At 67.1% G+C, this 230,686-nt stretch carries 191 protein-coding genes, 1 tRNA gene and 1 riboswitch (1 of these 193 cut by a window edge); of the genes, 118 read left to right on the top strand and 74 right to left on the bottom strand.

Annotated elements, in window-relative coordinates; genetic code table 11:
- Positions 1-701 carry the 5' portion of a hypothetical protein gene (locus V2S85_RS03935; protein WP_330701565.1) on the bottom strand. 565 nt of this gene lie to the left of the window's left edge, so only the first 701 of its 1,266 coding nucleotides appear in the window; it begins with the start codon at positions 699-701; its stop codon lies off the left edge, out of view.
- Between the two features lie 548 nt (positions 702-1,249).
- Between V2S85_RS03935 and V2S85_RS03930 the strand changes: the two genes are divergently transcribed.
- The 22 genes from V2S85_RS03930 (at position 1,250) to V2S85_RS03825 (ending at position 25,127) form a co-directional block, all read left to right on the top strand.
- On the top strand, positions 1,250-1,750 hold the full coding sequence (locus tag V2S85_RS03930) for a hypothetical protein (RefSeq protein WP_330701564.1): 501 nt from the start codon (positions 1,250-1,252) through the stop codon (positions 1,748-1,750).
- Positions 1,751-1,792: 42 nt separating this feature from the next.
- Complete coding sequence (locus V2S85_RS03925) at positions 1,793-2,683, top strand: peptidyl-prolyl cis-trans isomerase (RefSeq protein WP_330701563.1); 891 nt, start codon at positions 1,793-1,795, stop codon at positions 2,681-2,683.
- Positions 2,680-3,474, top strand: coding sequence for a polysaccharide biosynthesis/export family protein (locus V2S85_RS03920; protein ID WP_330701562.1), 795 nt, complete (start codon positions 2,680-2,682; stop codon positions 3,472-3,474). The genes V2S85_RS03925 and V2S85_RS03920 overlap by 4 nt, the downstream gene beginning before the upstream one ends.
- Before the next feature lie 13 nt (positions 3,475-3,487).
- Complete coding sequence (locus V2S85_RS03915; RefSeq protein WP_330701561.1) at positions 3,488-4,876, top strand: Wzz/FepE/Etk N-terminal domain-containing protein; 1,389 nt, start codon at positions 3,488-3,490, stop codon at positions 4,874-4,876.
- Between the two features lie 41 nt (positions 4,877-4,917).
- A complete protein-coding gene (locus tag V2S85_RS03910) occupies positions 4,918-5,559 on the top strand; it encodes a P-loop NTPase (RefSeq protein ID WP_330701560.1) in 642 nt (213 codons plus the stop codon).
- 57 nt (positions 5,560-5,616) lie between these two features.
- On the top strand, positions 5,617-6,456 hold the full coding sequence (locus tag V2S85_RS03905; protein ID WP_330701559.1) for an exosortase/archaeosortase family protein: 840 nt from the start codon (positions 5,617-5,619) through the stop codon (positions 6,454-6,456).
- Positions 6,453-7,133, top strand: coding sequence for an exosortase C-terminal domain/associated protein EpsI (locus V2S85_RS03900; protein ID WP_330701558.1), 681 nt, complete (start codon positions 6,453-6,455; stop codon positions 7,131-7,133). The genes V2S85_RS03905 and V2S85_RS03900 overlap by 4 nt, the downstream gene beginning before the upstream one ends.
- Positions 7,134-7,215: 82 nt before the next feature.
- Positions 7,216-8,601, top strand: coding sequence for a glycosyltransferase (locus tag V2S85_RS03895; protein ID WP_330701557.1), 1,386 nt, complete (start codon positions 7,216-7,218; stop codon positions 8,599-8,601).
- Positions 8,602-8,641: 40 nt separating this feature from the next.
- Positions 8,642-9,478: a hypothetical protein gene (locus tag V2S85_RS03890; RefSeq protein WP_330701556.1), complete on the top strand. Its 837-nt coding sequence runs from the start codon at positions 8,642-8,644 to the stop codon at positions 9,476-9,478.
- Positions 9,479-9,664: 186 nt separating this feature from the next.
- On the top strand, positions 9,665-11,164 hold the full coding sequence (locus tag V2S85_RS03885) for an oligosaccharide flippase family protein (protein ID WP_330701555.1): 1,500 nt from the start codon (positions 9,665-9,667) through the stop codon (positions 11,162-11,164).
- Positions 11,154-12,482, top strand: a complete 1,329-nt coding sequence (locus V2S85_RS03880; RefSeq protein ID WP_330701554.1) for a polysaccharide pyruvyl transferase family protein — start codon at positions 11,154-11,156, stop codon at positions 12,480-12,482. Before V2S85_RS03885 ends, V2S85_RS03880 begins: the two co-directional genes overlap by 11 nt.
- A gap of 106 nt (positions 12,483-12,588) precedes the next feature.
- Positions 12,589-13,566 carry a polysaccharide pyruvyl transferase family protein gene (locus V2S85_RS03875; RefSeq protein ID WP_330701553.1) on the top strand — a complete coding sequence of 326 codons (978 nt, stop codon included), beginning with the start codon at positions 12,589-12,591 and terminating at the stop codon, positions 13,564-13,566.
- On the top strand, positions 13,563-14,780 hold the full coding sequence (locus V2S85_RS03870) for a glycosyltransferase family 4 protein (protein ID WP_330701552.1): 1,218 nt from the start codon (positions 13,563-13,565) through the stop codon (positions 14,778-14,780). Before V2S85_RS03875 ends, V2S85_RS03870 begins: the two co-directional genes overlap by 4 nt.
- A 15-nt stretch (positions 14,781-14,795) precedes the next feature.
- Positions 14,796-15,563, top strand: a complete 768-nt coding sequence (locus V2S85_RS03865) for a hypothetical protein (RefSeq protein WP_330701551.1) — start codon at positions 14,796-14,798, stop codon at positions 15,561-15,563.
- Positions 15,560-16,561, top strand: coding sequence for a glycosyltransferase family 2 protein (locus tag V2S85_RS03860; protein WP_330701550.1), 1,002 nt, complete (start codon positions 15,560-15,562; stop codon positions 16,559-16,561). The genes V2S85_RS03865 and V2S85_RS03860 overlap by 4 nt, the downstream gene beginning before the upstream one ends.
- A complete protein-coding gene (locus V2S85_RS03855; protein ID WP_330701549.1) occupies positions 16,561-17,811 on the top strand; it encodes a glycosyltransferase family 4 protein in 1,251 nt (416 codons plus the stop codon). Before V2S85_RS03860 ends, V2S85_RS03855 begins: the two co-directional genes overlap by 1 nt.
- 31 nt (positions 17,812-17,842) lie before the next feature.
- Complete coding sequence (locus V2S85_RS03850; protein ID WP_330701548.1) at positions 17,843-19,033, top strand: outer membrane beta-barrel protein; 1,191 nt, start codon at positions 17,843-17,845, stop codon at positions 19,031-19,033.
- A 37-nt stretch (positions 19,034-19,070) separates the two neighbouring features.
- Positions 19,071-20,081: an NAD-dependent epimerase/dehydratase family protein gene (locus tag V2S85_RS03845; protein ID WP_330701547.1), complete on the top strand. Its 1,011-nt coding sequence runs from the start codon at positions 19,071-19,073 to the stop codon at positions 20,079-20,081.
- Between the two features lie 543 nt (positions 20,082-20,624).
- The gene (locus V2S85_RS03840; protein WP_330701546.1) at positions 20,625-22,889 is read left to right on the top strand and encodes a family 16 glycosylhydrolase; all 2,265 of its coding nucleotides are present in this window, start codon (positions 20,625-20,627) and stop codon (positions 22,887-22,889) included.
- 291 nt (positions 22,890-23,180) lie between these two features.
- Complete coding sequence (locus tag V2S85_RS03835) at positions 23,181-24,539, top strand: UDP-glucose/GDP-mannose dehydrogenase family protein (RefSeq protein WP_330701545.1); 1,359 nt, start codon at positions 23,181-23,183, stop codon at positions 24,537-24,539.
- A gap of 17 nt (positions 24,540-24,556) precedes the next feature.
- Complete coding sequence (locus tag V2S85_RS03830) at positions 24,557-24,802, top strand: DUF6894 family protein (RefSeq protein WP_330701544.1); 246 nt, start codon at positions 24,557-24,559, stop codon at positions 24,800-24,802.
- 251 nt (positions 24,803-25,053) lie between these two features.
- A tRNA-Gly gene (locus tag V2S85_RS03825) sits at positions 25,054-25,127 on the top strand.
- Between the two features lie 384 nt (positions 25,128-25,511).
- Here V2S85_RS03825 and V2S85_RS03820 read toward each other — a convergent pair.
- Complete coding sequence (locus tag V2S85_RS03820; RefSeq protein WP_330701543.1) at positions 25,512-27,869, bottom strand: TonB-dependent receptor; 2,358 nt, start codon at positions 27,867-27,869, stop codon at positions 25,512-25,514.
- A 181-nt stretch (positions 27,870-28,050) separates the two neighbouring features.
- Complete coding sequence (locus V2S85_RS03815) at positions 28,051-29,373, bottom strand: dicarboxylate/amino acid:cation symporter (protein WP_330701542.1); 1,323 nt, start codon at positions 29,371-29,373, stop codon at positions 28,051-28,053.
- 435 nt (positions 29,374-29,808) lie between these two features.
- On the opposite strand from V2S85_RS03815, the gene V2S85_RS03810 reads away from it, so the two are divergent.
- The 7 genes from V2S85_RS03810 to V2S85_RS03780 all read left to right on the top strand — a co-directional run bounded on the left by V2S85_RS03810 (position 29,809) and on the right by V2S85_RS03780 (position 41,718).
- Positions 29,809-30,441, top strand: coding sequence for a peroxiredoxin (locus tag V2S85_RS03810; protein WP_330701541.1), 633 nt, complete (start codon positions 29,809-29,811; stop codon positions 30,439-30,441).
- A 27-nt stretch (positions 30,442-30,468) separates the two neighbouring features.
- Positions 30,469-31,179 (top strand): glutathione binding-like protein, encoded by a 711-nt coding sequence (locus tag V2S85_RS03805; RefSeq protein ID WP_330701540.1) that lies wholly within the window; start codon positions 30,469-30,471, stop codon positions 31,177-31,179.
- A 173-nt stretch (positions 31,180-31,352) separates the two neighbouring features.
- On the top strand, positions 31,353-35,051 hold the full coding sequence (locus V2S85_RS03800; RefSeq protein ID WP_330701539.1) for a DUF4132 domain-containing protein: 3,699 nt from the start codon (positions 31,353-31,355) through the stop codon (positions 35,049-35,051).
- Positions 35,048-36,145: an AAA family ATPase gene (locus V2S85_RS03795; RefSeq protein ID WP_330701538.1), complete on the top strand. Its 1,098-nt coding sequence runs from the start codon at positions 35,048-35,050 to the stop codon at positions 36,143-36,145. Before V2S85_RS03800 ends, V2S85_RS03795 begins: the two co-directional genes overlap by 4 nt.
- Positions 36,146-36,203: 58 nt before the next feature.
- A complete protein-coding gene (locus V2S85_RS03790) occupies positions 36,204-38,558 on the top strand; it encodes a DUF5682 family protein (protein WP_330701537.1) in 2,355 nt (784 codons plus the stop codon).
- Positions 38,555-39,691 carry a VWA domain-containing protein gene (locus V2S85_RS03785; RefSeq protein WP_330701536.1) on the top strand — a complete coding sequence of 379 codons (1,137 nt, stop codon included), beginning with the start codon at positions 38,555-38,557 and terminating at the stop codon, positions 39,689-39,691. Before V2S85_RS03790 ends, V2S85_RS03785 begins: the two co-directional genes overlap by 4 nt.
- Positions 39,688-41,718 (top strand): hypothetical protein, encoded by a 2,031-nt coding sequence (locus V2S85_RS03780; protein ID WP_330701535.1) that lies wholly within the window; start codon positions 39,688-39,690, stop codon positions 41,716-41,718. The genes V2S85_RS03785 and V2S85_RS03780 overlap by 4 nt, the downstream gene beginning before the upstream one ends.
- Before the next feature lie 22 nt (positions 41,719-41,740).
- On the opposite strand, the gene V2S85_RS03775 is transcribed toward V2S85_RS03780, so the two are convergent.
- Positions 41,741-42,922 carry an MFS transporter gene (locus V2S85_RS03775; RefSeq protein WP_330701534.1) on the bottom strand — a complete coding sequence of 394 codons (1,182 nt, stop codon included), beginning with the start codon at positions 42,920-42,922 and terminating at the stop codon, positions 41,741-41,743.
- A 122-nt stretch (positions 42,923-43,044) separates the two neighbouring features.
- Here V2S85_RS03775 and V2S85_RS03770 point away from each other — a divergent pair, with 122 nt between their 5' ends.
- Positions 43,045-43,953, top strand: a complete 909-nt coding sequence (locus tag V2S85_RS03770; RefSeq protein WP_330701533.1) for a LysR family transcriptional regulator — start codon at positions 43,045-43,047, stop codon at positions 43,951-43,953.
- Between the two features lie 9 nt (positions 43,954-43,962).
- On the opposite strand, the gene V2S85_RS03765 is transcribed toward V2S85_RS03770, so the two are convergent.
- The 5 genes from V2S85_RS03765 to V2S85_RS03745 all read right to left on the bottom strand — a co-directional run bounded on the left by V2S85_RS03765 (position 43,963) and on the right by V2S85_RS03745 (position 50,374).
- A complete protein-coding gene (locus tag V2S85_RS03765) occupies positions 43,963-44,886 on the bottom strand; it encodes an N-acetylglucosamine kinase (RefSeq protein WP_330701532.1) in 924 nt (307 codons plus the stop codon).
- Positions 44,883-46,025, bottom strand: a complete 1,143-nt coding sequence (locus tag V2S85_RS03760; protein WP_330701531.1) for an SIS domain-containing protein — start codon at positions 46,023-46,025, stop codon at positions 44,883-44,885. The genes V2S85_RS03765 and V2S85_RS03760 overlap by 4 nt, the downstream gene beginning before the upstream one ends.
- Positions 46,018-47,301, bottom strand: a complete 1,284-nt coding sequence (locus V2S85_RS03755; protein ID WP_330701530.1) for a D-tagatose-bisphosphate aldolase, class II, non-catalytic subunit — start codon at positions 47,299-47,301, stop codon at positions 46,018-46,020. Before V2S85_RS03755 ends, V2S85_RS03760 begins: the two co-directional genes overlap by 8 nt.
- Before the next feature lie 71 nt (positions 47,302-47,372).
- The gene (locus V2S85_RS03750) at positions 47,373-48,290 is read right to left on the bottom strand and encodes a DMT family transporter (protein ID WP_330701529.1); all 918 of its coding nucleotides are present in this window, start codon (positions 48,288-48,290) and stop codon (positions 47,373-47,375) included.
- Complete coding sequence (locus tag V2S85_RS03745) at positions 48,287-50,374, bottom strand: glycoside hydrolase family 36 protein (protein WP_330701528.1); 2,088 nt, start codon at positions 50,372-50,374, stop codon at positions 48,287-48,289. The genes V2S85_RS03750 and V2S85_RS03745 overlap by 4 nt, the downstream gene beginning before the upstream one ends.
- A 151-nt stretch (positions 50,375-50,525) precedes the next feature.
- Between V2S85_RS03745 and V2S85_RS03740 the strand changes: the two genes are divergently transcribed.
- The gene (locus V2S85_RS03740; protein ID WP_330701527.1) at positions 50,526-51,641 is read left to right on the top strand and encodes an amidohydrolase family protein; all 1,116 of its coding nucleotides are present in this window, start codon (positions 50,526-50,528) and stop codon (positions 51,639-51,641) included.
- A gap of 185 nt (positions 51,642-51,826) precedes the next feature.
- On the opposite strand, the gene agaR is transcribed toward V2S85_RS03740, so the two are convergent.
- Positions 51,827-52,606 carry a transcriptional repressor AgaR gene (gene agaR / locus V2S85_RS03735; RefSeq protein WP_330701526.1) on the bottom strand — a complete coding sequence of 260 codons (780 nt, stop codon included), beginning with the start codon at positions 52,604-52,606 and terminating at the stop codon, positions 51,827-51,829.
- Positions 52,607-52,793: 187 nt separating this feature from the next.
- Here agaR and V2S85_RS03730 point away from each other — a divergent pair, with 187 nt between their 5' ends.
- Positions 52,794-55,649 (top strand): TonB-dependent receptor, encoded by a 2,856-nt coding sequence (locus V2S85_RS03730; RefSeq protein WP_330701525.1) that lies wholly within the window; start codon positions 52,794-52,796, stop codon positions 55,647-55,649.
- Between the two features lie 16 nt (positions 55,650-55,665).
- On the opposite strand, the gene V2S85_RS03725 is transcribed toward V2S85_RS03730, so the two are convergent.
- Together V2S85_RS03725 and V2S85_RS03720 are read right to left on the bottom strand one after the other, a co-directional pair.
- Positions 55,666-56,598, bottom strand: a complete 933-nt coding sequence (locus V2S85_RS03725; protein WP_330701635.1) for a formylglycine-generating enzyme family protein — start codon at positions 56,596-56,598, stop codon at positions 55,666-55,668.
- Between the two features lie 78 nt (positions 56,599-56,676).
- A complete protein-coding gene (locus tag V2S85_RS03720) occupies positions 56,677-57,579 on the bottom strand; it encodes a LysR substrate-binding domain-containing protein (protein ID WP_330701524.1) in 903 nt (300 codons plus the stop codon).
- Positions 57,580-57,686: 107 nt separating this feature from the next.
- On the opposite strand from V2S85_RS03720, the gene V2S85_RS03715 reads away from it, so the two are divergent.
- From V2S85_RS03715 to V2S85_RS03700, 4 genes are read left to right on the top strand one after another with little or no spacing between them, the layout of a single operon-like run.
- Positions 57,687-58,709 carry a 2-oxoadipate dioxygenase/decarboxylase family protein gene (locus V2S85_RS03715; RefSeq protein WP_330701523.1) on the top strand — a complete coding sequence of 341 codons (1,023 nt, stop codon included), beginning with the start codon at positions 57,687-57,689 and terminating at the stop codon, positions 58,707-58,709.
- Positions 58,706-60,121 (top strand): FAD-binding oxidoreductase, encoded by a 1,416-nt coding sequence (locus V2S85_RS03710; RefSeq protein WP_330701522.1) that lies wholly within the window; start codon positions 58,706-58,708, stop codon positions 60,119-60,121. The genes V2S85_RS03715 and V2S85_RS03710 overlap by 4 nt, the downstream gene beginning before the upstream one ends.
- 8 nt (positions 60,122-60,129) lie before the next feature.
- Positions 60,130-61,326, top strand: coding sequence for an aspartate aminotransferase family protein (locus V2S85_RS03705; protein ID WP_330701521.1), 1,197 nt, complete (start codon positions 60,130-60,132; stop codon positions 61,324-61,326).
- The gene (locus V2S85_RS03700; protein WP_330701520.1) at positions 61,326-62,333 is read left to right on the top strand and encodes an arginine N-succinyltransferase; all 1,008 of its coding nucleotides are present in this window, start codon (positions 61,326-61,328) and stop codon (positions 62,331-62,333) included. Before V2S85_RS03705 ends, V2S85_RS03700 begins: the two co-directional genes overlap by 1 nt.
- A 13-nt stretch (positions 62,334-62,346) precedes the next feature.
- Here the strand turns inward: V2S85_RS03700 and V2S85_RS03695 are convergent, their stop codons facing one another.
- Positions 62,347-62,757 carry a nuclear transport factor 2 family protein gene (locus V2S85_RS03695; RefSeq protein WP_330701519.1) on the bottom strand — a complete coding sequence of 137 codons (411 nt, stop codon included), beginning with the start codon at positions 62,755-62,757 and terminating at the stop codon, positions 62,347-62,349.
- A 117-nt stretch (positions 62,758-62,874) separates the two neighbouring features.
- On the opposite strand from V2S85_RS03695, the gene V2S85_RS03690 reads away from it, so the two are divergent.
- The 3 genes from V2S85_RS03690 (at position 62,875) to V2S85_RS03680 (ending at position 64,771) form a co-directional block, all read left to right on the top strand.
- Positions 62,875-63,882 carry an NADP-dependent oxidoreductase gene (locus V2S85_RS03690; protein WP_330701518.1) on the top strand — a complete coding sequence of 336 codons (1,008 nt, stop codon included), beginning with the start codon at positions 62,875-62,877 and terminating at the stop codon, positions 63,880-63,882.
- Positions 63,883-63,902: 20 nt separating this feature from the next.
- Positions 63,903-64,253: a Rieske (2Fe-2S) protein gene (locus V2S85_RS03685; RefSeq protein WP_330701517.1), complete on the top strand. Its 351-nt coding sequence runs from the start codon at positions 63,903-63,905 to the stop codon at positions 64,251-64,253.
- An 89-nt stretch (positions 64,254-64,342) separates the two neighbouring features.
- Positions 64,343-64,771, top strand: a complete 429-nt coding sequence (locus V2S85_RS03680; RefSeq protein ID WP_330701516.1) for a nuclear transport factor 2 family protein — start codon at positions 64,343-64,345, stop codon at positions 64,769-64,771.
- A 138-nt stretch (positions 64,772-64,909) separates the two neighbouring features.
- Here V2S85_RS03680 and V2S85_RS03675 read toward each other — a convergent pair whose 3' ends face one another.
- The gene (locus tag V2S85_RS03675; RefSeq protein WP_330701515.1) at positions 64,910-66,955 is read right to left on the bottom strand and encodes a M13 family metallopeptidase; all 2,046 of its coding nucleotides are present in this window, start codon (positions 66,953-66,955) and stop codon (positions 64,910-64,912) included.
- A 264-nt stretch (positions 66,956-67,219) separates the two neighbouring features.
- The gene (locus V2S85_RS03670) at positions 67,220-69,661 is read right to left on the bottom strand and encodes a TonB-dependent receptor (protein ID WP_330701514.1); all 2,442 of its coding nucleotides are present in this window, start codon (positions 69,659-69,661) and stop codon (positions 67,220-67,222) included.
- A gap of 151 nt (positions 69,662-69,812) precedes the next feature.
- Here V2S85_RS03670 and V2S85_RS03665 point away from each other — a divergent pair, with 151 nt between their 5' ends.
- Positions 69,813-70,820, top strand: a complete 1,008-nt coding sequence (locus V2S85_RS03665; RefSeq protein WP_330701513.1) for an NADP-dependent oxidoreductase — start codon at positions 69,813-69,815, stop codon at positions 70,818-70,820.
- A 3-nt stretch (positions 70,821-70,823) separates the two neighbouring features.
- Here V2S85_RS03665 and V2S85_RS03660 read toward each other — a convergent pair whose 3' ends face one another.
- The 3 genes from V2S85_RS03660 to V2S85_RS03650 all read right to left on the bottom strand — a co-directional run bounded on the left by V2S85_RS03660 (position 70,824) and on the right by V2S85_RS03650 (position 74,513).
- Positions 70,824-71,159, bottom strand: a complete 336-nt coding sequence (locus V2S85_RS03660; protein WP_330701634.1) for a hypothetical protein — start codon at positions 71,157-71,159, stop codon at positions 70,824-70,826.
- Between the two features lie 173 nt (positions 71,160-71,332).
- The gene (locus V2S85_RS03655; protein WP_330701512.1) at positions 71,333-72,097 is read right to left on the bottom strand and encodes a glucose 1-dehydrogenase; all 765 of its coding nucleotides are present in this window, start codon (positions 72,095-72,097) and stop codon (positions 71,333-71,335) included.
- Between the two features lie 94 nt (positions 72,098-72,191).
- Entirely contained in the window at positions 72,192-74,513 is a 2,322-nt protein-coding gene (locus V2S85_RS03650; RefSeq protein ID WP_330701511.1) for a TonB-dependent receptor, read from the bottom strand.
- Between the two features lie 156 nt (positions 74,514-74,669).
- On the opposite strand from V2S85_RS03650, the gene V2S85_RS03645 reads away from it, so the two are divergent.
- A complete protein-coding gene (locus V2S85_RS03645; protein WP_330701510.1) occupies positions 74,670-75,683 on the top strand; it encodes an NADP-dependent oxidoreductase in 1,014 nt (337 codons plus the stop codon).
- The gene (locus tag V2S85_RS03640) at positions 75,680-76,396 is read left to right on the top strand and encodes an SDR family NAD(P)-dependent oxidoreductase (protein WP_330701509.1); all 717 of its coding nucleotides are present in this window, start codon (positions 75,680-75,682) and stop codon (positions 76,394-76,396) included. The genes V2S85_RS03645 and V2S85_RS03640 overlap by 4 nt, the downstream gene beginning before the upstream one ends.
- A 382-nt stretch (positions 76,397-76,778) precedes the next feature.
- Here V2S85_RS03640 and V2S85_RS03635 read toward each other — a convergent pair whose 3' ends face one another.
- Complete coding sequence (locus V2S85_RS03635) at positions 76,779-77,540, bottom strand: SDR family NAD(P)-dependent oxidoreductase (RefSeq protein ID WP_330701508.1); 762 nt, start codon at positions 77,538-77,540, stop codon at positions 76,779-76,781.
- A gap of 168 nt (positions 77,541-77,708) precedes the next feature.
- Here V2S85_RS03635 and V2S85_RS03630 point away from each other — a divergent pair, with 168 nt between their 5' ends.
- A complete protein-coding gene (locus V2S85_RS03630) occupies positions 77,709-78,527 on the top strand; it encodes an SDR family oxidoreductase (RefSeq protein WP_330701507.1) in 819 nt (272 codons plus the stop codon).
- 250 nt (positions 78,528-78,777) lie between these two features.
- On the opposite strand, the gene ftsH is transcribed toward V2S85_RS03630, so the two are convergent.
- On the bottom strand, positions 78,778-80,709 hold the full coding sequence (gene ftsH, locus V2S85_RS03625; RefSeq protein ID WP_330701506.1) for an ATP-dependent zinc metalloprotease FtsH: 1,932 nt from the start codon (positions 80,707-80,709) through the stop codon (positions 78,778-78,780).
- 121 nt (positions 80,710-80,830) lie between these two features.
- Positions 80,831-81,901 carry a sensor histidine kinase gene (locus V2S85_RS03620; RefSeq protein WP_330701505.1) on the bottom strand — a complete coding sequence of 357 codons (1,071 nt, stop codon included), beginning with the start codon at positions 81,899-81,901 and terminating at the stop codon, positions 80,831-80,833.
- A 209-nt stretch (positions 81,902-82,110) separates the two neighbouring features.
- Here V2S85_RS03620 and V2S85_RS03615 point away from each other — a divergent pair, with 209 nt between their 5' ends.
- Complete coding sequence (locus V2S85_RS03615; protein WP_330701504.1) at positions 82,111-83,280, top strand: aminotransferase; 1,170 nt, start codon at positions 82,111-82,113, stop codon at positions 83,278-83,280.
- Between the two features lie 89 nt (positions 83,281-83,369).
- Here V2S85_RS03615 and V2S85_RS03610 read toward each other — a convergent pair whose 3' ends face one another.
- Positions 83,370-84,887, bottom strand: coding sequence for a replicative DNA helicase (locus V2S85_RS03610; protein WP_330701503.1), 1,518 nt, complete (start codon positions 84,885-84,887; stop codon positions 83,370-83,372).
- Between the two features lie 236 nt (positions 84,888-85,123).
- Here V2S85_RS03610 and V2S85_RS03605 point away from each other — a divergent pair, with 236 nt between their 5' ends.
- The 4 genes from V2S85_RS03605 to V2S85_RS03590 all read left to right on the top strand — a co-directional run bounded on the left by V2S85_RS03605 (position 85,124) and on the right by V2S85_RS03590 (position 87,513).
- Entirely contained in the window at positions 85,124-85,606 is a 483-nt protein-coding gene (locus V2S85_RS03605) for a UPF0262 family protein (protein WP_330701502.1), read from the top strand.
- A 7-nt stretch (positions 85,607-85,613) separates the two neighbouring features.
- Entirely contained in the window at positions 85,614-86,330 is a 717-nt protein-coding gene (locus tag V2S85_RS03600) for a glycoside hydrolase family 25 protein (RefSeq protein WP_330701633.1), read from the top strand.
- On the top strand, positions 86,327-86,767 hold the full coding sequence (locus V2S85_RS03595; RefSeq protein WP_330701501.1) for a cytidine deaminase: 441 nt from the start codon (positions 86,327-86,329) through the stop codon (positions 86,765-86,767). The genes V2S85_RS03600 and V2S85_RS03595 overlap by 4 nt, the downstream gene beginning before the upstream one ends.
- A gap of 134 nt (positions 86,768-86,901) precedes the next feature.
- Positions 86,902-87,513 carry an RBBP9/YdeN family alpha/beta hydrolase gene (locus tag V2S85_RS03590; protein WP_330701500.1) on the top strand — a complete coding sequence of 204 codons (612 nt, stop codon included), beginning with the start codon at positions 86,902-86,904 and terminating at the stop codon, positions 87,511-87,513.
- Positions 87,514-87,690: 177 nt separating this feature from the next.
- Here the strand turns inward: V2S85_RS03590 and V2S85_RS03585 are convergent, their stop codons facing one another.
- The 3 genes from V2S85_RS03585 to V2S85_RS03575 all read right to left on the bottom strand — a co-directional run bounded on the left by V2S85_RS03585 (position 87,691) and on the right by V2S85_RS03575 (position 90,385).
- Positions 87,691-88,833: a M14 family metallopeptidase gene (locus V2S85_RS03585; protein ID WP_330701499.1), complete on the bottom strand. Its 1,143-nt coding sequence runs from the start codon at positions 88,831-88,833 to the stop codon at positions 87,691-87,693.
- Positions 88,830-89,435, bottom strand: a complete 606-nt coding sequence (locus tag V2S85_RS03580; RefSeq protein WP_330701498.1) for a DUF4136 domain-containing protein — start codon at positions 89,433-89,435, stop codon at positions 88,830-88,832. Before V2S85_RS03580 ends, V2S85_RS03585 begins: the two co-directional genes overlap by 4 nt.
- A gap of 185 nt (positions 89,436-89,620) precedes the next feature.
- Positions 89,621-90,385 carry a DUF4136 domain-containing protein gene (locus V2S85_RS03575; RefSeq protein WP_330701497.1) on the bottom strand — a complete coding sequence of 255 codons (765 nt, stop codon included), beginning with the start codon at positions 90,383-90,385 and terminating at the stop codon, positions 89,621-89,623.
- Between the two features lie 203 nt (positions 90,386-90,588).
- Here V2S85_RS03575 and ykgO point away from each other — a divergent pair, with 203 nt between their 5' ends.
- The 20 genes from ykgO (at position 90,589) to V2S85_RS03475 (ending at position 111,275) form a co-directional block, all read left to right on the top strand.
- Positions 90,589-90,714, top strand: coding sequence for a type B 50S ribosomal protein L36 (ykgO, locus tag V2S85_RS03570; protein WP_003046794.1), 126 nt, complete (start codon positions 90,589-90,591; stop codon positions 90,712-90,714).
- Between the two features lie 85 nt (positions 90,715-90,799).
- Entirely contained in the window at positions 90,800-91,444 is a 645-nt protein-coding gene (locus tag V2S85_RS03565) for an HAD family phosphatase (RefSeq protein WP_330701496.1), read from the top strand.
- Between the two features lie 224 nt (positions 91,445-91,668).
- On the top strand, positions 91,669-93,105 hold the full coding sequence (locus tag V2S85_RS03560) for a circularly permuted type 2 ATP-grasp protein (protein ID WP_330701495.1): 1,437 nt from the start codon (positions 91,669-91,671) through the stop codon (positions 93,103-93,105).
- Between the two features lie 31 nt (positions 93,106-93,136).
- Positions 93,137-94,084 carry an alpha-E domain-containing protein gene (locus V2S85_RS03555; RefSeq protein ID WP_330701494.1) on the top strand — a complete coding sequence of 316 codons (948 nt, stop codon included), beginning with the start codon at positions 93,137-93,139 and terminating at the stop codon, positions 94,082-94,084.
- A 12-nt stretch (positions 94,085-94,096) separates the two neighbouring features.
- On the top strand, positions 94,097-94,960 hold the full coding sequence (locus V2S85_RS03550) for a transglutaminase family protein (protein WP_330701493.1): 864 nt from the start codon (positions 94,097-94,099) through the stop codon (positions 94,958-94,960).
- A 60-nt stretch (positions 94,961-95,020) separates the two neighbouring features.
- The gene (locus V2S85_RS03545) at positions 95,021-95,785 is read left to right on the top strand and encodes a proteasome-type protease (RefSeq protein ID WP_330701492.1); all 765 of its coding nucleotides are present in this window, start codon (positions 95,021-95,023) and stop codon (positions 95,783-95,785) included.
- A 406-nt stretch (positions 95,786-96,191) separates the two neighbouring features.
- Complete coding sequence (locus V2S85_RS03540) at positions 96,192-97,457, top strand: amidohydrolase family protein (RefSeq protein WP_330701491.1); 1,266 nt, start codon at positions 96,192-96,194, stop codon at positions 97,455-97,457.
- A 103-nt stretch (positions 97,458-97,560) separates the two neighbouring features.
- Positions 97,561-98,040: a 50S ribosomal protein L15 gene (gene rplO / locus V2S85_RS03535; protein WP_330701490.1), complete on the top strand. Its 480-nt coding sequence runs from the start codon at positions 97,561-97,563 to the stop codon at positions 98,038-98,040.
- A 245-nt stretch (positions 98,041-98,285) separates the two neighbouring features.
- Positions 98,286-99,653 (top strand): preprotein translocase subunit SecY, encoded by a 1,368-nt coding sequence (gene secY / locus V2S85_RS03530; RefSeq protein ID WP_330701489.1) that lies wholly within the window; start codon positions 98,286-98,288, stop codon positions 99,651-99,653.
- A 38-nt stretch (positions 99,654-99,691) separates the two neighbouring features.
- Positions 99,692-100,339 (top strand): adenylate kinase, encoded by a 648-nt coding sequence (locus tag V2S85_RS03525; RefSeq protein WP_330701488.1) that lies wholly within the window; start codon positions 99,692-99,694, stop codon positions 100,337-100,339.
- A gap of 146 nt (positions 100,340-100,485) precedes the next feature.
- The gene (locus tag V2S85_RS03520; protein WP_330701487.1) at positions 100,486-101,214 is read left to right on the top strand and encodes an SRPBCC family protein; all 729 of its coding nucleotides are present in this window, start codon (positions 100,486-100,488) and stop codon (positions 101,212-101,214) included.
- 342 nt (positions 101,215-101,556) lie between these two features.
- Positions 101,557-101,925, top strand: a complete 369-nt coding sequence (gene rpsM / locus V2S85_RS03515; RefSeq protein WP_008831162.1) for a 30S ribosomal protein S13 — start codon at positions 101,557-101,559, stop codon at positions 101,923-101,925.
- Positions 101,926-101,991: 66 nt separating this feature from the next.
- Entirely contained in the window at positions 101,992-102,381 is a 390-nt protein-coding gene (gene rpsK, locus V2S85_RS03510) for a 30S ribosomal protein S11 (RefSeq protein WP_007011846.1), read from the top strand.
- A 105-nt stretch (positions 102,382-102,486) separates the two neighbouring features.
- On the top strand, positions 102,487-103,554 hold the full coding sequence (locus tag V2S85_RS03505; protein WP_330701486.1) for a DNA-directed RNA polymerase subunit alpha: 1,068 nt from the start codon (positions 102,487-102,489) through the stop codon (positions 103,552-103,554).
- A 361-nt stretch (positions 103,555-103,915) separates the two neighbouring features.
- Positions 103,916-104,338 carry a 50S ribosomal protein L17 gene (gene rplQ, locus V2S85_RS03500; protein ID WP_036527248.1) on the top strand — a complete coding sequence of 141 codons (423 nt, stop codon included), beginning with the start codon at positions 103,916-103,918 and terminating at the stop codon, positions 104,336-104,338.
- A gap of 229 nt (positions 104,339-104,567) precedes the next feature.
- A complete protein-coding gene (locus V2S85_RS03495; protein ID WP_330701632.1) occupies positions 104,568-106,754 on the top strand; it encodes a prolyl oligopeptidase family serine peptidase in 2,187 nt (728 codons plus the stop codon).
- 89 nt (positions 106,755-106,843) lie between these two features.
- A complete protein-coding gene (locus V2S85_RS03490) occupies positions 106,844-107,401 on the top strand; it encodes a hypothetical protein (protein WP_330701485.1) in 558 nt (185 codons plus the stop codon).
- Positions 107,402-107,537: 136 nt separating this feature from the next.
- Positions 107,538-109,121 carry a class I adenylate-forming enzyme family protein gene (locus V2S85_RS03485; protein ID WP_330701484.1) on the top strand — a complete coding sequence of 528 codons (1,584 nt, stop codon included), beginning with the start codon at positions 107,538-107,540 and terminating at the stop codon, positions 109,119-109,121.
- A gap of 71 nt (positions 109,122-109,192) precedes the next feature.
- The gene (locus tag V2S85_RS03480) at positions 109,193-110,029 is read left to right on the top strand and encodes an IclR family transcriptional regulator (RefSeq protein WP_330701483.1); all 837 of its coding nucleotides are present in this window, start codon (positions 109,193-109,195) and stop codon (positions 110,027-110,029) included.
- 196 nt (positions 110,030-110,225) lie between these two features.
- On the top strand, positions 110,226-111,275 hold the full coding sequence (locus V2S85_RS03475; protein WP_330701482.1) for a phosphotransferase family protein: 1,050 nt from the start codon (positions 110,226-110,228) through the stop codon (positions 111,273-111,275).
- Positions 111,276-111,309: 34 nt separating this feature from the next.
- Here the strand turns inward: V2S85_RS03475 and V2S85_RS03470 are convergent, their stop codons facing one another.
- From V2S85_RS03470 to V2S85_RS03415, 12 genes are all read right to left on the bottom strand, one after another.
- Positions 111,310-111,930 carry a trimeric intracellular cation channel family protein gene (locus tag V2S85_RS03470; protein WP_330701481.1) on the bottom strand — a complete coding sequence of 207 codons (621 nt, stop codon included), beginning with the start codon at positions 111,928-111,930 and terminating at the stop codon, positions 111,310-111,312.
- A 206-nt stretch (positions 111,931-112,136) separates the two neighbouring features.
- The gene (locus tag V2S85_RS03465; protein WP_330701480.1) at positions 112,137-113,099 is read right to left on the bottom strand and encodes a zinc-binding alcohol dehydrogenase family protein; all 963 of its coding nucleotides are present in this window, start codon (positions 113,097-113,099) and stop codon (positions 112,137-112,139) included.
- An 89-nt stretch (positions 113,100-113,188) separates the two neighbouring features.
- Entirely contained in the window at positions 113,189-113,935 is a 747-nt protein-coding gene (locus V2S85_RS03460; protein ID WP_330701479.1) for a TorF family putative porin, read from the bottom strand.
- A gap of 18 nt (positions 113,936-113,953) precedes the next feature.
- Positions 113,954-114,394, bottom strand: coding sequence for a hypothetical protein (locus tag V2S85_RS03455; protein ID WP_330701478.1), 441 nt, complete (start codon positions 114,392-114,394; stop codon positions 113,954-113,956).
- A 110-nt stretch (positions 114,395-114,504) separates the two neighbouring features.
- Positions 114,505-115,971 carry a DUF4403 family protein gene (locus tag V2S85_RS03450; RefSeq protein ID WP_330701477.1) on the bottom strand — a complete coding sequence of 489 codons (1,467 nt, stop codon included), beginning with the start codon at positions 115,969-115,971 and terminating at the stop codon, positions 114,505-114,507.
- Positions 115,972-116,088: 117 nt separating this feature from the next.
- On the bottom strand, positions 116,089-117,486 hold the full coding sequence (gene lpdA, locus V2S85_RS03445; RefSeq protein ID WP_330701476.1) for a dihydrolipoyl dehydrogenase: 1,398 nt from the start codon (positions 117,484-117,486) through the stop codon (positions 116,089-116,091).
- Positions 117,487-117,601: 115 nt separating this feature from the next.
- Positions 117,602-118,834, bottom strand: a complete 1,233-nt coding sequence (gene odhB, locus V2S85_RS03440; protein WP_330701475.1) for a 2-oxoglutarate dehydrogenase complex dihydrolipoyllysine-residue succinyltransferase — start codon at positions 118,832-118,834, stop codon at positions 117,602-117,604.
- A gap of 8 nt (positions 118,835-118,842) precedes the next feature.
- The gene (locus tag V2S85_RS03435) at positions 118,843-121,692 is read right to left on the bottom strand and encodes a 2-oxoglutarate dehydrogenase E1 component (protein ID WP_008832365.1); all 2,850 of its coding nucleotides are present in this window, start codon (positions 121,690-121,692) and stop codon (positions 118,843-118,845) included.
- A 328-nt stretch (positions 121,693-122,020) separates the two neighbouring features.
- Positions 122,021-122,911: a succinate--CoA ligase subunit alpha gene (gene sucD / locus V2S85_RS03430; RefSeq protein ID WP_008832364.1), complete on the bottom strand. Its 891-nt coding sequence runs from the start codon at positions 122,909-122,911 to the stop codon at positions 122,021-122,023.
- A 135-nt stretch (positions 122,912-123,046) separates the two neighbouring features.
- A complete protein-coding gene (gene mdh / locus V2S85_RS03425; RefSeq protein ID WP_330701474.1) occupies positions 123,047-124,009 on the bottom strand; it encodes a malate dehydrogenase in 963 nt (320 codons plus the stop codon).
- A 367-nt stretch (positions 124,010-124,376) separates the two neighbouring features.
- Positions 124,377-124,718 carry a hypothetical protein gene (locus tag V2S85_RS03420; RefSeq protein WP_330701473.1) on the bottom strand — a complete coding sequence of 114 codons (342 nt, stop codon included), beginning with the start codon at positions 124,716-124,718 and terminating at the stop codon, positions 124,377-124,379.
- A 156-nt stretch (positions 124,719-124,874) separates the two neighbouring features.
- The gene (locus V2S85_RS03415) at positions 124,875-126,044 is read right to left on the bottom strand and encodes a cell wall hydrolase (RefSeq protein WP_330701472.1); all 1,170 of its coding nucleotides are present in this window, start codon (positions 126,042-126,044) and stop codon (positions 124,875-124,877) included.
- A gap of 171 nt (positions 126,045-126,215) precedes the next feature.
- Positions 126,216-126,406: riboswitch (cobalamin riboswitch) on the top strand.
- Positions 126,407-126,506: 100 nt separating this feature from the next.
- Between V2S85_RS03415 and V2S85_RS03410 the strand changes: the two genes are divergently transcribed.
- The 4 genes from V2S85_RS03410 (at position 126,507) to V2S85_RS03395 (ending at position 130,988) form a co-directional block, all read left to right on the top strand.
- Positions 126,507-128,381, top strand: coding sequence for a TonB-dependent receptor plug domain-containing protein (locus tag V2S85_RS03410; protein ID WP_330701471.1), 1,875 nt, complete (start codon positions 126,507-126,509; stop codon positions 128,379-128,381).
- A 131-nt stretch (positions 128,382-128,512) separates the two neighbouring features.
- Positions 128,513-129,283, top strand: coding sequence for a helical backbone metal receptor (locus V2S85_RS03405; RefSeq protein WP_330701470.1), 771 nt, complete (start codon positions 128,513-128,515; stop codon positions 129,281-129,283).
- Positions 129,280-130,245: an iron ABC transporter permease gene (locus V2S85_RS03400; RefSeq protein ID WP_330701469.1), complete on the top strand. Its 966-nt coding sequence runs from the start codon at positions 129,280-129,282 to the stop codon at positions 130,243-130,245. The genes V2S85_RS03405 and V2S85_RS03400 overlap by 4 nt, the downstream gene beginning before the upstream one ends.
- The gene (locus tag V2S85_RS03395) at positions 130,242-130,988 is read left to right on the top strand and encodes an ABC transporter ATP-binding protein (protein WP_330701468.1); all 747 of its coding nucleotides are present in this window, start codon (positions 130,242-130,244) and stop codon (positions 130,986-130,988) included. The genes V2S85_RS03400 and V2S85_RS03395 overlap by 4 nt, the downstream gene beginning before the upstream one ends.
- 104 nt (positions 130,989-131,092) lie before the next feature.
- Here V2S85_RS03395 and V2S85_RS03390 read toward each other — a convergent pair whose 3' ends face one another.
- On the bottom strand, positions 131,093-131,251 hold the full coding sequence (locus V2S85_RS03390; protein WP_330701467.1) for a hypothetical protein: 159 nt from the start codon (positions 131,249-131,251) through the stop codon (positions 131,093-131,095).
- A 55-nt stretch (positions 131,252-131,306) separates the two neighbouring features.
- On the bottom strand, positions 131,307-131,879 hold the full coding sequence (locus tag V2S85_RS03385; protein WP_330701466.1) for a septal ring lytic transglycosylase RlpA family protein: 573 nt from the start codon (positions 131,877-131,879) through the stop codon (positions 131,307-131,309).
- 101 nt (positions 131,880-131,980) lie between these two features.
- Here V2S85_RS03385 and V2S85_RS03380 point away from each other — a divergent pair, with 101 nt between their 5' ends.
- Complete coding sequence (locus V2S85_RS03380) at positions 131,981-133,513, top strand: ABC1 kinase family protein (RefSeq protein WP_330701465.1); 1,533 nt, start codon at positions 131,981-131,983, stop codon at positions 133,511-133,513.
- Positions 133,514-133,520: 7 nt separating this feature from the next.
- On the opposite strand, the gene V2S85_RS03375 is transcribed toward V2S85_RS03380, so the two are convergent.
- The 3 genes from V2S85_RS03375 to dinB form a co-directional block, all read right to left on the bottom strand.
- Positions 133,521-133,916, bottom strand: coding sequence for a hypothetical protein (locus V2S85_RS03375; protein ID WP_330701464.1), 396 nt, complete (start codon positions 133,914-133,916; stop codon positions 133,521-133,523).
- Between the two features lie 173 nt (positions 133,917-134,089).
- A complete protein-coding gene (locus V2S85_RS03370; protein WP_330701463.1) occupies positions 134,090-134,509 on the bottom strand; it encodes a hypothetical protein in 420 nt (139 codons plus the stop codon).
- Between the two features lie 102 nt (positions 134,510-134,611).
- The gene (gene dinB / locus V2S85_RS03365) at positions 134,612-135,736 is read right to left on the bottom strand and encodes a DNA polymerase IV (protein WP_330701462.1); all 1,125 of its coding nucleotides are present in this window, start codon (positions 135,734-135,736) and stop codon (positions 134,612-134,614) included.
- Positions 135,737-135,827: 91 nt separating this feature from the next.
- Between dinB and V2S85_RS03360 the strand changes: the two genes are divergently transcribed.
- Entirely contained in the window at positions 135,828-137,093 is a 1,266-nt protein-coding gene (locus V2S85_RS03360; protein ID WP_330701461.1) for a multidrug effflux MFS transporter, read from the top strand.
- Positions 137,094-137,118: 25 nt separating this feature from the next.
- Here V2S85_RS03360 and V2S85_RS03355 read toward each other — a convergent pair whose 3' ends face one another.
- The 6 genes from V2S85_RS03355 to crtY all read right to left on the bottom strand — a co-directional run bounded on the left by V2S85_RS03355 (position 137,119) and on the right by crtY (position 142,357).
- Positions 137,119-137,265, bottom strand: coding sequence for a lmo0937 family membrane protein (locus tag V2S85_RS03355; protein ID WP_330701460.1), 147 nt, complete (start codon positions 137,263-137,265; stop codon positions 137,119-137,121).
- A 269-nt stretch (positions 137,266-137,534) separates the two neighbouring features.
- Complete coding sequence (locus tag V2S85_RS03350) at positions 137,535-138,497, bottom strand: phytoene/squalene synthase family protein (protein WP_330701459.1); 963 nt, start codon at positions 138,495-138,497, stop codon at positions 137,535-137,537.
- A 156-nt stretch (positions 138,498-138,653) separates the two neighbouring features.
- Positions 138,654-139,247, bottom strand: coding sequence for a TIGR00730 family Rossman fold protein (locus tag V2S85_RS03345; RefSeq protein WP_008829805.1), 594 nt, complete (start codon positions 139,245-139,247; stop codon positions 138,654-138,656).
- 1 nt (position 139,248) lies between these two features.
- Positions 139,249-139,686, bottom strand: a complete 438-nt coding sequence (locus V2S85_RS03340) for a hypothetical protein (protein WP_330701458.1) — start codon at positions 139,684-139,686, stop codon at positions 139,249-139,251.
- A complete protein-coding gene (locus V2S85_RS03335) occupies positions 139,683-141,161 on the bottom strand; it encodes a phytoene desaturase (protein WP_330701457.1) in 1,479 nt (492 codons plus the stop codon). Before V2S85_RS03335 ends, V2S85_RS03340 begins: the two co-directional genes overlap by 4 nt.
- Entirely contained in the window at positions 141,158-142,357 is a 1,200-nt protein-coding gene (crtY, locus tag V2S85_RS03330; protein WP_330701456.1) for a lycopene beta-cyclase CrtY, read from the bottom strand. Before crtY ends, V2S85_RS03335 begins: the two co-directional genes overlap by 4 nt.
- Before the next feature lie 68 nt (positions 142,358-142,425).
- Between crtY and V2S85_RS03325 the strand changes: the two genes are divergently transcribed.
- Positions 142,426-142,971: an N-acetyltransferase family protein gene (locus V2S85_RS03325; protein ID WP_330701455.1), complete on the top strand. Its 546-nt coding sequence runs from the start codon at positions 142,426-142,428 to the stop codon at positions 142,969-142,971.
- A gap of 70 nt (positions 142,972-143,041) precedes the next feature.
- Complete coding sequence (locus tag V2S85_RS03320) at positions 143,042-143,908, top strand: MipA/OmpV family protein (protein WP_330701454.1); 867 nt, start codon at positions 143,042-143,044, stop codon at positions 143,906-143,908.
- 3 nt (positions 143,909-143,911) lie between these two features.
- Here V2S85_RS03320 and V2S85_RS03315 read toward each other — a convergent pair whose 3' ends face one another.
- Both V2S85_RS03315 and V2S85_RS03310 read right to left on the bottom strand, forming a co-directional pair.
- Positions 143,912-144,496, bottom strand: coding sequence for a uracil-DNA glycosylase family protein (locus V2S85_RS03315; RefSeq protein WP_330701453.1), 585 nt, complete (start codon positions 144,494-144,496; stop codon positions 143,912-143,914).
- Positions 144,497-144,545: 49 nt separating this feature from the next.
- Positions 144,546-145,805 (bottom strand): MFS transporter, encoded by a 1,260-nt coding sequence (locus V2S85_RS03310; RefSeq protein ID WP_330701452.1) that lies wholly within the window; start codon positions 145,803-145,805, stop codon positions 144,546-144,548.
- A 206-nt stretch (positions 145,806-146,011) separates the two neighbouring features.
- Between V2S85_RS03310 and V2S85_RS03305 the strand changes: the two genes are divergently transcribed.
- The 5 genes from V2S85_RS03305 to V2S85_RS03285 all read left to right on the top strand — a co-directional run bounded on the left by V2S85_RS03305 (position 146,012) and on the right by V2S85_RS03285 (position 150,817).
- A complete protein-coding gene (locus tag V2S85_RS03305; RefSeq protein WP_330701451.1) occupies positions 146,012-146,851 on the top strand; it encodes a class III extradiol ring-cleavage dioxygenase in 840 nt (279 codons plus the stop codon).
- A 91-nt stretch (positions 146,852-146,942) separates the two neighbouring features.
- A complete protein-coding gene (locus tag V2S85_RS03300) occupies positions 146,943-147,143 on the top strand; it encodes a hypothetical protein (RefSeq protein WP_330701450.1) in 201 nt (66 codons plus the stop codon).
- Entirely contained in the window at positions 147,140-148,483 is a 1,344-nt protein-coding gene (locus V2S85_RS03295) for an AtzE family amidohydrolase (protein ID WP_330701449.1), read from the top strand. The genes V2S85_RS03300 and V2S85_RS03295 overlap by 4 nt, the downstream gene beginning before the upstream one ends.
- Positions 148,484-148,595: 112 nt before the next feature.
- Positions 148,596-149,963 carry an amidohydrolase family protein gene (locus tag V2S85_RS03290; protein WP_330701448.1) on the top strand — a complete coding sequence of 456 codons (1,368 nt, stop codon included), beginning with the start codon at positions 148,596-148,598 and terminating at the stop codon, positions 149,961-149,963.
- Between the two features lie 14 nt (positions 149,964-149,977).
- Positions 149,978-150,817 carry a TauD/TfdA dioxygenase family protein gene (locus tag V2S85_RS03285; protein ID WP_330701447.1) on the top strand — a complete coding sequence of 280 codons (840 nt, stop codon included), beginning with the start codon at positions 149,978-149,980 and terminating at the stop codon, positions 150,815-150,817.
- A 135-nt stretch (positions 150,818-150,952) separates the two neighbouring features.
- Here the strand turns inward: V2S85_RS03285 and V2S85_RS03280 are convergent, their stop codons facing one another.
- From V2S85_RS03280 to V2S85_RS03270, 3 genes are all read right to left on the bottom strand, one after another.
- Entirely contained in the window at positions 150,953-152,377 is a 1,425-nt protein-coding gene (locus V2S85_RS03280) for an L-serine ammonia-lyase (RefSeq protein ID WP_330701446.1), read from the bottom strand.
- 893 nt (positions 152,378-153,270) lie between these two features.
- Positions 153,271-153,567 (bottom strand): putative quinol monooxygenase, encoded by a 297-nt coding sequence (locus tag V2S85_RS03275; protein ID WP_330701445.1) that lies wholly within the window; start codon positions 153,565-153,567, stop codon positions 153,271-153,273.
- Positions 153,567-153,881 carry a putative quinol monooxygenase gene (locus tag V2S85_RS03270; protein ID WP_330701444.1) on the bottom strand — a complete coding sequence of 105 codons (315 nt, stop codon included), beginning with the start codon at positions 153,879-153,881 and terminating at the stop codon, positions 153,567-153,569. The genes V2S85_RS03275 and V2S85_RS03270 overlap by 1 nt, the downstream gene beginning before the upstream one ends.
- Before the next feature lie 427 nt (positions 153,882-154,308).
- On the opposite strand from V2S85_RS03270, the gene V2S85_RS03265 reads away from it, so the two are divergent.
- Together V2S85_RS03265 and V2S85_RS03260 are read left to right on the top strand one after the other, a co-directional pair.
- Complete coding sequence (locus tag V2S85_RS03265) at positions 154,309-156,777, top strand: TonB-dependent receptor (protein ID WP_330701443.1); 2,469 nt, start codon at positions 154,309-154,311, stop codon at positions 156,775-156,777.
- 167 nt (positions 156,778-156,944) lie between these two features.
- Positions 156,945-159,083, top strand: coding sequence for a PQQ-dependent dehydrogenase, methanol/ethanol family (locus V2S85_RS03260; protein ID WP_330701442.1), 2,139 nt, complete (start codon positions 156,945-156,947; stop codon positions 159,081-159,083).
- Between the two features lie 7 nt (positions 159,084-159,090).
- Here the strand turns inward: V2S85_RS03260 and V2S85_RS03255 are convergent, their stop codons facing one another.
- Positions 159,091-160,461 (bottom strand): PLP-dependent aminotransferase family protein, encoded by a 1,371-nt coding sequence (locus V2S85_RS03255; protein ID WP_330701441.1) that lies wholly within the window; start codon positions 160,459-160,461, stop codon positions 159,091-159,093.
- A 115-nt stretch (positions 160,462-160,576) separates the two neighbouring features.
- Here V2S85_RS03255 and V2S85_RS03250 point away from each other — a divergent pair, with 115 nt between their 5' ends.
- The 6 genes from V2S85_RS03250 (at position 160,577) to V2S85_RS03225 (ending at position 169,059) form a co-directional block, all read left to right on the top strand.
- On the top strand, positions 160,577-161,851 hold the full coding sequence (locus V2S85_RS03250; RefSeq protein WP_330701440.1) for a hydroxymethylglutaryl-CoA reductase, degradative: 1,275 nt from the start codon (positions 160,577-160,579) through the stop codon (positions 161,849-161,851).
- A 286-nt stretch (positions 161,852-162,137) separates the two neighbouring features.
- On the top strand, positions 162,138-163,376 hold the full coding sequence (locus tag V2S85_RS03245; protein WP_330701631.1) for a CaiB/BaiF CoA-transferase family protein: 1,239 nt from the start codon (positions 162,138-162,140) through the stop codon (positions 163,374-163,376).
- Position 163,377: 1 nt separating this feature from the next.
- Positions 163,378-164,130, top strand: coding sequence for an enoyl-CoA hydratase/isomerase family protein (locus tag V2S85_RS03240; protein WP_330701439.1), 753 nt, complete (start codon positions 163,378-163,380; stop codon positions 164,128-164,130).
- Between the two features lie 300 nt (positions 164,131-164,430).
- Positions 164,431-166,752, top strand: a complete 2,322-nt coding sequence (locus tag V2S85_RS03235) for a TonB-dependent receptor (RefSeq protein WP_330701438.1) — start codon at positions 164,431-164,433, stop codon at positions 166,750-166,752.
- A 22-nt stretch (positions 166,753-166,774) separates the two neighbouring features.
- The gene (locus V2S85_RS03230) at positions 166,775-168,118 is read left to right on the top strand and encodes an amidohydrolase family protein (RefSeq protein ID WP_330701437.1); all 1,344 of its coding nucleotides are present in this window, start codon (positions 166,775-166,777) and stop codon (positions 168,116-168,118) included.
- Entirely contained in the window at positions 168,118-169,059 is a 942-nt protein-coding gene (locus V2S85_RS03225) for an alpha/beta hydrolase (RefSeq protein ID WP_330701436.1), read from the top strand. Before V2S85_RS03230 ends, V2S85_RS03225 begins: the two co-directional genes overlap by 1 nt.
- A gap of 144 nt (positions 169,060-169,203) precedes the next feature.
- Here the strand turns inward: V2S85_RS03225 and bktB are convergent, their stop codons facing one another.
- Together bktB and V2S85_RS03215 are read right to left on the bottom strand one after the other, a co-directional pair.
- On the bottom strand, positions 169,204-170,385 hold the full coding sequence (gene bktB, locus V2S85_RS03220) for a beta-ketothiolase BktB (RefSeq protein WP_330701435.1): 1,182 nt from the start codon (positions 170,383-170,385) through the stop codon (positions 169,204-169,206).
- A gap of 13 nt (positions 170,386-170,398) precedes the next feature.
- Positions 170,399-172,036 (bottom strand): long-chain fatty acid--CoA ligase, encoded by a 1,638-nt coding sequence (locus V2S85_RS03215; RefSeq protein ID WP_330701434.1) that lies wholly within the window; start codon positions 172,034-172,036, stop codon positions 170,399-170,401.
- A gap of 276 nt (positions 172,037-172,312) precedes the next feature.
- On the opposite strand from V2S85_RS03215, the gene V2S85_RS03210 reads away from it, so the two are divergent.
- The 7 genes from V2S85_RS03210 to V2S85_RS03180 all read left to right on the top strand — a co-directional run bounded on the left by V2S85_RS03210 (position 172,313) and on the right by V2S85_RS03180 (position 180,358).
- A complete protein-coding gene (locus V2S85_RS03210) occupies positions 172,313-173,092 on the top strand; it encodes an IclR family transcriptional regulator (RefSeq protein ID WP_271183838.1) in 780 nt (259 codons plus the stop codon).
- A gap of 203 nt (positions 173,093-173,295) precedes the next feature.
- Positions 173,296-173,997 carry a carboxymuconolactone decarboxylase family protein gene (locus V2S85_RS03205; protein ID WP_330701433.1) on the top strand — a complete coding sequence of 234 codons (702 nt, stop codon included), beginning with the start codon at positions 173,296-173,298 and terminating at the stop codon, positions 173,995-173,997.
- A 141-nt stretch (positions 173,998-174,138) separates the two neighbouring features.
- Entirely contained in the window at positions 174,139-175,014 is an 876-nt protein-coding gene (locus tag V2S85_RS03200) for an SMP-30/gluconolactonase/LRE family protein (protein ID WP_330701432.1), read from the top strand.
- A 66-nt stretch (positions 175,015-175,080) separates the two neighbouring features.
- Entirely contained in the window at positions 175,081-176,256 is a 1,176-nt protein-coding gene (locus V2S85_RS03195) for an acyl-CoA dehydrogenase family protein (RefSeq protein WP_330701431.1), read from the top strand.
- Between the two features lie 7 nt (positions 176,257-176,263).
- Positions 176,264-177,376, top strand: coding sequence for an acyl-CoA dehydrogenase family protein (locus tag V2S85_RS03190; protein ID WP_330701430.1), 1,113 nt, complete (start codon positions 176,264-176,266; stop codon positions 177,374-177,376).
- A 111-nt stretch (positions 177,377-177,487) separates the two neighbouring features.
- On the top strand, positions 177,488-179,131 hold the full coding sequence (locus tag V2S85_RS03185; protein WP_330701429.1) for an NAD(P)/FAD-dependent oxidoreductase: 1,644 nt from the start codon (positions 177,488-177,490) through the stop codon (positions 179,129-179,131).
- Between the two features lie 747 nt (positions 179,132-179,878).
- The gene (locus V2S85_RS03180; protein ID WP_330701428.1) at positions 179,879-180,358 is read left to right on the top strand and encodes a hypothetical protein; all 480 of its coding nucleotides are present in this window, start codon (positions 179,879-179,881) and stop codon (positions 180,356-180,358) included.
- 14 nt (positions 180,359-180,372) lie between these two features.
- Here V2S85_RS03180 and V2S85_RS03175 read toward each other — a convergent pair whose 3' ends face one another.
- Positions 180,373-181,605 (bottom strand): LysR family transcriptional regulator, encoded by a 1,233-nt coding sequence (locus V2S85_RS03175; protein ID WP_330701427.1) that lies wholly within the window; start codon positions 181,603-181,605, stop codon positions 180,373-180,375.
- A 406-nt stretch (positions 181,606-182,011) separates the two neighbouring features.
- Between V2S85_RS03175 and V2S85_RS03170 the strand changes: the two genes are divergently transcribed.
- The 8 genes from V2S85_RS03170 to V2S85_RS03135 all read left to right on the top strand — a co-directional run bounded on the left by V2S85_RS03170 (position 182,012) and on the right by V2S85_RS03135 (position 190,886).
- Positions 182,012-183,001, top strand: a complete 990-nt coding sequence (locus V2S85_RS03170) for an ABC transporter substrate-binding protein (RefSeq protein ID WP_330701426.1) — start codon at positions 182,012-182,014, stop codon at positions 182,999-183,001.
- Between the two features lie 31 nt (positions 183,002-183,032).
- Positions 183,033-184,058, top strand: a complete 1,026-nt coding sequence (locus V2S85_RS03165) for an amidohydrolase family protein (protein ID WP_419198159.1) — start codon at positions 183,033-183,035, stop codon at positions 184,056-184,058.
- Between the two features lie 138 nt (positions 184,059-184,196).
- The gene (locus tag V2S85_RS03160; RefSeq protein WP_330701425.1) at positions 184,197-185,051 is read left to right on the top strand and encodes an amidohydrolase family protein; all 855 of its coding nucleotides are present in this window, start codon (positions 184,197-184,199) and stop codon (positions 185,049-185,051) included.
- Positions 185,052-185,103: 52 nt separating this feature from the next.
- Positions 185,104-186,414, top strand: a complete 1,311-nt coding sequence (locus V2S85_RS03155) for an MFS transporter (RefSeq protein WP_330701424.1) — start codon at positions 185,104-185,106, stop codon at positions 186,412-186,414.
- Positions 186,415-186,448: 34 nt separating this feature from the next.
- Positions 186,449-187,450 (top strand): protocatechuate 3,4-dioxygenase, encoded by a 1,002-nt coding sequence (locus tag V2S85_RS03150; protein ID WP_330701423.1) that lies wholly within the window; start codon positions 186,449-186,451, stop codon positions 187,448-187,450.
- Positions 187,451-187,554: 104 nt separating this feature from the next.
- Positions 187,555-188,412 carry an HpcH/HpaI aldolase family protein gene (locus tag V2S85_RS03145; RefSeq protein WP_330701422.1) on the top strand — a complete coding sequence of 286 codons (858 nt, stop codon included), beginning with the start codon at positions 187,555-187,557 and terminating at the stop codon, positions 188,410-188,412.
- 2 nt (positions 188,413-188,414) lie between these two features.
- Positions 188,415-189,977 (top strand): acetolactate synthase large subunit, encoded by a 1,563-nt coding sequence (locus tag V2S85_RS03140; RefSeq protein ID WP_330701421.1) that lies wholly within the window; start codon positions 188,415-188,417, stop codon positions 189,975-189,977.
- Between the two features lie 18 nt (positions 189,978-189,995).
- The gene (locus V2S85_RS03135) at positions 189,996-190,886 is read left to right on the top strand and encodes a phosphate ABC transporter substrate-binding protein (protein ID WP_330701420.1); all 891 of its coding nucleotides are present in this window, start codon (positions 189,996-189,998) and stop codon (positions 190,884-190,886) included.
- On the opposite strand, the gene V2S85_RS03130 is transcribed toward V2S85_RS03135, so the two are convergent.
- From V2S85_RS03130 to V2S85_RS03100, 7 genes are all read right to left on the bottom strand, one after another.
- Entirely contained in the window at positions 190,851-191,879 is a 1,029-nt protein-coding gene (locus tag V2S85_RS03130) for an acyltransferase (protein ID WP_330701419.1), read from the bottom strand. The two genes, V2S85_RS03135 and V2S85_RS03130, sit on opposite strands and share 36 nt — an antisense overlap.
- A 2-nt stretch (positions 191,880-191,881) precedes the next feature.
- A complete protein-coding gene (locus tag V2S85_RS03125; RefSeq protein WP_330701418.1) occupies positions 191,882-193,102 on the bottom strand; it encodes a threonine ammonia-lyase in 1,221 nt (406 codons plus the stop codon).
- Between the two features lie 29 nt (positions 193,103-193,131).
- Entirely contained in the window at positions 193,132-194,742 is a 1,611-nt protein-coding gene (locus V2S85_RS03120; RefSeq protein WP_330701417.1) for an amidohydrolase, read from the bottom strand.
- Between the two features lie 96 nt (positions 194,743-194,838).
- Positions 194,839-197,442, bottom strand: coding sequence for a M14 metallopeptidase family protein (locus tag V2S85_RS03115; protein ID WP_330701416.1), 2,604 nt, complete (start codon positions 197,440-197,442; stop codon positions 194,839-194,841).
- A gap of 67 nt (positions 197,443-197,509) precedes the next feature.
- Positions 197,510-200,554, bottom strand: coding sequence for a TonB-dependent receptor plug domain-containing protein (locus V2S85_RS03110; protein ID WP_330701415.1), 3,045 nt, complete (start codon positions 200,552-200,554; stop codon positions 197,510-197,512).
- Between the two features lie 463 nt (positions 200,555-201,017).
- Positions 201,018-202,712 carry a putative 2OG-Fe(II) oxygenase gene (locus V2S85_RS03105; protein WP_330701414.1) on the bottom strand — a complete coding sequence of 565 codons (1,695 nt, stop codon included), beginning with the start codon at positions 202,710-202,712 and terminating at the stop codon, positions 201,018-201,020.
- A gap of 156 nt (positions 202,713-202,868) precedes the next feature.
- Complete coding sequence (locus V2S85_RS03100; protein WP_330701413.1) at positions 202,869-203,435, bottom strand: XRE family transcriptional regulator; 567 nt, start codon at positions 203,433-203,435, stop codon at positions 202,869-202,871.
- Between the two features lie 341 nt (positions 203,436-203,776).
- Between V2S85_RS03100 and V2S85_RS03095 the strand changes: the two genes are divergently transcribed.
- The 7 genes from V2S85_RS03095 to V2S85_RS03065 all read left to right on the top strand — a co-directional run bounded on the left by V2S85_RS03095 (position 203,777) and on the right by V2S85_RS03065 (position 212,140).
- Positions 203,777-204,670, top strand: a complete 894-nt coding sequence (locus V2S85_RS03095) for a LysR family transcriptional regulator (protein ID WP_330701412.1) — start codon at positions 203,777-203,779, stop codon at positions 204,668-204,670.
- A 127-nt stretch (positions 204,671-204,797) separates the two neighbouring features.
- Positions 204,798-205,844: a sugar ABC transporter substrate-binding protein gene (locus V2S85_RS03090; protein ID WP_330701411.1), complete on the top strand. Its 1,047-nt coding sequence runs from the start codon at positions 204,798-204,800 to the stop codon at positions 205,842-205,844.
- A 22-nt stretch (positions 205,845-205,866) separates the two neighbouring features.
- Positions 205,867-206,631: an ATP-binding cassette domain-containing protein gene (locus V2S85_RS03085; protein WP_330701410.1), complete on the top strand. Its 765-nt coding sequence runs from the start codon at positions 205,867-205,869 to the stop codon at positions 206,629-206,631.
- Complete coding sequence (locus tag V2S85_RS03080) at positions 206,628-207,623, top strand: ABC transporter permease (protein WP_330701409.1); 996 nt, start codon at positions 206,628-206,630, stop codon at positions 207,621-207,623. The genes V2S85_RS03085 and V2S85_RS03080 overlap by 4 nt, the downstream gene beginning before the upstream one ends.
- On the top strand, positions 207,620-208,657 hold the full coding sequence (locus V2S85_RS03075; protein ID WP_330701408.1) for an isopenicillin N synthase family dioxygenase: 1,038 nt from the start codon (positions 207,620-207,622) through the stop codon (positions 208,655-208,657). The genes V2S85_RS03080 and V2S85_RS03075 overlap by 4 nt, the downstream gene beginning before the upstream one ends.
- 68 nt (positions 208,658-208,725) lie before the next feature.
- A complete protein-coding gene (locus V2S85_RS03070) occupies positions 208,726-211,113 on the top strand; it encodes a TonB-dependent siderophore receptor (protein WP_330701407.1) in 2,388 nt (795 codons plus the stop codon).
- 64 nt (positions 211,114-211,177) lie between these two features.
- Positions 211,178-212,140 carry an isopenicillin N synthase family dioxygenase gene (locus V2S85_RS03065; RefSeq protein ID WP_330701406.1) on the top strand — a complete coding sequence of 321 codons (963 nt, stop codon included), beginning with the start codon at positions 211,178-211,180 and terminating at the stop codon, positions 212,138-212,140.
- A gap of 74 nt (positions 212,141-212,214) precedes the next feature.
- On the opposite strand, the gene V2S85_RS03060 is transcribed toward V2S85_RS03065, so the two are convergent.
- From V2S85_RS03060 to ubiG, 4 genes are all read right to left on the bottom strand, one after another.
- A complete protein-coding gene (locus V2S85_RS03060; protein WP_330701405.1) occupies positions 212,215-213,681 on the bottom strand; it encodes an efflux transporter outer membrane subunit in 1,467 nt (488 codons plus the stop codon).
- A complete protein-coding gene (locus V2S85_RS03055) occupies positions 213,681-215,252 on the bottom strand; it encodes an MDR family MFS transporter (RefSeq protein WP_330701404.1) in 1,572 nt (523 codons plus the stop codon). Before V2S85_RS03055 ends, V2S85_RS03060 begins: the two co-directional genes overlap by 1 nt.
- A 1-nt stretch (position 215,253) precedes the next feature.
- On the bottom strand, positions 215,254-216,426 hold the full coding sequence (locus tag V2S85_RS03050) for an HlyD family secretion protein (RefSeq protein ID WP_330701403.1): 1,173 nt from the start codon (positions 216,424-216,426) through the stop codon (positions 215,254-215,256).
- 319 nt (positions 216,427-216,745) lie between these two features.
- A complete protein-coding gene (gene ubiG / locus V2S85_RS03045; protein ID WP_330701402.1) occupies positions 216,746-217,495 on the bottom strand; it encodes a bifunctional 2-polyprenyl-6-hydroxyphenol methylase/3-demethylubiquinol 3-O-methyltransferase UbiG in 750 nt (249 codons plus the stop codon).
- An 83-nt stretch (positions 217,496-217,578) separates the two neighbouring features.
- Here ubiG and V2S85_RS03040 point away from each other — a divergent pair, with 83 nt between their 5' ends.
- On the top strand, positions 217,579-218,838 hold the full coding sequence (locus V2S85_RS03040) for an aspartate kinase (RefSeq protein ID WP_008832616.1): 1,260 nt from the start codon (positions 217,579-217,581) through the stop codon (positions 218,836-218,838).
- Positions 218,839-218,997: 159 nt separating this feature from the next.
- Here V2S85_RS03040 and V2S85_RS03035 read toward each other — a convergent pair whose 3' ends face one another.
- Both V2S85_RS03035 and V2S85_RS03030 read right to left on the bottom strand, forming a co-directional pair.
- Positions 218,998-220,521, bottom strand: coding sequence for a catalase (locus V2S85_RS03035; protein ID WP_330701401.1), 1,524 nt, complete (start codon positions 220,519-220,521; stop codon positions 218,998-219,000).
- Between the two features lie 143 nt (positions 220,522-220,664).
- Complete coding sequence (locus tag V2S85_RS03030; protein ID WP_330701400.1) at positions 220,665-221,090, bottom strand: hypothetical protein; 426 nt, start codon at positions 221,088-221,090, stop codon at positions 220,665-220,667.
- Between the two features lie 95 nt (positions 221,091-221,185).
- Here V2S85_RS03030 and V2S85_RS03025 point away from each other — a divergent pair, with 95 nt between their 5' ends.
- Both V2S85_RS03025 and purU read left to right on the top strand, forming a co-directional pair.
- Positions 221,186-222,211 carry a nitronate monooxygenase gene (locus V2S85_RS03025; protein ID WP_330701399.1) on the top strand — a complete coding sequence of 342 codons (1,026 nt, stop codon included), beginning with the start codon at positions 221,186-221,188 and terminating at the stop codon, positions 222,209-222,211.
- A gap of 11 nt (positions 222,212-222,222) precedes the next feature.
- Positions 222,223-223,077, top strand: a complete 855-nt coding sequence (gene purU / locus V2S85_RS03020) for a formyltetrahydrofolate deformylase (RefSeq protein ID WP_330701398.1) — start codon at positions 222,223-222,225, stop codon at positions 223,075-223,077.
- Between the two features lie 23 nt (positions 223,078-223,100).
- On the opposite strand, the gene V2S85_RS03015 is transcribed toward purU, so the two are convergent.
- Positions 223,101-223,858 (bottom strand): IS5 family transposase gene (locus tag V2S85_RS03015; protein ID WP_330701397.1). Its coding sequence is split into 2 segments (ribosomal slippage): positions 223,101-223,531 and positions 223,531-223,858, totalling 759 coding nucleotides; the frame shifts between segments, so codons are not numbered across the junction.
- 131 nt (positions 223,859-223,989) lie between these two features.
- Here V2S85_RS03015 and V2S85_RS03010 point away from each other — a divergent pair.
- A complete protein-coding gene (locus V2S85_RS03010) occupies positions 223,990-224,253 on the top strand; it encodes a DksA/TraR family C4-type zinc finger protein (protein ID WP_330701629.1) in 264 nt (87 codons plus the stop codon).
- A 479-nt stretch (positions 224,254-224,732) separates the two neighbouring features.
- On the opposite strand, the gene V2S85_RS03005 is transcribed toward V2S85_RS03010, so the two are convergent.
- Both V2S85_RS03005 and V2S85_RS03000 read right to left on the bottom strand, forming a co-directional pair.
- On the bottom strand, positions 224,733-225,896 hold the full coding sequence (locus V2S85_RS03005) for a PHB depolymerase family esterase (protein WP_330701396.1): 1,164 nt from the start codon (positions 225,894-225,896) through the stop codon (positions 224,733-224,735).
- Positions 225,897-226,038: 142 nt separating this feature from the next.
- Positions 226,039-226,743, bottom strand: a complete 705-nt coding sequence (locus V2S85_RS03000) for a YafY family protein (protein ID WP_330701395.1) — start codon at positions 226,741-226,743, stop codon at positions 226,039-226,041.
- Positions 226,744-226,865: 122 nt separating this feature from the next.
- Here V2S85_RS03000 and V2S85_RS02995 point away from each other — a divergent pair, with 122 nt between their 5' ends.
- Both V2S85_RS02995 and V2S85_RS02990 read left to right on the top strand, forming a co-directional pair.
- Complete coding sequence (locus V2S85_RS02995) at positions 226,866-227,477, top strand: glutathione S-transferase family protein (protein ID WP_330701394.1); 612 nt, start codon at positions 226,866-226,868, stop codon at positions 227,475-227,477.
- Positions 227,478-227,905: 428 nt separating this feature from the next.
- Positions 227,906-228,757 (top strand): hypothetical protein, encoded by an 852-nt coding sequence (locus tag V2S85_RS02990; protein ID WP_330701393.1) that lies wholly within the window; start codon positions 227,906-227,908, stop codon positions 228,755-228,757.
- 25 nt (positions 228,758-228,782) lie between these two features.
- Here V2S85_RS02990 and V2S85_RS02985 read toward each other — a convergent pair whose 3' ends face one another.
- Positions 228,783-229,601 carry a hypothetical protein gene (locus V2S85_RS02985; RefSeq protein WP_330701392.1) on the bottom strand — a complete coding sequence of 273 codons (819 nt, stop codon included), beginning with the start codon at positions 229,599-229,601 and terminating at the stop codon, positions 228,783-228,785.
- A gap of 231 nt (positions 229,602-229,832) precedes the next feature.
- On the opposite strand from V2S85_RS02985, the gene V2S85_RS02980 reads away from it, so the two are divergent.
- Positions 229,833-230,519, top strand: a complete 687-nt coding sequence (locus tag V2S85_RS02980) for a hypothetical protein (protein ID WP_330701391.1) — start codon at positions 229,833-229,835, stop codon at positions 230,517-230,519.
- The last annotated feature ends 167 nt before the right edge of the window (positions 230,520-230,686 follow it).

Raw genomic sequence — 230,686 nt, 5'->3', positions numbered from 1 at the left:
GCAGCGACACCGAGGGTCATGACCTTGGATGCGAGCGACGCCCTGGACATCAGGAAGATCAGCAAGAGCAGGACGTAGGCTTTTCGCTCGCCGCTCATCAGGACGAGGAGAGCCAGCAGCGAGAGGGCCGTGAACCATGCGGCGATGCCCCGGTTCCTGATCCGGTCCTCGAAAAGGAACACGACGACCACCATCGAGGAAAATACAAACTTGGTGTCGTACAGATACTTCCATGTAACGACGTGGCCGGTGAGCAGGTGGAATGCCACGACATGCATCAGGATCGCCAGGTTCAGTACCGCAAACCGGATCCGAAAGCGGTCGAAAGCGGATGGGCCGAGTGCATGGAGGTAGCCTGCGGTGGTGATCGCGGCGAGCGTCGTCAATGCGAACTGCACCGTACGCTCGATGCCGCCGGGCCACGACACCATGAAGGCAGACACCGTGGCGAGCGCCGTGTATGCGATCGCCAGGCTCGCAGCCGGGGTTGTGACGATCGATGCCGCCATTCGCCGGCCGCCGGCGGAGACCACACACATTGCGGAGCACAAGACCAGCATGGCCACGCCGGCGGCGACCTGCTTGTACAGCAGGCAGCAGTAGAGCGCCATGATCGGATATTGCAGCCAGCCGTGGACCGCGCCAGGGACCGTGTCGCCGGAAGCGGTGGCATCGGAAGACGGCCGGGTTCCGGCTCTCATGCTGCTCCCGAACCTTGCTGCCCTCGTCCCGATTTCTGGCTGCGTGAATGATGGCTTGCGGCGCCGGGCCCACCGCGCGTGCCTGCCAGCAACCGCGTGCGGCTTCACGGCCACGATCGGCGCCAACGCTTTTGCCGGGCGCGCGGCATGGCCGTCACCTTCGGACGAAGGGCTCTGTGCCGTCGATGGAATGGTTCGGAACGGATGATCATTCGTGCTGCATCGCCGAAATGGAATTTGCGTTTCTGCGCCATTCCGTAAATATAAATGCACGAACACTTCAATATGTATTTATACTTATTATTTAAAATGTCCGTCAATTTATGAATTGTAAGTCGATGTATGAAAAAGGAAAATTATAACATCCGTTTCCAACCATAATGCGTGTTGAGTTTCCGGCGTTAATTTGTGATTGTTAACGGCATAGATGCACTGCGATGCGGCAATTCTTGTCGATCGCATGTCGTTTGGATCCACCGCTCGTCGGAAAAGGGGGTAACATGATACGATATGGCTTCAAGGTCGCCGTCGCAGCATGGCTGGCGGCGATGTCGTTGCTGTCGCTTCCGGCGCATGCCGTGACGTACGATCTGGGGGTGCTGCAGGAAACGACGCCGATCGGTCTGGGGGGAACCCTGAACAGCGTCAACACATCCGATACGTTGATTTTCGCGCTCGCGGACACGGACAATCTCGGCGGCGGACTGTCGATGGTGCCTCCGATCGTCTTCGCTCCGGGGTTGGTGTTCGGCTTGTCCAGCGTGCAGGCGAGCTTCTATTCCGGTGCGGTCGGCAGCGGTACCCTTCTCGGATCCATCACCGCAGACCAGACGACCACCTTCACGGACCTTGTCGCTGGTGATTATTATGTGGTGGTCACGGGCACGGCATTCAATCCCACTCTGGGCGGGACTTATGCGATCGGGCTGATGGCAACGAATGCCGCTGCCGCGCCGGGACCGGCGGGACTGGTGGTGGCGCTTGCCGGCGGGGCCTGCCTGCTATGGCGCCGACGGCGCAGCCAGGGCGAACGGATGGTCCCGGCCTGACTTTCGCATTTTCCCGGTTTCCTCAAGGCGATGCGAGGTTGCGTGACTTTCGACCGATGGCAAGCACGGAAGCAAGGCGTCGTGCTCAGACTTGGTGTGGCCCTGTTGGCCGCCACCGGTTTGAGCGCATGTGGCGATGTGGAGACCACCCCGGATCAGGTATTGGTCCGGGGAGATGACTTCGAGATCACCGTTCAGGAGTATGACCAGGTGCTGCGTCGGTCGCCGCTCGTGACCAAGGAGGCCATCGGGCCAATGCGACAAGCGGTGATGGAAGGCTTGATAGGCGAGAAACTGCTGGCCGAGGAAGCCCTCAAGGCAGGTCTGGACAAACAGGCCGCGACCGCCCAGGCGATTGCCGCGGCAAAACGGTCGGTGCTCGCGCAGGCTTATGTCCAGAAGCTCGCGGGCAACTCCTTCCGGCCTGACGAACGTGAAGTCCGGCAGTACTATGCCGCGCATCAGGCGCAATTCGGCGAACGCCGCCGGCTCGTCCTGAGCGAATATGTGGTGCGCAGCGACTTGCCCGACGTACGCCAATACGTCGAAACGCTGGACAAGCGCGGCATGGGGGAACTGGCGACGGCGCTGGCGCAGGCGATGCCGTCGATAACTCCGGTCACTCTGGTCCGGTTCAGCGATGAAATTCCCGACACGCCAGGCCGGACGCTGCAGCGCCTGCAGGCAGGCGATGCCATCGTCTATCAGACACCGGGACACGTCCATCTCGGCCAGGTGCAGTCGGTCGAGATCGATCCGATCGCCTTGGTGGCGGCCCGGCCGCGTATCGAGGCGGGTCTTGTCGCACAGCGCCAGTCGGAACTCGTCAGAACCACGGTGCAGGCACTGCGCAAGACGCGAAACGTCAAGGTCACGCAGCCAAGCCTGGCTAGCGGCGCCGATCTGGCGGCGCGAAAGGATGCGATGCAATGAGGCTGCCCGGTTGGCTTCTGGGACTGGCGGCGGTGCTTTTCCTCTTGCCCTCGCCATCTGGCGCGCAGGAAGTGATCGATCAGCGCCGGTCTTATGTCGTGGGTACGGGCGATGTGCTGTCCGTCACGGTCTACCGCGCTCCCGATTACAGCAGCGTCGTCGAAGTGGGAGAGGATGGCACGATCGTCCTCAGCCTCATCGGAAAGGTCAAGGTGGACGGCCTCACCCCGCCCGGGATCGGTGATGCGGTGGCGGCCCGGCTGCGCGAGGCGGGGATTTTCCGCGATCCCGTGGTCAACGTGCTGGTGCAGAGCTATCGCAGTCGCACCGTGTCGGTGCTTGGAGCGGTCGGTAAGCCCGGCGAATATCCGCTGGAGCGTGGGCAGATCCGCATCAGCGAGATGCTGGCGCGCTCCGGAGCGATACTGGGACTGGGCGGGGGGAGCATCCACCTGATGCGTTCGGACGGATCGCAACGCACGATCCCCGCCGCCGATGTCCTGTCGGGCGGCGTGGACCTGGTCCTCGCCCCGCAGGATACGCTGATCGTCAATCCGGCACCCAGTTTCTACATCTCCGGCGAAGTGCAGAAGGCCGGATCCTATACGGTGGAGCCGGGGCTCACGATCGGGCGGGCCATCGCGCTCGCCGGTGGGCTGACACCGCGCGGTTCCCGCAGCCGGGTCAGGATCACCCGGCAGGACGGCGAGGAAGAGCGCACCTTCAAGGCGAAGGAAGGTGAGGACGTGGCACCGAAGGATCTCATCGTCGTCGGCTCGCGGCTGTTCTGACGGGAGCATGCACATGAACGCCACCTGGCTATCGAAGGCATTGCTGGTCCGCTGGAGGATCATTGCGGGTTTCACGCTGCTGGGCGTGGTGCTCGCGGCCTCCTTCATCCTGCTCAAACGCCCGGTGTACAAATCCACCGCGACGATCGTGGCGGTCGTTCGCGCCCCGGAAACCATCGGGCCGCAGTCGGTGGCAGAGCAGCTTTCGTCAGACTACCTGCTTACGCAGGAGGATATCCTGAAAAGCGATCGCGTGGCCCAGCAGGTCGTGCAGGACGTCGGTGTCGCCCGGCAGGCGGATGCCGGGCGAAGGTTCCAGTGGTCGCCTCGCCAAGGGCCTCTGGCGGACGTCATCGCCAAGAAACTGAGCAGCGGCCTTGCCGTGGAATCAAGCGCGACGAATTCGCGCGTGATGGAGATCAGCTATCTCAGCGGCGACCCCGATTTCTCCGCCGTCATGGCCAATGCGTTCGCCGCCGCGTTCATCGAAGTCAACATCCAGCTTCAGGGCGATCCGGCCCGCCGCACGATCGCTTCGTATACGAAGCAACTCGACGATCTGGGCCGCAAGATGCAGGCCACGCAAGCGGCTCTCGCGGCAAAGGAGCGTCAGCTGGGGATCGTCGCCTCCAAGGGCGAGAGTGATCCCGATGCGGCAAGGCTGGCGGCATTGTCCACGGGACTGGCATCGGTTCAGGCGCAGACCGCCGACGCGATGTCCAGGACCGCTGCATCCGCCTTGCCCGATGCGATGTCGAGCCCCGTCATCCAGGGGCTGCAGGGGGAAATAGCGCGTCTTGAGGCACAGCGCCGGCAACTCGCCGTGGATGCGGGGCCCAATCATCCTCAGTATCGCGAAGTTGTTTCCCAGATCGCTGCGCTGCGGGAGCAGATGGCGTCCCAGGAAGGCTTGATCCGCAGGGCTGCCGAAGCGAAGGCAGCCCAGGCGAAGCTGGCGCAGCAGGCGATTTCCGGCGCGGTCGATGTCCAGCGTGGGCAAGTGATCCAAAGCCGTGCCGCCCAGAACGAAGTTGCGGTGCTTCAGCAGGATCTGGCGAATCTGCGGGCATCCTATGACCAGATCGGTCTGCGGCGTGCCCAGCTCCAGGTGCTCGACAATACGGCGCAGACCAACATTTCGCTGCTCGCCCCCGCCCTCCCCAATCCCAAGGCGGTCTCTCCCAGGCGCCTTGCCAGTGCGCTGGGTGGCACGGCGGCGGGTTTGGCGCTGGGCGTGCTGATCGCATTCATGCTGGAGTTCGTCGATCGCCGTATTCGTTCGAGCCAGCAGATCGAAACCTGGCTCGGCATTCCCGACCTGGGGAGTATCCGCCTCAACGTCGACGAACGCTTGCGGCTGGTCCGTTTCGTCTCCGGGCTGCTGCCGCGTGGCAGCGGGTAGCTTCGTCCGGTCCGGAACACATTCAAGCCAGGGAACCCGTCATGTCCGTAAGCCTCCAGTTGAAGTCGGAAATGTGCCGAGCCAGCGAAAGTCTGGTCGCGCTGCATGATCCGCATTCGTCGCGTGCGGCAGATCTGCGGCGGGTCGCACAGACACTGGCGCTGCGCTGGTTCAATGGCAGCACCGGCAGCACGGCGCTTTCGATCATCAGTGCCGATCGAGGGGAGGGGCGATCGACCGTAGCCGCCAACCTTGCGTGCATCTTCGCGCGTTCCGGCATGTCGGTTCTGCTGATCGATGCCGACACGCACGATCCGTCGTTGCACCACGTGTTCGACCTTGCAGCGCCGGAGACGGTACGTGGCAGCGGCCAGCGTATCGCCGGGTTCGCCAATCTGTGCGTGGTTCCCGCGTCGGAAATCGAAAGCCGTGACGCGGTGCAGTTCATGAACCGGCCGATCCAGGCATTGATCGAACGCCGCCGCGGAGAGTTCGCCGCGATTTTCGTCGATACGCCTGCTGCTTGTGTGTCGAACGATTATCTGGTGGCCGGGCTGGCGAGTGGCGGTGCATTGGCCGTGACGCGGGAGGGGGTGACGCGCGCGCGCCTTGCCACACGGATGCTCGACGAGTGCGACGACGCGGGTATTCCCGTCGTCGGCGGCGTGATGTTGAACGCGTAAGCGGGCCTGGCGCAAGTGACTTCGATCTCCGCTCTCCCTGTCTCGAAGGCGCGCGGCATGTCGGCCGATGTAGCGGCGGCGGCGCTGGTGGCCATGGGCCTTGCGGCGCTTTATGTGCCGGTTCTCGCGACGTTCGGTGCCCAGTACTTCTGGGATGAGGACGACAATCACAGCAGTGTCCTGCTTCTCATGACGGGTTATGCATTCTGGGCCGACCGCGCGGCGTTCGGATGGAGGTCCACGCGCGCCGAGGCCGCTGCCGGGGCGGCGCTGGTCATGGCGGGCCTTGCGATATTCTTCCTCGGCCGCTTGACCGACGTGATCCAATTGCTCGGAGTTTCGCTGCCGATCTGCGTGGCGGGGCTATGCCTTGGCTTTGGTGGATGGTCGTTGTTGAAACGATGGTGGCTGCTGTGTGGTCTGCTCGTTTTCATCGTGCCCTGGCTGGGGGCGTCGGTGGACGGTCTGCTCGTGCCGCTGCGATTGTTGCTGACCAGGCTGGCGACATCCAGCATCGCGCTGTTCGGTTATCCCGTCAGCTCCACCGGAGTGATCGTCACCGTCGGCTTCGTCCAACTCAGTATCGCGGGCGCGTGCATCGGCTTGCGCTCGATGGTGTCGATGGTGGCGATCGGCGTGCTCTTCCTGCATTTCCTGCCGCCACGGTCGTGGCTGGGCGGCGTGGCTTTCCTGCTGCTGGTGCCGGTGATCGCATTGGGGGCGAACTTCCTGCGGATCATTTTCCTCGTACTCGTAGCCGGTCAGTTCGGCGCCAGCGGGGAGGCGGCGGTCCACGATTTCGCGGCCTATGGTGAAATCCTTATAGCGATGGGAGGCTTCCTCACAGCGGCGAGAGCGCTGGGCGTGGGTGAAGCTTCTGCAGGCTCCGGGACGTGATCCGTCGCCGTGATCTCTTCGCCGGGGCCGCGTTCGCGGTTGCAGGTTGCGGTAGTTCGGCAGCGGCCTTTGCGTTGCGGCAAGGACTGCATAAGGCACCGGCAGCCAGGGCGCGTGCTCTTGACTCGCTGCCCCGGCGCCTCGGCCGGTGGAATTTGAGCCCTGTTGAGACCGACATGGTCGCGCCGGTCGAATTCGACGGGGCCTTTGCGGAAGCGCTGGCGTTGTACGATCGGGTCGTTGCGGTCACTTACGTGGCGCCGGATGCGCCGCAAGTGATGCTCAATTTGGCGTACATGCGCGAACTCCACCAGGAGCGTCGCTTTCACTGGCCTGAGTTCTGTTATGCGACGCAGGGCTATGATGTTTCACGCCTCCCAGCTCGATCCGCAGGTAGCGGAGAGGAACTGGCGGTCTCCCGGTTCGTGGCGCGGTCGATGGAGCGCACTGAACTTGTCGCTTACACGGTCAAGGTCGGCGATCGCAATGTGCTCAGTTCCAGCCAGATGCGCCGGGCCCTGTTCCTTGATGGCCTGGCTCTCGAGGTACCGGATGGCTTCCTGTTCCGTGGATCGCTGGTGCCTGCCGATCAATCGGAAGCGGGTTGGCATGAAGGCTGGAGAGCGTTGATGGAATTCTTTCGGAATTTGCTGCGCTGGGCAAATGACGTAAGTTGAAATTCTTTAATTTCTGATATGAGATAAGTAATAATCCGTATTATTCTGGATGTAACTAGAAGTATTTTATGTTGACTGTACAATGTTGCTGCGCAACATTTTCAGCGAGACGAATCTTCGTCGGTGTCCGCGTGTAGGCGCGACGATAAAATCATGCACTTGGGCCGGGGATTCATGTTGCGGCGAGTACGCTCGCCGCCCCGACTCTATGAGGGGCGTCATGGTGGAAGTGGCTCATAAGGAATTTCTCCGGTCCCTGGTGATCGTTCATGTGCAGACGCGCATGCTTACTGGCGGGGCGGAAGAGAATACCTGGGCATCGTGCGTTCACCAGGCCGGCAGGGGGCATATCGTCCACCTCGTCTGCGGACGGGATTCCAACGTCGATTATTACCAGTCCCGGAACACTTCAGTGCGGATACATTACGTTCCCGAACTCATCCGCGAGGTTTCCTGGCGCCATGATCTTGCCGCCTATCGGCGACTGACGGCGCTTTTCGGGGATTTGCAGGCCGACATCGTGCACACGCATACCAGCAAGGCGGGCGCGGTAGGGCGCTTTGCCGCGCGCAATGCCGGCGTGCCGGCCGTGGTGCACGGCGTCCATATGCTCCCCTTCAGCAATGTCGGTCTTGCCGAGAAGTGCGTATACCTTCTTGCCGAGCATGCGGTTGCGCCACTTACCGACCATTTCGTGCATGTCAGTCATGGTACCCGGCGCGCTTATGGCCACGCGCGCATAGGCAGCGGTCGGCCGCATTCGGTCGTACGTTCGGGCATGGACATAGAGCGCTTTCGCGGCTCGGAATGGCCACAGGATTGGCGGCAGGTGATGGGCGTCGGCCCTGTGGCGCCAAAACCCCGGGCCATCCTGATGCTGGCGGCTTTGGAGAAGCGCAAGCGCCATGCCGAATTCATCGAAGGCTTCATGCAGGAATTGCGCGAGGGTGAGGACACCCGGCTGCTGCTGGCAGGCGACGGGCCGGAGGCGGCAAGCATTCGCGAATTGGTCGCAAGCCTCGGCATTGCCGATCGCGTGCGCCTGCTGGGGCATCGGACCGACCCGGAAAGGCTGGTCGCGCTGGCGGATGTCTGCGTCCTCTCGTCCTTGCGCGAAGGATTGCCGCGCGTCATTGTCCAGAGTCTTGCGGGGGGGCGCCCCGCCGTCGTCAGTCCCGTCCGCGGGATCGAGGAAGTGGTCGATTGCGGCGTCAACGGCATGATCGTCAGGCGCAGCGATGCCGCGTCCATTGCCCGAGAGGCGTTGAAGCTGGTGCGGGACGATGACCGACTTGCCGCAATGACCCGCGCGGCGCAGCACGCTCCGGTCGATGAGTGGACTTTCGCTGCCATGTTCGAGCAACTCGACCGTGCCTACGCCGCCGTGCTGTCCGCCCCCAGGGTGCGCGCGCGACTGCAGCGACTTCAGGCCGAGGGCTTGCGGGCATCCCATGCCGAATATGTCTGAGGCGGGCGGCCGGTATGTTGGCGCAAGGTTCCTGTCTCTGATGGTGATGCTCGCAGCGCTAACCCTGGCGCCATCGCAGGTTGCGATGGCCAAGCCGAAGAACGGATGGGATGAGCGCCATCGCGGGCGGCCGCTTTCCCTTGGCGGTGCACGGTTGACGTACCGGGAGGAATTCGATTCACCGGTATCACTGCGCGGGCCCGTGCTGTGGGCCGGGCAGCACGCGGATTTCGGTCATGCGCGGTTCGATGCCGCCGGCGGGTATGGCTATGATTGGCGCGATGGCTTGCTTGTACTGCGCGCCTATCGGGGATCTGCCGGAATTCGCGGAGCGAATGTCCAGTCGCTGAACGCCGCGCAAGCCTATCGAGGCGGCGCGATCGTTCCCGGCAAGCGCGGCTTCACATGCGCGGGTTGCTATTGGGAAGCGCGCATCCGGTTTCCGAGGGCGCGGGGAACGTGGGGTGGGTTCTGGTTGCTGACGCCCGATGATCCGAAGCGGCGCGGGCATCTGGAAGTCGATGTCATCGAATATTACGGCTCGGGGGATGCACGCGGCCACCATCATTCGCTGCATCTATGGGGACCCGGCGAGCCGGGCGGCCATCGTGGTCTTGGCGACTACACGGGAATGGATGAGATCGCCGACTTCGGCTGGCACGACTACGGCGTGGACTTGCGGGGCCGTGAACGCCTCGATGGCCGACCGGCCGCAGTGATCTATGTCGATGGCCGAGAAGTGGGGCGAATTGCTGCGGATCCGAAATTCTTCGAGCTTTCCTTCTACTTTCTGCTTACCGCGAATATCACGGGCGCTCCGGACAAATTATCTCTTCCGCAAGAGATACTGGTCGATCAGGTCAGGGTCTGGAAATAAGACTGTGCTTTGTGAATTTGATCGATTTAGTATTTATAGATAATCAAGTTCATAATGATCTGATTTGGATCATTCGATATCTTTCAAATGACCTCAATCTATTGCTGCGTTGCAGCGTGCAGTGATACTGCGGTTTGTGAGCCGGCAGTGCGTCCGCTTCATCCTTTCTCGCATCGGATAGGTATCATGAGTGTTGCAGCCAACATTGCGAAAGGGATGATCTGGCTGGTCAGCGGCCGGCTGGGAAATGCCTTGTTGAGCCTTGCATCAACGGCGGTACTGGCACGGCTCCTGGCGCCCGGGGATTTCGGCGTCATGGCGGCCGCGTGGATCGTGATCGCGCTCGCCAACGTCTTGTTCGACGGCGCGTTCGGGCAGAATCTCCTGCGCAAGCGATCGGCTCGGCCAGAGGACGTGCGGACCACGCTCACGATGGGGCTGCTGGTGGCCGGACTGCTGGTGCTCATGGTGGCAGGCCTGGCACCCGGGATCGAGACTTTCTTCGCTTTTCCGCATCTCGCCGGGGTGCTCACGGTGTCGGCGCTGGTCATTCCGTGCAAGGCGGTATTTGCGGTGGCGACATCGCAGCTGCAACTCCAGGGACGGTTCGGGGTGATGGCCGCCGGCACGCTCGTCGCGGCGTTCATCGGCAATTTCCTGGTCGGTATCCCGCTGGGATTGCTCGGATACGGTGTCTGGGCGCTGGTCGCGGCTGCGGTGGTGACCGGCGCGGCGGAAGCTGCCCTGCTGGCGGTGAACGCGCGCATGCCGGTCCTGCCGCTGCTTGAGCGCAAGGCGATGCGCGAGGTGTTCGGCGCCGGTTTCTTCAGTCTGGCGAACATCATGAACTGGGCCGCCAATACCGGTTCGAACGCGGTCGTGGGCCGGGTGATGGGTGATGTCAGCCTCGGGCTGTATTCGCGCGGCTGGAAATTGCTCGACCTTTTCGTGGCAGCGACGGCGACTCCGCTGTCGAGGGTTCTGTTGCCCAGCTTCGCAAAGCTGCGTGAAGATCGCGATCGTCTTTCCGCGGCTTTGATCGACGTCCTTGGCCTGGTTCTGCCCGCCTATGCCGTCGCCTCGGTGCTGCTCACGCTGCATGCACCATGGATCGTGGCGATCGTGCTGGGATCGAAGTGGGTCGGCACGATCCCGGTGGCGCAGGTCATGTTTGCGACCGTCCTACCGCGCTGCGCGGTGAAGGTCTCGGAGAATTTCGCGGTCGCCAACGGCCGGGCGCGTTCAACCGCGACGCGGCAGGGTCTGTACGCCGTGCTGATGATCGGCGGGACATTGCTGGGTACGCATTGGGGGGTTCTGGGTGTCGCGATCGCGGCGTCGGTGGCGATATGTATCTTCTACCTGGTCTCGATGCGCTACGCGACGGGGCTGGGGCAAGTGAGCCTGGCGACGAGCGTGCAGTTGCATTGCAGGGCGCTGGCCTTTGCGGCGTTGATCGGGGCGGCCGATGGGGCGATGCTTTGGTTGCTGTCCGGTCAGGGCATGGCGATCCGCCACCCGGTCGCGGGCTTGGCGGGAATGCTGGCCGGCATCCGCATCGCGACATGGTCGCCGGACTTCTGGTTCGGAAAAAGGAACGCGGCAAAGCTGCTCGCCGCTTTAACCGCCACCAGGGCGCGAATGCCTGGTTTCTTACGGTACAGGGAACAGAATTATGGAAGCTGACGGCGTCCTGGTCATTACCCGCCTGTCGACCCAGAATGCGGGCAACGAAGCGCTTTCCAAGGAACTGATCCATTTCCTGCTGAGCAATGTGGGGGAACAGGAAGTGCGGGCACTGGACCGCTATCCCCGCATGTTCGAGCAGTTCACGCTGGATGGGTTGGGCGGAGATCCCGTGGCCGGGTTCGAGGCACTGGCCGATCGTCTTATGGCCCGCTACGGTGATGTCGAAGCGCCCGATGCCCCCCTGGCGCGCGAGGCGCTGGTGAAGCTGGACACCCGTGGCCATGAACTTGCCGGCCCCCTGCGGGCCCTCAAGCGCAGGATCGCATGGCGCCGGCGGCTCGCCGCGCTGGGCCTGATCGAGAAGGCCCAGCCTGCCACGGCCGTACGTGCCTGCATGCGGGCCAGGCTGGTGATCTGGAATCCGGCGGGGGAGATACGCCCCACGCCGACGAGCGTCGACCATGTCGTGCGCCTGCTGCTGCTCTTGCGGATCGCGCAGCGGCAGGGCAGGCGTACGGCGGTCATCAACCATAGTCTCGAAGTCGGCGACGCGCGGCTGCGCAAGTTGGTCGCTCACGTCTATTCGCGGGCCGACTACGTCGGCCTGCGCGACGCCAAGTCGATCGCAACCGCCCGTGAACTGGGTGTTCCGGCCGGAAAGCTGGTCGAATCGCCGGATCTGGTGTTCCTCGCGGCGAAGCGCCCGGGTGCCGGCGATGCTGCCGATGTCAGGCCCGGGACGATCGCGCTGGCCATCAACGGACTGGAAGCGATGGTTGGCAGCAACGAATGGGAGCGGCTCATCAAAGGCTTGGCTGCCTTCGGCCAGCCCCTTCTGCTGGTCTCGAACGCCATGAATCACGATCTCGATTTCGCGCGCTTCCTCGCGACGATGGCCCCGGGCGTGCAAGTGGTGGAGCGGCAACCCGGCTATCAGGAACTGCGCGGGCTCTACCGCCCTTGCAGCGTCCTGGTCAGCAGCCGGCTGCACGCGTCGGTTCTCGCGCTGAGCGAGGGCGTGCCTGTCGTCAGCATCGAGCCGTCGGTATTCAAGCTCACCGCGATCTTCCAGCAGATGGAATACCCCATACCGACCGAGCGCCTGCAGGTCTCGGGATGGGCGAGCCGTGTACTCGCGCATGTGGAGACTTGTCTTTCGGATCAGCGGGAAGACCTGCGTGCACGGGGGGCAGTGATCATGGAACGCCAGTTGGGGCGGGTCGAGGCCGCCTATGCGCCGCTCTTCGCGTTGGCGACCTCCGAATTCGGAAGCGATGCCGGCGGCATCGGTCCGATGCGCACCGTGAATGCATGAAAGGAGGCAGCGCATGAGGGAAGGATGGTACAAAAGCCGTCCGGGCATGGCGTCACTTGGTGACATGCATGACCAGATAGCGGCCACTCTGCCTCGGGATGGAAAGGTGGTCTATCTCGACTATGCCTTTACCACCAATGTCGGCGATCAGCTGATCGTCCTGGGAACGCTCAAGTTCTTCGAGCGACATGGCATAACGATCAAGCTGGCACGCAATATTCACAATGTGGAAGATGCGGGGCCTGCCGTTGCTCCCGGCGACGTGCTGGTCTTCCATGGCGGGGGCAATTTCGGCGACATCTATCCGCATTTCCAGCAGTTGCGCGAAAGGATCATCGCGGCCTTTCCGGAAAACCGTGTCGTCATCATGCCGCAGACCGTGCATTTCGATGACAAGGCCGAACTCGACCGGTCGTGCCGCGCCATTGCAAGCCATCCCGCCATCACCCTGTTCGTGCGTGACAGGCACAGTCTGGCGATCGTGAAGCCCTATTTCGGTGAGCGCGCAAGGTTGGTGCCGGATATAGCGCATCAACTCTGGCCATCGCTATGGGAAGATGTCGCGCAGGAGGCCGGAAATGCTTCGAGCGAGCCCTTGCTGCTGCTGCGCCGTGATGCGGAACAGGCGGCGATCCCGGCCGCCATCGCCGGGCGGGAGGATCGCTTCACCGACTGGGACGTGCTGATAAGCCGCCGCTATCGGATCGAGCGTGCCATCATCCGTGGACAATATGGGGCTGCACGGCGCGGCGTAAGGCTCTATGACCTCGACCAGGCTTACTTTGCCGCCATGCGCCGCGAAGTGATACGGGTCGCGCGGGGGCTCTACCGACATCCCTTGTGGATCACTTCGCGCATGCATGGCGCGATCCTTGGCCTGTTGCTGGGCAAGCCGGTGTTTGCGCTCGATAACAGCTACGGCAAGCTTTCGTCCTACTTCGATGCATGGGGCCAGTGGACCGCGCCGGTAAAACTGGTGACCTCGCCGCAGGAGGCGGCAGAGATGATGGAGTTCGTTCACAAGGCATCCGTCGGCGACGAGAGCATGCTGTGGACCGCCTATCGCGATCGGTTCGGGCGATGATCGAACGCCTGTTCCTGGTCACCGCAGGTTATTACCCCGACAGCGTCGGAGGCGCGGCGCGGCAGGCCTATATCCTCGCCGAAGCGCTTGGGCGCATGGGTATCGACGTGACGCTCGTGGCGCCCAGCACCGCAAGCGACGCACCGGCCAGGGAGGAGACCGCGTTTGGGCGTATCGAGCGGTTTCACGACCGTTTCTATCCCAGCGCGGGGGGGCGGCGCATCGCCTCGTTCATCCGCTGGACGCGCTGGTTCCAGCGCACGTATCGCGCTCGGATCACGCCGGAAACGCCGGTCTATGTCTTTCACGCCAGGCTCCATGCACTCGGGCCCGTGCTCGCGGCGCGTGCCGCCGGGGCGCCTGTGGCGATCAAGCTTGGGGGCGGGGGAGAAGCTTCGGATTTCGAGGCGCTTCGTGCCAAGCGGTATTTTTACGGGGGCTGGATAAAGTCCCTGCTGCTTGCGAACGTGGATGCCTTCGTCGCCAATGGCGCGCAGATCGAGGCCGATCTGGATAAGCTTGGCGTCGAGCCGGGACGCGTCGCCGCGTTTCCGAACGGTGTCGCGCTGCCGCCCCGAGAACGGCTGGTCGAAGCGCTTGCATCGCGTGGGGGCAACAGGTTCATCTTCGCGGGCCGTCTGGTCGAGGACAAACGGCTGGAAGTGGTGTTCGAGGCGGCGCTGGCTTGTGCCGAAGATACGCCGGGGAGCCGCGCGCAGCTGGTTTTGCTGGGAGACGGTCCGGAAGGGCGGCGCCTGCAAAACGTGGCAAGGGTGCGGGATCCGGGGGGGATCGTCCGCTTCCCCGGCTATACGGCGGATGTCTATCCTGAGTTGTGGAAGGCCGATTTCTTCATTTCTGCCTCCATGCGCGAGGGGCAATCCAACGCGCTGCTCGAGGCGATGTCGGCGGGCTTGATCCCGATCATCTACGGGGCGAGCGGCGCGGCGGACGTGGTGACCCATGGTGAGACCGGCTTCATCATGGCCAAATCCGACCCTGCGCATTTTGCCGCCGGCATGCGCACGGCGCTGTTGCTGTCACCGGAGCGTCGTCTCGCGATGTCGCTTGCAGCCAGGCAGTTCGCAGCCGAGCATATCGGGATCGATGCCGTCGCACAGCGGACCATGGCGATGTTCCAGGCCCTGGGGAAGACCAGGCCTTCAGGCCACAGAGGCGCGCATGCACGCGAACTCCTGGCGGTCGGAAGCTAGCGGCAGGGGAGATCGATGAAAAGACTTCCGAGCATTCGGCATCTTTGGGCCATTACCGCGTTGACGATGGCTTTTTCGCATCTTGTAGCATCCGCCCAGCCCATAGCGGGCAGCAACAAGTCCTTGTTCGATATTACGGCGGTATTCTGTAATTTCGGTGTCGACGTGTTCTTCGTCATCAGCATATTCATCATGTACTATACGTCGTCGGAACAGTTCGGACAGGGCGGTGCAGCAGCGCAGTTCCTGCGGCAGTGGCTGATAGGTATCGTGCCGATCTACTGGATATTGACGCTGTTCCAGACGGGCATTCTGTACATTTCGCGGATGGATGATGTCGATCGGCACGTGTCGATGGGGGATCTGCTCAAGTCGCTCGCCTTCATTCCCTACCTCTCGGATTCGGGAAGATACCGCCCGCTGCAGGGAGCGGGGTGGACGCTCAACTATGAGATGCTGTTCTATGCGGTTTTTGCAGCCGCGCTGTTCTTCCGCAAGCGGCAGGGGTTGGCGCTTCTCTTCCTGACGTTCGGGCTGGCAATCGACTGTGGCACCATGGCGCACCCGTCCGGTGCACTCGGCGCCTGGATGATGCCGGTATCTATCGGGTTTCTGGCCAGTGTACTTCTTGCTGCGGCCTACTGCAATGCGCCGGCCTGGGCGGGGAGGATCGGCCGGGTGTTCCCCTTCCTGATCGAGGTGCCGCTGACGCAGGCCTTGTTACCGCGAGGCCGCGGGCGGCCGGGCACTTGTCGAACCCCTGTGTCGGAGGCCGTCGCGTGAGCCGGGCTGCGGGATCCTCTGCTCGGGTGTCGGTCATCATGACCTGCTACAACGAAGGCTGCTACATCGGGGAGGCGGTTCGCAGCGTCCTCGACCAGACGCGGGCCGATTGCATCGAGCGCGTCATCATCGCCGATGACGGTTCGAGGCCGGATACCCTGGCTGTCCTGCGCGACATCGAGCGCTGGGATCCGCGTATTCTGGTGCTCTACGGGCCAGGCGGCGTGGGCCTGCCTGGGCAGCGGTGCGCGGCGATCGCGCAGGCCCGGTCCGAGCTTCTGGCCATCCTCGACGGGGACGACGTGTGGGCGCCTGACAAGCTGGAGCGGCAACTCCCGGTTCTGGCCGAACGCTCGGAAGTTGGGCTGGTCTATGCCGATTACTTCACCTTTGCCGATGGTGATCGTTCGGCGGCGCGGCGTGCGGGGGTGCTCGATATCTCGGGCGCCGTCTCGCGCCATCGCGCGCGGGGCGGCGAACCCCTGGTGCGGCGCTATTTTCTGAACGATCCGCCGATCATCCCATCGACCACGCTGCTACGCCGCTGTGCCTACGAAGCCAGCGGCGGCTTCGATCCGGCGGTCCGGGTGTTCGAGGATACCGATTTCTATGTCAGGCTCGCGCGGGTGACGCAGTTCGCGCTGGTGAGCGAACCGCTGCTCTACAAACGCAACCGCGATAGTTCGATCACGGGCGGACGCAAGGATCTGATGGCCCATCATGCTTTCGTGGCCCTCAAGGCGGCAGCGGCCGAGCCGGAACTGCTGCCGCTGGTACCTCGCCGTCTCGCCGAGCGTGCGCGCAAGCTGGGCAACCAGCGCTTCCTGTTCAACGACGTTGCCGGCGCCGTGGGGCTGCTCAAGTTCGCGGTGCGGCTCGATCCCGGAAACTACCGGGCCTGGTGTTCGCTGCTGGCAGCGGGGGTGTTTCCCGGGCTGGCGTTGCGCTTGCTGGGCCGACGCGGCCGTGCGCGTCAGGCGGCATTGGGGGTTGCCTGATGTCGTCGTCCAGTCCCGCCGATCCTGCTTCTCCCCCGCCTGCAGCGGTGATCCTAACTTGCGAGTATCCGCCGTTTCCCGGCGGGATCGGTACTTACTCGGGTGAACTCGTAGCGGCGCTTGCGGGGGCGGGCATCGCGGTGGAGGTGATCGCGCCCTCCTATCCCGACCTGCCCGATGAGGTTCGCGACAAAGCCGGGCACCACCTGCTCCTGGGGCATCACCACATCTCGCCCATGGCGGCGTTGCGCGTGCTGGCGGTGCTACGCCGGGCGCCGCGTAGCGCGCTGATATTGGCCGCCGATATCCGCACGGTACTGCTGCTCTGGCTGCTTCGCCCTTTCCACCGCCGGGCCTACCGCGTCATGGTCCATGGCAGCGAGGCGAGCAAGTTCGATCGCGGCGGGGTGTTGTTCGCAATCGCCAGGCGGGCGTACCACCGGGCGCAACTGGTGGCGTACAATTCGGTCGCCACGCGCGATATCTTTCGGGCGCGGCTCGGCATTCCGTGTCTGGAGGCGGTGACTTACCTGGGCGTCGATCGCCAATGGTTCGAAGCCGCGCCAACGGCCAGTTTCGAGCATCCCGAACTCGCCGCGTTGCCGCCGGATGCAGCGGTATTCTGCACGGTCGGCCGTATCGAGGCGCGCAAGGGGCAGGTCCAGGCGATCCGGGCACTGGCCCAGGCGCGAACGACCATGCCGCGTCTGGGCGAAGCGGTTTACGTCATCGCCGGGCGAACCGAGGACGAGGACTATGCGAAGCAGATCGTCGAGGAAGCGCGGCGATTGTCGGTCCGGGTGATCGTTACCGGCCGGCTGTCGACGGACGACATCAAGCGCTTGTTCCGGCGATCGCTGGCGCATCTGCTGTTCGCGGTGGCGCTTCCCGGCAAGATCGAAGGGTTCGGGCTGGTGCTGCTGGAAGCGGCGGCGCAGGAATGTCCATCGATCGTGACCGGCGTGGGCGGCATACCCGAGGTTCTCGGCAGCACCGGCGCGCTGGTGGAGGAAGGCGACTTGGAGGGGTTCGCCCGGCACATCGTGGCCTGCGCCGAGGCCGTGGATCGGCGCGGCGCGGCGGGGCGGGCCGCGCGCCTGTGCGCGCGCCGGTTCACCTGGACGGCGTGCGCGAAGGCGACCTTTCCCGAGTTCGCCGGCTTGCTGCACGAGGAAGACGGCAAGGACCGGGAGACGGCCCCGCTCGTCCATCACGCGACGCACGCGGACGAGATGGCGGCCGATGCCTGAATGGTCTCGGCACAGGTTGGGTGGAAGGTTCGTGCACACGTTCCTCGGCGCCGCGTTGATCCTGCCGGCGGCCGGTGCGGCGGCACAGGACAAGCAGATCCTGCTGAGCACGTCGACGCGATACGATGACAATATTCGCAGATCATCCTCGACCGCCAATGGCGGGCTCGGGCATGATGGTGCGGATATCGTCACTTATGTCGGGGCATCCGGGCGCATCGACACGCGGATCGGAATGTTCGACCTCGCGCTCGGTGGCAACGCCGGGCAGAGCCTGTTCTGGTGGAACAACCAGTTCAACGCGCTGGACTATGGTGCGGAAGGCAAAGTGCAGTACGATGGCGCGCGCGGCACCGTCGTCGTCGAGGGGGGGCATCGCCGCCGTCCCATCGCGCTCGATGAGGTGACCTCGACGCTCAACTTGCGCCAGTACCTTACCCAGGCCAATGCCGAAGCTTCGCGCGAGGTGCTGGGCGCGCTGCGTGTGGTCGGTCATCTCGACTACCAGCGCAGCCACACCTCGTCCGAAACGGGCCGCCGCAACGATACGCGGACAGCCGGCTTCGGTGGCGGGATCGGGTATTTCTCGCCCACCGGCAATCATGTGACCCTGGAGTACCGCGAAAGGCGGGCGGTCGGCCTGCTGGACAGCTTCGTCGTGATCGACCGGCAGCGCGTGGCCTATCGGTCGCGCTTCCGGGAGACTTCGCTCGTCTCGCGGTTGCTCTATGCCCCCAGCGTGGTGACCCGTATCGAGGGCAGTCTCGGCTATACGCGGCATGACGATCGTTCCGTGCTCGAGACCGATTTCACCGGTCTGCTGGCCGACGTTTCGGTGACCTGGTCTCCGACGGCTTCGCTGACGGTCACCCCGCGCCTGCGCAAGGCCTTCGGAACGGAAAACGCGCTGTTCTCGAACGGGGTCGAGGTGACGAGCTACGGTTTCGGCGCCAAGGGCGTGCTTGGCGCAAACATTGGCTGGAGCGCTTACTTCAATCGTGAGAAGCGCCGTTTCCGCTACGATCTGCGCGCGGATGACCCTTTGCTGCTGGCGCGTAGCGAGCGCACGGATCGCATGGGACTCGGTCTTTCCTATAGTACCGGCATGAAGATACAGGTCGCCCTGAACTATGAGCGGACCCGGCGGGTTTCCGGGCTCACCGCGTTCGCCTTCACCGACAATGCGATCACTTTGTCCCTTTCGCGTGGCCTCGAATTGTGAGGCTCTCGCACTGTCCCTTCATCAAGGAGCATCGATCATGGCATCTCCCGTTCTCGTCACCGGGGCCGCAGGCTTCATCGGCCACGCGACCGCCCATCGCCTTCTCGATCGCGGGGAGAGCGTGATCGGTGTCGATATCGTCAACGACTACTACGATCCCGCGCTCAAGGAGGCGCGGCTGGCGACTTTCGCCGACAGGCCGGGATTCGCCTTCCATCGTCTCGACATCGCCGATGCCGGGGCGATGGCCGCTCTGGTGCGCGACGGCGGCGTGCGGCGCATCGTCCATCTCGCCGCGCAGGCCGGAGTGCGCTACAGCATCGACAATCCTTTCGCCTACGAGCGCTCGAACCTTGCCGGTCACCTCGCGCTGCTGGAGGCGAGCCGGCATGCGCGGGATTTCGAGCATCTGGTCTACGCCTCGTCCAGTTCGGTCTATGGCGACCGGGCCATGGGCGAGGAAGGGTTCAGCGAGGACGAGCCTTCGGTCGATCCGGTCTCGCTCTACGCGGCGACCAAGCGAGCCTGTGAACTGATGAGCCAGTCCTACGCCGGGCTTTACGGATTTCCGCAGACGGGGCTGCGGTTCTTCACGGTCTACGGCCCCTGGGGCAGGCCGGACATGGCCTATTTCAGCTTCACGCAGAAGATCATGCGTGGTGATCCGATCGAAGTCTATGGTGAGGGCAAGATGGCGCGCGACTTCACGTATATCGACGATATCGTCGATGGCATTCTGGGTGCGCTCGACAATGTGCCGGGCAAGGGCGGGCACCGCATCCTCAATATCGGGGACAGCCATCCCGTTGGCCTTATGGACATGATCGAGACGCTCGAACGAGCCATCGGCCGCAGCGCGACCAAGATCATGCGGCCGATGCAACCCGGTGACGTCACCGCGACTTTCGCGGACGTGTCGAAACTCCACGCGCTGACCGGCTATCGTCCGAAGGTCATGCTGGAAGAAGGGCTGAACCGCTTCGCCGCATGGTATCGCGGCCATTACGCGGCATCGATGGAAGCCGTGCAAGCACCGCAACTGGCATGAAAAGCGCGTTCCTGGATTTCAGTCCCGATCGTCCCGTTCGCGTGCCGGAATCAGGTGGGCGAGCATCGATAATACGACGATAACGGCGGGGAACAGGAGCGAGCGTATTCCTGGCCGCGAACGTGGGCCGCGCACATCATGGTCATGGCCATGGAACCGGTCTGATGCATGCGGATCGATGTGCCACGGAACCGATTCGGGCGATGCCTGTCGTTTCGGTACGCTTCCGGCTCCACGGAGTATCGGTTGACGGCGCATGGTCGCTACTTCTCTCCCTCGGGATCGGGACGGTAAACAATACGCGCGAGCCGCTCGATCGATCCCGCGGCCGCCTGATCGCCCCGTTTAGGGGCGGGACGGCCGAGAATAGGCGAGTCCGGTTCACAATTCACCTTCGTAATCCGTTAACAATCTTTCATTTGACGTTAAGTATATGCGCTAATTTGATAAAAATCGGAAACCACGTCCATTCACCGCGATACGCAATCGGGTGGAGGAACTCTTCTGAGATCATGACGGCACGCAATTTCAGGAACGTGTCGCATGAATCCCCCAAGCACCCAATGGACTGAAGAACTCGCCGGAACCAAGCTGGATCTGAGCGGCTATAAACTCACCTTCAACGACGAGTTCGACACGCTGTCGATCACGAACGGCAAGACCCCGGGCAAATGGTATTCCGGGGTCCATACCGATTTCGGACTGGCCAAGTTCGCCCGCGGTACGTCGTCGCTGTCGCCGTTCTCGGTCGCCGACGGCGTGCTGAACATCCGCATGCAGCAGAAGGACGGCGTCTGGCAGTCCGGCCTGCTGCAGTCGGTCGATGCCGATACGCAAGGGTTCAAGCAGAGCTACGGCTACTTCGAGATGCGGGCCAAGTTCCCCACCGGAGCCGGCACCTGGGCGGGCTTCTGGCTGATCTCCGAGGAGAACCGCTACAATCCGGACCTGCCGCGCGTTGAAATCGATACCGTCGAGGCCTATTCGGGCGACCCGACCGGGTTGCATACGACCGTCCATTACACGCCGGGCAAGAACACGCCGGACATCACCAAGAAGATCGACGGCGGTTCGTACGACCGGGTTTCTTCCTCGATGTTCGACGGCAATTTTCACACGTATGGCACGATGATCACGCCGCAATGGATCATTACGTACTTCGACGGTGTCGAAGTGGCACGCCTGCCCGCCAGCGAATACACCAAGTCGCCGTTCTACATGATCTTCAACCTCGCGATGAACGGCGACGGGGTGAAGGATCCCAAGGCCGTCTACGATATGTCCGTCGATTACGTGCGCGTCTATGCCAACCCGACCGCCGTGGCGCTGGGCGAAAGGGCGACCGATGGCGACGACGTTCTTGCCGGCACCAAGGGCAACGATACGCTTGACGGCATGGCCGGGGCCGACCGGATGAGCGGCGGCGCCGGCAATGACAGCTATTTCGTCGATAATGTCGGCGATGTCGTCATCGAGACCAGCAACAATGGCGGCAAAGACATCATCTACAGCGCCGTGGACTACGTCATCTCGGCGTTCGTGGAGAACATGCAGTTGCTCGGCACGGCGAACCTGAAAGGGACCGGCAACGCGCTGGCCAACATCATCACCGGCAATGCAGGCGACAACGTCCTGCTGGGCCTCGGCGGCAACGACGAACTCATCGGGGGTGCCGGCAACGACGTGCTAGACGGCGGCACCGGGGCCGACAAGATGGTCGGTGGCCTGGGCGACGACGTCTACTACGTCGACAACGTGAAGGACGTGGTGGTCGAACTGGCGAGCGAGGGGCGCGATACGGTGCGTTCGACGGTCAATTTCTCGCTGGTCGGCAAGTCGATCGAGACGCTGATCCTGGAAGGCACGGCGAATCTGACCGCGACGGGCAACGAGCAGGCCAACACCCTGGTCGGCAACGCCGGCAACAACGTGCTCGATGGCGGTGCCGGGGTCGACATCATGAGCGGTGGGCAGGGCGACGACGTCTATTACGTCGACCGCGCCGACGACCGCGTGATCGAGAACCCGGGCGAAGGCAACGATACCGTCTACTCTGCGGTGTCCTTCTCGCTGGCGGGCAGCAACGTCGAGAACCTCTACCTGACCGGGACCGCGAACACCAACGCGACCGGTTCGGCGGGTGACGACAAGCTCTATGGCAACGATGGCAACAACAGCATAAACGGCGCCGCCGGGGCCGACCTCGTGGCCGGTGGCAAGGGCGACGACACCTACTATGTCGATGATGCGGGCGACCGCGTCATCGAGAAGGCGGGGCAGGGCAACGATACCGTCTATGCCACGGTGAGCTTCTCGGCGGCCGGGCAGTCGATCGAGACGATCAAGCTGAAGGGGGCCGACGCGATCGGGGCGACCGGGTCGGCCGACAACAATTTCCTCTACGGCAACGATGCGGCCAACGTGCTGAACGGTGGCGACGGCGATGACACGCTCTACGGCAAGCTCGGGGCGGACACCCTCATCGGCGGGCGCGGCAAGGACGTCTTCGTGTTCGATACGGCGCCGAGCTACGGCAACATCGACGACATCAAGGACTTCACGCCGGGCGACGACCGCATTGCCTTGCTGCAGCGCACCTTTGCCGCAGCGGGCAATCTCGGGGTTCTTGACGCGAAATACTTCCAGGTTGGATCCAAAGCGCTCACGGTTGATGCACATGTGCTCTACGACCAGGTCAAGGGAGATATCTATTACGATCCGGATGGCGCTGGCGGTGTAAGTGCCACGCCCTTCGCGCACGTCGCTGCCGGCACTGTCCTTAGCGCGAGTGACTTCTTCCTGATTTGACGGAAATTTCCCGCGCGATCAGCCAACCTCAAACTGCGGGCAACTCCGATGCCGGCCGTTCTCCTCCCTATGTGCGGGAGAGCGGCCGGCAGACCCGGACTTCGCTATGTTACGTATGTATCCTAAGTTCATATCCTTATGATTCAGGTTTAATCTATGGCAATTCGCCTGTGTTCAGTAATTAGCAAATAAATGATACACCATTATGGTTCTGCATTTGCGAAATGGTGCTTGATAAGCTTCGTGTATTGAGGAGTATTGCTGTCAATTCTCTCAGGCAGGAGCGTGGAAATGCGTATCGCGATGGTCGGCACGGGATATGTCGGGCTCGTTTCCGGAGCCTGCTTTTCGGACTTCGGGCACGATGTCGTCTGCATCGACAAGGACGATCGCAAGATCGCGCAACTGCATCACGGGATCATGCCGATCTACGAACCCGGGCTGGAGAATCTCGTCGCGGCCAACATGCGCGCCGGGCGCCTGACTTTCACCACTGACCTTGCGGAAGCCGTGCGAGGCGCGGATGCGGTGTTCATCGCGGTCGGCACGCCGTCCCGGCGCGGCGACGGGCATGCCGACCTCACGTATGTCTTCGCTGCAGCGCAGGAGATCGCTCGCGCAGTGACCGGACCTTGCGTGGTCGTCACCAAGTCGACTGTCCCGGTCGGCACCGGCGACGAGGTCGAGCGGATCGTGCGCGCCGCCAATCCGGATGCTGCGATCAAGGTGGTCTCGAACCCCGAATTCCTGCGCGAAGGCGCCGCGATAGAGGACTTCAAGCGGCCAGACAGGGTCGTCGTCGGCACCGAGGACGATGACGCGCGCGAGGTCATGCGCGCGATCTACCGGCCGCTTTCGCTCAACCAGTCGGCACCGGTGTTCTTCACCGGGCGCCGCACGTCCGAACTCATCAAGTACGCGGCCAACGCGTTCCTGGCGGTCAAGATCACCTTCATCAACGAGATCGCCGACTTGTGCGAGCAGGTCGGCGCGGATGTGCAGCAGGTGGCACGCGGCATAGGCATGGACAAGCGCATCGGACCCAAGTTCCTGAACGCCGGCCCGGGCTATGGCGGTTCGTGCTTTCCCAAGGATACGCTGGCCCTGCTCAAGACCGGAGCGGATTGCGAGACCCCGCTGCGCATCGTCGAGGCGACGGTGCAGGTCAACGAAGGGCGCAAGCGCGCGATGGGGCGCAAGGTCGTCAAGGCGCTGGGGGGCGACGTGCGGGGGCGGACGATCGCCGTGCTGGGCCTGACGTTCAAGCCCAACACCGACGACATGCGCGACGCGCCGAGCCTCGCGTTGATCCGTTCCCTGCAGGATGCGGGAGCCCGTGTCAGGGCCTACGATCCCGAGGGTGTCGAACAGGCGCGCGGCATGGTGGAGGGTGTCGATTTCGCCGAAGGCCCCTATGCCGCGGTGGAGGGGGCCGACGCGATGGTGATCGTCACCGAATGGGACGAATTTCGGGCGCTGGACCTGCCCCGCATCGCGACGATGCTCAAAGTGCCGTTGATGGTCGATCTGCGTAACATCTACACGGAGGACGAAGCGGCGCAGGCAGGGATCAGGCTGGTCGGTATCGGCAGGAAGGCCAGTGCGATGCATGCCTTTCCCGCAGAGCTGGCGACCGCCGCCGCGCGATAGCGGCCTGGAGGTCGGGCGTGCCGAAGTACTTCTACCACGTTGGCGACGGCCGAGCGCGCGACCGGGAAGGTTTGTGGCTCGACGATTTGCCGTCGGCGCGGTTGGAGGCTGTGCGGTTCACCGGCCACATGCTCGATCAGGCCGCCCATGCCGGTTGGACCGGCAATGCCTGGTCGATGCAGGTCTGTGACGAGATCGGGGCGGTGTTGTGGGAGATATCGCTTGCCATCACGGACGGGGCGGGAATGCGCAGCCCGGCCTGAGATTGCGGAGTTCCTCAAGATCCTTGCAGTCGTCGTGAGCGTTGAGAACCGCGTGAAGGCATGGCGCCAGCGTCCGGGGCGGCATTCGGGCGCGCAAGGCCTCACCGAACTGATAAAAGGTCCGGTCCGATCGACGAGTTTATATTGACGGCGCCTGCGTAGTCGTGGCAATCGGCCAGCGCATCGCGGCAAAGCAGACAGTAACACAACCGCGGTGAGTGTGCGAGGAAATGGCGGAAACGCTACGGTTCGCGGGTGTAGCTCAATGGTAGAGCAGCAGCTTCCCAAGCTGAATACGGGGGTTCGATTCCCCTCACCCGCTCCAACGCCGAAAACTCCAGTTTACACAATCCTGTCGGAACCCCGACCATCTTACAAGCGCGGTAACCCTGCGGTAAACGCGCCTGGAACACGCAATTCGATCTGGTCTATCAGCTTCTTGGTCGCCGTGAAGGCGAGGCTGAGGTTGGCTGGGTCGGCGATGGCATAGAGGTTCGAGATGATTGCCGAGCGCCGACTTTGCCGTGTCCCGCCATGCGGCGGGCCGAACGGCGAAGCGGGTGACGCCGATAACCGCATCGGTGCCAGGCGAAGCGCGCCGGCCCATGGCCGCAGCCGATGCGGACGCCCGTCCGATCGGCTGCTTTATTATCGACATTGACGTGCCGGACCTTACGGCCTCACCCGGCGCATCTGGACCATTGAAACGTTACCAGTTCAGGCCGGCACGCACGTAGAGATAGCGGCCGTTGAACCCGAACGGCGAGTAGTACGGGAAGCCCGTCACGCCCGTGGTGTTGAGCGCAGCGGGAACGCGCTTGGGATAGACGTCGAACAGATTGTTCGCGCCGAGCGCCAGGTTGAAGGCTCCTTCTGCGGGCTGGTAGCGCAGTTCGAGGTCGGTGATCGCCCGCTTGCCGGTGTGCAGGTCGCTCGTCGCCACGGTGCCGGGCTGGAGCACGTCGCCGTAGTAGGTGACGCGGGCCGTCGCGCCCAGCGTGGCGCCCGTCCATGCCAGAGTGCCCGAGACCTTTTCGCCGGGCGTGCCCTCCTCGATGGTGAGGATGCGGCTGCGGGCGAACAGGGTGGAGAGCGTGCTGGTCGGTACCTTGGTGACCTTGATGTCGTTGACGTTGCCCGCGACCGTGAAGTCGAAGGTGCCCGCGCTTTCGGTCACCAGCTTGTAATTGGCGACCGCATCGACGCCCTTGGTGGTCGTCGCCAGGCCGTTGAGGAAGAAGCGCGCGGCGGAGACACCCGGGATCGTCGTCACCGGGATGTTCTCCGAGAGACCGATCTGGTTGCGTACGTGGATGCGATAGCCGTCCACCGTCAGCGAGAAGCCGCCGCTGCGCACGACGAAACCGGCCGACAGGTTGGTGGACTTCTCCGGCTCAAGCGCCTTGCCGCCCAGCGCGGCGGCGGTTGCCGAAGTGGCCGGATAGGTGCCGGTCACGATCTGGTTGCCGTTCTGGATGACCGAGGTGATCGAGGTGTAGTACTGCTGGATCAGGCTGGGCGCGCGGAAGCCGGTCGACGCGGTGCCGCGGATCGCGAAGGCGGGGCTGAAGTCGTACCGCAGGGAAACCTTGCCGGTGCCGGTGGTGCCGAAGTCCGAATACTTCTCGCCGCGTCCGGCCAGGCCGATCAGCAGCTTGTCGGTCACTTGCGCTTCGAGGTCGAGATAGATCGAACCGTTCTGGCGGTGCTCGCTCACTTCGTTGAGCGTGGAGAAGCCCGGGAAGCCCTGTGCCCCCGGCGTCGCGCCGGGGTAGGCGGTGCCGTAGCCGTACGAGGCGTACTCGCCGGCCTTGATCTCGTAGCTTTCGCGGCGGCCTTCGATGCCCCATGCCACGTTCAGCGACTGGAACACGTCGAACTGCTTCGAGAAGTCCACGCCCGCGACCCACTGGTCGTAGATCGACGCGCCATCGTAGAAGTCGGTCTGGCTAGCTGCACCATACGTGTAGTTGGCCGAATCGCGGGTCCAGTAGTCGATGCGGTTGCGACCGTAGCTGACGTTGACGTCGGTCTTCCACCCGGCGATCTCGCCGCGCAGGCCGCCGGTGACGGTCAGATCCTTGGAGTGCGTGTTGATCTTGGGCAGAAACGCGTCGAGGCCATAGGCATTCGCTCCGGTCGTTCCGGATGCCAGGCGGGGGAACGCGGCCGAGGTGGAATCGCGGTACTGGTAGCCGCCGAAGCCGTAGATTTCCCAGGTGTCCCCCAGTGGCTTGGCGGTATTCACGTAGACGGAATAGCTTTCCACCGCAGGGTCGCCGAAGCGGCTGTCGACGACGGGCGTGGCAAGTCGCGGATCGACGTCGCCGCGGCTGGTCGGATTGCGATGCGTATACTCGCCCGAGACGGTCAGGAAGCCGTCGCCGCCCAGCTTGAAGCCCTGCCAGCCGGACGCGGTGACGGTGCTTTCCCCGGTAACGTGGCGGCTGTCGCGCGCGGTGTCGATCTGGGTATCGTAGATGCCATAAGTCACGCTGGCGCCGCCGCCGTGATCGGCCTCGCGCAGGCGCAGGTTGACGACGCCGGCGATGGCGTCCGACCCGTACTGCGCGGAGGCGCCGTCACGCAGCACCTCGATCGAGGCAAGCGCGGTCGAGGGAATGGTGTTGAGATCGACGGCGGCGGAGCCGCGCCCCACGGTGCCGTTGACGTTGAGCGAGGCGGAGGTGTGCGCGCGCACGCCGTTGATGAGCACGAGGGTCTGGTCCGGCCCCATGCCGCGCAGCGTGGCGGGACGGATCGCGTCGGTGCCGTCGGTGGCGGATGGGCGCGGGAAGCTGATGGAGGGCACCGTATTGGCCAGTGCGGTCGCCAGTTCGGTCGTGCCCTGCTGCCTGAGATCCTTCGCCGTCACCACGTCCACCGGCGACGCGGTGTCGAGCTTGGAGCGCCCTTGGGCACGGCTGCCGGTAACGACGATCTCGTCGCCGCCGACCGCATCGGCGGCGGCCTCCTGCGCCGGAACAGCTTGAGCCTGAACCGCTTGAGCCTGGGCCATCGCGATGGTCGAGGCGGCCGTCAGCGCCAGAACGTTCGTGAACTTCATGTCATTCTCCTCACGCGGTGCCCTGTGTGGCAGGAGCGCCGCTTTGCCTGAACCGTTTCGTCTGGCAGTCTTTCCGGATCGCCCTCAGGCTGTTCCAGTGCGCGGTTCGTTGACGAATCCGCCTTTGCCTTGCTGCGTGCCTGAATGGCACGCCGGACTGCGAGATGTCTCACAAGACTTTCTAATATTTAGCCTTTATTTGCTTGTTTGGCGCATCCCCGACATCGGCCAGGCCGAGCCGCCGCGTGACGATGACCGGTACGAGTACCTGCCCCGCGACGTTGACGGCAGTGCGCCCCATGTCGAGTATGGGATCGATCGCCAGCAGCAGTCCGGCGCCTTCCAGCGGCAATCCGAGGGTCGATAGGGTGAGGGTCAGCATCACCACGGCGCCGGTCAGCCCTGCCGTCGCGGCCGACCCGATCACGCTGACGAACGCGATGAGGACGTAGTCGGACGGCGCCAGTGCGATTCCGTAGAACTGGGCCACGAAGATTGCCGAGATGGCGGGATAGATCGCGGCGCAGCCGTCCATCTTGGTGGTCGATCCCAGCGGCACCGCGAAAGCCGAATAGGCACGCGGTACGCCCAGTCTTTCGGTCACTTCCTCGGTCACCGGCATCGTGCCGACCGAAGAGCGTGACAGAAAGCCGATCTGGATCGCCGGCCAGGCGACGGCGAAGAAGCGGCGCGGGCTTATCCGGTGCAGTGCCAGCAACGCGGGGTAGACCACGAACAGCACCACCGTAAGCCCCGCGTAGACCGCGCCGGCAAAGGCGCCCAGCGCCGACAGGGCATGCCAGCCATAGTTGACCACGGCGTCGGCCAGCAACGCGGCCGATCCGATCGGGGTCAGCGCGATGAGCCAGCGCAGAAGCTGGCGCAGCACCAGGTTCGCGGAGGTCACGAAAGTCAGGAAGGGTTCCGCCTTCGCGCCGATCCGGACGGCCGCCGCCCCGATCGCCACCGCCGCGATGATGATCTGGAGGACGTTGAAGGACACCGATGTCGTGGCCTTGCCTCCCTCCAGGCTCGTCGCGGCGGACAGGCCCAGGTAGTTCGCGGGGACCAGTCCCTTGAGAAAATCGAGCCACCCGCCGACCGATGCCGGCGTTTGTGCGATGCTGCGGTCGATCCCCGCATGCAGCCCGGGCTGGATGACCAGGCCCAGCGCGATGCCGATGGAGACGGCGATCAGCGCGGTGATCGCGAACCACAACAGCGTCTGCGCCACCAGCCTCGCGGCGTTGTCGAGGCCGCGCAGAGCCGAAACCGAAGCGATGATCGCAGTGAAGACGAGAGGCGGCACCAGCGTGCGCAGCAACTGCACGAATATCTGCGCGATCGTGTGGAACGTGGCGGTCGCGCCGATCGCCGCGTCGCTCTGCGGATCGATCCCGCGCACGAGCAGTCCGGCGGCGAGCCCCAGGACCATGCCGATGATGACCTGCGCGCCGAAACCGGGCAGGCGCAGGCGTGTGGGAGTGGCGGTATCGGCGGGCATTGTCGAAGGCGTTCTCGTCGAAGAAAAAAGGGCGCGGGGGTCCGACTGCACGGACCCCCGCATCCCATTGCAATGAATATGTCTATTTATATAGTAGACAATTATGCGCAAGAGTGCCGGCGGGGTCTCCAGGGCAAGGAAGACTAGGGGGACGGCAACGAAATCTTGCCGTTGACTCGATCCGGCACCGGCATAGGCTTGGGCCTTCTCGACATGCATGGACCGTCCCCGCCGGGCCGGTCCGAATGCGGAAATAAAGAGCCGCACGCGCGGCACCGTGCATGAGCGAAACCAGGCCCGATACCCGGACGACAGCGTCAGGCATCACCCTTCTTCCGCGCGGACGCTGCTGCTGCACGACATGGCTCGTGTCATGGCGCGCCGTCTCCATGCGCCGCCCGGCATGCGGACGGCGCGATCCGAAAGGTTCGTTCAATGTCCCTCAAGCTTTTCGACACCGTTCCCGATTTCGTGCAGGATTCCACGCAAGGCCGGCTCGGCTTCCACGAATGGGCGGGCGACAGCTGGGTCGTGCTGTTTTCCCATCCCAGGGACTTCACGCCCGTCTGCACCACTGAACTGGGCGCGGTGGCGCGGCTCAAGCCGGAGTTCGACCGGCGCGGGGTGAAAGTCATCGGCCTTTCCGTCGATCCCGCCGACAGCCATGCGCAATGGTCGAAGGACATCGAGGAAACGCAAGGGACGGCGCTCAACTTTCCGCTGATCGCGGACCATGACCGTACGGTTTCGCAGTTGCTCGACCTGATCCACCCGAACGCTTCCGACACCACCACCGTGCGGACCGTGCTGGTGATCGACCCGGCGAAAAAGCTGCGGCTGACGCTGACTTACCCTGCCTCCACCGGGCGCAACTTCGCCGAGATCCTGCGTACGATCGACAGCCTGCAACTGACCGACAGCCACAAGGTCGCGACTCCGGCCGACTGGCGGCACGGAGACGATGTCATCATCGTCCCCTCGGTCAGCGATGAGGCGGCGCAGTCGCTGTTTCCGGAAGGATGGACGGCGCAGAAACCCTACCTGCGCATCGTCAGGCAGCCGGCCTGAAGCCGTGCTGATCCGGAAAGGACGCCGATGATCGATCTTTATTACTGGACCACGGCCAACGGCCACAAGATCACGATTTTCCTGGAGGAGACGGGGCTGCCTTATCGCATCACCCCCGTCGATATCGGGAGGGGCGAGCAGTTCCTCCCCTACTTTCTGTCGATCGCGCCGAACAACCGGATTCCCGCCATCGTCGACGACGACCCCGCCGATGGCGGCCAGCCGCTGCCGGTGTTCGAATCCGGTGCGATCCTGCACTATCTGGCGCAGAAGACCGGACAACTGCTGCCGACCGACCTGCGCGGGCGGACCGAGGCGATCCAGTGGGTGTTCTGGCAGATGGGCGGGCTCGGTCCGATGGCGGGGCAGAACCACCATTTCCGGCATGCGGCTCCGGAGCGGCTCGCCTATCCCATCGCGCGCTATACGAACGAGACCAACCGCCTTTACGGCGTGCTCGACAAGCGCCTTGCGGACCGTGAGTATCTGGCCGGGCAGGATTACTCGATCGCCGATATCGCGAGCTACCCGTGGATCGTGCCCTGGCAACTGCACGGACAGGATATCGCCGAATTCCCGAACCTGAAGCGCTGGTTCGAGGCGATCTCGCTGCGCCCCGCGGTGGAGCGTGCCTATGCGCTCGTCGCCGAAGTGAACCCCGATGCCCATGCGCCGCCGACGGAAGAGGCAAGGCGGATCCTCTACGGCCAGACCGCCGCCGTGGTGGAGGGGCGCTGAGCGAGGAGAGGGGCGCCGCGACGTTTTCGGGGACGCCGGGCAGTTCCCGCTTGTCACGGCGCTCCGGACTGACCATTCCTCTGTCCATCACGGTGTGAAGACCCGGTGCGTGGGTCGCAAGCATGCGTGTTGGCGACTTCGGGGGAAGTGTGGTCCGTTCTTTACTTGGTCGCATGCTTGCTGGCCTGAACCGCGCCGGTTCGGCGTTTTCCTCCGATCCCACCACATTGCCGGTTGGCGCGATCAGTGCCTTCTTCAAGGAACTGAGCAAGGCCGGGCGGGGCCTGCCCGAAGCGGCGGCGCGCTATGTGGCCGATGGCGAGAACAGCTCGGTTCTCGCCACGCTCCAGGGCAGCGCTGCCCGCCAGGTGTGGGGGCAGCGCGCGCGTATCTGGCCGCCGAGGGACGAGGAAGGCCTGTTCACGCGGCTCGACGTCTGGCGGATCGACCAGATGCAGCGCTTCGGCGAGGTGCTGGCGGCGCTGCAACCGCTGAGCCACGACTGGGGCATGTTCGGAACCAGGGCCTCGCCCGACTGGCTGCGCCATGTGGTGACGATCTGGCTTGGCCACGGCCGCAAGGACCAGCCCGTCGAGACGCTCGCCGCTCTCGCCGCCTCCTGCACGGCGCCGGCGGCCAACGTGATCGACATCGTTTTCTGCCACGATGCCGCGAATTACGGCGCGCGCAGCAGCGTCGCGCGCTTTGCGGGCGTCGGGGCATGGCTCGATGCGGAGCATGATGCGGTCGTCGCGGCGATGCCGGCGCTGGGCGCCGATACGCGCAGCTCGCTTGCCGCTTCGATCGGACATTTCGGCCTGCAGGACCGGTTTCTCGGCATGCTGCTCGATCTGGCGACGGGTTCGTCCAAGAAGGCGCGGGCCAGTGCGCGTCAGGCGCTGACGGCATGTGATCGCGCCGCGCTGGCCGCCGCGCTCGACGCCCGTTTCGCCGAGGCGGCGCCGGGCCAGCGCGCCGAACTGGTGGAGGTCGCCGCCGCCAGCCTGGCCGGCGCGGCGGCCGACCTCGTCGCGCGCTGGCGCGAGGCGGAGAAGGCGCCGAAGGTACTCGCCGCGATCGAGCGTGTGTCCGGCGCGGTCGCGCAGCCCATCGTGTCGGCCGAGACGGAGGAAGGCGCGCCTGCCGGGGCGATCGGGGATGGGCCCGGCGGCTACCGCGCGATCGACGGCAGCTGGGTCGCCGCCGATCCCGCCCCGCCGCCCGCCGAACCCGGCCCGGTCTCGGCCGAAGTGCTCAAGCTGCTCGAACCGGCCGCGGCCGAGTTCAACCGCCTGCTCGCGAAGGGCCAGGCAGAGGCCGCCGTGTCCGGCGCGCGCTGGCACTGGAGCCGCCAGTTCAGCCGCAAGGGCGCCAGCGAACTCAAGGCCCTGGCGCGGATCGCGGAGGGGACGGCGCCGATGGTCCAGTCCTCCTACGCCGATGTGGTCGGCTGGCTGCGCTGGCACCAGTTCAAGCATCCGGCGGTCGAGGAGTTCTTCCAGGATCCGCGCCTGTCGCTGCACCACCTCGTGCGGCTGGGCGCGGCCTTGTGCAATTGCCATATCAACGGCCTGCTTGGCGACTGGAGCGGCCCGGTGGGACCGGCGATCCTGCGCCGGCTGCAGGCGGGAGCCGATTTTCGCGCGTTCCATGCGCTGTGGCTGGCGAATGGCGGCAACGACTACCTTGCCGATCATCTCGTCCAGCGCTGGTACGGGCCGCTGCCCGATCTGGACGTGCCGGTCTGGCCGCTCCTGTGCAGCCGGTTCGAGGCGATCGACCAGGCGCTGGGCATGGCCGCGCAGAGCGATACCGAACCCAAGCGCACGCTGCCGGGGCTAGACCTGCTCGCCTTGTTTCCCAAAGTGCCCGAGCGCTACCGCACCCGCCTGATGCTGCTGGCGGGCGACAGTTCGCGCCGCCTGCGCGAAAAGGCGCGGGGCTTGCTGCAGGATGCGCCCGGCATCGACGGCGCGATCGCGGCGCAGCTGCAGGACGGCCGCCAGGAGGTCCGCGCGCTCGCCGCCGAGTGGCTTGCCGACCGCCGCGCGGCGGCGGAGGCCGGCGCGATCCGCGCGGCGCTGAAGAAGGAACGCAGCGACCTCGCCCGCGCCGCGATGATTACCGCGCTGGAGCGGATGGGCGAGGACGTCTCGGCCTGTTTCGATCCCGATGCGCTGCTGAAGGAGGCCAGGGCCGGGCTTGCGAAAGCCGCCCCCAAGGGGCTCGACTGGTTCCTGTTCGATCATCTCCCCGCGCTGCAATGGGCCGATGGTTCGCCGGTCGATCCGCTGTTGCCGCGCTGGTGGATCGTGCTGGCCTGCAAGCTCAGGCAGCCGGGCGGCAATGCGCTCGTCAATCTCTGGCTCGATCGTCTGGCGCCGGGCCATGCGCACAGGCTCGGCTGGATGGTGCTGACCTGCTGGATCGATGAGGACACTCGCCGCCCCAGCGACGAGGAGGCCAACGCCTATGCCGCGCAGCACGTCGATGCGCAGTTGAAGAACAACATCGCCAATGCCAGGCGCTGGCCGCAGAGCGCGGACTATTTCCCGACCGACCGCACCGTGCTGTTCGCCCAGCTCAAGCGCTCCAAGGCGGGCGAGTACCTGAGCAGCGCGGTGGACAGCAAGGGCGTGCTGGCGCTGGCGTCGCGCGTGGCGGGCGTCGATGCGGCGCAGCGCATCCGTCCCTTCCTCAAGGAGCACGGCGCGCGCACCTCGCAGGCCAAGGCCCTGCTCGACGTGCTCGGGGCCATCGGCAGCAGTGCGGCCCTGCAACTGGTGCTGTCGGCCGCCAACCGCTCCAAGCAGCGCTCTGTCCAGACCCATGCGGCGGCTCTGGTCGAGGCGGTCGCCGAGCGCAATGGCTGGTCGGCGGCGCAGCTGGCCGACCGCACCGTTCCCACCGGTGGTTTCGACGCGGACGGCACGCAGGATCTCGACCTCGGCCAGGGCCGCACGTATCGCCTCCAGTTCGACGAGAGCGATGCGATCGTCATCCTCAATCCGGAAGGACGCGAGGTGAAGGCGCTGCCCGGTCCGCGCGTCGATGCCGAAAAGCCCGAGGTCGATGCCGCGAAGAAGCAGTTGTCCGCCGCGCGCAAGGAAGTGAAGCAAGTCCTGGCCGCCCAGATCGAGCGGCTGCGCGAGGCGATGTTCCTGCAGCGCGCCTGGGAGTGCGCGGACTGGGAGGCCTTCATCGCCGGGCACCCGGTCGTCGGGCGGATCGCCGCGCGGCTCGTCTGGCAGGGCCATGATGCCGAGGGGCGCGCCATCGGCACGTTCCGGCCGCTTGGGGACGGCAGCCATACCGATGCCGCGGACGGCGATGTCGATGTCGGCGTCTTCGCCGAGGTTCGCCTTGCCCATTCCTCGCTGCTGGGGGCTGGGGACGAGGCGGCGTGGCAGCGCCATCTCGCCGATTATGCGGTCACCCCGCCGTTCGCGCAGTTCGGCCGGGCGCTGCCGGTCATCGCCGGGGAGCAGAAGCGGCTGCGCACGATCACCGACCGCGAGGGCTGGATGATCGAGACCTTCAAGCTGCGCGGCATCGCCGGCAAGCTCGGCTACCAGCGCGGCCCGGCGCAGGACGGCGGCTGGTTCCTGACGTACGAGAAGTCCTACCGCGAGGCCGGGCTGATGGCAGAGATCGAGTTCACCGGCAGCCCCCTGCCCGAGGAGAACCGCCCGGCCGCGCTGCTCTCGCTGGGTTTCCGCCGGCTGCGCGGCGCGGGCGCGGCGATGGGAGGCCAGGTGGCGCTGGAAGAGGTGCCGCCGGTGCTGCTGGCCGAGACCTGGCGCGATCTGCACGACATGGCCGACAAGGGATCGGGCTTCGATCCCGACTGGCAGAAGAAGGGTTACGCATGACCACCCAGGCCCCCTCGATCCGCCCGGCTGCCGAGGTCCGCTACGCAGCGGAGTTGGCCGCGCTGGCGGCGCAGGACAGCTTCCCCCGGCCGGCCGGCTGGCACTTGTCGCCTCGCGCGGTTCGGCGCTTCCTGCTCGGCGATCCGGGGCTTGGCGTGACGCGCAAGTTCTATGGCGACGATCCGCTGGTCGACCGCGCCATCGTCAGCCTGATGAGCCAGCAGGGGCTGATGCTGGTGGGAGAGCCGGGCACCGCCAAGTCGTTGCTGTCCGAATTGCTGGCCGCGGCGATCTGCGGCACGTCGGCGCTGGTGGTGCAGGGATCGGCCGGGACGACCGAAGACCACATCCGCTACGGCTGGAACTATGCGCTGCTGCTTGCCGAAGGGCCGAGCGAGCGGGCGCTGGTGCCTTCGCCGGTGCTCAACGCGATGCGTTCGGGGCGGATCGTGCGCTTCGAGGAGATCACCCGCTGTCCGCCCGAAGTGCAGGACGCGCTGATCTCGATCCTTTCGGAAAAGGCGCTGGCTCTGCCCGAACTGGGGCCCGATGCGGTGGCCAGCGCGGCGCCGGGCTTCAATGTGATCGCCACCGCCAACTTGCGCGACCGGGGCGTTCACGAGATGTCGAGCGCGCTCAAGCGCCGCTTCAACTTCGAGACCGTCCATCCCATCGACGATCCCGAATTCGAGCGTGAGCTGGTGCTCAGGCAACTCGCCGAGCGGCTGGGCGCGGGCGGCGTCACCGTGACGGGCGAGCGCGAGGTGGCCGAAGTGCTGGTGCGCACCTTCCAGGACTTGCGGACAGGGCGCACGGCCGAAGGCGTCAGCCTCAACCGGCCCGACGCGGTCATGTCCACGGCGGAGGCGGTCAACGTACTCCACGCCGCCGCGCTGGAGGCGGCCTATCTCGACGACGGCAAGCTTTCCGCCGCGCACGTCGCGCGCCAGCTGCAGGGGGTGGTGCTCAAGGATTCGCCCGAGGACGGTAAGCGGCTGCGCGCCTATATCGACCATATCGTCAAGGAACGGGCGGCGCGGTCGGGCGCTTGGAAGGCGTTCTACCAGACCGCGCGGACGCTGAAGCTGGGCTGAGCGGATGGCAGGCGCGGCGCATCCCGGGGGGCATCCCGGAGCCGGTATCCACGATCCCGTGAGGCAGCTCTGGGTGGCGCCGATCCGGCATCACAGCCCAGCCTGCGCGGCGCATCTCGAAAGGTTGATCGAGGAGGTCGCTCCGGCCGCCATCCTGGTCGAGGGGCCGTGCGACTTCGATCCGCTGATCGACCTCGTCTGCGATCCCCGCACCCGCGCGCCCGTCGCGGTGGTTTCGCTGCGGGAAACCGCCGGTGCGGCAGGAGCGCCGCGCCGGGCGGCGAGCTACTTTCCGTTCTGCGCGCACAGCCCTGAGCTGATCGCCCTCAACGCGGCGCGCGCGCGCGGGGTGCCGGTCCGGTTCATCGACCTGCCTTCCGATGCCCGCGAGATGGACCTCGACGGCGAACCGCACGAGGGGCGTTCCCTGCTGAGCAGCGAACTGCCCTTCGATGTGGGCGACTACGTCACCGCGCTCGCCCGCGAACTCGGCTGCCGTGACGGCAACGAGGTGTGGGACCACCTGTTCGAGACCCGCATCGCCGAGGCCGACTGGCGCGGCTTCTTCGGCGACGTCGCCCGCTATTGCGCCGCCATCCGCGCGGCGACCGAGGCGGCGCGGATGGCGAGCGACGGAACCCTCGCGCGCGAGGCGCAGATGCGCGCGCTGCTCGCGCAAGTGCGCAGCGAAGTCGCCGGACCGATCGTGGCGGTCGTCGGCGGGTTCCATGCCGAGGCATTGCTCGATGCCGACGCCGCTGCGGGCCAGCCGGTGGCGCCGCAGCCGGGGGCGGCCCGCTCCTACCTGATGCGCTACGGCATGCGCCAGCTCGATGCCCTGCGCGGCTACGGCGCGGGCCTGCCGCTGCCCGGTTATTACCAGCGCCTCTGGAACGCGCGGGGGCAGGGCGGCGCATCGGGGCTGGCGCAGGAGATCGTCACTGGCTTCGCCGCGCACTTGCGCGCGGGCAAGGGCGGGCAAGCTCCCTCGCTCCCGGTGATCGTCAACGCGATCGAACAGGCCGAGCGGCTGGCGATGCTGCGCGGACGCCCCTTCCCGATGCGCGACGACGTGATCGACGCGATCCGCTCGAGCTTCGTCAAGGACGAGATGCCGAAGCGGCACGCCCCGCTGCTGGACGAATTCGCCGCATGGCTCACCGGCACGGCGATCGGAGAAGTGCCGCCGTCGGCGGGCTCGCCCCCGCTCGTCGAGGCGGTACGCGGACGGGCAGGGGCGCTCGGCTTCGCTGTCGACGACGGTGAGCGCCGCAGCCGTGAACTCGATATCTATCGCAAGCCCCGGCACCGCGCTGCGAGCCGCTTGTGTCACGCCTTGGTGCTGCTAGGTACACCGTTTGCCGAGCGTACGGGCGGGCCGGATTTCCGCAACGACGTCTCGCTCGACCGGTTGCACGAGGTCTGGCGCACCGGCTGGTCGCCGCTGGTCGAGGCGCGGCTGATCGCGCTTTCAGAGATGGCCGACGACCTCGACGAGGCGCTGGCCTTCGTGCTGGCACAGAAAGTCGCGGCGCTCGCCGATGCGGGGCGGGGGCGTAATGCCTTGGCGGCAATAAATCTTTTCGCCGCCGCCTGCCGCGCGGGGCTGGGCGGCGGCGCGGGCGCGGTGCTGCCGCTGATCGAGGAGCAGGTGATCGAAGACCCTGAGCCGGCCTCGGTGATCGCCGCGCTTGCCGACCTCCTGCTGCTGCGCCGCGGCCGCGAGGTGGTGGGGATCGAGGAAGCCATGGCGTCACCGGGAGGCCCGCTCGACAGGCTCGTCGCGACGGTCTGGCGGCGGGTACTGCTGCTGCTGCCGGACATGGCCGACCTCGGCGAAGACAGGGTGGCGGATGCGGTGAAGGCGCTGGCCGACTTGCGCGGCGCCATCGAACTCGCACGGTCGAGCGCGGCGCCGATCGATCTGGCCCTGTTCGACGAGGCTCTGGACGGGCTTGCCGCGCGCGCACTGCCGCCGATGCTGGCCGGCGCCGTCATGGCCTTTTCGCTGATCGACGGGCGCGTGACGATCGCCGCGCTGGAGGCCCGTCTGCGCGGGGAACTGGCCGGCGGCTATGTCGATCCCGCCGAGCGACTGGCGTTCCTCGGCGGCCTGATCGCGATCGCGCGCGAACTGATCTGGACCGTCCCCGCGATCGTCGGCGCCATCGACAGCATCGTCACCGGGCTCGACGAGGACACGTTCCTTGCGCTCCTGCCGCACTTGCGCATGGCGCTGCTGCCGCTCGACCCGCGCGAGGTGGATCGGCTGGCCGAGGACGTGGCCGCGCGGCTGGGTACGGGGGCTGGGGCTCTTGCCGTCGCCGTGGCCATCTCCGAGGGCGAACTGGCCGAGAACCTGCGGCTCGACGGTGAATTGGCGCGGGTTCTGGCGGCCGAGGGCATGGCATGAGCGATCCCGATGCGATCCGCCGTTGGCGGCTGGTCCTGGGCCGCTACGCCGAACGATCGCTGCCCGGCGACGGCCTGTCGGAGGCCGAGCGCCGCGCCGACCGCGCGCTGGACTATCTTTACGCCCGCGAGATGGAGCGGCGCGGGCTTCGCCGTGATCGGCGGCGACAGGGCGGGCCCGGTTCGCTCGATCCGAGCCAACTGACGCCGCTGGGCTGGCTGGCGGAACTGCGCGACTTGTTCCCGCGCTCGGTCTGCGAGACCGTGCAGGGGCACGCCATCGACAATCTCGGCATGCAGGATCTGCTCTCCGATCCCGCCGTGCTCGATGCGCTGGAGCCCAACAAGGATCTGCTGAAGTCGCTCATTGCGTTCAAGGGCAGCGCCAATCCAGCCGTGCGCGAGAAAATCCGCGAAGTGACCCGCAAGGTCGTCGAGGACATCGTGCGCAAGCTGCGTCCGCGCGTGGAGGCGGCGCTTGCCGGGCGCCCCAATCGCTTCCGCCGCAGCCATGTCAAGTCGATGCAGACCTTCGACTGGCGCGCCACGATCCGCGACAACCTGCGCAACTGGGACGCCGAGCGCAAGGCGATCATCGCCGATCGCCTGCGCTTCCATGGCCGCAGCCGTCGCAAGCTGCCCTGGACGATCATCCTGTGCGTGGACCAGTCGGGTTCGATGCTCAGTTCCACGATCTACGCCGCCGTGATGGCCTCGATCCTCACCGCGCTGCCGTCGGTCGAGGTCAGGCTGGTGGTCTTCGACACCGCGATCGTCGACTTGTCGAGCGAGGCGCATGATCCCGTCGAAGTGCTGATGTCGGTGCAACTGGGCGGGGGCACCGACATCGCCTCGGCCATGGAATATTGCGAGGGTCTGGTCACGCAGCCGACCCGCACGGTCTTCGTGCTGGTGAGCGACTTCGAGGAAGGCGGCTCGGTTCCCCGGATGCTCGCCGCCGCCCGCCGCATGGCCTCGGCGCGCGTTACCTTGCTCGGACTCGGAGCACTCAGCGAGGATGCCGCCCCGGTCTACGACAGGCGCATGGCCGAACGGTTGGCCGGGTGCGGGATGAAAGTGGCGGTGCTCACGCCCGACCACTTCGCGCAGTGGATCGGCGAGGTGATCGCGTGATCGACGCGGGCTTGCGGGAGGCGCTGACGGCTTTCGACGATGCGGCGCTGGCGACGCTCGCCAACCCCGGTCTGGTCCGCCGCGCGCACCGCGATGTTTCGGAGGGCAAGGTGCGGCTGCTTTCAGCCGAGCCGGGCAAGGTGGAAATCGAGGCGGACGGGCAGCGGGTATCGCTCGACGGGCGCGGGCCGAAGATGGCCGGGTGTGCCTGCCGCGCGCTGGCGGTCTGCCGGCATCGGATCGCGGCGGTGCTGTTCGTGCAGGCTCAGGCGACGGAGAGCGCTGCGGAGGAACAGCAGCCGCCAGCGGATCTGCGGGCCGATCCTGGCGAGATCCTGGGCGGCATCGCGCTCGACCGGCTGGAGAAATGGACCGGCAAGGCGGGCTGGCGCGCGGCGCTCGAACTCTCAGGCGAAGCCACTGGCGTAGAAGCGGCGGGCAATGCGCTGCTGGTGACGTTTGCCGAGATCGATGGCCCGGTGCGTATCCTCAAGGGGCAGGGGCCGGAGGGGGTGGTCTCGAAGGTCTCTAGGAGCCGGATCAAGGCCTACCACGGCGCGGCGATATTGGCCGCGCGGCGCCACTTCGGGCTGTCTTTGCCTGCAATCCCGGCGGAAGCGCAGGAAGCTCAGGCGGGAGAGGGCGCCCGGCAGGTCGATCCAGCCTTCCTCGCGCGCGTTGCCGCAGGGCTTCGGGAAACGGCGGTGCTGGGCATGAACCTTGCGCCGCTGCCGCTGGAGGAATCGCTGTTCGCGCTCTCGGTCTCCTCGCGCGCCGACATGCTGTCCCGGCTTGCCGCGCTGCTGCGCGCGATCGCGGCGCAGATGCGTCTGCGCCGCAAGCGGGCGCTCGATTTCGACCCCGACCGCATGCTCGAACTGACCGCGACGGCCTTCGCGCTGGTACGCGCGCTCTCCGGCAGCGACGGCGCCGCGCTGGCGGGCAAGGTGCGGCGCGACTATGTGCCGGTGGAGGCGCTGCAGCTCATCGGCTGCGGCGGCGAGCGCTGGACAAGCACAACCGGAGCACGCGGCGTCACCGCCTGGTTCCTGGAGCCCGGCAGCGGACGCTGGCTGTCGACCTCGCTGGCGCGCGGTGCGGCGCAGGATCCCGGTTTCAATCCGCGCGATGCCTGGCAGCTTCACCCGCTCTGGCAGTCGGAGCCGTTGGCGACGCTGTCGCACGCGCGGATCGAGTTGGAGGGATCGCGACGCTCGGCCGACCACCGGCTTTCCGCGCCGGCAAGCGCGAAGGCGCGGATCGTGGCGCGGTCGGTCAGCCCTCAGGCCGACTGGCCGGGCGTGGTGCATGACTGGCCGTCACTGCGGCGTCGCTGGCTCGACGAGGTCGGCCTGGGGTTGGATGGCGCGGAAGTGCCTACCGCATGCCTCATCGCGCCGACCGAGGTTGCCGCGCCGTTTTTCGACGAACTGGCGCAGCAGCTCGTATGGCCGGTGCGTGACGAGGCCGGGCACTGGCTGGGCCTGACGCTCGACCATGAGGACGGTGTTTCGAGCGCGATCGATGTGCTGGAGGCCAACGTGAAGAGCGGCTGGCGCGGTCTCGTGCTGGTGCGGATCGAGCGGAGCGGGGCGCGGCTCGCCGTGCGCCCGATCACGTTGCACGGGCCTGAAGGGGCGATCGACCTTTCCTTCTGGTCGCCGCCCCTTCAGCAGGGCGGGAGCGGCGCGGGCGAGGGCGGCAGGATGCGCAACTGGCTCGCCCGGCTGCGGTCATCGCAGACGCGCCGTTTCACGCAGGTTCCCCCCAGCGGGACCGAAGCGGCTCTCGGCAGGGCCTGGCGGCATCTGCTCGACCGTGCCGAGATCGGTCCTGCGCTGGCGCGGACCCTCGATGCCGACCTGACCGCCCATGCCCTCCGCCTCGATACTTACGGGCTTGCGCACCTTGCCAGGATACTGCGCAAGGTGACGCAGGACGGGCAGGAGGCGGAGGGCTTGCTCGTCGCTACCTATGCCCTCCTGCTCGCGCGCCGGCAGCGCTGCATGGTGCCGCTGCTGCGATAGTCGGCAGCGGCTTCAATGCCCGTCAGCCGTGGCACTTTTCGGGCATGGCCGGTGCGAGGTCGGTCTCGCTCCTGCCCGCGAGGAGAAGGGCCAGCAGGCCGATCACCGAGGTCGCCGCGCCGGCCATCGCCACAGCCGGGTAGCCAAGGTTCAGCGCGATGACGCCGCCACCCAGCGCCGCACCCAGCGCATTGCCCAGGTTGAAGGCGCCGATGTTCATCGCCGAGGCAAGGTTCGGCGCGTCGCTGGCCGCGTTCATGACACGCACCTGCAGTGGCGGGACGAGGGCGAAGCTTGCGATGCCCCACAGAAACACCAGCACGGCGGTCGGCGCGGCGTGGGCCATCGTCATCGCGAAGGCGAACAGGATCGCGGCCAGCGAGGCGAGGGTGACGATGAGGGTGCGATCCACCGACCGGTCGGCGAACTTGCCGCCGAGCCAGTTGCCGACCGTCAGGCCGAGCCCGTAGATCACCAGCATCGCCGTGACGAATCCGAGCGAGGCATGTGTCACCTCGCGCAGGATCGGGGTGATGTACGTGAACACGGTGAACATCGCGCTGGAGCCCACGACGGTCAGCGCGAGGGCGGCCAGCACCGGCTTGCGGGTGAGCACCCGCACTTCGGCGAGCGCATTGCCGCCGCTCGGCGCGGGCAGCTTGGGCAGAGTCAGGCGCAGCGCCGCCATCGTCGCGCCGCCCAGTGCGGCGATGCCCCAGAACGAGGCGCGCCAGCCCAGGTGATCGCCGGCCCATGTCGCCAGCGGCACGCCGACGACGTTGGCGATGGTCAGCCCCATGAACATCGCGGCGACCGCGCCCGCCTGTCGCTGCGGCGGGACCAGGCTTGCCGCGACGATCGAGCCGACGCCGAAGAATGCGCCATGATTGAACGAGGTGACGACCCGCGCGGCGAGCAGCATGCCGTAGCCGTCCGACACCGCCGCCATCAGGTTGCCAAGCGTGAAGATGCCCGCCAGCGCGATCAGCAGGGTGCGGCGGGGCACGCGTCCGGTAGTCAGCGTCATGAGCGGCGCGCCCAGCACCACGCCCATCGCGTAGGCGCTGATGAGCAGGCCCGCCGTCGGGATCGAGACGCCGAGGTCGGCGGCGATCACCGGCAGCAGACCCATCGGCGCGAATTCGGTCACGCCGATGCCGAAGGCACCGACGGCAAGAGCCAGCAGGCCGGGGTTGAACTTCATCGTATGGTCCTCACAAAGGCGATGCGATCGGGAATCGCTATTCGGACGCATAGATGGCGGCAGATGCCTCCTTGCGGTACTGTCGATGGACGCGAAGGATTTTTGCGCATGGAGCAAAGGTAGTGAACGAAGCAAGGTTGCCGGGCGGTGCCGACCGGGCCCGCGCCCTGGCGTTGTTCGTGGCGGTGGTAGAACAGGGGAGCTTCTCCGGCGCGGGCCGGGAACTGGACCTCAGCCCCTCGGCGGTCAGCCGCGCCATCGACAGGATCGAGGCGCGGCTGGGCGTACGGCTGCTGCTGCGATCGACGCGGGCGCTGGCATTGACGGCGGAGGGTCAGGCCTATCTTCAGACGGCGCGGCGCATTCTCGCCGATCTCGACGACGCGGAACAGCAGATCGCCGACCAGGGCGCGCCGCGCGGGCGCCTGCGGGTCAGCGCGGCGCTTTCGCATGGACGGCTATGCGTGGTGCCCCTGCTCGGCAGGTTCCTGGCGCTCTATCCGCATATCCTGGTGGATATCGCCCTGACCGATACACTCGTCGACGTGGCGGCCGGGCAGGCGGATGTGGCGATCCGTTTCGGGCCGCTCGCCGACAGCACGCTGACGGCGCGCAAGCTGGGCGAAACCCGGCGCGTGATCGTCGCCTCGCCGGGCTATCTCGCGCATCATGGCAGGCCCGAGGTGCCGGAGGATCTGCACCGTCACAATTGCCTCAACTTCAACTTCCGCCGCGTCGAGCCCGTCTGGCCGTTCACCCGCGAAGGGCGCGACTTCTCCCTGTCCGTGCAAGGCAATATCGAGGCGAACAACGGGGAGACGCTTGGTCAGCTGGCGGAGGCCGGCGTCGGGCTGGCACGCGTGGGGCGTTTCAGCGTGGAGGGAGAGATCGCCGACGGCCGGCTCGTCCCGGTTCTGGAGGAGTTCAATCCCGGCGATGTCGAGCACATCCACGCACTGTTCGTGGGCGGCCTGACCATCCCGGCGCGGATACGCGTCTTCGTCGATTTCCTCGTTGCGAACCTCAGGTGAGGTGCCCGGTCAGGCCAGTTTCCTTGCGTAGAGCGCGGATCCGTAGCCGGGGGTGAACCGGGGTTCGATGACGGCAAATCCCCGTTCACGCACGGTGCGCAGGAATTCCGAGCGTACGCGCGCCTCGCGGCTCAGCACGCCGCCGGACCATGAGAGCGGGACCGGAGTACCCTCGGGGAAGCCCAGGGCGCCGCGCAGTGCCAGCGCCATGTCCGCCAGTTCGCGCGCTGCTTCGTCGAGGATCGCCCCTGCCGCCTGGTCCCCAGCGATGGCTGCTTCCGAGACCAGTCCCGCAAGGCCGGCGATCTCGGTGCGTCCCATGCCTTGCGGGCCCATGATCCGGCCGCACAAGTCCAGGTCGTCTTCCAGCGAAAGCGCGGCGCTAAGCTTATCGTAAAGAGGTCCGCGCGGGGTGCGTCCGTCGCTCATGCGCGTGAACAGCGACAGTCCCTTGATGGCGATCCAGTAGGCCGATCCCTCGTCGCTGAACACCTCGCCCCAGCCACCGACGCGGGCGGACTTGCCCTGCCGCTCGCCGTAACCGATCGAGCCGGTTCCGGCGACGATGTTGATACCGTCCTCGCACCCGAGCGAGCCCGCCCAGCCGCAGATCATGTCGTTGCCGACGTCGTAGCGCCTGTGTCCCAGCACCGCGCCGCATGCTGCGTGAATGCGCGGGTCGATGCTGCGGTCCTCGCCGTAGGCGGGCAGGCCGAAGAAGGCATGGTCGATACGCTCGGGCGTGATGCCGATCGCCGTGCAGACTTGCGCGGCGCCGGTCTCGAGCCGCCGTACCACTTCGTCGAAGCCGACCTGGAGATGATAGGTCGTGCCCGTCAGCGCGGTGGCCAGCACTTTTCCCGCGCCGTCGATGCAGACGAACTCGGTCTTGGTGCCGCCGCCGTCAATGCCAAGGAAGACGCCGCCGCTCATACGGGTTGCGCGTGGATCCGCACGCCTTGAACAACGCGGTTGACGGCCCCGCTCGCGTTCGGGCGATCCGGTGTGAGGCCTAGCTCGATCGAGACGGCCAGCCCGAAAAGCTGCGCGGGAACGATGAATGGGAACAGCAGGTCCGCATCCGCCGCGCCCAGCAGGCCGGGCACCGATACGTCGGCCTTGTCATCCGGGTTGGCCGAAACCACGACCACTGCCCCGCTGTGCCCGTCGGCCTTCAGTTCGGCGATGATGTCGAGGTCGTAGAGCCGGGTCAGCGGATCGTTGGAGACGAAGACCACCGCCAGCGTCTCGCCATCGATGATCGTCTTGGGGCCGTGGCGAAAGCCCAGCGCGGTGTCGAACGCCGTCACCACCGCGCCGTCGCTCAGTTCCATCAGCTTGAGCGCCGCCTCGCGCGCCAGTCCCTTGAACGGGCCGCTGCCGAGGTAGACGACCCGCTTGAAACCGCGCTCGGCCAGCGTCTCCACCACCGGCCCGCTCTGCGCATGGGTGGCGGCCACGGCGGAGGCGATCGCCTCGATGCGGCCGTCCAGCGCCGCGATCCCGCTCAGGATCGAGAGCGCGGCGAACATCATCGCGCTGAAGCTGGACGTCATCGCAAAGCCTCGGTCATGCGTCGCCTCGGGCAGCACGACGACATGGGTGTTGCCACCGCCGCGCCGCGCCAGTTCACCCTCGGCATTGCAGGTGATGACGAGGTGATAGGCCTGATCGATATGCGCGTCGACCAGATCGACGGCTGCCACGCTCTCCGGGCTACTGCCTGAGCGCCCGAACGAGACGAGCAGCGTCGGCACCTCGCGGCGCAGGTAAAGCGCGGGCGAACTGACGATATCGGTCGTCGCGATCGCTTCCACCGAACGGCCGAGTACCCCAGAGAGCCACGGCGCCAGGCACTCACCGATGAAGGCCGATGTGCCTGCGCCGGTCAGCACGATGCGCGTATAGGGATTGGCGAGCAGCGGGCCGGTGACGGCTTCGATCGCGGCCTTGTTCGCGCTCAGGATCGCTTGTGTCGCGCGCAGCGTTTCGGGCTGCTGCGCGATCTCCCGGCGGGTCCAGGGTTCGGCGTCGTTGCCCGGCGTTCCGGGAACCAGCAGGGCGTCAGGCATCGGGGTGGCAAGCTCCATGATAGGCGTCGAGAGTGGCGGCGATATGCGCCATGACAAGGTCTGCGGGATCGAGCGACGCGGTCCCGGCGCGCACCGCCGCATAGGCAAGCGGCAAGTGCTGGCTGACCAGCGGCAGCGAGGGCACCGCGTCGCGCAAGTTGGCGAACAACTGCTCCTGCGCGGCGACGATGCGCGCGTCGGGCCAGTAGTAGCGGATGCGGTCGGAAAGGCTGTACTGCAGCTGCAGGCTCAGCGCCGCCCCTTGCGCATGGTAATACTTGCGCCAGTTACCCGGCTCGGCGCGCATGCGCTCCAGCGCGACTTCGCGAAGCCCCGCACGGCGAGGAGCCGGTACGGTCTCCGCCTCGATCGCATCGAGCGCCCAGAGCGCCTCACGCAGCGCGAATGTCACGCCGGGGCCGACCTTGAGCACCGCGAAATGATCGCGCACCAGCGCGGCAAGCGCCTCGGCGGTCTGATAATCGGTCGAATGCGCTTCGTAGACCAGCCCCGCGACCGGTTCGATCGCGCGGCTCAGTTCGGTGGCGCGCTCGGGCCGGTAATCGACGACCTTGTCATGGTCGAACTCGACGCCCGGCTGGACGACGGTGGCGATCACACGGTCCCATGCAGCGGACAGCCCCGCCTCGGCGAACAGTGCGCGGTGCATCTCGACCGTGGCGATGGCGTCGGCCGGATCAGTGACGGCCAGTTCGTCGAGGTCTTCCGCCGCGCCGCCGGGTACGGGAACCTCGGTGCCGATCACATAGACCGGCGCGTCCGCGGCCGTGCCCTCGAAGGCATCTTCGGCGGCCCGGCACAGGCGCGCCGCACGTTCGGCGATGGTCCGTTCGGGCAGCGGCACCGGATCGTCCGCGCAGCTCATCGAGCAGTCGAGATGGATCTTGCCGAACCCGGCGCGCACGTAAGCCGCGACCATCACTTCCGCCCGGTCCATCGCCTCGGCCGCAGGCAGCGCGGTCCAGGGATTGGGACCGAGATGATCGCCGCCCAGCGCCAGTCGCTCCACAGGAAAGCCGACGCGCTGCGCGATGGCGCGCACGAAGTCGCGGTAATCGGCGGGGGTCATGCCGGTGTAGCCGCCGTCCTGGTTCACCTGGTTGCAGGTCGCCTCGACGAGGAGGATGTCCTGGCCGGTCGCCAGCGCGTGGCGCAGCGCCGCTTCGATCGCCAGCGGGTGCGCGCAGCATACCGAAGTCACACCGATGCGTTCGCCCGCCTTGTGCCGCAGCACGATATCTCGAATCGCTTTCACATCGCTTCCTTTCGCCTCGACGGTAGCGCAACGAAACCATAAACGCAACTAATCGAAACTAATCGAAACCATCATTCTGCGGGGACAGCGTCCTCGTCCTTGGCATCCGGTTCGATGGCGAGAAGCAGCGAGGCCAGCAGTGCCAGGCCGATGCCCAGACTCTTGAGCGGCCCCGGCACCACGCCCAGCACCGCCAGTGACAGCAGCGCCGTGGCAAGCGGCGCACCGGCGTTGGACAGCGGCGCGACGATGATCGCCTTGCCGTAGCGGAAGGCGAACACCAGCGTCAGCGCGCCGATGGCGTTGAGCACCTGGATCACGGCGGCGAGGCCCGGCCCGTCCCAGCCCCAGTTCACCGGCTGCGCGAAGTCCGTCATCGCCCAGGCCACCGGGGCCAGCACGAGCGCGGAAAGCGTCATGTAAACGAAGATGCTCTCGGCCGACATGACGTGGTTGGCCGCCTTCATGAAGTAGGCCTGCACGCCCCAGCACAGCATCACGATCATCGCCGGGACCAGCCACGCGGCGGAGGCTCCGCCGCTGCCGCCGGGCGCGAAGTCGAAGGTCGGCAGCGCCAGCAGCGCCAGGACGATCCCCAGCGCACCGAGCCTGCCGGTCCGCTCCCGCATGAACACGAAAGACAGCGCGATCGTGACCACAGGGGAAAGCGAGATGATCGGGAAGATCAGATAGGCCGGACCGCGCGCCACGGCATAGAACAGCACCATCTGCCCGCCCGCGCCCAGCAGCCCCACCGCAAGCCCATAGGCAATCGCGCGCGGCGACCGGTCGAGCGCCCAGCGCGCCCCGGCCAGCACCACCAGCGCCGGAGGGATCATCGTCAGCGCCCAGACGCAGTAGACCAGCGTTTCGGGAAACCCGTGCTGCGGCGAAAGACCGGAAAACGCGCCCCAGATGCCCCAGAGCACCACGGTAACAAGGGCATTCGCCAGCCATGCCCGGCTGGAAGGTGCGGTTACGGTGCTCATGCCCTGCCTGCCTTTGCAGGCGTTGCACGCACAAGCAGGAACCGCTCGAACTTCGCAGGAATGCTGTTCTGTTTCGCCGTGGCGCTGCCCAGCGGCGCGCCGGTAAAGCCGTCCGTCAGGACATAGCGCCCCGCCCCCAGCCCGCGCAGGCTCACCGGCCCGTCCCAGCTATCGGCGTAGAAGGCATAGTGCAGCGCCCCGTCCTTCTCGATCGCGTGGGCCTCGGGCTTGTCGAAACCGATGTCGTAGAGCCCGCCGAGATAGGTCCCCTTGGGCAGCATGTTCTCGCGGTAAAGGTCGATCCACTTGCGCCAGACCGTCTCCTTCTCCGCCGTCAGTTTGAAGCCGCCGGGCGGCAGCGGTTCGGAAGGGTTGGGTGTATCCTCGGGCCAGGTGAACTTGGTCGATGGGATCGCGCCGATGCCGTAAGTGGAGGCGAAATCGTCGCGCGTCTCGGTCAGTTCGACATGATCGCCCGAGTACGGCGCGGAGGGCCCCATCAGCGCCTTGAAGGTCTTGCCCTTCAGCCGCACCTGCCATGAAGAGGTCGGGTCCGACGCGGGGGTGTTGTTCATCGCCGGGATGTTGTGGAAGGCGAAGCTGTCGCCGCAGGGGCAGATCTCGACGACCGCCTGCGGGTTGATCGCCATGACCTCGTCGTGGATCGCCTTCCAGAAATCCTGCAGCTTTTCGTAGGATTCTTCAGGCCGCGCGTGGTTGTGCGCCGGGTTGTGACAGGGCGCAACACCGTTGAGGTGCTGACCGTCCAGCTTCAGGCCCTCGAAACCCCATTCGCCGATGATCGTGCGCACGACGCCGCGGAAATAGTCGATCGTCGGCTGATATGCGGGGCAGAGCGTGAAGGCGTTCCACCAGGTCACGTTCTGCGCCGCACCATCGCGGTCGAGCAGCAGCATGTCGGCATGATCGCGCAGCAGCGGCGTGCCGGGATCGGCCGCCAGCGGCGCCAGCCAGAGGCGCGGGCGCATCCCGTCCGCCTTGATGCGGTCTGCGAAGGCCTTCATGTCGGCATCGCCGCGCGGGAAGCGGCTGCGGTCGACCCGCCAGTCGCCGTCGGCGACCTGCCAGCCGTCATCGATCACCGCCCATTCGAAGCCGAGTTCCTTCGCCTTGGGCAGCGCGCCGTAGATCTGGTCGGGCGTGAACTTGCGCTCGTAGCCCCAGGCGCACCAGATCGCACCGTAGCTCGAATCCGGGATCGCGGGCGCCTTGAGCCCCTGTTCGGCCATGAGCTGGCGATAGGCATCGAGCGGACGGAAATGATCGCCCTCATGCGCCATCACGAAGGCGCGCGGCAGTGCCAGCGTGGCGCCCGGCGCAAGCAGTTGATTTGCCTCGCCGGTCATGCCGATGCGCGTGCTGCCGGGTTGCGCCGAGACGGGCAGCGCCACGAGCCGCGGCACCGCCTCCAGATGCCCGACCGCCAATCCGACATCGCGGCGCCAGACCACCGCGACGGGCGTGCCGCCTCCGTAATCCGAGCCGTTCATCCCCATGAAGTTGCGCTGCTCGAAGCCGGGACCGACCTTCTGTACCCAGTCGCGCCGGTCGGGATAGGACGCCCCGGCAAAGCTCCAGGCGCCATCGGGATGGCCGTGCAGATCGTGCATGGCGATCCGCCAGCCGGTGACCGCCAACGGCTTGTCGCCGGTGTTGCGATAGCGCACGTCGTACAGCGCGAGGCCGGGGAAGCGATCGAGGAACGTGACCGCGATTTCCTGTTCCAGCGCGCCGCCAGCCGTGCCGCGCAGGACATGACGGCGGCCACCGGCGACCTTGGATTCGGCGTGATCGAGCAGCACGAAGCGGTCGAACGCCGCGCCTTCGAGCGGGAACAGCGCCTCGGCGGCGGCCCATGGCGCGATTTCCTGCCCGCGATGAAGCAGGCGCGAACGCATCGCGGCGTCGAACTCGATGGTCAGGGTGCCGTCGGTGACGCGTGTGGTCGCCGCAGTCGCGGCCCAGACCTTGCCGGAGAGCATCGGCCCGCTGGCGGCCGCGATCGTGGCGCCGGTCATCAGCCGGGCCAGTGCCGCGCGACGGGTTACGGGGCTGAATGACATGTCTGCACTCTCCTGATGGACTTGCGCATCGAACGTTCCACGCTCGGCGACCTCACGAGAAAAGACTTGCACCACCGCAATCCGCCATGCAATCCAAAAACACAGTTTTTTGATGCGTTTTCTTTCGTTTTCGTTTTAAGGAGGCTGATCCGTGCGGAATCTGGTCAAAATGGCACTGTTTTCGAGTGCCGCGCTGTTGGCCCCAGTTGCCTTCGCCGCGCCCGCCGAACAACATTACACCGAGGCGGACTTCGCGAGCGTCCCCAAGTTCGATGCGCATGTTCATGCCAATGTCGACGACCCGCGTTTCATCGAACTGGCGCGGCGGGATCGGTTTGAAATTCTGTCGATCAACGTCGATTATCCGGATTTTCCGCCGTTGCCGGAGCAGGCCGCCATCGCGGAATCGATGCGTCGGGCGGATGGGCAGGTCTTTCACTTTGCCACGACGTTTCCGATGGATGGATTCGGGACGTCGGGGTGGACCGAGCGGACGGATGCGATGATCGATGCGGCGGTCGCCAAGGGGGCGGTTGCGGTGAAAGTCTGGAAAAACATAGGGATGGTGGCCAAGGGCCCGGAGGGGAAGCGGGTTTTTCTGGATGATCCGCGGTTCGATGGGGTCATGGCGCATCTCGAAAGCCGCGGGATTCCGTTGATCGCGCATCAGGCGGAGCCGAAGAACTGCTGGTTGCCGCTGGAGCAGATGACGACCGAGAACGATCGCTCGTATTTCCGCGAACATCCTGAATATTATATGTTTCTGCATCCCGAGGAGCCGAGTTACGAGGCGCTGATGGCGGCGCGGGACCGGTTTGTGGCGCGGCATCCGAAGCTGGCGTTCGACGGGGCGCACATGGCCAGTCTGGAGTGGAGTGTCGATGAGCTGGCGAAGTTCTTTGATGCCCATCCCAGGGCGGTGGTCGATCTGGCGGCGCGGTTGTCGAACCTGCAGGTGCAATCCAATGCCGATGTCGCCAAGGTTCGGGCATTTTTCTTGAAATATCAGGATCGTATCCTGTACGGCACTGACCTGACCGACAGCCCGCCGGACCCGGCGGCGCGGGCGCAGAATCCGCCGGCTACCGATGATTTTCCGGGCGAGGCCGATGCCGTGTGGCGGGCGGACTGGCGCTATCTGGCGACGCCGCTCAGCCAGCGGGTGGAAGCGATCCAGGCCGATGCGGTCGGGCTCAACCTGCCGAAATCGGTGATCGACAAGATCTATTGGAAGAACGCCAGAAAGTTCTTCAATATCAAAGGGTAATTGACCATCGTTTCGTCATTGCTAGCGTAGCGAAGCAATCCAGGGCGGTGTGAGACTGCCCTGGATTGCTTCGCTACGCTCGCAATGACGAGGGGTTTTGGCTGACTTTCGGGGGCTGTAGGACCGACAGGTACACGGTGGCACTCAACAGCACCTAGCAGTACCCTAGCGCCACCCTGCGCGCCTTATGCGCGGTGCAGGCGGAACCCCAACCGGTCCGCAGCGGATTGCACTGCGTCACCGTCGGCCGCATCGGTGACGAGGTCGTCGATCTCCTCGACGTTGAGGATGCGGTGGAGGCAGACCTTGCCGAATTTCGAGCGGTCGGTCACCGCGATCACCTGCCGCGCGGCTTTCGCCATCTTTCGGTTCAGCATCGCTTCGGGTTCGTAATGCGTGGTGATGCCGCGCTCGAAATCGAAACCATCGACGCCGAGGAACAGCTTGTCGACATGCAGGTCGCTCAGCGCGCTTTCGGTCTGGGCGCCGTAGAACGCGCGGTTGCGGCGGCGCAGGGCGCCGCCCAGCATGACCACGCGGATGCGCTCCTTGCGGGCCAGCGCGCAGAGGATGTCGAGATCGTTGGTGAGGACGGTGATCTCCTCGTCATCGGGCAGGTGATGAGCGATCTGCAGCGTCGTCGTGCCCGAATCGAGCACCACCGAATCGCCGGGTTGCACCATCGCGGCCGCCAGCGCACCGATCCGCGCCTTGGCGTCGGGATTGGCGGCACGCTTGGTTTCCAGCGGCGGTTCGGCGACGACGTTGACCGCATCGGCCGAGATCGCGCCGCCATAGCTGCGCTCCGCCACGCCCTTCTTCGCAAGGAAATGAAGGTCCTTGCGGATCGTCTGCATCGACACGCCGTAACGCTCGGAAAGGTCGGTGACCTGCACGCTGCCGCGCTCTCGCACGAGGGTGCTGATTTCCTGCCGCCTGCGGCTCGTGTCCCGGGTAACCACCATCACATCACTCCTGCTAAGGTTTGCATTATCAGTGCCGAAGCGCCGCGACAAACATTAAGCGATGTTTCGTTTAGTTTCTGTTTGACAGCTTCCGAATATCCAAGTTACCAAAACGAAATATAGCACGCCATGCGGACGGGGAATCGCCGATCCGCCCAAGGCGAGGTCACACAAGGGGTACGGAAACATGACGGGACGTAACACCTGGCGCTTGTCGGCGCTTGCCGGAGCCAGCACCATGGCGCTGCTCTCCGCCTCTCTCGCCCACGCGCAGGACGCCGCCACCGCCACCCCCGCTCCGGAAGCCGTCCCCTCGGCGCAGGACGATGCCGCAACCGCCGAGGCGATCGTCGTACGCGGCGTACGCGGCAGCCTGCTGCGCTCGATCCAGGCCAAGCGCAGCGCCGATACCATCGTCGATGCCATCTCGGCAGAGGAACTGGGCAAGTTCCCCAACCGCAACGTCGCCGAGGCGCTCGCCAACATCCCCGGCGTCACCGTCGGGCGCGACGGGCGCGGCGAAGGCCGCTCGATCACCATTCGCGGCCTCGGCGAGAATTTCGCGATCACCACCCTCAACGGTCGAATCCTCCCGACCGACGGGCCGGACCGCTCTTTTGCCTTCGACGTCCTCCCCTCCGAGATCATCTCGGGCGCCGAAGTGCAGAAGGCGGTCCGCGCCTCCGAGCTTGAAGGCAGCATCGGCGGCAACGTCGACCTGCGCACCGCACGCCCGCTCGACCGCCCCGGCCTCCACGCCTCGGGCGCGGTCGAGGGGCAGTACAACGATCTGGCGGATAAGGGCGGCTACAAGGTCAGCGGCGTCGTCAGCACCACTTTCGCCGACGATACGATGGGGCTGATGTTCGGCGTCAGCTACAACAAGTACAAGTTCCGCACCGACAACCTCGGCGAATACTCGCTGGCCGACGGCACCGAGGCGGCGTACGGCGTGGACTTCAACCGTGACGGCGCCATCAACCCCGATGCAAACGGCCCGGCCTATATCTGGCCCGACTACTACAGCATGGGCACCGTGCAGGGCCAGCGCGAGCGCATCGGTTCGGCGGCATCGTTCCAGTGGAAGCCCTCCAGCCAGTTCGAACTGACGATCGACGGCATCTACAGCCGCTTCGACGTGAAGCAGCACAACTACCGCTCGTCCAACTACCTGAACCCGCTGGGCGATGACGGTTCGCCGCGCTGGGACCCGGATTCGATCAGCGTCGATGCCAACAACGTCGTCACCGGCTTCACCATCAACGACTACACCGCCGAAGTGCTGACCACCGACGAACCGCGCAAGAGCCAGACCTGGCAGATCGGCGGCCACGTCGACTGGAAGCCGACCGACCGCCTGAGCTTCGGCTTCGACGGCTACATGGGCAAGGCGCGCGACAACACCGGCGGCCAGAACCGCTTCGTGGTGGCGGGCATTACCGGTGCCTCGGCCACCTTCGCAACCCGCAACGGCGGGCTGCCCGACCTCGACGTGACGATCCCCGGCGGGCGCAGCCTGTCGGAAGCGACCAACGACGATTTCCGCGCCCACTACATCGGCATTCAGGGCCAGAACATCGCCGACCGCACGCAGGGGCTGAAGGGCGACGGCACCTATGACGTCGACAGCGGCGTGTTCAAGTCGATCCAGTTCGGCGCCTCGTTCACCAACCGCAAGAAGACGGTGGCGACGATCGACAACCAGTACACCACCTCGTGCAACTTCTGCGGCTATCCCTTCACCTTCGGGCAGCTGGGCGCGGACGTGGTGCAGCCCGGCAGCGGCTCGATCCTCGGCAAGCTGGACGGCGATTTCCCGCGCAACTTCCCGCGCTTCGATATCGACACCTACCTTGCGGCGCTGTCTCGGGTGGAGAACAACCCGGCGATCCTCAACCCCAATTCCTGCCTCGACGATACCGGCGCGGACATTCCGGGCTGCCAGCTTTCGCCGTATCCCTCGGGCTATTCCAATCAGGTGATCGAGGCCGACCTGCCCGCGTCGTATCGCATCAAGGAGCGGACTTGGGCGGGCTACCTGATGGCCAATCTGGAAGGCGACAAGTGGCGCGCGGACATCGGCGTACGGCTGGTGGCGACCAAGGTCTCCTCGGTGGGCTACAGCGCCAGCATCGCCAGCATCATCCCGCGCGCGGGCACGCAGGACAACGCGGTGACGTTCAACGATGTCGAGCCGGTGAACGGCGGCGGCGACTACGTGCGGCTGCTGCCGGCGGCGAACTTCTCCTACGATCTGGCGGACGGGCTGCGGCTGCGTCTGGCCGCGTCGCAGGCGATCTCGCGCCCCAGCTTCGGGGAACTCTCGCCCGCCAAGGACGCGACTTCGGCGCAGTCGGGCACGTACATCATCTATGACGCGGGCAATCCGAACCTGAAGCCGACCGAGGCCAACCAGTTCGACGTGAGCCTGGAATTCTACCCGACCAACCGTCTCGCGCTGACGGCGGCGGCGTTCTACAAGCACATCACCAACTTCGTCTCGACGGTGCCGGTGGACGTGCAGATCACCCCGACCAACCAGCCCGCCAACCAGCAGCAGAGCTATTCCTTCGTCGAATATCAGGTGATGAACGGCGACAGCGCCAACGTCTACGGGCTGGAAGTGGGCGGGCAGTACTTCCTCGACAACGGTTTCGGCATTCAGGCCAACCTGACCTACAACAAGTCGCGCGCGAAGACCGGCGGCATCACCACCGACCTGCCGGGCGCGATCCCGTTCTCGGCCAATGCCAAGCTGTTCTACGAGAACCACGGCATCGGCGCGCAAGTGTCGTACAGCTATACGTCGCGCTATACTTATGCGCAGGCGGGCAGCCTTTCGTACCTGCCGGTGAAGGAAGATCCCTATCACGAGGTTTCGGCGAGCCTGTCGTACGACGTGACCGACAACTTCTCGGTCTACGTACAGGGATCGAATCTGCTGGGATCGGCGATCAAGCGGTTCAACGAGTATCGCAACCTGCCCAGCTTCTACGAATATTCGGGCCGCTCGTTCTTCTTCGGGGTGCGCGGACGGTTGTGACGGAGCGGGGGCCGGATCAGCCCGCCGCGCGCAGCACGCAGCGAAAGCCGATGTGCGAGGTGGCGGTGTCGATCATCTCGGGATGGCGCGCGGCCGGGCGGTAGCGCTGGCAGTAGTTGGCCGCGCACAAGTGCGAGCCGCCCTTCAGCACCTTGCGGCCGATCCGCACGCCGGGCTGGCCAGGGTCGAAGCTGTCCTTCAGCTTGCCGCCGCGCGGGTTGCTGACGGTGCAGCACGATTGCCCGGCCTTCTTCTTCCCGGCGCCGGGATTGTCGCTCCACCAGTCGCAGGTCCATTCCCAGGTGTTGCCGATCATGTCGAAGAGGCCGTAGCCATTGGCCGGATAAGTGCGCACCGGCGAGGTGCGCTCCCAGCCGTCGAGCAACTGGTTGGCGAAAGGGAACAGCCCCTGCCAGTAGTTCGCCATCATCGCGCCGCCGGGCGCCAGTTCGTCGCCCCAGGCATAGTCGGCGTCGTCGAGGCCGCCACGCGCGGCGAACTCGAATTCCGCCTCGGTCGGCAGTGCCTTGCCCGCCCATTGCGCATAGGCCTCGACGTCGGCATAGGCGACCTGCACCACCGGGTGGTCCCATAGGCCGAGGCTGTCGACGTCGCTGTCCGGGCCGAGCGGATGGCGCCAGTCGGCGCCGAATTCGAAGCGCCACCAGTTGCCGGGATCGGCGGTGTCGACGGGGGCCGCGGTCTTGTGGAACACCAGCGATCCGGCGCGATCCATGCCGGGCAGCATGCCGGGATAGTCCCTGGGATCGGGGGCGACCTCGGCGACGGTGACATATCCGGTCGCCGCGACGAAAGCGGCGAACTGGCGGTTGGTGACGGGGGCGGTGTCGATCCAGAAGCCGTCCACCGCGACGCGCCGTGAAGGTGCTTCTTCGGGGTAGAAGCGTTCGGAGCCCATCGTGAAGGCTCCGCCGGGGATCCAGGTCATGCCATCGGTGGCCGTGGTCCGCTCCGGCGCGGTCTGGTTGTCGGTCGTCATCTTCCGTCCTGCTAAAGCATTTTGCGGTCAGATGGAATTATCCGCCGCTTCTTCGACGATCCATTCGCTGAAGGCCTTGAGCGCCGGGTCGTTCTCCCAGTCGGGACGGCGGACGAGGTAATAGGCGTCGTCGCTGGTCAGCCCTTGCGCGAAGGGCATGACCAGCGTGCCCGATCGCAGTTCCGGATCGATCAGGAAGCGCGGGACCAGCGCCGCGCCGAGGCCGGAGGCGGCGGCCTGCGCCAGCATCAGGAACTGCTCGAAGGTGGGGCCCTTGAGATCGGGGACGTCCATGATCCCGCATCCCGCGAACCACCGCGTCCAGGCGCCCCGGCGCGAGGACTGGAACAGCAGCGGCGCGCGCAGCAGGTCGCGCGGGGAAGTCACTGCCTGCGCCTCCAGCCAGGCGGGAGAGGCGACCACTACGGTTTCCTCGCGGAACAGGAACAAGTGCGAGGCATCGGGCCAGTCGGGCTGGCCGAAGTGGATGGCGGCATCGAAGCCTTCGTCGCGCAAGTCGAACGGGAAGGAGCGCAGCGCGAAGTTCACCGTCATCCCGGCATGGCGCTCGGTCAGGCCCGGCAGGCGCGGTGCCAGCCAGCGCATGCCGAAGCTGGGCAGCGTCGCGATCGACAGCTCGCGCCCTTCGCGGCGGCGCAGCGCCTGCTCGGTGGCCGAGCGGATGCGGTCGAGTGCGGGGCGGATCTGCTCGGCATAGGCCTGTCCGGCGGCGTTCAGCGTGACCCGGCGGCCGCGCCGTTCGAACAGCGGCATCTGCAGCCAGTCCTCGAGGATCGAGATCTGCTTGCTCACCGCGCTTTGCGTCAGCCCGACGTGATCGCCCGCGCGTGAGAAGCTGCCCAGCCGCGCGGCTGCGACGAACGTGTTGAGCGCGGCCATGGGCGGCAGGTGCTGGCGCCCCTCGTTCATGCGTCACTCATTCCAGTATGTCATCTGCAGATGATCCAAATCCATTTCGGGATGGCGGTCATAATGCCATATATTCGCATATCGCGTCCTTGACGAGATGCCCTGTAATGATCGTTCAGAATGAATGTGTCGCCCATGCCCTGGCCGCGACGGTGCTTGGCGAAGGGCGCGCGGCGGGTATCGCCGGCGTGCTCGAACCGATGGTGCCGGTCGCGGCGAGCGACGGGCAGGGCGTGTCGCGCGCGGACTTCGCGGCGGCGCTCAACTTCGTTCTCTTCGCCGACCTGCTGGAGCGCGTACCGAGCGGTGCCGGGTACGTCGCCGAGGTGCGCGCGGCGCAGGGCACCGTCTGCTTCGATCACGGCGCCATCCGCACGATCCGTTTCGCCGAGGGCAGCACCGGCGCGCTGCCGGCGGGCGAGCTGGCCTTCCGCCGCATCCTGGAGCCGCTGGGTTACGAGGAAGCGGCGATCTATCCGCTGCCCGCGCTGCGCATGACCGGGCGCGCCTATCGCCACCGCGACTTCCCGGAGACGATCCCGCAGTTCTTCGTCAGCGAACTGCATGTCGAGGAATTCGACGCCGATTTCGCTGAAGTGGCGGCGCGGGTCTTCGGCTCCTCGCGCGATCCGCTCGATGCGGCGGCGCAGGCCGCGCTCGCGCGCTTCGCGGCGGGGCAGGCGCTGTCCTTCGCGGAGGCCGCGCGCGTCCTATCCACGTTCGTCGAGGCGTTTGGCCGCCAGCACGACACGCCCACGCTCGCCGATTACGAGGCGCTGAAGATCGCCTCGAAGGAAGCCGCCTGGATCGCCACCGAGGGCAATGCCTTCAATCACGCGACCGACCGGGTGCCGAACGTCGTCGATCTGGCCGACGGGCAGAAGGCGATGGGGCGGCCGATGAAGGAGAAGGTCGAATTCTCGCGCACCGGCCGCGTGCGCCAGACCGCGTACCGCGCCGACATGGTCGAGCGGACTTTCGCCGTGCCCGGCGGCGAGGTGCGGATCATGGTTCCCGGCTCGTTCTACGAGTTCATCAGCCGCGATGTGGACCCGGAGAGCGGCTGCCTCGACCTGTCGTTCGACAGCGGCAATGCCACCGGCATCTTCCACATGACCAAGACGGCATGAGCGACCGGCCTGCCCGCTTGCTGCCCCGGCTGGAGGCGATCGTCGGCGCGGGACAAGTGCTCACCGCGCCGGACGATGTCGCCGGCTATCGCAGCGACGGGCGAGGGGCGGGCGGCGGCGTGCCGCTGGCGGTGGTGCGCCCGGCCACGGCGGATGAGGTTTCGGCGCTGGTGCGGCTGGCGGCGGCCGAGGGTGTGCGGCTGGTGGTGCAGGGCGCCCGTACCGGCCTTGCCGGGGCCGGGCTGGCCGGCGAGGAAGACCTGGTCGTCAATCTCGACCGGCTGTCGCGGCGGATCGCGATCGATCCGGTCAACCGCAGCGCCACGGTGGATGCGGGCGTGCGTCTCTCCGCGCTCAACGCGGCGGCGGCGGAGCACGGGCTGTTCTTCCCGATCGATCTCGGCGCCGATCCCTCGCTCGGCGGCATGGTCGCGGCCAATACCGGCGGCGCGCGGCTGCTGCGCTATGGTGACGTGCGCGCCAACCTGATGGCGCTCGACGTGGTCATGGCCGATGCCGAGGGCACGCGCCTGACGCTCGGCGCGCCGCTGTGGAAGAACAACACCGGGCTGGATCTGAAGCAGCTGCTGGTGGGCAGCGGCGGGTCGATGGGGATCGTCACGCAAGTGACGGTGGCACTGCAGCCGCTTGCCGCCGTGCAACTGACGGCGATGGTCGCCTTGCGCGATCCCGGTGCCGCCGTGGACCTGCTGGGCGCCGTCGAGAGCGGCCTTGGCACCCTTCTGTCGGCCTTCGAGGGGATCGGCCCGGCGGCGCTCGAGGCCGCGCTCGGCCATGTGCCGGGCCTGCGCGCGCCCTTCGCGCAAGTCCCGCCTTACGCGGTGCTGCTGGAAATCTCGGCAGGCGCGATGTTCGAGGCGGAGTGGTTGGAGGAGCGGCTGGCCAACCTCCTCGCCCCGCTGATGGAGGGCGAGGATGCGCCCATCATCGACGTCGCGATCGACCACCGGGACGGCCTCTGGCACATCCGCCATGCCGTGCCCGAGGGCCTGCGCGCGAGCGGCACCGTGGTCGCCTGCGACATCGCGCTGAAGCGCGGCGACGTCATGCGCTTTCGCGAGGACATGGCCGCGCGCCTCGCCGCCGCAGTCCCCGCGCTGGTGCCGCACGATTTCGGCCACATCGGCGACGGTGGCCTGCACTACAACTGCGTCTGGCCCAGGGCCGCCGGGCCGGTCGATGTCGCGGCGGTGGAGCGGGCGCGGGCGATCATCTTCGATGCCGTCGTCCGCGAATACGGCGGCAGCTTCAGCGCCGAGCACGGCATTGGCCCGCGCAACATCGCCCATTACCCGCGCTTCGTGCCCGCCCCGGTGCGGCGGCTGGCGGGTGCGGTGCAACGCCTTTTCGCGCCCGTCCCCGGCGGGCGCATAGACTTTGGAATGGAGTAGCCCAGCACATGTCGAACGAACTGATGGCGGTCTACAACCGCGCGCCCGTCGAAGTGGAACGCGGTGAAGGCATGTGGCTCCACGCCGCCGACCGGCGCGTGTTCCTGGACTGCGTGCAGGGCATCGCCACCAACGGCCTTGGCCACGCGCACCCTGCGCTCGTCACCGCGCTGACCGAACAGGCGGGCAAGCTGTGGCACGTCTCCAACATCTTCCGCATTCCGGGGCAGGAGGAACTGGCGCGCAAGCTGACCGGCAGCTCGTTCGCCGACGTGGTGTTCTTCGCCAATTCGGGCACCGAGGCGATCGAATGCGCACTCAAGGCCGCGCGGCGCCACCATGCCGTCAACGGCCGGCCGGAACGCATCGACATCTTCGGCTTCGCGGGATCGTTCCACGGACGCAGCTACGCGGCGGTCAATGCCTCGGGCAATCCGTCCTACCTCGATGGCTTCGGGCCGCGCCTGCCCGGCTACGAGCAGCTGACGATCGACGACATGGACGCGATCGAGGCGGCGATCCGCCGCCCGACCGCCGCCGCCGTGGTGGTCGAGCCGGTGCAGGGCGAGGGCGGCGCCCGCGCGCTCGACGAAGCCTGGCTGCGCCGGGTGCGCCAGCTCTGCGACGAGACCGGCACGCTGCTGATCTTCGACGAAGTGCAGTGCGGCATGGGCCGCACCGGCAAGCTGTTCGCGCACCAGTGGTTCGAGGGGCTGGCGCCCGACATCATGGCGCTGGCGAAGGCGCTGGGCAGCGGCTTCCCGGTCGGCGCCTGCCTTGCCAGCGCGAAGGCGGCGGACGGCATGACGGTGGGCGTCCACGGCACCACCTTCGGCGGCAACCCGCTGGCGATGGCGGTGGCCGGCGCGGCCTTCGACCTGATTGCGGCCGAGGAGACGCTGGCCAATGTGCAGGCGGTTTCCGCGTATTTCAAAGCCCGGCTGGGCGAACTCGTCGCCCGCTATCCCGACATTGCCGTGGACGTGCGCGGCAAGGGGCTGCTGATCGGCGTCAGGCTGGTCACCGACAACCGCGAGATGATGGCCACCGCGCGCGACCACGGCCTGCTGATCGCGGGCGGCGGCGAGAACTGCGTGCGCCTGCTGCCCTCGCTGCTCGTCACCCGCGCGGAAGCGGACGAGGCGGTCGTGCGCCTCGAAGCCGCCTTCGCCGCCACGCGCGCCTCGCTGCAGAAGGCGGCCTGATGCTCGTCGTGCGTCAGGCGGGGCCCGCCGACATCGACGTGCTGATGGAACTGGCGTACCTCTCCGGCCGGGGCTTCACCAGCCTGCCGGAGGACCGCGCCGTGCTGTCGACACGCCTCGCGCTGTCGCAGGCCAGCTTCGCCGCCGAAGTGCCCGCGCGCGAGGCGTGGTATGTCCTGATGCTCGAGAATATCGCGAGTGGGCAGGTCGAGGGCGTGGCGGCGGTGAAGGGCGGGGTCGGCATCCAGCGCCCGCACTTCTCGTTCCGCGTGGTGACGATGGAGCAGTATTCCTCGGCCACCCAGACGCGCTTCGACCACAAGGCGCTGGTGCTGGTGAACGAGTGCGGCGAATGCTCGGAAGTCGGCTCGCTGTTCCTGCGGCCCGGCAAGCGGCAGAGCGGGGCGGGATCGCTGCTCGCCCGCTCGCGCTACCTGCTGATCGGCGCCGCGCGCGAGCGGTTCTGCGATACGGTGATGGCCGAACTGCGCGGCTGGTTCGACGAGGCCGACGACAGCCCGTTCTGGGACGGCATCGCCAGCAAGTTCTTCCGCCTGCCCTTCGAGGATGCGGACCGCATGATAACCTCCACCGACGGCCAGTTCATCCGCGACCTCGCCCCGCGCCATCCGATCTATCTCGAACTGGTGGACGACGGCGCGCGCAAGGCGATCGGCGCGGTGCACCGGCACGGCGTTCCGGCGAAGCGGATGCTGGAAGCGGAGGGCTTTCGCCATTCCGGGCTCGTCGACATCTTCGACGGCGGCCCGACGATGACCGCCCCGCGCGATGCCATCCGCACGCTGGCGCAGGCCCGCACCCTGCCGCTGCGCATCGGCGACGTCCCGGACGGGGCCGAGCCCGTGCTCGTCTCCACCGCCGCCATCGCCGGGTTCCGGGCGACCCGCGCGGCGGTGCGGATCGCGGGCGACCATGCCCTCGTTTCACCGGCCACCGCCGCCCTGCTCGGTCTGGCCGAGGGCGCGGCGGTTCAGGTGAGCGGCTGAAGCGGCCCTGCTGTCAGGCGGTTTCGGCCTTGGCCGCCGCCGCCGCGACGAAAGGCGCCGGGTCGTAGTAGTACGGCTTGATCTCGGTGCACAGGCCGTCCCGGAAGCGGAACATCTCGCAGACTTGCGCGGGGGGAAGGGCGGGATCGGCGAAGCGCATTTCCAGCACCGCGATCGCGCTGTCGGTGCCGACCAGCAGGTCGGTCCGTTCCAGCCCGACGACATCGACCATGCCCATCACCTTGCCGAACAGATCCTGCAGTCCGGTCTTGCCGCGATAGGCGCCCGCCATCGGCAGGGCATCGGATTCGTGAGCGACGAAGTCGTCGGCCAGCATCGCATTCGCCGTCTCCCAGTCACCCGCCCCGGCTGCGGCGTAGAGCCGATCGACGAGGTCGGTGATTGCCTGCGGGGTCATGCTCATCGGTCCTGCTCCGTGCCGTATCTGTTTGGCGCGGAGTTTGACCATAGGCGCGCCCGGCGCAAACCTAGCGTTTAGACCAGCCTTTCGCGGCGGCCCGGCGCGGGTAAGCAGGCAGGCATGGGAAAGGCAAGACAGATAGTATTGGCGCGGCGCCCGCAGGGCATGCCGGTGCCCGAGGATTTCCGACTGGCCGAGACGGACATGCCCGTCCCCGGACCCGGCGAGTTCGTGGTGGCGATGCGGGTCGGCTCGGTCGATCCGGCGATCCGGGGCTTCCTCGACGACCGGCCCAGCTACATCGAGCCGGTCGCGCTGGGCGCGCCGATCAACGGCATGTCGCTGGGCGAGGTGGTGGAGTCCAACAACCCCGACTATCCGGTCGGCACGCTGGTAAGGGCTTTCGCGACCTGGCAGGACCATTACCTGCTTTCGGGTGAGAGCTGGGGACTCGAGAAGGTGCATCGCCAGCCCGGCACCGAACTCCATCACTACATGGGCGCGCTGGGGCCGGTGGGGCTCACCGCCTGGGTCGGCCTGTTCGCGGTGGGCGAGGCGAAGCCGGGCGAGACGGTGGTGGTCAGCGCGGCGGCGGGCGCCACGGGCTCTACGGTCGGGCAGATCGCCAGGGCCCGGGGCTGCAAGGTCATCGGGCTGGTGGGATCGGCCGACAAGGCCGAGGTCATCCGCGATCTCGGCTTCGACGCGGCGATCGACTACCGCGCCACGCCCGACATCGCCGCCGAGATCGCCCGGGCCGCGCCGGAGGGCGTGGACGTCTACTTCGACAACGTCGGCGGCGAGATGCTGGAGGCGATCCTGCCGCTGATGCGTCTCCACGGGCGCGTCGCGGTGTGCGGCATGATCGGCCAGTACAACGATGCCGACCATCCCCACGGCGTGAAGACGCTGTGGCAGCTGGTGGTCAACCGGATCAGGATGCAGGGCTTCATCACTTACGACTACCCGCACGTCCTGGCGCAGGCGCAGGCCGAGCTGGACCAGTGGGTGGCCGAGGGCAAGCTGCGCCCGCTCGCCAACGTGCGCGACGGGTTCGAGACCCTGCCCGCCGCCTTCATCGACCTCATGTCCGGCCGCACCATCGGCAAGACGCTGGTGCGCATCTGAGCAGGGATATCATGGCAACCATGAGCGAAACCTTCCACCCCGTCATCGCCGAGGCCGAATTTCCCGAGGAGGGCAAGGCCGCGATCCGGCTCGGCGGCTGGAGCGTGCTGGTCGTCCGGGTCGAGGACGGCTTCCGCGCCGTCAACGACCGCTGCACCCATCAGGCGGCGCTGCTCTCGCCCGGCCGCGTCCGGCGCGGGGCGATCATGTGCCCGCTGCACGGCGCCCGCTTCGAGGCGGCGACCGGCCGCTGCATCGGCGGCGCTTACGCGGACCTGCGGACTTTCCCTTTGCGGATCGAGGGCGGGATGATCGAGGTCGCCGTGCCGGACGAAGCGCCGGGGCCGAACGAACGGCCGGTGGGCGTCTGAATACGATGGCCATAACTCGCACAAGCCATAGTTTCGCCGTGCGGGGCAGGGGCTAGCCTGCTGCGGAAACGACATGGGAGAATGCTGAGATGCCCTTCACCGGCCCCTTCGAGGACCGCCTCGCCATCCGCGAGTTGCTGGAGACTTACGCCGACGCGGTGACGCGCCGCGATGCCCGGGACTGGGGCGCGACCTGGGCCGAGGATGCGGAATGGTCGCTGCCGGACTATCCCGAACTGGGCACCACCAAGGGCCGCGAGGCGATCGTCGCCATGTGGATCGAGGCGATGAAGGCCTATCCTGGCATCATGTTCGAGGCCTGGCCGGGATCGATCGCGGTGTCCGGCGACACCGCGGTGATGCGCAGCTACACCTCGGAGGTCTACGACCAGGACGGCGTGACCATGCGCGACCGCGGGGTCTACGAGGATACTTGCGTCAGGATCGACGGGCAGTGGCTGTTCAAGAGCCGCTCGTTCCGCAACATCCACCGCCAGCACGCCCCGCGCGGGGTCTGACAGGCCAGGCCGTCATCCCGTCCCCAAACCTTCGTCATTGGGAGCTTCGCTCGCAATGACGAACGGTGGTTCAAGCCCATGGAAGATGGCCCGCGGTCCCGGTACAGGCCGGGATGACGCGGAGCCATCGTCATCACCTCACCACAGCTTCACGCGCTTTTCCGGCGGCAGGTAGAGCGCGTCGCCGGGCTTGATGTCGAACGCCTTGTACCAGGCATCGACGTTGCGCACGGTCAGCGCGCGATACCGGCCCGGCGCATGGGCGTTGCCGATCACCTGCCGGCGTAGCGCCCCCTCGCGGGTCTTGTCGGCCCAGCTCTGGGCGAAGGCGATGAAGAAGCGCTGGTCGCCGGTATAACCGTCGATCACCGGCAGTTCCTTGCCGCCCAGCGCCTCGCGGTAGGCGTCGTAGGCCGCCGCGAGGCCGGCCACGTCGGCGCCGTTCTCGCCCAGTTCAAGCTCGCCGTTGAGATGCAGGTCGGGGAACGGCCGGTAGGCGTCGTACTGCGCCACCAGCGCCTTGGTCTGGACCTTGAAGTGGTCGAGGTCTTCCTTGGTCCACCAGTCGCGCAGGATGCCGTTGCCATCCACCGCCGCGCCGCTGGCGTCGAAGCTGTGGCTGATCTCGTGGCCGATCACCGCGCCGATCGCGCCGTAGTTGGCGGCAAGGTCGGCCGCCGGATCGAAGAACGGCTTCTGCAGGATCGCGGCGGGGAAGTTCAGCGCGTTCTGCACCGGCAGGTTCACCGCGTTGACCAGCTGCGGGGTCATCCACCACTCGCCCCGGTCCTGCGGCTTGCCGAGCTTCGAGAGCTGCTGCAGCGTATAGCCCCGGATCGCCGACATGCGGTTGGCGTAAGCCTGCCCTGGCTTGATGACGATCATAGAGGTGTCGGGCCAGACGTCCGGATAGCCGACGCTGACGACCATGCCTTCCAGCTTGGCGCGCGCTTCCTTGCGGGTGGCGGGGCTCATCCAGTCGAGCGCGTCGATGCGGCGGGCGAAGGCATGCTTGATGCGGGTCGACATGTCCTCGACCTGCGCCTTGGCCTCGGGCGGGAAGTATTCGCGCACGTAGAGCTTGCCGAAGGGCATGCCGAGGTCGGTATTGACCGAGGACAGCGCCCGCTTCTCCCGCGTGCGCTGCTGCGGGGTGCCCGACAGGGTGGTGTCGAAGAAGGCGAAGTGCAGCGCGTCGAACTTCGTGGGCAGCACGTCGGTCTGTGCGTTGATGCGGTGGAACGCCAGCCAGTCCTTCCACGCGTCCAGCGGCTCGGAGCCGACGAGGGCGGCAAGGCCGGTGACGGCGCCGGGGCTGTAGACGTCGAAGGTCTGCTGGCGCGGCATGCGTGCGGCATCGAACCAGGCGTTCCAGTCCATGCCGGGGGCCTTGGCGGCGAAGTCCGCGCGCGACCACAGCGTGCCGCCGGTGGTGAAGTCGGCGGTCTCGGCCTTGCTCGGGTGCGCGTGCGCGATCCTGGTTTCGAGCGCGACGATGCGTGCGGCGCGGACCTCGGGCTGGTCGATGCCGGCAAGGCGCAGCAGGTCGGCGATGTACTTCGCGTAGTCGGCGCGGATCTTGGCCATGCGCGGCTCGGCCGACAGGTAGTATTCGCGGTCGGGCAGGGCGATGCCGCCCTGGAACAGGTAAGGCACCACCTCGTCGCTCTTGAGCGCCTTGGTGATGAACAGGCCGAACAGGTTTTCCGTCGCCATGTCGTTGTTGTTGTTGAACAGGTCGAGGTCGGCCTCGGTCTGCTCGCCCAGCACCCTGACCAGCGCCGCCTTGTCGCGGATCGCGGCGTAGCGCGTCAGGTCGGCCTTGAGCGGGGCGATGCCGAGCCGGTCGATCGCGGCGGTGTCCATGTAGGCGCGCCAGTAGTCGCCGATCCTCGCCTCGTCCGAACCGGGCGCGGGGGTGCTCTTGAGGATCTTGTCGATCAGCGCGGTCTGCTGGCGCTCGGTCTCGTCGGCGGCGACGGTGTGGGCGCCGATGCGGCTGCGGTCGGCGGGGATCTCGGCCCTGGCCAGCCAGGCGCCGGCGGAGAAGAGGTAGAATTCGTCGCCCGGCTTGACCGCCTTGTCCATCGCCGCCTCGTCGATGCCGGCAGGCTGGGAGGTGGCCGCGATCACGGCGGGGGCGGCGCAAAGCAGCAGCGCGGCGAGGATACGGGGGGTCTTCATCGGGCAGTCCTTTCGCGGCGCCGGATAGCTTCGCGCCGGTATGTCATGCCCGTGGACTAGCGCCCTATGGCGGCGCGGCCTACAGAAAAGTTGCGCTGCGGCGCAACAAATGGGGCGCACAATGAGCGTCATGCCGAGGGGGGCTTGGACAGGCTCAGCCTGAGCGGTGTTGGGACTTTACACCAACCCCGCTCACCCTGAGCGTGTCCAAGGGGCAGCCGCAAGCCCACCGGCCCCGGGGACCGGTGGAGCATGCCGGGCCGTTCAGAACCGCTTGGTCACTTCCACCATGACCGTGCGCGGCAGGGTGCCGAAGCCGAGCTGGTCGGCCTTCAGGCCAGTCACCCCGCCCGAGGCCGAGCCGGTCGAGGGGCCGTCGACCACGCCGGTCACGTAGAAGCGGTTGGTCAGGTTCTTGCCGATCAGCGCCAGCACCCAGTTGTCGTCCTCCGCTCCGAAGCGCAGGCCGGCGTCGAGCGTTACGTACTTGCCCTGGCGCGACAGCGGGTTGCCGAAGCCCGAGGCGAGGTAGCTGCCCGAATACTTGGCATCGACGTTGAAGCCTAGCTTGTTGGCCGAGCCGACCGACATCTCGTAGTTCATGCCGAGGTTGCCGGTCCAGTTCGGGGCGACCGAGAGCGGCGCGCCGGACAGGTCCTGGCGGGTGTTGCCGGCAAGGTTGCAGCCCTCGGCCTGGGTTTCACCGGCATAGCACGGCGCCAGCGGGAAGCTGGTGTAGCGCGCCTTGTCGTAGTTGATCGAGCCGTGCAGGTCGAGGCCCGGGACCGCGTGCGGCGCGAACTGGAACTCCACCTCGACGCCCTTGGTGCGCGCGTCGGCGGTCAGCGTCTGGAACGCGAAGATCGGCGAGTTGAAGAAGTCGACCTGCAAGTCCTTGTACTTGTAGGTGAAGGCGGTGACGTTGAAGCGCAGCTGGTGGTCCAGCAGGGTGGACTTGAGGCCGATTTCGAAGCCCTGCGCCCGCTCGGGATCGAAGGTCAGGTCGGCCGTGGGATCGCTCGAGAACTTGGAGTTGATGCCGCCGTTCGAGAACCCGCCCGACTTGTAGGCGGTCTTGTAGGCGCCGTAGACCATGAAGTCGGGCGTCGCCTTCCAGGTCAGCGTGGCTTCGGGCGACCAGTTGGTGAAGTGCTGGCGCGCGGTGACGACGCCGAGGCCGTCGGGGTCGTTCTGGTCGCGGAAGATGCCGGTCAGCAGCGGGTTGTTGTAGAACTGGGTAAAGTAGCTGTTCTTGGTCTCGTCGGTGTAGCGCACGCCGCCGGCCAGTTCGAGGTCGGGCAGGATCTTGTAGGTCGCCTGGCCGAACACGGCCATCGTCTCGCCCTTGGTGAAGCTGGTCTTGGCGGTGGCGACCGATTCCAGGCCCTCGGGCGCGTCGGAGTTGGAGACGGCACCGGTGATGACGTACTGCTCGAAGTCACGCCGGGTCTTCTGGTAGAGCATGCCCACCATCATGTTGAACGGCCCGTCGAACTGGGTAAGCGCGCGCAGTTCCTGGCTGAACGCCTTCCATGAAGAGTTCTCGGTCGCCCAGTTGGCGCCGGACCCGGACTGGAAATCGCAGGCGCAGGCCCAGCGGTTGTTGTTCCACTGGTAGTTGGTGACCGAGGAGAGCTGCAGTTCGTCGGTGTTGTACGTCACGTTGAGCGTGCCGCCGGCGGAGCGATAGCGGTTGTACAGCGAACCGTCGCTCTTGGCGTAGGGGAAGTTCGCGGCGATGTCGGCGGGCATGTTGTTCTGGTAGGTGACGAAGTGCTTGCCGCAGGATTCGCCCGTGAGCTGCGAGGTCGAGCCGTTGCCGCAAGCGAAGGCGACGTAGTTCCACGAGGAGTTGTTGACGTCGCTGCGGTCCATGCTGCCCTTGAGGCTGACCGTCAGGTTGTCGGTCGGCTCCCATTTCAGGGTGGCGCGGCCGAGGAATTCCTCCTCGCCCGGCGCCTTGCGGTCGGCCGGGGTGGCGAGGTGCGCGGTCGAGGTTCCGGTGGCGGCGTCGTAATCGGTATACGTGACGTCGTCGGCCTCGTTGCGGTAGTAGCCACCGTCCATCTTGGAGTAGCGCGCGGCGATGCGGTAGCCCAGCGTATCGGTCAGCGGGCCCGAGGCGTAACCCTCGATGCGGTACTGCTGCGCCTTGAACTCGTAGCCGCCCTTGATCATGAACTCGGGCTTGTCGGTGGGGTCGGCGGAAGTGATCGAGATCACGCCGGCAGTGGCGTTCTTGCCGAAGAACAGCGCCTGCGGGCCCTTCAGAACCTCGACGCGGGCAAGATCGAAGAAGCCCTCGTTGATGACGCGGCCCTGGCCGTAGTAGGCGCCGTCGACGACGACCGCGACCGACTGCTCGATGCCGATCGAGGTCGAGGACGAGCCGATCCCGCGCAAGGTGAGCTGCGCGCCCGAACCGTTGGAGGCGCGGCCGACGCTGAACTGCGGGGCGATCGCGGTGATCTTCTCGACGCTGGTGACGTCGCGCGTGGCGATCTGCGCGGCGGTGATCGCGGTGACGGCGACGGGCACGTCCTGCGCGGTCTCCTGCCGCTTGCGCGCGGTGACGATGATGTCGTTGAGGCCGCCTTGCTGCTGCGCGGCGTCGTCCTGCGCGGCGGGTGCCTCCTGCGCGAAGGCAGGGGCGGCGATGATCGCGAACATGCTGGATGCCAGCAGGACGGATTTGTGGCGGTGCATTTCAGAAACCTCCCGTGTAATCGTTCTTTCCTCCAGCCTAGCGGGGGCATCCGGAGAGCAGGCCTGTGCAAACGGATAGCCCTAACAGTTTGGACAGGTGGCCTGCGGGCAAGCGGGCGCGAGGGTGCGCGCCACTGGAGAGGAGACCGAATTGACGCGCTGCCGTTTCTGGCGACTGGACCGCCACCCCGAGGGCAATACCGATTTCGCCCGCTTCCTCAGCCTGCAGGAGGAGAATTGCCTGCCGCTCGCCGAGGGCGAAGTGCGCATCGCGGTCGAATGGCTGTCGATGGATGCGGGCACGCGCATGTGGATGAGCCCGCGCACCGATGGCTACCAGCCGCCGCTGCCGCTGGGCGCGAAGATGGTCGGGCTGGTGCTCGGCCGGGTGATCGAGAGCAGGGATGCCGCCTATCCGGTCGGCGTGCTGGTGCGCGGCTTCGGGCAGTGGGCCGATATCGCCACCGTGGTTCCGGCGCTGACCGGGCTGGAAGTGGTGGACGAGACGGTCACCGATCCGCGCCAGCATTTCGGCGCGCTCGGCATGAATGCCTGGACTGCTTACGTCGGCGTGAAGGAAGTCGCCGCGGTGAAGCCGGGCGAGTGGCTGGTGGTCTCGGCGGCGGCGGGGGCGACCGGGAGCCTCGCCTGCCAGGTCGGCCGCAACCTCGGCGCGAAAGTCGTCGGCATTGCCGGCGGCGCGGACAAGTGCCGCTACCTGCTGGACGAGATCGGCGTGGACATGGCGATCGACTATCGGGGCGAGGACGTCGCCGCGCGGCTGGCCGAAGTGCCCGGCGGGGTCAATGCGTTCTTCGACAACGTCGGCGGCCCGATCCTCGACGCGGTGCTGGGCACCATGGCGCATTACGGCCGTGTCGCGGTCTGCGGCATGGTCGCGGGCTACGACAGTGATGCGCCGATGCCGGGCCCGGCGAAATTCGATCAGGTGCTGATGCGGCGCCTGCGGATCGAGGGCTTCTTCATCCCCGACTTCCTCCACCGCGGCGCCGAATTCATGCCGCAGCTGCGCCAATGGCTCGACGCCGGGACGCTGGCGGTGCGCTTCGACGAGACCGCCGGGCTGGAGAACGTGCTCACCGCCTACGAGCGGATGCTGACGGGTCGCAACATCGGCAAGGTGGTGGTGCGGCTGTAGCGGTTACGCCGCCAGCCGTTCCAGCCAGGCCTTCGCCTGCTTGGGCTCCCCCACGGATTGCGAATCCACCGGCCCGCGTGCGGCGAGGAATTCCTGCTGCAGTTCGAAGGGCTCCATGAACAGCGTCTCGCGCGCGGCGTCGATCTCCGCGCCCAGTTCGGCGAGGTGGGCGATGACGGGGGCGACGAAGGCGCGCGCGTGGCGATCGGCGTTGTGGTCGAACAGGCCCCACTTGCCGGAGGCGCAGACCTTGAGCGCGGCGACGAGCGCCTCGCGGTATTCGACCTCAAGGTCGGCGCGGTGGGCGTCGAGGCGTTCGAGACGGTCTGCTTTGGCCATGAGCGGGGCGGTAAAGCGCGCCGGGGCGGATCGCAAGCCATTCCTCCCCGCGCTTGCCCGGGGAGGGGGGCGCCGCCGCAGGCGGTGGTGGAGGGGAAGGGCTTTCAGGCTTCCCCTCCGTCAGCCCTGACGGGCTGCCACCTCCCCGAGGCAAGCTCGGGGAGGGATAGGGATCACATCGCGGTCACGCCGCCATCGACCACGAATTCGCAGCCGGTGATGTAGTTCGCCTCGTCGCTGGCGAGGAACAGGTTCATGTTGGCGATGTCCAGCGGCGTGCCCATGCGCTTCATCGGGATGCCGCCGACGATCTCCTTGAAGCCTTCCGGGTTGTCGCGGCGGGCGACGTCCTGCATCGCCGTCTCGATCATGCCCGGGTGGACCGAGTTGCAGCGGATCTCCTGGGCTGCGCATTCCATCGCCACCACCTTGGAGAACACGCGCACGCCGCCCTTGGCTGCGGCATAGGCGCCGCACATCGGCACCCCGACCAGCCCGCCGATCGACGAGAGGTTCACGATCGAGCCGCCCTGGCCGACCTTGCGCATCAGCGCGACGGCGCGCTGGGTGCCGTAGAACACGCTGTCGAGGCAGACCTTGTTCTGCTTTTCCCAGTCGGCGGCAGTGAGTTGCTCCAGCGGCTTGAGCACGGCGATGCCGGCGTTGTTGACCAGCACGTCGAGCCGGCCGTGGCCCTGCTCGATGGCGGCGAACAACTCGTCCCACGATGCTTCGCTGGTGACGTCCTGCGCGCGGGCCTCGGCCTGGCCACCGTCCTCGCGGATCGCGGCGGCGACGCCCTCGGCGTCTTCCAGCCGAAGGTCGGTGACGTAGACGAAGGCCCCTTCCTGTGCGAAGCGCTGCGCGGTCGCGGCGCCGAGACCGCGCGCGTTGCCCGCGCCGGTTACCAGAGTGATCTTGCCTTCGAGACGGCCCATCGTACTTGCTCCATCAAAACTGGGGGTGTCCGGCAGGGGAAATGCCGAACACCCCGGATTGTGCCCCCCGATCGAGCCAGGGGGCTGATAAAAATCAGAATTTCACGCCGACCGTGGCGCCGTAAGTGCGCGGTTCGAGCGCCATGCCGAACGAGAACAGCCCGGCGACGGTGAACGCGTGCGTGGTCGTCTTCTCGTTCGCCAGGTTGCGGCCGAAGACGCGGAAGTAGGCTTCCTTGTCGCCGATATCGAAGTTGAAGGTCAGGCTGGCGTCGACGAGATCCTGCGTGGTGGTGCGCACGCGCGCGTCGTTGCCGTTGACGGTCACTTCGGTCACTTCGCCCGCGCCGTTGGTGGTGGTGGTCAGCGGCCCTTGCGAGATCTGCTCGTCGTAGGGGCTGATGTGGCGCCAGCCCGCCGTCGCCACGATCTTGCCGAAGCTGGTCGGCACTTCGTAGTCGGCATTGATCGAGCCGGTGAACTTGGGCGCGTAGATCAGGCGGTTGGCCGAGTAGTTGTACGGCACCAGCCCCGTGCCGCAGTCGTTGGTGGCCACGGTTCCGGCGGCATAGGCGCCGCAGGTCACGAAGTTGCGGAAGTGCGACTTCATGTAGGCGGTCGAGGCGGTGATGCGCAGCTGCGAGGTGATGCGCAGCGTGGCGTCGGCCTCGATGCCCTTGATGAGCGCGCCGCCCGGTACGTTGCCGGTGATCGTCTGGTTGCCCAGCGGACCGCCCGGCACCGTCAGGTTCTGCTGCATGTTCTTGTAGTCGGACACGTAGCCGGCGACGTTGAGTTCCAGCTTGCGGTCGAACATCGCCAGCTTCGCGCCCAGTTCGTAGGCGTCCACCGTCTCGGGCTGGAACGGCGTGCTGGCGGTGGCGGCGGTGGCGGCGCGCGGGCTGAACCCGCCCGAGCGGTAGCCGCGCGACCAGCTGGCGTAGAGCATGACGTCGCCGCTCGGGCGATAGTCGATGCCGACCTTGGGCGTGAACTTGGTAAAGTTCGCATCGCCGGTGCCGATCAGGCCCTGGGTGGCGAAGCTGTTGGTCAGCTTCTTGTTGTCATGGCTCCAGCGGCCGCCGAACGAGAGGCGCCACTTGTCGGCGAAGGCCCAGTTGAAGTCGCCGAAGAAGGCGTAGCTGGTGGTCTTGCCGAGGTTGGTCTGCGCATCCTGGTCGAACTCCATCGGCGGCACCGAGGGATCGAAGCCGAAGAAGCGCGTCCACTGCGTCAGGCTGTACTTGGAGTGGAAGTAGTAGCCGCCCACCACATAGTCGAACCCGGTGAACAGGTTACCGGCGGCGCGCAGCTCCTGGCTCCACTGCGTGTACTTCTGGCGGCGATCGACGTAGTAGAGATCGCTGGAAGACCCGTCGAAATCCTGGGTCTGCGCTTCCTTGCTGTGGCGCCAGCCGGTGATCGAGCTGAGCTTGATCTCGCCCAGGTCGTAGTTCATCTGCAGCGTGGCGTTGGGTGCGCGGTACTTGCTCTTCGCGGGCAGGGTGAACACCGTGTAGAGGTCGGTGGTGTTGTTGCGGCCGCATTCGTTGGCGGGGATCAACCCGCAGAACAGCTCGGTGCTGTTGGTCAGGTTGCTGACCACCGGCTCGAAGCTCTGCACCACGTTCTCGACCGATAGCTGCGCGTCGAAGCCCGAACCGGCGGGTTCGAACAGCAGGCTGGCGCCGTAGCTGTCGCCCTTGCTGCCGCCCGCGCTCGTGTCGCGGATGGCGTTGTGGTAGAAACCGTCGGTCTCGTTGTGGAAGTACCAGCCCTTGATGCCCCAGGTCTCGCCGTCGCCGTAGTTGACGATCGCCTTGCCGGCCCAGGTGTTCCAGCGGCCGTACGTGAATTCGACCTTGCCGCCCGGCTCCATCGTCGGCTTGGTGCGGGTGATGTTGATGACCCCGCCGATGGTGTTGGCGCCGAACAGCGTGCCTTGGGGCCCGCGCAGCACTTCGATCTGGGCGATGTCGAAGGCGTCCTGCAACTGGCCGGTGTTGGTGCCGATCGTCACGCCGTCCACCACGACGCCCACCGTCGGGGTCTGCGACTTCTCGATGTCGGCATAAGTCAGGCCGCGGATCGAGATGTTGGCCGCCTGCGCGCCCGAATTCTGCTGGGTGATGAGCAGGCCCGGCGCGGCGCCCTGCAGGTCGCCGATGTTGGCCGAGGCCTTGTTCTCCAGCATCGCGGCGTTGACCGCGGTGATCGCCACCGGGGTCTCCTGCAGCGTTTCCGAGCGGCGGCGGGCCGAGACGATGATTTCGTTCGGGTCCACCGTTGCCGGCGCCGCGACGGGCGCGGCGTCCTGCGCCAGGGCGGGCGCGGAGATACAGGTCAGGGCGCTGGATGCGAGTGCGAGTTTGATGAGCGCGCTACCACGCGCTCCGCGTACAAATGCGGATGCCATCAGATGATCCTCCCGGTGCGGCCGTGAATCTGTGTTGGGCCGTCTTCCGGTGCTCACTATGCATCGGATCGCGGCGCGCCTTACCTGTCGATTTGCACAGGTGCGGGATCGTGTCCGAAATCGGACCACTCGCGTAACCAAGAGGAGATCGATGCCATGGCCGAGAACCGGCGATTCCTGCTCGCGCGCAGGCCTGTGGGTGAGCCCGTAGCGCAAGACTTCACGCTGGTGAGCGAGGCGGTTCCGCCGCCGCCGCCCGGCGGCATCATCGTGCGCAACCACTATGCCTCGCTAGATCCGGCGCAGCGCGGGTGGATGGACGATGCCGAAAGCTACATGCCGCCGATCGCGCTCGGCGATCCCGTGCGGGCGACCACGGTGGGCGTGGTCCATGCCTCCGACAACCCGGACTTCGCGGCGGGGCAATGGGTGATGGGCCTCAATGCGCTGGAGGACTACTCGGTCGCCATGCCGGGCGGGTTCACCCTGCCGATCGACGTGACGGCGGTGGCCTCGCCTTCCAACTTCCTCTCGGCGCTGGGGGCAGTGGGGCTGACCGCCTATTTCGGGCTGACCGAAGTGGCGAAGCCGCAGGCCGGCGAGACGCTGCTGGTCTCCGGCGCGGCGGGCGCGGTGGGTTCGGCGGTGGGCCAGATCGGCCGGATCATGGGTTGCCGCGTGATCGGCATCGCCGGCGGCGCGCAGAAGTGCCGCCGCCTGATCGAGGACTACGGCTTCGACGCGGCGATCGACTACAAGGGCAAGGATCACGCCGCCCTTGTGGCCGAGATCGCGGCGGCGGCGCCGGACGGCGTCGACGTGGTGTTCGAGAACGTCGGCGGCGCGGTGCTGGAGGCGGAAGTCTTCACCCTCGCGCATAACGCCCGCATCGTCCTGTGCGGCCTGATCGCCGAATACAACACGCCCGAAAAGCTGGGCCTGCGCAACCTGTGGCAGATCCTGGCGCGGCGTGCGACGATCCACGGCTTCCTGATCGCCGACTACGCCCACCGCTTCGCCGAGGGCGGCGCGCAAATGGCGCAGTGGCTGGCCGAGGGCAGGCTGCGCGCCGACGAGGACGTGCAGGAGGGGCTGGAGAACGTCTATCCGGCGTTCATGCGCCTGTTCTCGGGCGCGAACACCGGCAAGCTCGTGTTGAAGATCGCATGAGCGGCGGCAAGCTCCAAGGCCGCCGTGCCGTGGTCACCGGGGCGGGATCGGGCATCGGCGCGGCCGTTGCGGCGCGTCTGGCGGCGGACGGGGCGCAAGTCTTCACCGCCGACATCCGGGGCGAGGTCGATTTCGTCGAGGATCTGACCGGCGCCGATGCCAACGCGCGCCTCGTCGCGGCGGCGGTGGAGCGGATGGGCGGGCTCGACGTCGTCGTGCCCTGCGCTGGAATCAGCACGTTCCATGCCCTCGAAGGGCATGACGACGCTTATTTCCAGCGCGTGCTCGACGTGAACCTGATCGCGGTGTTCCGGCTGGTGCGCGAGGCGACGCCGTATCTCAAGGCCCACGGCGCCGGACGGATCGTCACCATCGGCTCGACCACTTCGACTTACGGGGACGAGGGGCTCTGCGCCTACTCCGCTTCCAAGCACGCGGTGCTGGGCCTGACCAAGTCGATCGCCGCCGAACTCGGCCCCTTCGGCGTCACCGCGACATGCGTGCAGCCCGGTGCCATCGACACCCCGATGACCGCGCCCGCCTTTGACCAGATGCCGCAATACCGCACGTTCTGGGAAGGCAAGGCCCCGCTGCGCCGCCTCGGCCAGCCGCGGGACATCGCCGACGTGGTGGCGTTCCTGTGCAGCGAGGACGCGCGGTTCGTCTCCGGCCACGGGTTGTGGGTCGATGGCGGCGCGATGGTGCGGCACTGAGCGTTGGGGGTGACGGTAGCCCTCTCGCCTGAAGGGGAGAGGGCTACCATGTCCTTTCTCGAACAGCGTCATCCCGGCGCATGCCGGGACCGTGGGCAGTCTTTAGAAGCGACCTCGCGGCGGGGTGCCCTTACGAGAACTTTCGCCTCAAGATCTGCCCACGGTCCCGGCATGCGCCGGGATGACGATCGGGCTCTTCTGAACGGCATGGCAACGTCCGCTTTCCTGCACACGGCACGCCTTCGCTGCCATGCGCTCGATGCCCGGCCGTCCGTTACCGCTCGTAAGGTGACACCTCTTCCCTCTGACCTCGCCGCGCGCGCACGCAAAAACGGCGGACCTTTCGGTCCGCCGCTTTTGTCCTGCGAAGGCGCGGGGAATCCTAGAACTGGGTGCGCTTGGTATAGCCGTTGTCGACCACGATGTTGGCGCCGGTCATCGCCTTGCAGGTCGGCGAGACGACGAAGGCGATCGCCTTGGCCAGTTCCTCGCCGGTGGTGAAGCGGCCCGAGGGCATGTTCGCCAGCGTCGCATTGTAGAAGTCGGGAACAGCGTCCTTGATCTTGGGCCAGGGGCCGTCCTCGGTCATGATCGGGCCGGGGGTGAAGCAGTTCACGCGGATGCCTTCCGCCGCCAGCGCCTGCGACAGGGTGGAGGCATAGTTCATCACCGCCGCCTTCAGCGCGTTGTAGGGCTGGACCCCCATGAATTCCTCGACCGCGCCGGTCGAACTGAGGCACACGATCGAGCCGTTGCCGGATTTGGCGAGATAAGGCCGCGCGGCGGCGATGCCGCGGCGCATCGGCAGGATATCCGCCTGCATCACCGCGTCCCAGGCGGCGTCGGTGTCCTCGCCGAGATTGGTCGAGGTGAAGCTGATGAAGATGTCGCAGCCGCCCAGGGCCGCCGCCGCCTTGTCGACGAAGGCGGGAACCGCCTCCACCTGCGTCACGTCGAGCGCCTCGCCGTAGCCCTTGGCCCCGGCTGCCGCGATTTCGGAGAGCACTTTGTCGACCTTGTCCTGCGAGCGGCCGCAGATGGCGATGTCGGCCCCCTCCGCCGCCAGTACATGCGCGACGACGCGGCCGATGCCGCCGTTCGCGCCCACGAGGATGGCCTTGAGGCCCTTCAGTCCGAGATCCATGTCTTGCGCTCCCATGTCTTTGCGCTTCTGCGGCACACACGCGCGGTTTCTTTCGAGAGCCCGTGGTGTCGCCGCTCAGGCCGGCGATGGCCACTATTTCTTTGATCAGGAATGGCGGCGCGCGCGGCGTGCTAGCGCTCGGCGACACAACAAGGAGGAGAGGCCGGGATGCGACGTCTCGAAGGAAAGCGTGCGGTCGTCCTGGGGGCGAGCAGCATCGGCAACATGGGCCAGCACATCGCGCGGCGGCTGCTGGACGAGGGCGCCAGCGTCCTCGTTTCCGGCCGCAAGAGCGACGTCCTGGCCGATTTCGCGCAGGAACATGGATGCGAATGGGCAGCCTGCGACCTCACCGACAAGGCGGCCGTGGACGCTCTGGCGGACACTGCGGCCGAGCGGCTGGGCGGCATCGACATTGCCGTCAATGCCACCGGCTGGGGGCTGCTCAAGGGCTTCCTCGAGACGACGCACGAGGAACTCATGGCGATGACCATGCTGCAGTACGTCGGGCCTTTCCACTTCTACCAGGCGATGGTCGGCAAGATGGCGCGCCGGCCGGGCGGGGATGGTGGCGGGCGCGGCGGCTCGCTGATCCAGATCAGTTCGGCGACGGCGACGATCATGCTGGAGGACCACGCCGCCTACATGGGCACCAAGGCGGGCGCCGATCACGTCATCCGCTGTATCGCGCACGAATTCGGCGCGTTGGGCGTGCGGGCCAATTCGATCTCGCCCGGGCTTACCGATACGCCGATGACGGCGGATGCCAGCCGGGTGCCGGGGCTGTTCGACGCCTTCCTGGCGGGTTATCCGCTGGGCCGGATCGGTACCAGCGACGACATCGCCGCCGCCGTCGTCTGGCTCGCGAGCGACGAGTGCTTCATGACTGGCGAGAACCTTCAGGTGAACGGCGGCTTGACGCTGCGCCGTAATCCGATGAAGAGCGAAATCGAAGCCGCCGTCGCGGCTGCCCAGAACCCGGCCTGAGAGCCGGGCCAAAGGCTGGTATTGCACGGTTTCCTGGGGAGGAAGGGCCGGCGGCGGTGTCCGGGGAGGATACCGTCGCCGCTTCTTCGTGGAGGCCGGGTTCGCCGCAAGGGCTTCCCAACGGGAGGGGTCAATCCCGTCTCGTCGCGCTCCAAGGATGATCGATGGAGCCCGCAAAAGCAAAGGGGCGTCAGGCCTTGTGCCTGGCGCCCCTCCTGCATTCTCCCTCAAGGAGACTCGCGTCCGCCGATCAGGCCCCCTGGGGCGCCGCACCGGCGGAGAAACGCTTGCCCGACTTCGGGATCGCCGAGCCCGACAGCTTGCGCGGGGCCGAGGGACCGCGCGGTTCGGACGCGCGGTCGATCGCGCCGTGTTCGAGCAACTGCTTGATCTCGTCGCCCGAGAGCGTCTCGTATTCGAGCATGGCCTGTGCCAGCGACTCGAGGTCTTCGGCGCGATCCTTGAGGATCTGCGTGGCGCGGGCGTGGGCGTTGTCGACCAGCGCGCGGATCTCGCTGTCGATCAGCTTGTTGGTCTCGCCGGAGCCCATCGTGCGCTGGGTGCCGCCCATGCCGAGATAGCCTTCCTGGCTATCCTCGTACTGGATAGGCCCGAGCTTGTCCGACATGCCCCACTTGGTGACCATCGAGCGCGCCAGGCTGGTGGCATACTGGATGTCCGAGGAGGCGCCCGAAGAGACCTTGTCGTAACCGAAGATGATCTCCTCCGCCACGCGGCCGCCCATCGCGACCGAGAGGTTCGCGAGCATCTTGTCGCGGTGGTACGAGTAGCTGTCGCGCTCCGGCAGGCGCATGACCATGCCGAGGGCGCGGCCGCGCGGGATGATGGTCGCCTTGTGGATCGGGTCCGACGCGGCCTCGTTCAGCGAGACGATGGCGTGGCCTGCCTCGTGGTAGGCGGTCATCTTCTTCTCGTCGTCGGTCATGACCATCGAGCGGCGTTCGGCGCCCATCATGACCTTGTCCTTGGCGTCCTCGAACTCCTGCATGGCGACCAGGCGCTTGTTGCGGCGCGCGGCGAGCAGGGCGGCCTCGTTCACCAGGTTGGCGAGGTCGGCGCCGGAGAAGCCCGGGGTGCCGCGCGCGATCACGCGCGGGTTCACGTCGGGCGCCAGCGGCACCTTCTTCATGTGGACGGCGAGGATCTTCTCGCGGCCGTCGATGTCGGGCACCGGCACCACGACCTGGCGGTCGAAGCGGCCGGGACGCAGCAGCGCGGGGTCGAGCACGTCGGGGCGGTTGGTCGCCGCGATGATGATGATGCCTTCGTTCGCCTCGAAGCCGTCCATCTCGACAAGGAGCTGGTTCAGCGTCTGTTCGCGCTCGTCGTTCGAGTTGCCGAGGCCGTGGCCACGATGGCGGCCGACGGCGTCGATCTCGTCGATGAAGACGATGCACGGCGCGTTCTTCTTGGCCTGTTCGAACATGTCGCGCACGCGACTGGCGCCGACGCCGACGAACATCTCGACGAAGTCGGAACCCGAGATCGTGAAGAACGGCACGCCCGCCTCACCGGCGATGGCGCGGGCGAGCAGGGTCTTGCCGGTACCGGGCGAGCCGACCAGCAGCGCGCCCTTGGGGATCTGGCCGCCGAGCTTGGAGAAGCGGGTGGGATCGCGCAGGAACTCGACGATTTCCTCCAGTTCCTCACGCGCCTCGTCGATGCCGGCGACGTCGTCGAAGGTGACGCGGCCGGAACGTTCGGTGAGCAGCTTGGCCTTGGACTTGCCGAAGCCCATAGCGCCCGAGCCGCCGCCCTTCTGGACCTGGCGCAGCGCGAAGAAGGCGATGCCGACGATCAGCAGGAACGGCAGGGTCTGCGCGAGGATGTAGAGCAGCAGGCTGCCCTGTTCGGCTTCCTTGCCCGAATACTTGACGTCGTTGCGCTGGAGCAGGTCGGTCAGCGTGGTGTCACCGGGGACGGGGACGGTGGTGAAACTGTCTCCGTTCTTGAGCTTTCCGTCGACGCGGTCCTCGGAAATCTCCACCGAGGCGACGCTGCCTTCGGCGACCTTGCTGCGGAAGTCGGAATAGGGAATCGAGGGTCCGGTAGTGGCGCGCGATCCGAACATCGACACCACCATCAGCAGCGCGAGGAAGATGCCGCCCCATACCAGAAGGCTCTTGACCCAGGGATTGCCGTTGGGCTGGTCGTCGTTCATTTTGCGGGAAACCGTCCTTTCGTCCGCCAATGTAGGGGCATGGCGCTGAATCACAAGCTGGCGCAAGGGCCATCGCCGTCGTTTTGGCGCGATATCCGGGAGCGTCGGCGCGCCGGGCGGGTCAGGCCGGCCCGCCAGCGGCGTCGCCCTCGGCATTGGCAAGGCGCGAAAGCGGCAGGCTGAGGGTCATCCGCGCGCCCGATTCGCGGTTTTCCAGCGCGATTTCACCCTCCAGCTGCTGGCTGAGCACGCGTGAGATCCGCAGGCCGATGCTGTCGGCGCTCGCGGGGTCGAAGCCGGCCGGCAGGCCCAGGCCGTCGTCCTCCACCTGCAGCACCACGACCGTGCCGGTCCGCGCCAGCCGCACCGTGATCGCGCCTTGGGGCCGCTCGGCGAAGCCATGCTCGATGGCGTTGGCGATCGCCTCGGTGACGATCAGCGCGACGGGGACGGCGCTGTCGGGGCGAAGGGTGATGTCGCCCGCCGCCTCGACCGCGCAGGTGATGCCGGGGCGGGCGCTGGAGGCCATGGTCTTGGCGCAGACCTCGCGCAGGAAGCGATCGAGCGGGACGAGGCGGCCGTCCTGGTGATAGAGCTGGCGCTGGATGTTGCCGATCACCTGCAGGCGCGCCGCGGCGTCGGACAGCGCGCGGCGCGCGGTGGGCTCGGTCAGGTGCCGCATCTGCAGCGAGAGCACGGCGCCCACCATCTGCAGGTTGTTGCCGACGCGGTGCTGCATTTCCTGGAACAGCAGTTCGGAGCGTTCGGCCAGGCGGTGCCGCTCCTCCGCCAGCTGGCGCACTTCCTCGCGGGCCTGGTGCAGGCGGGCGTTGGCGGCCTGCATGAAGTGGACGAGCGCGATGTCGACGACGACGACGCCGATATAGAACGCCATCGCCGTCAGCGTCCCGTGGTCGAAAGCGAAGGCCATGCGCGGCGGGATGAACACGTACCATGCGAAAATCCCGCAGAGCAGCGCGGCCAGAATGCCGGGGCGCGGGCCGAACAGGAACGAGCTGAGGATCACCGCCGGAAAAAAGGTGAGGAACGGATAGCCGGGCGGAAAGGCCGAATCGAGCGCCCAGCGCAGCCACAGCGCGAGCAGGCACAGCGCGAGGGTCGATCCGTACTGCACGGCGGGCTTGCCCGGCAGGAGGGGGAGGCGTTCGGTGAAGCGGCTCAGGCTGTTCAACGCGTAACCTCTGATGACCTTTCGCGAGATCTTCCCGCGCTTGGTATAGCAAGCCAGAGACGCGCGAAAGGGAACGTGGTTCCGGGGCTGGGGAAAGCTGCTTGGCGCAGTCTGCTCGGGAACCGGGGCGATGCGCTTGCGCGAAACCTCTTCTCTCCGGCGCCAAAACAGGCGACACGCGCAGCCCCAGCCATCGGAGCCCGCCCGCGATGAAGTCCCTGTCCCGCATTCACCCGGTCTATGCCGAGATGGGCACGACCGTGTTCGAACGCATGTCGGCGCTGGCGCGCGAAAGCGGGGCGATCAACCTGGGGCAGGGGTTCCCGGATAGTCCGCCGCCGTCGGCGCTGCTGGATGCGGCGGCGCGCGCTCTGCACGAAAAGTCCAGCCAGTATCCGCCGAGCGCGGGCCTCATGGAACTGCGCGAGGCGGTGTGCGGCTATTATATGCGCACGCAAGGCCTGGCCCTCACGCCCGCGCAAGTGACCGTGACTTCCGGCGCCACCGAGGCGATCGCCGCCGCCGTGCTGGCGTTGGTCTCGGCGGGCGACGAGGTGATCCTGTTCCAGCCCGCCTACGACGCCTATGCGCCGATGGTCCGCCGCGCCGGGGGGGTGCCCGTGTCGGTGCCGCTGCAGCCTCCGCACTTTCGCTACGATGCCGAGGCGCTGGAGGCGGCGATCACGCCCAGGACGCGCGCGATCATGCTCAACGATCCGCTGAATCCCGCCGGCACCGCCGCGAGCGCCGGGGAACTGGAGGCGATCGCCCGCATCTGCGTCGCCCATGATCTCGTCGCGATCTGTGACGAGGTGTGGGAACAGGTACGCTTCGACGGCGTGCCCCATCGCTCGCTGATGGCCTGCGAGGGCATGGCGGAGCGCGCCGTGAAGATCGGCTCGGCGGGCAAGATCTTCGGCCTTACCGGCTGGAAGATCGGCTGGATGGCGGCCGGAGGCGACCTGGCGGCGGCGCTGGGCCGGGTCCATCAGTTCCTCACCTTCACCACCGCGGTGCCGCTGCAGTGGGCGGTGGCCGAGGGGCTGGAGCGCATCGACATCCTCGACGCGCTGCAGGGCGAATGGGCCGCCTCGCGCCGGCGGTTGAAGGCGGGGCTGGAGGGCGCCGGCCTCGTCGTCCTACCGAATGCGGCGACGTGGTTCCTGTGCGTCGATCTCGCCGCTTCCGGAGTGGCCCTGACGGACGGCGCGTTCACCGAGCGCGCGCTGCGCGAGGCCGGCGTGGCGACCGTGCCGGTGAGCGCGCTCTACGCGGGCGAGGGGGCGCCCACGCACATGGTCAGGCTGTGCTTCACCAAGCCGGACGCGGTGCTGGACGAGGCGCTGGAGCGGCTGGGGGCGTGGCTGCGGGCCCTGTAACGCCAGGAGGCCGTCTGGAAGTTCGCCTTTCGCGAATTTCCAGACAGAAGCCGAGGATTTTGGCGCGGCAGGTTTCCGGCTGCCGCCCGTCAGTCGCTTTCGAACGCCGCCGCGCGCATGTCGTCGGGGGCGAGGTCGGAGAACTTGGTGATCCGCGCCTCGAAGCGCAGGCGCACCTTGCCGGTGGCGCCGTGGCGCTGCTTGGCGATGATGAGTTCGGACAGGCCGGTGATCTGCTCCATCTTCTCGCGCCAGGCGTCGAACTTGGCGTGGACGTCGGGCGGATCGGTCTCGGTCGGGTACTTGGGCTCGGTCGCCTTGTGGTAGTAGTCCTCGCGGAACACGAACCAGACCATGTCGGCGTCCTGCTCGATCGAGCCCGATTCGCGAAGGTCGGACAGCATCGGCCGCTTGTCCTCGCGCGATTCCACCGCACGGCTGAGCTGCGACAGCGCGATCACCGGCACGCTCAGTTCCTTGGCCAGCGTCTTCAACCCGCGCGAAATTTCGGAAATCTCGTTCACGCGGTTGTCGGTGGCGCGGCCCGATCCCGAGAGGAGCTGCAGGTAGTCGATGACGATGAGGCCGATGTTGTGACGGCGCTTCAGGCGGCGCGCGCGCGTGCGCAGCGCCGCGATCGAGAGGCCCGGCGTGTCGTCGATGAACAGCGGCAGTTCGGCGAGGCGCTGGCTGGCGAAGGATAGCGCTTGGAAGTCCTCGCGGCTGATCTTGCCCATGCGCAGCGCCTCGGAGCTGATGCCCGACTGCTCCGCGAGGATACGCGTGGCGAGCTGGTCGGCGCTCATTTCGAGGCTGAAGAACGCGGTCGCGGCGCCCACCGACTTCTCGTGCGGCATGCCGTCGCGCACGGTGTCGTCGACGTAGCGCTGCGCCGCGTTGAAGGCGATGTTGGTGACCAGCGAGGTCTTGCCCATGCCTGGGCGCCCGGCGAGGATGATGAGGTCGGAATCGTGCAGGCCGCCGATCTTCTGGTTGACCGAGGTGAGGCCGGTGGTCTTGCCCGAGATGTGGCCGCCGGAATTGAACGCCTTCTCGATCGCCTGGATCGCGACGCGGGTGGCCGAGCCGAAGCTCTGCGCCTCGTTCTGCGTCGCGGCGCCTTCGGCGACCTTGTAGAGCGCGGCTTCGGCCTGCTCGATCTGCACCATCGGTTCGACCGATTCGGAGGTGTCCATCGCCCCTTCGACGAGGTTGCGGCCGACCGAGATCAGTTCGCGCAGCAGCGCCAGGTCATAGATCTGCTCGGCCAGCTCGCGCGGGGCGAGCAGGCCCTGGCCGTCCGCCGTCAGCCGCGCGAGGTAGGCGACGCCGCCCAGCGCCTTGAGCGATTCGTCGGCCTCGAAGTAGGGGCGCAGGGTGACCGGCGTGACCACCGCCTTGCGGTCCAGCAGCTGCAGGATACGCTCGTAGACGCGGGCGTGGACCGGCTCGAAGAAGTGGAGGGGGGTGAGCGGGGTCTGCAGTTCCTCGATCACGCGGTTGTCGATCAGCACCGCGCCCAGGAACGCGGCCTCGGCCTCGACGTTGGCGGGCAGGGTACGGATTTCCGCACCATCGGTGCGGGTAAGGGCAACAGGCTGGACCATAAGCGCGGGACAATGCTCCGGCCGGGCGACATGAACAAGTCGGGGAGGGCGGGATATTAATCCACAAGCTGTGGATGTGTGGAGGGGGCTTCGACAAGCTCAGCCTGAGCGGGATTTGAAGATCTGCTCTCGACACCGCTCAGGCTGAGCTTGTCGAAGCCCCTGCCGCGAGGACTGCCGATGCACCAAAGCCCACTTGCCCGCCCCCGCCGCAACCGCGTAAAGGGCGTGCCGTAATGGCCGACCCGCGCATCTCCCATATCGAACTCGACGATGCGACCATCCTGTGGCGCAATGCCGATATCGAACAGGAGCGGCGGATCGCTATCTTCGACCTCATAGAAGACAATGTCTTCAAACCCTTGCGCTCCAGCGAGGCGGGGCACGAGGGCCCCTATCGGGTGCGTCTTTCGGTCCAGGACGGGCGCCTCTCGCTGCAGGTCACGGCCGAGGACGCGACGCCGCTGGAGACGCTGGTGCTCGGCCTGGCCCGCTTCCGGCGGCCGATCCGCGAGTATTTCGCGATCTGCGAGAGCTATTATCAGGCGATTCGCAAGGCCACCGCGCAGGAGATCGAGACCATCGACATGGCCCGCCGCGCCATCCACAACGAGGCGTCCGAACTTCTGCTCGAACGGCTTGCGGGCAAGGTCGAGACCGACCACCCTACCGCACGGCGGCTGTTCACGCTGATCTGCGTCCTGCACATCCGCGGCTGAGGGGGACATCGTGGCACGCAAGACAAGGACCGCTTCGGGCGGCAGGGGGCTGTTGTGGCGGGCGCTGGGCGCGCTCGCGCTGCTGGCGATCGTCGCCGGGGCCTGGGGCTGGTGGCACTTGCGCCACTGGACGCCCGACCGCGCGACGTATCCGCTGCAGGGCGTCGAGATCGGCGTGGACGACGGCGAGGTCAGCTGGAAATCGCTGAAGGCGATCGGCGCCGACTTCGCCTATATCGACGCGAGCGCCAGCGCCTTCGCCCGTGATCCCGCCTTCGTCGACAACTTCGAGGCGGCCAAGGCGGCGGGCATGCAGGTGGGGGCACTCCACCGCTACGATCCATGCCAGCCGGCCGGCACGCAGGCGGCCAACTTCGTCACCACCGTCCCGCGCGATCCCAAGCTGCTGCCGCCCGCGGTCGAACTCGACATGCTGGCCGACAACTGCCCGGTGAAAGTCTCCGACGCGCGGGTCGAGAGCGAGCTGATGACCTTCCTGAACCAGGTCGAGACTCACGCTGGCAGGCCGGTGATCCTCAAGGTCACGCCGGCATTCCAGTCGCGCTATACGATCGCGCACACGCTCGACCGCAACTTGTGGCTGGTGCAGGACCGTGTGGAGCCTGGCTATGCCGGGCGGCCCTGGACGATGTGGACGGCGAACCATTCGCTCGCCAACGAGGTTGCGCAAGGGGGGCTGCGCTGGGTAGTCGTGCTGCCATGACTATTGGCACGAACGATACCAGAGACACGCTGATGGCCGCCGCCCGCAAGGCCGCCGCCGGAGCCTATGCGCCTTATTCGAACTTCCACGTCGGCGCCGCGCTGCTGCTGGCGGACGGCACCGTGGTGACCGGCGCGAATGTCGAGAACGCCAGCTACGGGCTTTCGCTCTGCGCCGAGACGGTGGCCATTTCCGGCATCCTGGCGCGGGGCGAGCGGCCGCAGCTGCAGGCCGTGGCGGTCACCGGCGGCGCGCCGGGCGCGGCGGGGCAGGGGCCGCAGGTGACGCCGTGCGGGCGCTGCCGCCAGGTCATCAACGAGATCGCGCAGATCGGCGGCACCGACCCCGTGATCTGGTGCGACGGAGCGGAGGGGGTACTGGAAACCCGGCTATCCGAGCTGCTGCCTTACGCCTTCGGTCCGGCCAATCTCGGCTGACCCCGGGGAAGCACGCATCGTCGCATTACCTATTGTCTATCTTTGAAGTTGAGATAATCTCCAGGGCAGTCGGACAGCTCGCTCGGAACGCAATCAGAGTCGACCGGCGGAACCTCGATCAACTGGAGATTCCCATGGCAACCCTTCGCAATTCCCCTGAACCGGAAACGCCGCTGATCCTGCTGGTCCCTGGAACCCCGCTCAGCCCCGGCCACTGGATGAGCCGCTGGGCGCAGTGGAGCGAGCATTGCCGCGTCGTCGAGCTTGGCCTCTGGGACGAGCCGCATCGCAACACCTGGGTCAACAAGCTGAACCTCGCGATCCGCCGCGCCGACCGGCCGGTGGTGATCGTGACGGACGACATCGCCGCGCTGGCGCTGGCCTGGTGGGTCGAGTTCGAGGCTGCCGGAGCCGACGGCCCGGTGCTGGGCGCGTTGATCGTCGATGCGCCCAACGTGGACCTGCCGGGTGCCGATCCGCGCCTGGCCGCCTTCGGCGCCTGCCCGCGCGCGGCGCTGCCGTTCACCTCGTTCCTGGTCGCCGATCTCGACGGCTCGGCGCAGCGCTCGATGCTGCGGCTGGCAAGCGACTGGGGGGCCTGCCCGATCGCCGACGAACCGCGCGGCGACTGGGGCGAGGGCTGGGTGCTGCTCCAGTCCATCGTCGGCACGCTGGGCGTGGAACTGCCCGAACCGCACTGGGCCAGCGCCACCGTGCGTGCCGAACGCCGCCGCGCGGCGTTCTGACCCTGGGGCGCCTCGGACTTTCTCCGGGGCCGCTCGCTGTCTTCAGGCATGCGTTGTCGGCGGGAGCTGCGACAAGATCAGGGTGAGCGGAAGGTGTGAAATCCGCTCGGGCTGATCTTGTCGAAGCCCATGCGCCACAAGCCACCGGTCCCGGAGCAAGCCCGGGACCACGGCCGATCAGGCGCTCTCGCGCTCCACCAGCCATTCCAGCAGCGCCGCCATGCAGTCGCGGCCGAGCTGCGCCGAGCGTTCCGGGCTCCACCCCTGCGCCTTGTCGGCGGCGGGGTTGTGGTCCTTGAAGGGCATCTCCAGCGTCATCGACACCGCGCCGTAGCGTTCCGCCAGCTGGTTGGTGGACATCGTCAGGTTGCCCTTGCCCGGCCGCGTGAGCGGATAGCCGAGCTTGGTCTGGAAGTCCGGCGTTCGGCGTTCCAGCAGGTCGGCATAGCGGGTGTAACCGGTCTGCTGCTCCTGCTTGAGCGAGGGGATGCCCTCGAAACCGGCCAGGAACACCGCCGGTATCGCCTCGTCGCCGTGGACATCGATGGCGAAGTCGACGCCGGTTGCGTCCATCGCATCGCGGATCGCCAGAACCTCGGGTGACTTCCCGGCCGAGGGCTCGGCCCATTCGCGGTTGAGGTTCACGCCCGCCGCATTGGTGCGCAGATGACCCCGGCGCGAGCCGTCCGGGTTGGCGTTGGGCACGATGTGCAGCGTGCAGCGCCTGCGCAGTTCGCGGCCTACCGAGCTGGCGGGATCGGCGAGCAGGTCGAGCGCGCCTTCCATCCACCACTCCGCCATCGATTCGCCCGGGTGCTGGCGGGCATAGAGCCAGACCTGCAGCGGCCCGTCGCCCATGTCGAGGCAGTCGATCGCCTGTCCGTCGAGCGTCAGGCCCAGCGAGCGGTGCGAGACGCCGTCTGCTCCGGCGATCGCGGCGACGAGGTCGTGGTGGCGCTCCATCGAATAGGGCGCGAAGTAGGCGAACCATGCGAGATCGCCCACCGGCTCGTAGCGGATCGTCAGGGTGCCGCCGTCGCGGCTTTCGTCGAACGTGCTTTCCGCACGGCTCCAGTACGCGCGGTCCTCGGAGACGACGGCGTCGTAGTTCGGCCAGCCCATCGGATAGGCCGAGCCGTTGAGCCCGGTGATCCGCAGCACCAGTTCGCGCCCCGCCGCGCCGGAGACGCGGAAGTGGAACCACTGGAAGAAGTCCGATTCGTGGTCCTTGCGGATCGCGAGGCTGGCCTCCGGCCCGGAGACGGAGAGGGTCTCGATGTTGCCGGAATCGAACGAAGCGGTGATCTGGATGTCGGTCATTTTACCTGAATAGTTTCGCCTGACTGTCCCGGAAACCCCTTGAACAGCGCTTCGGCAACTTTCGCCGAGCCGAGCGGGGCCTGTGCCAGGGGCGAATCGCCGCGCACGACGAAGCCGGCGCGGCCTTCCCACAAGGCGGTGGCGGTCGGCGCCGCGCCGCGATCGCGGATGGAGACGAACACGCGCGTCTCGACCTGTTCCTTGGGCTTGCCGGACAGATCGAAGCCGATGCCGAGCCCGACGCCGGTGCCGTAGCCGCCGGTGCCGCCGCCCACGCCGACCGAGACCGGCCCGCGCGCGCGCTGGGGCTGGTAGGTGTTGCGCTCCAGCGTCAGCAGCGCGACCTGGGCGCTGGAGGCCTGCCCGGGCAGCGGTTCGGTATAGCCGATGCGCGTGAGTTCGCGGGCGACGGCGGCGGCGTAAGTGCGCAATTCCAGGCTGTCGGCCTGCCCGGGGGCGGGCTCGACGCGGATGGTGCCGCGGCCGAGGCGGCTCATGTCGGGGGCGTGGAAGCGGGTGACTTCGACCGGGCCGACCGGCGCGACGCAGGCATTGAGCGCCAGCGCGGCGGTGAGGGCAAGCAGTGCGGGCAGGGTGCGCATGATTTCGAAGTCCTCTTCCGGCCCCCCTCTCTTCAGGGTTCCTCGGTCTCGACCTCAGTGCCCTGCCGAGGGGGCTTCGACAAGCTCAGCCTGAGCGGACGTCATATAACCTTCGGCAAGGGTGCGCAGTTCCAGCCTCTCTCCCGCTTGTCCTGGGCCTGTCGGAGGGATGGGAGGCGTACGGCCTATCCCGTGCGGCCCACGCCGTCGGGGGCGATCACGTCGGCCTTGGGGAAGTTGTCGAACAGGGCGCCGGCCAGCTTGGTGGCGATCATGCCGTCGGGCCACTTGTCGTCGCCTTCGCGGGTGGCGATGGTGGCGTAGCCCTCCCACAGCACCTTGCCGCTGGCGCGGTCGACGATCTGCGCGTCGAGGCGGGTGGAGACCAGGGCCGAGCGCGGCTTGGTCATGTCGATGTTGATGCCCAGGCCATAGGACTGGCCGTACGTGCCCACTTCCATCGCCGCGGTGCCGCTGACGGGGCTGCGCTTTTCCTCGGCCGGGGTGAGCACCTGGCGCGAGATGCGCAGCTTGGTGACCTGCGGCTGCGGGGTATCGGGGTGGAGGGTGTCGTAGCCGGCGCCGACAAGGGCATCGATGATGGCGGCCTCGTAGGCGCGGCGGGCGCCGGCCTCGACCCATGCGCCGTCGCCCGATTCGGATTCGACCGAAACCGGACCGTGGCCGAGTTCGGCAGCGGCTGCCGCGTCGGGCGAGACGAAGCGACTCACTTCGACGTGGCCCTCACGTGCATCCCTGGTGCGGCTTGGGGAACGCGACGAATCGAGCATCGAGCCGCCCCAGCCGGGCCGGTCCCAGCCATTGCGCCAGCCACCGCCCCAGCTCGGTCCCCACTGCGCCTGAGCGGAAGAGGCCAGCAGCGAGACGGCGATTCCTGCGGTGATTCCCGCGGCCTTGAGCATTTTTCCCGCAGGAACTGGCATTTTCATGATGTTCTGTCCGAATTCGGTGGAGTCGCGCCCGACTTTTGTCTTATGCGGGCCACGACTTGCCCGCGCCTGAACGAAGATAGGCGCTGGCAGGGGGCCCCGCAACGGCCTGTGGCGCTTGACTTTGCCACCGGCTCCCACTAACGGCGCCACTTCGAATTTCCGGCGGTCGGTAACCGCCAAGACGACACGGAACGAGACACATGAAGATTCGCAACAGCCTCAAGTCGCTCAAGGACCGTCACCGGGACAACCGCGTGATCCGTCGTCGCGGCCGCACTTACGTCATCAACAAGACCAACCGTCGCTTCAAGGCCCGCCAGGGCTGATCCTGTCCGCCCGCTTCGGCGGGCGATAACAGGCGGACGGTTTCGTCGCGTGCATGAGGCCCCCGCCGATCGCGGGGGTCTTGTCATGTCTGCAGTTCGCAAGATTGACGCTGTCGTCTTCGACGTCGGCAAAGTGCTGATCGAGTGGGACATGCGCCTGCTGTTCGGCAAGCTGATCGCCGAGCCCGAGCGGCTCGACCGGTTCATGGCGACCGTGGTGACGCAGGACTGGCATGTCGAGCACGACGGCGGCCGTGACCTTGCCGAGATGGTCGCCGCCCGCAAGGCCGAGTTCCCCGGTCACGACGACCTGCTCGACGCCTACGCCACGCGTTTCGGCGAGACGATCCCCGGCAACGTCCCCGGCAGTCACGAGATCGTGCGCGAACTGGCCGCGCGCGGGGTGCCGCTCTACGCCATCACCAATTTCGCGAGCACCTTCTGGCACGAATACCGCGCCGGCGAGCCGCTGTTCGACCTGTTCGGCGACGTGGTCGTCTCGGGCGACGAGAAGCTGCTCAAGCCGGATGCGCGGATATTCGACCTCGCCGCGCGGCGCTTCGGCCATGAACCGCAGGCGATGCTGTTCATCGACGACAACGCCGACAACATCGCCGCCGCGCGGACGCTGGGCTGGCAGGTCCATCACTTCGACGGCGCCGATGCGCTGCGGGCCGATCTGACGGCGCGGGGGCTGTTGACGGCCGAGGCTTCGACAGGCGGTGACTGACCCTTCGACAAGCTCAGGGTGAGCGGGACACGGGGTAAGCCTCTCAATCCCGCTCAGGCTGAGCTTGTCGAAGCCCCGGCGGCGCAAGCCACCGCCTGCATTAACGATCGAATCGCTCCGATTTCACCGCTTTCACCGTCTGCTTAATTTTCTTTCGCACTTGCAGCGAGAGCGCTTGGCAAGTCCCGATTCCTGTTGCATCAATCGGTCAACAGGGAGTCACAATGGCGACTGCGGGCAGCAAGAACTTCGACGAGATGCTCAACGCGGACGGCTCAGTACGTCCCGCATACGAAGAATTCCGCCAATGGTTCGACGGTCAGGACACCACCTGGCTCAGGCGGCAGGATGCAGAGGCGGAGCGCTTCTTCCGCCGCATCGGCATCACCTTCAACGTCTACGGGGACGACGCGGGCGAAGAACGCCTGATCCCCTTCGACATGATCCCCCGCATCATCACCGCGCGTGAATGGCGCAAGCTGACGCGCGGGATCGAGCAGCGGGTGCGGGCGATCAACGCCTTCCTGCAGGATCTCTACCATAGGCAGGAGATCATCCGCTCCGGCCGCCTGCCGATCGAGGCGCTGCGCAACAACGAGGCGTTCCTCAGCCAGATGATCGGCTTCACGCCGCCGGGCGGGGTCTACACGCATATCGTCGGCATCGACCTCGTCCGCACCGGGCCGGACGACTTCATGGTGCTGGAAGACAACGCCCGCACGCCTTCGGGTGTCTCCTATATGCTGGAGAACCGCGAGACGATGATGGCGATGTTCCCGGAACTGTTCACCAAGGTTCCGGTGCGCCCCGTCTCCGACTACCCGCGCCGTCTCGCCCGATCACTGCGCGCCTGCGCCCCGGCGGCCTACAAGGGCGGCAAGCGGCCGGTGGTCGCGGTGCTGACGCCAGGCATCTACAACTCCGCCTATTTCGAACATGCCTTCCTCGCCGACCAGATGGGCGCGGAACTGGTCGAGGGCAGCGACCTGCGGGTCATGGACGGGCGCGTGTGCATGCGCACGACGACCGGCTACAAGGCGATCGACGTGATCTATCGCCGGGTAGACGACGATTATCTCGATCCGCTGACCTTCAATCCGAACTCGGTGCTGGGCGTGGCGGGCATCTTCGACGTCTACCGTTCGGGCGGCGTCACCATCGCCAATGCGCCGGGCACCGGCATCGCCGACGACAAGGCGATCTACAGCTATATGCCCGAGATCGTCGAGTTCTACACCGGCGAGAAGCCGATCCTCCAGAACGTGCCGACCTGGCGCTGTTCGGAGGCGGATTCGCTCGGTTACGTGCTCGACAACCTCGCCGACCTCGTGGTCAAGGAAGTGCACGGTTCGGGCGGCTACGGCATGCTGATCGGGCCGACGTCCTCGAAGAAGGAGATCGCCGAGTTCGAGGCCAAGCTGCGGGCCAAGCCGGCGAACTACATCGCCCAGCCCACGCTCTCGCTCTCGACCGTGCCGATCTTCACCAAGGAGGGCCTCGCGCCTCGGCACGTCGATCTGCGGCCTTTCGTGCTCGTCTCGCCCGACGGGATCGACATCACGCCGGGGGGGCTGACGCGCGTGGCGCTCAAGAAGGGATCGCTGGTGGTCAATTCCTCGCAAGGGGGCGGCACCAAGGATAGCTGGGTGCTGGACGAATGAGCGCGGTGGTAATGATCGGGGATACGAACTGATGCTGGGCCGCGGCGCGAACGGCGTCTACTGGATGAGCCGCTACCTCGAACGCGCGGAGAACACCGCGCGGCTGATCGACGTGGGCTTCCACCTTGCGCTGACGCGGGGCAACCGCCAGTCGCAGGACGAGGAATGGAAGTCGGTCCTCACCACCACGGGCCAACTCGAAGCCTATTGCCAGACGCATAGCGAATTCACCGGGTCGCAGGTCTTCAACTTCCTGCTGCGCGAGAAGGACAATCCCGGCTCGGTGCTGGCGATGGTCGAGAACGCGCGGACGAATGCCCGCGTCGTGCGCACCAGCCTGACCAACGCGGTGTGGGAGACCACCAACGAAGGCTGGATGAACTTGCGCGAACTGCTCGCGCGGCCGGTCCGCGAGACCAGCCTGGGCGAAGTCCTGCGCGAAATCCGCCGCACCGGCACGCTGGTGCGCGGCGCGCTCGAAGGCACGATGCTGCGCAACGAGGTGTTCAACTTCTCGCGCATCGGCACCTTCATCGAGCGGGCGGACAACACCGCGCGCATCCTCGACGTGAAGTACTACGTGCTGCTGCCGAGTGCGGCGTGGGTGGGGTCCAGCCTCGACAACGTGCAGTGGGATACACTGCTGCGCTCGGTGGCGGGCAACCGGGCCTATTCCTGGCTCAATGCCGGTTCGATGGACCCGCGCGGGATCGCCCGGTTCCTGATCCTCGACGGCCAGTTTCCCCGCAGCCTGGTCTTCTGCTACGACAAGATCCGCAGCAACATGGCGGGCCTCGCCAAGGAATACGGGCACGAGGTTCCGGCGCACGAACTTCTGCGCGATGCGGGGGCGAAGCTGCACCAGACCTCGATCGAGGAGATTTTCGAGACCGGCCTGCACGAATTCCTGCAGGATTTCATCGCCAAGACCATCGAGATCAGCAGCGCCATCGCCGCCGATTATCGTTTCAGCGAGTAGGAGGGCGCCAAGGTGCTCCTGACCGTCAAGCACACCACGCGCTACGTCTTCGCCGGCAGCGTCACGCACGGCCTCCAGCGCCTGCGCCTCAAGCCCAAGTCCACGCACGGGCAGGAAGTGCTCGACTGGCGCATGACGCTGGACGGGGCCAAGCCGCAGGCCTCGTACGAGGACCAGCACTACAACCACGTCGATCTCGTCTCGATCGAGCCGGGCGTGCCCGAGGTCGTGGTGACGTGCGAGGGCACCGTGCGCACGGTCGACAACAACGGCGTGGTCGGCCCGAACTTCGGCCTCATGCCGCTGTGGTGCTTCCTGCGCCCGACCAAGTTGACCAAGCCCGGCCCCAAAGTGCGCCAGCTCCTTGCCGGGATCGAGGCCGACCGGTCCGATCTGCTGGGCTATCTGCACACTTTGTCCGGCGTCATCGGCGAACAGGTGGAATACGTCCCCGGCACCACCGATTCGCAGACCACCGCCGAACAGGCGCTCGGCGCTGGGAAGGGGGTGTGCCAGGATCACGCGCATATCTTCATCGCGGCGGGGCGCCTGCTCGACGTGCCGATGCGCTACGTCGGCGGCTACTTGCGGATGGACGGCCGCACCGAACAGGAAGCCGGGCACGGCTGGGCCGAAGCCCACGTTCCCGGGCTCGGCTGGGTGGGTTTCGACGTTTCCAACGCGATCTGCCCTGACGAGCGCTACATCCGCGTCGCGACGGGGTGCGACTATTCGGAGGCCGCGCCGGTCACTGGCATCGCCATGGGCGCGGGGGAAACCCGACTCGACGTTCACCTCTCGGTAGATGAGGATCGGGTAGGAATGCAGCAGCAGCAGTCCGCACAGGGCGGGCAGCAGCAGACCCAAGGCGGCTAGACCCTCACGGCATGGTGGGGTACGGGCGGCGCGGGTTTGCACGGGGTTTGACGTAGTACCATGACTTATTGTGTCGGCATGATGCTGGATCGCGGGCTCGTCCTGATGAGCGACACGCGTACCAATTCGGGCGTCGACAACATCTCGACCTTCCGCAAGATGGTCCACTGGGAGATCCCCGGCGAGCGCATCATCTCGGTCATGACGGCGGGCAACCTCGCCACAACCCAGGCGGTCATCAGCCAGCTCGAGGAGCGCACCAAGGCCCCGGCCGAGCGGCACAATTCGCTGCTGGAAGCGCCGACGATGTTCAAGGTGGCCTCGATCGTGGGCAACCTGCTGCAGGACATCATCGAGGAACGCGCCACCGATAACGGCCAGAAGGCGGCCGCCGGCACCTTCAGCGCCTCGATGATCGTCGCGGGCCAGATCAAGGGCATGGAGCCGCGCCTGTTCCTCATCTACCCCGAGGGCAACTTCATCGAGGCCAGCTTCGACACCCCGTTCTTCCAGATCGGCGAGACCAAGTACGGCCGCCCGATCCTGATCCGCGGCTACGACCGCGACATGAGCTTCGAGAGCGCGGTGAAGCTGATGACGGTGTCGTTCGATTCCACCCTCAAGGCGAACCTCTCGGTCGGCCTGCCGCTCGACCTGCTGGTGATCGAGCGCGACAACTTCGCCCCCCGGCACGAGCGTCGGATCGAGGCGTCGGACCCGTACTTCCAGTCGGTCTCCACCAGTTGGAGCGAGGCGCTGCGCAATGCGCTCGATGGCCTGCCGGATTACCGCATGGACCCGGCGCTGAAGGAAGTCTCCGGCTGAGTTTTTCCGAGGCGGACATGGCTTCACGGTTCGCGGCGGGGGCTTCGACAGGCTACGCCTGACCCTTCGACAGGCTCAGGGTGAGCGGGGGTAGTGTAAGCCTCCCAGTTCCGCTCAGGCTGAGCTTGTCGAAGCCCGCGCTGATGACGCATCCGAGGATCACACCAGCCACCACCGGCCGCTGCGGACGTCGCCAGACGCCCGCGACTGTGGCATATTGGTCTCCCGGACGCTGAATGCCCGGATGGCGCGCTTGTAGCAGGGCCGCCGTAAGCGAGAAAAAGCGCGCAATCCCGCCGTCTCGCGCCCCGCAGCGCCAGTCATCGTCCCGGCGTTGCCCTGCGCGATTGTGCGAACCCGGCCCGGTTGCGACATGAGCACCATATGGTTTTACGGGAGATGGCACATGGCCGAGTCTGACTCGCAGGAGATGGCGCAGAACGCGCGCAAGTACTGGTCGGCGGAAGGATATACCGATGGCGGCGTGATCCGCGAGGTGGATTATGCCTCGCAATCGGGCGGGCTCGACCCGATGTTCGCCGGCATCAAGATCGTCGATACCGACACTCACATCACCGAGGCGCCCGACCTGTTCACCAGCCGCGCCCCGGCCGGGTGGAAGGCGAAGATGCCGCGCGTGGAGCGCATCGACGGCACCGACCGCTGGTTCGTGGGCGACCGGGACTTCGGCACGCTGGGCGGCAACGTCATCCGTGCCGACAACAACAAGCTGCTCGGCCGCCTGGCCTTTCGCAAGCTGGAGGAAGCGCATCCGGGCGGTCACCAGATCAAGGAACGCCTGCAGGCGATGGACGACATGGGCGTCCATGCGCAAGTCTGCTACCAGAATTCGGGCGTGACGCAGGCCGGTTCGCTGATGAGCCTGGGCGATCCCGAACTGGCGCTGCGGATCGTGCAGATCTACAACGACGCCTCGGCCGAGTACCAGGAAGTGTCCGGCCAGCGCGTCTTCAACATGGCGCACCTGCCGTTCTGGGACAAGAAGGCGCTGGAAGCCGAAGCGCGGCGCTGCCACGACATCGGCCTCAAGGGCTTCGTCCTGCCCGACACGCCCGAGCGCGTGGGCGTGCCCAGCTTCAACTACGATCACTGGACCCCGTTCCTGGAGATGTGCGAGGCGACCGGGATGCCGCTCAACTTCCACCTCAACTCGGCGGTGGACCCCAATACGCTGACCTGGGAAGGCTTCCAGTTCGAGCAGACGCTGTCGGTGGTGGCGACGATGTTCTCGATCGGCAACGCGGCGACGCTGGGCAACTGGATGGTCTCCGGCCGCTTGGATCGCCACCCCAGGCTCAAGATCGGCCTGATCGAGAGCGGCGCGGGCTGGGTGCCTTTCGCGGTAGAGGCGCTGGAGCACCAGTTCCGCGAAATGCTGGCCGGCAAGCGCGACGTGCTCAGGAAGGAGCCCTGGGACTACTTCCGCGACCACTTCTTCTGCACCTTCTGGTTCGAGAAGATCGCGCCCAAGCATCTGCTGGAGATCATCGGCGTCGACAACGTCATGTTCGAAACCGACTTCCCGCACCCGACGTCGCTCTATCCCGGTGTGCAGGAGCACCTGAAGGACGTGCTGGGCGGCTACGATCACGCCACGCGCAAGAAAGTGCTGCAGGACAACGCGGTCAGGCTCTACAACCTGCCGTTCTGATCCCGCACGCGGTTCAGGGACAAAAAGGATGACAGCGGCGCCCCGATCCTATAGGGGCGCCGCTTCCTATCAGCGCGACTCAAAGCGAAAGCGAGTGCAACACATGAAACTGAACGACATCCGTGACAACGCCGGCGCCCGTCACCGCCGCATGCGCGTCGGCCGTGGCATCGGCTCGGGCAAGGGCAAGACCTCGGGCCGCGGCCAGAAGGGTGCCAAGGCACGCTCGGGCGTTTCGATCAACGGCTTCGAGGGCGGCCAGATGCCGCTCCACATGCGTCTGCCGAAGCGCGGCTTCTCGAACAAGAAGTTCGCCAAGGACTTCGCGGAAGTGAACCTGGGCCTCGTCCAGAAGTTCATCGATGCCGGCAAGCTCGACATCACCGGCGTGGTCGATCACGCGGCGCTCAAGGCCGTCGGCCTGGCCCGTGGCGGCAAGGACGGCGTGCGCCTCCTCGCCAAGGGTGAACTGACCGCCAAGGTCACCTTCAACGTTGCCGGCGCTTCGGCCGGTGCCGTTGCCGCGGTCGAGAAGGCCGGCGGTTCGGTGATCGTTCCCGCCAAGGAAGAGGCTGCGGCCTAAGTTCCGGCGCGACACGCGAAGGCATAAGGGAGAGGGCGGGCGCCGGGCGCTTCGCCCTCTCTTGCTGTCGGGTTCCCACGATAAAGTGATGCCCGCACGGCACACCGGGGACGATTCGTGCAGCGCGGGTCTTCCAGACCTCGTCCCAATGTCTATATGGCCAGTTTCCTTCCCGGGTTCGACAAGGCAGGCATGAGCCGCTAAGGGCGAGTCCGATCAGATTCTTCGAGGCTTTTTAGAACGTCATGGCTTCACGCGCCGACAACATCGCCAGCACGCTCAGCCTGGCCAACTTCTCCAAGGCCACCGAGCTTAAGAACCGCATCTGGTTCACCATCGGCGCGCTCATCGTGTTCCGCTTTTTGAGCTTCGTGCCGCTGCCGGGTGTGAACCCGGTCGCGCTGCGCGATCTCTATCTGCAGACGCAGGGCGGCATCCTTGACCTGTTCAACACGTTCTCGGGCGGTTCGCTCTCGCGCATGAGCCTGATCGCGCTCGGCGTGATGCCGTACATCACCGCCTCGATCGTGGTGCAGTTGGCCGCTTCGCTCCATCCGGCGCTCGTCGCGCTGAAGAAGGAAGGCGAGGCCGGGCGCAAGAAGCTCAACCAGTACACCCGCTACGGCACCGTGCTGCTGTGCATCGTGCAGGGCTACGCGATCGCCACCGGTCTCGAGGCGCTTTCGACCTCGCGCGGTCTCGGCGCCGTGGTCGACCCGGGCATCCCGTTCCGCGTCGGCGCGGTGATCTCGCTGATCGGCGGCACCATGTTCCTGCTGTGGCTGGGTGAGCAGATCACCTCGCGCGGGATCGGCAACGGCGTCTCGCTCATCATCATGGCGGGTATCGTCGCGCAGATGCCGACGTTCGCCAGCAACCTGGGATCGGCCTATTCGGCGGGCGACACCGGTTCGATCCTCATCATCGCGCTGATCGCGCTGGTGATCGCGATGATCCTGATGATCTGCTTCATGGAACGCGCCACGCGCCGCCTGCTGATCCAGTATCCCAAGCGCGCCACCCAGCGCGGCATGATGCAGGCCGACCGCAGCCACCTGCCGCTCAAGCTGAACACTGCCGGCGTCATCCCGCCGATCTTCGCCAGCTCGCTGCTGCTGCTGCCGCTGACGATCAGCCAGTTCGCCGGCAAGTCGCTGAGCCCCGAATCGACGATGGGCAAGATCGTGGTCTCGCTCAACCAGTACCTGGGCCACGGCAAGCCGCTCTACATGCTGCTCTACGCGGCCGGCATCGTGTTCTTCTGCTTCTTCTACACCGCCGTCGTCTTCAATCCGGAGGAAACCTCGGAAAACCTGAAGAAGAACGGTGGCTTCATCCCCGGCATCCGCCCGGGCAAGAACACTGCGACCTATCTGGACTACGTGCTGACCCGTATCACGGTGATCGGCGCCGCCTATCTGGTGATCGTCTGCACGGTTCCGGAATACTTCCTGTCGATGACGGGCTTGCCGCTGCTGTTCATGGGTGGCACGAGTCTGCTGATCGTCGTCAACGTCACGGTCGATACGATCACGCAGATCCAGTCGCACCTGCTGGCGCACCAGTACGGCGACCTTATCAAGAAGGCCAAGCTGAAAGGCCGCATGCGCTGAGCGCGTGCGACCAGGGATAACTGAGGGGGACTTAGGGCGTGAATATCATCCTTCTGGGGCCGCCGGGGGCGGGCAAGGGCACCCAGGCGCAGCGTCTGGTCGAGAAGCACGGCATGCGCCAGCTTTCGACCGGCGACATGCTCCGCGCCGCCGTGAAGGCGGGGACGCCGACCGGGCTCGAAGCCAAGGCGGTCATGGAACGCGGCGAACTGGTTTCGGACGCGATCGTCTCGGCGCTGATCGGTGACGAACTCGACGCGATGGGGCCGGACACCGGCGCCATCTTCGACGGCTATCCGCGTACCGAGGCGCAGGCCGAATCGCTCGACGCGATCCTCGATGCGCGCGGTCGCAAGCTCGATCACGTCGTCGAGCTGGAAGTGAACGAGGACGCGCTGGTAGAGCGCATCACCGGCCGCTTCACTTGCGCGACCTGCGGCAAGGGCTACCACGACACGTTCGAGAAGCCCCATGTCGAGGGCACCTGCGACAAGTGCGGTGGCCACGAATTCAAGCGCCGTCCCGACGACAATGCCGAAACCGTGCGCACCCGCATGGCCGAATACCGCGCCAAGACCGCACCGATCCTGCCGGTCTACGAAGCGCGCGGGATCGTCGCCAAGGTCGACGGCATGGCCGACATGGACGAGGTGACCACGGCGATCGAGGCGATCCTCAAGGGATAGCCTCACTCATTCGCCGCGCGCGTACGAACGAAACGGCCCAGGGCAGCATTGCGCCGCCCTGGGCCGTTTCGTTTCGCGCCGCGATCTGGCATGGATGCCATGCAGGCATTGACGGGGCGGTCGCGGTCCGCTCAGGGGGCATCCTTATGAAGTCTATCGCATTCGCGCTGGCGGTTGCTGGCATGGCGCTGGTGCCCACGTTCGCACCCTCTCCGGCACGGGCCAACGTCGCGCAAGTCGCGGCCGGCGGCTTCGTCGTGCGGCATGTGGCGCAAGTCTCCGCCACGCCGGAGGAGACCTGGGCGGTGCTGGTCAAGCCTTCGGTCTGGTGGGATTCCGACCACACCTGGTCGGGCGACGCCGCCAACCTCTCGCTCGACGCGCGGGCGGGCGGGTGCTTCTGCGAGATACTACCCAACGAAGCCTCGCCCAAGGCCTCGCCGCGCGGCGGGGTCGAGCACATGCGCGTCATCTACGTGGAGCGTGGGCGGGCACTGCGCATGGCCGGCGCGCTCGGGCCGCTGCAGGCCGATGCGGCGACGGGCACGCTGACGGTGCAGCTCAAGCCGGACGGCAAGGGCGGCACGCAGCTCTTGCTGGAATATGTCGTCGGTGGCTTCACCCGCACGCCTTTCGAAAAGCTGGCGCCGGCGGTGGACGCCATGCTGGCGGGGCAGGTCAAGCGCCTGACCGGAAAGCTGGGCGGCGCCTTCGCGGAGGCGTTCCCGGCGATCGAGCCGGGTTCCGAAGCGACCTTGCCGCCGGCGGAGCCGGAGCCTGCCGGCCAGCCCGAGCCGGCGGCACCCGCCGAAGACGGCGTGGTGCCGCTCGCCGACCAGCCGCCAGCGGCGCAGGGCGCGCTGGTCGGGCGCTGAGTGTCCGCATCCGGGACGGTTTGCGAGGGCGAAAGCGCCGGATGTCGCGCGCTTTGACTGCGGGCGGGATTTGCGTTAAACATGCGTCACAGGCTCAGCGCAGGCCTCGCCGGTTCGGCGGGGTTTGGCGACTTGTCAACGCCCCGGGCGTTGACTCCGCTCGCGAATCATTCTAAGCGCGCCCTTCACTCGACACCAAACGCAAATCCGGAAGGCCAATATCGCGTGTTTCAGGCATCGCGAGTAACGCCAACCGGACATTTCGCGTTTGACCCGCCCGAGTGTTTTCGCGTTGAGATAGGGATGCGCCTTTGCATCCCTGTGGAGCTGGAGATTTAACAAGTGGCTCGTATTGCCGGGGTCAACCTCCCCACCAACAAGCGCGTGATCATCGCGCTGACCTACATCCATGGTATCGGCCGCACCAAGGCCCTCGAGATCGCCGACAAGCTCGGCATCGACCATACCCGCCGTATCCAGGACCTGTCGGACGCCGAAGTCCTGCAGATCCGTGAGACCATCGACGCCGATCACACCGTGGAAGGCGACCTTCGTCGCGAGACCGCGATGAACATCAAGCGCCTGATGGACCTCGCCTGCTATCGTGGCCTGCGTCATCGCAAGGGCCTGCCGGTTCGTGGCCAGCGCACGCACACCAATGCGCGCACCCGCAAGGGCAAGGCCAAGCCGATCGCCGGCAAGAAGAAGTAAGCCTGACGGGGCGGTATCCGCCCCTCGGTTTTTTCCCTTAGCGATTTATCGATAGGATACACGAACATGGCACGCGAACCCCAGCGCATTAAGCGCCGCGAGCGCAAGAACATCACGAGCGGCATCGCTCATGTGAACGCAAGCTTCAACAACACCATGGTGACCATCACCGACGCCCAGGGCAACGCGATCTCGTGGTCCTCGGCCGGCATGATGGGCTTCAAGGGCAGCCGCAAGTCGACCCCGTACGCCGCGCAGGTGGCCGCGGACGACGCCGGCAAGAAGGCCGCCGAGCACGGCGTCCGCACCCTCGAAGTCGAAGTCAAGGGCCCGGGTTCGGGCCGCGAGAGCGCTCTTCGCGCCCTCCAGGCCGTGGGCTTCACGATTACCTCGATCCGCGACGTCACGCCGATTCCGCATAACGGCGTGCGTCCCTCGAAGCGCCGCCGCGTCTGATCGAGCTAATGCGGGCGGTGACCGGTCACCGCCCGTCTTCGGAACGTCCCGGGCCTCTCCACCAGGCCTTCGGGGCGCAACCGCCATCACTCCCAGGGGAAGTCCATGACTGTCAACATCAAGAACTGGCAGGAACTCAAGAAGCCGAACAGCCTTGAGATCAAGCCGGGACCAGACCCCAAGCTGAAGGCGACCTTCGTCGCCGAACCTCTCGAGCGCGGCTTCGGCCTGACGCTCGGCAACGCGCTGCGTCGCGTGCTGCTGTCCTCGCTGCAGGGTGCGGCGATCACCTCGATCAAGATCGAGAACGTGCTCCACGAATTCTCGTCGCTCGCCGGCGTGCGTGAGGACGTCACGGACATCGTCCTGAACGTCAAGCAGATCGCACTCAAGATGCAGGGCGACGGTCCGAAGCGCCTCCAGCTTTCGGCCACCGGCCCCGCCGCCGTCACCGCCGGTGACATCGCGGTTTCGGGTGACATCGAGGTCATGAACAAGGACCTCGTGATCTGCCACCTCGACGATGGTGCGACGCTCAACATGGAGCTGACCGCCGACTCGGGCAAGGGTTACGTCCCCGCCGTGTCGAACCGTCCGGTCGACGCGCCGATCGGCCTGATTCCGGTCGACTCGCTCTACTCGCCGGTTCGCCAGGTGAGCTACAAGGTCGAGAACGCCCGCATCGGCCAGGAACTGGACTTCGACAAGCTCAACCTGACGGTCGAGACCGACGGCACCGTGACCCCTGAAGATGCCGTGGCTTATGCCGCACGCATCCTGCAGGACCAGCTGGCGCTGTTCGTCCACTTCGAAGACATCGCCCCGGTTGGCGCCTCGCCGATGATCGGCGTGGCTGTCGGCGGCGCGGCGGCTTCGGAAGAGAGCGACACCAACCAGCTCAACCGCTACCTTCTCAAGAAGGTGGACGAGCTGGAACTGTCGGTCCGTTCGGCCAACTGCCTCAAGAACGACAACATCATCTATATCGGCGACCTGGTCCAGAAGACCGAAGCCGAGATGCTGCGCACGCCGAACTTCGGCCGCAAGTCGCTCAACGAGATCAAGGAAGTCCTGTCCTCGATGGGTCTGCGCCTCGGCATGGACATCCCGGGCTGGCCGCCCGAGAACATCGAAGAGATGGCCAAGAAGCTCGAGCAGGAACTGCTCGGCTGATCGGACCTTCCGGTTTCGAAATGAAGAGGGCCTCGCGGGTGACTGCGGGGCCTTTTTCTTTGGGCCGTTGGGAACAGGTAAACATTGGATCGAATTATCTTTCGTCATTGCGAGCGCAGCGAAGCAACCCAGAGCGGCGTAGAACGAACTGCCCTGGGTTGCTTCGCTGCGCTCGCAATGACGATTTAAGGTGGACGTCGCTCCCCACCGGCACGCGAGGATGGATGCCCCTTGACTCCCGCCCCGTTTTCGTATTGAGGGCGCGCTTCACACATACGTGAACAGGCTTTGGGCGATGGTCTAACCACATCGCCCGTCAGGCAGTACCTTGAACGGCTGCCTGACGAACGGAGTAAAGAATATGCGTCACAAGATGGGCGGCCGCAAGCTGCAGCGCAAGTCCGGCCACCGCGCGGCCCTGCTGCGCAACCTGGCCGCAGCGCTGATCAAGCACGAGCAGATCCAGACCACCACGCCGAAGGCGAAGGAACTGCGTCCCTACATCGAGAAGCTGATCACGCTCGCGAAGAAGGGCGGCCTTTCGAACCGTCGTCTCGCGCACGCGCGCATTCTCGACGAAGCGCAGGAAAAGAAGCTGTTCGAAGTCCTCGCCGAGCGCTTCGCCGGTCGCGAGGGTGGCTACACCCGCATCATCAAGGCCGGCTACCGCGCTTCGGACGCCGCTCCGATCGCGATCATCGAGCTGGTCGACCGCGACGTCGATGCCAAGGGCCAGGACTCGGGCCCGGTGCACACCGACGCCGAGGAATTCGCCGAGGCGTAAGCCACGGCGCCCTGACGGGACAAGAGAGCGGTCGCGGACTTCGGTTCGCGGCCGTTTTTCGTTGGCGCGGCGATATTCCCCGAGAACGCGCATGTGCTGGAGCGCGATGACGAAGGGTGGGTTCACTCCGAAGTCATCCCGGGCTAGGAATGTCGCCGAGAAACCGGGAAGCGAGGATGCGAGCGTGAACAGGCTGCGGGTATCGGCGGGGCCCTTCAAACCCTGGGCGATGCGCCTTGCCGTGTCAGTGCTCTTGCTGTCCGGGCTCGATGCCCCCATCAAGGCGGGAGACATGCCCCAGATCAGCTATCCCCAGACCCGCCGCGACGCCGTCGTCGAGACTCACTTCGGCGAGGCGATCGCCGATCCCTACCGCTGGCTGGAGGAGGACGTCCGCCATGCCCCGGAGGTCGCCGACTGGGTCGCCCGCGAAAACGCGGTGACAGAGGGCTACCTCGCCGGCCTGCCGCAGCGCGAGCGGTTACAGCGCCGCATCCGCGCCTTCATGGACTACGAGCGGTTCGGCATCCCGGTGAAGGCCGGGGGCAGCTACTTCTACACGCGCAACACCGGGCTGCAGAACCAGGCGCAGCTGTTCGTGCGCAAGGGGCTGGGCGGGACGCCGAGGCTGCTGCTCGATCCCAATGCCTGGGCGGCCGACGGCGCCACCGCGCTCGACGCCTGGGAGCCCTCGCAGAAGGGCCGCTACCTGCTCTACAGCGTGCAGGACGGCGGCAGCGACTGGCGCATCCTGCGGGTTATCGACGTGCGGACCGGAGAGCGGCTCGATGACGAGATCCGCTGGGCCAAGTTCACCGCGCTGGCCTGGGTGGGCGAGGAGGGGTTCCTCTATTCGCGCTTCCCCGCGCCGAAGGAGGGCGCGGCGTTCCAGTCGCTGAACTACGACCAGGCGGTCTATTTCCATCGCCTCGGCACGCCGCAGGACGCGGACGAACTGGTCTATGCGACGCCGGGCCACCCCGATTACGGGCACGTCGCCGAAGTGACGCAGGATGGCCGGCTGGCGCTCGTCACCAGCCATGTCGGCACGGATGCGCGCTACGAGGTGCGGGTGATCGACCTCGCCAGGCGCAGCCGCGAGGGCTGGAAGGCGGTGCCGCTCGTCTCGGGCTTCACCGACGACTGGAAGCTGGTCGAGGGGTCGGGACAGAAGCTGTGGTACGTCACCAACTGGAACGCGCCGCGCTATCGCCTGGTCGGCATCGATCTTGCCGCGCCGAGCCCGGAATGGACCGAGATCGTCGCCGAGCGGGAGGATATCCTGGAGCGTGCGGGGATCGTCGGCGACCGGCTGGTGCTCAACTACATGCGCGATGCGGCGAGCCATGCGGAGATTCTCGCGCTCGATGGCAGCACCGGCAAGACGCTGACGCTGAACGGCATCGGCACCGCCTCGGGCTTTCGCGGACGGCCGGGCGATCCGGAAACGTTCTACGCCTTCACCAGCTTCAACTGCCCGGCCTCGATCTACCGGATGGACCTGGCGACTGGCGCGACCATGCCGTTCGCGACCCCGAAGATGTGCTATGATCCGGGGGCCTACGTGGTCGAGCAGCGCTTCTTCACCTCGAAGGACGGCACCCGCATTCCGATGTTCGTCGTGCGCAGCCGCGCGGTTGCCAAGGCGAAGCTGCCGGTGCCGACGCTGCTCTACGGCTACGGCGGTTTCGACGTCTCGCTGACGCCGGGCTTCTCCGCCACGCGCATGGCCTGGCTGGAGGCCGGCGGGGCCTTCGCGCTCGCCAACTTGCGCGGCGGGGGCGAGTACGGGCGCGAGTGGCACGATGCCGGGCGGCGCGAGAACAAGCAGAACGTCTTCGACGATTTCATCGCGGCGGGCGAGTTCCTCGTCAGCGAGGGCATCGCCAGGAAGGACGGCCTTGCCATCCAGGGCGGCTCCAACGGCGGGCTGCTGGTGGGGGCGGTGGTGAACCAGCGTCCGGACCTGTTCGCGGCGGCCGTGGCGCAAGTGGGCGTGATGGACATGCTGCGCTTCGACCGGTTCACTGCCGGGCGCTACTGGGTGGACGACTACGGCCATCCCGATCGCGAGGCGGACTTCAAGGTGCTGCGCGGCTATTCGCCCTACCACAACATCCGTGAGGGCGCGGCCTATCCCGCGATCCTGGTGACGACCGCCGATACCGACGACCGCGTGGTGCCGGGGCATTCGTTCAAGTACGCGGCGGCGCTGCAGCACGCCGATCTGGGCGCGCGGCCGCGCCTGATCCGGATCGAGACGCGCGCCGGCCATGGCTCTGGCAAGCCCACCGACAAGGCGATCGAGGAAGGCGCGGACATCCTCGCGTTCCTGGCGCAGTGGACCGGGCTGCAACTGCCGGTCGAGGGCACCATCGCGCATGCCGGCGATGCGGACCCCGTCGCGACGCCGTGAACCGGTTCATGCGCACGACAGCATGAGCGGGCTATCGGGGAATGATTGGGCGGCGCGAACCGTGCGCGCCGGATAGGGCTCTTTTGCCGATGCAGATTTTCCGTTCGCGTGTCGCCGTCTCGCTTGCCGCCCTGGCGGTGTTCTCGGTCAGCGCCTCGCCGGTGCTTGCGCGGGGGCGTGACGACTGGCGGCCCCATCGCCATTACCGGGGCGGCGGGATCAGCGGCGGGGATCTCCTCGCCGGGCTGCTGGTGGTCGGCGGCATCGCCGCGATCGCCAGTGCGGCCAGCAAGAACAGCTCCGACGATCGGGCGAGCGGGCAGGCGGACGAGCCGGAGCCCTATCGCTATCCGGGCGGACCCGAGGCGGGCGGCGATGCCGGCTACGGCGATGCCCCCGCAGGCGAGGGACCGGCGAGCTATCCCGGCGGCCCGGCGGTACAGGGCAGCTTCGGCGCCGCCGTCGATGCCTGCTCGGCCGAACTGGAGCGTGGCGGCAAGGCGGTCGATTCGGTCGATTCGGTCCGCCGCATGGGCGAGCGCTACAGCGTCGACGGGCGGTTGCAGGACGGCCGCCCCTACGCCTGCAGCGTCGACGAGACCGGCCATATCCGTTCGGTCGCGGTCGATGGCCACGGCATGATCTGACGATCGGCGCCGGCGCCCGAACGCCGGCGCGGTATTGCAGGCCCATCCGCCGGCCTGTCATTGCACCGCAGAAGCTTTTCCTGAATATCGACTCTCTGTTTGAAATATCGAACGCAGCAGAGAGGAACCGGGAAGAGTGAGCACTGAGGCCCCCTCCGCGGCCGACGCGGATTCGCAACTTCCTGCCGATGCGCGCACTTTCGCGCAGCTGCTGCGCGCCGTCGCCGCAGCTTATGGCGATGCCGCCGCGGTGACGTTGGAGGAGGGCGGGGACGTCCTCGCCTCGGTGACCTACCGGGAACTGGAGGCGCGCTCGGCGGTGATCGCGCGCGGATTGCTGGCGCGCGGGATCGGCAAGGGCGCGCGGGTCGGCTTCATCCACGGCAATGGTCCCGCCTTCGCGGTGATGCTGGCCGCCGTCAGCCGGATCGGCGCGGTGGCGGTGCCGATCAGCACGATGATCCGGGGCAATGAACTGGTGCGGGTACTGCGCCAGTCCGACGTGCAGGGGCTGGTGCTCCAGCGCACGCTGCTGGGCAAGGACTACGTCGCCCGCATCGGCGAGGCGCTTCCCGAGCTGGAGGGGCAGCAGGGCGGCCGGCTGCGCCTCACGCGCGCGCCATACTTGCGCTGGATCGTCTCGGACGCGGAGGGACTGCCCGAAGCGATCGGCGGCCCCGCCTTCCTCACCGAGGCCGCCGCCAGCGTCGGCGAGGATCTGCTGCGCGAGGTGGAGGCCGAAGTCCACCCGACCGACCAGATGGTGGAGATCTACACGTCCGGCTCGATGGCGCTGCCCAAGGGCGTGCGCCATGCCCATGGGCCGGTCTGCTTCCGCAGCCACACGATGCGCGAGATGATGGGCCACGTCCCCGGCAAGCGGGTCGCCTGCATCCTGCCGATGTTCTGGGTGGGCGGGCTGATGATGTACCTCATCCCCGGCCTGGAGGCGGGGGCGACGGTGGTGTGCAGCGAGAGGACGCTGTCGAACAGCCGCTTCGCCATGGGATCGGTGCCCGCCGAGGAAGACCTTGCGGCGATGCGCGGGCCCCGGCCGTGGTGGGGGCTGGGCATGAGCGAGACGCTGGGCCCCTATTCCTGGGGCGACGACTTTCGCGCGCCGGGGCGGCCGGTCTGCGCGCCGATGGACCATTTCGCGCCGGGCTACGAGATCCGCATCGCCGATGCCGGGGATCGCCCCGTCGCGGCGGGCGAGGTCGGCGAGATGCAGGTGCGCGGCTATCCGCTCGCCAGCGCGCTGCACAAGATCGAGCGGGCCGAGCATTTCACGCCCGACGGCTATTATCGCACCGGCGACATGTGCCTGGTGGAGGAGCGGGCGCAAGGCCGCCGCATCCACTTCGTCGGGCGCGGCGGGGACATGCTCAAGGTCTCGGGCTCCAACGTCTCGCCGGCGGAAGTCGAGATGGAACTGCAGGCGCTCGACGGCGTCCACAGCGCCTACGTCGTTGGCATTCCCGACCGCGAGCGGGGCGCGCTGCTGGTGGCGGCGGTGGTCGCGCGCGGCGATGCCGTGCTGGACTTCACGGCGATCGAGGCGGAGCTGCGCCGCCGCCTGTCCAGCTACAAGGTGCCGCGCGCCTATGTCGCGATCACGCGCGAGGACGTGCCGCTGCTGCACTCCAACAAGGTATCGCGCCGCGAGCTGGCTGGAATGATGGAGGCACGGCTCAGGCCGGGTGCAAGTTCGCGTCAATGAACAGCCGTGTCTATTGACGAACGGGGGGATTTGCCAATAGGCCGGTCGCGTTCGAAATATCGAAAGCTGCCATGTCGCGTTCCTCCCCCGGTGTCGCCCGCGTGGCGGCCATCCTCAACTTCATCGCCGACCATCCCGGACAGGCGTTCGCGCTGACCGATCTCGTGCGCGCGCTCAAGCTCAGCCGGGCGACCTGCCATGCGCTGCTGACCGGCCTGGTGGACGTCGGCTACCTCTACCGCACCACCGACAAGACTTATGTGCTGGGCCCGGCGCTGGCGAGCATCGGGCGGACGGCGGCGGCGCATTTCTCGCCGCTGCAGGTCGCGCAGCCCGAGATGCGCAGCCTTGCTGACGAATTCGACGTGGTCTGCGGCGCCTATTTCCTCGAAGGCGACGTCATTCACCTGCGCGAGCGCGCCGCCTCGCTCAGCCACATCGGCTATCCGGTGCCGCTGGGCACGCGCATGCCGCTGCGCTGGATCCAGGCGATCACCTTCTTCGCCCGCTCCGCCCGCGATGCCGACGCCTGGCTCGGGCGCGCCGACCCGCCGCTGGGCGACGAGCAGCTTGGCCTGTTCCGCGCCGGTATCGCGTTCGTCAGGACGCATGGCTACCTGGCCCTGCTGCGCCGTCCCGGCAGCGAGGAAGGCGAGGCGGGCGTGCGCGTGGGCACCGAGGATCCGCCGGTGCTGCCGCTGGTCGAGGTCGACGCCGCGCGCGTTCATCCGCTGGTGGCGCTGATGGCGCCGATCTACGACAGCCGCGACCGCGTGGTCATGGTGCTGGTCATGGCCGGTTTCCACGGCGCGATGACCGGCGCATCGGTCGCCGAGGCCGGTGGCCGGCTGGCGGAAGCCTGCGCGCGCATCTCCGGCTTCCTCGCCGGGAGCGGCGACGCGGACTGACCGCGCTTCACTGAACGGGCTTGAACGAACGCCCCCGGAGCGACGCATGGCGTTCCGGGGGCTTCGTCGTGCCCGTGGTCCTGATTTGACTGGGCCTGACTTGACCGGACCTGCTCTTTCGGCATATCAAATATAACGAAAATAAATTCGCGATTCCGAATATTCTTAGATGGGATCGCAAGGCGGGAGAGAGGGATTGTCGCAAGTCATCGTCGCGCCCGAGACGCGGGATCTCGAGGAACTGGCCGGCCGGTTGCGGCACTGGCTTTCGGGGCGGCTGCCGGGGGCCACGGCGATCACCGTGGCCAACCTCGCCTATCCGCGCGGTGCCGGGCAGAGCCACGAGACGGTGCTGTTCGACGCGCATTGGCATGAACGGGGGCGCGATCGGACGCAGGGCTGCGCGGTGCGGATCAAGCCACGGGCGTTCACGGTGTTTCCGGACAATCTCTTCGACGAACAGCATGCGATCATGAAGCTCCTGTCCGAGGACGGCGGCGTGCGCGTCGCCCGGCCGCTGTGGTTCGAGGAGGATCCGGCGGTGCTGGGCAACGCGTTCTTCGTGATGGAACGCAAGCAGGGGCGGGTGCCGGTATCGATCCCGCCCTACGCTCGCGAGGGGTGGCTGCACGATGCCTCGCCAGAGCAGCGGCGCAGGCTGTGGCACGGCGCGGTGGAGCAGCTTGCGGCGATCCAGCGGGTGCCGGCGGCGCGGGCGGGGTTTCTCGCCGGACAAGGCGCGGCGCAGCGCGGGCTGGCGCAGGAATGGGACAAGTACCAGCGCTTCACCGCCTGGCTCGAGGAGGCGGGGCCGCAGCCGGTGCTGCGCGACGCGCTGGCGCGGCTTGAGGCGCAGTGGCCCGCGCATGACCCGGAAGGCATCGTCTGGGGTGACGCGCGGATCGGCAACATGATGTTCGGGGCGGACTTCCAGGTCATCGCGGTGATGGACTGGGAGCAGCCTTCGCTGGGCGGCGCGCTGCACGACCTCGCGTGGTTCTGCACGCTGTCCGAGACGATGCATGGCCGCAGTTCCACGCACGGCGCCTATCTGGAGGGCATGGGCACGCGCGAGGAGACGATCGCGCTGTGGGAGCGGATCAGCGGCAAGTCCGCCGATGGCCTTGCCTGGTACGAGGAATTCACTCACTTCAAGATGACTTGCACCGGCGTCCGGCTCGGCCAGTTGCGCGGTACGCCGATGATGGACGAGGCGGCGATGCGGCGGCGGCTCAAGGTCGCCTGAAGGGCTCCGGCAGGGGGTATTGGCGGGGGCGGGGTCAGCTTTCCCCGCGATGCGCCGGCAGGCCCAGCGACCAGTGGATCGCCGCGCCGCGCAGGGCGAAGCCGGCGGCCACCGCGATCGCCCAGGTCAGTCCGGCCGACAGCCCCAGCGCGATTCCTCCGGCGGCGATCCCGGCGGCGAGCGCGGCCGCGGTGACGTAGAGTTCGGGGCGCATCAGGATCGAGGGCTGGCCCGCCAGCACATCGCGCACGATGCCGCCGATGCAGCCGGTGATGACGCCCATCAGCATCGCGGGCACCGGGGGAACGCCCCAGTGCAGCGCCTTGATCGTGCCGAACACGGCATAGACCGCAAGGCCCAGCGCGTCGGCCCACTCCAGCAGGTGCCCCCGCCACCAGCGCACCGGGGTGAACCATGCCAGCAGCGCCACGCCCAGGCACACCGGCGCGACCAGCGGATCGCGCACCCAGAACACCGGCGCCCCGATCAGCAGGTCGCGCAGCGAGCCACCACCGACGCCGGTTATCAGCGAGAAGAACGCGACCGTCACCAGCGTCTGCCGCATCCGCGCCGCGGACAGCGCTCCCGTCAGCGCGAACACCGCGACGCCGACGAGGTCCAGGACGGGGGGCAGGGCAGGGGCGAGCGGTGTCATGGCACGGCCCTTAGCATAGGCGTCGATGCCTGGCCCAATGGCATTTCATGGGGCTCGAAAGGTCAGGAAGCGGGTTTGCGGATGCGCTTGCGCGGCAGGCGATGCCTATGCCGGTTTCGGTCACTTGCCGGAGGCGCCGCCGTTGCATCGAGGTACCGCCAGGTGTCGTCCAGGTGCCGTTGAGTGCCGCTGAGTGCCGCTCGGGATCACGGTTTCATCACCACCCGGCCGAACGGATGGCCCTCTGCCACGAAGCGGTGGGCTTCGACCGCCTCGTCCAGCGCGAAGCTGCGTTCGATCGGCATGACGAGTTCGCCGCTCGCCACTTTCGCGAAAAGGTCGGCCAGCAGGGCGTGGACGCGCGGGGTATGCATGTCGCGCCCGAAAGAAATTCCGTTTATCTGCATGGCCTTGCGGATCATCTCGAAGAACCCGAAGCTTGGCAGCGTGCCTTCCGCCGCGCCCACCACCGCATAGCGCCCATGCCCGCGCAGCGCCTCGACCAGCGCGTCCTTGCCCTTGCCCCCGGCGAGATCGAGCACGAGGTCGACCCCCTTGCCTCCGGTGATCTCCCGGCAGCGCTCGGCGATATTTTCGCCATGATAATCAATGCCATACGCCATGCCCAGCGGGGCGATCCGGGCCAGGCGCGCTGCCGAAGACGCGGTGCCGATCACCGCCGCGCCGGCCGCCGCGGCCAGTTGCACGGCAGCCAGCCCCACCCCGCCGGCCGCGCCCTGCACCAGCACCGTCTCGCCGGAAACCAGCCCGCCATAAGTGAACAAGGCATCCCAGGCGGTCCCGAAGGCGATCGGAACGACGGCCGCCAGGGCCATGTCCATGCCCTCGGGAACCGGGTAGGCATAGGCTTCCGGCACCGCGAAAAGCTCGGCGTGGCTGCCGCTCCAGTTGAAGCCGACGACGCGGTCTCCGGGCCCGAACCGGGTCACTTCCGGGCCGACCGCCGCGACGATTCCGGCCGCCTGATAGCCCGGCACCAGGGGCGTGCGGGCCGGCGGAGTGTGGATCCGGTTGAGCAGGTCGCCGCCCTCGATCGAGATCACCTCGACGCGGATGAGCACGGTCTTCGGGCCGACCTCGGGCTCGGGCAACTCGCCGACCTGCATGACGTCGGGGCCGCCGTTCTCGGTGTACCACACTGCCTTCATCGCACTCTCCCGTGTTTCGGCCTATCCCTGCCAGCAGAACGGCAAGTCCCGCATCTGGTCAATCGGAGAGGGGTGCCCCTGCGCACCGGTCACGGCGTGAAGCGAAGGTAGCCCATGATCCGGCCGCCATGGTGCCGGTCGGTCCAGGGGGAGAGCGGATCGACCTCGTCCGCACCGATCGAAGTGCCCGAGTAGCGCAGGCCCACCGCGATCTTCCCTTCGGCATATTCGGCGCCGACATGGTGGTCGAGGTAATCGCCGCCAGGCCGCAGCCGCGCCGCGCGCGCATCGCCGCGGGAACTGCCGCTGGTGTGGCCGAGACCGCCGTAGATCGTGATCGGCGTTCCGGGAATCCCGGCCGAAAGCTGCGCGTCGAGATAGAGGTTGCTGCCGCCGATGGCGTCCTGCGCAGGGGCGAACGCCGCGCCCACGACCAGTTGCGCCGGCCCGAGCGTTCGCGCCACTTCGCCGGTGATCTCGGCGTAGCTCGTCCCCGCCCGGCCCACGAAGACCTGGGCGCGGACCCCGGCGGTGAAGTCCCAGCCACCGTGTCGCAGGGTATAACGGGGCGCCACGGCAATGCCGATATCGGCGCCGCCGTGCCGCGCGCTGTCCCGCAGCGAGACCGCGCCGACGTCCAGCGCGAGGTCGTAACTCACCGGAATCGAAACCGAAGCTGCAAGCGCTGGCTTGCCGGAACTGCCGCTCAGGCCCCGCTCGCGGTGGTCGGTTTCGACCTCCAGCAAGAACGAAGGTGCCGGCTGTGCCAGCGCGGGCGAGGCAATGAAGACGAGGCCGCCGCAAGTCGCGGCGGCCAGGCACGGAAATCGTATCATCGTATCGGCGGCGATGCGTCAGTTCGCGGCGAAGTGGTGCGCGGCATCGATCGCGGCCAGGGCCTGCGGGCGGTCTTCCGCCGCCGTCGCCGCCAGGTGAGCGCCGATGGCGGACCGCTTGTCCTCGACGAGGTCGGCAAGCTGGCCCTTGCGGCTGCGGCAGTCACCCGGCAACTGGCGGGTGAAGGTTTCCTGCCGGGGAAGCGCGGCGACAAGCTGATGGCTGCCGTCGGCGATCACCCGTTCGACCGTGACGGTGGCGGTCATGATGCAGCGCTGGGTGCTCTGGCGGGCCGGAGGAGAGATGCCGATGGTGCGGGTGCTGGTCGTGACCCTGGCGCGGTAATCGACCTTGTAGGCATTGCTGCGATGCTCGAGATCGACGCTGTGAACGGGCAGGGGGGCAGCCGCAGCGAGGGTTGCTGCGGCAAGGGTAACGGTGGCGGCGATCAGGCTCATGGTATCTCCCTCGGCGTAATTGCCTATAAAATAGGCAAATGTGCACAATGATTGTGCATGACCGAGGTAGGGGTCAATTGCTTCCCGATTGTTTCCCGAGCGTGATTATATCACCGGCCGACCGTGATGGATGCCGTCCCATCGGCCCATACGGGCAGGTAGAGTCCTTGGCCGGCAGCCCGGATCCTGCCGGTACGGGTACGGGTGACCCTCGCATTGATGAGCAGGTCACCTTCGCGCTTGTCCTCGATGGCGCGATCGATCTTGCCCAGCAATTCCGCATAGTCCTTCTCGAAATTCTGGGCGAGGGCCTGGGCGATGGTCGCGCTCATGCCCGGCGTATTGGCGAGGCGCAGGATCAGGTCGCCGCCCTTCATGTCGGTGGTGCCGGTCACCTCGAACCCGTCGAAGCGAATCTGGCGCGAGTTTTCGGCATTGACCGGTGTCCCCGTCATCCAGACCGTTCCCCTGGTGGCTCCGAGCCGGTTGGCGGCATCGCGCGCGGTGAAGGTGACGCCAACGGCGATGCGGCCGCCGGTCGTGCCGTAGACATCGACCTCGTGAAAACGGGCCAGCACCGGCCCTACGCCCGGCACCGCGAAGGAGCGGGCCGAGCGCTTCTGCAGGGCGCGGGCGAGCACCGGCTCCAACTCGCGATAATCGGCGATCACCGGAATGAAGAAGGCAAGCCGCCCGGCTTCGGCCTCCAGCGGCTTTACCGGCGGAAGCGGCGTGGCGGCGGGATCGGGCGGCCGCCTGCCAACGAAAGTCTCGGTCGCAGCCTTGAGCCCGAGCCGCAGCAGCATCCGCTTGCCATCGAGTTCGTAGCCGCCGTACTGCAGTTCCATCGGCTTCACGCGCATCCAGACCGGCGGGTTTTGGCGGTTCAGCGAAACCGTCGTGAAGGCAGCGGCCCAGGCCTGCTCCACCTGTCGGCGAAGCTGCAGCCTGCCGAGTTGACCCGGCAGTTCGCGCTCGAGCCTGGCGATGACGGGAGCCAGTTTGCGATCGGCCTGCTCGGTGAAATCGACGCGTTGCCCAAGGAACTGGGCATGCGGTGAATTGAGCCAGTCGTAGCGGATGTCCACGGTGCCGCGCGGGGTCCAGTCTTCGGCCAGGGCGATGCGGACGGTGGCATGCGCGACGGCGTCGGCAGTGGCCGTCTCACGCTTGAGGACACCGCCGATGTCTTCGGCACGGACCACCGCGTGAAGGGGCATCGTCAGGCGGATTTCCTTGCCCTTGCCGGCGAAAGTCATCGTCCCGCGCGTCACTTCGCCGACGATGCGGCACTTGAGGGGAGGGGTCTTGAGCGTGGTGATGCCGAGATCGACGCTCCTGGATTTCACGCAAGTCTGGCCGGGCTTGTCGATGGTCCAGAGGGTGCGCGGTATCTCCCGGTCGAGCGCGGCGGCAAGATCGGTGAGATCGGCGCGCACCGGCACGGTTATAAGCGAGGCCTGCGGCTCGATCCGGATCGCATCGTGCGCACGGGGCGGAGGCTCGGTACGCTCGCGCTTGCAGGCGGTGAGTGCCAGTGTGGTGGCCAGAATGGGCAGGCTGATGCGCGAGAACATGCGTGAAACGCCCCGTGGAACCATAGTCGCGGAGAAAATCGCGAGGAGGGTGGCGGTTCCACAACGAAAAAGGCCGGCGCTCTCGCACCGGCCCCTTCGCTCAGCCTGACGGCCCGATCACATGTGGATCGGCTTGCCCGTCACGGCCATCGCCGCTTCCTTGATCGCTTCCGAGTGGGTCGGGTGCGCGTGGCAGGTGTAGGCGATGTCTTCCGAGGTCGCGCCGAATTCCATGGCCTGCGCGGCCTGTGCGATCATCGTGCCCGCCACCGAGGCGATGCACCACACGCCGAGCACGCGGTCGGTCTCGGCATCGGCGATGACCTTCACGAAACCGTCGGGCTCGTGGTTGGTCTTGGCGCGCGAGTTCGCCAGCATCGGGAACTTGCCGACCTTGATCGCACCGCGCTCCTTGGCGGCTTCCTCGGTCAGGCCCACACCCGCGATCTCGGGCTGGGTGTAGACCACGCCGGGGATGACGTCGTGGTTCACGATGCCGGTCAGCCCTGCGATGTTCTCGGCGACGGCGATGCCTTCGTCCTCGGCCTTGTGCGCGAGCATCGGGCCGGGAATCACGTCGCCGATCGCCCAGACGCCGTCCACCTTGGTGGCGAAGTCGTGGTCGGTTTCGATCTGCGCGCGGGCGTTCAGTTCGAGGCCGATGTTGCCGAGGCCCAGGCCCTCGGTGTTCGGGCGACGGCCGATCGAGACGAGGACGACGTCGGCCTCGATCACTTCGGCGTCACCACCCTTGGCGGGCTCGACGGTGACCTTGGCGATCTTGCCCTCGACGGTCACGCCGGTGACCTTGGTGCCGAGCTTGAGGGCCATGCCCTGCTTCTTGAAGATCTTGGCGGCTTCCTTGCGGACGTCGCCGTCCATCCCGGGGAGCAGCTGGTCGAGGAATTCGACCACGGTGACTTCCGCGCCGAGACGACGCCACACCGAACCCAGCTCCAGGCCGATCACGCCGCCGCCGATGACGACCATCTTCTTGGGAACCGAAGCCAGTTCCAGCGCGCCGGTGGAATCGACCACCACGCCGCCTTCGTTGTCGATCTCGACGCCCGGAAGCGGGGTGACCGACGAGCCGGTGGCGATGACGATGTTCTTGGCGGTCACGGTCTTGCCCGCGACTTCCACGCTGTGCGCGTCCTTGAACTGGGCGTAGCCCTTCAGCCAGTCGACCTTGTTCTTCTTGAACAGGAACTCGATGCCGCCGGTCAGGCCCTTGATCGCGTCGAGGCGCTGGCCCTGCATGGTGGGCAGGTCAAGCTCGGGGGTCACCTTGATGCCCATCGCGGCCATCGCGCCGCCCTTGGCCGCCTCGAAGTATTCCGAAGCGTGCAGCAGGGCCTTCGAGGGGATGCAGCCCACGTTGAGGCAGGTGCCGCCCAGCGTCTCGCGCCCTTCGGCGCAGGCGGTCTTCAGGCCCAACTGCGCCGCGCGGATCGCCGCGACATAACCGCCGGGGCCGGCACCGATGACAAGGACGTCGTAGTCGTAATCAGCCATTGTTGGCCTCCTCACGCTCGTGCTTCGCACAATCAGTCACGAGCGGTAATAATCGTTTCAGCGCAAGTGAAAACCCCGCCCGACCAGAGTTCGGGGCGGGCGGGGCTTGTCAGTCTCAGAGGTCGATCAGCAGACGGGTGGGGTCTTCGATCGCTTCCTTGATGGTCTTGAGCGCGGTGACCGCCTCGCGGCCGTCGATCAGGCGGTGGTCGTAGGACAGCGCGATGTACATCATCGGGCGGATCACGATCTCACCGTTGCGGACCACAGCGCGGTCCTCGATGCGGTGGAGGCCCAGCACCGCCGACTGCGGCGGGTTGATGATCGGGGTGGACATGAGGCCACCGAACACGCCGCCGTTCGAGATGGTGAAGGTGCCGCCGGCCATGTCGGCCATGGTCAGCGTGCCTTCCTTGGCCTTCTTGCCGAAGTTCGCGATGGCCTTCTCGATGCCGGCGAAGCCCAGCTTGTCGCAGTCCTTGACGACCGGGACGACGAGGCCGTTCGGGGCCGAGACCGCGATCGAGATGTCGACGTAGTCGTGGTAGACGATCTGATCGCCGTCGATCTGCGCGTTGACGGCCGGGATGTCCTTCAGCGCCAGGACCGAAGCCTTGGCGAAGAACGACATGAAGCCCAGCTTGATGCCGTGCTTCTTCTGGAACACGTCCTTGTACTTCTCACGCGCTTCGATGACGGCCGACATGTCGACGTCGTTGAAGGTGGTGAGGAGGGCGGCGTTGTCCTGCGCGGACTTGAGGCGCTTGGCGATCGTCTGGCGCAGGCGCGTCATCTTCACGCGCTCTTCGCCGCGCGCGGCGGGAGCGGCAGCAGCAGCCGGGACCGACGCGGCAGGCGCCGAGGCTGCGGGCTTGTTCTTGGCGGCTTCGAGGACGTCGTCCTTGGTGATGCGGCCGTCCTTGCCGGTGCCCTTGATCGACGCGGGGTCGATGCCGTGCTCCAGGATCGCGCGGCGCACGGCCGGCGAGAGGACCGATGCACCGGCCGAGGCTTCGTCAGCCGCGGGAGCCGGGGAAGCAGCCGGGGTCGGTGCGGGGGCCGAGGCGGCGGGAGCCGCAGCGGCGGGCTTGGCGGCTGCGGGAGCGCCTGCGCCCTCTTCGATCGTGGCGATCAGCGCGCCGACGACGACGGTGTCGCCTTCGGCCACGAGTTGCTGGCCCATGGTGCCCGCGTGGGGCGCCATGACGTCGATCGCGACCTTGTCGGTCTCGAGGCTGGCGATGGGCTCGTCAGCGGCAACGGCTTCGCCGGGCTGCTTCAGCCACTGGCCGATGGTGGCTTCGGCGACGGATTCCCCAAGGACGGGGACCTTGACTTCGGTGGTCATGATTTATCTCAAGCCTTCTGCTTGCGACGGAGTTCGGAACGGACGGAAAGATGCAGCGCGTCGGCGACCAGCGCCGCCTGTTCGGCGGTGTGGCGCTTGGCGAGGCCGGTGGCCGGGGAGGCCGAGGCCGAGCGACCCGCATAGCGCGGACGCGGAGCCTTGACGCCGGCCTCGACGGCGGCGGCCTCGACCAGCGGTTCGACGAAGAACCAGGAGCCGTTGTTCTTCGGCTCTTCCTGGCACCAGACGATCTCTTCGAGGTTCGGCATCTTCGACAGACGCTTGGCCAGCGGTTCGCCCGGGAAGGGGTAGAGCTGCTCGATGCGGATGATCTGGGTGTCGTCGATCTCGGCGGCATCGCGCGCTTCGAGCAGGTCGTAGAAGACCTTGCCCGAACACAGCACGACCTTCTTGGTCGCCTCGTCAGCCGAACCCTTGGGGTCGGAGAGGATGCGCTTGAAGTCGCCTTCGAGGAACTCCTTCGCCGAGGACTTCGCCAGCGGGTGGCGGAGCAGCGACTTGGGGGTCATGATGACGAGCGGCTTGCGGAACGGACGGCGCATCTGGCGGCGAAGAACGTGGAAGTAGTTCGCCGGGCTGGTGATGTTGCAGACCTGGATGTTGTCCTGCGCGCAGAGCTGCAGGTAACGCTCCAGACGGGCCGAGGAGTGCTCGGGTCCCTGGCCTTCGTAACCGTGCGGCAGCAGCATCACCAGGCCGTTCGCGCGCAGCCACTTGGACTCCGCCGATGCGACGTACTGGTCGATGATGATCTGCGCGCCGTTGGCGAAGTCACCGAACTGCGCTTCCCACAGCACCAGCGTCTTCGGGTCGGCGCTGGCGAAGCCGTACTCGAAGCCGAGCACGCCATATTCCGACAGCGTCGAATCCAGCACCTCGAAGCGGCCGTGCGGCAGCGTGGTGAGGGGCACGTACTTGCGCTCGTCGGTCTGGTCGGTCCACACCGCGTGGCGCTGCGAGAACGTACCGCGGCCGCAGTCCTGGCCCGACAGGCGAACGCCGTAGCCTTCCGAGACGAGGCTGCCGAAGGCGAGTGCCTCCGCCGTCGCCCAGTCGAAGCCTTCGCCCGACTTGAACATCTCTTCCTTGGCGGCGAGCACGCGGGCGAGCGTCTTGTGGACGGTGAGGTCCGCAGGAACGGTCGTCAGGGTACGGCCCAGGCTTTCGAACAGCTTGGGCTCGACCTTGGTATCGACGTTGCGGCGCGCGGTCTCGGGGTCGGCGGGCTTGTGGAAGCCGCTCCACTGACCGGAGAACCAGTCGGCCTGGTTGGCCTTGTAGGTCTTGGCCGCCTCGAACTGCTCTTCGAGATGCTCGGTGAACGCGGCCTCGGTCTGCGTCAGGAACGCATCGTCGATGACGCCTTCCGACTTCAGCTTGTCGGAATAGATTTTCGACACCGGCGGGTGCTGGCGGATCTTCTGGTACATCAGCGGCTGGGTGAAGCCCGGCTCGTCGCCCTCGTTGTGGCCGAAGCGGCGGTAGCACCACATGTCGATCACGATGTCGCGTCCGAAGGTCTGGCGATAGTCGATCGCCAGCTTGCAGGCGAACGTCACGGCCGCCGGATCGTCGCCGTTGACGTGCAGGATCGGCGCCTGGACGCCCTTGGCGACGTCCGAGGGATACGGCGAGTTGCGCGCGAACTGCGGGCTCGTCGTGAAGCCGATCTGGTTGTTGATGATGAAGTGGACGCAGCCGCCGGTGTTGTAGCCCTTCACGCCCGAGAGGCCGAAGCACTCCCAGATGATGCCCTGGCCCGCGAAGGCCGCGTCACCGTGGATGAGGACCGGAAGCACCTGCTTGTGCTTGGCGTTCGGGCCGACGTCGTCGCCGATGTCGTCCGCGATCTGCTGGTAGGCGCGAACCTTGCCGAGCACGACCGGATCGACGGTTTCGAGGTGCGAGGGGTTCGGCATCAGGCTCATGTGAACCTTGGTGCCGTCGAACTCGCGGTCCGTCGACGTGCCGAGGTGGTACTTCACGTCGCCCGAGCCGCCCACGTCCTCGGGGTTCGCGGTCCCCCCTGAGAATTCGTGGAAGATCACCTTGTAGGGCTTGGCCATCACGTTCGCGAGAACGTTCAGGCGGCCGCGGTGAGCCATGCCGTAGACGATTTCCTTCACGCCAAGCTGGCCGCCGTACTTGATCACCGCCTCGAGGGCAGGGATCATCGACTCGCCGCCATCCAGGCCGAAGCGCTTGGTGCCGACGTACTTCTTGCCGAGGAACTTCTCGTACTGCTCGCCGCGCACGACGGCCGCGAGGATCGCCTTCTTGCCTTCCGGCGTGAACTCGATTTCCTTGTTCGCGCCTTCCATCCGGTCCTGGAGGAAGCGGCGCTCCTCCGTGTCCGAGATGTGCATGTATTCGAGGCCGACCTTGCCGCAGTAGTTGGCACGCAGGATCTGCACGATCTCGCGCACGGTCGTCCATTCAAGGCCTAGCGCGCCGCCGACGTAGACCTTGCGGTCCTGCGCGGCACCGGCGAAGCCGTGGTATTCCGGCGTCAGGTCGGCAGGCAGCTTGCGCTGGTTGAGGCCGAGCGGGTCGAGGTCCGCCGCGAGGTGACCGCGCACGCGATAGGTGCGGATCAGCATCATCGCGCGGATTGCATCGGCCGCCGCTTCGTCTATGCGGGACTGGTCGATCGGGGCGCCGCCTTTCGCGGCCGCCTTCTTGATCTCGGCCTTCAGGACGGTGGGATCAAGTCCCTGCGTCCAGTCGTCCTCGGCATCGCCGCCGACGAGGGGCCAGTTGCCGCGCTGCCAGCTGGGACCGGCCTGAACTTCGTCCAGTGCCGCGTCCGGGGTGAAATCGAAACTCTCGTCGCCCATAGGAATCACCTATCGCCACGCCCGGACAGGGTTGTCCGACGTTTTCAGTTTGGCGGGCTGACGGATTTTTCCGGGGAGGGAGGGCCGCTAGTCCGCTAGGTACTCACGCCGGGACCGGATGCCCCTTGCGCGTCATGGTAAGCGCCACATCGCGATGCAGTTCCGTGAAACCGCGCCGCGATGGGCACCTCAAGGCCGGATCACTAAACCCCCTTCGTCATTGCGAGCCCCGAAGGGGCGCGGCAATCCAGCGCGGCGTAAACCGCCCTGGGTTGCTTCGCTACGCTCGCAATGACGGGAGTGGTCACGATGATCCGTCCTCAATTCGTCAGGCGAAAGCCTTGATGGCTTCCACCAGCGTCTCGCCGAGCAGCGAGGGGCTGGCCGAAACCTTGATGCCGGCTTCTTCCATCGCCGCGATCTTTTCCTCGGCGCCGCCCTGGCCGCCCGAGACGATCGCACCGGCGTGGCCCATGCGGCGGCCCGGAGGGGCCGTACGACCGGCGATGAAGCCCGCCATCGGCTTGCGACGGCCGCGCTTGGCTTCGTCCTTGAGGAACTGCGCGGCTTCTTCTTCGGCCGAGCCGCCGATTTCGCCGATCATGATGATCGACTTGGTGGCTTCGTCAGCGAGGAAGAGTTCGAGCATGTCGATGAAGTTGGTGCCGTTGACCGGGTCGCCGCCAATGCCGACAGCCGTGGTCTGGCCGAGGCCCGCCGCAGTGGTCTGGAACACGGCTTCATAGGTCAGCGTACCCGAGCGCGAGACGACGCCGACCGAACCCTGCGAGAAGATGCTGCCGGGCATGATGCCGATCTTGCACTCGTTGGGGGTCAGGACGCCGGGGCAGTTCGGGCCGATCAGGCGCGACTTCGAGCCGGTCAGGGCGCGCTTCACGGGCACCATGTCGAGGACGGGGATGCCCTCGGTGATGCAGATGATCAGTTCGATCTCGGCGTCGATCGCCTCGAGGATCGCGTCGGCGGCGCCGAACGGCGGCACGTAGACGCACGAGGCGTTGGCGCCGGTGGCAGCCTTGGCTTCGTGGACCGAGTTGTACTGGGGCAGACCGATGTGGGTCTGGCCGCCCTTGCCCGGGGTCACGCCCGCGACCATCTGCGTGCCGTAGTCGAGCGCAGCCTGGGTGTGGAAGCTGCCGGTCGCGCCGGTCATGCCCTGGGTGATGACCTTGGTGTTCTTGTTAACGAGGATCGACATCGGTTTTCCTGTTCCTGATCGTGGAAGCAGCCGGATTGGGCCGGGGAGGTTCCAAGAAACTATTTTGCCCCCGCGCTACCCATCATTGTGAGAGTATCAACAATGAGGGGCAGGCGCGGGGGCGGTATTCAAAACTCAGGCGAGGGTGCCGTCGATGCCCTTGCAGGCGACCAGCAGTTCCTTGACCGCGTCGACCGAGACCTGGAGGTTGCCCTTGGCTTCCTCGTCCAGTTCGATCTCGACGACTTCCTCGACGCCGTTCGCGCCGATGACTGCGGGCACGCCGACGTAGAGGCCGTCAACGCCGTACTGGCCATCGACGTATGCGGCGACGGGCAGGATGCGCTTCTGGTCGTTGAGGTAGGCTTCGGCCATGGCGATGCCCGAGGCGGCCGGTGCGTAGAACGCCGAGCCGGTCTTCAGCAGGCCGACGATCTCGCCGCCGCCCGAACGGGTGCGCTGCACGATCGCGTCGATCTTTTCCTGCGTGGTGCGGCCCATCTTGATGAGGTCCGGAACCGGGATGCCGTTGACGGTCGAGTACTGCACGACCGGGACCATGGTGTCGCCGTGGCCGCCGAGCACGAAGGTGTTCACGTCGCGGATCGAGACGCCGAATTCCCAGGCCAGGAAGGTCGAGAAGCGGGCCGAGTCCAGAACGCCGGCCATGCCGACGACCTTGTTGTGCGGCAGACCCGAGAATTCGCGCAGCGCCCAGACCATCGCGTCGAGCGGGTTGGTGATGCAGATCACGAAAGCGTCGGGTGCGTTGGCGGCGATGCCTTCGCCGACCGACTTCATCACCTTGAGGTTGATGCCGAGCAGGTCGTCGCGGCTCATGCCGGGCTTGCGGGCGACACCGGCGGTGACGATGATGACGTCGGCGCCGGCAATGTCGGCATAGTCGTTGGTGCCGGTGATCTTGGCGTCGAAGCCTTCGACCGGACCACACTGCGAGAGATCGAGAGCCTTGCCCTGCGGGAGACCTTCAGCGACGTCGAACAGGACGATGTCGCCCAGTTCCTTCTGCGCCGCGAGGTGCGCCAGCGTACCGCCGATGTTGCCGGCGCCGATAAGGGCAATCTTCTTACGAGCCATGATCCGTTCGTGTCCTTCCCGAGGGCGGGATTTCTCGGACTTCAAGGCGGCCTGCGCTAATCCCGCAAATGGCAGGTGCCGGTGTTTGCGAGGGCGGCCCTACGCCCCTTGGAAGACCATTGCAACCGCCAAACAGACCATGACGGAAGCTTTTATCTGATAATAGTTCGCAATTGCAATAAGGTGGGGAAATGGGCAGAAATAAGCGGGTTTGTTCACCTGTCTGTAATGTTTCGAAACGCCGGTGCGCCAAGTTTGAAGGTATCGATCAGGGATCGGCCCCGCGCAAGTCCCGCTCTGCGCGACTCGTCGAAGCCACGAGACATATCGCCTCGCAGCGTCAGGGACTCGTGCGAATCTGGAAGGATCAGGTGCCCAGGCGCCGCGCCGTTGCGGCCGCCATGCGCCGGTCGAGGTGATGGCAGATTCCCAGCCAGCGGGTGCGGGCGCGGGTGTCACCGCGCGCATGGGCGGCCTCGGCCTCGATGCGAGCCTGCTCGGCAGCGGACAGGCCGTGGCGGGCGAAGTGCATGAGCGCTTCGGCAATCCCGGCGTCCATCTCGATGGAAGATTCGACTGCGACCGTGCGCAGCGACGGTCGCGCGCGTCCGGCATTGTCGTTGGCGGCGCCGAGTGGTGCGCTGGTGCAGAGCATCCCGGCGATGGCCGGCGTCGTCCCGTTCATGGCGGCGGCGAAGCGGATGGTCATGGGTGCGAATGCTCTCTTCATATCTGCAAGCGACGACGTGTTGGCCGTCCTTCTACCCCGAAGGGGCTAAGGCATCATGATGGGACTTGGTTTCCAAAGTGCTGACGATACCCCTTAGGGACATTCCCCGGGTCAGGCCTTTGCAATCGATTATCTTCAATTCGCGGGGTTGGCGATCCAGCGGCCGGAGTTTGCGTACTCCGCCTTGATCCCTTGCGAGGCCGGCAGGTTCTGCGCCTTGTAGAGCGCTTCGCCGCCGCGCTGCTGGACGTCGCTGGAATATGTGGGGGCGACGGTGGGTGCGGCTTGCGGGGCGGCTTCGACTTTCGCGGGCTGGGCGGTGGCGAAGGCGCGCTGGACCGCCAGCGGATCGAGCACCGCGGCGGCCGCTGCGGCATCGATGGTGTCGTCGCGGCGGTGCGGGGCGGCAAGGGGCTCTCCACCGAGGTAGGCGAACCGGAACGTCGCCGGGCTGCCCGCCGCGCCGCGGAAGGCATAGAAGCGGTGCGCGCCGATGGTGGAGAGGTACTGCAGGCTCGGCGCCCAGTAAGGGCTGACCTGGACCGTATGATAATGCGTGGCTAGGCCGACGGGCGCATAGACGTAGCCTGCCAGCGCTGCGCGCGCGACATTCTCCGCGCGGTCCCAGAACATGCGCTGCGGGCGGCGGGCGAGGGCGCCGTCGCAGGTGAAGGAGAACTGGCAGCCGGTCGGCTTTTCCGATCCCTGGTAGACGACGCCGCACACGGTCTTGGGGTAGGCGGGGTGAGCGACGCGGTTGAGCACCACTTGCGCCACCGCGCGCTGCCCGGCGTCGGGCTCGCTGGCGGCCTCGTAGTAGATCGCGGCGGTCATGCATTGCAGCGCGCGGGTGCGATCGACGCCGGAGTTGTCGACGAACATCGGGCGCGCCATCGGCAGCGGGCCCGAGGCCTTGCCGTCTTCGGCATCCGAATGGATGCCCTCGCCGACCTGCAGCGGGCGCTGCTCGGCGTCGAGGTAATAGAAGGCGGAACCGGGGAAGCTGGCGCCGGCTTGCTCGAAGGGCATCGCGAGCGGTGCGCTGTCCTGCGGCGCGGCATCGGCGATGGCGAAGCTGTCCCAGCCTTCGGGCGCGGCGAAGGCGGGCAGGGCGACGGCGGCGAGCGCGGTCACGCCCAGGGTCCAGCGGCGGCGCAGCACGATCGGACGGTGGCCGATCCCACGGGCGCGGCGCGGATAGCGGGCGACGAAGTCGCGCGGGCGCTCGAACGGTGCGGCCGCTTCCGAATCCGCCGATAACGCTGGCACAGCGTCGGTTCCGGCAGTGGAGAGGGCAGCGGGCACTCGGTTCCTTTCAGGCGCAATTCGGCAGCACCGGCCTAGCCGGACGACGACCCTCGCGCATCCGGTCATTCGCGGTCGTCCCGTTGCGGTACAGCAACGCTCCTTACGCTTAAGGGCTTAAGAATTTGCACGCGCTTGTGCCGCGCTTGCCAAGCCGCCGATGCAGCCCTAACGGCACCTTACGTCATGGGTTGCCCGCAAGGGCCTAAGAGGGAAGCCGGATGCGACTGCCGGCGCTGCCCCCGCAACTGTGACCGGGGAGGGCGTCTCCACCGTGCCACTGGTCGAGAACGGACCGGGAAGGCGGGCGACGAACCGACGATCCGGGAGCCAGGAGACCTGCCCAGCGACGGTCGTTCCGCAGCCGGGCGGGGTGTCCCGGATGCAGCGAGCGCGTGCCCGAGGGAGGGTGCGTGCCTCCGCCATGAACGGCGAAAACGTTCAAGGTCTGGAGGATACCCTATGAAGTACATGTTCCTGCTTGGCACCGCGCTTGCGGTGAGCACGCCTGCAATGGCGCAAGAAGACCCTGCCGACGGCAATGGTTGGGGTGGTGGTTGCTGCCAGTTGACGGGCAATCGCATCCGCGACGACATCGTCGTCACCGCCACGCGCGAGCCGACCCCGATCACCCAGGTCGGCCAGTCGGTCAGCGTGGTCACCCGGGACGAGATCGAGCGCACGCAGGCCACCACCGCGACCGACGTGCTCGCGCGGCTTCCCGGTGTCTCGGTCTCGCAGTCGGGCGGGTTCGGCCAGCCCGCCAGCGTCTTCGTGCGCGGCGCCGAGAACGCGCAGTCGCTGGTGCTGATCGATGGCGTGCGCATCAACGATCCGGGCGATGTCGGCGGCGGTTTCGATTTCGGCGCGCTGCCGATCGGCCAGTTCGACCGGGTGGAGGTCGTGCGCGGTTCCTCGGGTGTGCTGTGGGGCAGCCGCGCGATCGGCGGCGTCATCAACTTCATCACCGCCCGCCCCACTGAGGAGTGGACCGCGCGCGGCCAGGCTGAGTACGGCTGGCGCGACCGCAGGCAGGCGAGCGTCTCGGCATCGGGCCTGGTCGGTCCGGTCGGGCTGACGCTGGGCGGCAACTGGCTGAAGGGCGACGGCTTCTCGGCCTTCAACGAACGCCGGGGCGCGACCGAGAAGGACGGCTTCGAGAGCAAGAGCGCTAATGCGCGCGCCTCGATCGAACTGGCACCGGGTCTTTCCGCCGATGCCGGCGGGTTCTACACCAAGGCGAACTACGACTACGACAACACCGGCGCCGATGCGCTGAACGTCGGCATGAAGCGGGATTCGCTGGGCTATGCGAACTTGCGCTACGAAGGGCTCGACGGCCGGCTCAACGCGCGCGTCGGCTATGGCCTCAACGACACCCGCCGCATCTCGGACGACGCGGTCTACGGGCCCTACACCACCAACGGGCGGACCGAGCGGTTCGAGGGCCAGGTCGGCTTCGCGCCGGTCGAGATGGCCGGCATCGTCGTCGGCGCCGAGACCGAGAAGCAGACGTTCGACGACAACTACGGCTCGAAGGATTCGACCTCGATCGACAGCGTCTACGGCAACCTCACGCTGCGCCCGCTGGCGGGCCTGACGCTGAACGGCGGCGTGCGCTACGACGACAACTCGGACTTCGGAGACAGGACCACCTTCGCCGCCAACGGCGCCTGGGTGATCGGCGGCGGACCCGATGCGCCGGTCCTGCGCGCCAGCTATGGCGAGGGCTTCAAGGCGCCCTCGCTCTACCAGCTCTATACCAATGCCGGCTTCCGGGCGCTCGATCCCGAGACTTCGAAGAGCTGGGACGTGGGCGTCGAACAGCCCTTTGCGCAAGGCGCCGGACGGTTCACGCTGACCTATTTCGACCGCAAGACGAAGAACCTGATCGACTACGACTACGCCAACTGGAACTACTACAACGTCGGCCGCGCGCGGGCGCAGGGCGTGGAACTGGGGATGCAGGTGACGAACTGGCAGGGCTTCGACCTGAACCTGGCCTATACTTATCTCGATGCGACCAACGAGATCACCGGCGCGCGCCTGGCCCGGCGGCCCAAGAGCAACCTCTACGCCAGCCTCGACAAGGCATGGGGCGTGGGCCTGAAGCTCGGCGCCGACCTCAGCGTCGGCGGCGGTCGCTACGACGATAGCGCCAATACCCAGTACCTGGAGGGCAACCTCGTCGTGGGTCTGCGCAGTTCCTTCGCGGTGACGCGCAACGTCGAGGTCTATGGCCGCGTCGAGAACCTCTTCGATGCCCATTACGAAGTGGTGCGCACGTATGGCACGCCGGGCCGTTCGGCTTACGCGGGCGTGCGCGTGAAGATGTGACGGCGGCGGCGGCTCCTTCCTCCTCCTCGGGGCGGTGGAGCCGCCGGCGTCGGGCGCGCGCCTTCGCATGCCTGTGCCTGGCGCTGCCGGGCGGCTGCCAGCCCTGGTCGGCGCCGCCCGTCGAGGGGGCGGTGCGCCCGCGCATCGTGTCGCTCAATCCCTGCACCGATGCGATACTGGCCGAGATCGCCGCGCCGGGGCAGTTGCTGGCGATATCGAGCTACAGCCACGACCCTTCGGCCAGTTCGATGGACCCCGCGGTCGCGGCGCGCTTCGCCGAGACCACGGGCACGGTCGAGGAGATCGCCGCGCTCGAACCCGACATCGTCGTCGCCAGCAGTTTCCTGCCTCCCACGACGGCGCAGGCGCTGCGCGATATGGGGCTGGAGGTGGTGCTGAAGCCGATGCCCGCCACCGTCGATGCCTCGCTGGCGCAAGTGCGCGACATGGCGCGGCTGGTGGGCAACCGCTCGGTCGGGGAGGCGCTGGTCGGCCGGATCGAGACGGCGCTCGCCCGCGCGAAGCTGGCTTCCGGAGCCCGCCCGGTTCCGGCACTGCTATGGGAATCGGGCGGCATCGTCGCCGGGGAGGGTACGCTGATCGTCGATCTCATGGTCCATGCCGGGTTTGCCAATGCCGCCGCCGCGCGCGGGCTGTCCCAGGCGGACTACCTGCCGCTGGAGCGCGTGGTGGCCGATCCCCCGCGCGTGATCTTCACCGTCGGCTCGCCCGCAGCCGAGGAGGATCGCATGCTGCGCCATCCGGCACTGGCCCGCGTGAAAGGGATGACCCGCGCGCCCATCGATCGTTCGCTGGTCTGGTGCGGCGGCCCGACGATCCCGCGTGCGCTGGCCCGCTTCGCCCAGGTGCGCCGGCAACTGGCGACGGAGGACCGGCGGTGAAGCGCGGCCTGCTTGTCGCGCTGATCGTCGCCCTGGTGCTGGCGGCGGGGCTCTCGCTGCTGGCGGGACGGGTGTGGATCGATCCGCTGGCGCCGGAAACGCGCAACGCCGCGCTGATCGTACTGGGACTGCGCCTGCCGCGCGCGGTGCTGGCGCTGGCGGTGGGAGCGGGCCTTGGCGGCGCGGGTGCGGCGATGCAGGGCTACTTGCGCAATCCGCTCGCTGATCCCGGCCTGTTCGGCATCGCGCCGGGCGCGGCGCTGGGCGCGGTGCTCAGCTTCTGGACCGGCTATGCCGCCTCGGTGTGGCTGCTGCCGGTCTTCGCGCTCGTCGGCGCGGCAGGGGCGATGGCGCTGCTGGCTGTGATCGCCGGGCGGCAGGGCGGCATCGCCGTCTTCACCATGGCGGGGCTGATGATCTCCAGCCTGGCCGGAGCGCTGACCAGCCTCGCGATCAGCCTCTCGCCCTCGCCCTTCGCGATGAGCGAGATCGTCACCTGGCTGATGGGCGCGCTCGCTGACCGGTCCTGGCGCGAGGTCGTGGTGGCGACGCCGCTGACGCTGGCGGGGCTCGCCCTGCTGCTGGCGGCCGGGCGCGGGCTCGACGCGCTGACGCTGGGCGAAGCGGCGGCGCGCTCGCTCGGCCTCGATCCCCGGCGGCTTCAGGTGCTGATGATCGCGGGGGTCGGGCTGAGCGTGGGCGCGGGGGTGGCGGTGGCCGGGGTGATCGGCTTCGTCGGGCTGATGGTCCCGCATCTGGTGCGCCCGCTGACCGACCGGCGCCCTTCCTCGCTGCTGGTGCCGAGCGCGCTGGCGGGGGCCTTGCTGCTGCTGGTGGCGGATTGCCTCTGCCGGATCCTGCCACTGTCGGGCGGGGAACTGCGACTGGGCATCGCGCTCAGCCTGATCGGAGCGCCGTTCTTCCTCGTCCTGCTCCTGCGCATGCGGCGGGGGCTGGCATGAGCGCCACGCTCGCCGCGATCGGGCTGGGCGTGCCGGGCCGCCTCGACGACATTTCGCTTTCGGTGCATGGCGGCGAGGTGACGGCGATCTGCGGGCCCAATGGCGCCGGCAAGTCGACGCTGCTGTCGTGCCTCGCCGGTCTGGTGACGCCCGAGGCCGGCGTGGTCGCCATGGGCACGCGGCCGATGCGGGCGATCCCGGCGCGTGAGCGGGGGCAGTGCATCGGCTACCTGCCGCAGGCGCCGGAAATCGCGTGGGACGTGACCGTCGAAGTCCTGGCGTCGCTGGGGCGGCTGCCCTGGGGCGATGTTGGAGCCCGGACGGGCAAGGCGGCGATCGATGCCGCGATCGCGACGATGGACCTGGCGGCGCTGCGCCATCGCCCCGTCACGCGGCTGTCGGGCGGAGAGCGGGCGCGGGCGCTGATGGCGCGCGTCCTTGCCACCGACCCGGCCTGGCTGCTGGCCGACGAGCCGCTGGCGAACCTCGACATCGCGCACGGACTGTCGCTGATGCGGCGCCTGCGCGATCAGGCGCGGCAGGGCCGGGGGGTGGTGCTGGTACTGCACGACCTGGCGATGGCGATGAATTACGCAGACCGGGTGATCGTGCTCCATCGCGGCCGCGTCGCCGCGGATGGCGAGGCCGCAAGGGCGCTCGACATCGCGGTCGTTCGCGAGGTGTGGAAATGCTCCGCGCGCTGGCTGGGGGAGCCGGGTGCACGGGCGCTGCTGGTCGAATGAAACGCGGGCCAGTGTAATTCGGGCCAATGTAGTTCGGGGCCTATCGCCCGGCCCCGACGGTGCCGTCTTTGAAATCGCTCTTCCGCGATGTCTCGAACGGTCTCTCAGGCGTCCACGAAGCGGCCCTTGTTCCAGATGCGCATCGGTGCATCCTGCTCGCGCGCCTCGCGCAAATGAGTGTCGCGCTGGCGGTCCAGGATGAGCGATCCGGTGCCCCGCGCGAAGCGGCTGCGGCGGAAGGGAATGTCGGTGCCTGTGGTCATTACAAGTCTCCTCTCTCCGGGAGAACGCATGGGCGGCGGCGATAGTTCCCCGCGCTCAACGCGTGCCGACGCCGCGCGCGAACTGGCCCTGCAGGTTGGCGAGCGAGGCGGGCGACAGCGGCTCCAGCGCGCTGGCCGGCTTGCCCTTGCGCAGCGCCGCGCGGTCGCGTTCGGCAGGCTCGACCACGCGCACCCGCACGGCGGCCTTGCCCTTCGCCTGCACGCCGAGCAAGGCGGCGGCGCCCTTCGAAAGGTCGATGATCCGGGCGCTTTCGCCGAAAGGCCCGCGATCATTCACGCGCACCACGATGCGGCGCCCGGTATCGAGCGAGGTGACCTCGACATAGGTGGGCAGCGGCAGGGTCTTGTGCGCGGCGGTGATCCAAGAGGGGCGGAAGCGTTCGCCATTGGCGGCGCGGTTGCCGCTTTCCGATCCGTACCAGGTGGCGTAGCCGAGGACGTCGTAGCCGGGCTGGGCGGCGGGCGCATAGGTGACGCTGCGGACCTTGTAGGGCGGGCCGATCCGCACCGGCACGTCGCTCACCGGGCGGAATTTCGCTCCGCCACCGCAGGCGGCCAGGGCGGCAAGCAGGCACAGCGCCAGGGTGCTGCGGAAGGAAGCGGGCATGGCGCGAACCTAGGGCGCATGGCGGGCCAGTCCAGCGCGGTCGCCCGGCTTTCCACAAGCCAGGCCGGAACCGGCCTCCATGCCGGGGGTTTCCAGCCACGATGCCCAGCCTTCTCGAAACCCTGAACGTCGCCGCGCGCGACCGGGCGCGCATGGCGGAAGTCAGCGCGGTGATCGCCCGCTTCGGCCTCGATTCGCTGCTGGCGCGCTTCGGTGGCGGCGGCGACAGGGACGACGGGGGCAATGATGCCGACCTGCCGACACGCACCCGCCGCGCGCTGGAGGCGCTGGGGCCGACTTACGTGAAGCTCGGCCAGATCCTCGCCACCCGGCGCGACATGCTGACCGACGAGTGGATCGCCGCCTTCGAGCAATTGCAGAGCGACGCGCCGCGCCTGCCGTTCGACACCCTGCGCCCGGCGCTGGAGGCGGCGCTCGGCGAGCCGCCCGAAACCGCCTTCGCCCGGTTCGATACCGAGCCGGTGGCGGCGGCCTCGATCGCGCAGGTCCACCGCGCGCAGCTGCACGACGGCACCATGGTCGCGGTGAAGATCCGGCGGCCGGGCATCCGCAAGGCGATGGAGGCGGATCTGCGGCTGCTGCGGCACCTCGCCGGACTGGTCGAGGCGCGCAGCGCGGCGGCGCGGGCGATGATGCCGGGCGCGATGATCGAGCAACTGGGGCGCGAGATCCTCGACGAACTCGACTTCACCAACGAAGGGCGCAACGCCGACCTGCTGCGCGCCGACCTCGCGCCGATCGGCCGGGTGGTGGTGCCGCGCATCCACTGGGCGTTCACCTCGGACGGCGTGCTGTTGATGGACTTCGTCGAGGGCGTGCCGCCCCGCGTGCCGGAGACCTTGCGCGCCAGCGGCATCGATCCCGCCTCGATCGCCGATCTTGGCGCGCGGCTGGTGCTGGAGATGGTGCTGGTCAACGGCCGCTTCCACGCCGACCCGCACCCCGGCAACCTGCTGTGCCTGCCGCCGCTGGCAGATGGGGAAGGCAGCCGGCTGGCGCTGCTGGACCTGGGTTCGGTGGGCTTCGTCTCGCCGCGCCGCCAGCACGAGTTCCTGACGTTCATCCTTTCACTGCGGGGCAACGATCCCGCCGGTGTCGCCGACATGCTGGGCCTGTGGTCGCAGGCGGGCGAGGTGCCGCGCGAAAGGCTGCTGGTGGCGGCCGAGCGGCTGGTGGCGCGGCACGGCACCGGCGCGCTGGTGCTCAACGCGATGGTCGCCGATTTCTTCCCGCTGCTGCGCCGCGAAGGGCTGGTGCTGCCGCCCGACCTCGTGCTGATCTTCAAGGCGATGGTGACGATGGACGGGGTGCTGGCAGGGATCGCGCCCGAATTCGACTTGTCCGAAGCGCTGGCGGCGCTGCGGGGCAGGCTGGTGGCCGCGCGCCTCGGGCGGCTGGCCGGGCCGGACCGGCTGGAGGCGCTCGCCCTCGAACTGTCACGCCTCTCCGCCGATGCGCCCCGGCTGATGCGCGCGGCCTCGGCGCGGCTGGAAAGAGGCGAGCCGGCGCCCCCGGCCGAGACGATCGCACCGGCGCTGCGCTTCGGCGCCATCGTCGTCGCGGGCGCGATCGTGCTTCATGCCGCCGCGCTGCTGGCGGCGGCGCTGATGTGAGAACCGCTCAGCGGCGGTCGCAACGCTCGTAGTAGCCGGCGCGGCAGGCGTTCACGTCGCCGCGCCAGTCGTCGAGGGCGCGCTCGTAATCCCGGCGCTGGCGGGCGTAGTCCTCGCGCATGGCCGCGTAATCGCGCTGGCCATCGGCATAGGCTTGGTCATCGTCCCGATCCCGGCGGGCGGCATCATGGTCGCGCCAGCCTTGTGCATAGCCGGCGTCGCGCCGCTGCACGTAGTCGATCTGGTCGCGGTTGAGCTTGCGGATGGCTGCGCGGTCGCGGGCGATGGCGTCGGGCGTCATCGTCGGATCGCGCGGATCATCGGCCAGAGTCGGAGAGGCGCAGGCCAGCGAGGCCAGCATTGCGGCAGGCGCCACGGCGCGCGAGAGGCGCGATACCCTCATGTTCGTCTTCGTTCCCTTCAACCCGAAGACGAACTTGTGCCCTGATCGCCCGCCCGGCGCAAAGCGCTTGCGACGAGCGGTTCGTCGCTCAGAGACCGTTTGAGAAATCGCGCAAGAGCGATTTCAAAGGCGGTGCCGCAATGCGCCCAAAAGGCGCATTCTCAAACGGACTGTCAGCCGCCCGGCGCACCCGGTTCGGGCGCGTCCACGCCGGGCTCGGCCGGGCACTTGACGGCATTGCCGTTCCAGCAGGCCGGGTTCTTCATTTCCCACTGCTTGCGGTCGGCGCGATAGTTGTCGACGGCGACGTCATGCTGGCGCAGCGCATCGGAATAGGCGCCGGCCTCGCGGTCGGCGGTCGATTGTGCCTGGGCAAGCGCCATGTCGTACTGCTGCTGGCTGGCGGCGTTCCGGTCGAGCTGGCGCTGGGCCATGTCGGCCTCGGCGCTGTTGAGGGCCTCGCGCCGGGCTTCGGGGTTGCCGGGCTCCGGCGTGCTGCTCGAGGGCGTCTCGGCCGGCGGTGCGGCGACGACTGCGGCCGGAAGGGCCAGGGCCAGGGCCGCGATGGCGGTGATGTGCGGTATGGAGCGCATGTTGGTCTCCCATGATCGGGGTTGGCTTCGGGTTACCCTCTAGAACCGGCCGGCAGGGGCCGCGTTGCACCGCCGATCACGCTCCCGCCCCGGCTCGGCGCGCTAAAGCAGCGAAAGCTGGCCGTCGCCCGCCGCGCGGGTCTCTTCCTGACGCTCGAGCGCCGAGAGCGTCAGCCCCATCAGGCGGATCGGCTGGGGCAGGGGGAGGTGGTCTTCCAGCAGGGCATGGCCGATCGCTGCGAATTCGGCCTTGTCCGAGACGAAATGATGCAGCGAGCGGGCGCGGGTGAGGGTCTGGAAATCGGCATAGCGCAGTTTCATGGTCACGGTGCGCCCCCGCGCGTCGGAGCGTTCGATGCGCTCCCACACGACGTCGACGATATGGTCCATCGTCTCGCGCAGGGCCTGCGGATCCTCGATGTTCTCGAAGAAGGTGCGTTCGCCGCCGACCGACTTGCGCGGGCGGTCGGCGCGGACCTGCCGCAGGTCGACGCCGCGCGCGGCGCGGAACAGGTATTCGGCGAAGCTGCCGAAGTTCGCGCGCAGGAACGCGAGATCCTTGCCGGCGAGGTCCGCGCCGGTCTCGATGCCGAGCCGCGCCATCTTCTCCGCCCCGCGCGGGCCGACGCCGTGGAAGCGGCGCACCGGCAGTCCGGCGACGAACTGCGCGCCTTCTCCGGGGCGGATCACGCAGAGGCCGTCCGGCTTGTTCTGGTCGCTGGCGAGCTTGGCGAGGAACTTGTTGTAGGACACCCCGGCACTGGCGGTCAGCTGTGTGTCGGCCTTGATCCGGCGACGGATTTCCTGCGCGATGCGGGTGGCCGAGCCGATGCCCTTGAGGTCGGTGGTGACGTCAAGGTAGGCCTCGTCGAGCGAGAGCGGCTCGACGTGGGGCGTATAGTCGAGGAAGATCGCGCGGATCTGCTGGCTGACCTCGCGGTAGACCTCGAAGCGCGGCTTGCGGAACACGAGGTCGGGGCAAACGCGAACGGCGCGGGCGGAGGGCATTGCCGAACGCACGCCGAACTTGCGCGCTTCGTAGCTTGCCGCAGCCACCACGCCGCGTCCGGACGAGCCGCCGACGGCGACGGGCAGGCCGCGTATCGAGGGATCGTCGCGCTGCTCGACGCTGGCGTAGAAGGCGTCCATGTCGACATGGATGATCTTGCGCAGGCCGTCGGCTTCGTCCTCTCCCGATCCGGGGTGATGATCATCCTGCGAAAACATGCGATATCATATAGCGCCGTTCGCGCCGAATGCGCCATCCGGAGCGGGATTTCACTGGCCATCCCATGCCAAGTGCGGCATGCGCCAGCGCATGACCTCCCCCGAACCACGCCTCGCCAAGTTCCCGATGGGGGAGCTGGAATTCGTCGTCATGATGGCCTCTTTCCAGGCCCTGCAAGCGCTGGCGATCGACGTCATGCTGCCCGCGCTCGGCGCGATCAGCACCGACCTGCATCTTGCCGATCCCAACCAGCGGCAGCTGATCGTCGGCGTGTTCCTGATCTGCTCGGGGCTGGGCTCGCTGTTTCCCGGGGCGCTGGCCGACCGCTTCGGGCGGCGCCCGGTGGTGCTGACGGCGATCACGACTTACGTGCTGCTCTCCATGGTCTGCGCGGTTTCGGCCAGTTTCGAGCTGCTGCTGATCGCGCGCGGGGTGATGGGCTTCGTGACCTCGGCGATGATCGTCATGCCGATGACCATCCTGCGCGACCGGTTCGAGGGCGACCGCATGGCGCGCAGCCAGTCGCTGATCGCGATGACCTTCATGGTGGTGCCGATGATCGCGCCGATGCTGGGGCAGACGGTGCTGCTCTTCGCGGGATGGCGCTGGATCTTCGGGATCATGGGCGTTCTGGCGGCCTGCGTCTTCACCTGGGCGTGGATGCGCCTGCCCGAGACGCTACACCCCGATTTCCGCCAGCCGGTAAGGCTCAGCGTGATCGCGGGCAACATGGGGCTGGCGCTGAAGGAGCGGGCGGCCTTCGGCTATTTCCTCGGCGCGGCCTTCGTGCAGGGGGCGCTGTTCGGCTATATCAACAGCGCGCAGCAGCTGGTGGGCGAGCACTTCGGAGCGGGGACGATGTTCCCGGTGATCTTCGGCTGCATGGCGCTGGTCATGGCCTGCACCAACTTCGCCAACGCCCGCATCGTCGAGCGGTTCGGCGCGCGGCGCGTCTCGCACGCGGCCCTGCTGTGCTACATCGCGGTGGGCGCGCTTCATCTCGCGCTGGCGATGCGGGGCGAGGGGCTGTGGACCTTCCTGCCGCTGATGACGCTGTCGATGTGCATGCTCAGCTTCATCGGCGCGAACTTCCAGGCGATCTCGCTGCAGCCTTTCGCGCGGATCGCGGGGGCGGCGGCATCGGTCATGGCGTTCGTGCGAATGGTGTTGGGGGCGACGCTGGGGTCGCTGATCGGACAGGCTTACGACGGCACCGCGCGGCCGATCATGGCGGCCATGGTGATCTGCGGGCTCATCGCACTGGTGCTGGTGCTCTATTCGGAGGGCGGACGGCTGTTCCGCCGTCTCAACCCGCCCGAATACTACCGCAACGCGCCTCCGCCGGTCAGTCACTGACGACGGCGGAGGGCGGCGCGCTCGCCTAGACCCTGCGGCCGCGGAACAGCTGCACGAGGCCGACGACGATCGCGATCACCAGCAGCAGGTGGATCAGCGCGCCGGATACATGGAACACGACGAAGCCGAGCAGCCAGAGCACGATCAGAATGGCGGCGATGGTGAAGAGCATGGGTGTTCCTCCTAGGTGTTGTGTGCGGGAGTAACGCCGGGCGCTCGGAATTTGTTTCCGGTCTATTGCTTAGGATGTGGGGAGGCGGGATTGCCTTGTCCGCTGCGTCACCCTGAACTTGTTTCAGGGTCCATAGCGCGGTTGGTATCCGGGCGTCGTGCCGCCAACCGCACCCTTGGTTTGCGGATCATGGAACTGCGTTGGCGGCCTGATGGACCCTGAAACGAGTTCGGGGTGACGGCGGATATGGGGCGAAGTTACGCTGCGGATCAGGCGGGGGTAAGCGCCGCCAGTTCCCGGCGCGATGGCTTTGGAATAGGTGCGGGCGGAGGTTCGCGCCGGGCCTCGAAGAAGGCGTCCGCGATCAGGCGCAGCTTCTGCGGCGTGCTGACCCGCGCGCGGTGGTCCCATGCATGGGCGCCGAGGCGTTCCACCTCCCGCGCGATGCCGCCGTAGATGCCTGCCGCCGAGAGCACGGCCCAGCGCTGCCGGAACGCCAGCCGCGCCGCGCCGACGCGGGCCGAGGCTTCGTATTTGCGCGCCATCGCGCAGGCCCGCGCGACTTGCGGGACGAGCGCGTGGCGATAGTGCGGCTTGGTGATCTCGCCGGGGGGGATGTCGGCCTCCACCAGCCACTCGACCGGCAGGTAGCAGCGGCCGTTGGCGTCGTCCTCCCACACGTCGCGTACGATGTTGGCGAGCTGAAAGGCGATGCCGAGGTCGCAGGCGCGGTCGAGCGTGTCCTCGTCGTCGGCGGGCACGCCCATGACGGCGGCCATCATCACCCCCACCGCGCCTGCCACGTGGTAGCAGTAGCGCAGCATGTCGGTTTCGGAGCGCGGGCGCCAGTCGGCGGCGTCGAGCGCGAAGCCGGCGAGTACGTCCTCGACCATGGCGGGGGTGATCGGCGTCTCGCGCATGAGCTGGCCGAGTGCGTCGAACGCGGGCGACCCGGTCGCCTCCCCGGCCATCGCCAGTTCGGTGAGGGTGCGGATCGTGGCGAGGCGCGATTCGGGGTCGAGCTTGCCGGGGGTGGAGGCGCCGCCCCCATGTCCTCCACCGAACTCCTGCTCGTCGGCGATGTCGTCGCAGGCGCGGCACCAGGCGTAGAGCAGCCAGACCCGCTCGCGCGTTTCGCGGTCGAACAGGCGGCTGGCGGCGGCGAAGCTCTTCGACCCGAGGCGGATGGATTCGCGCGCCTCGGCGACGAGGGCGGCGCGGTTAAACGGCATTGCCGCGGGTCTTCCGTTCACCCCACCCGTCGTCATTGCGAGCGTAGCGAAGCAATCCAGGGCGGCGTGGCACAGCCCTGGATTGCTTCGCTACGCTCGCAATGACGAACGAGGGGGGGACAAGCCCTCCCTCGCCCGAACGGCAGGCCACGTGCATCACAGCGTGTTCGGGTCCATGTTCACGATCGGCACGATCGGCTGGTGCGCGTGCATGCGGTCGAGCAGCGGCGCCAGTTCGGTATCGGCCAGCAGGATACCCTGGTGCGCCGGGCGTACGAAGCCGACTTCGGCCATGTGGCGGTTGAACGCCAGCAGCCCGTCGTAGAACCCGAAGGCATTGAGCACGCCGACCGGCTTGTTGTGATAGCCCAGCTGCGCCCAGCTGACCGCCTCCCACAGCTCGTCCATGGTGCCGACGCCGCCGGGCAGGACGAGGAAGCCGTCGGACAGCTCGGTGAACTTGGCCTTGCGCTCGTGCATGGTCTTCACGATCGTCAGTTCGCAATCGTAGTTGGCGACTTCGCCGCCCTTGCCGTCCTTGCCGGTGAGCGCTTCGGGGATGACGCCGATGCACTCGCCGCCTGCTGCCAGCGCGGCACCGGCGACGGCGCCCATGAGGCCGAGGCGACCGCCGCCGTAGACGACGCCGATGCCCTGCGTGGCAAGCGCGGTGCCGACGTCCGCGGCGAGCTGGACGTAGCGGGGATCGGCGGGAGTGGCGGAGCCGCAGTAGACGGCGAGACGCTTCATGTCAGTCAACTACCTTGATATTAACCAGCGCGCCCTCGGGAAGATCGCGCGTCTGGCGGGCGAGGTCACCCGTGATTTGGATGAGGCGGACCAGATCGATCCGCACCAGATGTTCGTGGGCATAGTCCCCGGCGACGAGCGCCTGCGGGGTGAGGCTGTAGACCTCGCCCAATGCGGGAGGCCCTAGCCGCTTTACCGCCGCATCGACAAGGGCGTCCGCACGCCAGATCGCCTTCGTCTCGTCCAGGGCCATGTGCGCCCTGGCCTCCGCCTCGGTGCCGAGCGGGGTGACTTCGCCGAGATCGGGATCGACGTAATGGAACGCGCCCGCATCGTCGGTGACGAGCATGTGCCCCATCAGGCTGTGGGCGACGACCTCGGCGAAGTGCACGCCGGTCCAGCCCCATGCGGCATTGAGGGCGTGGACTTCCCGGCTCACCTGAGGTCTTCCAGCATCAGCTTGGCGGTGGCCTTGGCGCTGCCGACGACGCCGGGAATTCCCGCGCCCGGATGCGTGCCCGCGCCAACGAGGTAGAGATTCTTCAGCTTGTCGTCGCGGTTGTGGCCGCGGAAGAAGGCGCTCTGCGTCAGGATCGGCGAGAGGCTGAAGGCATTGCCCTTCCACGCGCCGAGGTCCGCCTCGAAATCGGGCGGGGCGTAGTGGAAGCGGGTGACGATGCGGTCCTCGATGTCGGGGATCAGGCGGCGGCCGACTTCGCGGATCACGCGCTGTTCCAGCACCGGGCCGACTTCCGCCCAGTCGATCGGCAGCTTACCCATGTGGGCGACGGGGACGAGCGCGTAGAAGGTGCTCTTGCCCGGCGGCGCCATCGAGGGATCGGTGACGGTCGGGTGATGGAGATAGATCGAGAAATCGCGCGGCAGCACGCCATGCTCGAAGATGTCGTCGAGCAGGCCCTTGTAGCGGGGGCCGAACAGGATCGTGTGGTGCGGGATGCCGGGCCAGGTGCCCTCCAGCCCGAAGTGCACGACGAACAGGCTGGGCGAAAAGCTCTTGTTCGTGAGCTTTTTCGCCATCTCCTTGCCGCGCACCGTGTCGCCGAGGAGGCTGGCGTAAGTATGCATGAGGTCGCCGTTGGAGGCGACCGCGTCGAAGCGCTCGCGCCAGCCGCTCTCGCATTCCACTTCGGTGACCTGATCGCCGATGGTGTGGACCTGCCGGACCTTGTCGCCGACGCGCAGCGTGCCGCCGAGGCGCTCGAACAGGTTCGCCATGCCCTGCGCCAGCTTGTTGGTGCCGCCCTTGGTCCACCACACGCCGCCGTCCTTCTCCAGCTTGTGGATCAGGGCGTAGATCGCGCTGGTGCTCATCGGGTTGCCGCCGACCAGCAGGGTGTGGAACGAGAGCGCCTGGCGCAGATGCTCGTCCTTCACGTAGTGCGAGACCATCGAATAGACCGAGCGCCACGCCTGATAGCGCATCATCGCGGGCGCGGCCTTGATCATGCTGGAGAAGTCGAGGAACGCCTCGTGCCCCAGCTTGACGTAGCCTTCCTGCCAGACCCCGGCGGCGTAGCGTTCGAACTCCTCGTACCCGGCAAGGTCGCCGGGGGCGACGCGGGCGATCTCGCGGCGCAGGGAACCTTCGTCGTTCGAGTAGTCGAAAGTGACACCATCGGTCCAGTTGAGGCGATAGAACGGCATGACCGGCATCAGCGTCACGTCGTCGGCGATGTCGTGGCCGGAGAGCTTCCACAACTCGCGCAGGCATTCGGGGTCGGTGACGACGGTGGGGCCGGCATCGAAAGTGAAGCCCTCGCGCTGCCAGGAGTAGGCGCGGCCGCCCACCTTGTCGCGCGCCTCGATCAGGGTGGTGGCGATGCCGCTGCTCTGGAGCCGGATCGCGAGGGCAAGGCCGCCGAAACCGGCGCCGATGACGCAGGCCTTCTTCACGATACGGCTCCCAGATCAGCCAGCGGACGCCCGCGTCCGGTCAGGCTGGCGAGCGCCGCGCCCACCGGCACCGGCGGCTTTCCGGCCAGCACCCGCGCCATGTCGAGCGGGGTCGAGCGGCCTGCGTAGAACCGTTCGATCAGCCCTTCGGGCAGCGTGTAGAAGCGCGCCAGCATGCGCCAGCGCTCGGGCCCGTTCGCGGCGCCGAAAAGCATACGGCTCAACATCCGGTAGAAGCGCCCCCTGCGCCAGTGCTGTGCGGCCCTGTCATGACTGATCCCTGATAGGGCGGGCGTGGACAGGTTGTCGAGGCTGGTCAGGTAAAGAGCGAATCTTACAGCATCGGGAATCGAGTAGGACGTCAGCGGATGGACGAGCGCCGCGCGGGTTCCGGCGCGCGGCAGGGCGCCGCCCTCATGCCAGAACGCCTCGAAATCCCCCTCGGCGATGACGGGAAGGACGCCGGTTTCCTCGTAGGCGACGGCATCGACCTGCCAGCCCTGCGCGCGGGCATAGTCGGCGATCCGGGCCCGCAACGCCGGTGCGTCGATGTCGCGGGTGTCGGAATAGTAGGTGTCCTCGACGAAGACCTCGGTGTCGGAAAAGGGCAGGCAGTAGACGAAGCGGTAGCCGTCGATCTGCGCGACGGCGGCGTCCATCACCACGGGGCGGGTCAGCCCGTGCGGCGCGGCGAGCCGGAGCGTCTGGCCGAGGAACTTCTGCCAGCCCCCCGCCATGTGCGACAGGCCGCCGCTGCCGCGTGCGTCGATGACCGCGGTGGCGGGATAGTACCGCCCGTCCGAGAGAGTGACGCCGGCCCCGTCGGCGCCCGCGATTTCGGCGCCGGTGACGATGCAGTCGCCGGGCAGGGCGGCGCGCACCGCCTCGTCCAGCCTGGCGCCCGTCGCGCTGCGGTAGGGTGTCCTGAGCTGCCGCCGGGTGCCGGGAAAGCGCACCTCGTAGCCGTCCCAGCGCGCGGCGACGATCGGGGCCACGAGCGCCTCGCCGCCTTCGGGCAGGTCGCTGGCGAAGAACGACCAGACGTGCCGTCCGCCAAGCCGCTCACCGCGCTCGAAGATCATGACGCGCAAGTCCGCTCGCCGCGCCGCGAAGGCGAGCGCGATCAGCCCGCCGGCAAGGCCGCCGCCGAGAATCGCCAGGTCACATGAGGCCGGATCGCCGGAATTTCGCTGCATCGGGGCGATGTCTAGGGACTGCGAACGATTGCTGCAACTTGGCAGAGGGCTCGCTTTACTGCATGTTGATGACGATGACAGGGCAACTGACAATTTGCGACGCCGCGTCGGGGGACGCGGCCGCAATAGCCGAGATCTACGCGCACTACGTGCTGGAAGGCACCGCGACGTTCGAGACCGAACCGCCCGACGTGGCGGAATCGGAGCGGCGGATGCGCGAGCTGATGAAGGACGGCTACCCGTTCCTGGTGATGCGCGACGACGAGGACCGTGTGCTCGGCTTCGGCTTCGCCCAGCGCTACGGCCCGCGCGCGGGCTATCGCTACAGCGTCGAGACGACGATCTACGTGCATCAGGACAGCCTGGGCCGGGGGATCGGCAGCGCGTTGCTCCAGGCGGTGGTGAACGCCTGCGAGGCACGCGGTTTCCGCCAGGCCTTCGCCGTCATCGCGGCGTCCGAGCCGGCCTCGGTCGTGCTTCATGCCCGTGCCGGGTTCCTGCCGGTGGGCACGCTCACCGCCGCCGGGTGGAAGCACGGGCAGTGGATCGACGTGTTCCTGATGCAGCGCCGCCTGGGCGACGGAAACGAGACCCTTCCCGACCAGAAGGGCTGAGCGGGCGACCGGGCGCGGCAACGTTCCCGTCACCAACGCGTTGGCTTCCCTGAACATTCAGGGAAATTTCATGCGACTACGTGTTTCCACCATAGCGCTTGCGGCCGGTGCCGCGCTCCTGTCCTGCGCCGCGGTTCCCGCCTTCGCCCAGAACGCGAGCGACGCGCCCCCTGCCGAGAACGTGCTGGACGGGGACTACCTGACGGTCGGCGTCGGCGCGGTCTACGTGCCGAGCTACCGTGGTTCGGACGACTATATCGTATCGCCGATCCCGCTGGTGCGCGGCAAGTTCAAGGGCGTGGACATCAATCCGCGCATTGCCGGCGTGGCGCTGGACTTCATCCCCGACGACAAGGATTCCGGCATCGGCTTCTCGCTCGGCCCGGTGGCGACCGTGTCGCTCAACCGCACCCGCCGGATCAAGGACCCGGTGGTGCGCGCGGCGGGCAAGCTCGATCCGGCGATCGAGGTCGGCGTCTCGGCCGGCGTGACCAAGTACAGGCTGCTGCACGACTACGATTCGCTGACGCTGTCGGCCGACGTGAAATGGGACGTGAACGGCGCCTACGGGGGCATGGTCTGGTCCCCGGCGATCAGCTACACCACCCCGCTGAGCCCGGCGCTGGTGGCCGTGGTGGCGGTCAGCGCCCGCCACGTCGACGACGACTTCGCGCGCTATTACTACTCGGTGAACCCGGCCCAGAGCGCCGCGAGCGGCCTGCCCGTCTACGGCGCCAAGGGCGGCTGGGACAGCGCCAATGCCTCGCTGCTGATGGCTTACGACCTGTCGGGCGACGTGCGCGACGGCGGCCTTTCGGTGTTCGGCGTCGCCAATTACTCGCGGATGCTGAACGACGGCAAGGATACGCCCTTCACCGCGCTGCGGGGCAGCGCGAACCAGTGGGTTCTGGGCGCGGGCGTGGCCTATACGTTCTGATCCTCAGCCGATCGCGGCGGCGACCCGTCGCCTGAGGTCGGGCAGCACGTCGCGCGCGAACCACGGGTGGCGTTCCATCCATAGCCGGCTGCGCCAGGCGGGATGGGGGAGCGGAAACAGCCCTTCCGGAGCCTCGCGCCAGCGCTCCACCGCCTGCGTCAGGTTGCCCGCGAAGCCGCGCGGCAGGTAGCGTTTCTGGGCATGGGCCCCGACCAGCAGCGTCAGCCGCAGGTCGGGCATCTGCGCCAGCAGCGGCGCATGCCAGCGCGGCGCGCATTCGGGGCGGGGCGGCTTGTCGCCGCCGCTGGCTTTGCCCGGATAGCAGAAGCCCGAGGGCATCTGCGCGATGCGGGCGCTGTCGTAGAAGGTCGCCTTGTCGAGTTGCAGCCAGTCGCGCAGGCGATCGCCGCTGTCGTCGTCCCAGCCGATGCCGCTGGCGTGGACGCGGCTTCCTGGCGCCTGCCCGATGATGAGCAGGCGCGCGGTCCGGCTGGCGGCAACGTAAGGGCGCGGCTCGAAACCCAGCGCGTCGGCGCAGAGGCGGCAGGCGCGGATGTCGCCGAGCAGGGTGTCGAGGGAGGAAGCCATCCCCCGCGCAGATGGCGCCGCGGCCCCCTTGGTACAAGCCCGGATCGGTTCAGCCGGCGGCGAGCGCCAGTTCGCCCGTGGGGCCTGCTCCCGTACGGCGCACCCGTGCCCGGCCGTCCGGCCCGATCCCGGGAAGCAGGAACAGCAGCCCCATCCCCGCGCCCAGCACGGCGATGATCGCGATCGCGGCCTCGTCGTAGGAACCGGTGGCGCCGTAGCTCAGGTCCATCGCCGCCGGGGTCAGCCCCTGCGCGAGGATCACGGCGGCGTAGAGCACCGCGTTGATCGCGCCGAAATGCTTCAGCCCGAAATAGCGCGAGCAGAAATACGAGAGGGCGCCGTATTCCGCCCCCATGCCGATGCCGAGCAGTACCCCCGCCGCAGTGGCGGCCAGGCTGCCGTGGCCGAACTGCAGCAGCGCCAGCCCGGCCATGGCGGCGGCATACATCGGCACCACCAGCAGCGGCGTGCGCAGCCGGTCGAGCAGCGCTCCGGTCACCACCTGCCACGCGGCGGTGACGAGCGCGAACGTCGCCACCACGCCGGTCGCCTCGCCAAGGCCGAAACCCCGGTCGGTCATCATCGGCACAACGTGGGTGAACACCGCCGTCATGCCCCCCGCGCCGCTGGCGACCGCGACCAGCAGCACCCAGAAGCGGCCGGTGGCGGCGGCCTGACGCAGGGTCATCCCCTCGAACACGCGCTCCGGCGCATCGCGCCTGCGGACGGCCGCCTGGGGCGTGTCGTGGAGCCAGAGCCACATCACCGGCATGCCCACCAGCAGCACGATGCCCCCGATCGCGCCGTAAGTCGCGCGCCAGCCGATGACCGGCAGCAGGATCCCGGCCACCACCGGCATCAGCGTCGCCCCCACGCCGTTGCCGACGCCGGCGGTCACCCCCAGCATCAGCCCGCGCCGGTCGTCGAACCAGTTGGCGACGATCTTGGCGATCATCGGCGAGGCGCAAGTCGCGCCGGCGAGGCCGATCAGCCCGAACTGCAGGTAGAACAGCCATAGACTTCCGGTGGTCTGCGAGAGGCCGGCGATCAGCAGCCCCAGCGCCACGTTGCCGCCAAGGATCAGCGGGCGGGCGCCGACGCGGTCCATGGTGCGGCCGATCAGCGGATAGCTCGCCGCCGCGACCACCGCGATGAGGCCCAGCACCCCCGACACCGCCGCGCGCGACCAGCCGAGGTCTTGCGAGATCGGGACCAGCAGGGTGCCGAACGTCGCGCTGATCGCGGCGGTCACGCAGACCAGGTTGCCGGTCGTCGCGGCGATCGCAAGTCGGGTCGAGGCAGTGGGCATGCGCAAGGTCTCCGGATTTCGATTGGCCGGAGTAAATGCCGCCGGGCCCGCGATCCCAAGCGTTTATCGCCGCGCTGCAACAATTCCTTCGCGGGGCATCAACTCTGCAGGCTTGCGCAAGCCCGCGCGCATCCCGACTTTGCAGGCAGCGGCCTGAAGGGGCCCAGGATCACGTTCGCGAACGCAAGCAAGGACGATTCGCCAAGATGAATGCTCAGACGGCCGCAATGACCGCTTCCTCGACCCGGATGCCCACGTTCTTCATCCCGCACGGGGGCGGTCCGTGCTTCTTCATGGACTGGTCGGTCATGGGCGGCCCCGCCGATACCTGGGACAGGACCGAGGCCTGGCTGCGGGCACTGATCGCGACGCTGCCGGAAAGGCCGAAGGGGATCGTCGTCATCTCCGGCCACTGGGAGGAGCCGGCCTTCACCGCCTCGGCCGCCGTCGAGCCGGGGATGATCTACGATTACTACGGCTTCCCGCCGCATACCTATCAGCTCCAGTACCCGGCGCCCGGATCGCCCGCGCTGGCGGAGCGGGTGGTGGCCCTGCTGGCGGGGGCGGGCCTGCCCGCGCGGACCGATCCGGCGCGCGGCTTCGACCACGGCGTCTTCGTGCCCTTCCTGCTGATCGATCCCGAGGCGACGATCCCGGTCGTGCCGCTCTCGCTCAAGGCCGATCTCGATCCGGCCGAGCACATGGCCGCCGGCCATGCGCTGGCGCCCCTGCGCGAGGAGGGGATACTGATCGTCGGCTCGGGCATGAGCTATCACAACATGCGCGGCTTCCGCACGCCTGCGGCCACGCGGCCCTCCGCCGTGTTCGACCAGTGGCTGACCGGCGCGGTCGAGGCGCCGCCGGCGGAGCGCGAGGCGCAGCTCGCCGACTGGGCCGAGGCGCCCGCCGGCCGCCTCTCCCACCCGCGCGAGGAGCACTTGCTGCCGCTGATGATCGCCGCCGGGGCCGGAGACGATTCGGAAGGCCGCAAGGTCTTCGGCGACAACGTGATGATGGCGGATATCTCGGCCTATCGCTTCGGGTGAGTATCTGATCCGCTCTTGCTGCCTTCGGGCAAGGCTGTAAGGGTTGCCCCGGCGCCCGGCACGGGGCCGGGCGCGCAAGGGAGATCAGCCGGTGGCCGAAACCAGCGGGAAGGCCGCAAGTCCCACTGAGGAGAGCGTGCGCACGCGGATGGCCGAGGCCGGCATCTCCGCGCCGGACGAATGTGTTCCCGGCGTCTGCGCGAACCTGATCGTGCTGCAGGACCACGTCGCCACGCTGCGGGCCTTCGCGCTCGATCCGCGCAGCGCCAGCGCCATGCGGTTCGAGGCATGAGCGTGCTTTCGGCAATCGCCATGGCCGCGCGGGTGCGCGGTGGCCAGGTCGGCGCCGTGCAGCTGTGCGAGGCCGCCTTCGCCCGTGCCGAGGCGCTGGGCGGCGAACGCAGCGGCTTTACCCGCCTGCTGCGGCGCAGGGCGCTGGCGCGCGCGGCGGCGGTCGACAAGCTGGTCGAGGCGGGGCTCGATCCCGGTCCGCTCGCCGGGGTTCCGTTCGGCGTGGCCGACCTGTTCGACGTCGCCGGCGAGATCACCACCGCCGGTTCGCGCACCCGGCGCAGCGCCGCCTTCGCCAGCCGCGACGCGCGCGCCATCGCGCTGCTGGAAGCGGCGGGCGCGGTGCTGATCGGCACCCAGAACATGGACGAGTTCGGCTACGGCTTCGTCACCATGAACGCCGGCTACGGCACCACCCGCAATCCGCACGACCCTTCGCGCGTCGCGGGCGGCGCGGCGGGCGGCTCGGCGGTGGCGGTGGCGACCGGGGTGGTGCCGATCAGCCTCGCCTTCGACACCAACGGCTCGCTGCGGGTGCCCGCTGGGCTCTGCGGGGTGATCGGGCTCAAGCCGACGTACGGCGACCTCCCGCGCGACGGCATGTATCCGTTCGTCGACAGCCTCGACGTGGTGGGCGCGCTGGGCCGCGACCTCGACGATCTCGCGCTCGTGCGCACGATCCTGCGCGAAGGCGCGCCCGAACGGCAGGAACCGCTGCGCGGCGAAATCTCCTTCGGCCGCCTGATGAGCTGGTTCGACGACAACATCGCCGAGGAAATGCGCGGGCCCCTGGATGCGTTCTGGGCGCGGCTGGGCCGGGTCAGCTTCGAGCTGCCGCATTCCGAGATCGCCCGCGCCGCCGCCTCGGTCATCATCGCGGCGGAAGGGGCGAGCCTGCACCGCCCGGCGCTGGAGGCAGACCCGATGCAGTTCGAGCCGCCGGTGCGCGATCGCCTGCTGGCCGGCCTGCTGCTGCCGAGCGACGACTACCTGGCCGCGCAGCGCTTCCGCAACTGGATCCAGGCCCGCCTGCGCCGCCAGTTCGAGCTGGCCGACGTGCTGTTCACCCCGGCCGCCCCCGGCTTCGCGCCGACGATCGCGGACCCGGTGATGACGTTCGAGGGCCGGCCGATCCCGGCGCGCAGCCACCTTGGCATCTATACCCAGCCGATCAGCCTGATGGGCCTGCCGGCGCTGGTGCTGCCGCTGGCGGGCGACTTCGCGATGCCGCTGGGGATCCAGCTCATCAGCGCCGCCGGTCACGAGCCGCTGCTATTCCGGGCGGCGCGGCAATTGATCGACAAGGGCCTGTGTGCGGTGCCGGTGCCGCCGGGAGATTGAACCAGACCCCTCGTCATTGCGACGACGCCGATCCATCAAGAAAGCCGTCGCGCTCGCACAAGCCAGCAGGTCCGCGTACGCTAGTCTGCACGTATCACCACGGCGGGACCGCATGCAGGCAGACACTCTCATCACCGGCGCCACCCTGGTCACGATGGACGCGCGGCGCCGGGTCATCCGCGACGGGGCAGTCGCCTTTGCCGGCGACACCATCGTCGCCGTGGGCAAGGCGGCCGAGCTTGCCGGGATCGATGCCCGCACGGTGATCGACGGGTCGCGCTTCCTGCTCACGCCCGGGTTCGTCAATGCCCACGTCCATGTCACCGAGACGCTGATCCGGGGCTTCGTGCCGGGCGACCTGCCGTTCGACGAGACGCTGGGCCGCTGGGTCATCCCGCTCTACAAGGACCATTCCCCCGCCGAGCAGGCGGTCGCCGCCCGGCTCGCCGTCGCGGCGATGCTGCGCACCGGCACGACCAGCTTCATCGAGGCCGGGACGATCATCGCCTTCGACGAGGTCATGGCCGCGATCGCGGGCACCGGCATCCGCGCCCGTATCGGCCGCTGGACCGAGGATCGCGCCTGGGATCCCGCCGCCGATGCCGAGGCGCTGACGCGCGAAGCCAGCGCCGCGCTCGAACGCGATCTGGCCGCCTATCCGCAGGACGGGCGCAGGATCGCCGCCTGGCCCAACCTGATCGGCCACATGACCGCGACCGATGCGCTGTGGCGGCAGGCCACCGCGCTCGCCCGGCGCACCGGCACCGGCATTTCCGCGCACATGAGCCCGGTGGCGGACGACGCCGCCTGGTATCTCGCCGAGACCGGGCGGCGTCCGGTCGAGCATCTCGCCGACCTGGGCGTGCTGGGACCGCATCTCAACCTCGTCCACATGGTCCACATCGATGCCCGGGAGGCGGCGCTGGTCGCGGCCAGCGGTACCCGGGTCACGTTCTGCCCCGACGCGTCGCTGCGCAGCGGCTACGGCGCCATGCGGCACGGACTGTTCCCGGAGATGGCGGAGGCGGGGGTGACCATCGCGCTCGGCACCGACGGGGCGGACAACCACGACATGATGCGCGTCATGGCGCTGATGGCCTCGCTGTTCCGCGACGCGCGCGAGGACCGCTCGCTGTTCCCGGCACACGCGGCGCTGGAGATGGCGACGGTGAACGGCGCCAGGGTGATGGGGCTGGCGGATACGATCGGCGCGCTGGCGGTCGGGATGAAGGCGGACGTGGTCGCGCACGACCTCGCGCGGCCGGAATGGGTGCCGCTCAACAACCCGGTCGAACAACTGGTCGCCTCGGCCGACGGGCGCGGGGTCCATTCGGTCTGGGTGGACGGGGTGCGCGTGGTCGAGGACCAGCGCTGCACGCTGATCGACGAGGCCGCGCTCCAGGCCGAGGGGCAGGCGATGGCAGAGGCGATACTGGCCCGTTCGGGGCTGCCGCTGGTCAGCGAATGGCCAGTGGAATGAAACAGGCCAGTGGAATGAAACCGGAAGGAGTGCAGCAAGTGGACTATTCGGCGATCACGGTAACCCCGCTCACGCCCGGCATGGGCGGGATCGTGTCGGGCGTGGACCTCACGCAGCCGCTGTCCAACAGCGTGGTGGACGAACTGCACCGCGCGCTGGAGGACCGTCTGGTCATCTTCTTCCGCGACCAGCCGATCGACCACGAGGCGCACAAGCGCTTCGCCAACTACTTCGGCGGCATCCACATCGCGCCGAGCACCAAGCCCTGGCAGGCCCCCGGCCATCCGGAAGTCACGATCGTCCATGCCGACGCGGATTCCACGTTCGTCGCCGGGGAGGACTGGCATTCGGACATGAGCTGTGATGACGCGCCGCCGCTGGGCTCGGTGCTCTACCTGCATACGGTGCCGCCGGTCGGCGGCGACACCGCGTTCTCGAACATGTACGCCGCCTACGATGCGCTCTCGGACCGGATGAAGACGCACCTCGGAGGGCTGACCGCGGTGCATGACGCCGTCGCCGGCTTCGGCGGCATCACGCCCGAGGGCATGAAGCTGCCGCGCAACAGCCACCCGGTGATCCGCACCCATCCCACGACCGGGCGCAAGTCGATCTACGTCAACAAGAGCTTCACCACCCACATCGAAGGCATCCCCCGCGCCGAGAGCGAAGCGCTGCTGGGCTACCTGTTCCAGCACGTCCAGCACCCGATGTTCCAGTGCCGGTTCTCGTGGCAACCGCACTCGATCGCGTTCTGGGACAACCGCTGCGCGCAGCACTCGGCGATCTGGGATTACTTCCCGCAGGTCCGCTCGGGCTTTCGCGTGCAGATCCTGGGCGACGTGCCGCGCTGAGTTGAGTAGCACGTATTCGTCATTGCGAGCTTAGCGAAGCAACCCAGGGCAACAGCGCGCCGCCCTGGGTTGCTTCGCTAAGCTCGCAATGACGAAAGGGGGGCGATCTCAATTATCGCAGACGCCGCCCCGAACTCAGCAGGCGACCACGTTGATCGCAAGGCCGCCCTGGCTGGTTTCCTTGTACTTGCTCGACATGTCGAGCCCGGTCTGGCGCATCGTCTCGATCACCTGGTCGAGCGAGACGCGCGGGGTCTCGCCGGCGTGGAGGGCCAGCTTGGCGGCGTTGACGGCCTTGACCGCGGCGATGGCGTTGCGCTCGATGCAGGGGATCTGCACGAGCCCGCCCACCGGATCGCAGGTGAGGCCGAGGTTGTGCTCCATGCCGATCTCCGCCGCCGCGCAGACCTGCACCGGGGTGCCGCCCCAGACCGCCGCGAGACCGGCCGCCGCCATCGAGCAGGCGACGCCGACTTCGCCCTGGCAGCCCATCTCCGCGCCCGAGATCGAGGCGCGCTGCTTGTAGAGCAGGCCGATCCCGGCGGCGGTGAGCAGGTAGCGGTGCGCCTTGGCGGGGATCGCGCGCGGGCCTTCGCTGCAATACTGGCGCAGCAGCGAGGGGATGATGCCCGCCGCCCCGTTGGTGGGCGCGGTGACGACGCGGCCGCCGCTGGCGTTCTCCTCGTTCACCGCCATCGCGTAGAGGTTGAGCCAGTCCATCAGCGTTTCGGCCTGGTTGTCCTGCGGGCGGGCGATCAGGCTCTGGTGGATCGACCGGGCGCGGCGCCGCACCTTGAGCGAGCCCGGCAGCAGGCCGTCGCGCGCGAGGCCGCGCTCGATGCACTGGTTCATGGCGTCGGCGATCGCATCGAGCCCCGCCAGCGTCTCCGCCTCGGGCCGGCGGGCGGCCTCGTTGGCGAGCATGATCGCGGCGATGTCGAGCCCGGTCGTCTCGCAGGTTTCCAGCAACTGCGCGCCCGAGCCGAACGGATGGGGGACCGGCGGGCCTTGTGCCACCCGGTCGTCGGCGGCGGGCTGCTCCAGCTGGTGTCGGCTGGAAAAGAAGCCGCCGCCGGTCGAGAAATACTCGGCCCGCGCGATTCCGGAGCCATCCTGCGCGAATGCGGCCAGCACCATGCCGTTGGGGTGCAGGTCCGGGATATGGTCGAAGTCGAGCACGAGGTCGCGCGCCGGATCGAAGGCGATCTCGCGGCGGCCGAGGAGAGCGATCCGCCCGGTCGCGCGGACTTGCGCGGCGGCGGCGTGGGCGAATTCGGGGTCCACGGTCTCGGGCTGCAGGCCGAGCAGGCCCATCAGGCAGGCGTCCGGGGTGCCGTGTCCCTCGCCGGTCAGCGCCAGCGAGCCCTGCAGGTGCACCACGACGCGCGCGACGGCGTCGAGGCGTGCTGTGCCGGTCTGGCACCCGCCGGTCTGGCCCCCACCGGTCTGAGCAGAGTCCTCCAGCCCCTGGAGGAACCGTGCGGCGATGCGCATCGGCCCGACGGTGTGCGAACTGGACGGGCCGAGCCCGATGCGGAAGAGGTCGAGGGCGGAGATCATGGTCCCTCCAGCGCATACTTCGGATGGCGATGCGATCAAGGCCGGTCTGTCGTTACCGGTGCCCAGTCGTCAGGTTTCGAGGTGTCACGAGTCGTGGAAGATTGCCATCCTAAGTGGGCATCCCATGAGAGCCGGGCAAGAGTGGCGGCCCATGCCGGCGGCCTTCTGATGAGCAGCGACTTCCTCGACCGGGCGGCCCTCCGGACGCCCGAGGACCCGGGCCTGCGTCCGCGCCAGGGCACGAACGTCCCTCGCATCGTGCCGATCCGCGTTCCCCATACCGCAGCCATGAATCCCTCCCCGAGCTTGTCTCGGGGAGGGGGACCGCCCGCGCAGCGGGTGGTGGAGGGGGGGGAGGCTGGGAATTCCCCCTCCGTCACCGCCTTCGGCGGCGCCACCTCCCCGAGACAAGCTCGGGGAGGAACTGGACATACGAAAACGCCCGCTGGCGAGTGCGGGCCTAACGCCGGGGGAAGTCAACGCAACCGAGAGTGAACATCGGGTCGGCGTCGGGAGCGTCCTCACCGGGACGCGGGGGTTTGTGTTCCACCTGCTCTGACGAGCGGCCGGGTAGCGGTGGTCAGCCCGGCTCGACCTTGGCATTCCATCGGAGCCGTCCCGTATGACCGACGTTAGGGTTCGCGTCGTTGGCGGTCATGGGTCATCCGGGATAGCCTTCGCGGTGTCTGTCCAGAAGGACAAAGCGGTTCGAAGGACGTTTCCAGAGCCGAGAGGACGGTCCGGGTCTTCGTTGGGCGCGTGGTTTGCACAGCTGCGGCTTGAAACCGCATCCCGGCCCACGACGCCGACCCGATACACCGAAAGCGACTTGTACATCACCGCTCCGGATGCTGGGCCATATAACCCATGTGGTTACAAATGTCAATATCCCGTCACGGCAGCGAGCGGTAGAACTCCAGCTTCATGTCCTCGGCCACGCAGGCGAGGATCGGCGGGACCAGCCGGTCGTGGAAATCGATGTGCATGTGCTTCTCGTAGGCGGCCTCGTCGCGGAAGGTGGCGACGACCTGGAACATGTCCGGGTCGGCCTCCGACTGGAACAGTTCGTAGACGAGGGCGTCGGGCTCGTTCGCGAAGACGAGGCCCTTGAGTTCGGACTGCAGCGCGATCATATCGGCGCGCTTTTCGGGAAGGGTGCGCAGCTGGGCGATGAAGCTCTTGGCGGGCATCAGGCTCTCCCCTCAGGGGCGGCATGCGGGGCGAGGTCGTAGAGCAGCTCGCGCTCGTACGTGCCTTCCATGCAGCCGACGATCCTGGCGATCAGCGGCTGGTTGTGCGGATAGTCCATGTGCGCCTGGTCGGCCGCTTCATCGACGAAGCTTTCGTGGACCGCGAACATGCCCGGTTCGCCGAGACGGAAGAACTTGTAGGCCAGCGTGCCCGGTTCGTGGCGGGACAAGTCCTCCATTTGGCGGGCGAGGGCGATGAAGTCGTCCTGCCGGTCCTCGCGGACGCGAAAGCGGGACAGGAAGCTGAAGGCCATGGGCCGGTCTCTCCTTTCAGCGCGGGGAACGAGTCGCGCCCCGCTGGTCTCTGCCGATGCCGCGCCTGTTCCGGCGCGTGCCTGGGGAGGATAGGCGATCGCCCGATAAAAACAATCATGAATGCATGTTGATTCGTTTTTGCGCTTCGTCACCCTGAACGTGTTTCAGGGTCCATCTCTCGGCCGCCAGCGTGCGTGAGACCACTGAACGAGGGCGCCGATGGTGACACATACCAGGGGGCAAGGCGGCACGATTGACCCTGAAACACGTTCAGGGTGACGGGAAAACAAAGGGGATTTCAGCCGGCTGCAATGTCGCCGCAACACCACATCAAAAAAACATACATGAATGATTGCCAAACGCCGTCTTCGTGATAATCCTTAAGGCAACCCGCAACCAAATGGCGGGGCCTAAGGAGAGAGAGGCATGTTCACCAGGCAGCTTTACTGCTCGTCTTGCGCGTTCGCGCTCGTCGCCGGATTCGCAAGCGCGCCGGCATTCGCGCAGGACACCACCACCGCAGACACCGCAGCCCCGCAATCGTCGGGCGGCCTTGCCGAGATCGTCGTCACCGCCACCCGCCGCGCCACCGACCTGCAGTCCACGCCGGTCTCGGTCTCGGCCGTGGACAGCACCCTGATCGCGCAGGCGTCACCGCGCGACCTCGGCGACATCGCCGCCTTCGTGCCGAACTTCTCGGCGGCGACGATCGCGAACTTCAATGCCGCCAGCTTCGCCATGCGCGGCGTCGGCCAGACCTCGATCATCGTCTACTTCGAGCCGCCCGTCGCGGTGCTGGTGGACGACTTCGTGGTGCCTTCGGTGCAGACGCAGCTGCTCGACACCTTCGACATCGCCCAGGTCGAAGTGCTGCGCGGCCCGCAGGGCACGCTGTTCGGCAAGAACACCACCGGGGGCGTCGTCACCGTGCGCACCAAGCGGCCGCAGCTGGAATACGTGGGCGTCGATGCCCGCGCCGAGTATGGCGACTTCGGCCAGCGCAAGCTGCAGGCGGCGATGAACGTGCCGATCTCGGACTTCGCCGCGTTCCGTCTCGTCGGCGGTTACGAGAAGTCTGACGGGTACTACAAGAACGGCGCCTGCTACGGCCCGGTCACCGGCTTCGTCGACAACAAGTTCCAGGGCGCCGAGGGCTGTCTCGGCGGCGAGACGCTGGGCGGCAAGGACGTGTGGCAGGCCCGCGCCAAGCTCTTGATCGAACCTTCGCCCAATTTCAGTGCGCTGTTGCAGTACGAATGGATTCGCGACCGTTCGGACTCGGTCCCCTCCGTGAACGAGAACTACCTCTACACCGGCGACAATCCCTTCGTCACCGACCTGCTCGGGCTGACCGATCCCAATGCGCAGGATACCGATCCGCTCAAGCGCGCCGCCTATACCGGGCGCCATGACGGGCTGATGTACATGGACCAGGGCCAGCGCATCTCGGTGGACGGGTTCTACGCCAACCTCGAATACGATACCGGGATCGGCACCATCACGTCGGTTTCCGGCTACCGCAGCCAGCGCTCGCGCATTCCCAATTCCTACGCGGGCGCGACGGCGGTGGCGGAGGACGGGCAGTACCTCTCGTTCTTCGATGCGACGCGCGACGACGACCGCAAGACCTGGCAGCAGGAACTGCGCTTCGCCTCGGACCTGCAGGGGCCGTTCAACTTCGTGGCGGGCGGCTTCTACCAGCGCGACAAGATCGACTTCTGCGTGGCGCAGCTGCTCGGCTTCCTCGACCTCACCTCCGGTCCCTCGGCGGCGGGCAACTGGAACGACACGCCTTACGTGCTGTGCAACGCGCAGCGGGCGAAATCGCGCGCGGTGTTCCTCGAAGGCACGCTGAAGCTGGGCGAGAAGCTGACGATCGCGGCCGGGGGCCGCTACACCTGGGACGACAAGACCTGGCTCGGCCGCCAGCAGGTCTTCGCCGCGCAGCTGGAGGGCGGGTTCGATCCCACCATCACCATCGACCATGCGCTCGACGCCAGCGTCTACAACTATCCGGCGGGCGTCGTCAGCGTGAAGGGCAAGTGGCGCGAGCCGACCTACCGCGCCAGCATCAGCTATCAGGCGACCGACGACCTGTTCGTCTTCGGCGGCTATTCGCACGGCTACAAGGGCGGCGGCTTCAACGACCAGATCGGCGGCTTCGCGGCCTTCGGCACCGACCTCGACGCCTTCCGCGCCGCCGCGCGCCCGACCGACCCGGAGCAGGCCGACAGCTTCGAGCTGGGCTTCAAGTCGCAGTTCCTCGACAACCGGCTGCGCTTCAACGTCACCGGCTTCTACGTGAAGTACAAGGACCTGCAGAAGCAGCTCAACGTGCCGATCGAGGTCAATGGCCAGCCCAATCAGGTGACGGTCTTCGTCAATGCCGCCAGCGCTACCGTCAAGGGCATCGAGGCGGAACTCTCGGCCAGCCCGGTCGAGGGGCTGACGCTGCGCGGCGTGCTCGGCTACCAGGACGGCAAGTACAACAGCTATACCGCCGAGAACGCGGGCTACGACTTGTCCACCGCCCCGCTCGACCGCGCGCCCAAGTGGCAGTGGACGCTCGACGGCGCCTATTCGCTGCCGCTGGGCAGCGACTACAAGCTGACGCTGAACGGCAACGTCGCCTATACCGGGCGCAACCTCAACACGCAGGCGATCGACGATCCGCTGGGGAACACCTTCCTCAACGCGCGCACGCTGGTGAACGGCTCGATCACGCTCGCGCAGGCGGACGACCGTTACTACGTGCGGGTGATCGGCCGCAACCTGACCGACAAGCGCTATCGCATCGGTACGCAGAACGTCGCGGGGCTGTGGCTCAATTCGCAGTTCGGCGCGCCGCGCTACTTTGGCGTCGAACTCGGGCTGTCGTTCGGCGACCATCTTTGAACCATGAGGCACGGGGGCACGAACCTCCGTGCCCGACGAGAGGTGATCGAGTGCGGAATGACACCATGGCGCGGGCATTTTTCCCTGAATCGTCATTGCGAGCGGCGAAGCCGCGCGGCAATCCAGGGCAGCATCGCACGGCCCTGGATTGCTTCGCTGCGCTCGCAATGAAGACGCGGGGGTTTGCCGGCGGGTTCGCCATTGCGGCTGCATTTTCGCTCGCGGCCTGCGGATCGTCGGACCAGCAGGCGCTCACGGGCAAAAGCGCGCCCGAGGGGTGGGAGCGGCAGCTCGACGATGCCAGCGACGGCGACGACTGGCCGGCCTTCGGCCGCACCTATGGCGAGCAGCACTACAGCCCGCTGGAGCAGATCAACGCGGGCAACGTGAAGGATCTCGGCCTCGTGTGGTCGGTGGACTTGCCCGCGGGCAACCCCGCCACCGGGCCGATCGAGGTGGCGGGCACGGTCTACCTCGCCAGCGGCTATTCGGTGGTGCGCGCGATCGACGTCGCCACCGGCAAGCTGAAGTGGGAGCACGATCCCCACGCCCCCGAAGCCTCGGGCATCCGGCTGCGGCAGGGCTGGGGCAGCCGGGGCGTCGCCTACTGGAACCACAAGGTCATCACCGCCACGCAGGACGGCCGCCTGATCGCGCTCGACGAGAAGACCGGCAAGCCCGTCTGGACCGTGCAGACGCTGGAGGAGGGCGCGCCGATGTTCATCTCCGGCCCGCCGCGCGTGTTCGGCGGCAAGGTCATCATCGGCAACGCGGGTTCGGACGAAAGCGCGGTGCGCGGCTTCGTCACCGCCTTCGATGCGGACAGCGGCAAGCAACTCTGGAAGTTCTACACCGTCCCCGGCGACCCGGCGAAGGGCTTCGAGGACGAGACGCAGAAGATGGCGGCGAAGACCTGGAACGGCGACTGGTGGAAGTACGGCGGCGGCGGTTCGGTGTGGAACGCCATCACGTACGACAAGGCCAACGACCAGATCCTGCTCGGCACCGGCAACGGCGCGCCGTGGAACCACAAGATCCGTTCGCTGGGCAAGGGCGACAACCTGTTCGTCTGCTCGATCGTCGCGCTCGATGCGAAGACCGGCAAGTACAAGTGGCACTACCAGATCAACCCCGGCGAAAGCTGGGACTTCAACGCCGCGATGGATATGGAACTCGCCGACCTGACCATCGACGGCAAGCCGCGTCAGGTGGTGATGACGGCGCCGAAGAACGGCTTCTATTATGTGATCGACCGGAAGGACGGCAAGCTGATCTCGGCCGAGCCCTTCGTCGAAGTGACATGGGCGAAGAAGATCGACATTGCCACCGGTCGCCCGGTCGAGAACCCCGGCGTGCGCTACGAAAGCGGCAGGACTTCGTTCCGCCCCACGCCGCTGGGCGCGCACAGCTGGATGCCGATGGCCTACAGCCCGAAGACCAACCTTACATACATCCCGGCGATCGACCTGCAGGCCCATTTCGACGACACCGGCATCACGCGCGAGAACTTCAAGTTCGCGGAGGGCATGGCGCTGTCGCCGGGCGTCGGCTACGCGATCGACGCGGGGGGCAAGGACGTCACCGGCTGGCTCGTCGCGTGGGATCCGGTGGCGCAGAAGGCGCGCTGGAAGCTGCCGATGCCCACGCACGGCAACGGCGGCATCATGGCGACGGGCGGCAACCTGGTGTTCCAGGGACGGCCCGACGGCGGCTTCTTCGCCTATGACGCCGAGAACGGCAAGCGGCTGTGGAACTTTGATGCGCGTGCGGGCGTGGTGGCGCCGCCGATCACGTACCGGGTGAACGGCAGGCAGTACGTCACGGTGATCGCCGGGATCGGCACCAGCGTCGGCCTGTTCGGCCCGATGTTCGCGCAGTACGGCATCGATTACCGCACGCAGGCACGCCGGGTGCTGACTTTCGCGATCGGCGGCAAGGCGACCTTGCCCGCGCGGGTGCCTTACAAGGCGGTCGCCTTCGATGACCCCGGATTCAAGCCCGATGCCGCCAAGGCCGCGCGCGGGGAGGGCATCTTCGGCGGGCGCTGCGCGGTGTGCCACGGCACTTCGGTGATCGCGGGCGGCACCGCGCCGGACTTGCGCACCTCGCCGATCCCGCCCAGCGCCGACGCCTTCGCCGAAGTGGTGAAGAACGGCGCGCTGGTGCCTGCGGGCATGCCGCAGTTCGGCGAATTCACGTCCGACCAGATCGACGCCCTGCGCCACTACATCCGCACGCGCGCCGAAGTCCTGCGCAGCGGCCGCAAGGACAGCGGCGTGGGATCGGCGCACAAGACCGGGGAATGACCGCCGATCACTGCGCCGGAGCGTAAGCCCTGATCCAGTCCTGAAAGCGCGGATCGTTGCCGTATGCCACGTTGACCCGCATGGCCGGGGCGATCGCCGGATCGGTGCTGAACGCGCTGGCAGTCGCGATGAAGATGCCGCGCGCGGCCGCATCCTGCGCGATCGCGTCCATCGACAGCAGCGGCGGCAGGTCGATCCACACGTAGAAGCCCCCGCCGACCGGACGCCGGATCGGGAAGCCCGCGCGCTCCAGTCCCTCGACGGTCTCCTGCGTCGCCTTGCTCGCGCGCGAGCGCAGGCGGCGCAGGTGCTTGAGGTAATGTCCCTGGTCGATCAGCTGGAACACCAGCCGCTCGTCATGGGCCGAGGTCGCGACGGTGGTGACCACCTTGAGCGCATTGATTTCCGCCGCGATCCGGGGCGCCGCCGCCACGTAGCCGACGCGGAAGCTGGCGGCGAGCGTCTTGGAGAACGTCCCCAGGTAGATCACCCGGTCCAACTGGTCGAGCGCGGCGAGGCGCGGCAGCGAATACGGCAGGATGTCGGCGAAGGGGTCGTCCTCGACGATCATGAGGTCGTGCGCGGTCGCGGCCTTGAGCACCGCATAGGCCTTGCCCGCCGTGATCGATCCGCCGGTCGGGTTGTGCGCCAGCGACTGCGTGAAGAACATGCGGGCATGGCTGCGGGCGGCCTTGGCGGTGAGGTCGTCGATGTCGGGCCCGTCGTGCAGGCGGCGCACGCCGATGATCTCGACGCCCGCCAGCGCCAGCTTGGCGAACAGCGGATAGTAGCCGGGATCGTCCACCAGCACCGCGTCGCCCGGCCGCAGGTAGCGCCGGATGATGAGGTCCAGCGCGTGGTTGGCGCCGTGCGTCATCAGGATCTGGCCCGGCTGGCAGGTGATCCCCCGTTCGGCCAGGGCACCGCACAGCCGCTCGCGCAGTGGCAGGTAGCCCCACGCGGAGTTGTACCCGTCCGCCTCCTGGAAGCGCTGGAACGACAAGTGGCGGCGCAGTTCCGATGCTTCGAGCCAGTCCGGCGGCGGCCGGCCGTCGCCCGGCCGGATCGGCAGCCGGCGGTCCAGCTGCTCGGTCAGCAGCGAGGCGCGGTCCGAGGCGGCGGCGATCGGCGCCGGGCTTGCGTCGCTCGGCCGCGCCGGCGCGCGCACCACGAAGTAGCCGGCGCCCGGCCGTGCCTGCAGGTAACCTTGCGCGACGAGCCGCAGATAGGCCTCGACCACGGTGTTCTTGCCCACGCCCAGCCGCTTGGCCTCTTCCCGGATGGAGGGCAGCCGCTCGCCCGCGCGCAGCTGCCCCGCGCGCATCTGGGTGAGCACGCCCTCCATCACGAAATCGATCTTGAGCGATGCGTTCGGCATCCGCGTGTTCCTCTCCGCCCAAGGGTACAGTTCCCCAAAGATCGCTTCGGACTGTACCTGTTTGCGCCACGCATCAACCGCTATCGTCCCGGGACATGGATTTTGGAGGATTTTTGTGGCGGAGCGGAAGACGGCGCGGGTTTCGGGGTTTCACAAGTTGGGGCAGGCGGAGCGGCTGGAGGTGGTGGCGGCGTTCGCGGGGCTGGGGGAGGAGCATGTCGCGCAGCTGGCGCGGGGCTCCAACATCGATGCCGAGCTGGCCGACCACATGATCGAGAACATGATCTCCACCATCGCCATCCCCGTGGGCGTGGCCACCAACCTGAAGATCGACGGCATCGACGTGCTGGTGCCGATGGCGACCGAAGAGTCCTCGGTCATCGCCGCCGTCGGCAATGCGGCGCGCCAGTGCTACGACAACGGCGGCTTCACCACCTCGATGTCGGGCACGCGGATGATCGCGCAGATCCAGCTTCTCGACCTGGCCGACCCCGCCCGCGCCCGGCTCGTCATCCTGGAGCGGCGTGACGAGATCGCCGCGCTCTGCAATGCCTGCGACCCGACGCTGGTGCGCATGGGCGGCGGCTTCTGCGACCTCGAGGTACGGCTGATCGACGCGCCATCGGGCACCATGGTCATCACGCACATCATCGTCGACACCCGCGATGCGATGGGCGCCAACGCTGTCAACACGATGGCCGAGCGCCTCGCTCCCCGCCTGGCGCAATGGACCGGCGGCCGCTCGCTGCTGCGCATCCTGTCGAACCTCGCCGATCGCCGCGTCGCCCGCGCCCGCGCCACCTGGCGCTGCGCGGACATCGGCGGCGAGGCCGTGCGCGACGCCATGGTCGCCGCCTTCGAGTTCGCCGACGCCGACCCCTACCGCGCCGCGACTCACAACAAGGGAATCATGAACGGCGTCTCCGCCGTCGTCCTCGCGACCGGCAACGACACCCGCGCGGTGGAGGCGGGCGCCCATGCCTACGCCGCGCGCGATGGGCGCTATCGCAGCCTCTCGCGCTGGGAAGTGACGCGCGAGGGCGACTTGTCGGGCGTGCTGGAACTGCCGCTGGCGGTGGGGCTGGTCGGCGGCGCCACCCGCATCCATCCGGGCGCGCGCGCCCTGCTGGCGATCCTGGGCGTGGACAGCGCCGAGCGGCTGGCGCGGATCATCGCGGCGGTGGGTCTGGCGCAGAACTTCGGCGCGATGAAGGCGCTGGCCACCGACGGCATCCAGAAGGGCCACATGGCGCTCCATGCGCAGAACGTCGCCATCACCGTGGGCGCGGCGGGCGAGGAAGTGGGCGCGGTCGCCCGCCTGCTGATCGAGCGCGGGACGATCGACGCCGAGGCCGCCGCCGGGGCACTGGCCCAGCTGCGCGGCGCCTGACGGGCGAGCCCGCGGCGGCCTGCGGAACACGAGGCACTCAACGGCACCTAACGGCACCTAACCGTACCCAAGCGGCACCGGGGACTGCCGCAAGGGTGTGCAGACCGCACGGGAATGGCGCGGATACGCGACCGGCCGGAGACAAACGAGATTAAACTGTGCCCGTAATGCTAACGGTACAGTATCTTGAAATTAGCGCTGAACTGTCTCTGCTCAATATGCGATCCCGGGAATATAGCCGGGACAAACAGGTCCGCTCGCGACGAGGGAAGAGGTGAGGTTGACGATGAAGGATGCGGCACGGATCGGCACGGCCGAAGGATCTGCGGGACCGCTGGCGGGCGTCGTCGTGCTCGACTTGACGCGGGTGGTCGCCGGGCCGTTCTGCGCGATGATCCTGGCCGACCTGGGCGCCACCGTCATCAAGATCGAGAACCCGGCCGACCCCGACTACACGCGCACCTTCCCGCCCATCGTCCGCAACGGCTCGGCCGAGGAGAGCGCCTTCTTCGCGCAGTACAACCGCAACAAGGAAGGCATCGCCATCAACCTGCGGCTGGACGAGGGCAAGGCGCTGTTCCGGCGGCTGGTCCGCGAGGCGCATGTGGTGCTGGAGAATTTCCGGCCCGGCACGATGGACCGCCTCGGCCTGTCCTACGAAGTGCTGCAGGCGGAGAACCCGGCGATCGTCTACGGTGCGATCAGCGGCTTCGGGCGGACCGGCCCTTATTCCAGCCGCCCGGCCTACGACAATTCGGGGCAGGCGGCGGGCGGCTTGTGGTCGATGAACGGCTATCCCGACCAGCCGCCGGTGCGGGTCGGCACGATCATCGGCGACGTCGCCGCATCGCTCTATGCCGCCATCGGCGTGCTGGCCGCGCTGCGCGAGGCGGAGGCGACGGGGCGGGGGCAGGTGGTCGACATCTCGCAGCAGGATTCGGTGCTCTCGCTCACCGAAAGCGCGGTGGTGCGCTATACCGTCGATGGCGAGGTGGCGCGGCCGCTGGGCAACGACCATCCCTTCGTGCGCCCTTACGGCCAGTTCCCCTGCGCCGACGGCTTCGTGTTCTTCGGCGGCTATACCGACAAGTTCTGGGCGCTGACCTGCGAGATCTTCGGCGATCCCGAGGCGGCGCGCGATCCGCGCATTGACACGATGGAGAAGCGCTTCGACCCGCTTGTCGCCGAAACCGTGGTCCGGCCGCTGCTGGAGCGCTGGTTCAGGCGCCACACCAAGGCCGAACTGGAAGCGATGGTGGGCGACAAGGTGCCGCTCAGCGCCATCAAGTCGATCGACGAGGTGGTCGAAGACCCGCACGTCAACGCGCGCGGGATGATCGTCGAACTGCCGGTGGCGGGCACGCCGACGCGGGTGATGGGGCTGCCGATCGCGCTGCCCGGCCGTGCCGCCGCGCCGCATCGCCCGGCCCCGGCGATGGGCGAGCACACCGCCGCCGTGCTGGCGCGCATGCTGGGCCTGGGCGCGGACGACATCGCGGCGCTGTCGCGGGCGGGGGTGGTCTGAGATGGGCATCGAGGTGACGCGCGAAGGCGCGGTGGCGGTGGTCCGCTTCGCCCGGCCGGACAAGCTCAACGCGATGACGCTGGCGATGTACGACGATCTCGGCCGCGCCTTCGACGAGGCGCAGGCGGACGGCGCCGTCCACGCGATCGCGCTGCTCGGTTCGGAGCGGGCGTTCTGCGCCGGGGCCGACCTGCTGGAGGCGATCCCGGCGCTGGCCGAGGGCCGCTTCGACATCAGCGAATGGGACGGCGCCCACGCCAAGAAGGGCAACGTGGTCAAGCCCATCGTCAGCGGCGTGCGCGGCCTGTGCTACGGCGCCGGGTTCGAGATCATGCTGGCCAGCGACATCCGCGTCGCCGGGGAGAGCGCGCGCTTCCGCCTGCCCGAGGCGGAGCACGGCTTCGTGCCCGCCGGCGGCACGCTGGTCCGGCTGGTGCGCCAGATCGCCTATGCGCATGCGATGGAGATCATGCTGACCGCGCGCGTCTTCACCGCGCCCGAGATGCTGCAGCGCGCGGTGGTCAACGAAGTGGTCGCCGACGAGGCCGTCGATGCGCGCGCGCTCGAACTGGCGGGCCGCATCGCCGCGTTCAGTCCGGTGGCGGTGCAGACCATCAAGGAAGCGGCGCTGACGCTGCGCGACATGCCGCTGGCGCAGGCTTTCGCGCGGGAGGCGGTGCTGGGCCAGCGCACGTTCACCAGTCCCGAGGCGCGGGCGGGGCTGGACCGCTTCGCAAGGCGCAAGGGCGGCTAGGAACCGCACGGGATACCGGACCCGGCGCGGGATCGGCGCGGGATCGACCGGAGAGGGAAGAGTGCCGCAGGCGCGGCGGGTCATGGCGATCCGGCCGGCGAGGGCCTGTGCGCGATTGATATTTATCGTTTCCATTCAAACCATTGGTTTTTGACGGAGACCTGTTGGACCCCACGGAATCGCAAGCTTGGATGTTCTCGGGGACCGCCGTGAAGGCCAATCTTCCTGCCGCGCACCGGAGCCTGAGGGAGGCCCGGCCGGCAGCTGCGTCGAAATTCTCATCAACAGGGAGTACGTATAATGACGAAGCAACGCAGCCGCCACCTCGCATCGGTGTCCTTCGCCAGCCTGCTGCTGGCAGCGGCGCCGCAGGCCCATGCCCAGGATACGGGGGCAGCGGCCGGCGCTCCGGCGGCGGGCGACGAGATCCTCGTCACCGCGCAGCGCCGCGAGCAGGCACTCAAGGACGTGCCGATCTCGATCACCGCGCTGAACGAACAGCAGCTGGAGATCCGCCGCGTCAGCTCGATCGGCGACTTCATCACCTCGATCCCCAACGCGACGAGCATCCAGGCCGGCGGCTTCTACGGCCAGAGCATGAGCTTTCGCGGGATCAGCAACTTCTCGGGCGGGCATTACGACGTCGTCTCGGTGACGATCGACGACGTCGGCTACGGCGCCACCACGACGACGCCGATCCTCTCCTCCAAGCTCAACGACATCGACCGCGTCGAGGTGCTGCGCGGGCCGCAGGGCACGCTGACCGGGCGCAATGCGCTGGGCGGCTCGATCAACGTCATCACCAACAAGCCCGATCCCACCGCGCTGGGCGGCTCGGCCAGCCTCGACTACGGCCGCTTCAACACGTTCGAGGGCAAGCTGGTGCTCAACGTGCCGCTGGCCGCGAACGCGGCGATCCGCACCTCGGGCTTCTACGAGAGCAGCGACGGCGCGATCAGGAACATCGCGCCCACCGGGGGAAGCTCGGGCTACCATAACTTCGGCGGCCGCGTGGCGCTGCGGGTGGAGCCGACCGACCGGCTGACCCTCGACGCCACGCTGGGCTACGAGCGGCTGCGCCGGGGCATGGACAACTGGATGACGCATGACTTCGCGCATGCCGACCTGGCAGAGGCTTTCACCTCCGAGCTGGCGAGCTGGGGCGGCGCCTATCCGGGCCCGGTCGACTACTTCGACGATCGCGGCAACAATGGCGGCAAGGTCAGCAAGGATACGAAGGAATACACCCACATCCGCGACTGGAGCGCTTCGCTGCGCGCCGCCTACAAGCTCGATCCGCTGACGGTCGACCTGATCTACGGCCATTACGACTACAAGGTGAACTACGCCGAGGACTACGACCAGACCGAATATGCCTGGGCCAATACCGCCTCGCAGCACAAGTCGTATTCCGATTCGCTGGAACTGCGGCTGACTTCGACCAATGACGGCGCGTTCAACTGGGTGGCGGGCGTCAGCTACCTGCACGAACGCTACGACAGCTACGGCAACGACTTCTACGGCGCCTGGATCACCGACTTCAGCCTGCCCCGGCTGAACGGAGAGGGCGGCTACGTGCCGCTCTATGCCGGGCACGACCAGAACGACCTCAAGAGCTTCGGCGTCTTCGGCAACGTGTTCTGGGACATCGCCGACAAGCTGCACCTCTCGGCCGGGGTGCGCTACAGCGTCGAGCACAACCGCCTGGGCAGCGCCTTCACCTTCGACCTCGTCGATCCCGCCAACGTGGTCATGCCCGAATTCACCGATGCCGATTACCAGCGCTCGAAGATCGCGCGCTGGTCGCCGCGCGTGGCGCTCAACTACGACGTGACCGACCGGATCAGCGCCTATGCGCAGTTCTCCACCGGCTACCGCGCGGGCTACGGCAATACCCAGCAGGCGATCAGCGTCGGCGCGCCGAAGGAAGTCGGGCCGGAATCGCTGCGCAACTACGAACTGGGCTTCAAGGGCCAGATCATCCCGCGCGTGCTGACGCTCAATGCCGCCGTGTTCTACATGCAGTACACCGGCCTGCAGGTACAAGTGCCGATCCCGGCCGGGCAGAACCCGTTCCCCTTCACGATCTACTACGACATCAACGCCGGCAAGGCGCATACCAAGGGCTTCGAACTGGAGGCCGAACTGCGCGCCGCCAGCGACCTGACCTTCAATGCCGCGCTGGGCTATACCGATGCCACCATCGACAACGTGCTGGTCACCGACACCACCACCGACGAGACCACCGAATACCGCAACATCCCGATGCCCAACGTGCGCCCGTGGACGGCCTCGGCCTCGGTCGAGTGGACGCCCCGGATCAACGATCGCTTCACCGGGCTGGCGCGGCTCGACTTCACGTACCAGGACAGCCTCTACTACCAGGGCATCACCGCCGATCCCAACTGGTACGTGCCCTCGTACAAGACGTTCGACCTGACCGTCGGCGTCTCGACCCCGCAGTACCGGATCTCCGCGTACTTCGACAATATCCTGAACGAGAAGTACTTCACCTCGGTGGGCTGGTACGACGTGGCGCGCCGCGGGCGCATGGTCTACACCCCGCCGCGCGTCTTCGGGATCCGCCTGAACGCCAACCTCGACGCGCTGTTCGGGCGCTGACACACTGACCGGAGACTGCCTGATGACGCTGGAGATGAACCGCCGCACCGCATTGGGGGGCCTGATGGCGCTGCCCCTCGTCGGCGCGACGTCCCAGGCTCCGGCGTCGCCTGGCATCGTGATCCGCAACGCCTGGCTGTTCGACGGCACCGGCTCCGCGCGGCAGACGCGCAACGTGCGGATCACCGGCGATCGCATCGACGCGGTATCGGCCGGCGACATTCCGGTGCCGCCCGGCGCCACGGTGATCGACGCCGCCGGGCAGACGCTGATGCCCGGCCTCACCGACGCGCACTGGCACATGTCGGCGGTCAAGGGCGTGCCGTGGATGGGCCCGCAGGACGCGCCGTCGATCGCGCTGGTGTTCAAGGATGCCGAGCGCCAGCTGCTGCGCGGCTTCACCACCGTACGCGACACCGCCGGCTCGGTCTTCGGCATCCGCGACGCGATCGAGCAGGGCATCATGCCCGGCCCGCGCTGCTATCCCAGCGGCGCGGCGATCTCGCAGACCTCGGGCCACGGCGACTTCGACCCCACCGACGAATTGCCGGTGGCGCTGGGCGGCGAGCCTTCGCACTACCGCATGCTGGGCATGACGGCGGTGGCCAACGGCGTCCCCGAAGTGCTCGCCGCCACCCGCCAGCAGTTCAAGCGCGGGGCGACGCAGATCAAGATCATGGCGGGGGGCGGCGTTACCTCCGATCACGACCCGATCGACACCCTGCAGTTCACCCCCGAGGAACTGCGCGCGATCGTCCAGGCCGCGACCGACTGGGGCACGTACGCCTGCGCCCACGTCTACACGGCGGCGGGTGTGCGGCGCTGCCTGGAGGCCGGGGTGCGCTCGATCGAGCACGGGCACCTGATCGACGATGCCACCGCCGCGCTGATGGCGCAGAAAGGCGCGTGGCTCTCCACCCAGCCGTTCGAGGGCGGCGACAACGTGCTGACGCCCGAACAGATGGTGAAGGCGGCGGAATCGCTCGGCACCGAAGGCTGGCGGGTGAGCGTGGGGCTGGCAAAGAAGCACGGCGTCAAGGTGGCCTTCGGCACCGACCTGTTTGCGCGCACGACGAGTTCGCGCACCGAGAACACCATGTTGCCGCGCCTCGGCACCGTGTTCTCCAACGCCGAGGTGCTGCGCATCGCGACCTCGGGCAACTGCGAGCTGTTCGCGCAGTCGGGCAAGCGCAACCCCTATCGCGCCGCGCCGCTGGGCGTGGTGCGCGAGGGCGCCTGGGCCGACGTGCTGCTGGTGCGCGGCAACCCGCTCGACGACCTGCGCCTGCTGGAGGACTACGAGCGCAACATGCTGGCGATCATCAAGGGCGGTGTCGTCTACAAGAACCTGATGGGGAACGCCTGATGCGCCGGCTCGCCCTTGCCGCCATGGTCGCCCTGTCCGCGCTTGCCGGACCCGCAAGCCTTGCCGCCGAACCTGCCTCTCCCCAGCCCGCCACCCCGCCGCCGGCCGCCGCCTACGCGATGCCGGATACCGAGGTGTTCGACCTGACCGCGCGCGACGAGGGCGGCGGGGGCGACGGGGGCGGCGGGGGCGGGCAGGTCTATCGCATCTTCGTCTCGCGCCCCTCGGCGCCGGCTCCGGCGGGGGGCTATCCGGTGCTCTACGTGCTCGATGCCAATGCCCTTTTCGCCGGCTTTGCGGGTGAGCGGCGGCTGGAGGAGTTCGGCAAGGTCGCGGGCGGCGGGGTGATGGTGGTCGGGATCGGTTATCCGACCGATCAGGTCTACGACATGCAGCGCCGCCTCTACGACCTCACCCCCCCGTGGCCCGCGCACATGCCGCCCGCGCAGGCGGCGATGGCCGGGCTGAAGGCAGGCGGCAACGAGAACTTCGCGCGGTTCCTGCTGGGCCAGTTGCGCGGCGAGATCGCGGGCCGCTATCCGGTGTCGAAGGAGCGCCAGTCGCTGTTCGGGCATTCGCTGGGCGGGCTGTTCGCGCTGCACATGCTCTATACCCGCCCCACCGCGTTCGAGGCGATCGTCGCCGCCAGCCCTTCGCAGTGGTGGAACGACCAGTCGCTGCTGACCGAGGAACGCGCCTTTGCCGAGCGGCTGCAGGCGGGCAGGATCGACGGTCCGGTCAGCCGCGTGCTGGTGGTTGCGGGCGAGCGGGACACCATGGGCGCCATCGCCGTGGACGCCGACGCGCTGAGCCGCCGCTTCGACGCGCTCTCGGCCTATGGCCTGCGCACGCGCCATGCGCAGTTCGATGCGGAGGAGCACGTCACCGTGCCGACCCGCGCGATCACGCCCTCGCTGCGCTTCGTGGCGGGGGCGTTTTGAGGCAGTGAGCCGGAGGCCGCCCTGCGGCTAAGCCGGAGCTAATCCAACCACACCTCGTCATTGCGAGCGCAGCGAAGCAACCCAGGGCGGTTTAATACTGCCCTGGGTTGCTTCGCTGCGCTCGCAATGACGACCGGGGACGGGTTACACCCGCTCCCAGATCGCCGCGATGCCCTGGCCGCCGCCGATGCACATCGTCGTCAGGCCGTAGCGCCCGCCGGTCCGGCGCAGTTCGTGGAACAGCTTGGTGGCGATGATCGCCCCCGTCGCGCCGACCGGATGGCCCAGCGCGATGCCGCTGCCGTTGGGGTTGACCTTCTCCGGATCGAGCCCGAGTTCCTGCGCCACCGCGCAGGCCTGCGCGGCGAAGGCCTCGTTTGCCTCGATCACGTCGAGATCGGCCACGTCAAGCCCCGCCCGCGCCAGCGCCGCGCGGGTCGCCGGGACCGGGCCGATGCCCATGTATTCGGGCTCTACCCCCGCGTGGCCGTAGGAGACGAGCCGCGCCAGCGGCGTCAGGCCATGGTCGCGCACCGCCTGCTCGCTGGCGAGCACGACCGCCGCCGCGCCGTCGTTGATGCCCGAGGCATTGCCGGCGGTGACGGTGCCCTCGGTCTTGCGGAATACCGGGCGCAGCGTCTCGAAGTCGGCGAGGGTGGCATCGCGGCGGACGTATTCGTCCTCTTCGAACAGGCGGGTGCCCGCGCGCGTCTTCAGTTCGAACGGGGCGATCTGCTCGCGGAAGCGCCCTTCGGCGATCGCGCGCGCGGCGCGGGTCTGGCTGGTGAGGGCGAGGGCGTCCTGCTGCTCACGGGTGATGCCGTGGCGCGCCGCGACGTTCTCCGCCGTCACGCCCATCAGGATTTCGTGGAAGGGATCGGTCAGCGCGCCGTTCAGTCCGTCGATCACCGCGCCGTCGCCCATCTTGCGGCCCCAGCGCATGTCGGGGAGGTAGAACGGCGCGCGGCTCATGACCTCGGTGCCGCCTGCCAGTGCCACCGCGCAGTCGCCCAGCATGATCGCCTGCGCGGCCGAGATGATCGCCTGCAGCCCCGATCCGCACAGCCGGTTGACGGTCAGCGCGGGCGTCTCCACCGGCAGCCCGGCGCCGAGCGCGGCGATGCGGGCGACGAAGTGGTCGCGCGGGTGCGTGGTGATGACGTGCCCGAACACGACATGGCCGACCGCCTCGACCGCCACCCCCGAACGGGCAAGCGCGGCGCGGGCGGCGTGGGCGCCGAGGTCTCCCGGCGTCTGGTCCTTGAGCGAACCGCCGAACGATCCGATGGCGGTGCGGGCGGCGGCGACGGCGTAGATGGTGGTCACGAGAGCGGTCCTGTCACTGCGCGGGATCTAGGTGGTGGCGGTACTGGTCGCGCAGTTCGGACTTGATGACCTTGCCCGAACCGGTGTGCGGCAACTCGTCCACCGTCACGATGTCGTCGGGGAGCCACCAGCGCGCGACGTGCTCGGTGAGGTGGGCGAGCATCGCCTCGCGGCTCACCCTCTCGCCGGGCTGGAGCACGAGCAGCAGCAGCGGCCGCTCCTGCCAGCGCGGATGGGGCACGCCGATCACGGCGGCTTCCTTGACGGCGGGGTGCGCGACGGCGGCGTTTTCGAGGTCGATCGAGGAGATCCACTCGCCGCCTGACTTGATGACGTCCTTCGAGCGGTCGGTGATCTGGACGAAGCCGTCGGCGTCGATGCGGGCGATGTCGCCGCTGTCGAACCAGCCCTGCGCATCGAGCGCGGAGCCGGGTTCCTTGCCGAAATAGCCGTTCGTCACCCAATGCCCGCGCACCACCAGCGCGCCCACCGCGTCGGCGCCGGGGCCGGTGACGTTGCCTTGCGCATCCGCCACCCCGACCTCGCAGCCGAACAGGCAGCGTCCGGCCCTGGCGCGCAGGTCCAGTTCCTCCTCCCACGGCTGGCCGTGGTGGCGGCCCATCGGGCGGGTGACGGCGACGACCGGGCTGGTCTCGGTCATGCCCCAGGCCTGCATCGTCTCGACGCCGAGCAGGTCGCGGAAGCGCTGCACCAGCGCGCGCGGGGTCGCCGCGCCGCCCATGAACACGCGTTCGAGGCGCAGTGCCCCGCGTTCCTCTGCCGTGGCGGTGCGCTCGATCTGGTCGAGGATGGAGAACCACACGGTCGGCACCCCGAGCGAGAAGGTGATGTCCTCGTCGCGCAGTAGCGCATGGAGCGAGGCGCCGTCGAGCTGCGCACCCGGCAGTACCAGCTTGGCCCCGCACATCGCCGAGCCATAAGGCACGCCCCATGAATTGACGTGGAACATCGGCGGCAGCAGCAGCGCATTGTCGCGCGCCGAAAGCGCCATCGAGTCCGCCGTCATCAACGACATCGCATGCAGCACCGTCGAGCGGTGGCTATAGAGCACGCCCTTCGGTGCGCCGGTGGTGCCGGAGGTGTAGCACAGGCTGGAAGCCGTCCGCTCGTCGAGGTCGGGCCATTGTGCGAGCGGCTCGGCGGCGGCGATCAGGTCTTCGTAGGCGATGAGATCGTCGCGGGTGGAGGCGGGCATGTCCTCACGCGCGCAGAGCACGACGACGGTGACCGGCGCATCGTGGATCGCCAGCACGCCTTCGGCCAGCGTCAGCAGGTCCGGGTCCACGAACAGCACCTGCGCGCCGCCGTCGGCGAGGACGTAGCGGATCTGCTCTTCGAACAGCCGCGGATTCAGCGTGTGCAGCACCCGGCCGCTGGCGGGCACGCCGTAGTAGAGTTCGAGGTGCGGGATGCGGTTCCACGCCAGGCTGGCGATCCGGTCGCCGGGGGCGGTGCCCAGCGCGTCCAGCGCGGTGGCCAGTCGCCGCGAGCGCTGCGCCACTTGTGCCCAGGTGCTGCGCTCAAAGCTGCCGTCCACGCGGCGCGAGACCACTTCGGTGGCGCCGTGGTTGCGCGCCGCATGGTCGATCACGCTGCCGATGGTCAGCGGCAGGCATTGCATCAGGCCCATCATCGCGCCTTCGTCCTTTCCCGAAACGTGTCCGTCTTCGCCGATCGGCGAGGTTCTCGTTCCGCCCCGGTTAGACGGCGCGGCGCGGGCCGCAAAAAGGAGCGCCGGGCGCGGGCCGAATATCACAGGGGGAATAGGAACAAGGTTTCGATGCCGGGTGCCGCACCATCACATATGTGATATGACAGAAGGGACATTCCGTTCCCGTACCGGATCGGGCTAACACTGGTCGCAACGAAGCCGCGCACGATAGCGGCCATATATATGGAGAGGCTGATGATCCGGCGAACGGTCAAGTCCGCATCACGCACGCTAGAGGTGCTGGAACTCTTTGCGGAAGAGCGCAGGCCCATGCGGCTGCACGAGGTCTACACCACGCTCGGCTACCCGCAGTCCAGCGCCACCAACCTGCTCAAGAGCATGGTGGTGATGGGCTACCTCAACTACAACCGCATGACCCGCACGTACCTGCCGACGATGCGCGTGGGTGCGCTGGGCAACTGGCTGCCGGGCTACGTCTATTCGGACGAGAGCTACCGCTGGCTGGTGGAGGAACTGCAGCGCCGCACCAACGAGACGGTGGGCCTTAGCACCCAGAACGACCTGTTCGTGCAGTACATCATCCTCAAGGCCCCGGACCACGAGTTCAAGCTGCCGCCGCCGGTCGGCACGATGCGCCTGCTGGTCGATTCCGCCGGCGGCCTCGCGCTGATGAGCGAGATGAAGGACCGCGAGATCGACAAGATCTGTCGCTATACCAACTACTACCAGCTGGCCGAGCGCCAGCGCTTCGACCTTGCCGACCTGATGCGCGAGATCCGCTGGACCCGGCACACCGGCTATGCCTATCTGGCGAATAAGCCGACGCAGGAAGTCTCCTCGATCTCGATGACGCTGGGCGAGAAGATCCACGGCATTCCGCTCGCGATCGGCGTCGGTGGCTTTGCGGACCGCATCTCGCGCGCGCAGTACGACATCATCGAGGCGATGAAGGAGTGCATCGCCGAGTTCAAGGCGATCCGCGAGGAACAGGACTACGCGCAGGCGGCGGAGTAGGGGTTGCCCCCCTCGTTCGTCATTGCGAGCGTAGCGAAGCAATCCAGAGTTACGTAAACCGCCCTGGGTTGCTTCGCTGCGCTCGCAATGACGATACGGTGCGGTCAATCACGCTGATGATTTTCGCGCCCGGTTCCGCGCGGAGATCGACAGCGCGAGGGGCGGCGCGCTCATCCTCTCCGTTCGTGGAGAGAGGATGAGCCGTGAAGACCGAAGCGGAAAAGCAGGCATTCAAGCGCGCCTATATCGAGGCGCGTGGCTACTGGGTGGAGTTCAACGAAGGGCTGCTGGAATATAGCCCCGAGTGGCTGGAAGCCTACCTCGCCTATTCCTCCACGCCTGCGCGCACCGGACCGCTTTCGGCGCGGATGCGCGAGTTGATCTACGTCGCCGTCGATGGCTCCACCACGCACCTGTTCGCGGCGGGGCTGGAAGTGCACGTCCGCATCGCGCTGGACATCGGCTGCACCCCCGCCGAACTGGTCGAGGTGCTACAGATTGCCACGCTGCAGGGGCTCGACAGCGTGGCCCTGGGCATGGACGTGCTGGCGCAGGAACTGGCGGCGCGCGGGAACCCGATCGCGGGGCCGCAGGACTGGCTTTCGGCCGCCGCGCGCGTCTCGCCCGAGTGGGCATCGGCGCTGGCCCAGCTTCAGGCGACGGCGGACCGGACCTCGCGGCTCACCCCTTGCGAGCGGGCGCTGGTTCGGCTGGCGCTGGCGGCCTCGCCGACGCATCTCAACCAAAGCGCGGTGCGCGTCGAAGTGTGCAGCGCGCTGGATGCCGGGGCCTCGGCGGAGGAGATCGCGCAAGTGTTCCAATTGGTCGCGCACCTTGGCCTGCACGCCTGCACCGATGGCATCCCCGCCGTCATGCGCGCCGTCGCCGAGCGCGAAGGAGCTTGATCGTGTTCAACCGCATCCCCGTTCGTCATCCCCGCGAAGGCGGGAACCCATCTGGTGAGGGCGCCTGTCGCACGGCCATCAGATGGGTTCCCGCCTTCGCGGGAATGACTATGTTGTTCCACACGGGCAGGGCCTGAAACCATGGACATCCGCTTCTTCACCGACATCGCCAACGACCTCGGCGAAAGCCCCGTGTGGGACGCGCGGCGCGGCTGGCTGTGGTGGGTGGATATCCGCCGCAACCGCGTCATGGCCGCCGATGCCGACGGCCGGGTGCAGCGCGACTGGACGTTCGACAGTGCGGTCGGTTCGATCGGGCTGGCGGACAGCGGGCTCGTCGCCGCCTTCGTCGATCACTTCGCGCTGATCGACGGGGAGGGTGCGGTGCAGCCGCTGGCCCGCCCGCCGATCGGCACCGGAGCGATCCGCTTCAACGATGGCAAGGCTGACCGGCAGGGGCGTTTCCTCTCGGGCACGATGCAGCATGGCGGGCAGGAGGAGGCGCTGGCCAGCGTCTGGCGGCTCGATGCAGACGGCAGGGCTACACAAGTCGAAGCGGGGATGAAGCTGACGAACGCGATCTGCTTCTCGCCCTGCGGCCGCTGGCTCTACCTTACCGACACCCTCGAAGGCATGATCCGCCGCTACCCCTACAATCCGCAGACCGGGGCGCTGGGCGCGCGCGAGGACTTCTTTGACTGCACCGCAATCGGCGCTCCGGACGGCGCCACCGTCGATACCGAGGGCCGCCTGTGGGTGGCGCTGGTGACGACGCAGCGGATCGGCTGCATCTCGCCGCAGGGCGAATTGCTGCGCAGCATCGACGTGCCGGTGCCCTATCCATCCTGCCCCGCCTTCGGGGGCGAGGACATGGCGACGCTCTACGTCACCACCATCGCCGATTCCGGCCACAAGCTGAAGTCCGACCACCCCGACGCCGGGCGCATGCTGGCGATCACCCGCCTCGACGCGCGCGGGATGGCCGAGGCGATCCACGTTCCGGACAATCACACTTGAAATTAGCGGGGCCGCAAGGGGCCTCAGGCTGGAACTGAACGGGGTCCGCGAGGCAGTCAGCTGCCCATGGACCTCGATTTCACCCCCGCCGAACTGGCCTTCCGCGACGAGGTGCGCGCCTTCTTCGCGAAGACCGTGCCCGCCGAATGGCTCACCCGCGTGCGCGCCGGGCTCCGGCTCGAACCGGCCGAACTGATCGCCTACCAGAAGGCGCTGGCCGCGAAGGGCTGGGGGGCGCCGACCTGGCCCGTCGAGTACGGCGGCCCCGGCTGGACCCCGGCGCAGAACTACATCTTCGAGAGCGAATCCGCCCGCGCCGGGGCGCCGATCCAGTTCCACCAAGGCCTCGAACTGATCGGCCCGATCATCTTCACCTACGGTTCGCAGGAGCTGAAGGACCGCTACCTGCCCGGCATCATCAATGCCGACGACTGGTGGTGCCAGGGCTATTCCGAGCCGGGCGCGGGGTCCGACCTTGCCTCGCTGCGCACCACGGCGGTGCGCGACGGCAACCATTACGTCCTCAACGGGCAGAAGATGTGGACCAGCTACGCACAGGTTGCCAGCCACATGTTCGTGCTCGCCCGCACATCGCAGGAGCCCAAGCGCCAGCAGGGCATCTCGCTGCTGCTGGTGGACATGAAGACGCCCGGCATCGCGATCCGCAAGATCGAGACGATGGACGAGAAGTATACCACCAACGAAGTCTTCCTCGACGACGTGCGGGTGCCGGCGGGGAACCTCGTCGGTACCGAGGGCAAGGGCTGGGAATACGGCAAGGTGCTGCTCGACCGCGAGCGCATGGTCTGCTCGGCCACCGCGATCCACCTGCCGCAAGTGCTCGATGGCGTGCGCGATGCCGCGCGTGCCCGCAAGGTGGGCGGGGTGCCGCTGATCGAGACGCCCGCCTTCGCCGCGCAGCTCGCGCAGCTGGAGATCGAGGCGATGGCGCTCGAAACCATGGTGCTGCGCCTGCTCGCCGACCTCGCCTCGGGCGCCGACTCCGGCCCGCGCGGCTCGATGGTCAAGCTGCGCTGGTCGGACCTCTATCAGCGTGCCACCGCGCTGTGGATGGATGCGCTCGGGCCCGAGGCGGCGCATTTCCGGGCGCTGGAGGGAGAAGCCCCGGCAGACATGCCCTACGGCATGCAGGGCGCCCTCTATTCGCGCGTCACCTCGATCTACGGCGGATCGAGCGAGATCCAGCACAACATCATCGCCCGCCGCGCGCTGGGTCTGTGAGGCTGCCATGAACTTCGAATATTCCGACGAACAGCGCATGCTGGCCGACAGCGCCAACCGCCTCGGCGCGGACTTGTGGCCCTCCAGCGACCGGCTCAAGCTGCTGGAGCACTTCGACGACCTGACCGCGCGCACCGCCGCGCAGATGGCCGAACTCGGCTGGCTGATGCTGCCGATCGCCGAGGACGACGGCGGCCTCGGCGGCTCGGCGGTGGATGTCATGGCGATCATGGAGGGCGTCGGCCGCCACCTGATCCCGACCTCCTACGTCGCCAACGCGGTGCTCGTCCCCGCGCTGGTGAGCGGCGACCCCGCCGCCGCCGACCTGCTCGCTGCCATCGGCGAGGGCAGCGCGAAGGCGGCCGCGGGCCTGCTCGAACCCGATGGCGGCTACGACCTCGGCTGGGTCGAATGCGCCGCGACCGGCAGCGGCGCCGACTGGACCCTCACCGGCGAGAAGCTGCATGTCGAGGACGGCGCCGACGCCGACTGGTTCGTCGTCACCGCGAAGACCGATGCGGGCATCAGCCTGTTCCTCGTGCGCGCCGATGCGCCGGGCCTCACCGTCTCGCGCTTCCGCGCCATCGACCAGCACCGCCACGCCCGCCTGAAGCTCGACGGCGTCACCGTCGTGCTGATCGGCGAGGCGGGCGCGGCGCTGCCCAGGGTCGAACTCGCGGTGGACAAGGCTATCTGCGCGCATCTCGCCGAGGCGGTCGGATCGATGGAGGCGGCCCACGCGGCCACGCTGGAATACCTGCGCACCCGCAAGCAGTTCGGCGTCGCGATCGGCAGCTTCCAGTCGCTCCAGCACCGCGCCGTGGACATGGCGATCGCGCTGGAGGAGGCGCGATCGATGTCCTACCGCGCCACGCTCAGCCTCAGCCTCAGCCTTCCCGCAGCGGAGCGCCGCCGCGTGGTCTCGGCCGCCAAGGCGCGGGTGGGGCAATGCGGGCTTTATGTCGGGCGGCAGGCGGTGCAGCTTCACGGCGGCGTCGGCTTCTCGGACGAGCTTATCATCAGCCATCACCTCAAGCGGCAGATGATGCTCGACTGCGCCTACGGCTCCTCGGAGCACCACGTCGCGCGCTTCGTCGCGCCACAAGTTCTGGGGGCGTGAAGGCGCTCTCACGAATGTGATTTTGGGTCCGCAGGGGCCCCAACGGTCGGTCCACCGCAGCCCCATGCGGCATAGTCGGTGGATCGAGCCTCCCAGGAGATGATGGGCGAAATGGTTGAAGTTGCGAACAAGCATGTCGACGGCACGTACGATGCGGTCGTCGTCGGCGCGGGCATCGGCGGTCTCTACGCCGTCTACAAGCTGCGCGAGATGGGCCTCTCGGTGCTCGGCATCGAGGCGGGCGATAACGTCGGCGGCGTCTGGTACTGGAACCGCTATCCCGGTGCGCGCTGCGATCTGCTGACGATCGACTACTGCTACACCTTCTCGCCCGAAGTCGATGCCGAGTGGTCGTGGTCCGAGCAGTTCGCGGCCCAGCCCGAGATTCTCGAATACATCAACTTCGTCGCCGACCGCCACGAACTGCGCAAGGACTACCTGTTCGACACCCGCGTCAGCCGGGCCGAATACGACGAGGCGCGGCAGGTCTGGACCTCCGGGACCGAGACCGGCAAGACCTTCGAGGCGACCTACGCCGTCATGGCCACCGGCCCGCTCTCGGTGCCCAAGCGCCCCGACTTCGAGGACTTCGACAGCTTCAAGGGCGAACTCTATTACTCCGGCCGCTGGCCCAAGGAGCCGGTAAGCTACGAGGGCAAGCGCGTGGGCGTGGTGGGCGTCGGCTCCACCGGCATCCAGATCATCCCGGTGGTGGCGCAGGAGGCGAAGGAACTTTTCGTGTTCCAGCGCACGCCCAGCTTCACCATGCCGATGCGCAACCACAAGCACTCCGACGAGTACACCGCCGAGATCAAGCGCAACCTCCCGGCGATGCGCGTGGCGGCGAAGAACAGCCCGCTCGGCGGCGTGCGCCCGGCGACCACGCGCCCCTACTTCAGCCTGCCGCCCGAGCAGCGCGTGAAGATCATGGAATCGGCGTGGCAGAACGGTGGCCACACGTTCCTCGGCTCGTTCTCCGACCTCATGCAGAACGAGGAGGCCAACGAGCAGGTCGCCGAATTCGTGCGCGGCAAGATCAGCGAAGTGGTCAAGGATCCCGCCACCGCCGAGACCCTGAAGCCGCGCGGCTACCCGATCTTCGCGCGCCGCGCCTGCCTCGACACCAACTATTACGAGACCTACAACGAGGAGCACGTCAGCCTCGTCGACTGCTTCAAGGAGCCGATCGTCGGCCTGACCGAGAAGGGCGTGCGCACGGCGGAGCGCGAGATCGAGCTGGACATGCTGATCCTCGCCACCGGCTATGACGGTCTCACCGGCGCGCTGATGGCGTTCGACGTGGTGGGCCGGGGCGGCAAGACGATCAACGAGGAATGGAAGGGCGGCGCGCACTCCTACCTCGGCCTGATGATGAAGGACTTCCCCAACCTGTTCATCGTCTGCGGCCCTAACGGCCCCTCGGCGCTGGCGAACATCTTTACCATCAACGAGCAGAACGTGAACTGGCTGGCGGGCGCGATCGAGCACATGCGAGGGCATGGCCTGACCGCCATGGAACCCACGGCGGAGGCCGAGCACGAGTGGATGGAACACGTCCACGAACTCTCGCTCAATACCTTGGTGCGCAAGGCGAACACCTGGTACACCGGCGCCAACGTGGCGGGCAAGGCACGCGGGCTGACGATGTATACCGGCGGCTTCAAGGCCTACCGCGAGACTTGCCAGGAGGCCGCCGACGACAACTGGCGCGGCATGGTCTTCGAGAAGACCGGGGTGCCCGAAACGGTGGCCTGACCCTTCGCTTTTTTTCGGAATGATGCTGCCGGCCCGGCTCCCGATGGGGAGGCGGGCCGGTGGTCGTTTCGGGCCTTGCAAGGTGACGCAGGTTTACACGGTTTACACGGTCCAGGGGGCAAATGTGTCACCTTGCGCCGGAAAGTGTCACCTTAGTGGCATAAGGTGACACATTTTGCGGGCGATGTGTCACCTTGTGAGGGGGAAGTGTCACCTTGCGGTGTAACCTTGTGCGGTTCGGGGCGGTCGGATTGGGCATTGGCGCAATGTATGGGACCGCGCTGGGTGTAGGAAAGCGGACTTTCGGCAAGCGCCCCATTCCTCCCCCTTGGGGGAGGGGGACCATGCGAAGCATGGTGGAGGGGCACGCGGTGGATCGCCAGACCTCGATCGGCGGGCATTGGGAAGCGTATCAACGCGGTGGCATGCGAACCGAGGGTGCCCCTCCACCACCCTGCGGGTGGTCCCCCTCCCCGTGCCGGGGAGGAATTGACGACCGCTTTCCACCCTTCTTTGTCATTCCCGCGAACGCGGGAACCCATCTCCTGACGGTGCTACTTGCACTCACATCAGTTGGATCCCCGCTTTCGCGGGGATGACAGGTACGGCTTTGTGGTGGAAAGCCCGCTCTCAACCCAAGCCCGCCGTCACCCTGAACGGGGCGGGGTTAAAATTCGACAAGGGTGAAGTGCGATTCCCACCCTGACGGACCGAGGGTTTCCTACAAGGCGCGATTGCGATCTAACCTTGCGGATGGAAGCTCGCCGCAAACCCCGTCGCAAGACCGGCCATGTCCGTGTCCCCGCCTTCGCCCCGGTGCCGCTGCGCGGTCGCCGCGACGGGTGGACGCCCGACCGGCAGGCGCGCTTCCTCGGCGCGCTGGCGGAGACGCGCTCGGTCGAGGCGGCGGCGCGGCGCGTCGGCATGGCGCGCGAGACCGCCTATCGGCTGCGGCGGCGTCCGGGCGCGGGCGGTTTCGCCGCCGCCTGGGACAAAGTGCTGGGCCGGATCGCGATGAAGCGGCGGAAGGTCACACTCGAAGAGCGCGCGCAGCGGGCGCGCCACGGCCTGCTGAAGCCGCGCATGTACGGCGGCCGCCACGTCGCGACCGAGCGAAAGCGTGACGATCGCGCGCTTGTCTCGCTGCTGGGGCATTACTTTCGCGTGCGGCGGGGCAGGGCCTCCGGCGGCGCGACCGAGGGCGGTTTCGCATGCCCTTCGGTGTAAACCAAAGGGCCGCCTCAGCTCGCCCGGCGCAGGGGTGTCGGCGCGGCGCAGACGTGGTCGCGGATGATCGCGATGAAGTCCGACTGCACCGGCGTCGGCATCCAGTCGGCGCGGGTGGTGATGCCGATCGCGGGCACCGGCTGGATCGGGTCGCAGTGCAGCGTGCGCAGGCCCTGTTCGTGGCTGATCTCGTACGAGGTCATCAGCGTCAGCCGGTCGCTGCCTTTCAGCAGGTGGCGGATGATGGGCAGGGCGCAAGTCGCCACATGGGTCTGCGGGCCGGGGGTGCCGGCGAAGATCCGGTCGAAGCAGGCGCGGCGGCTCGATCCGGGGGTGCCGGTGATCCAGTCGTAGGCCATGAGCTGCTCGATCGAGACTTTGCCCGCGCGGGTCAGCGGATGGCCCTCGCGCCCGACCACGGCGTAGGGGGTCGAGACCAGCGGCTCGGCGACGAGTTCGGGCGGCACGTCCTGCGGTAGCAGGCCGACCACGAAGTCGACGTCGCCCGCGCGCAGGCAGCGCGTCATTTCGAGCGCGCTTTCGTTCATGATCCGCACGTCCGCGCTGGGATGGCGTTCGAGGAACCGGTCGAGCACCGAGGCGAGGAGCACGCTGCCGCCGAACGGCATCGCCCCGATCACCACCGGCGTCGCGCTGCCGTCGAGCGCGGAATCGACTTCCATCACCCCCCACTCGATTTCCTGCAGGGCCAGCTTGACGGCAAGGCCCAGCTTCATCCCCTGCGGGCTGACCAGCATCCCGGCGGCGGTGCGGTAGAACAGCGAGACGCGCAGGTTCCCCTGCAGGTCGCGGGCGGCGCGCTGGAGCGAGGCGGCGGAAATCTCCAGCGTCTCGCTGGCCTGCTCGAACGATCCCTGCTCCATCACCCCGACCAGGGTGCGCAGCTGCGATCGGGTGAGGCGGTTGACGATCGGCCGTGCCGCGTCGGCGTTTACGGCGGCGCCGATCTCGACCACGGCGCGCTCGGTCTGCTGGAAGAAGCGCTTGATTCGGGCGTGGAAGACCATGCCATACTCGTTGAGGTAGCTGCCGCTGGCGCGCCGGTCCACCAGCGTCGCCCCCAGCTGCGCTTCCATCTTGGCGAGCGCCTGGGTGACGGCGGGCTGCGACAGGCTGCAGGCTTCGGATGCGCGGCGCACGCTCTTCAGATCGCCGATCGCCTCGAACAGCCGAAGCTGCCGGAAGCTGAGGCTCTGGGCGCGGTCCTGACTCGTTGGTGCGGTCATTGTGGTTTCCTCTCCGCCGCAAGGGATGCGCGATATTTATCGGCTCGGCAACGGGGTAGCGAAGGGTCGGACGGTTTGCACTCGCGGCGGTCAGGGACTGGGCGCCGCGCGATACCGGGCGGGAGGCCCGCAGGATGCGCGGGGTTTGGGCATAGGGCTGCGGGATTGCGCAGCGCACCATGCGGGACCGGCGGCGTCCCGGAACCTATTGCCACCGGCGCAGGATTTATATCCCTGGCGACGCGAAATCTATAACGGTCGGTGCGGCGGGATTATAAATTGTGCGTCCTCGCTGCTCGGTTCGGGATGGGGCTGCGTTGACTTGGCAGGGGGTGTCGATGCTTTTCGCGGGGCAACCGGCATCGCGACGAACATGCCGTTCCATTCACTCCCGAGGAGAGCGACCTTGAGCCAGAAAGTCCGCCTGACGATGGCGATCGCGGATCACCCGCATACGGCGGCCATCCGCGACGGCAGCATCGAGATCGAAGGCGTCGAGCCCGAGTTCATCACCGTCAAGCCGCAGATCGGCGCCTTCCGCCGCATGGTCCGCGATGTCGAGTTCGACGTCTGCGAACTGGCGCCGACGACCTACATCATCGCCCGTGCCTACGGCGCCCCGTTCGTCGGCCTGCCGATCTTCGTGGTGCGCCGCTTCCACCACGGCGGCATGCTGGTGAAGCCGGATTCGGGGATCACATCGCCCAAGGATCTGGAAGGCAAGCGGGTCGGCGTGCGCGCCTACTCGGTCACCACCGGCGTCTGGATCCGGCAGGTCTTCATCGACGAATACGGCATGGACAATTCCAAGGTGACCTGGATCGTCGACGACGAGGAGCACGTCACCCAGCTCAAGCTTCCCGCCAACGTGCTCCACGCGCCCGAAGGCTGCTCGCTGGCGGACATGATGGCGGCGGACGAGATCCAGGCCGGGGTCGAGGCGGCGGCGGGCATCGGCCGCACCGGCGCGCCGACCGGCGGCTGGCAGGAAGTCGACACCAGCGCTTATGTCGATCTCATCCCCGACGCCGAGACGGCCGAGGCGGAATACTATGCGCGCACCGGCGTCTATCCGATGCACGGGACGATCGTGGTCAAGGACGCGATCCTTGCCGAGCATCCGTGGATCGCGCGCTCGCTCAACGACGCCTTCACCCGTGCCAAGGACGAGTGGCTGGCGAAGCTGAACTCGGGCGAGGCGACTGGCAAGGGTGCGGACAAGTACCGCGCGCTGCAGCAGATCGTTGGGCCGGACCCGCTGCCCTACGGCATCGAGGCGAACCGCGCGACGATCGAGGCGCTGGAGCAGACCGCCTTCGCGCAAGGGCTGACGCCGCGCCGCATGTCGATGGAGGAACTCTTCGTCGATCCGCTCAAGGCGCCCGTTCGCGTCTGACCGAGCCTGCAGGAATTTGACGGAGATACCCATGATTATCGACTGCCACGGCCATTTCACGACCGTGCCCAAGCACTTCCGCGACTGGCGCGCCGCGCAGGTCGCGGCTGCGGACGACCTTGCCAATGCCCCGAAGATCGCCGACGCCCACGTCAGCGACGACGAGATCCGCGAAGGCATCGAAGGCGGCCAGTTGAAACTGCAGCAGGAGCGCGGCAGCGACTTCACGCTGTTCTCGCCGATCGCCGGGCTGATGAGCCACCACCTCGGCAACGAGCGCACCAGCCTCGAATGGGCCTCCATCTCGAACGACCTCGTCTACCGCGTCACCGAGATGTACCCGGACAACTTCGTGCCGGTCGCGATGCTGCCGCAGAGCCCTTATGCGCCGCCGAAGAATTCGATCCCCGAACTGCGCCGCGTGGTGGAGGAACTGGGCTTCGTCGGCGTCAACGTGAACCCGGACCCGACCGGCGGCTACTGGACCGGCAAGCCGTTCACCGACCGCGCGTGGTATCCGCTGTTCGAGGCGCTGTGCGATCTCGACGTGCCGGGCATGGTTCACGTCGCGGCTTCGTGCAATCCCAACTTCCACGGGACTGGCGCGCATTACCTCAACGCCGATACCTCGGTGTTCATGCAGATCCTGCAGAGCGATCTGTTCAAGGACTTCCCGACGCTGCGGCTCGTCATCCCGCACGGCGGCGGCGCGGTGCCGTATCACTGGGGGCGCTATCGCGGCATGTCGCTGGAGATGATGGACCGGCCGCTGGAAGGGCTGCTCGACAATATCTTCTTCGACACCTGCGTCTATCACCATCCCGGCGTCGAACTGCTGACCAAGGTGGTGCCGACTTCCAACGTGCTGTTCGGATCGGAGATGATCGGCGCGGTGCGCGGGCGTGATCCAAACACCGGCCACTACTTCGACGACACCAAGCGCTACGTCGATGCTTGCGAGGCGCTGTCCGACGCGGACCGCAAGGCGATCTACGAGGATAACGCGCGCCGCGTCTATCCGCGCCTCGACGCGCGGCTCAAGGCGAAGGGGCTGTAAGCCGCTGGCGGCGGCGGAAGTTATGCCTCGCGGCTGACTATCGAATACCCGCCGCCGCCCCGCAGGCGCCACAATCACGGCAACGAGAATAGAGGCCCGGAGCGCAGGAATAGCGCTTCCGGGGACGGAGACAGGTGCATGACTTCCAGGTTCGTCGATATCCATCCGCACGTCATTTCCGACGACGAGCAGGCCTATCCGCCCGCGCCGTTGTTCGGGCTTCGCTCGGACTGGTCGCAGGAGCGGCCAAGCACGGTCGAGACGCTGATCGCCTCGATGGACGAGGCGGGCGTCGCCAAGGCGGCGGTGGTCCATTCGTCAACGACTTACGGCTTCGACAACAGCTATGTGGTGGATGCCTGCAACCGCTACGCCGACCGCCTGATCGCGGTGGGATCGGTGGACGTGCTGGCCCCCGACGCGGCAGAGGTGATCCGCGGCTGGGTGGACAGGGGGCTCAAGGGCCTGCGCGTCTTCACCGGCGGATCGACCAAGGAATTCGACCCCAGCGAACTCGACGATCCGCGCGCCTATCCGGCGTGGGAACTGCTGGGCGAACTGGGCCTGACGATGTGCATCCAGACCGGCCCCGTCGGCCTGGATGCCGTCACCGCGCTGGCGAAGCGCTTTCCGCAAGTGTCGATCATCCTCGACCACCTCGGCCGTCCCGACGTGACCGATGGCGCGCCTTATGCGGCTGCCGCCAGCCTGTTCGACCTTGCCCCGATCGAGAACATCTTCTTCAAGTTGACCCCGCGCATCATGGGTGATTCCACCAAGGGTGCCGCGACCCCGGAGACGCTGTTTCCCAGGTTTGTCGAGGCGTTCGGCGCCCACCGCATGGCGTGGGGATCGAACTACCCCACCTCGCCGGGCACGCTGGGCGAGATCAAGGCGACCGCCGAGGCGCGCCTCGCCTGCCTTTCGGGCGCCGACCGGGAATGGATCTTCGCGAAGACCGCGCAGAAACTCTATCCGGCGCTGGCGGACTGAGTGAAGACCGTCCATCCTTGCAGGCAAGAACACACATGATCGGAGAGACCCCATGGCCCAGGCAATCGAAGGCCCCGCATCCGGAAGTACCGGCATGACCGCCCCCGTGTCGGCGCCGGCACCGGTATCGCGGGTTTCGGGCAAGACTTGGTCGATCCTGCTGCTGCTCTCGCTGGGAGTGCTGATCGCCTATGTCGATCGCACCAGCATTTCCTCCGCGCTGGCCGAGAAGCCCTTCGTCGATCATTTCGGGCTGACCGACCTCGACCGGGGATGGGTGAACGCGGCGTTCTTCTGGTCCTACGGGCTGGTGCAGGTGCCGATGGGCTGGCTGGTCGATCGCTACGGGGTGAAGACGCCCTACACGGTGTGCTTCGCGCTGTGGTGCGTGGCGACCGCGCTGACGGGAGCGATCCACAGCCTCTTCGCGCTGATCCTCATGCGCGTCATCGTCGGCGCGGCGGAAGCGGCGGTGATCCCGGCGAGTTACCGCTGGATCCGCGACAACTTCACCGAAGGCCAGAGCGGCACCGCCGTGGGCATCTTCACCGCAGGCAACAAGCTGGGCCCGGCGATCGGTGCGCCGCTGGCGGCGTGGCTCATCGTGGCCTACGACTGGCGGGTGATGTTCTTCGTGACCGGCGCGGCGGGCCTGCTCTGGCTGGCGCCCTGGCTGCTGATGGTGAAGAACGACCTGCCCAAGGCGGAGGAGCGCGCTGAAATTCGCCGCAAGGCCTCCGCCGTCACGTTCAGCGCCATCCTTGCCAGCCCGCTGGTCTGGGGCACGCTGATCGTCAGCTTCTGCTACGGCTACTTCACCTTCTACTGCATGACCTGGATGCCCGCCTATCTGGTCGAGGAGCGCGGGCTGTCGCTGCAGCAGTCGGGGCTCTACACCTTCTTCAGCTTCGCCGGGATCGCCATCGTCGCGGTGCTCGCGGGCTGGGTGGCGGACCGCATGATCGCGCGCGGCATGGACGCGGTGGTGGTGCGCAAGTCCTTCGTCATCGCCGGTTTCGTGGGTGCCTGCACGGTACTGCTCGGCGCCTATGCCGAAAGCCTGCAGGCGGCGCTGTTCTGGAACGTGTTCTCGCTCTCGTTCCTCGGCCTCACCACCGCCAACAACCTCGCCTTGTGCCGTCTGACGCTGATCCCCAAGCCGGCCGTTGGCCTCGTCACCGGCGTGCAGCAGGTGGCCACCAGCCTTTCCGGCGGCGTTGCCGCAAGCCTCTCGGGCTGGCTGCTCCATGTCGGCGGGAGCTACTACTTGCCGATGCTCGTCATCGTGGTCTTCTGCGCGATCGGCGCGCTGACGACGCTCGTGCTGCTGCAGCCGCGCTGGGCGCCGAAGATCGCGGCCTAACCCCCTCAAAGTTTCAGGAACGGATTACACACAGATGGCTCAGATCGTATTCGGCATGGCGGTGCCTCACAGCGGCATGCTGGGGCAGGCGCCCGAAGACTGGCTCACCAATGGCGAGCGCGACCGCAACAACCCCGAGCTGTGGTTCCGCAACCGCACCTGGACTTACCCCGAACTGGAGGCCGAGCGCGGCGCCGCCTTCGAGCCCTTCCTGACCATCGAGGAGCGCACCGAACGCGCGCAGCGCTGCCGCGCCGCGCTGGACGAGATGGCGGCTGCCTATGCCCGCGCGAACGTCGATGTGGCGATCGTGCTGGGCAAGGACCAGAAGGAGATCTGGCCCGACCAGTCGCCCTCGATCACCATCTACACCGGCGAGGAGGTCCACAACGGTCCGCCGCAGCGCCCGGTCTATGCGCCCGACCATCATGTCGTGCACAAGGCTTATCCCGAGTTCGCGACCTATCTCATCAAGGCGTTCCAGAAGGACGGCTTCGACCTCAACGACCTGCAGGCCTGGCCGCAGAACACCTGGATGGAGAAGCAGCGCGGCTATGCGCCCGACTATCCGGTGGTCCCGCATGCCTACAGCTTTGTCTACCACCAGATCATGGGCGACAACCCGCCGCCGCACGTACCGGTGCTGTTCAACCTGTTCTACCCGCCGACGCAGCCCTCGATGGCGCGCTGCATAGAATTCGGCCGCACCCTGCGTGAGGCGATCGAGGCCTGGCCCGAGGACGTGCGCGTCGCCGTCATCGCCAGCGGCGGCCTGTCGCACTTCGTCAACGACGAGGAGTTCGACCGCGACGTCATGGAGAAGCTGGCAGCCTACGACTACGAGGGCCTCGCCGCGATCCCGGACGGGTACTACCAGTCCGGCACGTCCGAGGTGAAGATCTACTCGATCGTGATGATGGCGCTGCAGCAGACCGGCGCGCAGATGACCCTGGTGGACTACGTACCGTGCTGGCGCACCGCCGCCGGCACGGGCGAGGGCATGGGCTTCATGTACTGGCAGCCCGAGGGCGCCTGATATTCGATGCCTGATATTCGATGGCTGCGGACGGCGGATCAATCACCCGCCGCCGCCGGGGTGAGGTACGGGATCAGGCATCCCGAAGGAAAGATCGCAAGACAATGACCCAGACGCGCCTCAACGGCATCATCCGCGCCTTCGAAGCCGGCAAGCCCGCCTTCACCTGCTTCGCCAAGGTCGACAAGCTGACCGCGCAGGAAATGACCGACGCGCCTTACGACGGCGTCGTCTTCGAGATGGAGCATAACCCCTACGACGTCTCCGCCCTTGGCGACGCGCTGCAGTACATGCTCAACCGCAAGAAGATCGCCGAGACCGGCTCGGTCGCGCCCTCGGTCACGCCGATCGCGCGGATCCCCGCCAACGGCGGCGAGATGAACCAGTTCCAGGCCAAGCAGGTGCTCGATCGCGGCGTCTACGGCGTCATCACCCCGCACGTATCGACGGTGGAGCAGGCCTACAACATGGTCGCCTCGTGCCGCTACGCCAAGCCGACCGGCGCCGCGCTCTACGAGCCCAAGGGCATTCGCGGCGACGGCCCGGCCACCGCCGCGCGCTACTGGGGCCTGTCACAGCCCGATTACTACGCGAAGGCCGATGTCTGGCCGCTGGCGCCGCACGGCGAGCTGCTGGTCGGCATGATGTGCGAGAGCCCCGAGGCGATCGAGAACCTCGACGACATCCTGGCGAACGTGCCGGGCATCGGCTTCGTGCTGATCGGCGAGGGCGACCTTTCGCAGGCGCTTGGCTACCCGCGCCAGTACGAGCATCCCGAAGTGCTGAGCGCGATGAACCGCATCGTCGAGATCTGCCACAAGCACAAGGTCGTCGTCGGCAACCCGCACACCAACGCCAAGAACGTCGAACGCCTGATCGGCGAGGGCTACAGGTTCCTGATGTCGGCGCCGAGCCGCAGCTACGGCGTCGTCGGCCAGGGCCGCGAACTGGCGGGGTACTGACCATGAGCGAAGCCCCACGCAGCGGTGCCCAGGCGCTCGTCAACACGCTGGTGGACAGCGGCGTGGACGTCTGCTTCGCCAACCCCGGCACCTCGGAGATGCACTTCCTGGCGGCGCTCGACAATCCGCGCATGAAGAGCGTGCTGTGCCTCTACGAGGGCGTCTGCACCGGCGCGGCGGACGGCTGGTATCGCATGAAGGACACGCCTGCCTCCACCCTGCTCCACCTGGGGCCGGGGCTGGCGAACGGGCTCTCCAACATCCACAACGCCAAGCGCGCCTCGTCCGGCATGGTCAACATCGTCGGCGAGCATTCGGCGCTGCACCTCAAGTACGATCCGCCGCTGACCTCGGACATCGAGGGGCTGGCGCGTCCGCTCAGCCACTGGGTGCGCCGCGCCGAAAGCTCGGCGACGATCGCCTGGGACACCGCCGCCGCCGTCGCCAAGGCCAGCGAGCACCCCGGCCAGATCGCCACGCTGATCCTGCCTGGCGACACCGCGTGGAAGGACGCGGGCGAAGCGGTCACGCCAAAGCCCGTCGCCGCCGTCCGTCCCGCGCCTGACGCCGCGTGCGTGGAGCAGGTCGCCAAAGTACTGCGCTCGGGAGAGCCGGTGCTGCTGATCCTGGGCAACAAGGCGACGCGCGGGCGCGCGCTGGAACTCGCCGGCAAGGTCGCCGCCGGGACCGGCTGCCGCCTCGGCTCGCAGTTCTTCACCGCCCGCATCGAGCGCGGCGCGGGCCGCACGCCGCTGGAGCGCATTCCTTATGCGGTGCCGCTGGGACAGGCGTTCCTCAAGGACTTCCGCCACATCGTCACGCTGGAGACGAAGGAGCCGGTCGCCTTTTTCAGCTATCCCGACAAGCCCAGCCTGCTCAAGGCCCCCGGCACCGTGGTCCACCCGCTGGTCGAGGAGCACGAGGATTCCACCGCCGCGCTGGAAATGCTGATCGACGCGCTGGGCCTGAAGGACACGCCTGGCCTCGTCCAGGAGCGCATCGAGGCTTCGGCCCCGTCCGGCGCGCTCAATCCCGAGACGATCGCGCATGCCCTTTCGGCGGCGCTGCCGGAAAACGCGATCCTCGTCGACGAATCGCTCACCACCGGACGCCAGACGATGGGCCTGACGATGGGCGCGCGTCCGCACGACCTGATCAACAACATGGGCGGCTCGATCGGCTACGGCACCCCCGTCGCCACCGGAGCCTCTCTCGCATGTCCCGACCGGCGGACCTTCTGCATGGTCGGCGACGGATCGGCGATGTACACGATCCAGTCGCTGTGGACGCAGGCGCGCGAGGGGCTGCCGGTCACCACGATCATCTTCGCCAACAACCAGTACGCGATCCTCAAGGCCGAATACGCCAACATGGGCGCCGGCACGCCGGGGCCGCAGGCGATGGCGATGATCGACATCGACCGCCCGACGATCGACTGGGTCGCGATGGCCAGATCGATGGGCGTCCCGGGCGTGCAGGTCTCCACCGCCGAGGACTTCCACCGCGAGATGGCGCGCTCGGCCGAGATGGACGGGCCGTGCCTGATCGAAGTGAAACTCTACTGATTTTCCCGCGAGGTTCCCATGACGACCACCGATGTGCTCACCCTGCGCGCCAACGTGCAGGACTATCCGCAGACCAAGGCGCTCAAGGACGGCACCGTCTCGTCCGAGATCGTCAGCCTGGATTTCTGCGGGCCGCCGCTGGCGCAGAACGGCTTCAAGCCGATGCTGCGCGAGAACGCCTTCGACTGCGGCGAACTGGCGATCGTGACTTATCTGCAGGCGCGGACTTACGGCAAGCCCTACCTCATGCTGCCGGCGCCGGTCTCGGGCCGCTTCCAGCACCACTGCGCTGGCTTCAACCGCGAACTCGGGCATCTCGACCCCAAGGACATCGAGGGCAAGCGGGTGGGCGTGCGCACCTATGCGCAGACCACCGGCCTGTGGGTGCGCGGGATTCTGCAGCACGAATACGGTGTCGATCTCGACAAGGTGACGTGGATGACGGTGGGCGACGGGCACCTGCTGGAATACAGCGACCCCGCCAACTGCGTGCGCCTGCCCAAGGGCTCGGACATCGGCCAGATGATGCTCGACGGTGAACTGACGGCGACGCTGCAGGGGGTGGACCTGCCCAAGGATCCGCGCGTCGAGCGGCTCGTGCCCGATCCGTTCAACGCCGCGAAGGACTGGTTCGCGCGCGAAGGGGTGGTGCCGATCAACCATGTCTTCGTGGTCCACGAGGACATCGTCCGCAGCCGTCCAGACGTGGTGCGCGAACTCTACCGCATGATCGGCGAATCGCGCGATTTGACTGAAGGGGGCCTGCCCGATCCCTTCCCGCCGATGGGGCTGGATGCCAACCGCAAGGGCCTCGAACTCGCGATCGACTGGGCCTTCGAACAGAAGATCATCCCCGTGCGGATGAGCGTGGATTCACTGTTCGACGACGTTACCGCCAACTTGGGCTGAGCGGGCGTCCGGACCGGGGACCGGCCACTGGAACAGCAGGTCGATCGCGCGCCATCGGCGGCGCGCGGCGACCAGCGCCAGCGATCCCGACAGGGCCAGCACCAGACTGGCCGCGAACGAGGGGACGAAGCCGGTCACGCCGATCCGGCGTAGCGCGGCCAGGGTCAGCGCGATGATCGGCATGTGCGCCAGGTAGATCGTCAGCGAATTGCGGCCCACGGCTTGCAGCGGGGCGATCGGCCACTTGCGCGACAGCATCAGGCTCGCGCCCAGGGTGCCGGCCACGACCACCAGGATCGGCAGCGCATCGTGCGGCGAATAGCGCAGCGGCCTGGGTGCGGCGGCGGACCAGCAGGCGATCCCAAGCACCGCCGGAGCCAGCGCGGCCAGCACCACCGGCGCGGACAGCCGTGCTTCCATCTCCCGCCGGTCACGGCCGAGGAAGCCGCCGATCAGGAAGATCGCCAGGAAGAACAGCAGCCGCTCGCCGTACTTGGTCCCATCCTCGCAGGCGAGCGCGCCGAGGTAGGCGTAGATCGCGGCGACCAGGTGCAGGCGGCCGGGGACGAGCGCGGCGACCAGCGAGAAGATGAGGATAAACAGCATGAACCACAGGTACCAGCCGCCCAGCCACCACGCGGGCTCGGCCAGCCGCTCGGGCGTGCCGGCGGCGAAGGCCCAGAGCACGCACCACACCAGATAGGGCCACAGCAGAATGGCCACGCGCCGCCGCACGAAGATGGCCGGACCCTTGCGCAGGCCCTGCGCCGCCAGCAGTCCGGAAAGGAAGATCAGGGTCGGCATCCGCACCGGCGCGAAGAAGCCGCTGACGGCGAGCATGGCGGCGGGCACCGTGCCGCCCTTCGATCCGTACCATGACGAGGCGTGCAGCAGCATGACCAGCAGGATCGTGATGCCCTTGCACAGATCGATCCACGCGGCGCGGGCGGCGGTGCTGGCGGGAGCGGTGGATGGAGCGCTGCTTCCGGCCATCGTCACTCTCCGGGCAGGGTGCCGACGAGCGCGGCGGTGAAACCGGCCCGGTGCAGCGCCTCGATCACCAGCGCGTTGCGCTCGCTGTCGGGCAGTTCGACCGTGAACACCGCATTGGCCGACCGCGCCGAGGCGCCGTCGAAGATGCGGTCGTGCGTGACTTCGAGGATGTTGCCGCCCATCTCGCCGATGATCGAGGCAGCGGGCCCCAGCGAGCCCGCGTTGTCGAGCATCGGTACCCGTAGCCGGACGAGCTGGCCGGAGCGCACCAGATGGCGCTGCAGCATCGCGGTCAACACCCGCATGTCGATGTTGCCGCCGCTCAGGACGAGGCCAAGCCGCTGGCCGCGGAACCTTGCGGGATCGGCGAGTACGGCGGCGAGGCCGGCAGCGCCCGCGCCCTCGCACAAGGTCTTCTCGATCTGCAGCAGCAGCGCCACGGCGTCCTCGATGACGGCTTCGGGGACCACCGCGACGTCGTCGACCAGCCGCCGGACGTGACCGAGCGTCAGTACGCCCGGCCGGGCCACGGCGATGCCCTCGGCGATCGTGGTGCCGGCCGGGATCGGCCCCGCATGGCGCTCTATCGCGCGTGCCATCGAGGGGTAAAGCTCGCTCTCGACGCCGATGATCTGCGTGCGGGGAGACAGCGCGGCGAAGACCGTGGCGATGCCCGAGATCATGCCGCCGCCGCCGACCGAGACGATCACCGCGTCGAGGGCAGGCCCCTGCGCAATCATTTCGAGCCCGATGGTGCCCTGGCCGGCGATGACTTCGGCATCGTCGAAGGGGTGGATGAAGGTGAGGCCCTGCCTTTCGAAGTCGGCGACGCTGGCGCTCGCCTCGTCGAAGTCGCGGCCGACGAGGTGGACGGCGGCGCCGAAGCTCTCGGTGCGGCGGATCTTCACCGTCGGCGTGGTCGCGGGCATCAGGATCGTCGCGGGGATGCCCAGGCCGCGCGCATGGAGCGCCACGCCCTGCGCGTGATTGCCCGCTGAGACCGTCACCACCCCGCGCCGCCGTGCCTCGCCGTCCAGGGTCAGCAGCTTGTTGAGCGCGCCGCGTTCCTTGAACGAGCCGGTGAACTGCAGGTTCTCGAACTTGAGCCAGATCTCCGCCCCGGTCAGCTGCGAGAGCGTCTGCGAGTGCAGGAACGGTGTGCGCAGCACTGCGTCCCCGAGCCTGCGCGCGGCAGTCTCGACGTCCGCCAACGTCACGTCCATGGTGGTCTCCGCGCCCTGGGATGCCCCGTTCACTGGCTGCCGACGGCAGGCGGCCAGGACAGGCCGAGCTGGTCGAGGTAGGTCTTGTACTTCTTCGGATCGTAGTAATACTTCTTCATCTCGGGCCGGAATTTCTCCATGATGTCGGCGTTCATCTCGATATAGGGCGCCTCGTTGGTCAGGACCGGCTGGTATTTGGTATCCTTGGTCTGGACGTCGGTGAAGTAGCTCTTGGCCGCCGCGACGAGTTCGGGGCGGGTCAGCAGGTCCACCATCGTCATCGCCATCACCTTGGCCCCGGCCACCGCGCCCTTGTGCGCGATCGGGGTGGCCATGGTGATCGCGTTGGACCAGTTGTGCCCGGGCAGGTTCGGGATGTTCGAGGGGAAGCGCACGGTGATCGTCGGCCGGGTCCACGAAACGTCGCCGATGTCGTCGGAGCCGCCGCTCTTGGGCTCCTTGTCGGGCGGGGTGAGGGGCTTGATCTCGGTGTCGAGGCCGTCCTCGTCGCCGGCCACCAGCTTCTGCACCTGCTTGGCGAAGGCCTGTTCCTCGGGTGTCCAGGCGGGCAGGCCGACCTGCTTGATGTTCTCGTAGGCCGCCTCGGCCATCGGGCGGTTCATGTGCTGGGGCGCCGCAGTGCCGATGATGCGGCTGGCGACCGTGGTGTCGGTCATCATCGCGGCGGCATCGGCGATCTTGCTGCCGATCTGGTAGTTCTTGCGGATATTGTCGAAAGTCTGCTCGCGGAAATAGTACCAGACCGTCGCGGTGGAAGGCACGACGTTGGGAAAATCGCCGCCGTCCTTGATGACGTAGTGCGAACGCTGTTCGGGCCGCAGGTGTTCGCGGCGGAAGTTCCAGCCCGCGTCCATCAGCTCGACCGCGTCGAGCGCGCTGCGCCCGCGCCACGGATTGCCCGCCGAGTGCGCGGATTCGCCGGTGAAGGTATAGAGCACCGAAATACCGCCGGTTCCTTGCGGCTGGCCCCAGGCGGTCTGCAGGTTCGAGCCGACGTGGGTGAACAGCACCACGTCGACGTCCGAGAACATGCCGTCGCGCACGAAGAAGGCCTTGGCCGCCACCGGCTCCTCGGCGACGCCGGGCCAGAGCTTGAGGGTGCCGGGAATCTTCTCGCGCAGCATCAGATCCTTGACCGCGAGCGCGGCGGCGACGTTCACCGCCTGGCCGGAATTGTGGCCCTCGCCATGTCCCGGCGCGCCGGGGACGAGCGGTTCGCGCCGCGCCACGCCGGGCTTCTGGTTCGCCTTGGGAATGCCGTCGATGTCGGAGCCGACCGCGATCGTCGGGCCGCCCTGGCCGTTCGTCCACACCGCGGTCCAGGCAGTCGGCATGCCGGCGACGCCGCGCGTCACGGTGAAGCCGTTCTTCTCCAGGATGGCGGTGATGTATTTCGAGCTTTCGACCTCCTGCATCGCCAGTTCGCCGAAGCTGAAGATCGAATCCACCATTTCCTGAACGAGCTTGGCGCGCTTGTCGACGCCGGCGATGGCATCGGTCTTGAGCGCTGCCAGTTTCTCGGGCGCGATCGATGCGGCGGGCGTGGCCGTCTGGGCCGACGCACAAGGCGCGGCGAGGGCAAGGGCCAGCGAACACAGCGGGAGGGCAAGGGTCTTCATCGGAGCAACTCCGTCAAACAGGATTGAATGTCTCGGGAAAGAGCGGGCAGGTCGCTGGGTGGTGCGACCTGCCCGAGTGGGTGGTCCGGAGAAAACTCAGGGAGCGATCAGGCTGTCGAACAGCAGCTTGTAGGTGCCGTGGGCCTGGTCGCGGTGTTGCGGGCGGAAGCCGATCAGCACGACTTCTCCCGCGCCGTGCTTGACCGAGACCATCGCCGCCTTGCTGGCGATCTTGTCCTCGCCGAGCAGCCAGCCGCTGCGCAGTACATTGCGATCGACGTAGCTGGCGATCACGGTCACCGCGTCGTTGTGGATGCTGGGCTCCACCTCGTAGGCCTGGTTGCCGGCGGTGAAGATCGCCAGCGCGTCCTTCGGCATGCCCATGGCATAAGGGCTGGCGGTATCGACGTTGATCTTGAGCGTCGAGCCCGGGCTCCAGAACTGCTTGGAGGGTATTCCCGCCAGCACGTCCTTCACCGGCAGGTCGAACTTCTCGATCGGCAGTGCTCCGGCGCGGCCGAAGGTCACAAGCCGCCCACCCGCCTTGACGAATTCGTCGAGCGCCTTGGAGCCCGCGTCGCCAAAGCCGCTGACGTACTGTGCCGGAACGCCCTCCAGGCTGTCCCACGGGCTTGGCTTCTCGCCCTTGCCGAGCACGCCGGTCATCGCCGAGACGGCATCGTCGGGCAGCACGATCACGTCGTACTTCTTGCGCAGGTTGCCCGCCTTGATCTCGGCATCCATGACCGAGCTATAGGGGTAGGCGTAGCTTTCGAAGAGGAAGCGCGTCCAGCCCTCGTCGATGTTGCCGCCGCGATAGCGCTTGAGCATGGCCACGCGCGGGGTCTTGACCGGCGCGGAGCCGGTGACGCCGCCGGACGAGGCGAAATCGACCCCGGTAGTGCCCGCGATCGACTGGGCCGAGCCCGCCGAGAGCCCGCTCACCACGAAATCTCCCGCTTTCGCCGTCCCCGATGGCGCGGTGACGCGGGTGACGCTGGCGCCCGCCTTGATCGCCAGGTTGACCGCGTGGAAGCTGTCGTTGAGCGCGCCGCTCAGCAGGTAGGGGCCGCCGCCGTCCACTTTCCCGGCAGGCGCCAGTATGGCGGCGACCGGCTCGAGGCTGGCGGTCACGGCGGTGGCCGCGGGCGTGCTCTCGACGCCCATGAACTCGGTCAGCGCATCGGTGGACATGTCGTAGGGCCGGATCGGAGTGCCGTCGGCGGTGCGGGCGTAGACGTCGTCGGGAAAGTGCGTCTCGCCCAGCAGCCAGCGCACCACGCCCATCTTGGGCTGGCTCATCGGCACCACGAAGCTGCCGGCCGGATAGACCCGCCCTTCGTGGACGAACTCGGCCGGGGCGCGGTAGACGTTGACGCCCTGCAGCAGCAGCGCGTTGACCAGCTTGTCGACCGTCAGCGGATCATGCTGGTCGATCGAGATGATGTAGGCCTTGGTCTCGCCGGTGGTGCCGCGCTCCACCTGGCGCTGGGCCTTCAGATACATGTTGCGCAGCACACGGTCCTTGTTGCGCGCCGCCGTGTCGACCAGCGACCACGAGGTTACGAGCTGGCGGTCGACGATGTCGCGCGGGCGCCACCAGCCGCCGGGCCAGGGAGCGGGCATATTCATTTGCGCCTTGTTGTCCGGCACCGCGCGCTGGCCGCCCTTGAGCTGGTCCGGGTGGACGTAGAGCGGGGTCGCCAGGCTGGCGCTGGCGGATTCGTCCAGCATGCCGGTGATGTTGTGGAACGGCGTGATCCAGTGGAACCCGAAATGGCCCCAGCCCGAATAGATGGCATCGCCGATACCGCCGGAAAGCTTGGCCTTGTCGAGGTCATAGGCCATGTTGGATCCGTACCAGGTCATCTCGCGCCACACGAGCGGGTCGCCGAAGGGGCGGATCGGATCGGTGTAGGGCGGGATCGAGATACGCGGCGAATACTGGCCCATCTGGTGATGGTCGATGTAGGCTTCCGGAATCCAGTCGCGGAACAGGATCGCGCCCAGCAACTTCGATTCCGCCTGGGTCTGCATGAAAGCGTCGCGGTTGTTGTCGTGGCCGACGTACTTCTGGTAGAGCCACGGCATCGCGCCGCCTTCGTAAGGCGTGCCGACGTGCTTCATGTACCAGTCCTGCACCATGTCGTGCCCGTCCGGGTTGAGCGAGGGCATGACGATGGTGATGACGTTGTCGAGGATGCGCTGGGTGTCGGCGTCGGTCTTCGTCACCATGCCATAGGTGAAATCCACCGAGGTCAGCGATGCAGCGATCTCGCTGGAGTGCAGGTCGTAGGACTGCAGGACCACGGCCTTGCCGTCGCGCACGATGCGCTCCAGTTCCTCTTGCGGCACCCCGCGCGGATCGGCGAGCTTGAGGTTCATCTGGCGATATTCCTCCAGCCGCGCGAGGTTGGCGGGCGAGGAGATGAACATCGCCAGGAACGGGCGGCCTTCGGTGGACTTGCCCAGTTCGACGATCTTGATCCGGTCGCTCGCCTTCTCCAGCGCGCGATAGTAGTCGACGATCTTGGCATAGGGTTCGAGCTGGCGGTCGGCGCCCATCCGGTGGCCGAACCAGCTTTCCGGCGTCGGCGCGGAAGACTGGGCGAACACGGGGGCGGGAACGGCGGCGCACAGCGCCAGTGCCAGCGCCGCGGATTTGAGGAACCTGGGATGCGACCTATTTGCCAAACGCATCATGATGAACTCCATCGATCGGTGAAACGGCCGGATGGAGCCGGGACCATCCCGGCTCCCGGGAAGGTCAGAACTGCTTGGAAATCGACATGAAGAAGTTGCGCCCGAGGACATCGTAAGTCGATGCATCGTATGTCGCCGGCGTGTTGGAGTAGGACGGCGGTGCCTTGTTGAAGATATTGGTCACGCCCATCCGCATCGACACGTCGCCTTCGAACTGGAAACCCAGGTTGAAGTCGAAGGCATGGTAGGCGGCGATGCCCTTCGGCGCGCTGGCCGAAGTCACTGAGTTGGAGTGATCCATCTTGTCGATGAAGCGCCACGTCAGCGAGGCGTCGAACTGGTCGTCCGAGTAGCCCAGCGTCGTATTGGCCTTCCACTTCGGGTGCGAGATGCCGGCATCGGTCTCGATCGTGAAGCCGATCGTTCCGGCATAGTCGTAAGTCGGGCCGCCGGGCAGGGTCTGCACCTTGAACTTGTCGAGGTAGCTGACCACCGTGCGCAGGCGCAGCGAGCCGGGAGCACCGATGCCGAGATCCTGCAGGCCCAGGCGCCAGTCGAACTGCACGTCGATGCCCTGTACCTCGAACGTACCGAGATTGAGCAGCGGCTGGCTGGTCGGCGGCTCCAGCGTACCTTCCGGGGCGCGGGACAGCAGCTGGCAGTAGTAGTTGTTGTTGTCGTAAGTCGGATTCGAGGTTCCATCGGCATTGAAGCAGTACTGTACCGATTGCGATACGCCCAGGACGCCGATCGCGTCGCTGATCTTGATGTTGTACCAGTCGACCGACATGCTCATGCCGCTCAGGATCGGCGAGGTGAAGGGCGAGGTGAACACCGCGCCGAACGACCAGGTGTCGGCGGTCTCTTCATCCAGATCCGGGTTGCCGCCGGTCAGCGGGAAGATCTGAGAGGTGCCGATGAAGCCGGAGGTGGAGTCTCCATACGTGCTTTCGTTCATGCCTTGGGCGAGGCACAGCGCCTTGACCTGCGCCTCGTTGGGCCCGGCACGATACGAGGAGCGGTAGTCGCAAGGGTCGCCGGCCAGCACGGTGGGCGATGCCTGGCCGATGCTGCTGCTGCCGGTGGAGACCGGGGCGTAGAGTTCGCCCACGCTCGGGGCGCGGATCGAACGGTTGTAGCCGCCGCGCAGGCGCACCTGATCTACCACCTGCCAGTCGAAATCCGCCTTGTAGGTATGCGCGCCGCCGATCGAGTTGTAGTCCGAATAGCGATAGCCGAGGTCGAGGTTGAACTGCTGCACCAGCGGCAGGTCGTGCAGGACCGGCACCAGCATTTCGGCGAACAGTTCCTTCACGTTCACGCTGCCGCCGGACGAACGCAGAACCGAAAAGCCGATGACGTCGCTGGTGCCGTCGGGCTGGTTGAGGCCGTCGTCTGCCTTGAAGGTGAAGGCGTTTCTGCGATAGCTGGCACCCAGCGCGAAGCGCACGTCGCCCGCCGGCAGCTTGAACAGGCCGCCCTGCATGGTGGCGGAGACGATGTCCTGCTCCATGCGCGTGGTGTTGAGCGTGTCGCGCTTGACGTAGTCGGCGCAGGCGTCGGAAATCGGCAGGTTGCCGAAGATGTTGAAGTCGGTGCAGTCACCCAGGCCCCCGGTCGGGCTGGCCAGCAGCGCCTCCATGCGCGAAAGGCTGAGGCCGCCGGTCTGCCCGTTGCGGAAGTTGGACGAACTGCGGCTGCCATAGAGTTCCCAGGTCAGGTCGCCGATGCCCATCTTGCCGTTGAGGCCGGCCATGAACTGCCAGACGTCGTAGTCGTAAGTCTGGCCACGGTTGCCGATGGCATTCCACGCCTTGTAGAACTGGAAGTCCGCCGTCGGATCGGGGCGCGATGCCAGGATCGTGCGCAAATCCGCAGGAATGAAGTAGCTGTCGTAGGGAATGTTCTGAAGATAGACGTTGTTCGACAGCGTCGTGTTGACGATCGAATACTGCGAATAGGTCGTGTAGTTGAACTGGGCGAAGGCGGATATGTCGTCGGTCAGGTCGTAATCGACCCGGCCCATCGCCGAATAGCGCTCCATTTCCGACTGGATGTCGCCGCCGGTGAAGCCGAACTTGAACTGCTCCGCCGGCCCGAAGATCGAGTTGCCCGAACTGACGAAGTAGGCATCGTCGGTCTCCACGCCCTTGAAGTTGACCACCGGAGCGTTGTTGGCGGTATAGAGCGTGCCGTCGTTGTTGAAGCCGATTTGCGCGCCGCCACTGTAGTAAAGGCTACCGTTGCTGGCGACGAATGGCGTATATCCGTACTTTTCGGCGAATACTGAGTTGACGGCCGCTAGCGTCGGTTCATTGCCCGTGAACAATGCCGAACCGTAAGGATTCGCGGCATTTCCGGTCTCTTCCGTGCGATCCGGATACCAAGGGCGCTTGCGCCGCTTGGCACGATCGCGCTTCGAATAGTCGAGAGCCACGAAGGCACGGCCGCGACCATCGTCGAAATTGCCGCCACCGACCGCGGAGATACGGTAATTTCGGCCGTCACCGTAGTTGGAGATGCCGGTCTGACTCTTGATGTTGAGGCCGGTGATGTTCGACTTCAGGCGGAAATTGACCACGCCCGCGGTCGCGTCCGAACCGTAGGCGGTCGATGCGCCGCCGGTGATGACCTCGATATTGCCGATCACGGCCTCGGGAATGGTGTTGAGATCGACTGAACCGTCCGGGTTCGACGGCTGCATGCGCTTGCCGTCGAGCAGGATCAGCGTGCGCTTCGAACCCAGGCCGCGCAGCGTCGCGTAAGCCTGGCCGCCGGAGAGCCCGGTGCTGGTGGTGGAGGTGTTGCTCTGGCCCAGACCGCCCGCAAACTGCGGCATCTGGGACAGTGCGCGCTCTACTGTGAGCTGCCCGGTGGCCTCGATCTGCTCCTCGCCGACCGAGACGATCGGGCTGTTGGCCTTGTAGTCCGGCCGCGCGATCAGCGAGCCGGTGACGACGATTTCCTCGGCGACGTTTTCTTCCGCCGGGGCTTCCTGGGCCATCGCCGCCTGCCCGAGCGGCAGCGCCAATGCGGAACTTCCCGCGGCGATGTAAAGTGCAGTGCGCAGACGATCGATGCGCCAATGGCGCTGATTGAGACTGTCCATCATGGGCTCATCCCCTTGTTTTGAGCGACACGAACTGAACACCCTCTCCGGATGATTTTCTTGTTATTTGCCCTGTGAATTCGATGTGCATTGGTTGAAGGTGCAGAAGATCGTTACCGAAACCACAATAAAGTGCATCGGAATACACGCGCTTGTTGCTCCGGACACGGATTAGCGTGCGCGGATACGCGTCGGCCTTGGCGGCTCTGTCTCTGTTGATTTGGATATGTCTATAACAGTACGGCCGGATTCGTTCGCCGTACTGTCCACCCGCACCAAGAGTGACCCATGGAGAATTTATGTCAAGCGGAAATTCTCTTTAGTGGTCCACTATGCTGGATTTTAACCGACAGGCGGTTGCGGTGTTTCTCATGATATTGTTATTGTTATATAATATACCAGACGGCCGACTGTTTCAAGGAACCGGCGGGGCTTTTCCTGGCATCACCGCTGCTGATTCGTGTCAGGCACCGGGCAAGGCGGGCACGATGTCGAAGGCGATGCTGGTCCGGTAGCCCTGGCCGGTGAAAGCCACCGTCGAATGCCACATGCAGGAGGGAAACAGCACGAGGTTGCCCGCCGCCGGCTGCACATGGAGCTGCGCTTCGAGATCAGGCACGCCCGGCCTTCCGAATTCCAGCCAGCCTTCGCGTTCGCCGCCACTGTTCTCGGGAAGATCGACGTGGAGTGCGGAGGAGATCCAGCCCTGCGGATGGACGTGCGGCAGGTGCCGTCCGCCCGGCCGCAGGCGCACCGACCACATCCCGGCGAACCTGCGCCCCTTGCCAAGCCGCGCACGCAGCACGTCCGTGCCGGTGCCGAGGCCGTGCAGGTATGTCTCGATGGCCGGCGCAAGCGCCTCTGGCAGCGCCTTCAGCGCCGGATCGTGCGACAGCAGCAAATTGCTGGCGGTCTGGCTGCCGCCCCGCAGCGACTGGTCGAGCGGATGGGCGTCGAAACGGTGCAGGCGGTGCAGCGCCTGCCGAAGATCGGCCAGATAGGCTTCGCGGTCGCTCCAGCCTTGCGGCGCGGCGATGGCGATGCTGCGCACGACCCGCGCGTAGTCGTAGAGTTCGGCCGCGCGTGGATCTTCCAGCAGCCGCCATGCCGTCCACCGCGCGGCGACGAGGCCCTGGTCGAGAGGCGCGCGGCTCAGCATTTCCTCGACCAGCGCCAGTGCCGCACTCGCCTCGTGACTGGCGAGCAGCGCGTCTGCAAGCACGCGCCGGACGGCCTGCGACGTCGGCGCCAGAGCGGCGCCCTGGCGGGCGTGGACGAGCGCGGCGGCGGCGTCGAACGGAAGCGCGAGTGCGGCCGCCGCGGCCTGCGCCTGCGGATCGCCGCGATCGATGGCCGCGAGCAGCGCCGCATAGCCCTCGCGCGGCATTCCGGCCGAGGCGAGGAACGAGGACTGCAGCATGGCGACGGTGCTGCGCGGCATCCCGGCGGCATGGGTCTCGATCCGGGCGAGCACCGCGTCGATCCCGTCGCCCCGCATCCAGGCGAGCTGGGCGAGGTCGCGCAGGGCGTCGAAGTAGCCCGGACGCAGCGTCAGCGCCGTGACGAAAGCGGCTTCGGCCTCGTCGAAGCGGGTCTGGCTCTGCAGGGCGCGGGCGAGAACGAGGCGGGTCTCGGGCGCGGGGCCGCCCAGCGCGATCGCCTTGCGTGCCTGCGCTTCGGCCTCGGCGGCATGGCCGGCATCGCCGAGCGCGGAGGCGAGATTGTGGTGGGTGGCCGCCTTGCCGGGATAGAGCACGGCGATGCGGCGACGCTCCGCGACGCGCTCCTCGGCGCGGTCGAGGGCCTGCCATGCGCGTGCCCGCTCGACCAGCAGCGCCTGCGAGGGGCGCGCGGCGGCAGCGGCATCCCGGGTGCAGCGGATGGCCTCGACAGGCTGGCCGCCGGCGTTGAACAGGCGCGCGAGTTCGGTCGCCGCATCGTCGAGCGCGGGCGCGATGGCGAGGGCGCGGATCTGGCATCGGCGTGCTTCGGCGCCATCGCCGGAGAGGCGGGCGATCACGCCTTTCATCGACCAGCAGCGCGCAGTCGTGGCAGGCGCCGGGCCGGTGCGCAGCACGGCGTCGATCTGCGCGAGCGCCGGACCGGGATGGCCCGCGCGCATCAGTTCGGCCGCCTTGTTCAGGCCTGTCATCGGCATGGCTTGGCCCCCATCGTGCAAATCATGCTCGGCAATATCCCGGCGCCGCTCGCCGTACTTGCGACGGGAATGCTAACGCGGCGTGCTGCGGTGCACAATCCGCCGCGCGAGGCATGGTCCCTCATCCTGACCAGACGAGGAACCGGGCGATCCCTTTCAGGACATCACGATCAGCAAGGCTTCGGCGCGTTCCCCGGTGGTGTTGCGGATCGCATGCGGCAGGTCCGCCGGATAGCGCGCGATCGCGCCTTGCCCCACCAGCGCGGTGGTTTCCGCGCAAGTCACCGCCATTTCGCCGACCAGCACGGTGAGGTGCTCGTGGCTTCCCGCAGCGTGGGCTTCGGAAGCCAGTTCCGCGTGCGGCTCCAGCGTCAGGTGGTAGAATTCGAACTGGCCGACGCTGTGCGCGGGGCTCAGGATCTTGAGCAGGCAGCGGCCGTCCTCGGTGCGGATTTCCGGCACGAAGCTGGCGGCGGTCAACTCTATGCTGCCGCGCCGGCCGACGTGCTTGCCGCCCACGAACTCGCCGATCTCGACGCCGAGTGCCTTGGACAAGTGCCACACCGTCGCCAGCGTGGGATTGGCCTGCCCGCGCTCGATCTGCGAGAGCATCGAGCGCGAGACGCCGGACGATGCCGCGAGCGCGTCGAGCGTCAGTCCATGTTCCTTGCGAAGCTGGTGCAGCTTCGGACCGATCGCCGGTGGATCGCCTTTGCCTAGCATGACACCTCACGAATATGCGGTTGCCGCTGGATTGGAAGATACCCTGAAGAAAACGCCCCACGATGCCGCCCGGTCGGAGGGTCACCCGAAACGCCTTAGGGAATGATGAACGAAGTTGTCTGGGAAAGCGGCGCTTGTCGGACGCGATGCTTTCAAGTCGGGAACGGGACGGCGCTGGATCTGACACTGGAAACGGTCACCGGCACTCGATGACGAGAAGCCGGAACCGGCGCGAGTCCACCCACTCGTGCAAGATGCGACGGGCATCCTATCACGGTTGTTCGATGCCGCAACATGGCGATTATCGTTGCAAGGCGCTGCAAGCCTGCGAACATCGGCGCGTGCTTTCCAGATTCGCCTTATACTTCGACGAAGTCGCGCGGCGCGGCTCCATCCGGCGCGCGTCGGAATTCCTCAACGTGGCCTCGTCCGCCGTGGACCGCCAGATCCTCAAGATGGAGGCCGAACTCGATGTGCCCCTGTTCGACCGCAGGCCGCACGGACTGCGGCTTACGGCGGCGGGCGAAGTGCTGGTCGGCCTGGTGCGGCGCTGGCGCCGCGAACTGGCGATCGCCCAGGCCCAGATCGACGAGTTGCGCGGCCTGCGACGCGGCGAGGTGACGCTGGCGCTGGCGGAAGGTAGCGCCGAACTCGTCAGCCGCGTGCTGCTCTCGTTCCGCAATCGCTATCCGGGCATCATCTTTCACCTGCGGATCGCACCCTCGCAGGCGATCGTCGATCTGGTGCTGTCTTCGGCGGTCGATGTCGGCGTCACCTACAATCCGCCCGACCGGCAGGACTTGCGGGTCGAGCGCGCGATCGTCTCGCAGATCGGCGCGGTGCTGGCGCCCGATCATCCGCTGGCCGCAGAGGTGGAAGTGACGCTGGCGCAATGTGCGGACTATCCGCTCGTCGGGCCGGATGAAGGACACTCGCTGCGCGCGGTCATCGACAAGGCCTGGTCGCACAACCTCGACGGATTGCCGCGCTTCTCGGCGAGCGCCAATTCGGTGGAACTCATCAAGGCGCTGGTGATCGGGCGGATCGGCATCGGCCTGCTGACGCCGCTGGACATCGTCTCGGAAGTCGAACGCGGGGTGCTGCGCTTCGTGCCGCTCAAGGGCACCAATATCCCGCTTTCGGTGCTGTCGATCATCAGCGCTTCGGGACGGCAGTTGTCCCCGCCCGCCGCGCTGATGCTGCGGCACTTTGCGGACGGCGGCATCGAATCCTGACGGCACGGCGTCTGATCGCCTGGTGGTTTGCCTTTTTTCGATCCGTGATGCCGCAAAATTGCTCTGGATTAGAGCGCTCGCACCTGCAACAAATCTGCGCGGGGACAAGCGATGAGGCGGCATCACCATGACGGGGAATGTGAACCGGCGCGCATTGTTGGGCAGGGGGCTGGGCAGCGTGCTCGGCTCGGGCTTCGCCTTCGCGGTGCTGGGCGGTTGTGCAAGATCTGGCGCGCAGGGGGGCGATGACCTTGGTGGGGCGCGCTCGGTCGCCTTTGCGATCGGCACGCCGGGTTCGGACTTCGTGCACGAGATTTCGCTGGGCTGCGCCGATGCGGCCGAGGCGCTGGGCTGGCGCTTTTCGCGCGTGCTCAATGCCCAGCCGACGCCCGATGCCCACGTCAACGCGATCCGCCAGGCGGTGACCGCGCGCAACGACGTGGTGGTGACGGTGGACTGGTACCAGGCCGTCGTCGAGGAAGTCGCCCGGGCGCAGCCGCAGGGCACGCGCTTCGCGATGGTCAATTCGCTCAACAACCCGGAGGGCATGGCGAAGTACCAGGTGCCGTTTTCGGGCCAGAACCCTGGCGATGTCGGGCGGCTGCTCGGCGGACGCATCGCGCGGGAACTGGCGAGGCGCGGGCAGGCGCGCGGGGCGGTGCTGGTGGGCAATCCGTTTCCGGGCTCGCTCAATGTAGAGGAGCGCATCGCCGGCATCGCCGAGGGGCTGAAGGCGCAGCCGGGCCTCAGGATGGTGAGCTTCGCCGACGGTTCGGCCGCCGATGCGGCGACTTCGGTGGCGCTCTACAAGGCGAAGATCGGCGAGACCGGGGACGTCGTCGCCCATGCGGCCGCAAGCGGCGAGATGGGGGCGGTGCCGCTGCTCAAGGCGCTCGACGAACTGGGCGGCGCGGCGCCACTGGTGGCGAGCACGGTCAGCAGCCTGAAGATGCTCGATTTCGTCAAGCGGGGCCAGGTCGCCTTCGCGCTCGACGAGAACCTCTACATGCAGGGATTCAGCGCGGTCATGCTGGCATGGTCCACGATGGAGCGCGGCCTGGCGCCGCTGCAGACCGCGCCGGGTTGCACCTGGGTGGAGCCGGGCAACGTCGATGCCATGATCGCCGGATACCGCAAGCGCAGGGAGGCGGCGAAGGCCCATGGGCTGTCTTGATCCGCACCCCGGCGAACTCCCGGTGACACGCCCCGCGGCGAGCGCGGCGATGGGGCCGCTGCTCGTCGCAGAGGGGCTGACCTGCCGCTACGGCCGCGTCACGGCGCTCGATGGCGTGGACATCGCGCTGCGCCCCGGCGAGGTCACGGCGCTGCTCGGCGATAACGGCGCGGGCAAGTCGACGCTGATCTCGTTGCTCTCCGGCGTCCGCCAGCCGAGCGGCGGGACGATCGCCATGGCGGGTGAGCCCTGCCGTTTCGACAGCCCCGCCGATGCACGCGCGGTCGGCATCGCCACCGTGTTCCAGACGCTCGCGCTGGTCGAGGACCGTTCGATCGCCGAAAACCTGTTCCTCGGGGCAGAGCCGGTGCGCTTCGGTTTCCTGCTCGACCGGCGCCGCATGCAGCGCGAGGCGAGTGCCGTGTTCGAGCGGCTGGGTGTCGTTCTGCCCCCCGTAGGTACCGCTGTGCGCCACCTTTCGGGCGGTCAACGCCAGGCTATCGCCGTCGCGCGCACCGTCCTTGGCGGTGCCCGCGTGGTCATCCTCGACGAGCCGACCGCCGCGCTGGGCGTGCGCGAGACGGCGCGCGTGCTCGACCTCATCGGCAGGCTGAAGGCGAGCGGGGCGGCGGTGCTGCTGGTGAGCCATAACATGGACAACGTATTCCAGGTCGCCGACCGCGCGGTGGTGCTGCGCCTTGGGCGCAAGGTCGCGGACCTGGCGCTGGCGCAGACGAGCCGGACGCAACTGGTCGCCAGCATCGTCGGCGGGGAGGAAGGCGCATGAGCATCCAGGCCCTGTTCCGCCGCGAAGTGGCGATCGCCGTGGTGGCGGCCGCTCTCTATATCGGCTTCGCGCTCAACGCGCCGCATTTCCTCGATGCGCAGACCCAGTTCGAGATCCTGCGGGTGACCGGCTTCACCCTGCTCGTGGCACTGCCGCTGACGATGCTGGTGATCGCCGGTGAGGTGGACCTTTCGATCGGCTCCAACCTCGGCCTCGCCAGCGTGGTGACGGCGGTGGCGATCGTCGACTGGGGCTGGAATCCCTGGGCTGCGGCGCTCCTCGCGGTGGCCATCGGCGGCGGGGTCGGGTTGGCGAACGGCTGGGTGGTGGTCCGGCTGGGAGTTCCGTCGTTCATCCTGACCATTGGTATGCTCAGCCTGCTGAGGGGCCTGGCGCTGGTGGTGACGATGGGCCTGTCGATCGACATTCCGGGCGAGATCGAGAGCACTTTCTTCGCATTCGCGGGCGGCAGTGTCGGGCCGGTTCCGGCCCAGGTGCTGTGGGCCCTGGCGTCCTTCGCGGTGACCGGCTTCGTGCTGCGCCAGACGCTGTTCGGGGCCTGGCTCTATGCCACCGGCGGCAACTTGCGTGCGGCGACGCAGATGGGCCTGCGACCCGGTACGGTGAAGATCGCGGTGTTCGTGGCGCTCGGTCTGTGCTGCGGCCTCGTCGGTGCGCTGACCACCGGATGGCTGCGGCTGGGTGCGCCGAATACCGGCACCGGCGGCGAATTATCGACGATCGCGGCGGTCATCATCGGCGGGGCGGCGCTCAGCGGCGGCGTCGGCACGGCCACGGGCACGCTGATCGGGGCGCTGATCGTCTCGATGCTGCAGATCGGGCTGGTGCTGATGGGGGTGCAGGGCAACTGGGTGCAGGTCTGCGTCGGCGTGCTGATCGTCGCGGCGGCCGGGGCCGAGCCGCTGCTGCGGGCTGACGGACGGCTGGCGCAATGGGTTCAGGGACTTTCGGACAAGAGGGCCACGGCATGACCGCGCAGCTTCGCTACGACGCGGCGGAAGCCATCGCGCGGGACGGGATTCCGGTGATCGACTTCGCGCCGTTCCTTTACGGTTCGACGCAGCAGCGCGCCACGGTCGCCGTCGAGATTGACCGCGCCTGCCGCACGATCGGCTTCTTCTACCTCGTCAACCACGGCGTTCCGGAAGGGCTGCGCCAGTCGGTGCTGGCCGAGGCCCGTGACTTCTTCGGCCGCTCGCTCGACGAGAAGATGGCCTGCGCGCCGCTGCTCGACGGGCAATGGTGCGGCTACCTGCCCGCACGCGGCGCGGCAGAAGGGACGAAGCCGGGCGGCTCGCTGACCGAGGAAGGGCGCAAGGCCAAGACCGTGTCGGGCGGGTCGCTCGAACAGTTCAACATGATGCGCGTGCGCCTGGCGGACGATCCCGAATATTCCAGTCCGGACCCGATCTACCAGCACAATCGCTGGCCGGAAGGCGCTCCGGGCTTTGTCGAGACGATGATCGTCAACCAGCGTGCGCTGCTGTCCCTCGCGGGCGAACTGATGCGTGCCTTCGCCATCGCCCTGGGGCTGGATGAGGCGCACTTCGTGCGCCTCCACCGCAGTCCGCTCGCGACTTTCGGGCTCAATTTCTATCCCGAGCCCTCGCCGGGTGCAGGCGACGTCGGCGTGGGTGCGCATTGCGATGCCTCGTCCTTCACGGTGCTGCTGCAGGATGACGTCGGCGGCCTCGAAGTGCAGACGCGCGACGGCCGCTGGATCGCCGCGCCGGTGGTGCCGGGCGCCTATGTCATCAACATCGGCGATACCATGATGGCCTGGACCAACGGCCGGTTCGTCTCGACATTTCACCGCGTCGTCAGCCGCAAGCCGCAGGATCGCTTCTCGGCGACGATGTTCGTCAACCCGGACCGCGACGTCGTCGTCGAACCGGTGGCGGCACTCGTCGATGACGCGCATCCGCCGCTCTACGAGCCGTTCCTGAACGACGACTACATGCGCGGCTTCTTCGTCAAGTTCTACGATTCGATGTTCAAGCCATGACGCCCCGGGGGGCGCCGAGAGGAAGCCGGCGGGGCCACGAGGCAACGACAGGTTAGGGGAAGAAAACGATGAGGACCGGCCAGTTCAAACGCGGCGCCGCGGGCGCCGCGATCGCTACCGCTTTGTCTGCGTCCGCCGTGCCCGCGATGGCGCAGGTGGATGCGACGGGCAAGGACGTGAACGTCACCACCGATGCAGCGGAAAGCGGCATTCTCGTCCAGGGCACGCGCACCAAATCCGCGATCCTGCCGGGCGAGAGCAACGCCACGGGCCTGAACCTCGATGCCGTGGAGACGCCGCGATCGGTCTCCACCGTGTCGCTGCAGATGATGGACCAGTACAGCCTGACCACCATCCGCGACCTGACGGCGGTGACGCCCGGTGTGTTCACCGCCAGCTTCTACGGCGTCGATGGCTCGGTGAACATTCGCGGCGAATATGCGGACAACTACTTTCGCGGTTTCAAGCGCGTCGAGAACCAGGGCACCTACATCACTCCGATCGAGGGCGCGCTCAGCCTGGAAGTGGTGCGCGGCATCGCTTCCCCGGCCTATGGCGGCGGCCGTTCGGGCGGCTACGTCAACTTCGATCCGCGCGGCGGTCGGGCGGAGCGGTTCAAGGACGGCCAGGACGCCTTCGGGCAGATCGATCTTTCGGCCGGCACCTACAAGATGTTCCGGGGCGAGGTCGAGTACGGCACCCCGTTCAGGATCGGCGACTACGACGCGGGCGTCGACGTCTATTACGAGCACTTGCAGGGATCGCAGTATTTCCATGGCATCGAGCCCAGGCACGACCTCGTACAGGTCGGTTTTGCCACCGACCTGCCCGGCGGCTGGGAATTCCAGGCGGGCGGGCAATACTACACGGCGGAAGGCATGCAGGGCACTACCGGCGTCAACCGCCTGACGCAGGCGCTTGTCGATGACGGGACGTACACCTCGGGCACGTTCCTGGCGCAACTGGTTTCACCGGGCGCGGATTACATAACGCCGGCGGATATCGTCGCGGCGGGCGGGGTGACCAAGTATTACGGTGCCAGCAATGCCTATTCGACGCTCGATCCGGCGACGATCAAAGAGGTCAAGCTGTCGCGCCGCGCGGTGGTGACGTCCGACTACGACTTCGGCAAGGCGGAGACGACTACCGCCTATTTCGATCTCAGCCACGATGTCGGACCGGGTGTGTTCAAGGTGCAAGGCTTCGTCGATGATCTCAACGCCGATTCCTACAACAGCTATGGATTTGCCAAGACCCTGCGCGATCAGGCGAAGGAGTTTCGCGTTTCGTTGACCGGGGCGGTGAACCCGGCACCGTGGTTCACGATGAACTACGTCGGCGGCTTCGGTTATCGCCACTACAAGGCGGATGAAGGCTACGTCTTCGCGCGGGGCTACATGGTTCTCGACCGGCAGGACATCTCGGTCGGCGCGACGCCGGACGACATCTTCAATCCGGTCTACGTGAGCGGCGAGCCCTGGGACCAGTTCTACCATTCGCGCGTCGAGGACTTTGGGGTGTTCTTCAACGGCTCCGCAACGCTATTGGGAACGCTGATGCTGACCGGCGGCGCGCGCTACGATGCCTATGACGCGAAATCGCGCAATACCGGCTTCGTCGACTTCGCGGTGCCGACGGGCATCGACTACCATGATGCGCAGGACGTGGTGAGCTGGTCCGCTAGTGCCAGCCTGAAGCTGCCGTGGGGCGTGGTGCCCTATGTCACCAGGGGGCGCTCGTTCGCGCCGGAAACCTCGCAGGGCGGGGCGGTGACGCCGGGCAACGTATCGGCGGGCACTTGGCTTTCGCCCACCAAACTTACCGAAGGGGGCATCAAGGCCTCGCTGTTCGACGACCGGCTGTTCGTCGGCCTCTCCGTCTACAAGCAGCAGCGGCGCCAGTCGGAACTGCTCACCGGCAACTTCGTGGGTGCCACCACGCGGGGCTTCGAAGGCGAACTGCGCTGGGCGGTGAACCGGCACTTCGGCCTTTCGGGCGTGCTGACGCGGCAGAAGACGAAAGTGTCGGGCTGCTCGTTCCTGGTCGTGCTGCCCTCGCAGTTCGGGCTGGACGACAACAGCGGCTGGGGCTTCAACTACCAGGCATCGACATGTTCCTTCGCCGGATACGGGCAGGGCTATGTCGATCATACGCAGCCGCGCTGGGTCGCGGGCGTCTTCGCCAACTACGAGATGGGCAACGGCTTCGGCATGACGCTGGGCGGCAACTATATCGACAAGACCAGCGGACAGTTGCCGGGCGCGCCGGTGTTTTCCGACTACGTCCTGATGCGCGGTTCGGCCCACTATGACTTCGGCCGCTTCCGCGTCTCGGTCAACGTCAACAACATCCTCAACGAGCGCTACTTCATCCCGCAGCGATCGACCGAGACGGAAGCTTCGGCCATGCCGGGCGAGGGACGTACCGCGATTCTCAAGCTTACCGCACGCTTTTGACGTCCACCCTGCGGGGCCGGCGGTGTCGGCCCCGCCTTTTTGCATCTTCTCAGGAGACTTGCCGATGGCATTGCCGCCAGCGGACACGCCGGATCTGCCGGTGATCGATATTGCGCCGCTGCTTTCGGGCAGCCCGGAGGGCGCCCGCGCAGTGGCGCGCCGGATCGGCGATGCCTGCCGCTCGGTGGGCTTCTTCTACATCGCCGGGCATGGCGTGCCGCAGCCGCAGATCGACGCCGTCTATGCCCATTCGCGCGCGTTCTTCGACCTGCCGTTGCGGGACAAGACGGCGCTGACGATCTCGCGCTCGATGAACAATCGCGGCTATGCCGGCATCGACGACGAGAGCCTCGATCCCGATGCGCCCGCCGATCTCAAGGAGGCCTTCAACGTCGGCCGCGAGCCCGAGGGCGACGAGGCGTTCGCGCCTGGCGATGGCAACCAGTGGCCCGACCTGCCGGATTTCCGGGACGCCATGCTCGCCTACTACACCGCGATGCGCCGGTTGGGAGAGGAACTCCACCGGGCTTTCGCGCTCGATCTGGACCTGCCCGAGGACTTCTTCGCGACTTCCATCGACCGCCCGCTGGCGACGCTGCGGCTGCTGCGCTATCCGCCCGCCACCGCCGAGGAGGAGCGGCCCGGCGCGGGAACGCATACCGATTACGGCAACATCACCATTCTCTCGCAGGATATGACCGGCGGCCTGCAGGTGTGCCTGCGCGACGGCCGCTGGCTGGATGCGACGCCGATCGCGGGCACCTTCATCTGCAACATCGGCGATTGCCTGATGCGCTGGAGCAACGACATCTACACCTCGACCCCGCACCGCGTGTTCAACACCGGCGGGAAGGTGCGGCATTCGGTGGTGTTCTTCTTCGACCCCAACGCCGATGCCTGCATCGCCTGCCTACCGCACTGCGCCAGCGCCGAGCGGCCCGCGCGCTACGCTCCGGTCCTGGCCGGCGATTACCTGAAGCAAAAGCTCGACGCCACTTACGCATTCCGCAAGAGCCCCGAGGCGTGAGCCTCGAAGTCCGATTGGAAATCCGGCAGCAGCCGCCCTGAAATTCCCGATTTCGGGAATTTCCGATCAGGCATTCAGCGCCGGGGTGCGGCCTCGTCCGCGCTCCAGCCGAGGCCGAGTGCCTTCTGCACGGCGATGTAGTCGATCGTCAGCTGCGCCTTGGCCTGAGCGAGGGCGATCGTCGAGGATACATGCTGGCGCTCGATGTCGAGCTGATCGATCAGCGAACTGGTGCCCGCCTCGAAACGCTGGCGGTTGAGCGTGGACGCACTGTCCGCGCTGCGCTCGGCACCGGCTAGCTGCGCCAGTTGCCGCCGCGTGGCGCCGAAGCGGGCGAGGCTGTCCTCGGCATCCTGCAGCGCGGCGAGGACGGCCTTGCGGTATTGCGCCTCGGCCGCGTCGCGCTGGGCCTCGGCCTCGCGCACCGCGCCGCGGCTGCGACCGAAGTCGAGCAGCGGGAAGCTGAGCTGCGGCATCAGCAGCGCCGCGAGGTTGCCGGGATCGAGGACGTCGCCGGGCTCCGTACCGCCGAGGCCGAGGATGCCGGAAAACTTGATGCCCGGCAGCGCCTTGGCCTTCTGCACGCCGATCTGCGCGGTGCCGGCGGCAAGGGCGCGCTCGGCCGCGCGCACATCCGGGCGGTGGGCGATGAGCAGGGCGGGATCGCCGATCGGTACCGAGGCAGGCGGGAGCGGCACCGGGGTCGGCGCGGCCAGCGTCCCGTCGAGATCGCCCGGTACGCGGCCGGTCAGCACCGCCAGCGCATCCTTGTAGATCGCGATCTGCGCTTCCAGCGGCACGTTCTGCGCATCGGTGGCGGCAAGGTCCGTCTCCAGCCGCTGTACCTGCAGGCGCGAGGCGGTGCCGGCGGCGAAGCGCTGGCGCGTCAGTTCCAGGGCGCTGCGCTGCAGCTCGCTCGACCGGGCGTTGAGGCGGGCGCGGTCCTCGACATCGCGCAAGTTGACGTAGGACTGGGCCACCTGTGCACTCAGCGCGACTTGTGCGTCGGCAAGATCGGCGAAGCGCTGGTCGAGCGTGGCGCGCGCGGCTTCGACGCCGCGCCGCTTGCCGCCGAACAGGTCAGGCTCCCACGAGACGTTGGCGCCGACGTTGTAGAAGTTGAGCGAGGACGATCCGCCCGAGGAGGATTCGCCGCCCTCCGCGCCGTCGTCCCCGCTGCTTCCCAGCGACGTGCCCGGCAGGCGGGCGTGGACGTACATGGCGTTGCCGGACAGCGAGGGCAGCAATTGCGCGCGGCCCTGTTCCAGCTTGGCGCGGGCTTCGCGCAGGCGCGCCTGCGCGGCGTCGATGTCGGGGCTCTGCGCCAGCGCTTCGTCGACGAGGCGGCTCAGCACGGGATCGCCGAGCGTGTCCCACCAGCGCGCCAGTCCCGGACCGGTGTTCAGGGCGGGATCGCCGGCGCGCACGAATGTCCCGCGCGTGGCCGCGGTCGCGGCGACCTGCGGCGGCCCGGCGTAATCGGGGCCCATGGTGCAGGCGCCGACGCTGCCGGCCAGGAGGATGAGGACGGCGCGGTGCATCAGTGCATTCCCGCCAGCGAGGCATTGCGCGGCAGCGGGCGCAGGAACAGGACGAGCGGCATGACCGCGAGCGTCACCAGGCTCATCGCGAAGAAGATGTCGTTGTAGGTCATGACGAGCGCCTGTTGCTGGATCTGCTGGCCAAGCAGCCGGATGCCGGCGGAGGCGTTGCCCATCGCCTGGCCGAGGCCGGAAACGTAACCCTGCACGTCCGGGGAGTTGGCGTTGAGGGTCTCTTCCAGACGCCGCGAATGGAGCCACATCCGGTTCTGCTGGACGATCGAAATCCCGGCCAGCGCAAAGCTGCCGCCAAGGTTGCGCATCGAGTTGAACAGGCCGGAGGCATCGCCGGCATCCTCAGGCGGCACCGACTGCACCACCGCCTGGCTCAGGAACAGCATGCCCATGATCTGGCCGACGCCGCGCATCAGCTGGGATTCGGTGAAGTCGCTGCCCACCGAGTCCGCCGTCAGTCCGGTCTCCATCCAGGCCGACAGTCCCATGATCCCCATGCCGAACAGCACCGCGATGCGGATATCGAGATAGCGCAGTAGCAGCGGCACGAAGGGCATGAGCATGATGCTGGGGATGCCTGAAAGCAGCACGACCTGACCGGACTGCAGGGCGTTGTACCCGGCGATCGCCGAGAGGAACTGCGGGATCGCGTAAGACGTGCCGTAAAGCACCACGCCCAGCGCCATCCCCATCAGCGCTACTGACCCGAACTGCCGATCGAGCAGCAGCGCCAGCTTGATGACCGGACGCTTGGCGGTGAACTGCCCGTAGAACAGCAGGATGAACCCGACCACGGTAAGCGCCGCCATCTGCTGGATGAGGCCGGAGGCGAACCATTCCTCGCGCGATCCTTCCTCCAGGAACACAGTCAGCCCGCCCATGCCCAGCGCCAGGCCGAGGATGCCGATCCAGTCCGCCTCGCGCAGCAGGTGCAGCTTGGCCGGCTGGTGCGGCAGCCCGACCACCAGCAGCAGGATGAGGATGAAGGAGACCGGGACGTTGAGGAAGAAAGCGTAGTGCCAGCTCACGTTCTCGGCCAGCCACCCGCCGACCAGCGGGCCGATCAGCGGGCCGAGGATGGCGACGACGCCGAACGCGGCGGTTCCCATCGACTGCTGGTGCGGCGGCAGGCGCTGGGCGATGATGGTTTGCGCGGTGGGGATCATCGCGCCCCCGGTGATGCCCTGGCCGACGCGGCCGATGATCATCACCACCAGCGAATTGGCGAAGCCGCACAGCACCGAGAACCCGGTGAACAGCGACACCGCGATCAGCAGGAAGGTGCGCAGGCCCAGCAAGCGCTCCAGCCACGCGGAGAGCGGGATGATGATGATCTCGGCAACGAGATAGGCGGTGGCGACCCAGGCGCCTTCGGTGCCGGTGGCGCCGATCTCGCCCTGGATGGTCGGCAGCGCGGAATTGACGATCGAGATGTCGAGCGTGGCCATGAGCGCGCCGAGCGTACCCGCGGCGACCGCCAGCCAGGCGCTGAGATCCGCGTTCGCCGGGCGCGCGCGCGGCTCGGCGCGAGCGGCGGGAAGGGTGCCGGTCGCCACGTCAGCGGCCCTTCGTTTCGAGCCGCTCCTGGTCCTTCTGGATGCGGTCGATCTCGCCCTTGCCGCCGCGCGTATCCACGGTGACGCGAAGCGACAGGCCCGGCACCAGCACCGCGCGGGCGGAGGCCGGTGCCTCTATCGCGAGGCGTACGGGGACGCGCTGGACGATCTTGGTGAAGTTGCCGGTGGCGTTCTGCGGCGGCAGGATCGAGAACTGCGCACCGGTACCTGGCGAGACGCTGACGACGCGCCCGTCGATCTCGATTCCGCCGAGCGCATCGACCGCGATCTTGGCGGGCTGGCCGGGCCGCATGAGCGCCAGCTGCGTCTCCTTGAAGTTGGCGACGACGTAGAGCTTGTCGAGCGGCACCACCGACATCAGCCGGGTGCCGGCCTGTACGTACTGGCCGACGCGTACGGTGCGGTCGCCGATGCGGCCCTTGATCGGCGCGGCCAGCCGGGTCGCGGAAAGGTCTATGCCCGCCGCCTTGAGCTGGGCCCTGGCGCCTTCGCCCTGGGCCTCGGCCTGGCGGACCTGGGCGCGCATGCCGGTGACGCGGCGGCGCTGCATCTCGAGCGCGGCGGACTGCTGGCGCACCTGCTGGGTGGACTGGTCGGCGGCGAGCCGCAGTTCGGCCAGTTGCTGCCGGGTCTCGGCTCCGCTGGCGGCAAGCGGGATGTAGCGTGCGACTTCGGCGGCGTCGTGCGCGGCCTTGTCGCGCGCGGCGGCAAGCTGCGCCTCGGCCTGCAGGATCGCGGCCTGCTGCTCCTCGATTCCCGCACGCGCGTTTTCGGTTCCCGCCACGGCCTGGGCGATCTGTGCCCGCGCCTGGGCGACCTGGGCGTCATAGTCTCCGGCATCGATGCGAACCAGTTGCTGTCCAGCCGCGACGTCCTGATCGTCGCCCACGAGGACGTCGGCGACATAGCCGCTGACCTTCGGGGCGATCGAGACCGCATCGGCGCGGATCTGCGCATCGTCGGTTTCCTCGAAGTACTGGCCGTAGGTCTTGTAGCGGACCACCCAGATGGCGATCCCCACCAGCACTACTGCCGCCAGCACCATCAGCACGGTCCTGGTCCGCCCGCTCAGGCCGCGACGACCCGGGCTGGTGGTGGTTGCGCCGCGCGATTCGGGTTCCACGTTCGGGGTGGAGGTCGTTTCTTCAGCCATCGGTGCGGGACATTGCGGCAAGCGGCCATGCCGTCAAGGCCATCATATCGCCCGGACGCTTCCCATCGCCGGCAATATCGCGACTGCGGCTTGTCGATTTGCCGGCTCGAGCGTAGCATGCGACTCAATGAAGAAAGCATCCGGAGAAGGGTGTATGGAGAGGTACGATCCCAGTATTCAAAGGTGCGCATTCGGCACCTTGTGCGGCATGAGTGGTATCGCTTTGGTGCTGTTCGGTGCCGCTTTGGTGCTGTTCACCTGACGCGTGGCCGCCCGCCGTCATGGCGGGCGGTGGCGGTGTCGCTACGAAAACATGGCCTCAGCGCAGGCGCGCGGTGACGATGTAGTTGAGCGCCAGGTCGTCCGACAGGTGCAACCCCTTGAGCGGCGACCAGGAAATACCCCTGGGCGTACCGAGGTCGAGCCCGGCGCCTTCTGCCATTTCGCGCAGTTCCTCGGGGGTGACGAACTGGCTCCATTCATGCGTTCCGCGCGGCACATGCCCCAGACGTTCTGCGGCTTCCACCAGCAGCACGCGGGAGCGCGCGGTGCGGTTGGGGCAGGACAGGATCATGAGGCCGTCCGGCGCCAGCGCTGCGGCAAGGCTGGCGATGAAGGCGGCCTTGTCGGCGACATGCTCGATCACCTCCAGCGAGCAGACGAGGTCGAAGCCCGACAGGCCTAGCGAGCCGAGTTCGCCCGCGCGGTAGTCTATGGCCAGGCCCATCGCTGCGGCGTGGCCACTGGCGGCGGCGATATTTTCCGGCGCGGCATCGACCCCGGTGACGCTCGCGCCCATGCGTGCCAGCGGTTCGCACAGCAGGCCCGCGCCGCAGCCGGCGTCGAGCGCACGCTTGCCGGCGAGGGGCTTCAGGCCGCGCGAATCGGTGCAGAAATGGCCGTCGATGGCTTCGCGCACGAAGCCGAGCCGAACCGGGTTGAGCTTGTGCAGCATGGCCGACGAGCCCTTCGGATCCCACCACTCGGCAGCGAGGGCGCCGAAGTGCGCGGCCTCCTTCGGATCGATTGTTGCGCCAGAGGAGGGAAGAGAGGCAGTTGCATTGTCCATGATCCCCCCCTAACAGCGCCGCCGACTCTTATCCACACTCGCGCACTCCGCGCGGGTCTTTTACGCAGGGGAGCAACGGCGCCTTGGCACGTATCGTGATGAAATTCGGCGGCACTTCCATGGCCGGGTCCGAGCGCATCCGGCGCGTGGCGGGTATCGTCAAACGCCAGCAGGAAGCCGGGCACGAAGTGGCCGTGGTCGTCTCCGCGATGGCGGGCGAGACCGACCGGCTCGTCAACTTCTGCCGTGAAGCCGACGCCCTCTACGATCCCGCCGAATACGACGTCGTCGTCGCCTCGGGCGAGCAGGTCACCTCCGGCCTGCTGGCGCTGACGCTGCAGTCGATGGGCTGCAAGGCGCGCTCGTGGCTGGGCTGGCAGGTGCCGATCAAGACCGACGACGCCCACGCCAAGGCCCGTATCGAGGACATCGACGCCGAGGCGCTGATCGCCTCGATGGCATCGGGCCAGATCGCGGTGATCCCGGGTTTCCAGGGCGTGTCGCCCGACAACCGCGTGACCACGCTGGGCCGCGGCGGCTCGGATACTTCGGCCGTGGCCGTGGCGGCGGCGGTCAAGGCAGACCGCTGCGACATCTACACCGACGTCGACGGCGTCTACACCACCGACCCGCGCATCGTCGCCAAGGCGCGCAAGCTGCCGCTGGTGACTTATGAGGAAATGCTGGAACTGGCCTCGGTCGGCTCCAAGGTGCTGCAGACCCGTTCGGTCTCCCTCGCCATGAAGGAGAACGTGCGCGTGCAGGTGCTGTCCTCGTTCATCGACGAGAACGCGCCCGCCGCCGATACCATCCCCGGAACCCTGATCGTCAGTGACGAAGAGCTTGAAGGAAGCGACATGGAACGCCAGCTGATCACCGGCATCGCCGCCGACAAGAACGAAGCCAAGATCACCCTGACCCGCATCGCCGACCGTCCGGGCGCGGTGGCGTCGATCTTCGCGCCGCTCGCGGATTCGAACATCAACGTCGACATGATCATCCAGAACGTCGCCAAGGACAAGGGCGAGACCGACGTGACCTTCACGGTCCCGCAGGCCGACCTCGCCCGCGCGCAGGCGCTGCTGGAAGAGCGCAAGGAGGCCATCGGCTACTACCGCATGATCGCCGAGGGCAACGTGGCGAAGATCAGCGTCGTAGGCGTGGGCATGCGCAGCCACGCGGGCGTTGCGGCGACGATGTTCAAGACGCTGGCCGATCGCGGCATCAACATCATCGCCATCTCGACCAGCGAGATCAAGGTCTCGGTCCTGATCGACACCGACGAGACCGAGCTGGCGGTACGCGTGCTGCACACCGCTTACGGGCTCGACGCGGCGGCGTAAGATCCACTGCTCGTCATTGCGAGCGAAGCGAAGCAACCCAGGGCAGCATCGCGCCGCCCTGGGTTGCTTCGCTTCGCTCGCAATGACGAGGTTCGGATTTAGGACGAAGGTTGAGGTTGAAAGGCCCCGTGGGATCATCACGGGGCCTTTTTCGTCGGCTTAGTCCGCCAGTTCGGGCTGCGGCGACAGGTTGGGGTTCACGCTCATCCCCAGCGCCTTGGCCACGCCCGCGCCGTAGGCGGGGTCGCAGCGTGTGGCGTTGTCGATGTGGCGCTGCTTGATGAAGTCCGGCGCATCGCCCATGGCGCGGGCGGTGTTGCCGAACAGACGCTCCTTCTGCGCATCGTCCATCAGCTGGAACAGCGCGCGCGGCTGGCTGTAGTAGTCGTCGTCATCCTCGCGGAAGTTCCAGAAGTCGGCAGCGCCCGAGAGGCGCAAGGGAGGCTCGCGGAATTCGGGCTGGCCCTGCCACTGGTCGAATGAGTTCGGGTGGTAGTGCAGCAGTCCGCCGTAGTTCCCATCGACCCGGCCCTGGCCGTCGCGGTGGTTGTTGAACACCGGGCAGCGCGCCGCGTTCACCGGGATCTGGTGGTGGTTGACCCCCAGACGATACCGCTGCGCGTCCGAATAGGCGAACAGGCGTGCCTGCAGCATCTTGTCGGGCGAGACGCCGATGCCGGGGACGAGGTTGGACGGGCTGAAGGCGCTCTGCTCCACGTCCGCGAAGAAGTTCTCCGGGTTGCGGTTCAGTTCCATCATGCCGACCTCGATCAGCGGATAGACCTTCTGCGACCAGACCTTGGTGAGGTCGAAGGGGTGGAAGCCGCACGTCTCGGCTTCGGCCTCGTCCATGATCTGGACCATGACCTTCCACTTCGGGAACTCTCCGCGCTCGATCGCCTCGTAGAGATCGCGCTGGTTGCTCTCGCGGTCGCCCGCGACGACTTCGGCGGCTTCGGCGTCGGTCAGGTGCGCGTGGCCCTGCTGGGTCTTGAAGTGCCATTTCACCCAGAACCGCTCGCCCGCCTCGTTGTAGAACGAGTAGGTGTGGCTGGAGAACCCGTCCATGTGGCGGTACGATTTGGGGATGCCGCGATCGCCCATCACGTAAGTGACCTGGTGGAAGGCTTCGGGCAGCAGGGTCCAGAAGTCCCAGTTGTTCTGCGCGCTGCGCATGTTGGTGCGCGGATCGCGCTTCACCGCCTTGTTGAGATCGGCGAAGTGGCGGGGATCACGCACGAAGAAGACCGGCGTGTTGTTGCCGACCATGTCCCAGTTGCCTTCCTCTGTGTAGAACTTCACCGCGAAGCCGCGAATGTCGCGCTCGGCATCGGCCGCGCCGCGTTCTCCGGCCACGGTGGTGAACCGGGCGAACAGCTCGGTCTGCTTGCCCTGCTCGGCGAGGAACTTCGCGCGGGTGTACTTCGAGACGTCACCGGTGACGGTGAAGGTGCCGAATGCGCCCGAACCCTTGGCGTGCATGCGCCGTTCGGGAATGACTTCGCGGTTGAGGTTGGCCAGCTTCTCGATCAGCCAGACGTCCTGCATCAGCAGCGGGCCGCGTGGCCCGGCGGTGTAGGAGTTGGAGTTGTCGACGACGGGAGCGCCGAACTGCGTGGTCAGCGGGGTAGCGGCGCCGTGGCCGTAAGGGCACTTGGGCTCGTTCGTGTTCGATCCGGTCATGGCAGGCTCCTTGGGTCATGGTTTGCAGGGCCGCCCGGCATATTATCGGGCGGCGATGCCAGAAACCTATCGGAGCCCGCCGGGTCAGTGAAGTTATACGAACATGTAAGAGAAATCGTCTCGGGCGATTATTTCGGCGCTTATTATTCGGATTCTTTCGACCATAGCATCGAGCGCAGTTCCGCCAGAGCCTCGATCACGGCAAGCTGGCTTTCGCGGATGGCGCCGAGATCGCCCGCCTGGGTTGCTGTGCGGATCCGTTCGGAAAGCTCCTGCAACGTCGAAGAGGCCGGCTCGGGGAGGCGAAGGCCAAGCGCAGCCACTTCGCCAGCCCGGGGCGCTCCCAAGCCTGCGGTTGCCTGGGTCGTCAGGCGCAGGCCACCTTCCAACTCGAGGATGTCCTCGAACAGATGCACATCGATGGGATCATGCGGCTGCGGTCTTGCATCCGGACCGCTTGCCGGGCTGCCCGAAGGCGTGGTGACGGCCCCTTGTGGCTCATCGTCCTGGCGCATGAAAGAATTGACCCCTTTATCGTTGTTAAACAAGTGTGCCGCAACCAAACGCATTTGTCGGCATTCGGTTCCGTCGCTCGCCGCTTGTCTGGGGCGGTTCGTCACCCTATGGCGCACGGCTGAACAAAAATCCGGGCTATGGAACCGTCATGACCGCTTACACCAAGACTTCCGCGCTGATGGCGCGCGGCCGCGAATTCCTCGGCACCGAGACCGCCATCCTGTGCGGCGCCATGTCCTGGGTTTCCGAGCGCAACCTCGTCTCCGCGATCAGCAACGCGGGCGGCTTCGGCGTGATCGCCTGCGGGGCGATGACCCCGCAGCTGCTCGACACCGAGATCGCCGCCACCAAGGCGCTGACGTCCAAGCCCTTCGGCGTGAACCTCATCACCATGCACCCGATGCTGTTCGACCTGATCGACGTCTGCGCGAAGCACGGCGTGACGCATGTGGTGCTTGCGGGCGGCATTCCGCCCAAGGGCAGCGTCGAGGCGATCAAGGCGAACGGGGCCAAGGTCATCTGCTTCGCGCCCACGCTGGCGCTGGGCAAGAAGCTGCTGCGCTCGGGAGCGGACGCGCTGGTGATCGAGGGTTCGGAAGCGGGCGGCCACATCGGCCCCGTCTCCACTTCGGTGCTGGCGCAGGAAATCCTGCCGAGCCTCGCCGTCGACAACCTCGTGTTCGTCGCGGGCGGCATCGGCCGGGGTGAGGCGATCGCCGGATACCTCGAAATGGGCGCGGCCGGCGTGCAGCTTGGCACCCGCTTCGCCTGTGCCAGCGAATCGATCGCCCATGAAGCGTTCAAGAAGGCGTTCTTCCGTGCCTCGGCCCGCGATGCGGTGGCATCGGTGCAGGTCGATCCGCGCCTGCCGGTGATCCCGGTGCGCGCGCTCAAGAACAAGGGCACCGAGGAATTCACCGCCAAGCAGATCGAAGTCGCGCGCCTGCTGGACGCGGGCGAGGTCGACATGGGCGAGGCGCAGCTCAAGATCGAGCACTTCTGGGCCGGTGCGCTGCGCCGCGCGGTGATCGACGGCGACGTCGAGAGCGGCTCGATCATGGCGGGCCAGTCGGTCGGCATGGTCGGCAAGGAGGAGCCGGTGGCCGAGATCATCGCCGCGCTCATGGCCGAGAGCGAGGCCGCGCTGACCAATCGCGGCGCCGTCGCGGCGTAAGGGGCAAGGGTATGGCCGAGCCGCTCATCCTCGCCTTTTCGTGTGCCGACCGTCCGGGCATCGTCGCCCGGGTGACGGGCTATCTCGCGCAGATGGGCGCCAACATCACCGAGGCGCAGCAGTTCGACGATCTGGAGCAGGGCCGCTTCTTCATGCGCGTGGCCTTCGATCCGGGCGCCACGGACCGCGAGGACATCCGTGAGGGCTTCGGTCCGATCGCGCACGAATACGGCATGGCCTGGTCGATGCAGCGCCGCGACCGGCCGCGCCGCGTCCTGCTGCTGGTCAGCAAGTTCGACCATTGCCTCGCCGACCTGCTCTATCGCCACCGCATCGGCGAGATCGCGATGGAGATCGTTGGCGTCGTCTCCAACCACCCGCGCGAGGCGATCAACACGCTGATGCTTGGGGACATTCCCTTCCACCACCTGCCGATGGTCAAGGGCGAGAAGGCCGCGCAGGAAGCGCAGATCCGCGCCATCGTCGACGAGACGCGCGCGGAACTGGTGGTGCTGGCGCGCTACATGCAGATCCTCTCGGACGAGATGGCGGGCTTCCTTTCGGGACGCTGCATCAACATCCATCACTCGTTCCTGCCGGGCTTCAAGGGCGCCAAGCCCTATCATCAGGCGCACGCGCGCGGGGTGAAGATGATCGGCGCGACCGCGCACTACGTGACCGCCGACCTCGACGAAGGGCCGATCATCCATCAGGACGTGGAGCCGGTGACGCATTCCGACACGCCCGAGGACATGGTCCGCAAGGGCCGCGACATCGAACGCCGCGTGCTGGCCGAGGCGGTGCGGTTGCATCTGGAGGACCGGGTGCTGCTGAACGGAGCGCGGACGGTGGTGTTCCGGAGCTGAGGCCCACCCCGCTGCGACTAGGGTCAGGACTCATTGATCCAGAAGATGAAGATGGCAGCGAAGGTGATGGCGGCGAGAAAGATGTCTGCGCATCGATCGTATCGGGTGTGGATGCGTCGCCAGTCCTTGAGGCGGGCGAACATGTTTTCGATGCGGTTTCGCTGGCGATAGAGGACGGGATCATGGGGCGGGCGGTGTTTGCGTTTTGCGTGTGCCGGGATGCAGGGCGTGATGCCGCGTTGGTCGAGCGTCTGGCGGAACCAGTTGCTGTCATAGGCGCGATCGGCGAGCAGCACGCGGGCTTGAGGTAACACCGGTTCGAGCGCCCTGGCGCCGATATTGTCGTTGCGCTGACCTTCGGTGAGGAGCAGTCGAAGCGGACGCCCCCGCCCATCGCATATGACATGGAGCTTGGTCGTCAGACCGCCCCGGCTGCGCCCGATGCATCGGGGTAGAGCCCCTTTTTGAGCAGGCTGGCAGCCGTGCGGTGCGCCTTGAGATGGGTCGCGTCGATCATCAGGACGCCGTCGCCATCCTTGGCCAGTTCCGCGAAGATGCGGTTGAACACGCCCAGCCGGCTCCAACGGACAAAGCGGTTGTAGACTGTCTTGTGCGGCCCGTAGCCGGCCGGCGCATCACGCCAGCGCAGCCCATTGCGGATCACGAACAGGATGCCGCTCAATATCCGCCGATCATCCACCCGAGGTATCCCATGCGATAACGGAAAGAACGGTTCGATCCGGCGCATCTGCGCTTCGGTCAGCATCAGCAGGTCGGTCATGGCAGCATTCCTCCTGCAACCTTGAATCAACCCTTCACGCCTCGTGCAACCAATTAATAGGTCCTGACCCTAGCATTGAACCACGCGCTTCGGGTTCCCACGTCAGGCCAAGAAAATGAATGGAAACGGTTATGGCCGGTGGATGGTCGCGCGATGGCGCCGTGCAAGATCAGATTGATGACACCGTAAGTGACGCGGTCCTCGGCGCCCGCGCGCGAATGCCCGCTGGCGAGGGGCTGGAGCATTGCGAAGACTGTGGGGAAAGCATCCCAGCGCGTCGGCGCGAGGCCCTGCCGGGCGCACGTACCTGCGTAGCCTGCCAAGGGCTACGCGATAAGACTGTCGTCCATTCCCGCATCAACCGACGAGGCAGTAAAGATAGCCAATTGCGGTGAAGGTACCGCCGACCGGACCGACGTTTGCGGTTCCGCAGTTTGTCCTCGATGCCTGCAGTTGATCCGTCAAGCCCGCGCGAAAAGCCCTGGTTGATTAGCCGCCTACAACGGCTAAGCGGTCGGTATGACGGCATCCGATCTTGAACACCTGCTTGTAGCTCGCCTTATCCGGGAAAGAGGTGGTACCTCGCAGACATGGCGGCCGGCGCTTGGAAAGGTCATCGTGCGAGACACGAAGACCCATCCCCATTGCAATTGGGAGGTCAGGCCTAGCGGCACAGATGCGCAGCGCGCTGCGATCGAACATCTGCTCGACGACATGCGACTTGAACATTCGATCGTGACAGCCGACTGATCCCATAGCTTGAAGTCGCCGACATTACGGATTTTGAGCCCCTCGCTCTGATTCCGTGGATGGGTTGGTCGCGTTGGACCTGATTAATCGCTTCGGGGGAACGCGTTTATCAGGTCGCCGACCATCATCGCATCAATCCTGCGCTCCGCAGTGCGTCTTCGATGATTTTGCGCACGCCGCCGGCGCGATGGGTATCTCGGCCATGGGTGAAGGTGCCACGTGCAAAAATCGGCGGCATTGCATTGCTGATCGCGTCATAAGCCACTGCCTGCTCGCGCGGGGCGGGCGCAGGCTTCGTTACAATCCTGGCAGCCCCTTTGTCATTCGCTTGAACCAGTCCCCAGAAGCGGCAGATGTGCAGCGTCGAGGAAATGTTCGCCTCCAGCATGTAGGCACCGCTCATTCCGAAACCATCTTCGCTCAGGGTGTCGAGCGGGACTCCGTGGCCCATGCCCTGGATGGTGTATTCCTCGATCACTTCGCGACCGGATGCATCGGTCCAGGCGCGGCGCCCATGGCCGCCGATAACCTCGACATGGTCGGGCGCCGCGCGCGTGCGGTGCAACGGCCGCCACTGGTCGATGATGGCCTGCGCATTGCCGTAGCTCACGGTCGCATCGGCGGTTCCATGCCAGATCGAGAGGGTGGGCCACGTTCCTTTGTAGTCCGAAGCCGCACGAACCAGCGCCGACAGCTGCGAAGTGCTCGGCATACCGTGCCCGCGCATTCGGTCGAACGCCTGCGGGACTGTACTGGCGCATCCGTAGGGCAAACCAGCGATGATCGCGCCGCCTGCGAAGATCTCCGGATAGGCCGCAAGCATGACCGACGTCATCGCACCGCCTGCCGACAGGCCAGTCACGAAAACGCGAGCGGGGTCCAACTCGTGCCGAGCAGTAACGGCGGCGACCATCTGCCGTATCGAGAGCGCCTCGCCCGCATCGCGCCGGTTGTCTCCCGGCGAGAACCAGTTGAAGCATAGATTGGGGTTGTTCTGGCGCTGCTGCTCCGGGAAAAGCAGGGCAAACCCGTGCTGGTCTGCCATATCCGACCATCCCGCGCCGATGTCGTAGCTTCCTGCATTCTGGGTACAGCCATGCAGGACGACGATGAGCGCCGAGTTCGGTGCCAGCGTTTGGGGGATGTAGACGTGTCCGTTCAATGCGCCGGGGTTCGAGCCGAAATCGAACAATGGCGTCAGGCGGCTGCTCACTGCGGAAAAACCATTTGTGGTTCCGGCCAAGCGCAGAGCTGCGAGCCTGTTGATCGTGTCGGAAATCTTCCGCATGCCAATTCCTTCGGGTCAGGGCCGCTGTTCCGGTGCAACTGCGCCCATTTATGTTGCGCTGCACAATAGGTGGGGCGCAGTCCGACGGGTGCAAGGTGCGCTCAGGTAGAATTGACTTGGGTTAATACGTTCTGGCGGAGTGCTATGCAGCGCTTGCGGCTCGACTTTTCCCCTCGAGATTTCGCCTCTTTTCCATATCCCGTTTCCAACGCTGGCGGAGCGTTCCCGGCCGACTGTCGTAGCGTTCGTCGACAAATCTGGCCGCCACTATGCGATCAGCGCGAAAGTGGCGGAAATCCTGACGCAGCTCGCACCAGGCTGCGAGCATGCGGGTGTCGTCAAGAAAGCCCAAGATGATTGGCCAGATCATGCGCACTGTGTTGGCGCCGTGCTGGTCGAGGTAGTCGATCTCGATCTTGCGACCGTCCCTGATCCATAAGCGGGTTTGCGCCAGATCGATGCGGTCCGGTGTCGGGGTTGCAATGGGCCGTGTTCCGATCGCGGGATGGGCGATGATCGGGCGAAGCCGCGCAGGCACAACGCTGGTAATCTTGGCGATCAGATCGCGCGCCGCGTTCGCCAGCGCCGGGTCACCCCGCCCAGCGACCCATTGTGCGCCGAGCACGGCCGCTTCGATTTCGTCCGGCGTCAGCATCAGTGGCGGCATGTCGAAGCCGTCGTCGAGAATATAGCCGAAGCCTGCCTCACCCCGCACAGGCACCCGCTGGGCGATCAGGTCCGCGATGTCGCGGTAGATCGTTCGCTGCGATACTTCCAGTTCGCAGGCGATCTCGCCCGACGTCACCGGGCGGGACGAGCGGCGCAAAATCTGGATGATCTGGAACAATCTGTCTGCTCTGCGCATGCCCTGGCCTCCTGCTGACAGAATGCTGTCAGTAAGGAGGCCATACAAGGGGGAATGCCTCGCCGCACTCGGTGTCGGGGCGAAAGCTTGTCGAGGAGACATCCATGATTACCCTGTTCCACGCGCCGCAATCGCGGTCATCCCGGATCATCTGGCTGCTGGAGGAATTGGGAGCTGCTTACGAAATCCGGCCGGTCTCGATCTTCCGCCCCATGACCGGCGAAGGGCTGCCCGACCCGGCGAACCCGCATCCCGACAAGCGCGTGCCAGCGATCGTCCATGACGGCGCGCTGATCACAGAGTCGGTGGCGATAGCGCTCTACCTAGCCGACGCGTTTGAACAGGCGGCACTCGCGCCGGCAATCGGTGATCCGCGCCGCGGCGAGTATCTTGGCTGGATCGCTTGGTATGCGACAGAGTTCGAGCAGGCGCTGTTCGCGGGCCTTTCAGGCACTCTCCAAGGAGCGCCGGAGCCGCAGCGCAATCGTGACGCCGTGCTGGCGCGGTTGCACACCGCACTGGCGCAAGGGCCCTATATGATGGGTGCCGATTTCACCGTGGCTGACGTGCTCATCGGCAGTGCGCTTGCCTTCGGTCGTCACGCCTTTCCGGCCGACGATACGCTTGATGCCTATGTCGAGCGTTGCCGAAACCGCCCGGCGGCCATGCGGGGCGCGAAACTGGACGATCAATCCGGGCTGCAGACTGTAGCCTGATTGGCTTGCAGAAGAGTCGAGGCCATCCGGCTCCCCCAGCGTGGCGGGGGCCGGAACCCGGTTACGGCTCTTACAGATCGCGCTTCGCGCTCATCACCTAGAAGATGACGATCACTCGCGAGGTGGGCTAAACCCAAGCGAATGAGGACGATCCGGAGTTAGCATCCGGGCATCCTCCGGTCCATTACGGCCACTTTTCGGAATACAGAGGGGGAAAGCAGAACGACTGCATCTGGGAACGAAAAATCGGCGGCTGAGCGGCCGGAAAGGGTCGGAGTTATAGCCACGTTTTGATGGTGTGAAGCTTTCGATCTTCTAATTTGATTGAATGATCTGGGCGCAATTGCTTCATGAAATTGTCCGCGAGATCGGATAGATAATCATTCAGAATCGAGTCCACGCTGTTCGATCGGGAAAGGAAGCTGCTCGTGAAATTCCACATCATCGCTGTAGGTGGGCTTGCCTTGGTGCTGGTAGGACAGGCTGCATTGGCGCAAGCCCCGTCAGAGCTCGCTGATCTCGTGGGCTCCCGTGCGCCCGGCGCTGAATCCCAGATGAAGGCGCGTGGCTACGACCTTGTGAATACCCAGAAAGGCGATGACCGCAGCTACACCACCTGGTGGAATAGCGACAAACGCCAGTGCGTCACTGTGGCGACGATGAATGGACGCTACGATTCGATCACCGACACATTGCCCGCAGATTGCGGTCACAGCGCTGGTCATACTCGATCGGATGCGCGTGACGGGGATAGCGACCGTGGGTATCATCCAGACATCGGCTATGCTCGGTCAAGCACGGGGCAACGCCAGTCGCCAAGTTATGTCGAGGATCGCGATCGCTTTCAGGTGAACGATCAGAACGTCGATCTGGGGCTCGTGTGCTTTGGAGACGGCCAGCGTAGCGGTGTTTCGACGACCTATGGCTGGTCGTGGAACGCGCGGACAAACCGATACGACTACGGCAACCGCACCGAGATGACCGGACAGCAGTTCGATGCCTCGCTGATGCTTCAGTTCTGGGACGGAGGCGGGCGCATCCGGCTGCCCAAGAAGCTGGTTCCCCCCATCAACAGCCGGGGCAATGATGGCTGGTGGGATATTTATGACGTCGAGATGGGGCCGGACGTGATCCGGGCCAAGTACCGTCTAAATGGTCTCAACAAGCCGCTGGTGACGATCAACCGCCGCAGCGGTCAGATCAGCGTGCAGGGCACCGCGCCTTATGCGTTTCGAGGAAGCTGCGACGTGATTGATGGGCAGGAGCACCGCCGCTTCTAAAGGCGCGCGCACCCAATCTGCTGTCCTAGCGGCACTTGGGCGCCGTCTGGATGTCCGCCATGTTCGCGACGCGGCCGTCCGCCACGCCCATCTGGATGCACTGGCGGGTCTGGCGGTTGTACCAGATCGTGTAGGACGCATTGCCGCTCTGCAGGGCATCGACATTGGCGAACCCGCGCCCGCGCATCTCGCCGTCGGCCGACGATCCGCGCGCGCCGACAAGATCGTTGACGTTGACCGAGGGACGATACCCGCCCGAGCCGGAATGGTGGCCGTTGCGGTAGCTCGTATCGTGCCCGCGCTGCTCCACCCCGCCTTCATAACCGCGCGAGTACGGATCGGAGCGCGAATAGTTGTGATAGGTCTGATTGTAGAGGCCGTCGCGATAGCCGCGCTCGTAATCGGCTTCCTGTCCCGCATCGTCGTAGTGCTTGCCGTTGTCATGATTGTGCGACTTGTGCGCCAGCGCGATCGCGCCGATCAGAGCGGCCGCCGCGACACCGGCGGCGACGGCAGCACCCTTGGAGCCAATGCCCGACTTCTGGTTGCAGTCGACCGAAGGTGTCTCGGTGATGCTGTCGAAGCGGCCATCCATCGTCGCTACCGAAAGGCACTGCTTGCGCGAGCCGTTCCACCAGTAGCCCCACTTGCGGTCATCGCCCTCATCGGTCTTGATATGAGTGAAGCCCCTGCTCTCAAGCTGGCTCTCGCCACCCGCCGCGCGTGCACCGACAAGGTCCGAGACGTTGCCAGGCGCCTGTGCCTGCGCGGCTGCGGGCAGAAGCATCGCGGCGATGGCCAGAGCGCTTATGGTGAGACCGGATGCGGAATGCTCGAAAGGCATCGTTTTCCTCCCTGCGTTTGCTACCGGAAGGTAGCCATAGCGTAATTTGATCGTAGCGACCATGAACTGCTGGATATTAACTGCCGAATGACTTTCTGTGATCATGGCTACATTTTGATGGCATTTCGGTGTTGTTGTATGAAGTGTCGAATATGGTCATGATGTTGACGGGTAATCATGCCATAAATCGGATGCCTTCAATTTCATGGCTCGCGCAGTGGGAGCATTCCAATGGTTAGCAGGCAGGCAATACTGAGCGCAGCGGCGCTCGTTTCCGTGACGGTTCCGGCGGTCGCGCAGGCACCCGTCCGCAGCGAGCGCGTGCAGTTCGCGCGGGGCGCAAGCTCGACACTCCTGCGCGGGACGATCAAGGGCTACCAGACCATCGACTACCTGCTCTCGGCCAGGGCCGGGCAGGCGATGACGGCGTCGCTCAGCAGTTCCAATCGTTCGGCCTACTTCAACGTGCTGCCGCCGGGATCGCGCGATGTGGCGATCTTCACCGGATCGACGAGTGGCAATCGCTTTGTCGGCCGCCTGCCGTCGAATGGCGACTATCGGCTGCGGGTCTATCTGATGCGGGGTGCGGCACGGCGCGGCGAGCGAGCGGACTTCGGCCTGTCGGTGGCGGTGACGGCGCGGCCGGGGGCGGGAGCGCCGGGCCCTGGTCCTGGGACTGGCACCGGGCAGCCTGTCGCACCGGGCAACATGGCCGCTTACTGTCGCGGCGAGGCATCGGCGCAGTATGGCGTCAGGCCCGCCTACATCGCCACCGCGCGTCTGATCCGCGGGCGCAACGGCGGCAGCACGATCGACGGCACCGCCGATCAGGGGCGGAGTGGCATCAAGCGCTTTCGCTGCCGCTTCGATGCGCGCGGGCGTTTCATCGACGTGATGGCGCTCACCCGCGATGGCTAGTGAGCCCGGACGATCGGGATTCAGCCGGTAACGTTGTATCGTAAGCGGTAAAGATCCCCCACATTTTCAGATGCTCCGAGGTTGTTAAGTTTCGCCGCAATGAATGGCGAGGTTACCAGTGAGAGATGAAACTGATTTCGAAACATGTTTCGATACGAACGCCCCGG

It is taken from the genome of Novosphingobium resinovorum (genome assembly GCF_036352595.1).
In the GTDB taxonomy this organism is placed as follows: Bacteria; Pseudomonadota; Alphaproteobacteria; order Sphingomonadales; family Sphingomonadaceae; genus Novosphingobium; species Novosphingobium resinovorum_B.
Note: the sequence above shows the minus strand (reverse complement) of the source record. Positions and strands in the feature narration are given on the sequence as shown.

What these genes read in the sequence shown, in the direction of transcription:
- V2S85_RS03025 (WP_330701399.1), top strand. Translation starts at nt 221,186, where the DNA reads ATGACCGCTTACACCAAGACTTCCGCGCTGATGGCGCGCGGCCGCGAA.
- V2S85_RS03390 (WP_330701467.1), bottom strand. Translation starts at nt 131,251, where the DNA reads ATGACCACAGGCACCGACATTCCCTTCCGCCGCAGCCGCTTCGCGCGG.
- V2S85_RS03280 (WP_330701446.1), bottom strand. Translation starts at nt 152,377, where the DNA reads ATGATCTCCGCCCTCGACCTCTTCCGCATCGGGCTCGGCCCGTCCAGT.
- V2S85_RS03685 (WP_330701517.1), top strand. Translation starts at nt 63,903, where the DNA reads ATGAGCGAAACCTTCCACCCCGTCATCGCCGAGGCCGAATTTCCCGAG.
- V2S85_RS03265 (WP_330701443.1), top strand. Translation starts at nt 154,309, where the DNA reads ATGTTCACCAGGCAGCTTTACTGCTCGTCTTGCGCGTTCGCGCTCGTC.
- V2S85_RS03470 (WP_330701481.1), bottom strand. Translation starts at nt 111,930, where the DNA reads ATGACACCGCTCGCCCCTGCCCTGCCCCCCGTCCTGGACCTCGTCGGC.
- V2S85_RS03255 (WP_330701441.1), bottom strand. Translation starts at nt 160,461, where the DNA reads ATGCCGAACGCATCGCTCAAGATCGATTTCGTGATGGAGGGCGTGCTC.
- V2S85_RS03230 (WP_330701437.1), top strand. Translation starts at nt 166,775, where the DNA reads ATGACGCTGGAGATGAACCGCCGCACCGCATTGGGGGGCCTGATGGCG.
- V2S85_RS03385 (WP_330701466.1), bottom strand. Translation starts at nt 131,879, where the DNA reads ATGCCCGCTTCCTTCCGCAGCACCCTGGCGCTGTGCCTGCTTGCCGCC.
- V2S85_RS03495 (WP_330701632.1), top strand. Translation starts at nt 104,568, where the DNA reads ATGCGCCTTGCCGTGTCAGTGCTCTTGCTGTCCGGGCTCGATGCCCCC.
- V2S85_RS03115 (WP_330701416.1), bottom strand. Translation starts at nt 197,442, where the DNA reads ATGCGTTTGGCAAATAGGTCGCATCCCAGGTTCCTCAAATCCGCGGCG.
- V2S85_RS03855 (WP_330701549.1), top strand. Translation starts at nt 16,561, where the DNA reads ATGTCGTCGTCCAGTCCCGCCGATCCTGCTTCTCCCCCGCCTGCAGCG.
- V2S85_RS03680 (WP_330701516.1), top strand. Translation starts at nt 64,343, where the DNA reads ATGCCCTTCACCGGCCCCTTCGAGGACCGCCTCGCCATCCGCGAGTTG.
- V2S85_RS03465 (WP_330701480.1), bottom strand. Translation starts at nt 113,099, where the DNA reads ATGAAGGCAGTGTGGTACACCGAGAACGGCGGCCCCGACGTCATGCAG.
- V2S85_RS03030 (WP_330701400.1), bottom strand. Translation starts at nt 221,090, where the DNA reads ATGCGTTTGGTTGCGGCACACTTGTTTAACAACGATAAAGGGGTCAAT.
- V2S85_RS03655 (WP_330701512.1), bottom strand. Translation starts at nt 72,097, where the DNA reads ATGGGCCGTCTCGAAGGCAAGATCACTCTGGTAACCGGCGCGGGCAAC.
- V2S85_RS03175 (WP_330701427.1), bottom strand. Translation starts at nt 181,605, where the DNA reads ATGACCGCACCAACGAGTCAGGACCGCGCCCAGAGCCTCAGCTTCCGG.
- V2S85_RS03275 (WP_330701445.1), bottom strand. Translation starts at nt 153,567, where the DNA reads ATGCCCGCCAAGAGCTTCATCGCCCAGCTGCGCACCCTTCCCGAAAAG.
- V2S85_RS03245 (WP_330701631.1), top strand. Translation starts at nt 162,138, where the DNA reads ATGAAGGATGCGGCACGGATCGGCACGGCCGAAGGATCTGCGGGACCG.
- V2S85_RS03455 (WP_330701478.1), bottom strand. Translation starts at nt 114,394, where the DNA reads ATGAGCCTGATCGCCGCCACCGTTACCCTTGCCGCAGCAACCCTCGCT.
- V2S85_RS03355 (WP_330701460.1), bottom strand. Translation starts at nt 137,265, where the DNA reads ATGCTCTTCACCATCGCCGCCATTCTGATCGTGCTCTGGCTGCTCGGC.
- V2S85_RS03565 (WP_330701496.1), top strand. Translation starts at nt 90,800, where the DNA reads ATGTCTGCAGTTCGCAAGATTGACGCTGTCGTCTTCGACGTCGGCAAA.
- V2S85_RS03930 (WP_330701564.1), top strand. Translation starts at nt 1,250, where the DNA reads ATGTCGTTGCTGTCGCTTCCGGCGCATGCCGTGACGTACGATCTGGGG.
- V2S85_RS03305 (WP_330701451.1), top strand. Translation starts at nt 146,012, where the DNA reads ATGAATGCTCAGACGGCCGCAATGACCGCTTCCTCGACCCGGATGCCC.
- mdh (WP_330701474.1), bottom strand. Translation starts at nt 124,009, where the DNA reads ATGGCTCGTAAGAAGATTGCCCTTATCGGCGCCGGCAACATCGGCGGT.
- lpdA (WP_330701476.1), bottom strand. Translation starts at nt 117,486, where the DNA reads ATGGCTGATTACGACTACGACGTCCTTGTCATCGGTGCCGGCCCCGGC.
- V2S85_RS03890 (WP_330701556.1), top strand. Translation starts at nt 8,642, where the DNA reads ATGGTGATGCTCGCAGCGCTAACCCTGGCGCCATCGCAGGTTGCGATG.
- V2S85_RS03320 (WP_330701454.1), top strand. Translation starts at nt 143,042, where the DNA reads ATGCGACTACGTGTTTCCACCATAGCGCTTGCGGCCGGTGCCGCGCTC.
- V2S85_RS03745 (WP_330701528.1), bottom strand. Translation starts at nt 50,374, where the DNA reads ATGTCATTCAGCCCCGTAACCCGTCGCGCGGCACTGGCCCGGCTGATG.
- rplO (WP_330701490.1), top strand. Translation starts at nt 97,561, where the DNA reads ATGAAACTGAACGACATCCGTGACAACGCCGGCGCCCGTCACCGCCGC.
- V2S85_RS03125 (WP_330701418.1), bottom strand. Translation starts at nt 193,102, where the DNA reads ATGGACGTGACGTTGGCGGACGTCGAGACTGCCGCGCGCAGGCTCGGG.
- V2S85_RS03460 (WP_330701479.1), bottom strand. Translation starts at nt 113,935, where the DNA reads ATGATACGATTTCCGTGCCTGGCCGCCGCGACTTGCGGCGGCCTCGTC.
- V2S85_RS03610 (WP_330701503.1), bottom strand. Translation starts at nt 84,887, where the DNA reads ATGGTCCAGCCTGTTGCCCTTACCCGCACCGATGGTGCGGAAATCCGT.
- V2S85_RS03370 (WP_330701463.1), bottom strand. Translation starts at nt 134,509, where the DNA reads ATGCGCTCCATACCGCACATCACCGCCATCGCGGCCCTGGCCCTGGCC.
- V2S85_RS03805 (WP_330701540.1), top strand. Translation starts at nt 30,469, where the DNA reads ATGATCGATCTTTATTACTGGACCACGGCCAACGGCCACAAGATCACG.
- crtY (WP_330701456.1), bottom strand. Translation starts at nt 142,357, where the DNA reads ATGCAGCGAAATTCCGGCGATCCGGCCTCATGTGACCTGGCGATTCTC.
- odhB (WP_330701475.1), bottom strand. Translation starts at nt 118,834, where the DNA reads ATGACCACCGAAGTCAAGGTCCCCGTCCTTGGGGAATCCGTCGCCGAA.
- V2S85_RS03260 (WP_330701442.1), top strand. Translation starts at nt 156,945, where the DNA reads ATGAAGACGCGGGGGTTTGCCGGCGGGTTCGCCATTGCGGCTGCATTT.
- V2S85_RS03750 (WP_330701529.1), bottom strand. Translation starts at nt 48,290, where the DNA reads ATGAGCACCGTAACCGCACCTTCCAGCCGGGCATGGCTGGCGAATGCC.
- V2S85_RS03010 (WP_330701629.1), top strand. Translation starts at nt 223,990, where the DNA reads ATGGCCGGTGGATGGTCGCGCGATGGCGCCGTGCAAGATCAGATTGAT.
- V2S85_RS03760 (WP_330701531.1), bottom strand. Translation starts at nt 46,025, where the DNA reads ATGCCTGACGCCCTGCTGGTTCCCGGAACGCCGGGCAACGACGCCGAA.
- V2S85_RS03240 (WP_330701439.1), top strand. Translation starts at nt 163,378, where the DNA reads ATGGGCATCGAGGTGACGCGCGAAGGCGCGGTGGCGGTGGTCCGCTTC.
- V2S85_RS03490 (WP_330701485.1), top strand. Translation starts at nt 106,844, where the DNA reads ATGCAGATTTTCCGTTCGCGTGTCGCCGTCTCGCTTGCCGCCCTGGCG.
- V2S85_RS03345 (WP_008829805.1), bottom strand. Translation starts at nt 139,247, where the DNA reads ATGAAGCGTCTCGCCGTCTACTGCGGCTCCGCCACTCCCGCCGATCCC.
- V2S85_RS03715 (WP_330701523.1), top strand. Translation starts at nt 57,687, where the DNA reads ATGATCGTTCAGAATGAATGTGTCGCCCATGCCCTGGCCGCGACGGTG.
- V2S85_RS03290 (WP_330701448.1), top strand. Translation starts at nt 148,596, where the DNA reads ATGCAGGCAGACACTCTCATCACCGGCGCCACCCTGGTCACGATGGAC.
- V2S85_RS03645 (WP_330701510.1), top strand. Translation starts at nt 74,670, where the DNA reads ATGGCCGAGAACCGGCGATTCCTGCTCGCGCGCAGGCCTGTGGGTGAG.
- V2S85_RS03150 (WP_330701423.1), top strand. Translation starts at nt 186,449, where the DNA reads ATGGCTCAGATCGTATTCGGCATGGCGGTGCCTCACAGCGGCATGCTG.
- rpsK (WP_007011846.1), top strand. Translation starts at nt 101,992, where the DNA reads ATGGCACGCGAACCCCAGCGCATTAAGCGCCGCGAGCGCAAGAACATC.
- V2S85_RS03210 (WP_271183838.1), top strand. Translation starts at nt 172,313, where the DNA reads ATGATCCGGCGAACGGTCAAGTCCGCATCACGCACGCTAGAGGTGCTG.
- V2S85_RS03140 (WP_330701421.1), top strand. Translation starts at nt 188,415, where the DNA reads ATGAGCGAAGCCCCACGCAGCGGTGCCCAGGCGCTCGTCAACACGCTG.
- V2S85_RS03710 (WP_330701522.1), top strand. Translation starts at nt 58,706, where the DNA reads ATGAGCGACCGGCCTGCCCGCTTGCTGCCCCGGCTGGAGGCGATCGTC.
- V2S85_RS03135 (WP_330701420.1), top strand. Translation starts at nt 189,996, where the DNA reads ATGACGACCACCGATGTGCTCACCCTGCGCGCCAACGTGCAGGACTAT.
- V2S85_RS03325 (WP_330701455.1), top strand. Translation starts at nt 142,426, where the DNA reads ATGACGATGACAGGGCAACTGACAATTTGCGACGCCGCGTCGGGGGAC.
- V2S85_RS03920 (WP_330701562.1), top strand. Translation starts at nt 2,680, where the DNA reads ATGAGGCTGCCCGGTTGGCTTCTGGGACTGGCGGCGGTGCTTTTCCTC.
- V2S85_RS03630 (WP_330701507.1), top strand. Translation starts at nt 77,709, where the DNA reads ATGCGACGTCTCGAAGGAAAGCGTGCGGTCGTCCTGGGGGCGAGCAGC.
- V2S85_RS03910 (WP_330701560.1), top strand. Translation starts at nt 4,918, where the DNA reads ATGTCCGTAAGCCTCCAGTTGAAGTCGGAAATGTGCCGAGCCAGCGAA.
- V2S85_RS03310 (WP_330701452.1), bottom strand. Translation starts at nt 145,805, where the DNA reads ATGCCCACTGCCTCGACCCGACTTGCGATCGCCGCGACGACCGGCAAC.
- V2S85_RS03765 (WP_330701532.1), bottom strand. Translation starts at nt 44,886, where the DNA reads ATGAGCGGCGGCGTCTTCCTTGGCATTGACGGCGGCGGCACCAAGACC.
- V2S85_RS03560 (WP_330701495.1), top strand. Translation starts at nt 91,669, where the DNA reads ATGGCGACTGCGGGCAGCAAGAACTTCGACGAGATGCTCAACGCGGAC.
- V2S85_RS02995 (WP_330701394.1), top strand. Translation starts at nt 226,866, where the DNA reads ATGATTACCCTGTTCCACGCGCCGCAATCGCGGTCATCCCGGATCATC.
- V2S85_RS03120 (WP_330701417.1), bottom strand. Translation starts at nt 194,742, where the DNA reads ATGAAGACCCTTGCCCTCCCGCTGTGTTCGCTGGCCCTTGCCCTCGCC.
- V2S85_RS03575 (WP_330701497.1), bottom strand. Translation starts at nt 90,385, where the DNA reads ATGAAAATGCCAGTTCCTGCGGGAAAAATGCTCAAGGCCGCGGGAATC.
- V2S85_RS03005 (WP_330701396.1), bottom strand. Translation starts at nt 225,896, where the DNA reads ATGCGGAAGATTTCCGACACGATCAACAGGCTCGCAGCTCTGCGCTTG.
- dinB (WP_330701462.1), bottom strand. Translation starts at nt 135,736, where the DNA reads ATGTTTTCGCAGGATGATCATCACCCCGGATCGGGAGAGGACGAAGCC.
- V2S85_RS03105 (WP_330701414.1), bottom strand. Translation starts at nt 202,712, where the DNA reads ATGCCGATGACAGGCCTGAACAAGGCGGCCGAACTGATGCGCGCGGGC.
- V2S85_RS03155 (WP_330701424.1), top strand. Translation starts at nt 185,104, where the DNA reads ATGGCCCAGGCAATCGAAGGCCCCGCATCCGGAAGTACCGGCATGACC.
- ubiG (WP_330701402.1), bottom strand. Translation starts at nt 217,495, where the DNA reads ATGGACAATGCAACTGCCTCTCTTCCCTCCTCTGGCGCAACAATCGAT.
- V2S85_RS03865 (WP_330701551.1), top strand. Translation starts at nt 14,796, where the DNA reads ATGAAAAGACTTCCGAGCATTCGGCATCTTTGGGCCATTACCGCGTTG.
- V2S85_RS03660 (WP_330701634.1), bottom strand. Translation starts at nt 71,159, where the DNA reads ATGGCCAAAGCAGACCGTCTCGAACGCCTCGACGCCCACCGCGCCGAC.
- V2S85_RS03360 (WP_330701461.1), top strand. Translation starts at nt 135,828, where the DNA reads ATGACCTCCCCCGAACCACGCCTCGCCAAGTTCCCGATGGGGGAGCTG.
- V2S85_RS03145 (WP_330701422.1), top strand. Translation starts at nt 187,555, where the DNA reads ATGACCCAGACGCGCCTCAACGGCATCATCCGCGCCTTCGAAGCCGGC.
- V2S85_RS03800 (WP_330701539.1), top strand. Translation starts at nt 31,353, where the DNA reads ATGCTTGCTGGCCTGAACCGCGCCGGTTCGGCGTTTTCCTCCGATCCC.
- V2S85_RS03225 (WP_330701436.1), top strand. Translation starts at nt 168,118, where the DNA reads ATGCGCCGGCTCGCCCTTGCCGCCATGGTCGCCCTGTCCGCGCTTGCC.
- V2S85_RS03285 (WP_330701447.1), top strand. Translation starts at nt 149,978, where the DNA reads ATGAAACCGGAAGGAGTGCAGCAAGTGGACTATTCGGCGATCACGGTA.
- purU (WP_330701398.1), top strand. Translation starts at nt 222,223, where the DNA reads ATGGCCGAGCCGCTCATCCTCGCCTTTTCGTGTGCCGACCGTCCGGGC.
- V2S85_RS03555 (WP_330701494.1), top strand. Translation starts at nt 93,137, where the DNA reads ATGCTGGGCCGCGGCGCGAACGGCGTCTACTGGATGAGCCGCTACCTC.
- V2S85_RS03410 (WP_330701471.1), top strand. Translation starts at nt 126,507, where the DNA reads ATGAAGTACATGTTCCTGCTTGGCACCGCGCTTGCGGTGAGCACGCCT.
- V2S85_RS03700 (WP_330701520.1), top strand. Translation starts at nt 61,326, where the DNA reads ATGCTCGTCGTGCGTCAGGCGGGGCCCGCCGACATCGACGTGCTGATG.
- V2S85_RS03705 (WP_330701521.1), top strand. Translation starts at nt 60,130, where the DNA reads ATGTCGAACGAACTGATGGCGGTCTACAACCGCGCGCCCGTCGAAGTG.
- V2S85_RS03915 (WP_330701561.1), top strand. Translation starts at nt 3,488, where the DNA reads ATGAACGCCACCTGGCTATCGAAGGCATTGCTGGTCCGCTGGAGGATC.
- V2S85_RS03505 (WP_330701486.1), top strand. Translation starts at nt 102,487, where the DNA reads ATGACTGTCAACATCAAGAACTGGCAGGAACTCAAGAAGCCGAACAGC.
- V2S85_RS03060 (WP_330701405.1), bottom strand. Translation starts at nt 213,681, where the DNA reads ATGCACCGCGCCGTCCTCATCCTCCTGGCCGGCAGCGTCGGCGCCTGC.
- V2S85_RS03835 (WP_330701545.1), top strand. Translation starts at nt 23,181, where the DNA reads ATGCGTATCGCGATGGTCGGCACGGGATATGTCGGGCTCGTTTCCGGA.
- V2S85_RS03880 (WP_330701554.1), top strand. Translation starts at nt 11,154, where the DNA reads ATGGAAGCTGACGGCGTCCTGGTCATTACCCGCCTGTCGACCCAGAAT.
- V2S85_RS03190 (WP_330701430.1), top strand. Translation starts at nt 176,264, where the DNA reads ATGAACTTCGAATATTCCGACGAACAGCGCATGCTGGCCGACAGCGCC.
- ftsH (WP_330701506.1), bottom strand. Translation starts at nt 80,709, where the DNA reads ATGAACGACGACCAGCCCAACGGCAATCCCTGGGTCAAGAGCCTTCTG.
- V2S85_RS03195 (WP_330701431.1), top strand. Translation starts at nt 175,081, where the DNA reads ATGGACCTCGATTTCACCCCCGCCGAACTGGCCTTCCGCGACGAGGTG.
- V2S85_RS03695 (WP_330701519.1), bottom strand. Translation starts at nt 62,757, where the DNA reads ATGAGCATGACCCCGCAGGCAATCACCGACCTCGTCGATCGGCTCTAC.
- V2S85_RS03270 (WP_330701444.1), bottom strand. Translation starts at nt 153,881, where the DNA reads ATGGCCTTCAGCTTCCTGTCCCGCTTTCGCGTCCGCGAGGACCGGCAG.
- V2S85_RS03870 (WP_330701552.1), top strand. Translation starts at nt 13,563, where the DNA reads ATGATCGAACGCCTGTTCCTGGTCACCGCAGGTTATTACCCCGACAGC.
- V2S85_RS03820 (WP_330701543.1), bottom strand. Translation starts at nt 27,869, where the DNA reads ATGAAGTTCACGAACGTTCTGGCGCTGACGGCCGCCTCGACCATCGCG.
- V2S85_RS03110 (WP_330701415.1), bottom strand. Translation starts at nt 200,554, where the DNA reads ATGGACAGTCTCAATCAGCGCCATTGGCGCATCGATCGTCTGCGCACT.
- V2S85_RS03810 (WP_330701541.1), top strand. Translation starts at nt 29,809, where the DNA reads ATGTCCCTCAAGCTTTTCGACACCGTTCCCGATTTCGTGCAGGATTCC.
- V2S85_RS03050 (WP_330701403.1), bottom strand. Translation starts at nt 216,426, where the DNA reads ATGGCTGAAGAAACGACCTCCACCCCGAACGTGGAACCCGAATCGCGC.
- V2S85_RS03480 (WP_330701483.1), top strand. Translation starts at nt 109,193, where the DNA reads ATGTCGCGTTCCTCCCCCGGTGTCGCCCGCGTGGCGGCCATCCTCAAC.
- V2S85_RS03775 (WP_330701534.1), bottom strand. Translation starts at nt 42,922, where the DNA reads ATGAAGTTCAACCCCGGCCTGCTGGCTCTTGCCGTCGGTGCCTTCGGC.
- V2S85_RS02980 (WP_330701391.1), top strand. Translation starts at nt 229,833, where the DNA reads ATGGTTAGCAGGCAGGCAATACTGAGCGCAGCGGCGCTCGTTTCCGTG.
- V2S85_RS03640 (WP_330701509.1), top strand. Translation starts at nt 75,680, where the DNA reads ATGAGCGGCGGCAAGCTCCAAGGCCGCCGTGCCGTGGTCACCGGGGCG.
- V2S85_RS03690 (WP_330701518.1), top strand. Translation starts at nt 62,875, where the DNA reads ATGGGAAAGGCAAGACAGATAGTATTGGCGCGGCGCCCGCAGGGCATG.
- V2S85_RS03395 (WP_330701468.1), top strand. Translation starts at nt 130,242, where the DNA reads ATGAGCGCCACGCTCGCCGCGATCGGGCTGGGCGTGCCGGGCCGCCTC.
- V2S85_RS03670 (WP_330701514.1), bottom strand. Translation starts at nt 69,661, where the DNA reads ATGCACCGCCACAAATCCGTCCTGCTGGCATCCAGCATGTTCGCGATC.
- V2S85_RS03905 (WP_330701559.1), top strand. Translation starts at nt 5,617, where the DNA reads ATGTCGGCCGATGTAGCGGCGGCGGCGCTGGTGGCCATGGGCCTTGCG.
- V2S85_RS03435 (WP_008832365.1), bottom strand. Translation starts at nt 121,692, where the DNA reads ATGGGCGACGAGAGTTTCGATTTCACCCCGGACGCGGCACTGGACGAA.
- V2S85_RS03295 (WP_330701449.1), top strand. Translation starts at nt 147,140, where the DNA reads ATGAGCGTGCTTTCGGCAATCGCCATGGCCGCGCGGGTGCGCGGTGGC.
- V2S85_RS03725 (WP_330701635.1), bottom strand. Translation starts at nt 56,598, where the DNA reads ATGACCTGGATCCCCGGCGGAGCCTTCACGATGGGCTCCGAACGCTTC.
- V2S85_RS03185 (WP_330701429.1), top strand. Translation starts at nt 177,488, where the DNA reads ATGGTTGAAGTTGCGAACAAGCATGTCGACGGCACGTACGATGCGGTC.
- secY (WP_330701489.1), top strand. Translation starts at nt 98,286, where the DNA reads ATGGCTTCACGCGCCGACAACATCGCCAGCACGCTCAGCCTGGCCAAC.
- V2S85_RS03730 (WP_330701525.1), top strand. Translation starts at nt 52,794, where the DNA reads ATGACGGGACGTAACACCTGGCGCTTGTCGGCGCTTGCCGGAGCCAGC.
- V2S85_RS03650 (WP_330701511.1), bottom strand. Translation starts at nt 74,513, where the DNA reads ATGGCATCCGCATTTGTACGCGGAGCGCGTGGTAGCGCGCTCATCAAA.
- V2S85_RS03580 (WP_330701498.1), bottom strand. Translation starts at nt 89,435, where the DNA reads ATGCGCACCCTGCCCGCACTGCTTGCCCTCACCGCCGCGCTGGCGCTC.
- V2S85_RS03235 (WP_330701438.1), top strand. Translation starts at nt 164,431, where the DNA reads ATGACGAAGCAACGCAGCCGCCACCTCGCATCGGTGTCCTTCGCCAGC.
- V2S85_RS03885 (WP_330701555.1), top strand. Translation starts at nt 9,665, where the DNA reads ATGAGTGTTGCAGCCAACATTGCGAAAGGGATGATCTGGCTGGTCAGC.
- V2S85_RS03785 (WP_330701536.1), top strand. Translation starts at nt 38,555, where the DNA reads ATGAGCGATCCCGATGCGATCCGCCGTTGGCGGCTGGTCCTGGGCCGC.
- V2S85_RS03545 (WP_330701492.1), top strand. Translation starts at nt 95,021, where the DNA reads ATGACTTATTGTGTCGGCATGATGCTGGATCGCGGGCTCGTCCTGATG.
- V2S85_RS03895 (WP_330701557.1), top strand. Translation starts at nt 7,216, where the DNA reads ATGTTGCTGCGCAACATTTTCAGCGAGACGAATCTTCGTCGGTGTCCG.
- V2S85_RS03100 (WP_330701413.1), bottom strand. Translation starts at nt 203,435, where the DNA reads ATGCTAGGCAAAGGCGATCCACCGGCGATCGGTCCGAAGCTGCACCAG.
- V2S85_RS03075 (WP_330701408.1), top strand. Translation starts at nt 207,620, where the DNA reads ATGACCGCGCAGCTTCGCTACGACGCGGCGGAAGCCATCGCGCGGGAC.
- V2S85_RS03080 (WP_330701409.1), top strand. Translation starts at nt 206,628, where the DNA reads ATGAGCATCCAGGCCCTGTTCCGCCGCGAAGTGGCGATCGCCGTGGTG.
- V2S85_RS03590 (WP_330701500.1), top strand. Translation starts at nt 86,902, where the DNA reads ATGGCAACCCTTCGCAATTCCCCTGAACCGGAAACGCCGCTGATCCTG.
- V2S85_RS03350 (WP_330701459.1), bottom strand. Translation starts at nt 138,497, where the DNA reads ATGCCGTTTAACCGCGCCGCCCTCGTCGCCGAGGCGCGCGAATCCATC.
- V2S85_RS03165 (WP_419198159.1), top strand. Translation starts at nt 183,033, where the DNA reads ATGATTATCGACTGCCACGGCCATTTCACGACCGTGCCCAAGCACTTC.
- V2S85_RS03840 (WP_330701546.1), top strand. Translation starts at nt 20,625, where the DNA reads ATGAATCCCCCAAGCACCCAATGGACTGAAGAACTCGCCGGAACCAAG.
- V2S85_RS03795 (WP_330701538.1), top strand. Translation starts at nt 35,048, where the DNA reads ATGACCACCCAGGCCCCCTCGATCCGCCCGGCTGCCGAGGTCCGCTAC.
- V2S85_RS03635 (WP_330701508.1), bottom strand. Translation starts at nt 77,540, where the DNA reads ATGGATCTCGGACTGAAGGGCCTCAAGGCCATCCTCGTGGGCGCGAAC.
- V2S85_RS03720 (WP_330701524.1), bottom strand. Translation starts at nt 57,579, where the DNA reads ATGAACGAGGGGCGCCAGCACCTGCCGCCCATGGCCGCGCTCAACACG.
- V2S85_RS03380 (WP_330701465.1), top strand. Translation starts at nt 131,981, where the DNA reads ATGCCCAGCCTTCTCGAAACCCTGAACGTCGCCGCGCGCGACCGGGCG.
- V2S85_RS03315 (WP_330701453.1), bottom strand. Translation starts at nt 144,496, where the DNA reads ATGGCTTCCTCCCTCGACACCCTGCTCGGCGACATCCGCGCCTGCCGC.
- V2S85_RS03035 (WP_330701401.1), bottom strand. Translation starts at nt 220,521, where the DNA reads ATGACCGGATCGAACACGAACGAGCCCAAGTGCCCTTACGGCCACGGC.
- V2S85_RS03420 (WP_330701473.1), bottom strand. Translation starts at nt 124,718, where the DNA reads ATGACCATCCGCTTCGCCGCCGCCATGAACGGGACGACGCCGGCCATC.
- V2S85_RS03540 (WP_330701491.1), top strand. Translation starts at nt 96,192, where the DNA reads ATGGCCGAGTCTGACTCGCAGGAGATGGCGCAGAACGCGCGCAAGTAC.
- V2S85_RS03160 (WP_330701425.1), top strand. Translation starts at nt 184,197, where the DNA reads ATGACTTCCAGGTTCGTCGATATCCATCCGCACGTCATTTCCGACGAC.
- V2S85_RS03215 (WP_330701434.1), bottom strand. Translation starts at nt 172,036, where the DNA reads ATGGGCCTGATGCAATGCCTGCCGCTGACCATCGGCAGCGTGATCGAC.
- V2S85_RS03845 (WP_330701547.1), top strand. Translation starts at nt 19,071, where the DNA reads ATGGCATCTCCCGTTCTCGTCACCGGGGCCGCAGGCTTCATCGGCCAC.
- V2S85_RS03375 (WP_330701464.1), bottom strand. Translation starts at nt 133,916, where the DNA reads ATGAGGGTATCGCGCCTCTCGCGCGCCGTGGCGCCTGCCGCAATGCTG.
- V2S85_RS03605 (WP_330701502.1), top strand. Translation starts at nt 85,124, where the DNA reads ATGGCCGACCCGCGCATCTCCCATATCGAACTCGACGATGCGACCATC.
- V2S85_RS03065 (WP_330701406.1), top strand. Translation starts at nt 211,178, where the DNA reads ATGGCATTGCCGCCAGCGGACACGCCGGATCTGCCGGTGATCGATATT.
- V2S85_RS03585 (WP_330701499.1), bottom strand. Translation starts at nt 88,833, where the DNA reads ATGACCGACATCCAGATCACCGCTTCGTTCGATTCCGGCAACATCGAG.
- V2S85_RS03595 (WP_330701501.1), top strand. Translation starts at nt 86,327, where the DNA reads ATGACTATTGGCACGAACGATACCAGAGACACGCTGATGGCCGCCGCC.
- V2S85_RS03200 (WP_330701432.1), top strand. Translation starts at nt 174,139, where the DNA reads ATGGACATCCGCTTCTTCACCGACATCGCCAACGACCTCGGCGAAAGC.
- V2S85_RS03675 (WP_330701515.1), bottom strand. Translation starts at nt 66,955, where the DNA reads ATGAAGACCCCCCGTATCCTCGCCGCGCTGCTGCTTTGCGCCGCCCCC.
- sucD (WP_008832364.1), bottom strand. Translation starts at nt 122,911, where the DNA reads ATGTCGATCCTCGTTAACAAGAACACCAAGGTCATCACCCAGGGCATG.
- V2S85_RS03070 (WP_330701407.1), top strand. Translation starts at nt 208,726, where the DNA reads ATGAGGACCGGCCAGTTCAAACGCGGCGCCGCGGGCGCCGCGATCGCT.
- V2S85_RS03815 (WP_330701542.1), bottom strand. Translation starts at nt 29,373, where the DNA reads ATGCCCGCCGATACCGCCACTCCCACACGCCTGCGCCTGCCCGGTTTC.
- ykgO (WP_003046794.1), top strand. Translation starts at nt 90,589, where the DNA reads ATGAAGATTCGCAACAGCCTCAAGTCGCTCAAGGACCGTCACCGGGAC.
- V2S85_RS02985 (WP_330701392.1), bottom strand. Translation starts at nt 229,601, where the DNA reads ATGCCTTTCGAGCATTCCGCATCCGGTCTCACCATAAGCGCTCTGGCC.
- V2S85_RS03520 (WP_330701487.1), top strand. Translation starts at nt 100,486, where the DNA reads ATGAAGTCTATCGCATTCGCGCTGGCGGTTGCTGGCATGGCGCTGGTG.
- V2S85_RS03130 (WP_330701419.1), bottom strand. Translation starts at nt 191,879, where the DNA reads ATGGCCGGAAGCAGCGCTCCATCCACCGCTCCCGCCAGCACCGCCGCC.
- V2S85_RS03450 (WP_330701477.1), bottom strand. Translation starts at nt 115,971, where the DNA reads ATGTTCTCGCGCATCAGCCTGCCCATTCTGGCCACCACACTGGCACTC.
- V2S85_RS03090 (WP_330701411.1), top strand. Translation starts at nt 204,798, where the DNA reads ATGACGGGGAATGTGAACCGGCGCGCATTGTTGGGCAGGGGGCTGGGC.
- agaR (WP_330701526.1), bottom strand. Translation starts at nt 52,606, where the DNA reads ATGGTGGTTACCCGGGACACGAGCCGCAGGCGGCAGGAAATCAGCACC.
- V2S85_RS03615 (WP_330701504.1), top strand. Translation starts at nt 82,111, where the DNA reads ATGAAGTCCCTGTCCCGCATTCACCCGGTCTATGCCGAGATGGGCACG.
- rplQ (WP_036527248.1), top strand. Translation starts at nt 103,916, where the DNA reads ATGCGTCACAAGATGGGCGGCCGCAAGCTGCAGCGCAAGTCCGGCCAC.